This is a genomic window from Sutcliffiella halmapala (genome assembly GCF_050107295.1).
GTDB lineage: Bacteria > Bacillota > Bacilli > Bacillales > Bacillaceae_I > Sutcliffiella_A > Sutcliffiella_A halmapala_A.
Window position 1 is genome coordinate 1 of sequence record NZ_JBNIKR010000011.1, and the last position, 165,020, is coordinate 165,020.

At 41.0% G+C, this 165,020-nt stretch carries 162 protein-coding genes, 3 pseudogenes and 1 riboswitch; of the genes and pseudogenes, 131 read left to right on the forward strand and 34 right to left on the reverse strand.

The window, feature by feature from the left end:
* Positions 1 to 477: 477 nt before the first annotated feature.
* From ACQCT5_RS17105 to ACQCT5_RS17200, 20 genes are all read left to right on the forward strand, one after another.
* The gene (locus ACQCT5_RS17105; RefSeq protein ID WP_386645723.1) at positions 478 to 819 is read left to right on the forward strand and encodes a YojF family protein; all 342 of its coding nucleotides are present in this window, start codon (positions 478 to 480) and stop codon (positions 817 to 819) included.
* 37 nt (positions 820 to 856) lie between these two features.
* Positions 857 to 1,522 (forward strand): bacillithiol biosynthesis deacetylase BshB2, encoded by a 666-nt coding sequence (gene bshB2, locus ACQCT5_RS17110; RefSeq protein ID WP_499643475.1) that lies wholly within the window; start codon positions 857 to 859, stop codon positions 1,520 to 1,522.
* A 210-nt stretch (positions 1,523 to 1,732) separates the two neighbouring features.
* Positions 1,733 to 3,052, forward strand: a complete 1,320-nt coding sequence (locus ACQCT5_RS17115) for a phenylacetate--CoA ligase family protein (RefSeq protein ID WP_499643477.1) — start codon at positions 1,733 to 1,735, stop codon at positions 3,050 to 3,052.
* A gap of 87 nt (positions 3,053 to 3,139) precedes the next feature.
* Positions 3,140 to 4,108 (forward strand): 1,2-phenylacetyl-CoA epoxidase subunit PaaA, encoded by a 969-nt coding sequence (gene paaA, locus ACQCT5_RS17120; RefSeq protein ID WP_499643480.1) that lies wholly within the window; start codon positions 3,140 to 3,142, stop codon positions 4,106 to 4,108.
* Between the two features lie 12 nt (positions 4,109 to 4,120).
* Positions 4,121 to 4,471: a 1,2-phenylacetyl-CoA epoxidase subunit PaaB gene (gene paaB / locus ACQCT5_RS17125; protein WP_499643482.1), complete on the forward strand. Its 351-nt coding sequence runs from the start codon at positions 4,121 to 4,123 to the stop codon at positions 4,469 to 4,471.
* A complete protein-coding gene (gene paaC, locus ACQCT5_RS17130; RefSeq protein WP_499643484.1) occupies positions 4,468 to 5,292 on the forward strand; it encodes a 1,2-phenylacetyl-CoA epoxidase subunit PaaC in 825 nt (274 codons plus the stop codon). The genes paaB and paaC overlap by 4 nt, the downstream gene beginning before the upstream one ends.
* Positions 5,293 to 5,367: 75 nt before the next feature.
* Positions 5,368 to 5,859 carry a 1,2-phenylacetyl-CoA epoxidase subunit PaaD gene (paaD, locus tag ACQCT5_RS17135; RefSeq protein WP_499643486.1) on the forward strand — a complete coding sequence of 164 codons (492 nt, stop codon included), beginning with the start codon at positions 5,368 to 5,370 and terminating at the stop codon, positions 5,857 to 5,859.
* A gap of 71 nt (positions 5,860 to 5,930) precedes the next feature.
* The gene (locus ACQCT5_RS17140; protein WP_499643488.1) at positions 5,931 to 6,239 is read left to right on the forward strand and encodes an EthD family reductase; all 309 of its coding nucleotides are present in this window, start codon (positions 5,931 to 5,933) and stop codon (positions 6,237 to 6,239) included.
* Positions 6,232 to 7,011: an enoyl-CoA hydratase/isomerase family protein gene (locus tag ACQCT5_RS17145; RefSeq protein ID WP_499643490.1), complete on the forward strand. Its 780-nt coding sequence runs from the start codon at positions 6,232 to 6,234 to the stop codon at positions 7,009 to 7,011. The genes ACQCT5_RS17140 and ACQCT5_RS17145 overlap by 8 nt, the downstream gene beginning before the upstream one ends.
* Positions 7,012 to 7,022: 11 nt before the next feature.
* Positions 7,023 to 7,796 carry an enoyl-CoA hydratase-related protein gene (locus ACQCT5_RS17150; protein WP_499643493.1) on the forward strand — a complete coding sequence of 258 codons (774 nt, stop codon included), beginning with the start codon at positions 7,023 to 7,025 and terminating at the stop codon, positions 7,794 to 7,796.
* Between the two features lie 25 nt (positions 7,797 to 7,821).
* The gene (locus tag ACQCT5_RS17155) at positions 7,822 to 9,339 is read left to right on the forward strand and encodes an aldehyde dehydrogenase family protein (protein ID WP_499643494.1); all 1,518 of its coding nucleotides are present in this window, start codon (positions 7,822 to 7,824) and stop codon (positions 9,337 to 9,339) included.
* 77 nt (positions 9,340 to 9,416) lie between these two features.
* On the forward strand, positions 9,417 to 10,271 hold the full coding sequence (locus tag ACQCT5_RS17160) for a 3-hydroxyacyl-CoA dehydrogenase (RefSeq protein ID WP_499643496.1): 855 nt from the start codon (positions 9,417 to 9,419) through the stop codon (positions 10,269 to 10,271).
* Positions 10,272 to 10,286: 15 nt separating this feature from the next.
* A complete protein-coding gene (gene pcaF, locus ACQCT5_RS17165; protein WP_499643498.1) occupies positions 10,287 to 11,495 on the forward strand; it encodes a 3-oxoadipyl-CoA thiolase in 1,209 nt (402 codons plus the stop codon).
* 299 nt (positions 11,496 to 11,794) lie between these two features.
* Complete coding sequence (paaX, locus tag ACQCT5_RS17170) at positions 11,795 to 12,670, forward strand: phenylacetic acid degradation operon negative regulatory protein PaaX (RefSeq protein WP_499643500.1); 876 nt, start codon at positions 11,795 to 11,797, stop codon at positions 12,668 to 12,670.
* A 347-nt stretch (positions 12,671 to 13,017) separates the two neighbouring features.
* Entirely contained in the window at positions 13,018 to 13,455 is a 438-nt protein-coding gene (locus ACQCT5_RS17175; RefSeq protein WP_499643502.1) for a DUF4181 domain-containing protein, read from the forward strand.
* A 30-nt stretch (positions 13,456 to 13,485) separates the two neighbouring features.
* Entirely contained in the window at positions 13,486 to 14,052 is a 567-nt protein-coding gene (locus tag ACQCT5_RS17180; protein ID WP_499643504.1) for a GNAT family N-acetyltransferase, read from the forward strand.
* A gap of 19 nt (positions 14,053 to 14,071) precedes the next feature.
* The gene (locus tag ACQCT5_RS17185; RefSeq protein WP_499643506.1) at positions 14,072 to 14,680 is read left to right on the forward strand and encodes a YgaN family protein; all 609 of its coding nucleotides are present in this window, start codon (positions 14,072 to 14,074) and stop codon (positions 14,678 to 14,680) included.
* 219 nt (positions 14,681 to 14,899) lie between these two features.
* On the forward strand, positions 14,900 to 15,649 hold the full coding sequence (locus tag ACQCT5_RS17190) for an alpha/beta fold hydrolase (protein ID WP_499643508.1): 750 nt from the start codon (positions 14,900 to 14,902) through the stop codon (positions 15,647 to 15,649).
* Positions 15,650 to 15,793: 144 nt separating this feature from the next.
* The gene (locus tag ACQCT5_RS17195; protein ID WP_499643510.1) at positions 15,794 to 16,594 is read left to right on the forward strand and encodes a nucleotidyltransferase family protein; all 801 of its coding nucleotides are present in this window, start codon (positions 15,794 to 15,796) and stop codon (positions 16,592 to 16,594) included.
* 93 nt (positions 16,595 to 16,687) lie between these two features.
* Positions 16,688 to 17,128, forward strand: a complete 441-nt coding sequence (locus tag ACQCT5_RS17200) for a GNAT family N-acetyltransferase (RefSeq protein WP_499643781.1) — start codon at positions 16,688 to 16,690, stop codon at positions 17,126 to 17,128.
* 56 nt (positions 17,129 to 17,184) lie between these two features.
* Here the strand turns inward: ACQCT5_RS17200 and ACQCT5_RS17205 are convergent, their stop codons facing one another.
* Positions 17,185 to 18,099 (reverse strand): iron-hydroxamate ABC transporter substrate-binding protein, encoded by a 915-nt coding sequence (locus ACQCT5_RS17205; RefSeq protein WP_499643512.1) that lies wholly within the window; start codon positions 18,097 to 18,099, stop codon positions 17,185 to 17,187.
* 281 nt (positions 18,100 to 18,380) lie between these two features.
* Between ACQCT5_RS17205 and ACQCT5_RS17210 the strand changes: the two genes are divergently transcribed.
* The 21 genes from ACQCT5_RS17210 (at position 18,381) to ACQCT5_RS17310 (ending at position 36,610) form a co-directional block, all read left to right on the forward strand.
* Complete coding sequence (locus ACQCT5_RS17210) at positions 18,381 to 18,842, forward strand: DIP1984 family protein (RefSeq protein WP_499643513.1); 462 nt, start codon at positions 18,381 to 18,383, stop codon at positions 18,840 to 18,842.
* A gap of 336 nt (positions 18,843 to 19,178) precedes the next feature.
* Entirely contained in the window at positions 19,179 to 19,838 is a 660-nt protein-coding gene (locus tag ACQCT5_RS17215) for a Type 1 glutamine amidotransferase-like domain-containing protein (RefSeq protein WP_499643514.1), read from the forward strand.
* A gap of 16 nt (positions 19,839 to 19,854) precedes the next feature.
* Positions 19,855 to 20,319, forward strand: a complete 465-nt coding sequence (locus ACQCT5_RS17220) for an NUDIX hydrolase (RefSeq protein ID WP_499643516.1) — start codon at positions 19,855 to 19,857, stop codon at positions 20,317 to 20,319.
* Between the two features lie 224 nt (positions 20,320 to 20,543).
* Entirely contained in the window at positions 20,544 to 21,521 is a 978-nt protein-coding gene (locus tag ACQCT5_RS17225) for a YncE family protein (RefSeq protein WP_499643518.1), read from the forward strand.
* Positions 21,518 to 22,201 carry a response regulator transcription factor gene (locus tag ACQCT5_RS17230; RefSeq protein ID WP_499643520.1) on the forward strand — a complete coding sequence of 228 codons (684 nt, stop codon included), beginning with the start codon at positions 21,518 to 21,520 and terminating at the stop codon, positions 22,199 to 22,201. The genes ACQCT5_RS17225 and ACQCT5_RS17230 overlap by 4 nt, the downstream gene beginning before the upstream one ends.
* On the forward strand, positions 22,198 to 23,583 hold the full coding sequence (locus tag ACQCT5_RS17235) for a sensor histidine kinase (RefSeq protein ID WP_499643522.1): 1,386 nt from the start codon (positions 22,198 to 22,200) through the stop codon (positions 23,581 to 23,583). The genes ACQCT5_RS17230 and ACQCT5_RS17235 overlap by 4 nt, the downstream gene beginning before the upstream one ends.
* A 73-nt stretch (positions 23,584 to 23,656) precedes the next feature.
* Positions 23,657 to 25,036, forward strand: a complete 1,380-nt coding sequence (locus tag ACQCT5_RS17240; RefSeq protein ID WP_499643524.1) for a PepSY-associated TM helix domain-containing protein — start codon at positions 23,657 to 23,659, stop codon at positions 25,034 to 25,036.
* 16 nt (positions 25,037 to 25,052) lie between these two features.
* Positions 25,053 to 25,523, forward strand: coding sequence for a FixH family protein (locus ACQCT5_RS17245; RefSeq protein WP_499643526.1), 471 nt, complete (start codon positions 25,053 to 25,055; stop codon positions 25,521 to 25,523).
* 239 nt (positions 25,524 to 25,762) lie between these two features.
* Entirely contained in the window at positions 25,763 to 26,572 is an 810-nt protein-coding gene (locus ACQCT5_RS17250; protein ID WP_499643528.1) for a DUF817 domain-containing protein, read from the forward strand.
* Positions 26,573 to 26,814: 242 nt separating this feature from the next.
* Positions 26,815 to 27,942: a YibE/F family protein gene (locus tag ACQCT5_RS17255; RefSeq protein WP_499643530.1), complete on the forward strand. Its 1,128-nt coding sequence runs from the start codon at positions 26,815 to 26,817 to the stop codon at positions 27,940 to 27,942.
* Complete coding sequence (locus ACQCT5_RS17260) at positions 27,939 to 28,721, forward strand: YibE/F family protein (RefSeq protein ID WP_499643532.1); 783 nt, start codon at positions 27,939 to 27,941, stop codon at positions 28,719 to 28,721. Before ACQCT5_RS17255 ends, ACQCT5_RS17260 begins: the two co-directional genes overlap by 4 nt.
* Positions 28,722 to 28,904: 183 nt before the next feature.
* Positions 28,905 to 30,173, forward strand: a complete 1,269-nt coding sequence (locus tag ACQCT5_RS17265) for an ATP-binding protein (protein ID WP_499643534.1) — start codon at positions 28,905 to 28,907, stop codon at positions 30,171 to 30,173.
* A 99-nt stretch (positions 30,174 to 30,272) separates the two neighbouring features.
* Positions 30,273 to 31,424, forward strand: coding sequence for a PstS family phosphate ABC transporter substrate-binding protein (locus ACQCT5_RS17270; protein ID WP_499643536.1), 1,152 nt, complete (start codon positions 30,273 to 30,275; stop codon positions 31,422 to 31,424).
* A 56-nt stretch (positions 31,425 to 31,480) separates the two neighbouring features.
* Entirely contained in the window at positions 31,481 to 32,587 is a 1,107-nt protein-coding gene (locus ACQCT5_RS17275) for a hypothetical protein (RefSeq protein WP_499643538.1), read from the forward strand.
* Between the two features lie 73 nt (positions 32,588 to 32,660).
* Entirely contained in the window at positions 32,661 to 33,212 is a 552-nt protein-coding gene (locus tag ACQCT5_RS17280; RefSeq protein ID WP_499643540.1) for an AAA family ATPase, read from the forward strand.
* A gap of 10 nt (positions 33,213 to 33,222) precedes the next feature.
* Positions 33,223 to 33,618 (forward strand): nucleoside 2-deoxyribosyltransferase, encoded by a 396-nt coding sequence (locus ACQCT5_RS17285; RefSeq protein WP_499643542.1) that lies wholly within the window; start codon positions 33,223 to 33,225, stop codon positions 33,616 to 33,618.
* An 88-nt stretch (positions 33,619 to 33,706) separates the two neighbouring features.
* The gene (locus ACQCT5_RS17290; protein ID WP_499643544.1) at positions 33,707 to 34,414 is read left to right on the forward strand and encodes a DNA alkylation repair protein; all 708 of its coding nucleotides are present in this window, start codon (positions 33,707 to 33,709) and stop codon (positions 34,412 to 34,414) included.
* Between the two features lie 168 nt (positions 34,415 to 34,582).
* Complete coding sequence (locus ACQCT5_RS17295; RefSeq protein WP_499643546.1) at positions 34,583 to 35,047, forward strand: helix-turn-helix transcriptional regulator; 465 nt, start codon at positions 34,583 to 34,585, stop codon at positions 35,045 to 35,047.
* 132 nt (positions 35,048 to 35,179) lie between these two features.
* Complete coding sequence (locus tag ACQCT5_RS17300; protein ID WP_499643548.1) at positions 35,180 to 35,551, forward strand: DUF3139 domain-containing protein; 372 nt, start codon at positions 35,180 to 35,182, stop codon at positions 35,549 to 35,551.
* A gap of 71 nt (positions 35,552 to 35,622) precedes the next feature.
* On the forward strand, positions 35,623 to 36,186 hold the full coding sequence (locus ACQCT5_RS17305) for a GNAT family N-acetyltransferase (protein ID WP_499643550.1): 564 nt from the start codon (positions 35,623 to 35,625) through the stop codon (positions 36,184 to 36,186).
* Between the two features lies 1 nt (position 36,187).
* Positions 36,188 to 36,610 carry a GNAT family N-acetyltransferase gene (locus ACQCT5_RS17310; RefSeq protein ID WP_499643553.1) on the forward strand — a complete coding sequence of 141 codons (423 nt, stop codon included), beginning with the start codon at positions 36,188 to 36,190 and terminating at the stop codon, positions 36,608 to 36,610.
* Between the two features lie 381 nt (positions 36,611 to 36,991).
* Here ACQCT5_RS17310 and ACQCT5_RS17315 read toward each other — a convergent pair whose 3' ends face one another.
* The gene (locus tag ACQCT5_RS17315; protein WP_499643555.1) at positions 36,992 to 37,420 is read right to left on the reverse strand and encodes a VOC family protein; all 429 of its coding nucleotides are present in this window, start codon (positions 37,418 to 37,420) and stop codon (positions 36,992 to 36,994) included.
* Between the two features lie 154 nt (positions 37,421 to 37,574).
* Between ACQCT5_RS17315 and ACQCT5_RS17320 the strand changes: the two are divergent.
* Positions 37,575 to 37,817, forward strand: a pseudogene (locus ACQCT5_RS17320) (DUF3231 family protein); the annotation flags it as partial.
* An 88-nt stretch (positions 37,818 to 37,905) separates the two neighbouring features.
* Here ACQCT5_RS17320 and ACQCT5_RS17325 read toward each other — a convergent pair.
* Positions 37,906 to 38,424, reverse strand: coding sequence for a gamma carbonic anhydrase family protein (locus ACQCT5_RS17325; RefSeq protein ID WP_499643557.1), 519 nt, complete (start codon positions 38,422 to 38,424; stop codon positions 37,906 to 37,908).
* A 108-nt stretch (positions 38,425 to 38,532) separates the two neighbouring features.
* On the opposite strand from ACQCT5_RS17325, the gene ACQCT5_RS17330 reads away from it, so the two are divergent.
* The 16 genes from ACQCT5_RS17330 (at position 38,533) to ACQCT5_RS17405 (ending at position 56,010) form a co-directional block, all read left to right on the forward strand.
* On the forward strand, positions 38,533 to 39,480 hold the full coding sequence (locus ACQCT5_RS17330; protein ID WP_499643559.1) for an NAD(P)H-dependent flavin oxidoreductase: 948 nt from the start codon (positions 38,533 to 38,535) through the stop codon (positions 39,478 to 39,480).
* A 594-nt stretch (positions 39,481 to 40,074) separates the two neighbouring features.
* The gene (locus ACQCT5_RS17335) at positions 40,075 to 41,079 is read left to right on the forward strand and encodes an ABC transporter substrate-binding protein (protein WP_499643561.1); all 1,005 of its coding nucleotides are present in this window, start codon (positions 40,075 to 40,077) and stop codon (positions 41,077 to 41,079) included.
* A gap of 30 nt (positions 41,080 to 41,109) precedes the next feature.
* Positions 41,110 to 42,132 carry an ABC transporter permease gene (locus ACQCT5_RS17340; RefSeq protein ID WP_499643563.1) on the forward strand — a complete coding sequence of 341 codons (1,023 nt, stop codon included), beginning with the start codon at positions 41,110 to 41,112 and terminating at the stop codon, positions 42,130 to 42,132.
* On the forward strand, positions 42,110 to 42,904 hold the full coding sequence (locus ACQCT5_RS17345; RefSeq protein WP_499643565.1) for an ABC transporter ATP-binding protein: 795 nt from the start codon (positions 42,110 to 42,112) through the stop codon (positions 42,902 to 42,904). Before ACQCT5_RS17340 ends, ACQCT5_RS17345 begins: the two co-directional genes overlap by 23 nt.
* A 205-nt stretch (positions 42,905 to 43,109) precedes the next feature.
* Entirely contained in the window at positions 43,110 to 43,499 is a 390-nt protein-coding gene (locus tag ACQCT5_RS17350; protein ID WP_499643567.1) for a thioesterase family protein, read from the forward strand.
* Positions 43,500 to 43,569: 70 nt separating this feature from the next.
* Positions 43,570 to 44,676, forward strand: a complete 1,107-nt coding sequence (locus tag ACQCT5_RS17355) for a Leu/Phe/Val dehydrogenase (protein WP_499643783.1) — start codon at positions 43,570 to 43,572, stop codon at positions 44,674 to 44,676.
* Between the two features lie 18 nt (positions 44,677 to 44,694).
* Complete coding sequence (pdhA, locus tag ACQCT5_RS17360) at positions 44,695 to 45,765, forward strand: pyruvate dehydrogenase (acetyl-transferring) E1 component subunit alpha (RefSeq protein WP_499643569.1); 1,071 nt, start codon at positions 44,695 to 44,697, stop codon at positions 45,763 to 45,765.
* On the forward strand, positions 45,762 to 46,757 hold the full coding sequence (locus tag ACQCT5_RS17365; protein WP_499643571.1) for an alpha-ketoacid dehydrogenase subunit beta: 996 nt from the start codon (positions 45,762 to 45,764) through the stop codon (positions 46,755 to 46,757). Before pdhA ends, ACQCT5_RS17365 begins: the two co-directional genes overlap by 4 nt.
* 17 nt (positions 46,758 to 46,774) lie before the next feature.
* Positions 46,775 to 48,028 carry a dihydrolipoamide acetyltransferase family protein gene (locus tag ACQCT5_RS17370; RefSeq protein ID WP_499643573.1) on the forward strand — a complete coding sequence of 418 codons (1,254 nt, stop codon included), beginning with the start codon at positions 46,775 to 46,777 and terminating at the stop codon, positions 48,026 to 48,028.
* Between the two features lies 1 nt (position 48,029).
* Positions 48,030 to 49,463, forward strand: coding sequence for a dihydrolipoyl dehydrogenase family protein (locus ACQCT5_RS17375; RefSeq protein WP_499643575.1), 1,434 nt, complete (start codon positions 48,030 to 48,032; stop codon positions 49,461 to 49,463).
* 120 nt (positions 49,464 to 49,583) lie between these two features.
* Positions 49,584 to 50,702, forward strand: a complete 1,119-nt coding sequence (gene hppD / locus ACQCT5_RS17380; RefSeq protein ID WP_499643577.1) for a 4-hydroxyphenylpyruvate dioxygenase — start codon at positions 49,584 to 49,586, stop codon at positions 50,700 to 50,702.
* Between the two features lie 253 nt (positions 50,703 to 50,955).
* On the forward strand, positions 50,956 to 52,068 hold the full coding sequence (hisC, locus tag ACQCT5_RS17385) for a histidinol-phosphate transaminase (RefSeq protein WP_499643579.1): 1,113 nt from the start codon (positions 50,956 to 50,958) through the stop codon (positions 52,066 to 52,068).
* Entirely contained in the window at positions 52,065 to 52,682 is a 618-nt protein-coding gene (locus ACQCT5_RS17390) for a flavin reductase family protein (RefSeq protein WP_499643581.1), read from the forward strand. The genes hisC and ACQCT5_RS17390 overlap by 4 nt, the downstream gene beginning before the upstream one ends.
* Before the next feature lies 1 nt (position 52,683).
* Entirely contained in the window at positions 52,684 to 53,595 is a 912-nt protein-coding gene (locus ACQCT5_RS17395; protein ID WP_499643583.1) for a fumarylacetoacetate hydrolase family protein, read from the forward strand.
* Between the two features lie 16 nt (positions 53,596 to 53,611).
* Complete coding sequence (locus ACQCT5_RS17400; RefSeq protein ID WP_499643585.1) at positions 53,612 to 54,763, forward strand: homogentisate 1,2-dioxygenase; 1,152 nt, start codon at positions 53,612 to 53,614, stop codon at positions 54,761 to 54,763.
* 404 nt (positions 54,764 to 55,167) lie between these two features.
* On the forward strand, positions 55,168 to 56,010 hold the full coding sequence (locus ACQCT5_RS17405; protein ID WP_499643587.1) for a CAP domain-containing protein: 843 nt from the start codon (positions 55,168 to 55,170) through the stop codon (positions 56,008 to 56,010).
* A 57-nt stretch (positions 56,011 to 56,067) separates the two neighbouring features.
* Here the strand turns inward: ACQCT5_RS17405 and ACQCT5_RS17410 are convergent, their stop codons facing one another.
* Complete coding sequence (locus ACQCT5_RS17410; protein WP_499643589.1) at positions 56,068 to 56,451, reverse strand: hypothetical protein; 384 nt, start codon at positions 56,449 to 56,451, stop codon at positions 56,068 to 56,070.
* A gap of 109 nt (positions 56,452 to 56,560) precedes the next feature.
* On the reverse strand, positions 56,561 to 57,928 hold the full coding sequence (locus ACQCT5_RS17415) for an MATE family efflux transporter (RefSeq protein ID WP_499643591.1): 1,368 nt from the start codon (positions 57,926 to 57,928) through the stop codon (positions 56,561 to 56,563).
* A gap of 168 nt (positions 57,929 to 58,096) precedes the next feature.
* On the opposite strand from ACQCT5_RS17415, the gene ACQCT5_RS17420 reads away from it, so the two are divergent.
* The 6 genes from ACQCT5_RS17420 to ACQCT5_RS17445 all read left to right on the forward strand — a co-directional run bounded on the left by ACQCT5_RS17420 (position 58,097) and on the right by ACQCT5_RS17445 (position 64,307).
* Positions 58,097 to 59,035 carry a YncE family protein gene (locus ACQCT5_RS17420; RefSeq protein ID WP_499643593.1) on the forward strand — a complete coding sequence of 313 codons (939 nt, stop codon included), beginning with the start codon at positions 58,097 to 58,099 and terminating at the stop codon, positions 59,033 to 59,035.
* A gap of 270 nt (positions 59,036 to 59,305) precedes the next feature.
* Complete coding sequence (locus tag ACQCT5_RS17425; protein WP_499643595.1) at positions 59,306 to 60,082, forward strand: TerC family protein; 777 nt, start codon at positions 59,306 to 59,308, stop codon at positions 60,080 to 60,082.
* Positions 60,083 to 60,210: 128 nt separating this feature from the next.
* A complete protein-coding gene (locus ACQCT5_RS17430; RefSeq protein ID WP_499643597.1) occupies positions 60,211 to 61,086 on the forward strand; it encodes an ATP-binding protein in 876 nt (291 codons plus the stop codon).
* An 11-nt stretch (positions 61,087 to 61,097) separates the two neighbouring features.
* Entirely contained in the window at positions 61,098 to 63,017 is a 1,920-nt protein-coding gene (locus tag ACQCT5_RS17435) for a vWA domain-containing protein (protein WP_499643599.1), read from the forward strand.
* Positions 63,018 to 63,091: 74 nt separating this feature from the next.
* On the forward strand, positions 63,092 to 63,763 hold the full coding sequence (locus ACQCT5_RS17440; protein WP_499643601.1) for a phosphatase PAP2 family protein: 672 nt from the start codon (positions 63,092 to 63,094) through the stop codon (positions 63,761 to 63,763).
* 28 nt (positions 63,764 to 63,791) lie between these two features.
* Positions 63,792 to 64,307, forward strand: a complete 516-nt coding sequence (locus ACQCT5_RS17445) for a YusW family protein (RefSeq protein WP_499643603.1) — start codon at positions 63,792 to 63,794, stop codon at positions 64,305 to 64,307.
* Positions 64,308 to 64,511: 204 nt separating this feature from the next.
* Here ACQCT5_RS17445 and ACQCT5_RS17450 read toward each other — a convergent pair whose 3' ends face one another.
* Positions 64,512 to 64,751: a hypothetical protein gene (locus tag ACQCT5_RS17450; RefSeq protein ID WP_499643605.1), complete on the reverse strand. Its 240-nt coding sequence runs from the start codon at positions 64,749 to 64,751 to the stop codon at positions 64,512 to 64,514.
* A 481-nt stretch (positions 64,752 to 65,232) separates the two neighbouring features.
* On the opposite strand from ACQCT5_RS17450, the pseudogene ACQCT5_RS17455 reads away from it, so the two are divergent.
* Positions 65,233 to 65,659: pseudogene (locus ACQCT5_RS17455) on the forward strand (GyrI-like domain-containing protein); the annotation flags it as partial.
* Between the two features lie 110 nt (positions 65,660 to 65,769).
* On the opposite strand, the pseudogene ACQCT5_RS17460 reads toward ACQCT5_RS17455, so the two are convergent.
* A pseudogene (locus tag ACQCT5_RS17460) lies at positions 65,770 to 65,952 on the reverse strand (hypothetical protein); the annotation flags it as partial.
* Between the two features lie 283 nt (positions 65,953 to 66,235).
* Here ACQCT5_RS17460 and ACQCT5_RS17465 point away from each other — a divergent pair.
* The gene (locus ACQCT5_RS17465) at positions 66,236 to 66,709 is read left to right on the forward strand and encodes a hypothetical protein (protein WP_499643607.1); all 474 of its coding nucleotides are present in this window, start codon (positions 66,236 to 66,238) and stop codon (positions 66,707 to 66,709) included.
* A 779-nt stretch (positions 66,710 to 67,488) separates the two neighbouring features.
* The gene (locus tag ACQCT5_RS17470) at positions 67,489 to 67,767 is read left to right on the forward strand and encodes a hypothetical protein (RefSeq protein ID WP_499643609.1); all 279 of its coding nucleotides are present in this window, start codon (positions 67,489 to 67,491) and stop codon (positions 67,765 to 67,767) included.
* A 524-nt stretch (positions 67,768 to 68,291) separates the two neighbouring features.
* On the opposite strand, the gene ACQCT5_RS17475 is transcribed toward ACQCT5_RS17470, so the two are convergent.
* Positions 68,292 to 69,311, reverse strand: coding sequence for a DUF3231 family protein (locus ACQCT5_RS17475; RefSeq protein ID WP_499643611.1), 1,020 nt, complete (start codon positions 69,309 to 69,311; stop codon positions 68,292 to 68,294).
* A gap of 355 nt (positions 69,312 to 69,666) precedes the next feature.
* Between ACQCT5_RS17475 and ACQCT5_RS17480 the strand changes: the two genes are divergently transcribed.
* From ACQCT5_RS17480 to ACQCT5_RS17520, 9 genes are all read left to right on the forward strand, one after another.
* A complete protein-coding gene (locus ACQCT5_RS17480) occupies positions 69,667 to 70,023 on the forward strand; it encodes a Na-translocating system protein MpsC family protein (protein ID WP_499643785.1) in 357 nt (118 codons plus the stop codon).
* 150 nt (positions 70,024 to 70,173) lie between these two features.
* Positions 70,174 to 71,178 (forward strand): sodium-dependent bicarbonate transport family permease, encoded by a 1,005-nt coding sequence (locus ACQCT5_RS17485; RefSeq protein ID WP_499643613.1) that lies wholly within the window; start codon positions 70,174 to 70,176, stop codon positions 71,176 to 71,178.
* A gap of 14 nt (positions 71,179 to 71,192) precedes the next feature.
* Positions 71,193 to 71,684, forward strand: coding sequence for a carbonic anhydrase (locus ACQCT5_RS17490; RefSeq protein ID WP_499643615.1), 492 nt, complete (start codon positions 71,193 to 71,195; stop codon positions 71,682 to 71,684).
* A 47-nt stretch (positions 71,685 to 71,731) separates the two neighbouring features.
* A complete protein-coding gene (locus tag ACQCT5_RS17495; RefSeq protein WP_499643617.1) occupies positions 71,732 to 72,493 on the forward strand; it encodes a PAS domain S-box protein in 762 nt (253 codons plus the stop codon).
* Positions 72,494 to 72,822: 329 nt separating this feature from the next.
* Complete coding sequence (locus ACQCT5_RS17500) at positions 72,823 to 73,305, forward strand: SRPBCC family protein (protein WP_499643619.1); 483 nt, start codon at positions 72,823 to 72,825, stop codon at positions 73,303 to 73,305.
* Between the two features lie 627 nt (positions 73,306 to 73,932).
* Complete coding sequence (locus ACQCT5_RS17505) at positions 73,933 to 75,135, forward strand: MFS transporter (RefSeq protein WP_499643621.1); 1,203 nt, start codon at positions 73,933 to 73,935, stop codon at positions 75,133 to 75,135.
* Positions 75,136 to 75,230: 95 nt separating this feature from the next.
* Positions 75,231 to 76,646: an NAD-dependent succinate-semialdehyde dehydrogenase gene (locus tag ACQCT5_RS17510; protein WP_499643623.1), complete on the forward strand. Its 1,416-nt coding sequence runs from the start codon at positions 75,231 to 75,233 to the stop codon at positions 76,644 to 76,646.
* A gap of 161 nt (positions 76,647 to 76,807) precedes the next feature.
* Positions 76,808 to 77,431, forward strand: a complete 624-nt coding sequence (locus ACQCT5_RS17515) for a 5-bromo-4-chloroindolyl phosphate hydrolysis family protein (protein WP_499643625.1) — start codon at positions 76,808 to 76,810, stop codon at positions 77,429 to 77,431.
* Between the two features lie 14 nt (positions 77,432 to 77,445).
* Positions 77,446 to 78,639, forward strand: a complete 1,194-nt coding sequence (locus ACQCT5_RS17520) for a toxic anion resistance protein (RefSeq protein WP_499643627.1) — start codon at positions 77,446 to 77,448, stop codon at positions 78,637 to 78,639.
* 34 nt (positions 78,640 to 78,673) lie between these two features.
* On the opposite strand, the gene ACQCT5_RS17525 is transcribed toward ACQCT5_RS17520, so the two are convergent.
* Positions 78,674 to 79,210 (reverse strand): YhcN/YlaJ family sporulation lipoprotein, encoded by a 537-nt coding sequence (locus ACQCT5_RS17525; RefSeq protein ID WP_499643629.1) that lies wholly within the window; start codon positions 79,208 to 79,210, stop codon positions 78,674 to 78,676.
* Between the two features lie 113 nt (positions 79,211 to 79,323).
* Here ACQCT5_RS17525 and ACQCT5_RS17530 point away from each other — a divergent pair, with 113 nt between their 5' ends.
* Positions 79,324 to 80,190 carry an alpha/beta hydrolase gene (locus ACQCT5_RS17530; protein ID WP_499643631.1) on the forward strand — a complete coding sequence of 289 codons (867 nt, stop codon included), beginning with the start codon at positions 79,324 to 79,326 and terminating at the stop codon, positions 80,188 to 80,190.
* Between the two features lie 46 nt (positions 80,191 to 80,236).
* The gene (locus tag ACQCT5_RS17535; RefSeq protein WP_499643633.1) at positions 80,237 to 80,428 is read left to right on the forward strand and encodes a DUF2187 family protein; all 192 of its coding nucleotides are present in this window, start codon (positions 80,237 to 80,239) and stop codon (positions 80,426 to 80,428) included.
* A gap of 46 nt (positions 80,429 to 80,474) precedes the next feature.
* Here ACQCT5_RS17535 and ACQCT5_RS17540 read toward each other — a convergent pair whose 3' ends face one another.
* Entirely contained in the window at positions 80,475 to 81,062 is a 588-nt protein-coding gene (locus ACQCT5_RS17540; protein ID WP_499643635.1) for a cell wall hydrolase, read from the reverse strand.
* 234 nt (positions 81,063 to 81,296) lie between these two features.
* Positions 81,297 to 81,998, reverse strand: a complete 702-nt coding sequence (locus tag ACQCT5_RS17545) for a class I SAM-dependent methyltransferase (RefSeq protein WP_499643637.1) — start codon at positions 81,996 to 81,998, stop codon at positions 81,297 to 81,299.
* A 116-nt stretch (positions 81,999 to 82,114) separates the two neighbouring features.
* Here ACQCT5_RS17545 and ACQCT5_RS17550 point away from each other — a divergent pair, with 116 nt between their 5' ends.
* The 4 genes from ACQCT5_RS17550 to ACQCT5_RS17565 all read left to right on the forward strand — a co-directional run bounded on the left by ACQCT5_RS17550 (position 82,115) and on the right by ACQCT5_RS17565 (position 85,890).
* The gene (locus ACQCT5_RS17550) at positions 82,115 to 82,318 is read left to right on the forward strand and encodes a DUF6501 family protein (RefSeq protein ID WP_499643639.1); all 204 of its coding nucleotides are present in this window, start codon (positions 82,115 to 82,117) and stop codon (positions 82,316 to 82,318) included.
* 104 nt (positions 82,319 to 82,422) lie between these two features.
* Positions 82,423 to 83,514: a PQQ-dependent sugar dehydrogenase gene (locus tag ACQCT5_RS17555; RefSeq protein WP_499643641.1), complete on the forward strand. Its 1,092-nt coding sequence runs from the start codon at positions 82,423 to 82,425 to the stop codon at positions 83,512 to 83,514.
* Positions 83,515 to 83,555: 41 nt separating this feature from the next.
* A complete protein-coding gene (locus tag ACQCT5_RS17560) occupies positions 83,556 to 84,341 on the forward strand; it encodes an STAS domain-containing protein (protein WP_499643643.1) in 786 nt (261 codons plus the stop codon).
* A 106-nt stretch (positions 84,342 to 84,447) separates the two neighbouring features.
* Entirely contained in the window at positions 84,448 to 85,890 is a 1,443-nt protein-coding gene (locus tag ACQCT5_RS17565; RefSeq protein WP_499643645.1) for a phospholipase D family protein, read from the forward strand.
* Positions 85,891 to 85,925: 35 nt separating this feature from the next.
* Here the strand turns inward: ACQCT5_RS17565 and trhA are convergent, their stop codons facing one another.
* From trhA to ACQCT5_RS17585, 4 genes are all read right to left on the reverse strand, one after another.
* Positions 85,926 to 86,573 (reverse strand): PAQR family membrane homeostasis protein TrhA, encoded by a 648-nt coding sequence (gene trhA / locus ACQCT5_RS17570; RefSeq protein ID WP_499643647.1) that lies wholly within the window; start codon positions 86,571 to 86,573, stop codon positions 85,926 to 85,928.
* Positions 86,574 to 86,765: 192 nt separating this feature from the next.
* Entirely contained in the window at positions 86,766 to 87,869 is a 1,104-nt protein-coding gene (locus tag ACQCT5_RS17575; protein ID WP_499643649.1) for an AI-2E family transporter, read from the reverse strand.
* 171 nt (positions 87,870 to 88,040) lie between these two features.
* Entirely contained in the window at positions 88,041 to 89,660 is a 1,620-nt protein-coding gene (locus ACQCT5_RS17580; protein WP_417900253.1) for an ABC-F family ATP-binding cassette domain-containing protein, read from the reverse strand.
* Between the two features lie 115 nt (positions 89,661 to 89,775).
* Complete coding sequence (locus ACQCT5_RS17585) at positions 89,776 to 90,237, reverse strand: cupredoxin domain-containing protein (protein WP_499643652.1); 462 nt, start codon at positions 90,235 to 90,237, stop codon at positions 89,776 to 89,778.
* Positions 90,238 to 90,399: 162 nt separating this feature from the next.
* Here ACQCT5_RS17585 and ACQCT5_RS17590 point away from each other — a divergent pair, with 162 nt between their 5' ends.
* Positions 90,400 to 91,197, forward strand: a complete 798-nt coding sequence (locus ACQCT5_RS17590) for a DUF2935 domain-containing protein (RefSeq protein WP_499643654.1) — start codon at positions 90,400 to 90,402, stop codon at positions 91,195 to 91,197.
* Positions 91,198 to 91,251: 54 nt separating this feature from the next.
* Here the strand turns inward: ACQCT5_RS17590 and ACQCT5_RS17595 are convergent, their stop codons facing one another.
* On the reverse strand, positions 91,252 to 91,581 hold the full coding sequence (locus tag ACQCT5_RS17595) for a DUF779 domain-containing protein (protein WP_499643656.1): 330 nt from the start codon (positions 91,579 to 91,581) through the stop codon (positions 91,252 to 91,254).
* Position 91,582: 1 nt separating this feature from the next.
* Positions 91,583 to 93,103, reverse strand: coding sequence for an aldehyde dehydrogenase (adh, locus tag ACQCT5_RS17600; protein WP_499643658.1), 1,521 nt, complete (start codon positions 93,101 to 93,103; stop codon positions 91,583 to 91,585).
* A gap of 194 nt (positions 93,104 to 93,297) precedes the next feature.
* Between adh and ACQCT5_RS17605 the strand changes: the two genes are divergently transcribed.
* The 3 genes from ACQCT5_RS17605 to ACQCT5_RS17615 all read left to right on the forward strand — a co-directional run bounded on the left by ACQCT5_RS17605 (position 93,298) and on the right by ACQCT5_RS17615 (position 96,494).
* Positions 93,298 to 93,843 (forward strand): HD domain-containing protein, encoded by a 546-nt coding sequence (locus ACQCT5_RS17605; protein ID WP_499643660.1) that lies wholly within the window; start codon positions 93,298 to 93,300, stop codon positions 93,841 to 93,843.
* A gap of 132 nt (positions 93,844 to 93,975) precedes the next feature.
* Complete coding sequence (gene recQ, locus ACQCT5_RS17610) at positions 93,976 to 96,132, forward strand: DNA helicase RecQ (protein WP_499643662.1); 2,157 nt, start codon at positions 93,976 to 93,978, stop codon at positions 96,130 to 96,132.
* Positions 96,133 to 96,227: 95 nt separating this feature from the next.
* Positions 96,228 to 96,494 (forward strand): YbyB family protein, encoded by a 267-nt coding sequence (locus ACQCT5_RS17615; protein WP_499643664.1) that lies wholly within the window; start codon positions 96,228 to 96,230, stop codon positions 96,492 to 96,494.
* Positions 96,495 to 96,558: 64 nt separating this feature from the next.
* Here ACQCT5_RS17615 and ACQCT5_RS17620 read toward each other — a convergent pair whose 3' ends face one another.
* Positions 96,559 to 98,094, reverse strand: a complete 1,536-nt coding sequence (locus ACQCT5_RS17620) for a hypothetical protein (RefSeq protein WP_499643666.1) — start codon at positions 98,092 to 98,094, stop codon at positions 96,559 to 96,561.
* Between the two features lie 244 nt (positions 98,095 to 98,338).
* Between ACQCT5_RS17620 and msrA the strand changes: the two genes are divergently transcribed.
* Genes msrA through ACQCT5_RS17635 form a run of 3 tightly spaced genes read left to right on the forward strand, consistent with a single transcriptional unit; the run spans position 98,339 to position 100,534 of the window.
* The gene (gene msrA, locus ACQCT5_RS17625; protein WP_499643668.1) at positions 98,339 to 98,884 is read left to right on the forward strand and encodes a peptide-methionine (S)-S-oxide reductase MsrA; all 546 of its coding nucleotides are present in this window, start codon (positions 98,339 to 98,341) and stop codon (positions 98,882 to 98,884) included.
* A 51-nt stretch (positions 98,885 to 98,935) separates the two neighbouring features.
* Positions 98,936 to 100,123 carry a DHH family phosphoesterase gene (locus ACQCT5_RS17630; RefSeq protein ID WP_499643670.1) on the forward strand — a complete coding sequence of 396 codons (1,188 nt, stop codon included), beginning with the start codon at positions 98,936 to 98,938 and terminating at the stop codon, positions 100,121 to 100,123.
* Positions 100,124 to 100,144: 21 nt separating this feature from the next.
* Positions 100,145 to 100,534, forward strand: coding sequence for a VOC family protein (locus tag ACQCT5_RS17635; RefSeq protein WP_499643672.1), 390 nt, complete (start codon positions 100,145 to 100,147; stop codon positions 100,532 to 100,534).
* A 240-nt stretch (positions 100,535 to 100,774) separates the two neighbouring features.
* Here ACQCT5_RS17635 and ACQCT5_RS17640 read toward each other — a convergent pair whose 3' ends face one another.
* Together ACQCT5_RS17640 and ACQCT5_RS17645 are read right to left on the reverse strand one after the other, a co-directional pair.
* A complete protein-coding gene (locus ACQCT5_RS17640) occupies positions 100,775 to 101,836 on the reverse strand; it encodes a DUF3900 domain-containing protein (protein ID WP_499643674.1) in 1,062 nt (353 codons plus the stop codon).
* A gap of 72 nt (positions 101,837 to 101,908) precedes the next feature.
* Positions 101,909 to 103,141, reverse strand: coding sequence for an MFS transporter (locus ACQCT5_RS17645; protein WP_499643676.1), 1,233 nt, complete (start codon positions 103,139 to 103,141; stop codon positions 101,909 to 101,911).
* 123 nt (positions 103,142 to 103,264) lie between these two features.
* On the opposite strand from ACQCT5_RS17645, the gene ltaE reads away from it, so the two are divergent.
* Positions 103,265 to 104,299: a low-specificity L-threonine aldolase gene (gene ltaE, locus ACQCT5_RS17650; protein WP_499643678.1), complete on the forward strand. Its 1,035-nt coding sequence runs from the start codon at positions 103,265 to 103,267 to the stop codon at positions 104,297 to 104,299.
* A gap of 262 nt (positions 104,300 to 104,561) precedes the next feature.
* Here ltaE and ACQCT5_RS17655 read toward each other — a convergent pair whose 3' ends face one another.
* The 6 genes from ACQCT5_RS17655 to ACQCT5_RS17680 form a co-directional block, all read right to left on the reverse strand.
* Positions 104,562 to 106,199, reverse strand: coding sequence for an AMP-binding protein (locus ACQCT5_RS17655; protein ID WP_499643680.1), 1,638 nt, complete (start codon positions 106,197 to 106,199; stop codon positions 104,562 to 104,564).
* Positions 106,200 to 106,285: 86 nt separating this feature from the next.
* The gene (locus ACQCT5_RS17660; RefSeq protein ID WP_499643682.1) at positions 106,286 to 107,080 is read right to left on the reverse strand and encodes a hypothetical protein; all 795 of its coding nucleotides are present in this window, start codon (positions 107,078 to 107,080) and stop codon (positions 106,286 to 106,288) included.
* Positions 107,081 to 107,241: 161 nt separating this feature from the next.
* On the reverse strand, positions 107,242 to 109,398 hold the full coding sequence (locus tag ACQCT5_RS17665) for an MMPL family transporter (protein ID WP_499643684.1): 2,157 nt from the start codon (positions 109,396 to 109,398) through the stop codon (positions 107,242 to 107,244).
* 261 nt (positions 109,399 to 109,659) lie between these two features.
* Positions 109,660 to 110,136 (reverse strand): spore coat protein, encoded by a 477-nt coding sequence (locus ACQCT5_RS17670; RefSeq protein ID WP_499643686.1) that lies wholly within the window; start codon positions 110,134 to 110,136, stop codon positions 109,660 to 109,662.
* Between the two features lie 23 nt (positions 110,137 to 110,159).
* Complete coding sequence (locus ACQCT5_RS17675; protein WP_499643689.1) at positions 110,160 to 110,363, reverse strand: hypothetical protein; 204 nt, start codon at positions 110,361 to 110,363, stop codon at positions 110,160 to 110,162.
* A 196-nt stretch (positions 110,364 to 110,559) separates the two neighbouring features.
* Positions 110,560 to 111,537 (reverse strand): Gfo/Idh/MocA family protein, encoded by a 978-nt coding sequence (locus ACQCT5_RS17680; protein ID WP_499643691.1) that lies wholly within the window; start codon positions 111,535 to 111,537, stop codon positions 110,560 to 110,562.
* 379 nt (positions 111,538 to 111,916) lie between these two features.
* Between ACQCT5_RS17680 and ACQCT5_RS17685 the strand changes: the two genes are divergently transcribed.
* The 20 genes from ACQCT5_RS17685 (at position 111,917) to ACQCT5_RS17780 (ending at position 135,333) form a co-directional block, all read left to right on the forward strand.
* The gene (locus tag ACQCT5_RS17685; protein ID WP_499643693.1) at positions 111,917 to 113,053 is read left to right on the forward strand and encodes a M20 family metallopeptidase; all 1,137 of its coding nucleotides are present in this window, start codon (positions 111,917 to 111,919) and stop codon (positions 113,051 to 113,053) included.
* Between the two features lie 106 nt (positions 113,054 to 113,159).
* Positions 113,160 to 114,203: an N-acetyl-gamma-glutamyl-phosphate reductase gene (gene argC, locus ACQCT5_RS17690; protein ID WP_499643695.1), complete on the forward strand. Its 1,044-nt coding sequence runs from the start codon at positions 113,160 to 113,162 to the stop codon at positions 114,201 to 114,203.
* A 21-nt stretch (positions 114,204 to 114,224) separates the two neighbouring features.
* Positions 114,225 to 115,466 carry a bifunctional glutamate N-acetyltransferase/amino-acid acetyltransferase ArgJ gene (argJ, locus tag ACQCT5_RS17695; protein ID WP_499643697.1) on the forward strand — a complete coding sequence of 414 codons (1,242 nt, stop codon included), beginning with the start codon at positions 114,225 to 114,227 and terminating at the stop codon, positions 115,464 to 115,466.
* Positions 115,467 to 115,479: 13 nt separating this feature from the next.
* The gene (gene argB / locus ACQCT5_RS17700) at positions 115,480 to 116,274 is read left to right on the forward strand and encodes an acetylglutamate kinase (RefSeq protein WP_499643699.1); all 795 of its coding nucleotides are present in this window, start codon (positions 115,480 to 115,482) and stop codon (positions 116,272 to 116,274) included.
* Between the two features lie 25 nt (positions 116,275 to 116,299).
* Complete coding sequence (locus tag ACQCT5_RS17705; protein ID WP_499643787.1) at positions 116,300 to 117,451, forward strand: aspartate aminotransferase family protein; 1,152 nt, start codon at positions 116,300 to 116,302, stop codon at positions 117,449 to 117,451.
* 2 nt (positions 117,452 to 117,453) lie between these two features.
* The gene (locus ACQCT5_RS17710; RefSeq protein ID WP_499643701.1) at positions 117,454 to 118,530 is read left to right on the forward strand and encodes a carbamoyl phosphate synthase small subunit; all 1,077 of its coding nucleotides are present in this window, start codon (positions 117,454 to 117,456) and stop codon (positions 118,528 to 118,530) included.
* Positions 118,517 to 121,747 carry a carbamoyl-phosphate synthase (glutamine-hydrolyzing) large subunit gene (gene carB, locus ACQCT5_RS17715; RefSeq protein WP_499643703.1) on the forward strand — a complete coding sequence of 1,077 codons (3,231 nt, stop codon included), beginning with the start codon at positions 118,517 to 118,519 and terminating at the stop codon, positions 121,745 to 121,747. The genes ACQCT5_RS17710 and carB overlap by 14 nt, the downstream gene beginning before the upstream one ends.
* Positions 121,732 to 122,706 (forward strand): ornithine carbamoyltransferase, encoded by a 975-nt coding sequence (gene argF / locus ACQCT5_RS17720; protein WP_499643705.1) that lies wholly within the window; start codon positions 121,732 to 121,734, stop codon positions 122,704 to 122,706. The genes carB and argF overlap by 16 nt, the downstream gene beginning before the upstream one ends.
* Before the next feature lie 68 nt (positions 122,707 to 122,774).
* The gene (locus ACQCT5_RS17725; RefSeq protein ID WP_499643707.1) at positions 122,775 to 123,998 is read left to right on the forward strand and encodes an argininosuccinate synthase; all 1,224 of its coding nucleotides are present in this window, start codon (positions 122,775 to 122,777) and stop codon (positions 123,996 to 123,998) included.
* A 24-nt stretch (positions 123,999 to 124,022) separates the two neighbouring features.
* Positions 124,023 to 125,396, forward strand: coding sequence for an argininosuccinate lyase (argH, locus tag ACQCT5_RS17730; protein ID WP_499643709.1), 1,374 nt, complete (start codon positions 124,023 to 124,025; stop codon positions 125,394 to 125,396).
* Positions 125,397 to 125,800: 404 nt separating this feature from the next.
* Positions 125,801 to 125,910: riboswitch (SAM riboswitch) on the forward strand.
* 83 nt (positions 125,911 to 125,993) lie between these two features.
* Positions 125,994 to 127,082, forward strand: a complete 1,089-nt coding sequence (locus ACQCT5_RS17735) for an iron-containing alcohol dehydrogenase family protein (RefSeq protein ID WP_499643711.1) — start codon at positions 125,994 to 125,996, stop codon at positions 127,080 to 127,082.
* Between the two features lies 1 nt (position 127,083).
* Positions 127,084 to 127,899, forward strand: coding sequence for a MetQ/NlpA family ABC transporter substrate-binding protein (locus tag ACQCT5_RS17740; protein ID WP_499643714.1), 816 nt, complete (start codon positions 127,084 to 127,086; stop codon positions 127,897 to 127,899).
* Between the two features lie 72 nt (positions 127,900 to 127,971).
* The gene (locus ACQCT5_RS17745; protein WP_499643716.1) at positions 127,972 to 129,012 is read left to right on the forward strand and encodes a methionine ABC transporter ATP-binding protein; all 1,041 of its coding nucleotides are present in this window, start codon (positions 127,972 to 127,974) and stop codon (positions 129,010 to 129,012) included.
* Entirely contained in the window at positions 128,984 to 129,658 is a 675-nt protein-coding gene (locus ACQCT5_RS17750) for a methionine ABC transporter permease (protein ID WP_499643718.1), read from the forward strand. The genes ACQCT5_RS17745 and ACQCT5_RS17750 overlap by 29 nt, the downstream gene beginning before the upstream one ends.
* A 10-nt stretch (positions 129,659 to 129,668) precedes the next feature.
* Positions 129,669 to 130,790, forward strand: coding sequence for an alpha-hydroxy-acid oxidizing protein (locus ACQCT5_RS17755; RefSeq protein WP_499643720.1), 1,122 nt, complete (start codon positions 129,669 to 129,671; stop codon positions 130,788 to 130,790).
* Positions 130,791 to 130,859: 69 nt separating this feature from the next.
* Positions 130,860 to 131,378, forward strand: a complete 519-nt coding sequence (locus tag ACQCT5_RS17760; protein WP_499643789.1) for a type 1 glutamine amidotransferase domain-containing protein — start codon at positions 130,860 to 130,862, stop codon at positions 131,376 to 131,378.
* 64 nt (positions 131,379 to 131,442) lie between these two features.
* Complete coding sequence (locus ACQCT5_RS17765; protein WP_499643722.1) at positions 131,443 to 132,402, forward strand: Gfo/Idh/MocA family protein; 960 nt, start codon at positions 131,443 to 131,445, stop codon at positions 132,400 to 132,402.
* Positions 132,403 to 132,544: 142 nt separating this feature from the next.
* Complete coding sequence (locus ACQCT5_RS17770) at positions 132,545 to 133,417, forward strand: CAP domain-containing protein (protein ID WP_499643725.1); 873 nt, start codon at positions 132,545 to 132,547, stop codon at positions 133,415 to 133,417.
* A 173-nt stretch (positions 133,418 to 133,590) separates the two neighbouring features.
* Positions 133,591 to 134,448 (forward strand): dimethylarginine dimethylaminohydrolase family protein, encoded by an 858-nt coding sequence (locus ACQCT5_RS17775; protein ID WP_499643791.1) that lies wholly within the window; start codon positions 133,591 to 133,593, stop codon positions 134,446 to 134,448.
* A gap of 27 nt (positions 134,449 to 134,475) precedes the next feature.
* A complete protein-coding gene (locus tag ACQCT5_RS17780) occupies positions 134,476 to 135,333 on the forward strand; it encodes a YihY/virulence factor BrkB family protein (RefSeq protein WP_499643727.1) in 858 nt (285 codons plus the stop codon).
* Positions 135,334 to 135,383: 50 nt separating this feature from the next.
* Here the strand turns inward: ACQCT5_RS17780 and ACQCT5_RS17785 are convergent, their stop codons facing one another.
* Positions 135,384 to 135,704: a hypothetical protein gene (locus ACQCT5_RS17785; protein WP_499643729.1), complete on the reverse strand. Its 321-nt coding sequence runs from the start codon at positions 135,702 to 135,704 to the stop codon at positions 135,384 to 135,386.
* A 182-nt stretch (positions 135,705 to 135,886) separates the two neighbouring features.
* On the reverse strand, positions 135,887 to 136,057 hold the full coding sequence (locus tag ACQCT5_RS17790; protein WP_499643731.1) for a hypothetical protein: 171 nt from the start codon (positions 136,055 to 136,057) through the stop codon (positions 135,887 to 135,889).
* Positions 136,058 to 136,305: 248 nt separating this feature from the next.
* On the opposite strand from ACQCT5_RS17790, the gene ACQCT5_RS17795 reads away from it, so the two are divergent.
* From ACQCT5_RS17795 to ACQCT5_RS17810, 4 genes are all read left to right on the forward strand, one after another.
* Positions 136,306 to 136,671, forward strand: coding sequence for a hypothetical protein (locus tag ACQCT5_RS17795; RefSeq protein WP_499643733.1), 366 nt, complete (start codon positions 136,306 to 136,308; stop codon positions 136,669 to 136,671).
* A 68-nt stretch (positions 136,672 to 136,739) separates the two neighbouring features.
* Positions 136,740 to 137,042, forward strand: a complete 303-nt coding sequence (locus ACQCT5_RS17800) for a hypothetical protein (protein WP_499643735.1) — start codon at positions 136,740 to 136,742, stop codon at positions 137,040 to 137,042.
* Positions 137,043 to 137,142: 100 nt separating this feature from the next.
* Positions 137,143 to 139,404 (forward strand): AAA domain-containing protein, encoded by a 2,262-nt coding sequence (locus ACQCT5_RS17805; RefSeq protein ID WP_499643737.1) that lies wholly within the window; start codon positions 137,143 to 137,145, stop codon positions 139,402 to 139,404.
* 100 nt (positions 139,405 to 139,504) lie between these two features.
* Positions 139,505 to 140,212 carry a DsbA family oxidoreductase gene (locus ACQCT5_RS17810; RefSeq protein ID WP_499643793.1) on the forward strand — a complete coding sequence of 236 codons (708 nt, stop codon included), beginning with the start codon at positions 139,505 to 139,507 and terminating at the stop codon, positions 140,210 to 140,212.
* Between the two features lie 181 nt (positions 140,213 to 140,393).
* On the opposite strand, the gene ACQCT5_RS17815 is transcribed toward ACQCT5_RS17810, so the two are convergent.
* Entirely contained in the window at positions 140,394 to 141,473 is a 1,080-nt protein-coding gene (locus ACQCT5_RS17815; protein WP_499643739.1) for a citrate synthase/methylcitrate synthase, read from the reverse strand.
* A gap of 114 nt (positions 141,474 to 141,587) precedes the next feature.
* Between ACQCT5_RS17815 and ACQCT5_RS17820 the strand changes: the two genes are divergently transcribed.
* Positions 141,588 to 142,466 carry a LysR family transcriptional regulator gene (locus tag ACQCT5_RS17820; protein ID WP_499643741.1) on the forward strand — a complete coding sequence of 293 codons (879 nt, stop codon included), beginning with the start codon at positions 141,588 to 141,590 and terminating at the stop codon, positions 142,464 to 142,466.
* Between the two features lie 87 nt (positions 142,467 to 142,553).
* Positions 142,554 to 143,333, forward strand: coding sequence for an NUDIX domain-containing protein (locus ACQCT5_RS17825; protein ID WP_499643743.1), 780 nt, complete (start codon positions 142,554 to 142,556; stop codon positions 143,331 to 143,333).
* A 176-nt stretch (positions 143,334 to 143,509) separates the two neighbouring features.
* Here ACQCT5_RS17825 and ACQCT5_RS17830 read toward each other — a convergent pair whose 3' ends face one another.
* Both ACQCT5_RS17830 and ACQCT5_RS17835 read right to left on the reverse strand, forming a co-directional pair.
* Positions 143,510 to 144,862, reverse strand: coding sequence for a glycosyltransferase family 2 protein (locus tag ACQCT5_RS17830; RefSeq protein ID WP_499643745.1), 1,353 nt, complete (start codon positions 144,860 to 144,862; stop codon positions 143,510 to 143,512).
* A gap of 368 nt (positions 144,863 to 145,230) precedes the next feature.
* The gene (locus ACQCT5_RS17835; RefSeq protein ID WP_499643747.1) at positions 145,231 to 145,404 is read right to left on the reverse strand and encodes a hypothetical protein; all 174 of its coding nucleotides are present in this window, start codon (positions 145,402 to 145,404) and stop codon (positions 145,231 to 145,233) included.
* A 343-nt stretch (positions 145,405 to 145,747) separates the two neighbouring features.
* Here ACQCT5_RS17835 and ACQCT5_RS17840 point away from each other — a divergent pair, with 343 nt between their 5' ends.
* The 6 genes from ACQCT5_RS17840 (at position 145,748) to ACQCT5_RS17865 (ending at position 153,034) form a co-directional block, all read left to right on the forward strand.
* Positions 145,748 to 146,575, forward strand: a complete 828-nt coding sequence (locus tag ACQCT5_RS17840; RefSeq protein ID WP_499643749.1) for an electron transfer flavoprotein subunit beta/FixA family protein — start codon at positions 145,748 to 145,750, stop codon at positions 146,573 to 146,575.
* Positions 146,575 to 147,600 (forward strand): electron transfer flavoprotein subunit alpha/FixB family protein, encoded by a 1,026-nt coding sequence (locus tag ACQCT5_RS17845; protein ID WP_499643751.1) that lies wholly within the window; start codon positions 146,575 to 146,577, stop codon positions 147,598 to 147,600. The genes ACQCT5_RS17840 and ACQCT5_RS17845 overlap by 1 nt, the downstream gene beginning before the upstream one ends.
* Positions 147,593 to 148,888 carry an FAD-dependent oxidoreductase gene (locus ACQCT5_RS17850; RefSeq protein ID WP_499643753.1) on the forward strand — a complete coding sequence of 432 codons (1,296 nt, stop codon included), beginning with the start codon at positions 147,593 to 147,595 and terminating at the stop codon, positions 148,886 to 148,888. The genes ACQCT5_RS17845 and ACQCT5_RS17850 overlap by 8 nt, the downstream gene beginning before the upstream one ends.
* Positions 148,888 to 149,184: a ferredoxin family protein gene (locus tag ACQCT5_RS17855; protein ID WP_386639423.1), complete on the forward strand. Its 297-nt coding sequence runs from the start codon at positions 148,888 to 148,890 to the stop codon at positions 149,182 to 149,184. Before ACQCT5_RS17850 ends, ACQCT5_RS17855 begins: the two co-directional genes overlap by 1 nt.
* Before the next feature lie 291 nt (positions 149,185 to 149,475).
* Complete coding sequence (helD, locus tag ACQCT5_RS17860; RefSeq protein WP_499643756.1) at positions 149,476 to 151,812, forward strand: RNA polymerase recycling motor HelD; 2,337 nt, start codon at positions 149,476 to 149,478, stop codon at positions 151,810 to 151,812.
* 85 nt (positions 151,813 to 151,897) lie between these two features.
* Complete coding sequence (locus tag ACQCT5_RS17865; protein WP_499643758.1) at positions 151,898 to 153,034, forward strand: SMP-30/gluconolactonase/LRE family protein; 1,137 nt, start codon at positions 151,898 to 151,900, stop codon at positions 153,032 to 153,034.
* A gap of 101 nt (positions 153,035 to 153,135) precedes the next feature.
* Here ACQCT5_RS17865 and ACQCT5_RS17870 read toward each other — a convergent pair whose 3' ends face one another.
* Both ACQCT5_RS17870 and ACQCT5_RS17875 read right to left on the reverse strand, forming a co-directional pair.
* Positions 153,136 to 153,474, reverse strand: a complete 339-nt coding sequence (locus ACQCT5_RS17870) for a hypothetical protein (protein WP_386639426.1) — start codon at positions 153,472 to 153,474, stop codon at positions 153,136 to 153,138.
* A 292-nt stretch (positions 153,475 to 153,766) separates the two neighbouring features.
* Entirely contained in the window at positions 153,767 to 154,093 is a 327-nt protein-coding gene (locus ACQCT5_RS17875) for a hypothetical protein (protein WP_499643760.1), read from the reverse strand.
* A gap of 107 nt (positions 154,094 to 154,200) precedes the next feature.
* On the opposite strand from ACQCT5_RS17875, the gene ACQCT5_RS17880 reads away from it, so the two are divergent.
* From ACQCT5_RS17880 to dat, 3 genes are all read left to right on the forward strand, one after another.
* Entirely contained in the window at positions 154,201 to 155,106 is a 906-nt protein-coding gene (locus tag ACQCT5_RS17880; protein WP_499643762.1) for a DUF899 family protein, read from the forward strand.
* 93 nt (positions 155,107 to 155,199) lie between these two features.
* Positions 155,200 to 155,961: an exodeoxyribonuclease III gene (locus ACQCT5_RS17885; protein WP_499643764.1), complete on the forward strand. Its 762-nt coding sequence runs from the start codon at positions 155,200 to 155,202 to the stop codon at positions 155,959 to 155,961.
* A gap of 15 nt (positions 155,962 to 155,976) precedes the next feature.
* Positions 155,977 to 156,831, forward strand: a complete 855-nt coding sequence (gene dat, locus ACQCT5_RS17890) for a D-amino-acid transaminase (protein WP_499643766.1) — start codon at positions 155,977 to 155,979, stop codon at positions 156,829 to 156,831.
* A 48-nt stretch (positions 156,832 to 156,879) separates the two neighbouring features.
* Here dat and ACQCT5_RS17895 read toward each other — a convergent pair whose 3' ends face one another.
* Positions 156,880 to 157,635 (reverse strand): AraC family transcriptional regulator, encoded by a 756-nt coding sequence (locus ACQCT5_RS17895; protein ID WP_499643768.1) that lies wholly within the window; start codon positions 157,633 to 157,635, stop codon positions 156,880 to 156,882.
* Between the two features lie 209 nt (positions 157,636 to 157,844).
* On the opposite strand from ACQCT5_RS17895, the gene ACQCT5_RS17900 reads away from it, so the two are divergent.
* The 6 genes from ACQCT5_RS17900 (at position 157,845) to ACQCT5_RS17925 (ending at position 164,468) form a co-directional block, all read left to right on the forward strand.
* A complete protein-coding gene (locus ACQCT5_RS17900; protein ID WP_499643770.1) occupies positions 157,845 to 159,131 on the forward strand; it encodes a hypothetical protein in 1,287 nt (428 codons plus the stop codon).
* Positions 159,132 to 159,321: 190 nt separating this feature from the next.
* Positions 159,322 to 160,554: an aminopeptidase gene (locus ACQCT5_RS17905; RefSeq protein WP_499643772.1), complete on the forward strand. Its 1,233-nt coding sequence runs from the start codon at positions 159,322 to 159,324 to the stop codon at positions 160,552 to 160,554.
* Between the two features lie 139 nt (positions 160,555 to 160,693).
* The gene (locus tag ACQCT5_RS17910) at positions 160,694 to 160,786 is read left to right on the forward strand and encodes a YjcZ family sporulation protein (RefSeq protein ID WP_386639443.1); all 93 of its coding nucleotides are present in this window, start codon (positions 160,694 to 160,696) and stop codon (positions 160,784 to 160,786) included.
* Between the two features lie 93 nt (positions 160,787 to 160,879).
* Entirely contained in the window at positions 160,880 to 162,103 is a 1,224-nt protein-coding gene (locus tag ACQCT5_RS17915) for an NADH:flavin oxidoreductase/NADH oxidase family protein (RefSeq protein WP_499643775.1), read from the forward strand.
* Between the two features lie 160 nt (positions 162,104 to 162,263).
* Positions 162,264 to 163,433 (forward strand): M20 family metallopeptidase, encoded by a 1,170-nt coding sequence (locus tag ACQCT5_RS17920; RefSeq protein WP_499643777.1) that lies wholly within the window; start codon positions 162,264 to 162,266, stop codon positions 163,431 to 163,433.
* Between the two features lie 24 nt (positions 163,434 to 163,457).
* Positions 163,458 to 164,468 (forward strand): LLM class flavin-dependent oxidoreductase, encoded by a 1,011-nt coding sequence (locus ACQCT5_RS17925; protein ID WP_499643779.1) that lies wholly within the window; start codon positions 163,458 to 163,460, stop codon positions 164,466 to 164,468.
* Positions 164,469 to 165,020: the final 552 nt, after the last annotated feature.

Sequence of the window (165,020 nt, forward strand, 5' to 3'; positions counted from 1 at the left end):
GAAAGGTTAAAGTGATTCCCTTTAACCTTTCTTCTCGGGGCAACCAAGCGAATGCGCGGTAGAAAATGAAATAATGAGATAACCCTAGAAAGACGGAGTAAGTGTCCAAACTTAGGGGGTTGAACCGGAAAACTTCTTTATCGGGCGCAAATTCCAAAATTCGGGCGAAAAATCCGGGAAATCGAGCGTAACTGCATAATCTGTCTTAGCACTTATGAAAAGAGGGCGGAATTTTTAGAGATGACTTTTGGTATTTAAGCTATCTAGCTGTTGATTGGAGCAATAGGCGAAGACTCCAGCACCGCCCCGAGGAAAGCGCAGCCTAGTGCGGAAATCAACAGCGGTGCTATAAAGATCCGTTATCTAACCTAACAATTTTTATCTTTTAGAAGCAAACCATTTCGCAATTGACGTCGTCTTATTATACACTGTATATAGGAATAAACTTTCAGAAAGAAAAAGATGTTGGAGGATACTATGAAGCTTATAGATCAGACCCTTGTCCAAACCGAATTAGATAAGCTGGCAAATGCAGATGTGTATCTGCATCTCGAGACGACGAATGGTGCTTATGCAGGCCATCACAATACAGGGTTGCCTGTTGGTGCATTTATCAGGAATGTCCAATTGAAGTTTGAGCGGGGAAAAATAATCGGAATCAACCCATATAGAGTGGGATTGAAGTTAGAGCATGGTTGGGTGTACGCGGAAGGTGTGACCCATTATGAAATAGATGATAAAAATCGCCTACTATTAGCAGGATTGAATCCCGAAGGCAAATTGGCAGTGGCACTTCAGTTAAGTAGAGAGCCTTTCTAAAAGGAACGTACCTCTCGTGAAAAAGGAGAGATTTAATATGCAAGCAGAAAAACACGTACTTGTCGTATTTCCACACCCGGACGATGAGGCATTCAGTTCATCCGGTACAATAAAGCAATTCACTCAGAGTGGTGTTCCTGTCACCTACCTATGCGGCACACTTGGACAAATGGGGAGAAATCTAGGCAATCCGTTATTCGCGAACCGGGAAACGCTTCCGGAAGTCAGGAAAAAAGAGCTTGTGGATGCATGTAAGGTAATGGGCATCCAGGATCTCAGAATGCTTGGATTACATGATAAGACGTTGGAATTTGAAGATGAGAATTATTTGGCGGACATCATTGGGAAGGTTTTAGAGGAAGTAAAGCCGTCCTTGCTTTTAACCTTCTATCCAAAGCATGGTGTTCATCCAGATCATGATGCTATGAGCAATGCGGCTGCACTTGCCGTATCACGCATGCCGAAAGAAGAACGACCGGTAATCTATGGTAAAGCCATTCTGAAAAACAGCGTGGACCTGATCGGCCACCCTGATATCACGATTGATATCAGGGATGTTGCAGAAGACAAGCTGAAGGCCATTAAAGCACACAAGTCCCAAACAAGCGGATGGGTGGAGCTGATGGAAAAACAATTGAAGGAAAATTCACCTGAGATTGAAGATTGGCTGTACCGTGAAACTTTTTGGACGTATGAGACATAGAATATGAAATGATTAAAAGCTGCTGGGCACTAAATGAACCCAGCGGCTTTTTTTGTTTGCAAATCAAATCCATCAAATATTCTGAAAATATATTGACATTTGAAATGTTGAACGTTATTTTAATGTTGAACGTAATATATTACAGAAAGTTTTATGACGCTAATATTTCGTTATATTAATTTTCGCTAGAATAACAAGGCGGGTGATACAATGATTCTCCATGAAATAGAAACGGCTGATAGTAGAACCATGGCTGAGCTTCAGCTCGAACGATTAAAGATAACCCTGAACCACGTATACAGAAATGTCCCTTTCTATCAAAAGAAATTTGATCAACTGATGATAACACCTGACAAGATTGCTTCTCTCCAAGACATTCAACATCTTCCATTCACTACAAAGAAAGATCTTAGAGACCACTATCCATTCGGTCTTTTTGCAGTTCCCAGAAATGAAATTGTCAGGCTTCACGCCTCGTCAGGTACTAGCGGCAAGCCTACCGTAGTTGCGTACACACAAAAGGGTATCGATATGTGGAGTGACATTGTAGCCAGAAGCATAGCGATTGGAGGGGGAGAAAAAGGGGAGCTTCTCCATAACGCATATGGATATGGACTTTTTACTGGTGGACTTGGTCTTCACTATGGCAGTGAACGTCTAGGCATGATGACAGTTCCTGTATCCGGTGGAAATACCCAAAGGCAGATCCAGTTGATTGAGGATTTCAAGCCTTCCCTCATCTGCGGTACTCCGTCCTATTTACTTGCTGTTGCTGAAAAAATGGAGCAGCTCGGGAAAAATCCTGCTCAAACCTCCCTTAGATACGGTATTTTCGGCGCAGAACCCTGGTCAGAGGAAATGAGGATCACCCTAGAAAATAAATGGAACATAAAAGCATGTGACATCTATGGTCTCAGCGAAGTGATCGGCCCGGGTGTGGCGATGGAATGCCACGAGGCACAGGATGGACTTCATATAGCCGAAGACCATTTCTATACGGAAATCATTGATCCAGCGACGCTTCAGGTACTTCCGGAGGGCGAAGAGGGAGAGCTAGTTTTTACAAGTCTTACGAAAGAAGCTTTACCTATCATCCGTTATCGCACAGGGGATATTGCTTCGATTAAAAAAGAGTGGTGTGCTTGTGGAAGGACGACCATCAAGATGTCGCGAGTTAAAGGAAGGGTGGATGATATGCTGATTATCCGCGGTGTCAATGTCTTTCCTTCTGAAATCGAACATCACCTATTAAGCATTCCGGAACTGTCACCACACTATCAGCTTTTAATCTCAAAGGAAAACAATCTAGATTGTCTGGAAGTGGTGGTGGAAATCAATCAAACAGTCTTTAATTCTCAGGATGAATACGAAAATAGGGAAAATTTCAATTCTCTTTCACGGAAAATCGAGCAAGTCTTGAAAAACGGCTGCTATATTTCCGTACGTGCTGCTGTGGTGGCACCGGGCACTATCCCAAGGTCCGAGGGGAAAGCTATAAGATTAATAGATAAAAGAAAAGTAGCACAATAAAAATTCAGAACTTTCAGAGTTGATAAATGTATAACATTATATTATAATTTCGTTAAATAAACGTTATAGAAATAGGAGGCGGCGATCATGACCAATTCACTTTCGTTTGACCGCTTAACAGGAGAAGAAAAGCATCAGCACTTCATGAACCGGATCGAAGCTGGTGAAAAGATAGAGGCAGACGATTGGATGCCGGAAGAATACCGGAAAACCTTGATTAAACTAATCAGCATGCATGCAATCAGCGAAATAATGGGAGCGCTTCCAGAAAAGGAATGGGTCCCGAAAGCACCTACCCTGAAAAGGAAGCTAGGCATCATGGCGAAGGTACAGGATGAGATGGGGCATGGCCAGCTTCTGCTGAGAGTGGCGGAAGATCTCATGGAGCCTTACGGTAAAACCCGTGAAGAAATTATGCAGGATCTATTTTCGGGAGATTTGAAGTTTCATAATGTCTTCCATATGGAGGCCCCTACATGGGGAGATGCAGGACTGATTGGATGGCTGGTTGACGGAGCAGCGATCATCTCTCAGACCAATATGCTAGATGCATCCTATGGACCATATGCCCGGGCATTGAAGCGCATTTGTGCCGAGGAAGTGTTCCATGCACAGCACGGAGAAGCGATCATCATGGCTCTTGCGGAAGGAACGGATGAACAGCGGGCAATGATTCAAGACTCCATTAACCGATGGTGGGATGCGCTCCTTATGTTCTTTGGGCCAGCTGACGCATCCACAACAGGAACATCAAAACAGGATATTACAATGAAATACAAAATCCGAACTAAGAGTAATGAAGAACTGCGACAGGATTTTTTCACCAAATATATTCCCCGGGTGTTATCTTTGGGGCTGACAATTCCGGATACAACGATGCATTACAGTGAAGAAGAGCAGAAGTGGGTCTATCATCAGCCAGATTGGAGCCACTTCAAGGAAATCATCAAAAATAACGGGCCGAAATCCAAGGACCGCCTGCGGCTACGGGTCATTTCGCATGAAAACAATGCATGGGTCCGTGAAGCACTGAGCTCTGAGACCAATGCAGGCTAGAAAGGAGGAATAATGTTGAGCACTAAAGGATTTTATCAGGAATATGAAGTGTTCTCAAAAAGAACGCACACTTCCCCAATGCAGTACCAATTCAGCCTTCTTGCCCCAAACGCGGAGCTGGCACTTGTCATGGCGCAGGAAAATTTTATGCGCCGCGAACCGGTGGTGGATATCTGGGTGGTGAAAAGGTCGGCAATGAGAAAGATGACACAGGAAGAGCGTGAGACCTTACAGAGAATCGATAACAAGGATTACCGGAACACAAAAGGGTATGGCTATCTGAAAAAGAAGTGGCGTCATTATGAACAGGAAATGCTCGATGAAAAAGAGATCATGTCCTGGGGAGGGAAGCTGAAGCAATGAATATAGCAAACGTAGAGGAAGCGAAAAAGGATAAAGCGTACCATAAGGCCTTGACGCAGCTATTGTATCAGCTCGCCGATGATGATTTTATCATCGCCTACCGTGGTTCGGAATGGCTCGGCCTTGCTCCGCATATTGAAGAGGATGTCGCGTTCTCTTCCATTAATCAGGATACGATGGGGCATGCGGCTATGTTCTATCAATTACTTGAGGATCTGGGTGAAGGGGACATGGATGCCCTGGCACATGCCCGCAATGCAAAAGCCCGGGTCAATGCCGTTGTTCTGGAATTGGTGAACGGGCCTGGTAACTATTTGAAGGAACCGAAATATGACTGGGCTTTTGCCGTAGTCAGACATTTTTTCTATACTCAAGCGAAGAAGCTGAAGATGGAGTCACTTAAAAACTCCTCCTATGAGCCTTTGAAGCATGTTGCCATCAAGGTGAACATGGAGCTTTACTATCATCTCCTTCATTGGAGAACCTGGTTTACCCAGCTCTGTCAGGCAAACGGCGATGCAAAATCAAGGATGATGGCTGCGGTGGATAAAGTTCTTGCCGATTTTGACGGGGTACTGACGCTTGGACCGGATGCCGCTCAGATTTCTCACTTTGGCCTTCTGGAAGGGGAAGAGGTTCTACGCCAGCGCTTCATCCAGACCATGACAGATGTTTTTGAAAAGGTGGATCTACCTCCTCTTGAAAACAAGTTGGGCATGAAAAATGGGGATGGTCGAAAGGGAGAGCATACAAAGGATCTGGAGGAAGCCATTCTTACATTAGGTGAAGTGTATAACAGTAATCCAGCGGCAGTCTGGTAAAAGGTCATGAGAAGTGAAGATGGACATACACTATTGAGGGAGCCCTTTTACTCCAATAAAAGGAATGAGTCGCATATGAGAGACAACATAAAGCTTGAAAGAGTATGGGAACAACTCCAGTCAGTGAAAGACCCTGAGATTGATTCGGTCAGTGTGGTCGAATTGGGGATGGTAGAGGATATCATCCTGGATGAGGGAAATGTAAAGATCAACATGCTGCCCACTTTCATGGGCTGCCCCGCGTTGGATATTATCAGGAAAAACGTAGAAAAAGAGATTGGTAATCTAGCACTTTTTGAACTAGTGGAGGTAGTTTTCATCTATGAGCCGCCTTGGACTTCCGACCGTATCTCAATTGTAGGCCGGGAGAAATTAAAGGAATTCGGCATTGCTCCTCCGCCGGAATTGGATAAGAACGGAGAATGGCATGTGGATTGTCCTTACTGCGGCTCCACCTATACGACCATCGATAATATTTTCGGTCCAACTGCCTGCAGAAGCATCCTATATTGCAAGGGATGCAAAAACCCGTTCGAAGCAATGAAACCCATATCCACCATGATGTAAAAACTGGTGAAAGAAGCTTACTGGAGACAAACTCTATTAAGCTTACTACATAAAAAAAGGAGAGTTATAAAATGGTAAAACTAATCGCACTTTACAAGCACCCTGAAAACAAAGAGGCATTTGATCAGCATTATTTTGAAACACACGGTCCTGTCACACAGAAGATTCCTGGACTACGCAAGATGGAAGTGACAAAAGTGGTGGGAAGCCCAATGGGTGGCGAAGGCAAATACTACTTGATGTGTGAAATGTACTATGATAGCCATGATGCATTGAAGCAGGCAATGAGAACGGATGAGGCGAAAGCATCCGGGAAGGATTTAATGAAATTTGCTGGTGATCTGGTTACCCTGATGATCGGTGAAGAAGTGAATGAATAACAGATTCGAATTTCTTGATGTCTCGGTACAGGGTTCGATTGGAATTGTCGCGTTAAATCGTCCGAAAGTGTTGAATGCGATCAATCGCCCGATGGTATCGGAAATCGTATCCATCATCGAGGAGTTTGACCGCAATAATGAAATAAGAGTCATCGTGCTTTGCGGGCATGGCAGGGCTTTTGCTGCCGGGGCTGACATTGATGAAATGGCAGGTGCGGGTGCCATCGAACTCGAGCTGTTAAATCAGTTCACCGAGTGGGACCGGCTTGCATGGGTGAAAAAACCGATCATCGGGGCAGTGCAAGGTTTTGCCCTGGGTGGAGGGTTTGAATTGGCACTTTGCTGTGACATTCTGTTTGCCGCACATGATGCAGAATTCGGATTTCCTGAGATCAGTCTTGGTGTGATGCCTGGAGCAGGCGGTACGCAAAGACTGACTAAATTGATGGGAAAATCAAAGGCAATGGAATGGCTTTTGACTGGAGACAGAATGAGCGCGAAAGAAGCATTGCACTACGGGGTCATCAACCGGATTGTTGCAAAAGAATTGCTACAGGAGGAAACCTTGAAATTTGCCAATAAAATTGCAAAACAGGCTCCACTTTCCCTGCGCCTGATCAAGGAGTCCGTGTTAAAAGCGGTGGACTATTCCGTGTTTGAAGGAATGCAATATGAACGGAAGAACTTTTATCTGCTATTCGCATCCAAGGATCAAAAAGAAGGAATGCGTGCTTTCCAGGAAAAGAGAAGGCCAAACTTTGAGGGAGAATAAGGAGGCCAGTCATGTTTGAGACAATCACTTACACGATTGAGAACCAGGTAGCCTGGATCAGGCTGAACCGACCGGATAAATTGAATGCGTTTACAGAACAGATGAACAGGGAGATCCAGAAGGCAATCAAACAGAGCAATACAGACCCAACAGTACGTTCGATTGTAATTACAGGGGAAGGAAGAGCATTCTCCTCTGGCCAGGACCTGGCAGAAGTTGATGAAAACATGGATCATGGTGAGGTGCTTCGAACGAGGTATGGTCCGATGATGAAGGAGCTTGCACGTTGTGAAAAGCCGGTCATTGCTGCCGTTAACGGTGTGGCAGCAGGTGCTGGTTTCAGCCTGGCGCTGGCTTGTGACTTCAGGCTCATGAGCGACAAGGCAAGTTTTGTTCAAGCCTTTATTCATGTCGGCTTGATTCCTGACTCTGGAAATCTCTATTTCCTCCCTAAACTTATCGGGAATGCCAAAGCACTGGAGCTCGCCGTTTTTGGGGAGAAGATACGGGCAGAGGATGCGAAAGAGCTGGGTCTTGCAACCAGAGTCATACAGCAGGAAAACTGGGAGGGCGAAGTGAAGGCATTTGCAGAGCGTCTGGCCTGCATGCCCACTCAGGCGATCGGTTTGATTAAACGTTCCCTTCAAGCAAGCTGGGCGATGAATTTTGATGAGTACCTGGAGCATGAGGCATTTGGACAAAGAATAGCCGGTCTATCAGACGATCATAAGGAAGGCGTTACATCCTTTGTGGAAAAACGAAAACCTGTATTCAAAGGAAATTAATAAAATTATAAGGGGATGAGCAAATATGGCAACTGTAAAAGAAGCAAAGCTGGAACAACTGGATATGAAGCGTGACGCGTATCAATTGATTATCGGTGGTCAAAGAGTGGATAGCTCCACAGGAGAAACTTTTACAACCTATAATCCTGCAACAGGAGAAGCAATCGCCACAATCGCCAAAGCTTCCAAGGAGGATGCCGAAAAAGCGGTGGAAGCTGCCAGAAACGCATTCGACAAAGGGAAGTGGAAGCTGTTCCCGTTAAACAAGCGTACAAGAACGTTGAATAAAATTGCTTCCATCATGCGTTCCCGTTTTAACGAGCTGGTAGAATTGGAGATTCTGGATACAGGGAAATCCCTTTCTGCTGCACAAGGTCAAGTGATGCAGGCTATTGAGGATTTCGAATTCTACGCAGGGGCAATTGTCGGTCATAGAGGATCCGTCAACAACGTTCCAGGCCAATTCCAGAATATTACCGAAAAAGAGCCAGTGGGAGTTTGTGCGCAAATCATTCCATGGAACTATCCATTAATGATGGCTGCATGGAAGGTAGCTCCTGCTATTGCAGTTGGTTGTTCCGTTGTGGTTAAGCCAGCTACACTGACACCTCTTACTGCAATCGTTCTTGGTGAGATCTGCATCGAAGCAGGAGTACCGGAGGGTGTAGTCAACATCATCCCTGGTGCAGGATCGGAAGTAGGAAACTATCTGGTTGAGCACCCGTTGGTGGATAAAGTGGCATTCACAGGATCCACGCCAATCGGTAAGGATATTATGGAAAAGGCGTCTAAAACCCTGAAGCGCGTTACATTGGAGCTTGGCGGTAAATCTCCGAATCTCGTATTTGAAGATGCAGACATCGATGCAGCAGTGGATGGATCCCTTTTCGGTATTTTCTACAACACAGGACAATCTTGTGAAGCCCGTTCCCGCCTGTATGTACATGAGAACATCTATGATACGTTCATGGAGAAGTTCGTAGAAAAGGCTAAAAAGCTATCCCTTGGCGATCCGTTTGCCAAAGAAACACATATTGGGGCTGTCATCAACAAAGGCCAGCTTGATGTCATTGACGGGTATGTCCAGTCAGCGAAAGAAGAAGGGGCAAATATCGTGCTTGGCGGAAAAGTTGCCCAAGTGGAAGGTTTTGAAAATGGTTTCTGGTATGAACCTACCATCATTACTGGTGTCAATCATGACATGAAGGTTGTCAAAGAAGAAATCTTTGGCCCGGTCGTCGTAGTAATGCCATTCAGTGATGAAAAAGAAGCAATCAAGCTAGCGAATGACAGCGAATACGGCCTGGGATCTGCAATTTGGACAAAAGATTACGGTCGTGCAACCAGAGTTTCCAAACAGATCCAAGCTGGAATCGTTATGGTAAACTGCCCGTTCTCCGCTTTCCCTGGAACACCATTCGGCGGCTACAAGCAATCCGGCTTCGGTCGTGAGCTTTGCATTGAAACCCTGGACCTTTACACAGAAACAAAGAGTATCATCTCCTACTTCGGGAACCGTCCTCTGAATCCGTTTGGAGTGTAAGTATAAAAAATAGAAGCAAAGGGGCGGGTCCCCTTTGCTTTTTTAAAGTGACACTTTAGAAAAGGGAGGCAGCTTCTATGGAAAATATTATTGTTATCGGTTCTGGAGTGATGGGTAGAGGAATTGCGTATTCAAGCGCGCTTGGAGGATTTTCCACCACGCTGGTTGATGTAAAAGAGGAGCAATTAATGGGAGCAAAGAAAGAAATTCAGCAGATTATCGATAAGGGAGTGGAACGCGGCAAGCTGTCTGAGACGGATGCCGACGCCATTAATGAAAGACTAGCCTATTCGGTTCATCTGGAGGATGTAGTGAAGGAAGCTGATCTGATTATTGAGGCAGTTCCAGAAAATATCGATATCAAAAACTCTGTTTTTGAACGTATCGATCAGCACGCACCGTCACACTGTCTGTTTGCTTCCAATACCTCCACCATGAGTCCGACTGAGATCGGAAGCTTCACGAATCGACCGGAAAAAGTGATTGCGATGCACTTTTTTAATCCAGTACATAAAATGAAGCTCGTGGAAATTGTCCGAGGGCTGGAAACTAGCGATGAAACGGCATCCACTATCCGATCCGTTGCAGAAAAAATGGGTAAGGAAACTGTTGTTGTCAACGAATTTCCCGGTTTTGTCACAAGCAGAATCAGTGCCTTGGTGGGAAATGAGGCCTTTTATATGCTCCAGGAAGGAGTCGGAACTCCAGAAGAAATCGACAAAGCAATCAAATTGGGTTTGAATTATCCGATGGGACCTTTTGAACTTGGCGATCTTGTAGGATTGGATACCCGATTAAACAATCTGAAATACCTTCACGAAAAGCTAGGGGAAAAATACAGGCCTGCACCTCTATTGGAAAAGTACGTTAAGGCCGGCCGTCTTGGAAGAAAAAGCGGAAAAGGCGTCTATGACTATCAGAAAAAAGACTAGTAGGAAGGTGACATAATGAAAGAAGTGGTTATTGTAGATGCATGCAGGACCCCGATTGGCAGATATAAAGGAGCGTTAAAATCTGTTCGCCCGGATGACCTAGGTGCGATTGTCATCAAAGCACTGATGGACAGAAATCCTAATGTTCCTGCCGGGCAGATTGAAGAGGTCGTATTCGGAAATGCCAATCAGGCAGGAGAGGACAACCGAAATGTAGCAAGAATGTCCGCTTTATTGGCAGGACTGCCGGTTGAGGTGGCAGGAACCACCATAAACCGACTTTGCGGGTCAGGCCTTGACGCTGTCAATTATGCTGCACGAGCGATTATGGCTGGCGAAGGGGATATCTACATCGCAGGTGGTACTGAAAGCATGACAAGAGCTCCATTTGTCATGAAAAAACCGGATACTGATTTTCCTCGTGGAAATATGGAACTGCTTGATACCACAATCGGCTGGCGCTTTATCAACAAAAGATTGGAGAAGATGTACGGAGTGGATTCCATGCCACAGACAGCTGAGAATGTTGCGGTGGAATTCGGCATCTCCCGAGAGGATCAGGACAGGTTTGCCTATGAAAGCCAGCAAAAAGCCGATAAGGCCACAAGATCCAGCCGTTTTGCTGAAGAGTTGGTACCGGTATCGATTATAGACAGAAAAGGTAATGAAACAATCGTTGATAGAGATGAACATCCACGTCCGGAAACCAGTTTGGAGAAGCTTGGGAAACTTCGTCCTCTTTTTGATAATGGTACTGTTACAGCCGGAAATGCTTCCGGTGTAAACGATGGTGCCTCCGCTCTATTATTAATGAGTGCTGAGAAGGCTGCGGAATTAAAGCTAACCCCACTTGCCAGATATGTAACATCAGCAGTCGCAGGACTTTCCCCTTCCATTATGGGAATCGGTCCGATCTATGCGACAAGAAAAGCATTGCAGCGTGCCGGACTCACAATAGAGGATCTGGATCTGGTTGAATTGAACGAAGCATTCGCGTCCCAATCCCTGGAATGCATCCGTCAACTCGAGTTGGAGGAGCAAAAGGTGAACGTGAACGGTGGTGCGATAGCATTCGGTCACCCTCTCGGCGCAAGCGGCGCAAGAATCCTGACCACCCTTGTCCATGAAATGAATAAAAGGGAAGTCAAGTTTGGTCTCGCCACCATGTGTGTCGGTGTCGGTCAGGGAATTGCAACAATAGTAGAACGTATTGAAAAATCATAGAGCATGCCTCTCTATGATTTTTCGTATTTCCTATGACGCGTTACTTTGATAAAATGAAACTAATGTAATACGATTACTAGATTTTTTTCAAAAGAAGACTTGTTTCGAATAGATTGTTGTTTGTCGTACCAGGTTCCCCTCGATAGACAAGTATCATCGTGCTCTTTTCCTAAGAGATGATACGAAGGAGGTTAGCAATCTTTATGATATAGTAGGTAAAAAATCCAAAAGCCGATTTTTTACTGGAGGCAAATAGCAATAATATATACGAAAAGAGCTTAAAAGAAAGAGGATGCAGGATGAACACAAGATCGATGATTTTCACGTTATACGGAGACTATATCAGGCATTATGGAAATAAAATCTGGATCGGGAGCCTGATCCGGCTACTAAAGGAATTTGGCCATAACGATCAGGCCGTTCGTGCAGCCATTTCAAGAATGAATAAACAGGGATGGGTCCAGGCAGAGAAAAAAGGAAACAAAAGCTATTACTACTTAACGGAGCGTGGCGTCAAACGGATTGAAGAGGCCGCTAAGCGTATCTTTAAACTGAAGTCTGAAACCTGGGACGGGAAATGGCGTATTCTCATGTACACCATCCCCGAAGAAATCCGCAGTGTAAGGGATGAACTTCGCAAAGAACTGGTTTGGAGCGGCTTTGGCACCCTTTCCAACAGCTGCTGGATTTCACCGAATGCCTTGGAAAAGTCGGTTCAGGATCTTATACATAAATACGAAATAGCAGAGTATGTCGACTTCTTCGTATCCGAATATAAAGGCCCGCATGAAGATAGCCGATTGGTCACTAAAAGCTGGGATCTTCATGAGATCAACGGTAAATACCAGGAATTCATCCAGGAATACAGCCAAAAGTACATTATCGATAAAAACAAGATTTTAAAAGGCCAGATGTCCGATGCAGAATGCTTTGTGGAACGTACCAAGCTAGTGCATGAATATCGAAAATTCCTATTCGTAGACCCAGGTCTGCCCGAGGAACTGCTTCCTGATATGTGGCTCGGAAGCCATGCAGCTGCACTCTTCAGTGAATACTATAAGGAGCTTGCAGAACCGGCTTCGCGTTTCTTTGAAGGGGTATTTGAAGACGGCAATGAATTGAGCTTTAAAGATAAAAAATATGATGTACTAGATCATCCTTATATCATAGAATGATTTGGATTTCATGTGAGAGGGAGCAGGCTGGATGCGCGCTCCTTTTTTTGTTTATTCTGACAATCAGTATGTGGTAAAATAAGGATATTGAATAAGGCTATATGATTAAGTAAATTGAAACAAATTTATTAATGGGTAAGCTCTATATGACCCGAAATAAGAAGAAGTCTTGAGTGATGCTGATTTATTACTCGATGAAAAAATAGAAGTGTATGAGAAGTGATTAGTTAAATAAAAACTATAGGAAGAATTACCATTAATTATTTGAATTTTTAGTATAATCTGAAACCCATAAGGATCCTCGTTCGTACATATATTGGATGAAGTTGGAAAGTGAGGGGATGTTTATGTACTACGGAATGGAACCTATATTATGGCTGAAACTGCTACTGGTGTTATGTGTATTTGGAGTGGTCTTATATTTCTTTAATTCTATGATGAGAAAGTTACTGAAAGTGGAGAAGAAAAAATTCTTTTCATACAACCATATCAATGAAAATCATAAAAAAATTGATTGGACTATCAGAATAATCTTTGTCGGAAGTATACTTGTTGGATATTTCTTAAATGTACAAAATGACCTCTCCCAGGGCTATTGGTTTTTGGAACCATATTTTTTACTGTTTCTTTTTATCATCCTGTCTGAAATAGCTACAGCCATTATGGAGTGGAAATATGCCAAAAATAAAAATGCATATCTATACACTATTTTTCAATTACTGTTTATTGTTACTTTCATATTAATAATGTTCTCTACTGATTTCTTCGGAATAATAAAAGGTTAAGACAGGTAAGAATGGAAAAGGAGCGACGGAATGATTAACTTTACGGGGACGCCAGTTTTAGAAACTCATCGATTGATTCTTAGAAAGATGGAACTTAACGATACGCAAAGTGTTTTCGAAAATTGGATTTCGGACGAACGGGTGAGTGACAATCGAGTCAATGCAGCACATAGAACCGTCTCTGAGACATCAGAGAGGGTGGAGAAAATTGTTAATGGTTATGACAATAAAGATTTTTGTTACTGGGCGGTTGAATTGAAATCCAGTGGTGAGCTGATCGGTGAAATGGATCTGTATAACTTTGACGATGCTACGGGAAACTGTGAGGTCAGTTATTCGCTTGGCTACAATTGGTGGAATCAGGGATATGCGACAGAAGCTTTGGGAGCTGTTGTGGAATTTGGCTTCAGGCATATGAACATTCATAAGATTTCTGCTGCACATAATACAGATAATCCAGCTTTTGGGAGGGTAATGGAAAAGGTTGGGATGGGACAGGAGGGAGTAATCCGCCACATGATCCGCAATTCCAAGAATCAATACAAAGATTGTGCGGTTTATGGGATACTGCAAGAAGATTATTTCAAAAATACATAGAAGCTGATGAGGAGAAAATATGAAAAACCTATGCAAAATAATAACAACATCAATGCTGGTATTTACTCTGGGTGCTTGTAGCAGTAACGAAACTGTCTCAAAATCCAATACCGTTTCTGTGCATGAATTATCAGAGAAAGAGAACGCAATACTTTCGACTACTTCAGATAAATCCTTTATATTCAATTTCAAAGTTGATGATGAATATAAAGAAGTAAGGGTATGGATTGAAAAATATGAATCTGGTGTATTGGTTGATGATAGATTAAACCTTATAACAACAGAGGGAGAAGAAAATGGTTCCATTATCTTCGCTACCTCCAAAAAAGACAATTCCCAAAAGCCACTCATCTTTAATATCGGTATCAGCAGCGACGGCAGTACAAGTTCGATTAGTAGCTTTGATACAGATTCAGTTGAATTGGATAATATGGCAAGCACTTGGAGCCACATTCCAGAGAAAATCACTCAGATTGAAGGAGAATTGGTATTGGCTAGTATTTGTTATTCAAGTAATGGTGAAATGACTTCACTTACCCAAGATTTCTACAAAGATGTCGATGCTCATATGAACGAGCTAGAAAAATATGACGTTGTATATTTATTAAAAACTGAATTTATCAATTGAGAGTATATTTTATATCATAAAATGGGGGCGATTACTGCAAAATAATCAATATATTAAGAGGAGGGCAATATGGGAGAACTAATTAATATTAGAGGGAAAGAAATTAATTTGGAAAAAACATGGGGATCCATCATCACCTCCATTATTATATTTACATGGGGGACCAGGCGCTAGCTGCTATGACTTTATGCATTTTAGGCAGAAAGGTTGAGCAAATCATTGTTGTTAGTTGGTATAGACCAACGAGGTGTTCTGCGATCAGAAGCTCTTAATAAAGACGAAAAGTTAAGCCCAAACGATATAGTAGAAGATTTAGAAGAGCTCCGAAAGAAACTATCAATCTCCTCATGGTCTGTTTTAAGCCATTCTTTTGGAGGTTATTTAGCCGTTTTATATGCTTCAAAGTATCCTATGTCTATAGATAGGTTGATTTTTGAAAGTCCAGGTTTTGATTTTCATTTAGTATTGCATTCATTATTAACACAGGCTTCGGTTGTCTTTGAAAAAAATAATAAATATGATGAGGCTGAAACAACAAGGAAATATGTTAATTCGAAACTGGATACTCCTAGATTAATGGAGGTTTGGCTTGAAACAGGAGGTGAATTAGGAGCAAATAGAAATGATTTATATTTTTATGGTTCTGAAAAAAATGTTTTTGAAACATTATTTAGTAATGCATCAATGGAAATACAGAATCGTTTGCCACAAATTCAGTCACATTTTACTAAGCTACATGAAGACCAAACCATGTATAAATCAGTTTTAAATGAATTATCCAGGTTGCCACATCAATCACTGATCATTACCAGCACACATGATTTCGTCTTTTGTGAACAACAACTTAAATTTGTTATAGATTATGTAGATAATGCCACTATAAAAACTTTTAACAGAAGTGGTCATTTCCCTAGGATAGAAGAGTCAGAGAAGTTTACACATGTCGTAAAGGAATTTTTATTAAAATAAATCTAGTAAATGCCAATAAGGGAGCATAATCAAACGTATTTGTTTTTATTTTAGGAACATAGTTATCTGTCCCTTTAATTATTACGTACTGTACTTAATAACGGTGAGCAAAGACTAACAACTTTTGGGGAGAGGGGGATTGGAATGAAAAATCTACGAGGGGGTTCTGGTCTTGACCGTAACGGTTTTATTGTAAGTGACGTTAGTTTAGAAAAAATCAAATATGATTATATACAGTGCATAAAAGACTCTGTCGAGAGACTTCAAAAGTTGTTTCCACGCAAATTGCATAGCGTTTATGTATACGGTAGTGTAGCGAGAGGTGATGCGTTGCCATGCAAATCAGATTTGGACCTACTCGCACTTTTTGATGGCAATCTGAGTCAAGAGGAATTTACTGAATTAAAGACACTTTCTAGTGATCTTTCTCATACATATCGCTTTTTGGTTCGTGAGGTTGGGATAGCTGTGGCATATTATGACTATGCACTCGATCCGGTGAATTACTACGAACAAGCATTTCTTAAGGAGCTCTGTGTATGTGTGCACGGCGAAGATCTGCGCGGTCGATTTGGTCCATACAAACTTACACCGGAAATAGCAATAAGTTTCAATGGAGATATTTGTGAAGTTCTTAATCGGACAATAAGTCGGTTGGAAACTGTTTCTACGGTTGAGTTTAAATCAATTTCACAAGGCTTCGCTCGAAAATTGATTCGTACATACTATTCAATGGTAATGGCGCGTTCTCAGATTTGGTCGACACTGTTTCACGAGCAATCAGAAATATTCATCCACCATTTTCCTGATAAAAAACCTATAATTTGTACATTGCAGGATTGGATAGAGCAACCGCCGACAGACAGAAGAAAAGTAATAGAAACCTTTAAGAGGGAAGGTAATTGGGCTTGTGTGAATTTTGTACGTGAAGCACATAATTTTTAGTAAACAAATGGGAGTGGGTGTGTCCAAAAGATTACATATTATATTTTAAGACTAAGGAAGACGAAAGGTGGTAGTCAGTTGAACCAAGATAAAATGTCTATCATATCTTTTGCCCCTAAATATGCAGAAGAAACAGTAAATATGTGGCGAGATAGTAAGTACGAGGCCATTGGTTTGGAAGAGTCTCATAGCTTTGAAAGTCATGTTTACTTTTTAAATCATATCTTATCTAAAGAATTTCAAATTGATATAGCGTTAGTAGACGAAAAAGTGGCTGGGATAATTGCCTATAATGACTTTCATATAAGCCAATTATATATTCATATCGCTTATCAAGGATTAGGCATAGGGAAGAGATTACTTGAAAAAGCAAAAGAACAATCTGCGGGAAAATTAACATTATACACATTTGAGGTAAATAAGAAAGCACAACAATTCTACGAGAGGAATGGATTTGAAATTGTTGGCAGAGGGCATGAAAATGAAGAAAATTTGCCGGATATTCTATATGCTTGGACCGCTGAAAAACTATGAATCAATTTGAATTTAGAAAGGGACCTTCTGAAAATCAAGAGATCCCATTTTTTTATCTAATTCTTAAGAAACGACTCTTCAAATATTTCTAAGAGATACTCCAGAGTGATAGGATCACTGTACGTGGATGCTTTGCTATTGATTTCGATTACCTGGCCATTTTTTACTGCAGGTATATTCTTCCATGTGTCGGTATCCAGGAAGGAGCTGTCGCTATCCGGGTTTTTACTTAAGACAATATAGTCACCGGCAAATTCGGGAAGGACTTCAGCAGAGAAAGTGTAGATCCCGGTTTCAAGTGCCATTTCCTCTACTTTCTCTGGCATTTTCAGTTCCATTGCCTGATAGATTATTTCTGACCCGCGTGCATAATTGTTTCCAAATACATAAAACTCCTTATTGCCATTTTCAATCACAGAAACGGTTGCATCTGCCCCGATTTTTTCACGAATTTCATCTCCTGAGGCTTTTGCCCGTGCAGTGAAATCATCTACCCAGTCTTTTGCTTCTTTTTCCTTGTTCAATAGTTTTCCAATCTCCACCTGCTGGGTCAAGTAATCCAATTTGCCCCATGTATAAACAACAGTTGGTGCGATATCGCCTAACTTATCAATATTTTTCATCCAGGATCCTACAATGATCAGATCCGGTTCGAGCTCGATAATCTTTTCCAGATTTTCATCAGAAACGATTTCTACGCCCTCCAGTTTCTCTTCAAATAGAGGGTTCATATTCGTCCACTCATCAATTCCCACCACATTGCCGCCTAATGCAAGGACATTGGGGCCGTTGGAAAGGGCAATGATTCTTTTCGGATCTTTCGGAACCTCCACAGGACCAGTTTCAGATTGGTATGTAATAGTTTCTTTTTCTGATTCAGAAGCTTGTTTGGTGTCGGCTGACTCGTTTTTCCCGCAAGCACTAAGAGTAAGTACGATTATTAGCAGGAACGGTATGTATAGCTTTTTCAAAGTAATTCTCCCCTTTTTTAAGTAGTAATGATTATCATTTTCAATTAACTCTATAAGAATATTAATCTTAATGAAAATCGTTGTCAATGGGATCTTTTCATTATTATCATTCGAGAAATTTGAATAAACAACAATTTTTGACAAATCTGGTGATATCCAAGAAGGAATAACAGTCCATTTTGTGGAAGTAATATAAGAGATTTGTGAATATGAAATACGGCAAAAGAATTTTGGAATGGCTGATGCAAAATAGATCAGGAGAGGTTCAAAGGAGTGGTTTCATGAAATTAGCAGAGGCATTAATATTGCGTTCAGATTACCAAAAAAGAGTGGAACAGTTGAAGAATCGATTGTTTCAAAATATAAGGGTCCAAGAAGGCGATCAGCCTAATGAGGAGCCAAAGGTGTTAGTGGAGGAATTGACGGAACTCTTGGTGAAGCTCAAGAAACTGATTCAAGATATTAATAGAACCAATTTACATACCAAGTTTGATCAGACACAGTCTCTTGCTGATGCGTTGACCACCAGGGACTTAATTGGTCAGGAAAGAAAGATATATAGTGAGCTGATAGAGCAGGCGACCGAGCGGCATGACCGCTATTCAAGGTCTGAGATTAAGTATGTGACAATCATAAATGTAAAAGAAACACAGAAGCATGTTGATGAATTATCACAAAAGTACAGACTGCTTGATGTCAAAATACAGGAGCTAAATTGGAAAACTGATTTAGTAGAAAAGTAAATTGTTTAACATAGCAAGCTGGTAGCGAAACACGAAAAGGCGAATACCAAACCTAGCAGCAGGTAAAAGTTGCATCAATGGTAGGGGTTACGGGGTGACCCTTGAGGTTCGAGGCCTTATTTTACAACTTAAACCCCAGTAATGTTACAGCATTACAATGTATTCAAACAACTTACTTCCAGGTATTGATTTTCGTTTCGTGAGGGTGGATAGGGGAAATAGAGTTCTATCTTTTTAACTGAGGCGTTGATCCAGAAGGATTGATGCCATTTGTTATTTATTTCTAGATGTATTAAATCGGATTTTAATAATATGGATTTGCAAAGAGGTGATCACATGGGGAAGCTGTTCTTTTATAGTGACCAAGTAAAGGAGTCTCCAGGGAATGTAAGAATGGATGAGTTACTTTTTGCTGGAATTGAGCCAAAAAATATAAAGATAGGTTACATACCATCTACGGAAGACAAGGAAAAAAAGTATTTCCATACAAAGGTACAATATTATCTTGAGTACGGAATCCAGTACTTTATGTTTTTTGACCTTTACAGTGAATTCGATCCATTGAAGATTAAAGAATTGCTCAGTTGTGACATCCTTTATCTTTCGGCAGGAAACCCAATTGAATTTAGAGAGGCAATTAAAAAACGCAAGATGGATAAGGTTTTACGAAATTACTTTGAGAAAGGTGGAATCATTGTAGGTGTGAGCGGAGGAGCTGTTCAACTTGGAAAGTCTGCGAATTTATTTCAACTTTTTATAGGTGATTCAAATGAAGATGAATTGGATACATTGAACTTTGTGGATTTTGAGTTTTTACCTCACTACAATCGCTGGAATGACGAATTTAAGCGAGAAGTTCTTTCATACTCTAAAACTGCTGGAACAACTGTTTATGCTGGAAATGACGGAGATGGGCTTATTGTCCATGAGGATGGCACTGTCCAAATGATAGGAGACATTGTTGTGATTAATGACCGCGGAAAAATTTCAAAATAATACGGAGGAATAGGAAATGAGTTACGTGATGGATTTAAGAGAATTGGTGGGGCAAAGGCCGTTACTACTACCTGGTTCAGTCGTCTTAATTGTAAATGAAAAAAATCAATTGTTATTGCAGCAAAGGAGAGACGGAAGCTGGGCATTGCCCGGCGGTCTAATGGAGGTAGGTGAAAGCCTGGAAGATACAGCAAGGAGAGAAGTGGAAGAAGAAACAGGGCTCATAGTTGGAGAATTGGAGCTGCTGACTGTATGCTCTGGACCTGAGTATTATTTAAAGTTATCAAACGGAGATGAGTTGTATTCCATAACGGCCGTCTATTTAACGTTTGGCGCAAAAGGTAGTCTTCAAATCGATTATACGGAGTCTAAGAATATGCAGTATTTTAATATTAATGATTTGCCTGAGGGGTTAAATAGGGCAAACCGCAATTATATCGAACCGTATCTGAAAAAAATGACAACTAAAGGAGCTACATAATCAAATAATGTTTTCTTATAAAGAGTATATATTTATGAATTGATAAATTTATCACATCCTCTTAACTTTCTTTATCCTCCAAATTAGAGATATAAAATATGAATACTAATAATTTCCCAAAAAGGTGATTCTACTCAAAGGAATCACCTTTTCTGTTCCCTCACACATTTTTCACAATTTTAGAGTAAAATAATGGGTAGTATGCTGGTTGGGAGTGTTACAGTATGAAAAATGTTTTTTTACTACTAGGAATTATGCTGGTTGCGTTAGTGGCAGGATGCTCCAGGTTTGATATCGAATTGCCTGAAATAGATAGCCCAGAATCAACTATTTATGTGACTCACTTAAAAGAGAATGCAATTACCGCCTTGGACATTACGAATGGAAGTCAGAAGAAAACAAATTTGCCTTTCAGGTTTTCTTCGATTGTGGAAATAGAACCTGGATATTTATTGGCGTCTGTTAAAGAAGAGGAACAACTGTTTGAAATAAATATAAAAGATGGTAAAATTACGCCGTTTGTGGACGTTGAAAAAGGGGTCATCGAGTTGGTGTATGATCTGGAAAACAGACTAGTTTATGCTGCCAATGGAAAGTCGAACAGGATCAGTGTGATAGATTTGGAAGGGAAAAAGGCAGTAAAGGAAATAGAAGTCGGAGAATATCCTTCTAAAATGTTCCTTGATAGTGAGAGGCTATATGTGCTAACTGCCGGGAGTGGGGAAGTGTATGTTTTGGATTCTACCACACACGAGGTAACGGGTTCATTTACAGTGAACGCAAGACCTGAAGGCTTACACTTTGATGGCACCTACATTTGGACAGGCGGCCATGGTGCCACAGGAGAAATGAATGAAAAGGTATTTGCCTATGACCCGGAAACAGGAAAGGAAATGATTTCTGTGAATACGGGACTAATGCCTATTCATATCTTACAAAACTCTCAGGATTCTCCAATATTTGTTCTTAGTCACGGGGATCACAGCTTGACAAAAATAAATACGGAGAACTATAAAGTGGAAGAGAAAATCGACGTTTGTGACAATCCAAGCTATATGATTGCGGATAAACAAAACATATATGTATCGTGCCTGGATGGGGACGAACTACTAATGGTTAATCAGGATACTGTAAATATTATGAACAGGTATAAAATTTCTAATGGTCCCTTTTTACTTTTCAAGGGAGGCGATGAGGAATGAACAACGCCTTACGGGTATTGGTCGTTGATGATGAAATGGATATGAGGGAACTACTTGGGATGTACCTGAGTAAAGAAAATTATCACGTTTTCTATGCAGAGAATGGAGAAGAAGCACTCGATACACTTTATATGAATGAAGTGGATTTGATTATTCTTGATGTCATGATGCCCGAAATGGATGGGTTTACAGCTTGTAAGAAAATCCGTGAGAAATATATGATTCCGATCCTGATGCTGACCGCCAAAAGCGATGAATGGGACAAGGTCAGAGGGCTGAAGCTTGGAGCGGATGATTATGTCATGAAGCCATTCAGTCCTAAGGAACTGCTTGCTAGGGTCGAAGCATTGCTGCGTCGTTCCAAGCAAGCATTCTTTGATGTGCTTTCCCATTCAGGCATCACTATCCAAAAAAGTGCAAGGCAAGTGGAGGTAAGCGGGGAAAGAGTAAACCTCGCGAGAAGGGAATATGATTTATTACTATTTTTAATGGAGCATGAGGGACAGGTGTTTTCCAGAGAGCAGCTTCATGATGTGATATGGGGATTGGATACGGAAAAGGGCTCATATCGAACCGTGGATACACATGTGAAAACCTTGAGATTCAAATTGAAGGAGGCAGGGGACCATATTAAAACAGTATGGGGCATCGGCTATAAATTTGAGAGGAATGAAGCATGAATCCACTTTCCATCCGCAATAGGATCTGGTTGACCATCATTTCTGTATCCGTCTTGACCATTCTGCTCGTAGTGGTGGTATCCTATTATCTCTATCAGACCTTATATATCGAAAAACAAACCGATACACTTATAAATCAAGGCCGTCTTCTGGAAGAGGTCTATTATGAAAGCCCGCAGGATGTTTTTTCGGAGCGATTGGAATGGATTGAACAAAGCTCGGAAACATCAATTATCTTTTCGAATGATCCGATGCAGCTTGCCAGTGGAGCGCCATTTGATTCCTTTGCAGAAGAGAACCTTATTTCCTTTTCGGAAAGGCAGGAATTATTAAAAGGGGAGACACTGATTTTTACAAAATATCATACAGGATTGGATCAAGAGATACGGGCAGTCGTCATTCCGTTGAACATTTCTGAAGGATTGGACGCCGTCATTTTTCTTTACATGCCATTAACAGCAATCACGGATGCCTTTCATCCAATTAGGAACTTTCTTCTTGTCGGCATGGTACTGATCATTGTGCTCTTAATACTAATAGGAAGAAAAATAACGAATAGAATTGTAAAGCCAATCAAGCAGATGGAGAAAATAGCAAAAGAAATTGCCCAAGGGGATTTTTCTAAAAGGTTAGCCGTCAATGGGTCGGATGAAATAGCCAGCCTAGGCAATTCGATTAATGTCATGTCAGCCAATCTGGAAGAGGAGGATAGAAAAAGGCGTGAATTCTTGGGAAATGTATCGCATGAATTGAGAACCCCGATCAGCTATCTGAAAGGCTACAGTGAGGCTCTGGGAGAAGGCATCATTACACCGGAAAAATACGTGCTGACTATCCAAAAGGAAACTGATAGAATGAATCTGCTCGTACATGACCTATTGGACCTTGCCCAATTGGAGGGAGAATCATATCCAATTACCGAGGAGCCGATCATATTTTCCGAACTTGTGAAAGAGGTCGTGAGCCGCTTTCAGTTAGAGCTGGACGAAAAAAATCTCACAACAGAAATCAATCTGGATGAAGAGGTAGTAGTAAACGGAGATCATGGTAGGTTGGACCAGGTAGTAGATAACCTCTTGAGTAATGCCATAAAGTATACCCCTGAAAAAGGAAAAATAAAAATTTCTGTCCTCTTGGAAAATACATTTGGGGTTTTGAATATAGAGGATGAAGGAATCGGCATCCCAAAAGAGGACTTGCCTTTTATCTTCGAAAGGTTTTACAGGGTAGAAAAAGCCCGGACTAGAAAAAGTGGCGGTACAGGCCTTGGGCTTTCTATCGTCAAAAAGATTGTACACAAGCATAATGGGGAAATTATCGTGGATTCACAGCTCGGAAAAGGGACAGTGTTCAAGGTGAAAATCCCTTTGTTCATGTTTTAAATCCTTCATTCTTTCTTCACAATTATCAATCAAACTATAAGCATACAGAAAAAAGCGTTGGAGGAGTATGCTTATGGAAGACAAAACGAATCAACAAAAGGGCAAAAATCAGACCAGAACAGGCATCTACCAAACCATGTGGAGATGGCATTTCTATGCTGGCATCATTTTTGCTCCTTTTTTAATTATCTTGGCATTCAGCGGCGGGGTCTATCTATTCAAGCCGCAAATAGAATCCTATCTTTATAAAGATCTTTATTTTGTGGAAGAGACAAGGGAAACAAGCCTTTCTGCCAATGGACAGTTGGAAAAGGTAAGAGAGGAATTTCCTGATGCAGTGGTCACAAGAATGTCCACTTTCGAGGAGGATGAGAGAAGTACAAAGTTTTCTACCATGCAAGATGGAGAGGCCATTAGTATCTTTGTAGACCCATATACAGGAAAGATCCTTGGGGAACTGCCGGTTGAGAAAGAGCTCATGACCATTTTTGTGAAATTGCATAGTGAGCTGCTGGTAGGAGGAACGATTGCCAATCGGTTGGTGGAGCTGGCTGCATGCTGGGCCATCATCCTGCTGCTCACAGGTTTATATGTATGGTGGCCGAGAAACCGTGCCTCCATCTGGGGAACGGTTCTCCCGAGATTAAGAAGCAAGGGAAGAGTTTTCTGGCGGGACATGCATGCAGTCCCGGCATTCTGGTTATCTCTTGGACTCATGGTTTTGATTCTGACAGGTCTCCCATGGTCTGGCGTAATGGGAGAACAGATCAACAGAGTGGCAACGGCTACCAATACAGGATATCCTGCATTTTCATTCAGTTTTGGTGAAAAGCCTGAATCGGTGACAGTAACGAAGGACGTAGCTGAGGAAGTGCCGTGGGCTGCGGAAAATATTCCCGTGCCAGCTTCCACCAGTAATCAGTATGTTCCCTTGACTTTAAATGAAGTTTGGTCAATTGCAGTAGACAGGGAAGTCCAAAAGCCGTATAACATTTCCATGCCTCAAGGAGAAAAAGGCGTATTCACCATTTCCACCTCCCACACCAAGCCATTTGATAATGCGACCCTGCATGTTGATCAATATAGTGGAGCGGTATTGACGGATGTACGATATGAGGACTATGGACTGATGGGAAAAGCGATCACGCTTGGTATTGCACTTCATGAAGGGAAATTATTCGGGTTGGCAAATCAACTGCTTGGTTTGATTCTTTGTATCGGCTTAATCGGAATGATGATCAGCTCCCTTATCATGTGGAGAAAAAGGAAGCCAGTAAATGGAAGTGGTGCACCAGGCAAACATGTGGACATTAAAATAAAAAGAGCGGTTACCATTATCATGCTGCTACTGGGACTTGTCATGCCGCTTGTTGGGATATCCATTATTGTGGTTCTCCTCTTGGATAAATTGGTGTTTACTAGAATAATAAGATTGAAAGAATGGTTAGGATAAGGAAGGCGTGAAAAAGATGAAAAAAATAGGAGCGGTATTGATTCCGATTCTTTTATTGATCGGTTGTACCAGTGCACCTGAAGAGAAAACAACCCTTGAAGTGGTAAAGGTGGAAACGGAACTTCCTGCTGACGTACAAATAGAGGAGGAAGTCGACATTCGAACCCATGTGACCCAGGGGGACAAAAATGTGGAGGATGCCAAGGAAGTGCAGATCGAGATCTGGAATGTGGAGCAAGGAAAAGAAAACAGTGAGCTTATCGATGCAGAACATAATGGTGATGGGATATACGTAGTGAAGCATTCTTTTGAAAAGAAGGGAATCTATCGGATTCAATCCCATGTAACAGCACGTGAAATGCATGTGATGCCCACCAAGCAATTGGTTGTAGGTGATTTAACCCAGGAGCAAATAGACGAGATTCTTGGAAGTGTAGAGAGCGCCGAGCAAGAAAGTGATCACGAAGGCAGTGGACATCATCATTAATTGTTTCTTGATTGTGGAAAAAAATAATCTGTTCAGTTACTTACAAATAAACAATTACTTATATGATAAAGCATTCCTATTTTATGAGGAATGCTTTTTTGTTGAATAGTAACAAGTTATTTATAAAAGTCAATATTTATTTATTGATAATCGATAAATAATGTATTATTATGTAATTGACCATAAGTAAAGACTAATAGAAGAACCATATAGGATTTTTAGAGAGGGTGGGATAAACAATGGATCATCAGATTGTTTTGAAAAAAGAAAAACCATGGTTCATAAGAGGGGTAACAAAGCTTGTTCACTTCGGTTGGCAGCAGGCACTATCCTGTTTGTTTCCTGTTGTTATTTTTGCCTCTTTGGCTATTACACAAGTCATTCCCCTACCCCTGCTGCCACGATATGACTGGCTGCTTATCATCTGCCTACTGATGCAGTGGTGGATGGTTCGTTCCGGACTTGAAACACGGGATGAACTAAAGGTTATCACCTTGTTTCATCTTATCGGTCTGGCGCTAGAACTATTCAAGGTACATATGGGTTCTTGGTCCTATCCGGATGAAGGATATTCGATAATATTTGGTGTGCCTTTGTATAGTGGGTTCATGTATGCAAGTGTTGCGAGTTATCTTTGTCAGGCGTGGAGAAGGCTCAATGTTGAGCTGGTGAAGTGGCCACCGTTTTTGGCTGTTGTACCGCTGGCTGCTGCGATTTATTTGAATTTTTTCACCCATCATTTTTGGCTGGATATTCGTTGGTGGCTTTCAGCACTTGTCATCATCGTCTTTTGGAAATCATGGGTCATTTACGAAATTAATGGAACTCCCTATCGTATGCCAATCGCATTTTCATTTGTTCTAATCGGATTTTTCATCTGGATCGCGGAAAATATTGCAACGTTCTTCGGGGCATGGGAATATCCAAACCAAACCGATGGATGGAGTCTCGTTCATTTAGGGAAGGTAAGTTCATGGCTCCTATTAGTGATTGTTAGTTTTCTGATTGTTGCATCGTTAAAGCAGGTTAAGAGAAAACTTCCGCAATAATAGATATTAATCATTGTTTCAAATTGTTGCATGTAAAAAGCAGTGCGATTTCAATCGTGAAATCCACGCTTTTTTTATTATTGTAATACTTTAAGTAAGATTGAGTTATCCTTTATATATCAAAAGGGAGGAAATGTTGATATATTAATAGGAGTATTCAACATGTAAAATATGTGGATAGTAATTAGTAATAAAAGCAACACGACTGTTGATAACTAAAGAGTGGAAGGAACTATATTAAAGTGAATAAATTAATAAAAGTGGTGAGCAATCATATTTTTTTGTATGCCTTATTAGGGCTTTGTTTTATTTCATCGGTTATATTTGTTAACCACAATCATTCATTTTATGACGAACCAATAGTAGAAGTAATTGAAACAGATTTAAAAGATAAAGAAGAAGTGGTTGATTCATTTAATAATAAGGATCTTCTAACTACACAGGGGATCATTGCTAAAGTGAAAAACGGGAATCATAAAGGGGAAATTATCCACTTAACAAATAAGTATTCTTTATCGGGGGCATATGACCAGGAACACCATGTCGGAAATGAACTGTTTGTTTCCATTGATGCAAACAAAGGAAAAAGTTCACAATTAATTGGAACAATCACAGGAGTCAAAAGAGATACCTACGTTTTGATTGTGGCATGGATTTTTGTCTTTGTTTTACTTATCGTTGGAAAGAGGCAAGGTTTTTTTTCCATCGTCAGTTTAGCGGTGAATGCAATTTTGATATCAGTTGTATTGGACATTTTTATGCATTCCTCAAATGTAAGTTTGTTATTTATATGTGGGATAAGTGTCATATTGTTTACGATAATATCCTTATTACTGGTGAACGGTTTTAATGAAAAAACATTTGCGGCGATTGTCTCGACGTTACTTGGAACCTTTTTTTCGCTAATGATCACCTTTTTTGTATTGTGGATGACGAATGAAAAAGGTCTCCGTTATGAAGAAATGCAATTTCTGACCAGCCCTCCTCAGATGGTATTTATGGCGGGATTATTGATAGGATCATTGGGGGCTGTTATGGATGTAGCCATTACCATGTCCTCTTCCATCTTTGGATTGTATGAAGAAAAGCGCGACATTTCAGTACAAGCACTCCAAGCTTCAGGCATGGAAATTGGGAAAGATATTATGGGTACGATGACAAATATTTTGTTTTTTGCCTATATAAGTGGTTCCATTCCAATGCTTATTTTGTATCTTATGAATGATTTTCCCTTTGGAATAACACTTTCTATCAACCTTTCATTGGAATTAGCCCGGGCCTTGGCCGGCGGAATCGGCATCGTTCTAACGATACCGATAGGACTATGCATATCTATTTTTTTTGTTAATCGAAAGAGGGCACGATTATGAATGTACTACTCATACTGGCAGCTATTTTATTCCTATTAATGGTACTCATCGGTGGAAGAAAAGGAGTACGGTCTTTTATAGCGTTAATACTAAATTTTGGTGTTCTCTTTTTTACTATACTTTTTATGACAGATCCCAATGCAGATCCGATTATATTAACATTGATTGCTTCGGCTGTGATTAGTTGTATTACGCTGTTTTTCATTAATGAAGTGAACCTTAAAACGAAAGCGGCTTTCCTGTCGACGATTATCACGATTGTCATTTTGCTATTATTTATCGTCATTGTGGCAGATAAGTCAATGATCCAGGGATTTGGAAAAGAAGAAATTGAAGAAATCAGCATGTTCTCCATGTATCTTGGAGTGGATTTTGTGAAAATCGGAGCATCCATGATTATTATGAGTACGATAGGTGCGATTACGGATGTAGCCATTTCCGTTGCATCGCCCATGCGTGAAATATTTTTTCATAATCCATCCATCAGTCGGAAAGCCTTATTCAGATCTGGGTTAAGTATAGGGAAGGACATCCTGGGAACCAATACGAATACGCTATTCTTTGCCTTCTTTGGAGGCTATATCGGTTTGTTTTTATGGTTAAAGGAATTATCATATTCAATTGGTGAAATCGTAAATTCCAAAGTGTTCAGTGTGGAGATAATCACAATACTCTGTGCCGGTATCGGTATTGCACTGATTATACCGATTACTTCCTGGATCACAGCGTACTTTTTAGTGAGAAGAAGAGAGCATAACGGGTCCTTAAATAGTCAATAGAATAATTATACAATTTGAAAAGAAGTGAGTTTATCTTTAAGAAGGTAAGCTCTTTTTTATGATTTGAAGAAAAAAGTCACAAACTATGATGCCTATAAAGTATAATTGTGGAAGAATTACAAATTTTCATTCTGTTCTATCTTAACAGTTATGAAATGGAATAATAATGAGAAAGGTACGAAGATGAGTATAATAAAAGATTTCTTGCTGCAACTGACGCTGATGGTAATACCTATATTTGTTTACTTTACATTTATTACGGAGAAGGTAAAGAGCGATAGAAATAAAACCGCTCTAATGACCGTTTTATGGGGGGTATCCATCATATTATGTATGTCCTTTCCATTGAGTTTTGGTCAGGATGCCCGTTTGGATTTAAGATTTATTCCATTATTATTTGCAACTTTATATCTCGGAGTTCGACCAGGAATCTTTCTTTCAATACTGGTTATCCTTTATCGCCTTTACTCAGGTATCAGCATCGGAGTTTATACTACTGTTCTTGTACTATTATTATCACTGCCAGTCATATTGTTCTTCCAAAAATCATTTGCAAGTTCCAATAAATATAAGAGGATTAAAATTGCGGTTGGCCTAGCATTTTACTATTGTCTGGTAGGTCTTACTTCCTTTGGTATTCTAAATGGCTTTTCAATAGATGTTGTGAAGGTGCAGTTTATTCACCTTATCTTTGTAGTGGCAGTAACATGTTTCTTCACGATGTTAATGGAAACTATCAGGGAGATCCACCAGCTGCGTTCAGAACTGCTAAATTCGGAAAAGTTGCGGGTGGTCAGTGAGTTGTCAAGCGTCTTCGCCCATGAAATCAGAAACCCAATGCAGGTAACCAGGGGATTTCTACAGCTTCTGAACGATCCAGAATTACCTAAAAGCAAGAAGGATTATATTAAAATTTCCATTGAAGAGCTAGATCGTGCCAATGAGATAATTGATGATTTTCTTATGTTCGGAAAACCAACTGTAATAAATAACATTAAAGTTAACGTTGGATACCAGCTGGAGCGAGTCATTAATATCATTAAAGGGTATAGCCTGAGTCATCAAGTTGAGATTAAAACGGAAATCCATGAGAATTGCTGGATAGATGCAAATCCTCAAAAACTCAATCAATCCTTGATCAATATCATGAAAAATGCGGTAGAGTCTATGCCCGAAGGTGGAACAGTCTGGGCTACATGTACTTCAACGGCTGATGGGAATATAAGGATTATTATCAAGGACCAAGGAATCGGTATGACCAAAAAGCAATTGGATAGACTTGGATCTCCATTTTATTCACTAAAGGAAAATGGAACCGGTTTAGGAATGATGGTTAGTTTTCAGATAATACGTTCATTTAAAGGCAGTATTAATGTGAAAAGTGAAAAAGGTATAGGTACAGAATTTATAATCCTGTTACCGCAAATTTCCCAAACAAAAGGGCTGTCCTGAAGACTCCAAGAAGTCTTTAGGGTGGCCTTTTTTGAAAAAATATTGTATTCAGAATAATCCTTTGAAATAATTGGTAAAGAGAGACAAAGGGGAAAGTTGATGAAGGTCATTGGGTCATTTATAGTATCAGTTGTTATTTTATTTGTTGGTTTTTATGCATCAGTCATGACACTGTTGTCCACAGGGAAGGAGCAGTATGGTTTAGTAGTAGCTGCTTTTGTACTTATGCTATTGGTATTTGCCAATCTGCTTGTCTGGGACCTGTTTTCAAAAAAAGCAATAAGGTATAGCTTTATAGGTTTATTAAGCTGTTTTATTTTGTTTGTCGTCTTCGTAAATGTGAAGGCTTGGCACCTAAAATCCTTGCAGGTTATGAGTACACAGGATGTAGACCTCTCTGTTTATGAGCCTTTTGCAAAGAATTCTTTGGTTGCCACATTGGATAAAACTGCTACGTTGAAGTTAGAGGAACCGCTATTAAAACTTGACGGGTCGACTGCATTGTATCCGGTATTTTCAGCCTTCGCTCAAGCAGTATATCCGGAAGGATCTTATGATTCCGCTAGGAGTGAGGTGCAATCAACGCAAACGTCAGGGGCTTGGGCGAACCTACTGAAGGAAGAAAGTGACATTATCTTTGCACCAGAGCCACCGATTACTATTCAAGATCTTGCAAAATCCAAAGAAATTGAGTTGAAATTAACACCAATAGGAAAAGAAGCATTCGTCTTTTTTGTACATAAGGATAATCCAGTAAGCGATTTAACTTTAGAGCAAGTTCAAAATATATATGCTGGGGAAATTAAAAATTGGAAAGAACTTGGCGGGAAAGATGAGCCCATATTGGCTTTTCAGCGACCCGAAGACAGCGGAAGTCAACAAATGCTTATGAAAGTGATGGGAACAAAGAGATTGATGGAAGCACCCAAAGATCAAAAGGTAACGGGAATGGGAGGCATCATCGAAGAAACCTTGGACTATGAAAATAGGAAAAACGCAATCGGTTTCTCGTTTCGCTTCTTCTCGGAAACGATGGTGCAACATAACAAGATCAAACATCTAGCGATTAATGGAGTGTCTCCATCAATCAAATCCATTCAACAAGATACCTATCCTTTTGTGAGTCCATTTTATGCTGTACACCTTTCGACAGCAACCAATCCAAACCTCGTTCCATTTTTAGAATGGATGAAGTCTGAAGAGGGACAGACCTTGGTGGAGAAGTCAGGGTATGTGCCGTATTACAAGTAGATTTGAGACAGATCTTCTGGAGTAATGAGTATATTATTTAAAAGGAGAACCAATTTATGAAAGCGATTAATTGCTTGGAAGAATATAAGAAAAATAACCTGGAAATTCCCTCTAAAAATAATGAAGACATGTTGATTGAGGCCTTTGAGATAGTTCAACTGGAATTAGTCTATTCAAATTATTCCATTGAAAGCGTTCGTTTGGCACATGAGATCTTTGGATATTTAGGTGATAGAGGGTTACAGTTGAGAGTGGATATGATGAGAAAGTATTTGGAAAAGAGTGATCCGGAATTGTTAACTGATTGCTTCTGGGCTAATTGGGAGTTGGTTGACAACTTGGCTCTTCTAAAGAATTATGAAGAAATGATAGATGAGCAGCGTGCATTTTTAGAATGGGCAAAAGAAAATCTCGGACCTGACTATTGGATTAAAGTGATGTATGACAGTACACAGGCCATAGGATGGTTTCACGAGAACAAAACAGATGAATGGTTTAAGATTTATCAAGGATTATTGACCCAAATTTCCCCTTCAGAAACTAATCGTCATTCTAGGATTCTCCTTGTTGAAACTGCTGCGGGGCTACGTGCATACCAACTCAAAGATTATGATCATGCACTTAAGGAAATTCAGAAGTATCACGATATCCTAACTGAGGATGAAATGTGGTCGGACTATGCCAAGTTCTATTTCCGTTATGTTACATACTTGTTGGAAACATATGTAGGTAAAAAGGAAATGGATAAATACGATAAATTAATCAGTGAAGTAGTCTTGATGATAGAAAATCAATTCGACCAAAATGAAAAGGGGTTGAGTGATAATATCGATGAGGTCTGTGATATGGCACATGATATTGGTACATGTTTAATGTGGGAAAAGAGATACAAAAAAGCAATAAAGCTATTCGAAAAAGCCATTGAATATCAAGGAACCGGTGTCACTCATTTCTTTTATGCCATTTGTATATGGACCCTGGATAAAGACAGAGAACGAACATTACACCACATTAGTATGGCAGAAAACCAAATAAATGGAAATGGTGGTTTGCGCTCAAGGTACATATATATGTTCTTGGAGCAGCCAGAGTTTTTGGATGTCCGGGAAGATGAAGAGTTTTTATCGGTTTTCAAGCCTATACCGATTGGATTAGATTACTGAAATAAAGGGGAGGCAAGATGGTCGGAACAGAGAACTACTTAGTTACAATTTAAACAACAAAGGAGATAGCTTAATGAAACGGCTAATGATTCTTACTGTAGGAAAAACACATAGTGGGAAAACCACGTTTGCCAGTTTGCTAGAAAAAGAGCTGAACAACTCAATCGTAGTGGATCAGGATAATCACGCAGCTTTTATCAACACATATTACAGGTACCTGCAGCCTAAACAAGGACCGAATACCCTGAAACACGCTATTTCACGGCTTATTGTCGATTATGCTAAAGAGCATACAGATTCCCACTTGATCATTTGCAATTCCAACCGGTATAAAAAAGGTAGAGAATATCTTCTGAATGAGCTATTCCCACCGGATGAGTTCGTGCGCATCCTCGTTCATTTTGATATTCCTGATCATGTATTACAGGCGCGAGTTTCGCAAACTGTGCGGAATACGAATATTTTCAGAAGTGCATCCACCTTTGAAGAAGTTCTAAAACGTCAGCAGAATGAAGTGGTGACAGACCCTATTGAACGAGAGTCAGATCATTTATTCGTGATCAGGGACATTGAAGAAATTACGAGTGTTATTCAAAAGATTGTAGAAATTTCGCACAAAAAATAGGGAGGTTATCATGAAATTTTATGTTGCATCAAGCTTTAATAATATCGATCAAGTACGTTACGTTTGCAGAAAATTAAAAAGCTTGGGCCATATCCATACATACGATTGGACACAAAACGAAAGAGCGTCAACACTGGATGATTTGAAAAGGATCGGGCAGCTGGAAAAGGATGCAGTTGCAGAAGCGGATCTTGTATTGGTAATACTGCCAGGGGGAAAAGGGAGCCACATTGAACTGGGGATTGCTCTTGGTCTCAATAAGAAAATCATCCTCTATTCTCCTGATCAGACCATCTACAACTTTGCCACTACGAGTACCTTCTACCATCTGCCAGAGGTTGAAAAGTTTATTGGAACATTGGATGAGTTGGTGGATATCTTTCATCCATATGTGCGGAAATCTTAAAATGTATTAGTTCGAAAGGGAATCATAAGAACGGCGATATGTTAGTTTGTTATAATGAAATGAGAATGAAAGAAAGGAAGTGCAAGCTATGGATTTAGAATCAGTCATGCAGGAGCTTGAAGCCCTCGGCAAGGAACGTTCTAAAAAAATGTACATATCTAATGGCGCAAAAGAACCGCTTTTTGGAGTGGCTACAGGAGCTATGAAACCAATTGCAAAGAAAATCAAAATCAATCAGGGTCTTGCTGAAGAACTTTATGCCACAGGTAATTATGATGCCATGTATTTTGCAGGCATTATTGCGGATCCCAAGGGAATGTCTGAGTCGGATTATAATCGTTGGATGGATGGAGCATATTTCTATATGCTGTCCGATTATGTTGTGGCGGTTACTCTGGCAGAATCCGATATTGCACAGGACGTTGCTGATAAATGGATTGCAAGCGGTGAAGAGCTGAGAATGTCAGCGGGCTGGAGCTGCTATTGCTGGCTTTTAGGGAATCGGAAAGACAAAGAATTTTCCGAAAAGAAGATTTCTGAAATGCTTGATTTGGTGAAAAATACGATACATGATTCACCGGAACGAACGAAATCCGCCATGAATAATTTTCTATATACAGTTGGGATTTCTTTTAAGCCCCTCAATGAAAAGGCAATTGAGACTGCGGAGGCAGTTGGTATAGTAGAAGTGAAACGGGACATGAAGAAAAGCAGTTTCCTTAATGCATATGAGAGTATCCAAAAGGAAATGGATAGAGGGAAACTTGGTTTCAAACGGAAATATGTAAGGTGTTAGAGATGGCGATTGGGGTGTTAATCCATAAAGGATTAGTGCTCCTTTTTTGTTGGTGAATTCATAATAAAAAAGGTTCTATTCTGTTTTATTTTCTGAATATTATTGTAATTAATATATAAAAAGTGTAAAATTACACATATATGATAAAAAGGAGCTATAGAATAAATAATGAACCAGACAGATGTCATTAACTTAATTTCTAATAAACTAAAACTTATTCGTATTGAATATGACTACACCCAAGATAAAATGGCAGAAATTCTGGGTGTTTCCAAGAAAACGTTGGTGCAGATCGAAAAAGGCAGAAATTCCGCAAGCTGGACGGTGACGGTAGCAGCCAGCGCGCTGTTTAGAGAAAGTGAGATTCTCACATCTATTCTTGGAGCTGATCCGTTGGAAGTCATTGAAACCCTTGCGCATGAAAAGATAGATAGTCCAAAAGATAAAACAATGGGAGGTAAGGTATGGTGGAAAGAAGTCAGAGTAATGGGGAAATTCCGCCTTCAGCAAAATGTCATAAGTCAACACTACCGAATTCTGGATGATCTTGATTTTCGATGGTACAGCTCATTTAATGTGGAAGATGCCATACAGAAAATAAACGAATTATCCAAAGACAAGAAAGGAGATTAGACTGATGGAAATAAATATTGTCCTCCTGATAGTCGTTCTATGCCCTGTTTTTTTGTTAGCCTGCTACTTATCTGAAAGGCTTGATCTTCAATAGAATTGACTTCAAATAACTCTAACTAATAGGAGTGTAGCATGAATAGAAAAGTATTAGCTGTCTGTATCACACTTTCCATGGTAATTGTACCTATAGGATCCTTTTACTTGTATGTACTTTCTGGTGAGAAGACAAGATATGAAGCAACACTTTCTTACTTGAAGGAAGATAGGGGGTATAAACAAAACGAGATAAAAAGTGTTGAAGTGGAGTATAGCATAATGAGCGTACTCTTTTTCTATCATCCATGGGCCATTAACGTTGTATATGAGGACGAACCGTCCGCTATCTATTCCTATCATTATGAGGACGGGATAATGTCACAAAGCGGTCTTTCAGGAAGTACTCCAGATGAATTGTACCAACATCTTGAAGACGCGCCTCCGGATATTAAGAAAAATAAAAACTGAAAGTTCGGATAGAATTGGGTGTAGTGCTGCGGGAGTTAATAAAGACTGGTAATTTAACGGGAGTGAAATAGATGATAGATTTGAGTAGCAAACCACATATCGAGGGAGAGAAAGTTATCCTGCGACCTTTTCTGGATGAGGATCTTCCTTTTATAGAGGAGTGTCTGAAGGATCCGGAGGTTATCAAACTGACAGGAAGCACCGATGATTACGATGAGGATGCGGTTGTTAAATGGTACAAGACAAGGAATGAGCAGAAGGACCGCCTGGATCTTGCGATTGTGGATCAGGGTTTGAATGTTGTGGTTGGAGAGGTTGTGGCCAATCTTTATCAGGAAGAAAAGCAAAGTATGAACTTTCGGATACTGATTGGACCAAGGGGAAGAGACCGTGGCTTAGGAACGGAAGCAACTATACTATTCATAGATCATCTTTTCCAAAATACGAAATTGAATCATCTGACTCTCAGCGTATATGATTTCAATCCGAGAGCAAAAAAGGTATATGAAAAGGTTGGCTTTACCGTTGAAAGCATCGACAAGCACGAATTGGAATATGAGGGTGGACGGATCGACTCCATCAATATGATAATGAAAAGAGATAACTGGCTGAAAAGTAGAAAAGAGGATTTATAAGATGAATTTGCACATTACGAAGGAAACAGACGACAAGAAGAAACGCCATGTAAATAAGATGCTGTATGAATATAACCTAAAGCATTTTCCGGAGGATTTGAGAGGAAGATACCAGGAAATCAACCTATACCTCATGGACGAAGAAGATAACGTCAGAGGCGGGCTATTGGGAGAGATCTGCTGGAATTGGCTCGAAATTCATATTCTGATGGTAGATGAAGACTTGCGCAAGGATGGCTACGGATCGAAACTAATGCAGGAAGCAGAGGAGATTGCTGTTGAAAACAAATGCGACTTCATTAAAGTGGATACACTTAGCTTCCAAGCTTTGGACTTCTACAAGAAGCACGGCTATGAAGTTTATGGGGTACTCGACCAGGTTGGCAGGGACCATGAGCATTATTTTTTGAGGAAGGTACTATAATTAACCGCCAAGGTTGCTATATCTTAGACGGTCTTTTTCTTGAATTTGTAGTGCTAGAAAATAAATTCGGTCAAAATGTGGTATAAGGAATATTTTTTACCCAAAAAAGTGCAAGCAGAGGGGGAAAGCCCGGTAATCTGCTTGCTTTTTTAGATAGTGCTACTTCTAAAAGAGGAAACTTGATGATTTCGGCCTTTCAATTAAAACCGGAAAAAGAGATATGCTCAAAAAATAAGATTTGTGATGAAAAATCCCCGTCTTTTGCGGAAAAATCTTCATGATTTGCACAAAAATACATGTTTGCGGTGAAAAAATCCAGTAATATGCACAAACCGCATAAAATGACAGGTTCCGACATAACAAAGAAGACTGGATTGTGTGCTACATAGCCATCTCGCCATTGTCGTAGTTGATCTGCCAATGAATTCCGAATTTATCAGTCACTTGCCCATAAAGCTTGCTCCAGAAGGTTTCCTGCAGTTCCATTTCGACAGTACCGCCATCTTTTAATTGTTCATACCAGGATTTTAAATCTTCCATATTTTTACTGATTAAAGCAAGGGTTACGTTGTTGCCCGCCACAAAATGCTGCCCAGGGAACGTATCGGAGAACATGACATTGCTTCCGTCGATGTTTAGACGAGTATGCATTACCAATTCTTTTGCTTCCTCTGGAAGTGGGTACTCCGGATTTTGTGGTGAATCACCAAAAGTCATGATTCTAGGATTTTCTGTTTGAAAAACCTTTGCGTAAAATTCAACCGCTTCCCGGCAATTGCCATTGAAAACTAGATATACATCTACAGACATTCTTTCACTCCTCTTCATAGATTAAGTACAAATCTATTTTATCCGAAAATTCACATGAAAGACAATTTAATATGGGAGGAGAAAGTTGTATGGTGAAATAGCTGTTCTTCGGGCAATGATTCCGGTCCTTTCATAGGAATATCGGAGATTCTTATTTTCGGATAAATTGATCATTTTTCATCAATGATATCTAACCGCAGCTGGTACTGGGAATTATGCTACGGCTGCCGCTGCCAGTCAAAGAAGTGATTTAATATTGAACTATGAGCGTTATCGCTTGAAATTGCACAGTATGCGAAGGACACTGTCTATTTAAAGATTGAAAATGAATGGTTTGAGCAGCCCCCCTGGTACCATGGATAAAGAGAAATTGGCACAGCAAAAAAAGCAAAATTAATACAAGAAAAGGTAAGCGATATGCTTACCTAAAAAAATTTAAGACCCGTCCAAATGACGAGTCTTTGGTTTTTATAGTATGCAAAAAGTTATTTCTCCTTCAGCTCCAACCCATACTCTTTTCCTTTTTGTACATATGTATCAATCGATAGCTGAATCAGCTCCACATCCTTGTCGGTGATTTCACGAATGACTTTGCCTGGAGAACCGACAACCAGTGAACGGGGAGGGATCTTTTTTCCTGATGGGATCAGAGTGTTCGCACCTATAATGCTCTCTTCCCCAATTTCTGCTCCATCCAAGATGGTAGCCCCCATCCCGACAATACATCTTTTCTGCACGGTACATCCATGCAGGATGGCATTATGCCCCACTGTCACCTCGTCCTCAATCACAAGAGGAAATCCTTCATAAAGATGAGCTGTCACGTTATCCTGGATGCTGCATTTCTTTCCGATGGTGATTGGTCCTTCATCCCCACGCAGTACCGCATTAAACCATACGGTCGACTCCTCGCCAATGGTAACATCCCCTATAATATGTGCCCCCGGTGCCACAAACACAGATGAATCCACATTTGGCTCCTTCCCACCATATCGATATAGCATAAACATCTTACCCCTTTCAATTCGAAAATAGCTTTGTTCCTGAACAAGCTGTATTGTCTAAATATTAAAATTAGTATAACATTATTTTTACGAGGGGTGAAAGAATAGATGAATAAATTAATATACATATTGAATATACAACTACCAATCATTCAAGGGGGGATGGGGAATATCAGCAATGCCCCGCTTGCTGCCGCTGTGTCGAATGCGGGAGGACTGGGAACAATCGGTGCCGGAACGATGCCGCCTGATGAAGTGGAAAAGATAATACTCGAAACAAAGCAGCTTACCAACAAGCCTTTTGCTATCAATGTTGCACTTTCTGTGTCCCCCTATACAAAAGAAATACTGGGGTTGATCATCAAGCATGGCGTCCAGGCGGTCTCGCTTTCTGCCGGTAATCCTGCTCCTTTTATTCCAAAATTGAAGGAGCATGGTGTAAAGGTCATTTGTGTAGTGGCTTCCTCTAAGCAGGCAGTGAAAGCTGAAAATGCAGGAGCGGATGTTATAGTAGCAGAGGGTTATGAAGCGGCAGGCATCAATTCGAATCTGGAAACGACCACGTTCACCCTGATTCCGCAAATCGCTTCAAAGGTCACCGTCCCGATTGCAGCTGCTGGTGGGATTGGTGACGGAAAAGGTCTTGCGGCCGCACTTGCACTCGGAGCATCTGGCGTCCAAATGGGAACGAGACTGATTGCTACAAAGGAAGCTCCTTTTCACGAAGAATATAAGAATGCACTCCTTGCTGCGGATGATGGGGGAACAGTCATTGTAGGCCGTTCTGTGGAGAGGGTAAGAAGGGTATTGAAAACTCCCTATTCGGACTACTTGTTAGAAAAAGAGGCAATCGGGATAACACTAGAGGACTTCAACGGCTTGACCACAGAGGAGCATCACAAGCTTGGGGCTATTCTAGGAAAACTAGACAAAGGGTTTATCAATGGCGGCCAGATTTCAAGCATCATTTCAGATATTCCAAGTGTTGAAGATCTTTTTACTAGTATGATGAAGGGCGCGAAGAAAGAATTAAAACGAGCGAGTAACCTATTATAATGCACCCCATCTTCGGCCCACGAAAATTTGAAAGACGTTGTAGATTGAAGTGGAAGGCACGAAGAATCCGGTTGGAGGAGAGGGATATTGAAGACCTCATAGGCGCTTGCGCCGAGAAGGCTTCTGGCTGCATATGAAGGACCTTTTACCTCGCTTGCATGGCGAAAAGGTCCTTCATTCCGCATATGATAACCTTTTACCTCGCTCAAGCGGCGAAAAGGTTTTTCACCCCGCTTAGGGGGCATTCTAAAACCTATAACTAAAGAACCTCTTCATTAGAAGAAGGTTCATTTAACTTTAATTATATTCAATCTGAATTGAGTTAATCTTAGACTTCCCCTAATTTGGAAGTCTATTTTAATAGGTTAAAAAAAGGTTTTTTTGACATAAAGGGCGTATTTATCTTAAAATAATAAAATATATAAAATTTTTAGAATATATTGACATCGAGAAAAATGGAGTGTTAATATAACGTTGAAAAAACGAATCTCTGTTTTTGCATGATAGAAATACATAATCTGTCAGTGCTTCGTTTTTCAGGGTTTACAGCTTGTTACTTTTTGCAAGCTTTAAAATATTATTAGGGGGATATCTATGAAAAAGTTTCGTTTTAAATCAGCATTGGCATTAACTGCAAGCTTCATGTTATTGGCTGGGTGCGGGTCAAATTCCACAAGCACAGGCGATAAGGAAAAGAAACAGGTAGTCATCGGTGTAACTCAGATTGTGGAACATCCTTCCTTGGATGCTGCTTTTGCTGGGTTTAAGAGAGCACTTGAAGAAAACGGATACAAAGAAGGCGAGAATGTAAAGTATGATGTTCAAATTGCACAAGGGGAAATGAGCAACAGCCAAACGATTGCAGGTAATTTCGTTGCAGATGAAGTGGATCTGATTTTTGCAAACTCCACTCCTAGTGCGCAAAGTGCGCTTCAGGCAACAAAAGACATTCCAATCGTCTTCACATCTGTAACTGATCCTGTTGGCGCTGAATTGGTAGAATCCTTTGACAAGCCAGGCGACAACATTACGGGAACTTCCGATACTCATCCGGATGCGCTTTCCAGTACAGTTGATTTTATGACTGGTGAAATCGGAGCGAAATCCATTGGGGTACTTTACAATGCCGGAGAACAAAACTCTGTTGTACAAGTAGAAGCTTTGAAAGAACTAGTGGAAGCAAAGGGTGCGAAATTGGTGGAAGCATCCGTTTCCAACTCTGCTGAGGTTAAGCAGGCCACTGAATCCTTCATCGGACGTGTAGATGCCATCTATATCCCAACTGATAATACAGTTGTAACTGCATTCCAGACTGTAGTTGGTGTGGCAAATGACGAGCAGATTCCATTGTTTGCAGGTGAGCTTGATTCCATGAAGCTTGGAGCTGTTGCTGCTAGTGGATTCAGCTATGAGGATCTTGGCTATGAAACAGGCCTGATGGCTGTGAAGATTCTGAAAGGCGAGAAGAAAGCGTCTGAAATCCCTGTATCCTACCCGCAAAACCTGAAGCTTGTCATCAATACACAAGCTGCAGAAGCACAAGGTGTGGAAGTGAAGGATGCTTGGACGGAAATCGCCGAATTCTTTGACGGCAAGTAATCTTTAAGACAACAAGGAGATGATTCTAACATGATTACAGCACTTTTTGGTTCAGTCGAATTAGGAATCATCTACGCAATCATGGCCCTAGGGGTATATTTATCCTTTAGGGTCCTTGATTTTCCGGACCTTACCGTAGATGGTAGCTTTGTAACAGGGGCAGCGGTTGCTGCAACCATGATTGTAAACGGGTCTAACCCGATATTGGCTACGGTCGTAGCGATGGCTGCCGGTTTTGTGGCAGGTTGTATCACCGGGGCCTTACATACTTTTGGAAGAATTAATGCTTTGTTGTCAGGAATTCTGATGATGATTGCCTTGTATTCCATCAATCTAAGAATCATGGGCAGGTCGAACGTTCCCATGCTGAATACGGAGACTTTTTTTACGAAGCTTCGTACATGGTGGGAGGGAACAGGCATTGACCCACTCATCAATAATGCTTTTGCCTCCGTCGGGTTAGGGGAGTTTGTTCCAAGAACCTGGGGTGTCATCTTTGTCATGATCATCGTAACGCTCGCAATCAAATTCATTACGGATTGGTTCCTGAAGACGGAAATTGGACTTGCCATTAGAGCAACCGGTGACAATAAGAGGATGATTCGCAGCTTTTCAGCAAATACAAATGGCCTTGTGATCCTGGGCCTTGGGGTGTCGAACGCAATGGTCGCATTCTCTGGCGCGCTGATTGCCCAGCATGGCGGATTTGCAGATGTGGGAATGGGCATCGGGATGATCATTATCGGTCTTGCCTCCGTCATCATTGGAGAAGCCCTTTTCGGAACAAAAACAATTGCAAGAACTACTCTTGCTGTAATCGGTGGAGCAATCATCTATCGGATCGTGGTAACACTTGCTCTACGTGTAGATTTTCTTGAAACGGGAGATATGAAAATTATCACAGCCACTATTGTTATCATAGCGCTTGTTGCACCTAAAATAATGGATGCCTATAAGGAAAGAAAGCGGAAGCGGCAAAAAATGCTAAAGCTGCAAACTTTGAATGCTACCAGAGGAAAGGGTGATGAGCGTGCTTCACTTAACTCAGATTAACAAAGTGTTCAATGAGGGTACTTTGGATGAGAAAAATGCTTTGGATCATGTGAATCTTTCCTTGAATAAAGGCGATTTTGTCACCATCATCGGAAGTAACGGTGCTGGAAAGTCAACCCTGATGAACATGATTTCAGGAGTGTTGACGCCTGACACAGGAACAGTCGAGATTAATGGAAAAAATGTCACCTTCATGTCTGAGCATAAACGCGCAAGATATATCGGCAGAGTGTTTCAGGATCCGATGGCAGGAACTGCACCATCGATGACAATCGAGGAAAATCTGGCAATGGCCTATTCGCGAAATAGAACACGCACCTTTAGGCGTGGAGTTTCCGGGCAAAGAAGAACGTACTTTAAAGAAGTACTTGAAACGCTCCATCTAGGATTGGAAAACCGTTTAACAGCTAAGGTCGGTCTGTTATCAGGAGGAGAAAGACAAGCGCTCTCCCTGCTGATGGCGACTTTCACTGAGCCTTCGATCCTCCTGCTTGATGAGCATACTGCTGCGCTCGATCCGTCCCGTGCAGAGCTTATCACGAACATCACAAAGGAGATTGTCGCTGAAAAAGGGCTGACGACACTTATGGTGACGCATAATATGCAGCAGGCACTAGATCTTGGAAACCGCCTGATCATGATGGATAAGGGACAGATCATCCTTGAAGTCGGAGAGGAAGAAAAGAAAACATTGACCATCGAACGACTGCTTCAGGAGTTCCAAAGAATACGCGGCGAGCAGATGGCTAATGACCGTGCTCTGTTGAGTTGAGGCTAGACAAAAATTAAGAATCCGCCGGGGCACATTATGTGTTCCGGTTTTTTCGTCTGGTAAGGATAAGGAGGAGCAGGCATTCTAATGCTCAATTATCAAAATGAAGTGATTATTTACAAAATTTCTACAATTCATTGACGGTTTATTTAACGAAATGTTATTATAGCGTTGAATAAACGTTATACGTTTTGGGGTGAAGAAGTTGAAGCCTGGTTTAAAGGAAGGCACTCAAAAGAGTCTGACAGTAAAAGTTACACCCTCCATGTTTGCGCAATTCGAAGGGAAAGTGGTTCACCCCGTCTATTCCACGGCTACCATGGTCTATCATATGGAATGGGTATCGCGTCAAATCATTCTACCCTTTTTGGAAGACGGGGAAGAGGGGATGGGAGCTGAGGTTTCCGTAAAGCACCTCTCACCTGCAATCGAAGGGACAGAATTGGTTTTGGAGGCAAAAGTGATCAGCGTGAACCGGAATAGTATTCTGACAGAAGTCACCGTTAAAGCGGAGGAAAGACTTGTTGGATCAGGTGAAGTTAGGCAGGCTGTACTGTCAAAAAGTAAGATAAATAGAATAATAGGGCAAGACTAAGCAAGAATATTAGATAAAAAGGGTGATCGTGTTGACAAATTTGAAAACGCTTACTTCTGAAGTGGGGGGAATGGATATGTTCGACAAAATCCAGAATCATCAGCAGGTGGTCTTCTGTAATGATCCTGATACAGGTTTAAAAGCAATTATCGCCATACATAACACAACACTGGGACCAGCTCTCGGAGGATGTCGCATGCAGCCTTATCAATCTGTTGACGCGGCACTTTTTGATGTATTACGCCTTTCTAAAGGGATGACATATAAATGTGCAGCTGCTGATGTGGATTTTGGCGGAGGGAAGGCGGTCATCATCGGGGATCCCAATAAGGATAAATCCCCTGAGCTATTCCGTGCATTCGGACAGTTTGTCGAGTCGCTAAATGGCCGCTTCTATACTGGGACCGATATGGGAACGTCCCCTGAGGATTTTGTTCATTCTTTAAAAGAAACAAACTGCATTGTCGGGGTGGATGAAGTATACGGTGGTAGCGGCGATTCATCGGTACCGACAGCTCAAGGCGTCATTTATGGAATTGAAGCAACCAACCTGACAGTATGGGGCTCCAAAAATCTATACGGCAAAAGCTATGCAATCCAGGGGCTTGGGAAAGTCGGCGCAAAAGTGGCGGAACAGCTTCTACATGCAGGTGCTGACCTTTATGTTTCGGATATCAATGAGTATGCCATCAATCAATTGGTAACTAAAGCAAAAGAGATTGGAGCAGGAATCAAAGTGGTAGGCGGAGATGAAATATATTCAGTGGAAGCGGATGTCTTCGTTCCGTGTGCGCTTGGCGGCATCATCAATGATCATACAGTGGAACAATTGAAAGTGAAGGCGGTAGTCGGTTCTGCGAACAATCAGCTGATTGAGAACCATCATGGTGCGATGCTACAGGAAAAAGGGATTCTCTATGCGCCTGATTATATTGTAAACGCCGGTGGACTCATCCAAGTGGCTGATGAGCTATATGAGCCTAATAAAGAAAGAGTTCTGAGAAAAACGAAAGCCATCTATAATTCATTGATGGATGTATATAAAGAGGCAGAAAAAATGAATATCACGACAGTGGAAGCTGCCAATAATTTCTGTGAACAGCGCCTGGCGGACCGTACCCGTCGAAACAGCTTTTTCACCCATTCAAAACGTCCTAAATGGTCTGTGCGAGTTTAATAGATGGAGGGAAATGGAATGGAGAATCAGTTTCCGATAAAAGTATTGATGGATGAAAACGGAAATCTTACAGACGAGAAATACTCATCAAAAATAACTAAAGAATTGACAGAAACCTTTTATAAAAATATGCTGCGGATCCGAACATTTGATAAAAAGGCGATCAGCCTTCAGCGACAGGGAAGAATTGGAACATATGCCCCATTTGAGGGGCAGGAAGCCTCCCAGGTTGGAAGTGCTCTTGCTTTAAAAGAGGACGATTGGCTGTTTCCATCTTACCGTGACCATGGAGCAACAATGACATTCGGGCATTCGTTGCGAAATATCCTGCTCTTTTGGAATGGCAGAAATGAAGGATGTGTTCCTGCAGAAGGCAAAAAGGTATTTCCGCCGGGAATCCCTATTGCCACTCAGCTCCCACATGCAGTTGGAGCGGCATACGCAGAAAAAAGAAAAGGAACAAAGAATGCAAGTATCGTATATTTTGGTGACGGCGCGACATCGGAGGGTGACTTTCACGAAGGCTTGAATTTTGCAAGCATTCTCCAGGCTCCGGTTGTCTTTTTTAACCAGAACAATGGATACGCCATTTCTGTTCCCATGTCCAAACAGATGAAAACCGCAACTATTGCCCAGAAAGCCTTGGCTTATGACATGCCTGGCTATCGGATCGACGGCAATGATATTTTTGCGGTATATTTCCATACACTGGAAGCATTGGAGCGGGCACGAAACGGAGAAGGACCTACTCTGATTGAGGCGGTTACCTGGAGGTACGGTGCCCACACCACTGCTGATGATCCTACCAAATATAGAAACCAGGAGGAAAGTGAAGAAAGAAGAGGGAAGAAAGATCCCATACTTCGTTTGGAACGATACATGAAAAATAACGGCTGGTTCAATGAGGAAGAGAAATCCGTATGGCTTGACGAAATTTCAGAGGAAATAGATAGCGCAATAGCAGAAATGGAACGCTTCCCTAAAGCGGATCCTGCTGACATGTTCAATCATGTCTTTGAAAAGCCAACCTGGGGAATACAGCAGCAAAAACAAGACCTTCTTCAAGTGTTAAGGGGTGAATCCAGATGAAAACGGCAATTAAAACGAATACCTTGACAATGGTCCAGGCAATTACAGACGGATTGGATACCATGTTGGGAACGGATGAGAACGTTGTGCTGATGGGTGAGGATATCGGCGTCAACGGAGGGGTGTTCCGGGCAACAGAAGGACTGCAGGCAAAATATGGGGACGACCGCGTGATTGATACCCCATTGAGTGAAGCGGGATTTGTTGGTGCTGCGATTGGTATGGCTATCAATGGTTTCAGGCCAGTTGTGGAAATACAGTTTCTTGGGTTCATCTATCCTGCCTATGAACAGATTATGACCCATGCCTCGAGACTCCGCGCTAGAACCATGGGGCATTATACTGTACCGATGGTAATACGGGCCCCCTATGGTGCAGGAGTAAGAGCTCCCGAAATACATTCTGACTCAACGGAAGCACTTTTTACACACATGCCCGGAATCAAAGTGGTTTGCCCATCCAATCCATATGATGCAAAAGGTCTTTTGATCTCTGCAATTGAAGACCCTGACCCGGTCCTTTTTTTGGAGCCTATGCGCTGCTATCGTTCGCAAAGAGAGGAAATCCCGGAAGGAAAGTATACAGTGGAGATTGGAAAAGGCAAGGTCTGCAAGGAAGGCGACGATGTTACTGTCATTGCCTGGGGTGCCATGATCCCTGTTGCCATGCAGGCAGCTAAAGAAATGGAACAAAAGGGAGTCGGTTGTGAGGTAATTGATCTTCGAAGCCTATACCCGATTGATAAGGATATCATTTCCGAGTCCGTCCAGAAAACGGGGAGGACTGTCATCATTCATGAAGCACATGCTGCTACAAGTGTCAGCGGGGACGTGATGGCCATCATCAACGAAACATCCTTCCTGTATCAAAAGGCTCCAGTTGAGCGGGTAACAGGGTTTGATGTACCGGTACCTTATTTCGGTTTTGAGGATTATTATTTGCCTACAAGCAAACGGGTTGTGGCAGCCATAGAAAAAGTGATGAAGTTTTAGGCCTTGGAGGTGCAGTGATGATAGAAGTGAAGCTACATGATATAGGCGAGGGTATGACCCAGGCAGATGTGTTGGCACTCTTCGTCCAACCGGGAGACCGGGTGAACCCTGATGAGCCATTGGTTGAGGTTCAGACTGATAAGATGACAGCGGAAATTCCTGCTCCCTATGCCGGGGTGATCAAAGAAGTGAAGGTGGAGGTCGGCCAGACGATTTCAGTGGGAACGACGATTTTTCTTCTTGAAAGAGTGGCTCATGAAAGTGAAGCGGAGGTTGCATCTGCAGTGGAGGCCCCATCGGTGACAGAAACCAAATACCATGCAAAAGAATCAACGGTACTTGCAGTCCCAACAGAAAAGGAAAAGTCCAAGGGCAGACGTACGATGGCATCCCCTTATACTAGAAAGCTTGCCAGGGAACATGGGGTAGACATTGAAATGGTCACAGGTTCTGGGCCTGCGGGGAGAATAACGGATGAAGATGTACTAAACTTCGGATCAGAGAATAAATTCCAACAAGAATTGCCTCTGAAGTCAATGAAGCAGAAAACGGAGGAAAAAAATCTACCAGAAGCCAAATCTACGGCCATTCCTTTTAAAGGAAGAAGAAAACAGATTGCGGCAAAAATGTCACAATCCCTTTTAACCATCCCTCATTGCACCCACTTTGAAGAGGTGGATGTAACGAACATATTGGAAATGCGTGAGTTTTGGAAAAAACGCACTGTTAGTGTTTCTGCGACGGCACTATTTGTGAAGGGCATCAGCATTTCCTTAAAGGACTACCCTATTTTCAACGCACGTCTGAATGAGGAAAAAGCCCTTATTGAACTGCACGAGGAGCATCATATTGGAGTGGCCATCGATACTGAAGAAGGCTTGATTGTACCTGTTGTGCGAAATGTGGAAAAGAAGTCGTTGCTAGCCATTCATAATGAGCTGAAGGAGCTTACTGTAAAAGCACAGGAAAACAGGCTTACCATTGGCGAAATGACAGGGAGCACATTCACGATAAGCAATGTCGGTCCTTTAGGGGGAAGCATCGGGGCAACACCGATCATCAATCAACCTGAGGTGGGCTTGATTTCCTTCCATAAAACGAAAAAGAGGCCAGTAGTAAATGACCAGGATGAGATCGTCATCAGATCGATGATGAACATTTCCATGAGCTTTGACCATCGTGTGGCAGATGGTGCTACCGCAGTAGCTTTCACAAACAGACTGACAGAATTGCTGGAAGAGCCAAAACTATTATTGCTGGAGTTGGTCTAATATGGTAGTAGGAGAACTGACACAGGAACGCGACCTTGTCATCATTGGTGCCGGGCCAGGGGGATATCATGCCGCCATTCGTGCAGCACAGTTAGGCTTGCAGGTTACCCTGATCGAAAAAGGTGAATTGGGTGGCTTGTGCCTGAATGAAGGATGTATCCCGTCCAAGGTACATACAGCAGCGGCACAAAACCTGCATCGCTTGACTGGCATGAAAAGCATGGGTATCCAAGCCAATAATGCTACTTTCGATATGGCTACCTTGCAGGAGTATAAGAATGTCACGATCAAGCAGTTGAAGCAGGGAATTGAAGCGCTCTGTAAAGCAAATAAAATTGAAGTTTTAAAAGGCGAAGCGATGTTTCTTTCTCCTGACAAAATAGGAGTGGAAAACGGACATCAGTATGATACCTACTCTTTTAAGCATGCAATTATAGCTACCGGAAGAGAAAAAAAACCGCTTTTAAACGTGGAAGGAAACTACTTAACTATAACAACGTTATGGAAACTAGATGAAGTTCCTCCTTCATTACTTATTTATGGGAATGATGATTTTACGTTGGAAGCTGCGATGTGCTTCAGCAAACTGGGGTCGGAAGTGATCATGATCTTTTCTGAAAATGAAACGGAATTCACATTTGATGAATCGATCAATAAAGAGCTCATGCGGCAATGCAAAAAACATAAAATCAAACTGATAAAAGATGTCAAAGTTAAGAGCATCAATCATTTCGATCAAAGCTGGGAAATGGAAATACAAGATGCGGAAGGAAAATCGCAGACCCTGAAGAGTACACATTTATATGTTGCATCTCAGCCGGGAGGAACATTGGATGGATTGGGTGTAACTAGAGCAGGTATCCTATTGCATGATAGCGGGGCTGTAAAAGTGAACCAAACCTGCCAGACATCGGTTGACCACATTTATGCAATCGGAGATATCACAGAAGGACCTGCGCTTGCTGTGAAAGCGATCAAACAAGCAAAAGTTGCAGCAGAAAGCATCGCTGGCTTCCAATCAGAGGTAGACTTAACATTCATTCCCAGAGTTCTTCATACGATTCCTCCCATCGCATCGGTCGGTTATACCGAAAAACAGGCAAAAGACGCAGGCTATGAAATTTCAACCGGGGAATCATCCTTTAGGACCAACGGGTATGCATCCATCCTGGGACAGAAGGATGGCCTGATCAAAACAATCAGTGAAGCGGGGACTGAGCTTATTCTTGGCGTCCATATGATGGGAGAGGGCGCAATCGAACTCATTTCTTCAGGGATTGTGGCACTCGAAATGATAGGAAGGGAAGAAGATATGCTTTTCCCATTGTTTCCACATCCGAGTCTTAATGAAAATTTCCTCGAGTCACTTGAGGATCTATCTAACAAAGCAATACACAAAGCGCCGTCAGTCAAGAATAGCAAGGTCACGGTGTAAATCACTTTTGCACGTCAAAGCATTCTAGCTTTAAATGGGACTCTTGCGAGAGTACTGAATTATCCATTATATTAAATTCAGAATAAAAATATTTTTCAATATATTTTTGGAGGGGTCAAAATGAACGTAGAAAAAGCGATGCAAAACCAACCACAAACAGAAGATTTCTTTCCTGTAAGAGATGTTGATTACTTGGAAATATATACAGGTAATGCAAAACAGGCTGCCCACTTTTTTACCACTGCATTCGGTTTTCAACCAATTGCCTATTCCGGTCTTGAAACAGGGAACAGGGAGAATGTCTCCTACGTTTTGAAACAGCGTAATGTGCGTCTTGTTATTTCCGGTTCTCTCAAGCAGGATACAAGAATATCCGAGTTTGTAAAAAAGCATGGAGATGGCGTGAAAGATATCGCCCTTTTGGTGGATGATGTTGAGAAGGCTTACAATACTGCCGTTGAAAGAGGCGCTATCGCATTGCAACCTCCACAGGAACTGACAGATGAGCATGGAAGCATCAAAAAAGCTGTCATCGGTACATATGGCGATACAATCCATTCTCTGGTGGAGAGAAAGAATTATTCCGGTGTATTCATGCCAGGTTTCAGAGCGTATAAGAACTCCACTCCAGTTAAGGATGCAGGAATCATCGGCATCGACCATGTAGTTGGGAATGTTGAAAGTATGGAGGAATGGGTTGCATACTACGAAAAAGTGATGGGCTTCAAGGAAATGACTCATTTTACAGATAAAGATATCAATACGGAGTATTCTGCATTGATGTCAAAAGTGATGCACAATGGCGGTCGTATCAAGTTCCCGATCAATGAGCCTGCGGAAGGAAAAAGAAAATCTCAGATTGAGGAGTATCTTGAATTCTATAATGGCGCAGGGGTTCAGCATATTGCCATACTAACGGAAGACATCGTACAAACGGTCAGCAAGCTGAAAGAGAACGGCGTGGAATTCTTGAACACACCTGATACGTATTATGAAATGCTTTCAGAACGGGTCGGAGAAATCGATGAAGAGATTGCCAAGCTTCGTGAATTGAGTATCCTGGTTGACCGGGACGACGAAGGCTACCTGCTTCAGATCTTCACCAAACCGATAGTGGATAGACCGACTCTATTCATAGAAGTGATTCAGCGCAAAGGTGCCAAAGGGTTTGGAGAAGGAAACTTCAAGGCATTGTTTGAATCCATCGAAAGAGAACAAGAACTAAGAGGGAATCTTTAAAGTTTAGTTTTGTTATAGAAAAGGTTGTTTTTTGAATATTAGCTGTTGATTGGAGCAATAGGGGAAGACTCCTGCGGGAGGTAGCGATTAGTGGAGACCCCACAGGCGAAGCCGAGGAGGCTCTCGCAAGCTCCGCGGAAAGCGCAGCCTAGTGCGGAAATCAACAGCGGTGTTTAACCGAGCCAATTTTATATAAGCTTCACAGAAAAAAGGAGGTATCTTAGCCCTCCTTTTTTTAAAAGGGGGATAAATAATGGCAGTAAAAGTAAAGAGCAGGGAAATTCTACAGATGGTGACTGCCTATCCATTGGGAAAAAGTGTCTTGGATCTGCAAAATGAAATGGGTTTGCAAAGCATCATCAATTTATCCGAAATTGAAAATGTCTTTGGATGTTCCGCAAAAGTGAAAAACCATCTGACACATCAACTTGATCATTTATTTACATACCCGGACGGATCTGCGAGATTGCTTACGACCAAGCTGGCGGAATTTCTAAAAGTAAAAAATGATCAGCTTTTTATCGGAAATGGTTCCGATGAAATCATCCGTCTTTTATTAAGGGCCTTCCTGAATGCGGGAGATGAAGCTATTATGGCGGAAATCACCTTTCCAAGGTATAAAACCAATGTAACCATCGAAGGTGGCCGACCTATTTTGGTCCCGCTGATTGATGGAACACATGACCTGGATAGGATGCTCGCAAGCATTTCGGAGAACACAAAGCTTATTTTCGTTTGCAATCCCAACAATCCCACTGGCACGATTGTGGAAAAAAATAAATTAGAGGACTTTATTGCAAAGGTCCCTGAACATATATTGATTGTACTTGATGAAGCGTACTACGAGTATGCAACAAGTGAGAAGTATCTTCAGTCTGTTCCATACTTAAAGAAATACAGTAATCTGGTGATTCTTCGGACGTTTTCAAAAGTCTATGGACTTGCTGGTCTAAGAATCGGTTATGGATTGATGAATTCCTATATCGCAGCGGAACTTAACAAGGTCAAAGAGGTATTCAATGTGAACCAGCTTGCCCAGGCTGCAGCTATTGTGGCGCTCGAGGATCAGGAGTTCCGTTTGGAATGTGTGGAAAGAAATGAAGAGGGGAAGCACTTATTAGAAACGGAGCTTACCAAGATGGGATACTCTTTCTTCCCTACTCAGGCGAATTTCATGATGGTCCACACCGGACTGCCTGGTGACATTGTTTGCAGAGAGTTGTTGAAGCATGGTCTCCTTGTTAAATCCGGCGCTGCACTAGGATATCCAGATGCAATTAGGGTTACCATCAGTTCCATGCAGGACAATCACTATTTTATCAAGTGCCTCAAAAATATCGAGAATAGGAATGGTGGGGTTTCATGAATGTTCAGCCAAGCAGTCTTGAATGGAAAGATGCCTATAAATTATTAGTCGGGTCCATCTTACCAAGACCCATAGCCCTTGTTTCCTCTATTAATAAAGAAGGAATAGCAAACATTGCGCCTTTCAGTTTCTTTACTGCCATATGTGCAGATCCGATGCTTGTCTGTTTTTCACCGATGAGAAGAGGTCGTGACGGTGCAAAAAAAGACACGCTGGAAAACATTGAGGAAACAAGGGAATTTGTCATCAATATCGTAAGTGAAGAAATGGTGGAAAAGATGAATATCACAGCTACTGAATTTCCAAGTAAAGTGGATGAATTTCATGAGTCGGGCTTTACCAAGGTCGATAGTCATATGATTTCATCACCAAGAGTGAAGGAAAGCGGTGTTCAGCTTGAGTGTACCTTACATGAAGTGTTGCATTTCGGTGATGAACCTGGTGCAGGTAGTTTGGTGATTGGGAAAGTCGAAATGGTACATATCGCGGATGATCTATATTATGAAGGCAAGATAGATACGAAAAAATTGAATCCTGTTGGAAGAATGGCAGGTAATATGTACTCCAGGGCAACTAGTGATATGTTCGAGCTAGTCCGCAAAAGAGGAGAATAACATGAAATATATAAGCTTTATCAAAGACAACGGGGAGCAGTGTGCAGGATGGCTTGATGGTGACCATGCTGTCGGTATGCATGAGGCTTCGGGAGGAAAACTTCCAAAAAACATGCTGACTTTTATTGAGCAACACGAAAGCATGGCTGACATCGTCCATGAGACAGTTCAGGCTCAGAGTATACATGGCCGTTATTCGCTCAATGAAGTTCAGCTTCTCTCGCCATTACCAAGGCCTGTAAGTGTAAGGGATTTCTATGCGTTTGAGGAGCATGTGAAAACTGCCAGGGCAAAAAGGGGGTTAGAGGTCATCCCCGAGTGGTATGAAATTCCCGTTTTCTATTTCACCAACCATTTGGCGATAAAGGCACCAGCTGAGGCAATCGAAAAGCCCGATCAATGTGACTGGCTTGATTACGAATTGGAAATAGCCTGCATTATTGGGAAACAGGGGAAAAACATAAAAGCTGAAGAGGCAGAGGCTCATATTTTCGGATATTGTATCATGAACGATTGGAGCGCAAGGGACCTTCAAGCGAAAGAGATGAAAGTGGGGCTCGGACCTGCCAAGGGGAAGGACTTCGCCACGACACTCGGTCCGTGGATCGTGACCAAGGATGAATTGGAGAGATACAAGAAGAATGACAGATATGATTTAACCATGACGGCCAGTGTCAATGGAAGACAGCTGTCGCACGGGAACTTCCAACAGATTCATTACACATTTGCCGAGATGATAGAACGGGCTTCCGCAGATGTGACGTTGTATCCCGGTGAAGTGATCGGTTCAGGAACAGTCGGCACCGGCTGTATATTGGAGCTTGGAACGGATGTTCATCGCTGGTTAAAAGCTGGGGACACAGTGGAATTATCCATTACCGGGCTTGGAAAACTGGTCAATACTATCAAATAGGTAGGAGGGGTGTAAAATGTATTATCGGAAAATGGGAGAGATTCCACATAAGCGCCATACGATGTTCAAAAAAGAAGATGGTTCTCTTTTTCGGGAACAGGTGATGGGTACGAAGGGATTTTCAGGGTCACAGTCCATCCTTTATCATCATTTTTTGCCGACGGAAGTGGTGAAATCTGAGGTCCTGTATAGCTATCTTCCTGAATATGAAGAGCATACTGCATTGAATCACCGTCATCTAAAGACAACTTCCATAGAAAAAAAGGGAAATGCATTGGATGCCAGGGAGTATCTGCTTGGAAACAATGATCTCCTGATTGGTACAGCACTAGTTACAGAGGACATGAAAAGCTATTACCGTAATGGTGACGGAGATGAGATGTTATACATTCATTACGGCTCCGGGAAGGTGGAGACGATGTTTGGTACCTTGACGTATCGACCGGGGGATTATGTAACCATTCCAATCGGGACCATCTATCGTGTGCTGCCTGCTGAGGAAACAAAGATTTTGTTTATCGAGTCCTTCAGCCAGCTGACGACACCAAGGAGATATCGTAATGAATATGGTCAGTTATTGGAGCATAGTCCATTTTGCGAAAGGGATTTCCGTGGTCCAGACGTATTGGAAACCTATAGTGAAAAAGGGGAATTTGAGGTACTTACCAAATCACGGGGCTTTATGCACTCCCACATTCTCGGGCACCATCCATTGGATGTCGTCGGCTGGGACGGGTATCTGTATCCTTGGATATTTAATATAGAAGATTTTGAACCAATCACTGGCCGGGTTCATCAGCCGCCTCCTGTTCATCAAACCTTTGAAGGGCATAATTTTGTCGTCTGCTCCTTTGTGCCAAGGCTGTATGACTATCATCCGGAGGCAATTCCTGCCCCTTACTACCATAGTAATGTGAACAGTGATGAACTTCTTTACTATGTTGAAGGGAATTTTATGAGCCGTAAAGGAATCGAAATAGGTTCCATTACCTTGCATCCTTCAGGGATCCCGCATGGTCCGCATCCAGGGACAACAGAAGCAAGCATCGGCAAAAAAGAAACATTGGAGCTTGCAGTCATGATTGATACGTTCAAACCTTTGAAGATTGTGAAAAAAGCGCAAGAGATTGAAGATAAGAATTACATGTTTACCTGGATAGAAAAATAAGCGATACAAGTTAACGAAGCTTCTTACACATGTCATGGAAACATGCATTTGGTAAGAAGCTTGTTTTCTTTCTTTGAATGTTACAGAAAGCTGACTTTGTGTAATATATGTAATCCTCAAGGCTGATTTGTAATATTTGAAGCTAAAAAAAATACATGTCAATACTATTTTACTAGAATAATATATAAATGCTGGTTGATTGTGGGAAAAACTTTTCTGATTGATGTAGGCTCAGTCATCTGACCAAGTCTTGTCTATATTGGCGTGAATCACCTTTTGGAATTATTATGTAAAATGGCTTCATTCATTTTCTAAAATTGCCCAGTATTATTACATAAAACCCATGGTATGATTTTCGTGTAGCAAAAAACACTACAAAAATTTTTCAAGGGGGAATTTCACCTATGAAACTTAACAAAAAATCATTATTAACAGCTGTCACTACAGCAGCGGTATTAACAGCAGCACCATTCGGCATGAATGCAAAGGCTGAAGGAAATGCACCTTCAAAACCTACTTGCGATTTAGGTTCAAAAGTTCAAACTTTTAATAATCAAGACGATGTGAAAGCATTTTTAGATAACTATATAAATGATCTCGAAAGCAAATTTGGTGTAAAAGTACAGTTTGGTCAAGGACAAGCGCCAGCTCAAGCAGAAGCACCACAAAAACAACAAGAACAAAAGCCAGCTGAAGCAGTAGAAGCTCCTAAAGCAGAGGAAAAACCTGCACCAGAAGCTCCTAAAGCAGAAGAAAAGCCTGCAGCAGAAGCAACTCCTGCACCACAGCAACCGGCACCACAACAATCGGCACCACAACAGCAAGCTGAAGCGCCAGCAGAGAATAAAACAGAACAAACAGCAAGTGCTGTTAGTGAATTCGAAAAGAAAGTAGTAGAACTTACTAATGCTGAACGTGCAAAGCAAGGTTTGGCACCACTTGAGCTTGATGAAGAATTAAGCAAAGTAGCAAAAGAAAAGTCCAATGATATGAAGAAGAACAACTACTTCGCTCATAACAGCCCAACTTACGGATCTCCGTTTGATATGATGAAGCAATTCGGAGTGGAGTACCGTACTGCAGGTGAGAACATTGCGATGGGTCAGCAATCTCCAGAAGAAGTGGTGAATGCGTGGATGAATTCCGAAGGACACCGTGCGAACATCATGAATGGTGAGTTTACTCATATTGGTGTAGGTCATGTTGAAGATGGTAACTACTGGACTCAAATGTTCATCGGTAAATAATAGGTGATGAAAAAAAAGGCAGCCAACTGGCTGCCTTTTTACTATGCGATTTAAGGTTTATCCTAATTGATCATTTGCAAGCTGAGAATGATACTTATGGATAAATCCGTTAGCTTTCAGTGCAAGCTGCCTTACCTTGTGAATGCTGTTTGGATTGATCCTATTGATGCCGATATCCTGGAAATGTGTAGAGGCCACACATAAGGGAGGAAGAAGATACTCGACAACCAAGGCATTTGCATCAAATTCGATGAGCACTTTTATCTGCTTTTTCAACTCATCTTTTACATATTTGAATTGTTGCTTGATTTCAGCTTGCAATAGGGATTTTTCACCATATTGTGTTTCTTCATATTTTGTCAGTAGACTGATGAGCACATTTAATTCCTGTTGAAAGAAATCAAGAACAGAAACCGCTTTATTGAAATCATAGCTATTCATATAAGATCTCCTCATAAATTGTAGTTAATATCGTTTTATCTACTTTATTCGACAAGAAACTACAAATCCCTGCTATTATTCCTATAAGAATAGTGTGATTCCCAACATATCAGCTTGCTTTCTGAGATTTGAAATTCAGATGATTTTTCTGGACAATGGACAGTCGCCATGCAAGTCCGATTGCTCCGGCTGCCAACCCGCTGATAAGTCCCAGCCAATACCCGAATGCACCAAAGTCCGTGTAGTTGGCTAACAGATATCCAACTGGCAGACCGATGACCCAATAAGAGATAAGGGCTATGATAAAGGTAACATTTACGTCTTTAAATCCTCGCAACGCACCTTGTATCGGAGCAGCAATGGCATCAGAAAGCTGAAAGAAAATTGCATACAGTAAAAAGGACGTTGTCAAGGCAATGACTTCTGCATCCTTCGTATAAAGCCCCGCCACTTCAGCCTTGAAGAAAAACAGGAAAATGGCGCACAGGGATGATAAGGCCACAGCAGAAACTACCCCGATAATGGTGTATTGCTTTGCATCCTTGATTCTATTGGCACCAACTTCGAAACCAACCAGAATCGTTAAAGCCATCGATATGCTTAATGGGATCATATAAAGCAGGGAAGCAAAATTCAAGGCAACCTGATGAGATGCGATTGTCACCGTATCGAACGAGCTCATCAGGAGTGTAACTGCAGAGAATATACTCGTTTCAAAGAAAATCGATAATCCTATCGGTACGCCTATTAATAAAATTTCCTTCCATTTTGTAAAAGAAACGGGATATAACACTTTGAATAGAGTGAATTGAGTGAACGGCTTCTTTTTCAGCACAATATAAAGTGAAATGATCAAAATCACCCAATACGTAATTGCAGATGCAATACCAGCTCCAACGCCACCCAATTGTGGCAGGCCGAATTTACCGAAAATCAGCAAATAGTTGAGCACTACGTTAGTTGGAAGAGATAGCAAGGTAATGATCATTGAAATTCGTGTATGTCCGAGTGCATCGATAAAACAGCGAATGACAGTATAGCAGAATAAAGGGATAACCCCAAAACCCAATGCGATCAAATAGTGTTTTGCAACATATCGCACTTCGGCTTCAAGGTTCATATTTTGAAGTATGGGATCCATGAATATTGCACCGACGGAAAGTACCAACAGACTCATGGCAATTGCGACATACATACCTTGTGTAAGGGAAAAAGGGACACTCTCGGTTCTTGTCGCTCCAACCAGCTGAGCGACTATAGGAGTCATGGAAAGGAGAATTCCACTTAATCCTGTAAATACAGGCACCCAAAGACCAGCACCTATGGCAACACCTGCGAGATCTTGGGCCCCGACATTTCCAGTCATCATAATATCGAATAGGTTCATGGAAAATAGGCCGATTTGAGTGACCAGGATGGGAAAGACAATTTTTATGAACAGTTTTATGCGTTCTTTGTAGGAGAATACTTGTCTCATTCGATTCACTATCCTTCTCATTCATTGTAATTAGGTGATTATACCATAACCGAATTATTTAGAGGACAGAAATAAATCGAAAGGAAGATAGTCTGAATAATGCTACTTTTTTGAAAGATATGATATAGTAATATCGTTAAGCATGACGAAAAGGAGTGAGAGATAGATATGACAAAAGGATATCTATTGGTACTAAACAAAGATGAGGATACTGTATCCATTGTATGTACAGAAACTAAAACAACGATTAAGACTGTGGAAACAGATTTTAATCCACATGAAATAATTGTTTCGCATGATGGTAAAAAGACGTACATCACCTGTTCCCAAGGTAATAAAATGAACATCATGAACAATGAAACATTTGAAATAGAAAAGCGGTTAGAGCATCCCGATTTCCAATTTCCACATGGACTTGGATTATCCAATGATGGTAAGAAGCTTTATATGGCAAGTACCTTCAGTGAAAAAGTATTCATTTTTGACACGGAGACAGACCAAATTACGAAAATCCTATCTACAGATCAGAAGCACTCGCATATGGTAGCTGTTTCCCCTGATGGAAAGAAACTTTACATACCGAATATCGGCAGCCATACCATAACAGTGATTGATGCGGAAACGGAAGAGATTTCAAGCCATTTTCCTGTTGGTAAGGGACCGGAAGGGGTAGCGGTTCATCCAAATGGTAAAGAGATCTATGTGGCTAATCAAGAGGATGACACCTTATATGTATTGGATACTGTAAATTATGAACTGAAATACAAACGTAGAATAGGACATGTACCAATTAGGATTGTCTTTTCCCCGGATGGAAAATTTGCATTGATACCGAATCGCGAATCTGGAGACTTGTCCATCATCGAAACGGCACATGAATTGAAGGGTAACGTCCGGCCTTGGGAAGTGAAGCGGATCCGGGTGGGGGTCTGGCCAGGCGGTACAGTCTTCAATGAGGAGGGTACGTTTGCTTATGTTGCAAACAATAAGACCAACGATATTTCCATAATTGATATGAACCTTCTAGAAGAGGTTGAAAAAATTAATGTTGGAATACACCCTGATGGTATTGCATATTTAAAAGTAGATCAAGTAATAGACATTTAACTATATCTTGACATGACGAAGAGTTGCTACTAGAATAGTAATATATTAAAATTATATACTTACAAGCCCATCAAAGGGGAGTAGCTATGAAAACAATATCGCCGTCATTACGTGACTGCCTGGCAGCCACCGGCTTTATTGGCAACGATTCCGTTGTTAGCAAGACCTTTGCCTAAACTTAACACAGGTCTAGGTGAAGGTCTTTTTATGTTGTATAAAAAGCCTTTGCCTACGATCAGGTAGAGGCTTTTGTAATTAGGAGGAGAAAAAATGGAACTTCAGTTATTATTGGAGTATGGTTGGGTACTTCTTGTCCTGATCGGTCTTGAAGGTATACTGGCAGCAGACAATGCACTCGTACTTGCCATCATGGTAAAGCATTTACCGGAAGAACAAAGAAAAAAGGCATTATTTTACGGCTTGGCCGGGGCATTAGTTTTTAGATTAGGGTCCTTATTCATCATTTCATTCCTTGTTAACATATGGCAGGTCCAAGCAATCGGTGCAGCATACCTGTTATTTATCGCAATTAATCATTTATGGCGCCGATTTGTCGTGTACAGAGCCGAAACTGCAGTAGCGGTTGATAAGCCTGAAAAGAAATCCGGTTTCTGGATGACGGTCTTTAAAGTTGAACTTGCAGATATCGCATTTGCGGTTGACTCCATATTGGCGGCATTCGCCCTGGCATTAACACTACCAAAGACAAACCTTCCACAAATCGGCGGTATTGACGGTGGACAATTTATCATCATCTTCCTTGGTGGATTCGTAGGGGTAGTCATCATGCGATTTGCCGCAACTATGTTCGTGAAGCTTTTAAAAGAGCGTCCGAGCTTAGAAACAGCGGCATTTGTCATCGTAGGTTGGGTAGGGTTCAAGTTATTGGTGTTCACACTTGCTCATCTCGGCATCTTGCCACATGAATTCCCGCACTCCCCGCTATTCAAGACGGTGTTCTGGGTTGTCCTGATCGGTATTGCGGTTGGAGCATGGATCATTTCCGGAAAGAAGAAAAATGTTCAGGAAGTAGACAGCATCAAGTAAATTACTTTAAGTAGATCACATATACTGCTATAATAAAACTAAGCTGTTGACAATACTTTGTCAGCAGCTTTTTTCTAGTTTGTGTAACAATAGTAATACCATATCCTCTACATAGAAAAGGAGCTAATATGTTGTTTAATATAAATAGCCTTCCAAGTGATATCCAAGAAAAAATTAACCGCCCAATAGCAGGTATCAGTAAATCAAATCTCATAGGTAAAGGAGGATACACTGCCTCTGATGAGAGCATCATCTTTGATGCAATCATTGCCCTGTCACTTGGTAAAAATGTACTGTTGAAGGGCCCTACAGGTTCAGGAAAAACGAAGCTTGCAGAGACCTTATCCTCCATCTTCCAAAAGCCAATGCATAGCATCAACTGTTCCGTCGACCTTGATGCAGAAGCACTACTAGGATTTAAAACGATTCAAAATATAGAAGGGCATGCATCCATTGAGTTTGTTCCAGGGCCGGTGATTGAGTCCATGAAAGAAGGTCATTTGTTATATATCGATGAAATCAATATGGCAAAGCCGGAAACTTTGCCAATCCTGAATGGCGTGCTCGACTACCGCAAAACCATTACCAATCCATTTACGGGTGAAGTGGTGATGGCGCAATCCGACTTCGGAGTAATTGCGGCGATCAATGAAGGATATGTGGGAACGGTACCACTTAATGAAGCTCTTAAGAATCGTTTTGTCGTCATCGATGTCCCATATATCCAAGGGGAGGTCCTGTTGCATGTTCTCCGTGAACAATCCCAGTTGAAGGATGAAAGGTTGCTGAAAAAATTCGTAACGCTCTCATCTGACCTAATCGCTTTGGTAAGGAATGGTCAACTGTCAGAAGAAGCAGCATCAGTTCGTGCATTATTGGACACATGCGATTTGACCGTCTATATCCCACCACTTCGCGCCATAAAAAGAGGAATCATGGAAAAGCTGGAAGATGAACGTGAGAAGGCAGCTGTACTCAATGTTGCCCAGACTCTGTTTGATTGAGGGATGGCCAATTGAGACCTATAGTTTTCAACGATAAGAAAATTGATTCCTTCCTGTTTATGGAGCTTGCCGATCTTGCGGTGTCACTGGCAAAAAAAGAAAGCCTGGAAGTTGCATATGCTTTCAAATCCTATTATGACCCATTTGAGAATACAATGTTTATCAGCCTTTTTTGGGATAACCACCCTCATACCGAAAAAATGCATGGGTTGAAAAGCGATGTTTATCTCAGGAGCGTCGGAACCATCCCATATACGGACTTTTCCAGCGTTTCCCGTTTCATGGCTAAATGCAGGACTTCTCATTTATTCAGTTTCAGCAGGCAGCTTTTTATGCTACTGGAGGATTTGCGCCTTGAGGAAATATGTAAAAGGGAAAGACCTGGCACCACCCGATCCTTTCTCGTAAGGAGGGAGGAATATCGTAAGTATTTCCGAAGTCAGTTAAAGGTAAATCTCGATAGGACCGTTACCACAGATGCTTTATATAATCTGCTGTATCTCTTATTAACGACTGATAACCCGTTGGAGGAGGTTCCTTTTATCAGTAGTGAGATAGATCCTGCCCTACCATATTTAAGTGCAGAGGCGTCAAAATGTTATGAGGCAAATTCAACTGCAGAAATAGAGAGAATCTGTCTGAATATCGTGGATGTTATGGATGACCTTTTGGACAGAGATATGCTCAATATGTATTTTCTTTTGCCGGATTTTATGGAAAAAGAGGAAATGAAGGATAATCAGACATTCGATGAACTAAAGCGGAAAAGCGAATTGAAGAATGACGATAAAAAAGAGAAAGAAACAGAAGAAGAAATTCATGAGGACAAGCTTCCAACCTGGCATAGGGAATCCGAGTCCAATTCCCAGAGTTTTTTGCAGTTTGATCTGGAACAGGGTACGAAAATGGACCTGTTGGGAGAGGGTGGCCGTGAAGGGGAAGACGGAGACCAGGCGATGGGTTATGTCCAGGGGTCTAGTAAACAAACCAATAAAAATGACTTCTCCTCGATTGAAGCCATGGATGTCCGGCAAAATGAGGAGAAGAAGGAAGGGGGATCGAATTTGGAATTCGGGAAGGAGAATAAATATGCCTACCCTGTATTCTTAAGCCCTTCGCCTGTTACGATAGAACATAAGAACGATTATGAAGAATATAAACTGTTCATCTCCGCCTATCAAAAGAAACTGAAGCAGCTAATCCAGAAGACGCTGGAGCATAAGAAAATCCTGCCCAGGAGTGAACTGGCTTTCGGCAGGCTAAGCAAGAAGCTACTTCCGTGGTTTATAGACGATAATCCGAAAATGTTCTATAAGAGGGATAACCCTTCCATTGAGATTGATGCTGTTTTCACATTGCTTGTAGACTGTTCCGCATCCATGTTCGATAAAATGGAGCAGACAAAATTTGGTATAACGTTGTTCCACGAAGCGCTTAAATCGGTGTTCGTACCCCATGAAGTGGTTGGATTTTGGGAAGACACAAATGATGCCACTTCAACAAGCCAACCTAATTTTTTCAAGACAGTGATTGATTTTACATCAAGCATGAAGAATAAATCGGGGCCGGAGATCCTGCAATTGGAACCAGAAGAGGACAATCGCGATGGATATGCTATTCGTCATATGACAAAACGATTATTAAGCAGAAGTGAAAAGCAGAAATTCCTGCTGGTTTTTTCTGACGGTGAGCCTGCAGCGATGCAATATGAACAGAATGGAATTGTGGATACACATCAAGCAGTAATGGATGCACGCAAAAATGGCATTGAGGTCATCAACGTTTTCCTCAGCAATGGCGAAATTGAGGAAAGCCAGGTAAAAACAATCCAAAACATGTACGGAAAATACAGTATCCTGGTTCCCAATATTGAGGAACTTCCTGATGTGCTATTCCCGTTATTGAAAAAATTGCTTCTTAAAAGTTTATAAAGAAAGACATTGGCTAACTATACCTATTAGGGTAAGTTAGCTTTTTTTATGAAGTTGCGGATGGGGTGGAGGATATGATCATTCAAGCAAAGTATCTATTTCGATGCAGTTTCCTTTTAAGCATGCTGTTTTTGCTGTTGGCATTTTTATTGGAGTTTCAATTTGTGGAAAGTTTTGATAAGCAGTGGGGGAGAATGGGGTATCAGTTTTGGGAAATAGATTCGTTTTTTATTTTCATGTCATTTTTAGGCTCAAGGAACTTTCTATATCCCGCGATGATTATGGTTTCCATCTATTTAATCGTGAAAAGATATTTTTTTGCTGTCATGGTGATCTGGGTGAATATATTTGGGGTCCGCCTTCTCAATACTTTTCTCAAACGTGTCTTCCAGAGAGAGCGACCCAGCCTGGAACATATTGTTGACGTTCACTTTTACAGCTTCCCCAGTGGCCATGCGATGAATTCCATGGCTGTCTATGGGATGCTTGCATTTCTATGTCTCGTGATGGTCCATAAAAAAGTGATTAAAAACATAACAGTATTCTTTGCCTCAATCATCATTTTATTGATTGGGATAAGCCGAATCTACTTGGGTGTACACTTTCCAATGGATGTGTTGGCAGGTTACTTTGCTGGGGCAGCATGGCTGACATTGTTAATCGGCGTATGGGCTAAATTAAGGAGCAAAAATCATGAGAGGGATTTTTTGCGAATGGGTATTTTCACTGTAAAATGGCTAAAATAACCGGTAAACTAACGAAGGAGGAAACTTGATGAAAAAATTTCTTTCAATAAAAGCAATACTATCTGTCCTGTTCATTCTATTGTCTGCTGTTGTTATTTCAGGGTGTGGCACAGACAACGATAATATGTCTGCACCGCCTGAAAATGCCCCTGCACAGGATGAAACCCAGGCACCAGGAGATGAAAGCACAACTGAAGAAGGGCTAAATGGAGATTTGGAATCACAGACAGGTCATACATTTACCAAATTTGATTTGGATGTCGAGTATAAGGACAATAAAAAGTATGAAGCGGACTTTGAAGCTGAAGGTAACGGCGAAGCGGAAATTGAGGATACAGTAAATGACCAAGCCATAAATGGTGATGAGGCATACAATGAATTATCACCAATGCTTGAGCAACTTAAGATTGACGCAAACTCAGATGAGCAAGAAGTGGTAACGCAGGTCCTTGAAGAGTTCAGTCTGGGTAAAGACTATACAGAATTTGAGTTGGAAGTAACATTTGCTGATGGCACATCAAAAGAATATAAAGTGAAAAAATAAAAAACGGGAGCATATCCTAACGGGTTCCTAATCTTTCACAAAATCCTAAATTGTATGGAAAAATGTATAGAAATAGGTACAACAAAAAGGACTGCGTTTTGCAGTGCTTTCAGACTGTTTCAGCAGTCCATTTCTCTTTTTCTTATATAGTTAATAGGAAGCTTAGATAGTTATTATGTCTTAGAATCGTCCCCAGCAACACTATTATGAGTAAATTACTCCCATTGTAGAGAAAAATGCAATAGCTAATCCTAAAATGAATAGTAGTATTCTTTTTACTAAAGTTGGTGAAAACTCAATAAGTAGATTAAATACTAGTTCAAATAAGCTAAAAGAACCGCCCATAATCATATTATCAATAGCCTTTTTCTTACCAAACACAGAAAACCACATAAGCAAAATGCCTAAAATTGCAATAATTCCTAAAAGTATCTTTAACCACATATTGTAACTCCTAAGATGTTTTATCTTGATTTTAAATTATATAGTATTTTTTTACTAGAACCATTATTTAACAGGTAAAAGTTTACTCAATTCATTATCTAGCGCTTTTCTGTAGAAGGTAAGTGTCTTTTTAATTATGGAAAAATGATTGTGTTTATTAATCTGCTTTGAAATAATTGGTATTGAGAAATAGGGCAGGTGAGTCAAACAACTTTTAAAGGGGAAATCATGAGAGTTATTGCATCGCTTGTCATATAAGTTTCTTTTTTTTTATTGGATTTTATGGAACAATCGTTTTAATAATTACCACCGGTAGGGATTTATATAAACTTGTACATTGAAACTATTCAAAAGGATACCTATCCGTTTGTGAGTCCTTTTTACGCCGTGCATTTCTCGAGTGCAACGAATCCTAATCTTGAATCATTTTTAGAATGGGTCAAATCGGAAGAAGGGCAATTGCTTGTGGAAAAGTCGGGGTATTTTCGAAGGAGAAAATAGGGAAATAGCAGCGATGTGGAAATCCTTGGATGCGGAAAAAATATCCCAATTACTAAAAACTTTCCAATGTTGAACCCAGCGGAATGATTCAGGCATCAACTAACTTTTCTGAAGGACGTATGGAAGAGAAAGGGGAGTTGGATCAGTATATTGGAGTGGCAACAACCCAAGAGAATCCTGGAAGGTTTTCAAAACTTGAAGTTCCTGCCTTAATATGGGCGATATTTGAATCTACTGGACCATTTCCTCACACGCTTCAGGAAACTTGGAGAAGAATTTATTCTGAGTGGTTCCCATCTTCGAACTATCAAGTAACAGAAGGGCCTGAAATCTTATCGATTAAAAGTAAAGATTTATCTTCACCATCTGTAAAATGTGAAATATGGATTCCAGTTTTGAAAAAGTAAAATAATCGTTGAAATGTATTTCTGAGCTTTTGTTGACCATTACAAAGATACCATGCAATAGAAAATTAATATTCAACAAAGGGGAACTTATCCAGAACATGGTAAGCTTCTTCCCAAACAAATAGTGTAAATCCTCTGAGATATTTTGATAAAATCATATGACCAAATCCAGGAAATGCTGCAGACCACTATGCGATAATATAAGGATTCCTTAAATGAATTTGAGTTGTACCTAAAATACTTACATGTGCACTATACCGTTTAGCGGTATTTTTGTTGGTATAATTATCCATTTATATTTCACCATTTTCCCAATATTTAGGTAAGTCTTTTCCAGAAAAACAATCAAATATATATTCTATTGTGTGCATTAAGGCAATCTTTATCCCTTACAGAAGGTCAATTTTCTACTTAGAATTTATGCGGCGCTAATGCACCGTAAAATGATCTTAGAAAAGGGTATAGGACCCATTTTTATTTTGTCCAGAATGTAAATTAACTTATTGTGGGACAGAAAAATGTATGTTAATACATTGGGGAGTGAAACTAACAAAAAGGGATAAGGAGGAAATGTTTTTGGTAGCCCTAATAAAATGCATCGTATTTTTGTTCATAATTATGGTAAGCAAAAGCTACATAAGAGCTAATTCAATTCGGATTGATAGAACATCATATCTGTTTTTTAGTATTTGCTTTACTTTACTTTTATATAAATTTGTTTCATTAAACACCCAATGGTATAAAGTTAAAGATACCTTTTTGCTTGTAATTACTTCTGATATTGACCGTATTTTATTACTACCTTTCTTAACTTTAATCATGTTTGTTGCCATAAAAAAAATTAATTTGATTAATAAGGTGGTTGTTTGTGGAGCTTGGTTATTAATATTACCCGCCTTAGAACACATTAATAAATGGACAGGTGTAGTTGAATTTGAAAAATGGGGACTTGCCTATTCTTTTATTGAGTCAATCATACTACTTATTGGTAACTTAATTTTCTTTTTTGGATACCACTCTTTTATCGAGGTGAAGCATAATGTTAAATGAGTTCATTGAACCTTTATTACCTAAGGCTTTTGATAAGAATGAATGGTATATCCTAATTATTGGTATTATCATGTTATTAATATTTTTTTTCATTCCTAAAAGATTCCCTTCTAACATAACATTGAATATTTTTTTATTTAACCTGTTCTTAAGCTTTGTAGTAGATCATCTTTTAGCCATGCCTCCTCATGATTTCTATGACATATTAGATAAGCCAAGTTTTGAATTATTTGACTTAATCAATTATATTTTTCTATATTCTTTATTCGGGTACTTCTTATTGTATCTTTATGATTTATTAAAACTAAATTACAAACAGACAATTTTATACATTCTAACATTTTCAATTATTGCTACAGGTTTAGAAGCTATATCAACTTATATGTTTGATGTGTTTAAATATTATGATTGGAAGTTAATTTACTCATTTCCAAGTTATATAATTCTGTTTTTACTTAATGTTTTATACTTTCGGTGGATTATTTGATACCTATCTTGAACTGGTGCTTTAGTTAAACAAGGACTTTCATTTATATCTCATACGTTTGCTGCACAGTACAAATTTTAATCAATAGATAAGGGATATCAACAATCAGGCGCGATCCTTGAACAGGGGGTAAGCGCTTATTTTTCATTTTAGGTCAGATTTTGGATTATCTTATTGAGGGAATTTTTTGATTATGAAATAATTGGTATTAAGCTAATGTGCAGGATAGGCGAATAAGAACATTAATATACACATATCCATTTTAATCTAGGAAAGAAAAGGGGCAAAAAAGATGCCAAGAACAGTTTTTATGTTATTCCTACTTTTAATATTAGCTGCTTGTGGTATTTCTGAATCTAAAATTACTCAAGTGGAAGCAGAGTCATTAGTTCTGCAACATATAACTGAAGACCTCAACAAAGAAAAAAGTGAAATTAATATAAAATCAGTGAGCAAAGGTTGGGGAAAGTACATCATTGAATGGGAAGTCGACGAGCATTGTGAGTTTGGTACTGTTCAAGTAGATAACCAAAGCGGTGATTTGCTTAAAGCCGAGGAATCAAATTGTTAGGCTGATGAAAATAATAAAAGGGGGCTGGAGCGGTAGGCAGTATAGCTGGTTCGCTCTCTACATAATAGAGAAATAGGCAAATTAATGGTATAGATTAGAACTAAAATATAAGGAGTAGAGTGTCTATGGTTTGATATACTGTAGTCTTAAAATTTGTTATTGGTATCACATATTACTTGGCAACTATGGCTCAGATAGTGGATGAATGATAAAAGCAAGCGTGCGCGATTCCTGGTATAAGGTTCAGCCTCATTTCTTAGAGCTAATTTATGGCGTAACTCTTTTACTACGTAGTAAACCTATTTTTCGACACGATAAATACTGATAATACACTAAACGGTCTTTTTATTTTAGGTGACGTTTCGATAGAATGTACTTAAGTTAATACAGAAAAATTTAGAAGACGAAAGACTAAAAAAAAACACTGCTTAATCTTTGTCTTCCGGGACAGGATTCATGTTTGGTTAAACCGCACACATGCTAAAGATAAAGGAGAAAAATAAGTCGGGAGAGAGCTACCCTTGTTATTTTTCTTGAAAAAGTTTTTTACGATCAGAGGATTGAGGTGGCTCTTCAAGCCAGCCATTTTTAATCATTATATCAGCTCCACTTTTCCCTAACCTTGCAACCTCTAATGCAAGTCTAAAATAGTCGGTTCCTAAATCCATCCTCATACTTGCTGAAGCAGCCAATCCGTAATTCCCCATCCCAGCATTACTTATTAAAGTTGTAATAAACATCATAAGTTTATCGGAAAATGCTGGTGTTGTGGAATTCTTAACATTCGTATCCCACGACATAGGTGCCTGCATATCACTATCTAACAATGTTTTTCCGAACAACTTTATATGCTTTTGTGCAACTTGTTGTGCTCGTGTCATAAACTCTCTTACCTCTTTTGACTGTGCCATCTGTGCAAAGCTTGTACTTAACATACTACCAAGTAAATTAGTTTCAGTATTCAAAAATAAATGTGATATTTCGATTGCATTTAAAGGTCTTTTACTTGTAAAAGGGTTTAAACTGGCACTTAAATAATCCTTCCCCTCCACAAATCCAACTTTTTCAGGGTATGATATATATGGTGGTCTTACTAAAACTCCTTTTTGTACGGAAACCTCAGTTGTGCTCTTGTATAAATTACTTGTAGACACTAGACAATCTTGGAAGAACTTAACTAAGTCATCGCGTACTGCCAATGATAATGCCCCACTATAAGTTATCATTCCTACTTTAGCCATTTGTCTTAAAAACAATAAAAAGAATGTATCTTCATATATTCGCGGAACATTTGGAAACACATCTTTCTCTTTAGAAAAACCTACTGGTATAGGGAAATTCTCAGTATTAAATACTTGAGTAATAAACCCAATATGTTGTTCGGACATAGTCCTCGCCATTTGTATTATTGGTTCTATATCAGGATCCTCGTTTTTTGCCAAAAAATATTCAGTTATACATACTGATAAAGTATCATTTTGATAAGTAGTCCAAAGAGTTGCAATCTCTGCTGATGTCAACTTTAGATTAGAATGAGATACCATATTTGTCCTCCTACATAAAATACAGATACATTTATTTTGCCTATAATAATTTATTTTTATTAAGTAAAAGAAGAAAGGGTTTTAAATTCTCAATTGAAGGCATATAGGATTTTTAAGGATTGACATTCATTGTATTTAAAGGTAAAGTGTACTTAAATTAATAACCGACAGATCATGATTCTTTCTGATGATTTAGAATGCTTTAGCGCACTGTTAATAAATTGATTGATTGTGTGAAAAAGACTTTTCTGGCTCAAGTTTAGGAAGAAATTAAGATAAATCGGTATATTTCTTAACGAGGGTATAATGTTAAGAAGTATACCGATTTTTTTATTGGTTAGGTATGGGAGGGACAATTATGAAAACAAAAGGGTCGATTGAATCAGAAATTAGTAAAGCATTGACACAATGGGAAAAGGACTATTTAGGACGTGGTTCTGTGTCTGTTAAAACAGATATATTGCGTGATATGATCATTGTGAATTTAAAGGGAGTTCTAACACCCGCTGAGCTAACCATTTGTGGAACCAAGGAAGGAATGATTTCAATAAAAAGAACCCGTTCTGATTTGGTAGAGTCTGGGGTTGAAGAACTAAAAGATATTATTAGAAACATTACTGGAGAAGAAACGAAAAGCTTTTATACAGATATTAGTACTGTTACAGGAGAACGCGTCATGGTATTTAAGCTATGTAATAACTTTGAGAAATAGTTGGGAAAAATATAAAAAAGCTGGGAGACTTTCCAAGGGTTTTAAACAATTGGAGGTAAACCGACAAGTTGATGGAAAATTGGCTGTAAAAGGCGATTTTTTCTGAATTTGTCGGTTTTTTTTGATTCAAATTCAGGAGGGGAGACGTCCATGTCAGAAATTATTATGCAAAATTTATTATCACCTGTAGTCCTGTTCTTTGTATTGGGACTTTTGGCAGCAATTTTCAAATCAGATTTAAAGTTTCCGAATGGGCTAAGTGAAGGGTTGAGCATTTATCTTCTAATTGCCATAGGGCTTAAGGGCGGGATTGAACTATCCCAATACTCCCTTCAATCTGTAATCTGGCCCATCATGGCAACACTGCTAATAGGGGGGATGATCCCATTTATCATACTCTTTATTATGCGTTTGATGAAAATGGATTTTAAAAACTCTATCGGTCTTGCAGCTACTTATGGGTCTATAAGTATTGTTACGTATGGTGCTGCCATTTCTTTTCTTGATAGCCGTGGTACTGACTATGAAGGTTTTATGAATGCTATGGTTGTGTTGATGGAAAGTCCTGCAATCTTGGTTTCTATCCTTTTAATGAAAATAATGGAGAAAAACAAAACATCGCTAAGTATTCCGTCTCATAGCGTTGGGTTTGTACCATCATCCATTAAATTATTTGATATGGAAGTAATTAGAGAAAGCCTCTTTGGAAAAAGTATCTTGCTTTTACTGGGGAGCTTGTTTATCGGGTTGGCTCTTGGAGAAGAGATGGTCCCAATGGTTAAACCGCTGTTTTTAGATTTATATAATAGTGTTCTCATTCTCTTCTTATTAAATATGGGACTCATAGCGGGACAACGATTACCAGAAGTAAGGCAGCACGGAGTAAAGCTGTTGATTTTTGGTATAAGTACCCCGTTGGTTTTGGGTTCATTAGGAGTTTTAATTGGGAGCAGTATAGGTTTATCACTGGGAGGGGCTACATTGATGGGAGTCTTAGCAGGCAGTGCTTCGTATATTGCTGCACCAGCTGCATTAAAAACATCTGTTCCAGAAGCGAATCCGTCTATTTATTTGGGATTATCGCTGGGTGTAACGTTCCCATTAAATCTAATCATAGGAATACCATTATATTATGAAATAGCAAAATTGTTATAATTGGGGGTATTGGAATGGGGAATTTCAAGAAAGCACTAGTATTAACAGGTTTTAATAAGGAATTAGAACAATTTTTCCCAGGCATTACAAACAGGAAACTAGAAGACTTACTAATAATCAATAGTTATGGAGCAGAAATCTCACAAGGCTATAGTTGTATTATGAGAAATATTATATTGGCTGTTTACCTTGAAAAAATAGAAGAAATTTATATTATTGTGGATAGGGAAGACAAAGCCTTCTCCATTAGTGAAGAAAGGCTTATTACTCTACTTGAAAAAGAGGGAGTAAATTTAGAAGTTATTCAAACTCTCAATTATATTAAAGCTGCTGGAAATGATGTGATAAAATGGCTAACAGGGTCAAAGAATATTGAGGGTATAATCCAAAACAATATAGATTTTATTAATAAACACCCAATGATACCCGGGTCGGTGAGCGTTCATGGATATATTGTTAATACGAAGACCTTCGACTATCAAACTTGTTTCAATGGGGGAAATTGACCGTACACTACAATAAATGAATTTCTATTTATATAAGGAGTGATGTTATGAGTGATAATATAGAAAGTATCAATTACAAAGAAGTAATGGAATATTCATTGGATCCACTAATTGTCCATTCGCAGTTGAAGATAATATATATAAATAGAGCAGCAGAAAAATTTTTTCAAAGTTCAAGGGACGAGGTAATTGGGGCCAGTCCTTTAGATATCTTTAAAGAAACCTCTAAACCTTCGATTACAAAAAGAATATCGGGGGCTTATAGTAAACCAGCGGAGGTTATTGAGGAAACTATCTATAGAATGGATGGAACTCCAGTTGATGTTGAGTTATATTGCCATCCTATTAAAATAGGGGAAACAAAAGCAATCCAAACTTATGTAAAAGATATCACGGAGAGAAAACAGCAAGAAAAAATAAAACATGAAATGTATATACAAATAAATGAGCTAGCATCAAAAATCGTATCTTTTTCAGATGGAATTGCTATACTTCCTTTGTTAGGAGCAATCAATCAGGATAGGGCAGTACAACTATTAGAATTAGTACCAGTTAATGTTCAAGAGCAAGGGGTTAGCCATTTAATTATAGATTGTTCAGGGATTTATGAAATTGATGAGTTAGTTGTTGACTCCCTCTTTAGGATTAACAATGTACTAAATTTACTAGGGGTAAAGTGCATTTTAACAGGGGTAAGGCCCCAATTAGCTGTAGAAGCAGTTAAACATGGCATCAACTTAAAAAACATCATTACTTTTTCTACTGTTAAGGATGCCTTATACTTTTTAGGGGTAAATAATACGAAGTAAAACCAGATATTTCTTATCAAAATTGAGGGCATGGTAATCTGGGAAGGATTAGCGTCCTTTTATATTTAATTTCTTATTGAGCTCTACCGGGGCAAGTTAGTTTAGATAAGGGGGATTTTATGAATTACTCTGAACAACTTCAATTCAAGGTTATTTTTACTTAAACTCAATATATAGCGAGTGATTTCTTTTTTTTGCCGAAAAAATTTATGAATGTTTGGTACAATAAAAGCATGAAAACGGATATGAGATTGTTGATGCTTTTTTGATCCTATTCCTAGAATTAGTGGTAATTGCAAAACTTCAACGATGAAAAGATGGAGGATGAAATGATGAATGGATATGGTACCCTACATGAGTCAAACAGTCGTTACGCTATAAGATTTGAACGATTTTTTCCTCATAATTCAGAAGAGGTTTTCCTTGTCATTAAGAATCCTAGTTGCTTCTCCCAATGGTACCCTTTCGCAACCGGGGGGATGGATCTCAGAGTTGGTGGCCAGATCGCCTTCGATGACGGTGAAGGAACGACATATAATGGTACTATTACAGAGTTAGAAGAACCATATTTATTTGGTTTCCGTGAAGTTGATGATATGATAAACATTTCATTGGTGGAAGAGGATGAAGGTTGTCGAATGATCTTTACCCATACTTTTAACGATGATTCATGGGCAGTTAATACTGCGGCAGGATGGCATAGGTGTCTGGATGTATTAGCCCAAATCGTCAATGGTAAACCAATTAAGTGGCACGATAACTCAACTAAGCTGCGTAAAATCTATAGTGAAGCATTTAATATGGAACGTTAAAGAATATAAAAAGTTTTTCCATAATAGGGCGCGATCATGGAACAAGGATCAGCATTCATTTTTTTAATTTTGAGTAAGATTGTGAAGCAACACAGTCAACCACCATGAAAATTAATATCTGTAACTCTGGGAGAAGGCAACTAAAGTAGACGCAGCTCATTCATATTTTGAAAAGGGGAGAGCGCCTAATTCATCGGTATATGGTTGAGATGTCGACTGGATTAAGGTGCTTCAGGTTAACCCTTAAAGTGTAGTCTTACTACCGTGCTCATTTGAGTTATGGGGAAGTACAAGAGGCGAACTCATTAGTTATGAGCACCTAAAAACATTTCCTTAAACCTTCAACTAAACATCTAATAACACTTTCAGTTATTTTTTATTAATTCAGTACTTAAAATGTAATTATGAACCAAATTAATGGCGGTGATTCTTTAAGGTACGTTCCAAAATTTTTCAGCGATACATAATATTTTTGTTTTCTATCATTTACTAAAAAGATCGGGCACAATTCTAAAGTATTCAACCGCAGTGTTTAACAGAGCGTATTCTTTTAAAAACTTCGTGTGGCGAAAAGAATTTAACCATGTTATGATTTTACTATTACAATAGGAAATAGGGGAACACAACATGTGGAAAAATAGAAATGTATGGATTATTCTAATGGGAGAATTTATCGCAGGTATCGGACTTTGGACAGGAATCATTGGTAATCTGGAGTTTATGCAGGCTCATGTACCATCTGACTTTGCAAAATCTCTAATTCTATTTATTGGTCTTCTCGCAGGTGTTCTGGTCGGACCATTGGCAGGGAAAATAATTGATTCCTACAGCAAGAAAAAAGTGATGATCTATTCAGGCTTCGGACGAATGCTTAGTGTGTGCTTCATGTTTTTGGCGATTGAATATCAATCCATCTTTTTTATGATATTATTTATGATTGCAATACAGCTTTCTGCGGCATTCTATTTTCCGGCACTGCAGTCGTCCATTCCGCTTATCGTTCCGGAAAAGGAACTACTGCAAATGAATGGGGTCCATATGAATGTTTCCACCGTATCAAGAATTGCAGGAACCGCTTTGGCTGGGGCGATGCTCGTCATCATGAGTCTATCCTCTTTGTATCTGGCTTCGATGGTGGCCTACGGAATCCTTTTTATGTCAACATTTCTTCTCAATTTTGAGGATAAGTCAGCAGAAGAGAGGAAAAAGGATGGAAAGGGATCTGGCAGTTTCAAGGAAATTATGCCGGTGCTCAGGGAAACTCCAATTGCCCTTACTGTCTTGATTTTGACCATTGTTCCATTTCTGTTTATCGGCGGATTTAATCTGGTAGTTATCAATATAAGTGAATTACAGGATGATCAGACCATCAAGAGTCTTATTTACACCATTGAAGGCATCTGTTTTATGGTCGGGGCATTTGCCGTAAAAAAACTGTCGAATGACAATAACATGGTGCAACTGATGTTTATTTTCGTAACACTGATTGCTCTAGCACATCTATCCTTGTTCTTTGCGGATATCAAATTTATGACACTTATCTCATTCGGGATATTCGGTTTGGCTGTCGGATGCTTTTTCCCGATCGCGGCTACTATCTTTCAAACAAAAATACCAAAAGAGTATCACGGCCGCTTCTTTTCCTTCCGAAATATGCTCGATCGGGTCATGTTCCAGGTAGTGCTTCTCGGTACAGGATTATTCCTTGATACAATCGGATTGCAGATGATGGCTCTTGTATTTGGATTCCTATCGTTGACGCTTATTACTATGTATGGCTTAAAGCTATTCAGGCAGCCGATGAAAATTGCACACCAGAAAACACCTTAATGTCATTAGGGTGTTTTTTTCTTGTTTCTAGAGGGAATGAGAGAAAGATAGTGAATATATTAGATATGATTACAGTATTTGAAGGAGGTATCAGGATGGAGAAGTATTCTATGTACATAAATGGTGAGTGGGTCCAGTCGGATAAAGAGATAGAGGTAACCAATCCAGCAACTGATGAAGTGATTGGCACGGTTCCCAGTATAAGTGAAGAGCAGCTGGAGCAAGCAATAGACAACGCGTCCGATGCTTTCCAATCCTGGAGAAAAAAAAGCGCATATGAACGTGCAGAGCTCTTAGGGAAGTGGTATCAATTATTGGATGAAAACAAAAAGAGTATTGCTGAAACACTAACGAAGGAACAGGGCAAACCATTTAAGGAAGCTCTTGGAGAAGTCATGTATGCGAATAACTTTGTAGATTGGTATAAAGAAGAATCAAAAAGAATCTACGGAGAAACCATCCCTGCTACACAGGAAAATAAAAGGATACTGATTCAAAAGCAGCCGGTTGGCGTGGTTGCGGCCATCACTCCATGGAATTTTCCTGCAGCCATGATTACACGCAAAGTCGCACCAGCTCTTGCAGCAGGGTGTACTGTAATTGTCAAACCGGCCAGCCAGACACCTTTAACCGCACTGCTTCTTGCCAAGTATGCACATGAAGCAGGAATTCCTAAGGGTGTGATACAGGTGGTCACGGGTAGATCCAGTCTCATTGGAGAAACGTTGATGAAAAGCAATAAAGTCAAAAAGCTTACGTTTACCGGATCGACGGAAGTTGGGAAAACGCTGATGACAATGGCATCCGATACGGTAAAGAAGCTTTCTCTGGAGCTAGGGGGACATGCACCGTTTATCGTATTCGAAGACGCAGATCTTGAAAAGGCGGCAAAGGGGCTTATCCAATCAAAATACCGCAATGCAGGTCAGACTTGCATTTGTGCGAACAGAATATATGTTCATGAAAAAGTGGCGGAATCATTCACCTCCCTGTTTATTGAGGATGTCTCCAAGTTGAAGGTAGGAAATGGCCTGGAAAGAGGAATCGATATCGGACCTTTGATTGATCGGGGTGCCTTGGAAAAGGTTCAGGAGCATATCGAGGACGCCAAAAGAAAAGGTGCGAAAGTGTCCTTTGGTGGGGATGTTTTAGAGAAAACATTTATGGAGCCGACTGTATTGTCCAATGTGAAGGATGATATGATCTGTATGCAGGAGGAAACGTTTGGTCCGTTGGCGCCAATCAGTACTTTTAAAGAAGAAGCGGAAGTGCTTGAAAGAGCAAATAATTCCCCTTATGGTCTGGCAGCTTATGTCTATACCGAGAATCTAGGCAGAATGTATCGGGTTACTGAAGCATTGGAATATGGCATCATCGGTGTTAATGATGGGGCTCCATCAACAGCGCAAGCACCATTCGGGGGGCTGAAGGAAAGCGGAATCGGTCGGGAAGGCGGACACCATGGATTAGAAGAGTATCTGGAAGTAAAATATATATCTATCGGAATCTGAAAGACATTTTTCAGCCTAACTCAACATGAAGAGGGTTAGGCTTTTTTTTATATGCAAAAATCATATATAATGAAGGTAAGTTAAATGAAACTTTTTCTCTAGCTATTCGTATATGAAGTATATGAATGATATGCCTAAAGGAAAGGGCGAGGAGTGAGAGGATGAAACGATTTTTAAAGCAAGCATTTATTTTTGTTGCTTCTTCCAATATAGCGATCGTGTCTTTTGTGATCGTATTTTTCTCAACTGGAAATCAAGTCCAATTGGGAGTGCTCGGCGCTTTTGCCGGGTTTCTGCTTAGCTACTGGCTTCTGAAGCGCAAATTGTTGCCTCAGGACGAATTGGATAAAGTGGAAAGGAAAGAGAAGAAATATGTTCTTACGCAGATCAAGGATGCAAAAACGAAGCTGCAAAAATTGAATAGTAACAGATTTAAAGTGAGAAGCATCTTTGTCTACCAAAATATTACGAAGCTCTATAAAATATCCCATAAAATCATTAAAATGGTCGAAAAAGAACCAATCCGTTATCGAAGTGCCCAGACCTTTTTTCATCAGCATTTGGACTCATCCGCGATCATTGCTGAAAAGTATGTACAATTACTGTCTCAACCTGTAAGAACACATGAGGTATCTGCAGCATTAAGAGAAACGGAGAATGCACTTAAACAGATGGAGCGTAACATGGAAAAGGAATTGATGGTGGTTCTAGCTGGTGATATGAACAACCTGAACACGGAAATTAAACTGATGAATCAGCAATCTCTTACAATCGACAAGAAGTAATATGAGGTGAAAAGATGAATAATAAAGAGAAATTGGATGAAAAAATCAAAAACGATACATTAAATGACCTGCTTAGCAACCCTTTTTCTAATCCTGCGATGGAAAATGAAGTGGCCACTCAGACCGAGCAGCAAACAGAACCAAAAAGGGAAAAAGTGATGGATAGCCTTTCGGAAGACCTGAAGCTTAGAGCGATGGAAATTGCCAAACAAATAGATCCGAATGATCAGCAGGCCATTTCTTCTTATGGTATTACAGCCCAGAACGAGCTATCGACCTTTTCGAATTCAATCCTATCACATGTACAAGCGAAGGATGCAGGACCTGTCGGGGAAGTGGTTTCAGATTTGATGCGAAAAATCAAAGAAGTGAAACCTGGGGAACTAGAACCGCAGAAGAAAGGTTTTTTTGGCAGGATTTTCGGTAGTGTCAATAATTCTGTGAATCAGCTTTTTGCTAAATACCGAAAAATCGGGTTTGAAATCGACAAAATTGCCGATCAGCTGGAAAGCTTTAAAAAAGTGTTGCAGCGCGATAATATTATGCTCGAGTCTTTATATGATAAAAACAAAGATTACTTTCAGGCATTGAATGTATATATTGCAGCAGCAGAGCACAAACTCGAGGATATTCAGGCGAATCTTATACCTGAGATGGAAAGAAAAGCACGTTCCACCAATGATCAGATGGATGTGCAAGCAGTAAGTGATATGATGCAATTTGCGGACCGCCTTCAAAAACGTACCCATGATTTGAAAATCAGCAGACAGATCACGTTGCAAATGGCTCCACAAATAAGGATGATCCAACATACGAATCAGACATTGGTGGAGAGGATCCAATCATCGATCCTGACAGCTATTCCGCTATGGAAGAACCAGCTGGTAATTGCCGTATCCCTCTATAACCAGCAAAAAGCCGTGGATACGCAGAAAAATGTTTCTGAAACAACCAATGAATTGCTGCTCAGAAATTCCGAAATGTTGAAGCAGAATACCATTTCAGCTGCAAAAGAAAACGAACGAGGACTTGTTGATATTGAAACGCTGAAGAAAACACAGGAAAACCTGATTGAAACATTGGAAGAAACCCTCCAGATTCAGCAGGAGGGTCGTCAAAAACGTCAACAGGTGGAGCTGGAGCTTGTTCAAATGGAAAACGAATTAAAAGACAAACTGTTAAATATACGTTCAAAAGCGCAAAAATAGAGAGAGGACCTTCCCTCTCTCTTATTTTGTGGAATTATCTGTTTGTTGGGAAAATACGTTGAACTGTTTCCGTAAATTCATCAAGCATTCCTCTTACTGGTCTTCCTGAACGTAAGTCGTTTGCATAACCATCCATACGATCTATAAAATCAGGATTAACAGAGACGAATACATCGTCTATATCCGGGTCTGCCTTACGAACTTGATCAGCGATTTTTCGTTCTACATCTTGCGAGAGCTCATCTTTTCCATTGTCAAGTACAGCTGCTACATATGCATTATCATCTGTCACAATGACATTGCAGGTTTCCACTTCTTTCAAGTCTGTTACGTTATCTGCAGCACGGTCTGCAATTGCCATTCTTGGTTCGTTTTCATCATTAACTCTTCTTGGATTAATGTTATTACGTACATTATCAGGCCTATTATAACGGCCCATTTGTTCATAATTTACATTCAGTGAATCGTTCGGTGCGTTTCTATTTGCAGCACCATAATCATCTACATTTCCACAACCGGTAGCTAGTAAAGTAAATGCAAGTCCAGTGACAAAAAAACCTTTAATGTTCACCTTTTTCACCTCTTTCCTTATCAATTACAGTTAGAATTCTTCAAATGGAGGAACTTTATACAATCTTTAGGTTAAACTAGTGATGAACATAAAAGATGATAAGGAATGACAGTATGTCTGTATTCGAAAAAGAAACATATCTAAAACAATATGCACTTTCAGATTTATCTTCATTACACCATACAGAATTCATTTCTACAGATTATGGAGATATATTTAAGCAATCTTTTATGCCAAGCAAGTCAAAAGGGACCATTTTGTTAGTTCATGGTTATTTGGATCATGCGGGTTCACTTTCGCATCTCATTCGCTTTCTCGTCTCAAACTCCTTTTCTGTCATAACCTTCGATTTGCCAGGACATGGGAATTCTTATGGACCGAGAGGCGATATCAGCGGTTTTGATGAATATGTACATGCATTTAAATGTGTGATATCTGCATCAATCCAACCTATGGATAACAGGAAATATTTTATTATTGGGCATAGTACAGGCTGCTCGATCATTACGGAATATATCATTCATCATCCGCCTCTTTTTGAAAAGGTTATCCTGGTGGCACCTCTAATCAAGCCTTATTTATGGTCATTTTCAAAGATAGGGGTTAAACTGTTAGGGAATAGGATAAAATCCATCAAAAGAAAATACAGAAAAAATGCTTCAAATAAAAATTATCTGGATTTTGTAAAGAATGACCCACTACAATTTGACACATTACCGACTAATTGGATTGTTTCCCTATCAAAATGGCACGAGGCAGTCTTTCAATATCCGATTCAGAATCAGAGATTGCACCTGATACAGGGTAATAAGGATACTACGGTTGATTGGCGGTTTAATATCTCATTTTTACTCGATCTTTTTCCTGATAGTAAAGCGACATTGATTGATGGAGGGAATCATCAGCTATTCAATGAAACGGAGGAAATTCGCTCCATTTGTTATAACTGTATAAAAAGTATTTTGCTTTCCAAGATTTAAGGGTAATAATAGGAAAGTACATAAAATTTAAAAGGTGGAATGAAAAATGGAAGAAACAAAATCTAATGGGATCCAAATTGGGGATACCATCCTGATAAAAAATGGCACAAATAAAGGAAGCAAAGGAAAGGTCATTGTTATACGAGACAGTTCCGTTATTGTGGAGCTTGGGAAGAATCCAAACACAGGCGAACCGATACGTACCGTCATTAACCATAAAAATTACAAAACAGTATAAAAAAAAGAAGGTGCGAAAATCCGCACCTTCTTTTTTGAATTCTATATTATTGTGCAAAAACGTGGTTTCCGATTGTTTTTGTTACAGTTCTTGTGCGGATCCATTCGTCACTTGTTTTATCAGGATTGAAAAAGTACAATGAATTGTTACCATCACCACGGAAAGCAATCGCTTCTTCCACAGCCTTGATCGCTTCTTCATCAGCTTTTTTGTTGATTTCCCCGTTTTTCACAGGAGAGAACTGATACACGCCACCAGGTGATGTTTCAGTTACGACTTCTTTGATCGTATCCGGAAAAACATCACTATCTACACGGTTAAGAACCACTGTCGCTACAGCTACTTTCCCTTCGTATGGTTCACCTTTTGATTCAGCATGAACAAGACGTGCCAATAGATCTTTTTCTTCTTCAGATACTGCAGTTGGCAATTTTAACGCTTCACCAGGGAAGATTAAATGGTTGCCTTTATTATTGATTTCTTGTACCTCTTTTACGGATACACCATAAGTTTTACCAATATTCCAAAGGCTGTCCCCAGATTGAACTTTATATGTTTCTTCAGCTTGTGCACTGAATCCTGTACCAGAAATAAGTGCAACTGCTAAAGTTGAAATCGCAATAAGTTTCTTCATAAAATGATTCCTCCTTGTGTTGTTATAAGCAACTCTCGGACACTCTAATGTAAATGGTAACAAGTCCAAGGAATCATTTCACTGTATAAATGTTGCCAACTGAACATAATTATTGTAGATATTGGCTTTATATCACAAAAATATAGAAAAATATAGGAGGAATGCACGAAAAAATATCTATAAATACATAAATATAGAAAATCAGCTAATGCCACCTATGACATTAGCCCATGTTTATTTTTGGCAGCTGATCATACAAAGTTCTATATGAGGACGGGATATTGATGTGATCTCCTCATGTTCCTGTATAACATGAAAGTATGCTGTATCAATATCATGAGAAGGGTTGATATCGGGTTCGCTTGCTTCTAAATCATCTAAAGAAATCGAAATTAGGGAGTTGATTTGAAAATCACTCTCTTTTAGAACAGTTTTCCATCCCTCTAATGAATAAATACTCGATAAACCATAGAATGCTTTCATTCTTTCTTCGATGGCTTTCGGGAGAGAGTTTTTTTTCACCATTTCAAGGCCAAAAAAGGAACCTCCGGAATTTAAAATACGATGTATTTCTTTTAAAGAAGAAAGAGTTTCCGTGAAAGACAGTACAGATTCTGCAAGTATATAATCGAAAGTGTTTGAAGCGAAATCCGTTTTTTCTATACTCCCCTGGATTGCCTGACATGTCAGGCCCATCTCTATAAACCTTCTATTTGCCTTATCCACCATCAATGGGTGAGCATCCATCGTGGTAAGTAAAGCTCCTCTTTCAAACAGATAGGCACTTGTTTGCCCAGTACCACAGCCGACTTCCAAGAATTTTTTATCATTGATGTCTATATTGGTCATGAGCTCCTTAGTAACCTCAAGCCCTCCAGGATGGGCACCACCGATTCCGAATAATGCGAGCATGTCTGTATAGCAGCATTTCTTCATATTAATCACCTCCATTATTCATATGAGTAGAGGAGATGGAACGTTCAAAAAGGAACTGGCATTTATGTATAAGTTAAGATATGATTATGGGGATATAGAAGCAGGAGGTGCATAGAATGATACATGCAACATGGAAAGATCGTGCCACCGTAAAAATGGTCAAGTGCGTACATACGAATGCAGAAAAATATGTAGTGAACAATATGCTGACGGCTGGGAAGACATATGAAGTAAAAAATGAAACAGATGAATTCTACTTTGTTGTGGATAACAGCGGCCATATCGGAGGCTATTTCAAGGATTATTTCGAAACAATCTAAAAGGAAATTCAAGAAGCATGACGATCAACTGTCGTGCTTTTTTATTTTTTAAAAAAAGGGTTAGAATATAGTAAAAAGGGTATAAAAAATGGAGGAGTGAGCTCATGAGGAAAAGGATGATATTTTGCTTTGCTCTAATTCTTATCTTTGCCAGTGGATGTATGGCTAAACAGGAACGAGATACCAATACAAACACACCACCAGCTAAGGAAGTTAATAATTCCATGGAGTCATCCGTTGAAACGGTTGCTGAAAAACTGGATGTGCCCTGGGCAATTACCAAGCACAATGATACTTTTTATATAACAGAAAGAAAGGGAACTATCGCCAGAATCTCAGATGGAAACTTTTCAAGAGAGACAGTTCAACTAAATAAAGCGGTTCTCCAGTACGGAGAAGGAGGATTACTTGGGTTGGCGCTGCATCCCGATTTCGAGGAAAACAAGCTGGCATATGCTTATCATACATACGGTACGACAGAGGATGTCAAAAATCGCTTAGTGCTGTTAAAATATGCAAATGGCTCCTGGAAGGAAGAACGTGCAATATTGGAAGACATTCCTGGGGCAATCTACCATAATGGCGGAAGAATTGCCATTGGACCTGATAACATGCTTTACGTTACAGTTGGGGATGCTACAATACCTGAGGAAGCACAGAATCCTTCAAGTTTGTCAGGAAGCATATTAAGAATGGAATTGGACGGATCGATTCCAGAGGATAACCCAATTCCAGATTCCTACATCTATTCATACGGGCATCGCAACCCTCAAGGACTTGCTTGGGATAAAACGCAGAGCACATTATACGAATCTGAGCATGGGCCTTCTGCCAGAGATGAAATCAATATCATCGAAGCAGGAAAAAACTATGGCTGGCCAGTCATTTCCGGCACGGAAGAAAAGGGCGGAATGGAATCACCAATATTTCAGTCAGGGACCAATACATGGGCCCCTTCCGGCATGGTCTATTACGATGGGTCTTTATTCGTTGCAAGCCTAAGGGGCGAAATGATCCGCCAATTTGAACTGGAGAGTAAAAAGGAATTTCCACTTGTTGAGAATTTCGGTAGAATCAGAGATGTTCTATTGGATGGAGAAACTTTATATGCAGTAACTAACAATACTGATGGTAGAGGAAATCCGATACCAACCGATGACAGACTTATAAAAATACCGCTAAAAACAGAAAACTGATCCCACATAGAGTTTTTAATAAGAAAGTGGAGAGGGAAATTATGATGCCAAATAATATAGAAATGTTTAAAGACTTGAATGTATTAAGACTATTGGACAGTATTGGGGAAAGTCTTATTTTTGCAGATGAAAACCAATATATACGATGGATGAATGGTTCTGCAAAAGAGCTTTTGGCCAAGATTGGGCCATATATAAAGATACATGACCCAGAAGAATTTATTGGAGTAAATCTCTCCATGTTTCACGGTCCGAGGCAGGATGGGATATTGTCAGGTGAAACGTTCCCCCATAAAGCACAAATAAAACTGTTCAACCGCTTTTCTGCAAAAATTGTAGTGGATCGAATATTTAGCGAGACGGGAGAGTTCTCCGGGTATATATTAACATGGAAGGACGTTTCGGATTTTCAAAATGAACTCGAAGTCCAGCAGAATATGTTGAAGAGCCTCTATACGCCTATTATTGGCACTGCCATTGATTCGGTGTTACTAGTTGCGTTGACTGGTTTATTGACCGAAGAAAGAATGCAATACACGAAGGATGCCATCCTGATTGCATGTGCGGAAAAAAAAGCGGAATACGTCATCTTCGATTTTACAGGGATTGTTGATGATATTGACGAAGTGGTAGTATATCACCTGGATCAAATAGCTGAAGCGTTAAGAATAATGGGCTCTGAGGCAATATTTGTCGGATTGAATGCACAATTTGTCCAGCAGATGATCAGGAAAGGGTTGAAGGTCCGGGTAAAAACTTGTCAGTCCTTCAAGCAGGGTATCCAATACGTATGGTCAAAAATGGGATACAAACTTGTAAAAATATAAACAAAGCTTATAGAAATAGGCTTGAATAATAACAAGCCTATTTTTTATGTTTTAATAAGGAAAATAGAGGAAATATAGTTTATACATGAATGTAGGGGGAAGCTTTGTGATTAGGTTTATAAAAATATATAAAATTTCGATTATCATTGGAATTATTGTTCTTACAGTAATTGGTACCAGTATCTATCATAGCTTCAAGCCACTGCCGGAAAACGTTTCTTTTGAAGGGGAAGAGCATCTGGTATCTGACGTGGACTTTCTCTACGATTTGACCTATAAAAAAAATGATAAGTTAGCAACGGAACATGCGATATTCGATCGGATATTCGAGGTAATCGAAGAAGCGGAGGAATTTGTGGTTATCGATATGTTTTTATTTAATGGTTACAATGATGGAGAGAGAGACTTTCCGCCATTAAGTGATAACTTATTGAAAACGCTACTTGACAAGAAGAAGACAAACCCTGATATGGAAATGGTTTTTATAACGGACGAAATCAATACCACATATGGCTCCCATGAAGCGGAAGAGTTGAAGATGCTCGAGGATAATGGAATAAAAGTAGTTGAAACACATTTGGATGTGCTTCGCGATTCAAATCCGCTTTATTCAGGTGTATGGAGAGTGTTTTTTCAATGGTTCGGACAAGGCGGGTCTGGCTGGATCAAAAACCCGATGTCTAAAAATGCACCAGAAACAACGGTTCGCTCCTATCTGAAGCTGCTTAATGTAAAAGCAAATCACCGGAAAGTCGTCATTACGGATAAGACTGCCATCATTTCATCTGCGAATCCTCATGATGCAAGTGGCTACCATTCCAATACGGCATTCGAAGTCTCAGGTTCTATCATAGGAGATCTTCTCAAAACTGAGCAGGCTATCCTGGATTTTTCCGAGGGGGGAGAGTTGCCAACCTATCATAATAAAGCGGACCACCAAAGTGATGAAAATAAAAATATAACTGTGCAGTTGCTGACAGAAGGGAAAATCCTGAAACATATCATAGAAGAAATTAAACAGACAGAAAAAGGGGAAGAAATTTGGGTGGGGATGTTCTATCTCGCCGAAAGAAAAGTAGTGGATGAGCTTATTGAGGTTTCTCAAAGAGGGGTTTCGATCAAGATGGTCCTCGATCCAAATGAACATGCTTTTGGTCAACAAAAAATCGGAATGCCAAATAGACCGGTAGCTGCTGAGATGGTAGAGGAAGGGAAAGGGAATATTGAAATAAAATGGTTTAATACCGACGGGGAACAGTATCACCCGAAAATGATTTATTTCAAACGGCCAGAAGAGTCGACCATCATTGGAGGTTCTGCAAACTTTACAAGAAGGAATCTGTTTGATCTTAATCTGGAAACGGATATTAAAATTGTGGCACCGAATAACGAGGATATTATGACGGAAATGGATAGCTATTTCCAAAGATTGTGGAATAACGAAGATGCAGAGTTCACTCTTCCTTTGGATAAATATCAGGATGAAACAACTTTTATTAAAAAAGTATTATATCGCTTACAAAAGCTTTTCAGGTTTACGACCTATTAAATAGCAAAATAAAACAAGCAGGGCTCCTGCTTGTTTTATTTTATAGGCAGCACATATAGCAGAACAAAAAAGAAGTGAAGCACAGTCCCTGCTAGCACAAAAATATGCCAAACCGCATGGTGATATGGGAATGCCCGCCACATATAGAAAATGGCTCCGACACTATATACGATTCCGCCAGTCACCAAGAAGGCGATTCCAGTAGTGCCGACCTTAGCCGTAATCTCACTCCATCCAAAGATAGCCAGCCAACCCATCAAAACATACAGAATTGTGGACGCAAAAATAAATCTGCGGACAAAAAAAACTTTGAAAACGGTGCCTGCCAATGCAAGGGACCAAACGATTCCGAACAAGGTCCATCCTAATACGCCATCCATGATAATCAACGTTATAGGAGTATAACTACCTGCAATAAAGAAATAGATGGAAGAGTGATCCAGAATTTCAAAGACATTTTTCGCTCTCCCTTGAGGTAATGCATGCAGTAATGTAGAAGCGGTATATAGCAACAGCATGGTCACACCATATACTATAAAGGTAAGAACATGAAGATGTGTTCCATTAATTGCCGAAAATACGATGAGAAGAACCAATGCAGCTGCGCTAACTAGTATTCCGATACCATGCGTAATGGAATTGGCAATTTCCTCTCCCTTCGAAAACGTATGTGTTTGTGCCATATTTATCCCCGCGCTTTCCTAGTTTAATGAACTAAAATCTATATCCATCATATCAAGAATTATATGAAATATCCATTTAAAAGAACCAGGTAATCGGATACGGGCATTTTGCTAAATTGGAAGCTGGCACTTTATCATTCTTTCGAACAAAAAAGTATGAGAGGGGTAAGCCCAATCCTACTTTTTTGTACGTCACCTTATGATTGTATCTTCTGTCACTTTTACTTTTCGTAAATTGATAAAACGGATGGTATGCAGAACCACCACTTTGGAGATGGCGTAGGTCGGCACGGCAAGCAAGAGGCCCAACAGACCCGCAAACTTACTCGCCACAAGCAGTAAAAGAATAATGGTCAAAGGATGTACATCAAGTTTTTTCCCCATTACTTGAGGTGATACAAGATTACTCTCAAGTTGCTGTACGATAATTACGACAATCAACACCCATAATGCCATAATCGGTTCATCAAAAAATGCCACTACAATACTAGGAATAGTACCTATAAAAGGACCTATAAATGGAATGACATTGGTAAACATAGCGATCAGAGCCAAAACAAGAGAATATTCGAGGCCGATGATCAAAAATCCAATATAGATCAGCACCCCTACGAATATACTTACAATGATCTGACCTTGAATATAGGAACTGATTGCAATATCCATATCCTTTAGAACATCCCGGCCTTCCCGTTCATGCTGTCTAGGGATGAATTTAATGATCTGATTCGGAAGACTGTTTCCATCCTTCAACATGTAAAAGAGGACAAACGGAATGATGACAAGTAGTACGATAAAGCCAGTTATTGCGCTTATGACATTAATCACATTTGATCCAAAAGCAGTCAAATAAGCGTTCAGGTTATCTGCAATTTTGCTGGAGATTTCCTCAAGTGAGAAACGCTCGTCCTGTTGGAATCTTGCGATATATTCATTTTCCTGGAGCTCAGCAGTAAAGTCACGGATGTCATCTACAATGTCAGGTGTATTCTTCACTAAGCTGTTAACCTGCTGCTGTAGTGTTGGACCGATGAGGAATAGTAAAAGCGTGATCAATCCGATAAACATTAAGTAAATGCTTATGATAGCCAAACCTCTGGGAATGTATCGAGCTACCAGATTCACCAGAGGTCGAAGTAGATAATACATCACTCCTGCCAAAATGATCGGTGCAAACAACGTTTTGATCATGATTGTAATAGGGGTGAAAATGAAATTGACAAGGGAAAGCAAGTAAATAATCAATAAAATGACAATCAGCCCATAGCCGATTCGAAACCACTTGGATTGTGGCACTGTCTACACCTCTTTTTCGAAAAAATTAATGAGCCTAAGTAAGCCGCTGTTGATCTCCGCACTAGACAAAGGAATCAATAAAAAACATTCATTCATTTTCTACGATTTGGTATTTGAAAAGGTTTCACTTATTTAGAAAAAAGCCTTCCGGAAAGAAGACTTTTTCTATGATTATGCGTATAAATCTGCTAATTGCTTTTGGACAGTTGGATCTTCCAGGTACTCATCGTAAGTCATTTGCTTATCGACGATTCCGTTTGGTGTAATCTCAATGATACGGTTTGCAATCGTTTCGATAAACTGATGGTCATGGGAAGTAAAGATCATGGACCCTTTGAAACTGATCAGACCGTTATTCAATGCAGTGATGGATTCCAAGTCCAGATGGTTTGTAGGATCATCCAATAACAGGACATTCGATCCGCTCAGCATCATTTTGGAAAGCATGCAACGTACCTTTTCTCCTCCGGAAAGGACACTTGCTTTCTTTAACACTTCTTCACCAGAAAATAGCATTCTTCCTAAGAAGCCTCGCAAGAAACTTTCCGTCTGGTCGTTAGGGGAGTATTCACGCAACCAGTCAACAAGATTTGCGTCCACACCTTCAAAGTATTCGGAGTTGTCTCTTGGGAAGTATGCTTGGGAAGTGGTGATACCCCATTTATACGTTCCGCTGTCAGGCTCCATTTCACCAGTCAAAATTTTCATTAAGGTTGTATTGGCGATTTCATTTCCGCCAACCAGGGCGATTTTATCATCTTTATTCATTATGAAACTGACGTTGTTTAACACCGTAACCCCATCAATTGTTTTCGTTAATCCTTCGACGCGAAGCAGATCGTTACCGATTTCTCGCTCGGGAGTAAAGTTAACGTATGGGTATTTTCTGGATGATGGTTTGATATCATCGATCGAAATTTTATCTAGTAATTTTTTACGGGAAGTCGCTTGCTTCGATTTGGAAGCATTTGCGCTGAATCGGGCAATAAATGCCTGGAGTTCCTTGATTTTTTCTTCTTTTTTGCGGTTGGCATCAGAAGAAAGTCTGGATGCAAGCTGGCTTGATTCGTACCAGAAATCATAGTTTCCAACATAGATCTGAATTTTGCTGTAGTCAAGATCCGCAATGTGTGTACACACTTTATTCAAGAAGTGACGGTCATGGGAAACCACAATAACTGTGTTCTCAAAGTTGATCAGGAATTCTTCCAGCCATTGGATCGCTTTCAAGTCCAAGTGGTTGGTAGGCTCATCGAGCAATAGTACATCCGGTTTACCGAATAGGGCTTGAGCAAGTAGTACTTTCACTTTCTCTCCACCTGTCAGTTCAGACATCTTCTTATCATGAAGGTCCACAGAGATTCCTAGGCCTTTTAATAGGATAGCAGCTTCAGACTCTGCTTCCCAACCATTAAGTTCAGCAAATTCACCTTCAAGTTCGGCTGCACGCATACCATCTTCATCAGAGAAATCCTCTTTCATGTAGATTGCATCTTTTTCCTGCATTACTTGATACAAACGGGAATGTCCCATAATAACCACTTTCATTACTTCGTGTTCTTCATACTCAAAGTGGTTCTGTTTAAGGATGGCCATACGTTCGCCTGGATTCATATGAACATCACCAGTTTGTGCTTCTATTTCGCCAGATAGAATTTTCAAGAACGTGGATTTCCCTGCTCCATTTGCTCCAATCAAACCGTAGCAGTTGCCAGGGGTGAATTTTATATTAACATCTTCAAATAATTTTCGATCACCAAAACGTAGACTTATATTTGTAACTGTAAGCATGTATACTTTTCCTCCAAAATTAATGTCGTTGAAATTATACCATTAAATAGAGAGGTTGCAAAAGAATCATTTCATCTTTATGCAAAATAAAAAAGCTGGGAGGGACCCAGCTTTCTTAATATACATAGATGTAGGCAATCATAGGAGGGACTTTTTGATTGGCATGATGAGCGTGATTGGTATGTGTGGTACAAACCAACTGATACATCCCCGGCTTATCAAATGTGGTGGTGATTAATGTTTCTTCGCCTTTTTTTACGACGCCGGATATGTCGGTTCCTTCAATAGAAAAAGGATGCTCCGACCCGTTCACCCCGAAAATGCTGATGGTAACTTCCTTTCCTTTAGGAACAGTTATGGTGCCAGGATCAAAACGGTATGCTTCCATTTCGGACCCATCTGCCAGTGTGGTTTTAAATTCAGAGGTAATCATATGATAAATATACTGATCATCCTGTGCTGGTTTTCCAGTTGTCGGAATGATACCTACATTAACGATGTACCAGCCTCCTAATGCGATAATGAAGCATAATAATACCGAAATAAGCCAACTTTTCTTTACAATAAAAAATCTCACATATTCCACCCCTTCTAATAGCATGACTATTATTAATTTGTATGCAACAAAAGCGAAAGGGTTGTCTAATATATTTAAAAAACGAGAGATATTTTCATAGCCACAAAAGAAATAATTCTATATTAATACGAATATATTATTTAAATCGGGGGTGGTAGGAAGTTGGGGTATTTGGAAGATGTGAAGTTTGAACAATTATTTTGGATGCAGGTTTTTGGAGATCATGCGCGTTTTTTCCTTGATAGTTTGGCTCCTAAGGAAACAGAGGATGTAAAAAAAGCGACTTTCTTCAAGGACGAATATGACAAATGGTATGTAGAGAGCAGGACATTAAATGAAGTAAACGTAAAGAATCAACTAATGCAGACGAAAAGACTTACAAATCAATTCAGAGAATATAAGCTTTCCATTATTTGGCGTCAGCTGACAGGGGAGATCACGATAAATCTTCCACCTACATTCATCAACCATATGGTGAATGAGTTGGAAGAATATATGAATATTCTTCAGTACTTGGAAAAGGGGGAAAGTCCTCCGATTTTTCATGAACTGCATCATCACCTTATTTGGTTATTGGATGCAGCGGGGCACGCACAAGGGATTAATGACAGTCTGGATATGGTAGAGCATAAAATCAGATTAAAATCCTTCGACTTTGTCAATGATTTCAAAGAATTTTATGTTAAAGCAGTGGAGCTGGCAGGGTATCTAAGGGCGAATGTTGACTCATTTCCTGCATTGGATCGAATGAATGATGAAGTAAAACTGGAAATAGAGTTATTTATGGTCTTCCTGGATGAAATTAAGGAGTTGCAGCTGGAAGACAAGTTGATTGGGACATTTTCCGTTATCATGGCAGACCATATGGCAAGGGAAGAGTGCTATTACCTTATGAAACTCGCCCAATCGTCGAGTACCGCTCCACCTAAATGCGATCCTACTAAACCAAGAATAGAATGAAAAAGTAGAAAAGACCTCAGACTAATTTCCGATTAGTCTGAGGTCTTCTTTTGATTATTTTGGAAATACCTTTGAACGGGTAAGAAATCTTACTCCTTCAGGACCTTCCAATGAAAACATGCCACCTCTGCCTGGTACGACATCAATGATCAGCTGTGTATGCTTCCAATATTCATATTGCTTTTTATTCATATAGAAAGGGGTACTGCCGATTTCCCCAAGACAAACATCAGAATCACCAATTATAAAGTCATCCTTAGGATAGCACATCGGCGAACTGCCATCACAACAGCCACCAGACTGATGAAATAGGACTGGACCGTGTTTGGCTTTCAGCTTTTCTATTAGCTCAATAGCGACAACTGTTGCCTTGACTTTTTCCATTTTAGAAGAAACCTAGTTTCTGCGGGCTGTAGCTCACTAGCAAATTTTTTGTCTGTTGGTAGTGAGAGAGCATCATCTTATGATTCTCACGTCCAATACCACTCATTTTGTACCCACCAAAAGCGGCGTTTGCAGGGTAGGCATGGTAGCAGTTTGTCCATACACGTCCAGCTTCAATCTGTCTTCCGAAGCGGTAGGCAGTGTTAACATCACGAGTCCATACCCCTGCTCCGAGGCCATACAGGGAGTTGTTTGCAATTTCCAATGCTTCTTCTGCAGTTTTGAAGGTAGTAACAGAAACAACCGGACCAAAGATCTCTTCCTGGAAAATCCGCATTTTATTATTGCCTTTAAAGACAGTAGGTTTAACGTAATAGCCTCCAGCAAGATCTCCTTCAAGCATATTGCGTTCACCACCAGCTAGCAAATCTGCTCCTTCTTCTTTTCCAATCTCCAAATAGGATAGAATCTTTTCCAATTGCTCGGACGATGCCTGCGCTCCGATCATGGTTTCGGTATCAAGAGGATTTCCTTGTTTAATTTGGGCAACTCGTTCCAATGCCCTTTCCATAAATTTATCGTAAATGGATTCGTGGATCAGTGCTCGGGAAGGGCATGTACACACCTCGCCTTGATTAAGAGCGAACATCACGAAGCCTTCTACAGCCTTATCAAAGAAATCGTCATCCGCTGCAAGAACGTCTTCAAAGAAGATGTTTGGTGATTTCCCACCAAGCTCGAGTGTAACTGGAATGATGTTCTGGGAAGCGTATTGCATGATAAGTCTCCCAGTGGTGGTTTCACCGGTAAATGCTATTTTTGCAATTCGGTCACTGGATGCAAGTGGCTTTCCTGCTTCCACACCAAAACCGTTCACGACATTCAATACCCCAGGTGGGAGAAGGTCAGCTATTAGTTCAGTAAGTACCATTATCGATGCAGGAGTCTGCTCGGCAGGCTTAAGGACCACACAATTTCCTGCAGCAAGGGCGGGGGCAAGCTTCCATGTAGCCATCAGGAGCGGGAAATTCCATGGGATGATCTGCCCAACAACACCTAGCGGCTCTTGGAAATGATAGGCGATGGTATCATTGTCGATTTCACCAAGTGATCCCTCCTGGGCACGTATGCAACCTGCAAAATATCGGAAATGGTCGATGGCAAGCGGAAGGTCGGCAGCCAATGTTTCCCTGACAGGTTTCCCATTTTCCCATGTTTCAGCAACTGCTAGCATTTCAAGGTTTTCTTCCATTCTATCTGCTATTCTATTCAGGATATTTGCTCTTTCTGCGACAGAGGTTTGACCCCATGCTTTTTTAGCCTTGTGAGCGGCATCCAGTGCCAATTCAATATCTTCGGAAGTGGACCTGGCCACTTCGCAAAAGACCTGTCCGGTAATCGGAGTAGTATTTTCAAAATATTCACCCTTAACTGGAGCAACCCACTCTCCACCAATGAAATTGTCATAACGGTTCTTGTAGGATACCTTTGAATCTTTTTCACCAGGATTTGCGTAAATCATTGAAAATTCCCCCTAAATAAATACTAATAGGCATCCAACTATGTAAGCGGATTCAAAAACAGTCAACATGAGTTGTTAGACAACCTATTGTAAGGTAAATTTTAAACATTCTGAACTTATAAATCAAGCAATACGGTGTTTTATCATGATAGAATAAGAGAATACTTAGGATTAAGATTAATAGGGGGATACAAATGAGCCAAATTGATAAGGCTTTATCCATTGCAGCCATTGCACATCGAAATCAGGTTAGAAAAGGAACAGATATACCATATTTCGTGCACCCGGTCAGAGTAGGAATGATCCTGCAGGAGTACGGGTGTTCAGAGGATGTCATTTGTGCTGGAATACTTCATGATACTCTAGAGGACACAGACATGACTCTTTCCATTCTTTCGTTGGAATTCAACTATAACGTAGCCAGGATAGTGGAGGGCTGTACGGAACCGGACAAGGGGGCACCGTGGGAAGAGCGGAAACAGCATACCATTGCCGAAATCATGAAGGTGGATATGGAAATCGGTCATGTAATCTGTGCGGATAAATTACATAATCTGAAATCTATCATTGAAGACAAAAAGATGATCGGTGACTCAATATGGTCCCGGTTCAATAGAGGGGCAGAAAAACAGGAGTGGTACTACAAAGGGATCGTTGAAAGCTTCAAAATGAATGAAACGATGAAGAATAGCAGAATTTTGTCTGATTTATCAAAGACGGTCAACGAACTATTCGCTTAACCTGAAAGTTGAACACTTCATTTATTTTAGCTAGTATAGTGGTAGATCCTCTTCCACTCATTCTTCCTTTTCCTCGAAAAAAAATCCAAACCAATGTAATTTTCCAATTAATATTAACAAATGAGGTGCATTATGTACGAACAAGCTGTAGAACTGCTTCAACATTATTACGGTTATCAGGATTTCAGGCCTGGACAAAAGAAAATCATCCAAAACATATTAGATAGGAACAATACGCTAGGTGTTATGCCAACCGGGGGAGGGAAATCTATTTGTTATCAGATTCCAGCTTTGCTTATGGATGGATTGACCATTGTCGTTTCCCCACTGATATCCCTTATGAAAGATCAGGTGGATACATTAAATAGCATAGGAGTGAAGGCTACATACATCAACAGTTCGCTTTCCTCTGGGGAGGTTCAGCATCGTTTAGGGCTTATTGAACAAGGGGAAGTAAAGTTGGTCTATTTGGCACCGGAACGGCTTGATTCCTATGATTTTGTGCGCGTTCTTCAACATACCCCCATTTCACTTGTAGCGGTGGATGAAGCCCATTGTATGTCACAGTGGGGACATGATTTCAGACCGAGCTATAGGGAAGTAGGAACGTTCATACAACGCCTCCAAGGGAACCCGATTATTGCAGCATTCACTGCAACTGCGACGAAAGAAGTTATCCGTGATATCAGTGCCATTTTGAACATAGATTTTGAAAATACCTTCGTGACGGGATTTTCAAGGGAGAACCTGACATTTTCCGTTTTAAGGGGCACAAATAAAGAATCGTTCCTGAAACAGTTTTTAAAAGCAAATAAGGAAGAATCTGGAATCGTGTATGCTTCCACAAGAAAAGAAGTGGATCAACTATTCAGCCTTTTAAGTGAAAAAGGCTATGCGGTCGGGAAGTATCATGCAGGCCTGACAGAAGAGGAAAGAAGACAGTTCCAGGAGGATTTCCTTTATGACCAGTTGAAAATAATGGTTGCCACCAATGCATTTGGTATGGGCATCGATAAATCGAATGTCCGTTTTGTCATTCACTACAATATGCCGAAAACGGTGGAATCCTATTATCAGGAGGCGGGAAGGGCAGGACGTGATGGAGAACCGAGTGAATGTGTGCTCCTCTTCAACGCAAGAGACGTTCAGTTGCAAAAATTTCTGATAGAAGAAAGTATCAAATCTCCCGAAAGAAAGCAGCAGGAATACCAAAAGCTCCAATCCATGATGGATTACTGTTATACACAGCAGTGTCTGCAAAGCTATATTGTTCGATATTTTGGTGAGGACACGCAAGAAAACTGTGGGAAATGCAGCAACTGTTCAGATGAATATGTCGAGCAGGATATTTCGCTTGAGGCACAGAAGATATTTTCCTGTATCCACCGGATGAATGAAAGGTTCGGTGCGGCTCTTGTTGCAAAAGTGCTGAAGGGCTCAAAGGATAAACGGATTCAGCAATTCCGCTTCGATCAGTTGCCTACCTATGGCTTGATGAGCAATTACACGGAGAAGGAACTTGTGGACTTGATAAATATCTTGATTGCAGAAGGATATTTAATTCTGACAGAAGGCCAATACCCTATAGTAAAACTTGGTTCAAGAGCTGTACCGGTTTTAAGGAATCAAGAGAAGGTTCTATTGAAATTGAAGGAAACCGTGGAGAGGATTTCTGAGAATAGTGATTTATTTGAAGCCCTAAGAGCGCTAAGAAAGAAGGTTGCACAAGAGGCAGAGATACCACCTTATGTTGTTTTTGCTGATAGTACCTTGAGAGAAATGAGTAAATTCTACCCTCAGGATAAAGATGCGATGCTTGAAATTAAAGGGGTAGGAGAACAGAAATATGAGAAGTTTGGCAGGCTATTTGAAGAAGAGATAACCAGGTTTGTGACAGAGAATGGAATCGAAATAGATAAATCGTCGAACCTGATGGAGTCTTCGCAACGGAAGCTATCATCAGTCGGCACCCGTAATAAAGCACCGGCAGGAGAGCCCAGTCATCTTTTCACCTATAAGCTTTTCATGGAAGGCCAATCCATAAAAGAAATAGCAAAAGAAAGAAAGATGAGTGCCATCACCATTCAAAATCATCTTTTCAAATGTGCAGAGGAGGAAGATGTAGAAATAGATTGGGATGCTTTCATTCCACGTGAATTTGAAGATACCATTATTCAAGCAGTGGAAGAGGTTGGTTCCGAGAAACTGAAACCGATAAAAGACGCTCTTCCGGAAGAAGTGGATTATATGGCAATTAAGGCCGTCATGTTCAAGCACGGAATAAATTGAATGAGCTTCATGGCCTCCTAAATGTTTTATCCCTCCCTGATGGGGTATAAACATAGAATAATCATAAAACATTTTTTAGAGGAGGTTTATGTAAAATGAATAATCGTCCACTCAAGTCGTATCTATTAGTAGGAGCAGGGCTAACAAGTGTGGGAGTGATTGCATTTAACCCAAGCAGGCATAAACTAGTATCCATGACCAAAAAACTTAAAAGCAGAATCGTCTCTTTTAACCATAAAAAATCAAATCTGCCAATTGAAAAGGCTGGAAACCCAGATCCAGAGGATATCGAGGACAACAAAATGGTAAGTGAAGGTGCGATGTACTCTGTGGATTACTATAATAAAAATGTTCAGGAATAAACAAAAACGCCTGGAAATCAAAACTGATTTCCAGGCGTTTTAAGTGTCATATAGATTAGCTCTTTTAAACACCAAATATGGCAAAAGCAACTCCGGCAACACCAATTAATGCAAGAATGTATACTGGTTTGATCGGCATTTCACCATTGTTTTCCATGGATTTACCAAACATATAAAATACCAATGGGTGAACAAGGAATGGCATGGAGAAGATGAAAGGAATCAGGGCAGAAGCCTCCGTACCAAACATTCCCCCTTGAATAGCCGCAAACAAGCCAAAGTGGGAAATGGCAGAAGATTGAGCCATTGCTGCATAATCGAGACTCATCGTGCTAAGGCTTAAAAGAGCAAGTCCGCCAAACACGGCACACATCTGCCAGCCAAATGAAAATTGCATCAGGGCTTTTACTTCCTTCTTATCTTCCCCGGCTGATTTTCTTAGATTGATTAAGGAAAGGACAGTAAGCCCGATACCTACCGCTACAATCAATAGAGATGGCCAAATCCAGAGACTACCATGCTCTGCGCTGATCGCCAATACGGAAAACACGAAAATATGCCCGAAAAATGGGATGTTGATCATGATCGGCGCCCTTTTTGCAGCAGTGGAACCGAAGTCACCTGCAGTGCAGGCTCCAGTCAAACCTGAATGAGACAAAGAACCAGCCATACCAGGTGCTAAGTTGCGTGCATTTGCTGTTTTGGCAAAAAACATAACAAGTGCTATTCCGCCAAACATCCAGAACAACTGGCCGAAAAAGCCGTATGCCAATACCGCGTTCATTCCGGTGATTGAAAAAGCATCACCGATTCTAGATCCACCAACCATGAAGTTTGCAGCTAGTACTACTGGAATACCGGCATAAAGCAAAGCCCGCACAGTAGGGCCAAATGTCCAATTATAAAGTATTGCCCCTAAAGCGGCAGAAATCATCATGGCAAAGAATATCTGCGGAAGAGCAATGATGGGTTTTACCAGAGTAGCAATATGAAAAGAAAGGACCAATACGAGCACAATGGTCCCCATTTCAAGAAGTCCTTTACGAATATACTGATGTTTGTTATTTATCTTTGCACGGTTATCTACAAAGAGAACTGCTCCAATGATACCTATATAGGCAATCAAAGGATACGTGCTGCTGAAAATACTTTTATCATCATTCAACAATAGACGGGTCAATCCTTCGAGACCGAATAAAAGGAAAAATGCTCGTATGATAAAAATGAATTGACTGCGATTTGTCCCAAGAATTGTTTCCTCATCAGACGGTGTGATGATATCCTCGGACTCCAGATCTTTGTTTCCAAGAATTTTCCGAAGCTCCTGTCCGCCAACAAAAAACGAGACAATCAATGCTATGATGGTCGTCCTTGCCATAAAGTCAACCAATGGGAATTCCACAAGACCAGGTGTAGCAACTCCAGTGGAAACCAATAAGTAACCCATGGATAATCCTAAAATTACAATGATTAAGATCGGGGAAAAACGTGTGCCTGCCACTGCCATTCTTGAAATCAAAACCATGGGAATCAAAAAGAGTAGAAGAAACCAAAACTGGTTCATTAATTGCAGATGTGTAACTTGTTCTAGTATTTGCATGATATACTCCAATCGTTCTATATTAGATATGTTTTTTGACACAAAGGAATATCGTACAATACAACGAATGGATAGTAAATGTATGTAAACGCAACCAAGAAAAAGTTTAAAGATTAAGTTTTTATTGATTTAACGTAATTTTGTTATGTAAACCTGAAATAGAACAAATTCATTGTCTCGGCTATATAATTAGTGTAAAATTCCATCAAATACATAATTGCTTGATAGAGAGGATGTTTGTCTTATGACAACTGTAAAAACAGAGGTAGCAACCTTTGCAGGAGGTTGCTTCTGGTGCATGGTTAAGCCTTTTGACGAAATGCCGGGGATTGTCAGCGTAATTTCTGGATATACGGGAGGAAATACCATCAATCCCGTCTATGAGGATATTAAAAAAGGGGATTCGGGTCACTACGAGGCTGTTCAAATCGAGTTTGATCCTGATTTGTTTCCATATACAAGACTGCTCGAGCTTTATTGGCCTCAAATTGACCCTACTGATGACGGCGGCCAATTTTTTGATAGAGGGAGCCAATATAGAACAGCAATCTTCTACCATAATGATGAACAAAGAAAGCTTGCAGAAAAATCCAGAAAAGAGCTTGCAGAAAGTGGTCGATTCAAAAAGCCTATTGTTACCGAAATCATTCCAGCAAAGATTTTTTATCCTGCCGAGGAATATCATCAGGCATTCTACAAAAAAAATCCAGAAAAATATAAGCAGGAACGTGTGGAATCCGGAAGAGAAGCTCATATAAGTGAGCACTGGGGAGCAGAATATACTAAATAAGGAGTTCGAGTTTTTTCGGCCTCTCTTACGTTCAGAAAAGGAGTGAATGCAATGATCCATTTGTTTACACATAACGACTTGGACGGGGTTGGCTGTGGTATACTCGCTAAAATAGCGTTTAAGGAAAAAGTAGAGGTTCACTACAACTCGGTAGGAAGCTTGAATTATCAGGTTGCCAATTACCTTGACCACGCCATTCCCAATGACACTATATACATAACGGACTTATCGGTCCATGAAGAAAATGCCAAAAAGCTGGATTCCCTTAACAAAGCAGGGGGTAAGGTTCAGTTTATTGATCATCACAAAACAGCGCTCGCCCTAAATGAGTATGATTGGGCTTTTGTGCAAGTTGAATACGAAGATGGACGTTTAACGAGTGCAACATCTCTATTTTACGAGTATCTTCAGAACCATAATCTATTAGAAAGAACCGAAGCAATCCATGAGTTTGTGGAGCTCGTACGCCAATATGATACATGGGAATGGGATAGAAACCAAAACAACAAGGCTAAAAGGCTAAATGATCTCCTATATATGATGTCGATTGAAGAATTTGAAGCAAGAATGCTTGCAAAGGTAGCGGATTCAACGAATTTCCGATTTGATGACCTCGAAGACCAGTTATTGAATATGGAAGAAAAAAAGATGGAAAAGTATTTGCGCCGCAAAAAGAGGGAGCTTGTTCAAAAACAGGTTGGAAGCCTATGGGCTGGTATCGTGTATGCAGAATCCTTTTTATCGGAGCTGGGCAATGCACTAGGAAAAGAAAATCCCCACCTTGATTATATTGCAATGATCAATATGGGAAGTAAAAGAATAAGCCTTCGAACGATTCATGATGATGTGGATGTGTCGGATGTAGCTGGACAATTTGAAGGAGGCGGTCATGCGAAAGCTTCAGGATGCAATTTAAATGAAGCGGCATATAAGCTATATGTTGCAGAATCATTCCAATTGGATCCTTTGAAATCAGATGCAGACAAGAATGTGTTCAATATTAAGGAATCTCCGAACGGGGTTCTCTATGAATCCAAGTCAAAGGGTATTCTTTTTCTGATGCCAAGAGAAGATGGTTCGTGGGTGATTGAAAATAATGAACAGCAGTTGGAGGAAAGTTTTCAGTCATTCCAGGATGCGGAAAAATATATAAAGAGAAACTTCGCTGCATGGCTTGTGAAGGATGAGGAATATGTGACATTCCTTGTGGAAAATATCCGTCGCCTACGCAGCAATTAACATGGAAGGGAGAGAGTAACGATGGCAATGAAGCGTCTTGAGCATGTCGGAATAATGGTGAGGGATATCCAAAAATCAATCTCATTCTATATAGAAACCCTAGGGCTGAAGTTGAAAGGGGAGCTTGATCATCCGAACGGAAAAATAAAACTGGCTTTCTTAGGGTTTGAGGTGGACGACGAAACGGAAATTGAATTGATTGAGGGGTATAATGATGCATTGCCTGCAGAAGGCAAGGTTCACCACATAGCTTTGACGGTGGATGATGTCGATGAAGAGTATCAGCGTCTGCAGAATCTGAATGTCAGTTTTGTGGAAAATGAAATCACCACACTTCCCAATGGAGCGAGATATATTTTCTTTGAAGGACCGGATGGGGAACGGATCGAGCTTTTTGAGAAGAAGAACTGATTGAGGCGAAAAAGCAGGTGTCATTGGACGCCTGCTTTTTTTCTGTTATTCAACTTTTTCTGCTTTCTTTTTTGAAGTCTTGATCATATATGCATAGGTAAAACCAAGGCACACCATACCAGAAATAGAGCATGCATAGCGTACGAATGTCCACCAATCCATTTGCTCACCCCATATAATTGATAGTTTATGTTGCCACAAATATCAATTTATATGCTCTTGTTCCGGATTAGAGAGATTCTAATGTTTCCGTTCCAGTTTTTCAACGATCTGCTTTAGATCGCCCGGTTTCAGCATTTCGACAGGGGAAACGTTTTTTTCGAATTGCAGATAATCTCCCTCCAAAAGAACGACTACCCGATTGTTGATCCTTGCAATATGGATATTTTCCCCATAGTCGGCGAGAAGGCCTTTAACGGATAGGTGATCGAGCTTGAATTTAAGTTCAATATCAGGTGTCTGCTCAATAATATTCGAGGATGCCTCGATTACCTGCTCATCAGACCAGCGCTCCTGCAGTTCCCGTTTCGGGCTAGTTGCCCATGCCTCCATTGCCGATTCCGCTTTTTCTTTTTCTTCACTTTCATCCTGATAGGTTTCTGCAAGTTCCTGATGCACCATTCCCATTACTTGCGTCTTGATGATCTCTGGCATCGATTCTCCATACTCGACATATTTGAGGAAATCCTCGAAATATCGGGAATGGGAGGATTGATGAATCTTCAATTCACCTTCCTCCACCATCCCTTCCTCTGGCATGAAAGGGTACTGAATGGACTTCATGTTTTTCGTTGTAATAGCCATTTGCACATTATGTATCAATGTTTTCTCGTCTGTGATGGATGCGACCTTCTGCTCAAAGTCACATTTTAGGACAAAGACGAAGGGTTCATCAAAATACTTATTCAACTTGGCACGTGCAATGATCAGCACCCCGCCTCTGACAGCAGTAGTGTCTGTATAGGTGCTTGCTACTTCTTCACTTGCCTTAGCGAACTGTTCCTTTGTTTCTGCAAATTTAATGCGATGGAATAGATTATAGTTTGGATTGGATCCAAGATCATACCCGGGTTCTACGGTGAAACGTCCAATTTTTGTTGGTACCTGATCACTTTTTGGGTGGCGGTCCACCTTGCGTTTGGAGATTTTCATTAATTCTCCTTCCAGAAATGATTTTAAAGGACTCTCTTGATAGTCCGCCTCGTCAAGAGTAGCCATTTGTTTATAATATTTTTTTGCATTATCTCCGCTTCCTTCAATTTCAATCACATAAAAGGCTAAAGAATGAATATCAAAATCCAAGATTAATCACCTAATTCAATTTATTATCTTTTGGAAATCACTTTACTAGTATAGGGAAGTGCCCTCATTGGGTCAATCTCCATTCATTTCCCGCAACTTTTGATCTGTTGGAAGCAGGAAGGTGAGTAATCCAATCAATGGAAGGCAAGCTGCAAACATGATTGTATTGTTTAAACCTATCCAGTCAGCGAGGATACCAAGAACTACTGAACCGACTGCTCCCATTCCAAAAGCGAGGCCGACAATTAGGCCGGATACGAGTCCAATTCTACCAGGGACAAGCTCCTGTGCGTATACAACGGTTACAGAGAAGCTGGAAAGGATGATGAACCCGATGATACCCAATAGTACATAGGAGAGCATCGGCCCGGCATAAGGAAGTAGGAAAGCCAACGGTGCAGAACCCAGCATACTGAGGAGGATCATGTTTCTCTTCCCGAAACGATCAGCAAGCGGTCCTCCAAAGAAAGTCCCGACGGCTCCCGTTCCAAGAAAAATAAAAATATAAATCTGGGATTCGGCAATGGACAGCCCATAATTTTTAATTAGATAGAAGGGGTAGAAATTTGTTATTCCTGCATGGAACCAGGACCGGGCAAATACTAGAAAAATTAATAGAGTAATAGAGAACAGTACAAGCTTTTTTTGTTCCAACTGTTTGTTGCCGGAAACCGGTTTTCTCTTAATCACAGCTTTTGCAGCTGATTCTGAAACCTTCATCTTATACCATTTGGCAATATAGAATAATAAAAACACTCCAAGACCGGCGACCAGGGTGAACCATATTGCACCGAATTGTCCGAATGGAACCAATAGAAATGCAGCGATAAGTGGGGCAAGCGCCTGACCGGAATTGCCCCCGACCTGATAGATCGATTGTGCCAATCCCCTCCGATTCCCTGCAGCCATGTAAGCTACCCTTGAACCTTCCGGATGGAACGTGGCAGATCCGATTCCGATAAACATGACAGAAATAATGATGAGCCAGAATGTAGGCGCAATTGCCAATCCTACAATCCCAACAAAAGAGAAGATCAGACCTATTGGTAGTGCGTATGGCGAAGGTCGTTTATCTGTATATAATCCGACTACTGGCTGAATCAGGGATGAGGTTGCATTTAACGCGAATCCGATGAGGCCGATTTGCGTAAATGTCAGTCCCATCGAACTTTCCAGAACCGGAAACAAAGCAGGGACAACCGATTGGATGGCATCATTCAACAGATGCACCAGGCCGATGATGAATAGGATGGAATAGACTGTTTTGTTTTCTTCTTTTGGGACAGAAATTTTTTGAGCTAACATATTGAATACTCCCTTTGAGGTGAACTATGATTATCATAGCATGACTTTTTGTGCAAAAGGTATCGTTTTTTACGGAAAGCGAAATAAAATGGGACGCAGGACCTGTCCCCGTGGAGGTTCAATATGATAGATCTAAGAAGTGATACAATTACAAGTCCGACGGAAGAAATGCGGAAGGCAGCTTATGAAGCTGAAGTGGGGGATGATGTGTATGGTGAAGACCCCACTGTTCGCAGATTGGAAGAGAAAGCTGCTGAAATGCTGGGGAAGGAAGCGGCGCTCTTTGTTACAAGCGGGACGCAGGGGAACCAGATTGCCGTTCTTACCCATTGCAGACCTGGAAATGAAATTGTGCTGGAGGCGGATTCACATATCTTCTATTATGAATCGGGCGCTGTGGCAGCACTTGCTGGGGTTCAAACTAGAACAATCAAAGGCACAAACGGGGCAATGAACCCCGATGATGTGCTCGCAGCCATCAGGGGAGAGGACCAGCACTTTCCTGAAACCGGCTTGATCTGCATCGAAAATACCCATAATCGTGCTGGTGGAGCTATTGTTCCTGCTTCCAATATGAGGGATATCTATAAGCATGCTCAGGCTCATCATATCCCTGTCCATGTTGATGGGGCTAGGCTGTTTAATGCAGCAGCCGGTGCAAATTGTTCGATTCAGGAATTTACCCAGTATAGTGATACAGTGCAGATTTGTCTTTCAAAGGGGCTTGGCGCACCAGTCGGTTCCATACTTGCAGGCTCAGAGGAATTTATAAAAAGAGCCAGAAAGTGGAGAAAACGATTGGGCGGAGGTTTGAGACAGGTCGGGATTATTGCTGCGCCTGGACTGGTCGCGTTGACTAAAATGACAGACAGACTTTCTGAGGATCATGAAAATGCCAGATTTTTGGCTGAGGCAATAGGTAAGGTTGATGGCTTGATCGTTACCAACTCAGTGGACACCAATATTGTTGTCTTGGAAGTTGGCGGTCTTGGATGTTCAGCTGACAAGTTTGTAGCTACATTGAAAGATAAAGGAGTCCTGGCCGTAACGTTCGGACCTACACAGGTGAGATTGACAACACATTATGATGTAAGCCGGAAAGATTTGGAGAAAGCTATTGAGGCGATAAGAGAAGTACCAGCAGAGCTTATGCTATAGGGAGAGCGGGGAGGACCTGATGGTAGGGTTCTCACTTTTTTATCCTTTTCTGACGTTTTGCAAATTCTTAGTGGACTTCTCATGGGGAAACATGCTCAAAAAGGCCAATAGAACGCAGCTAATGGACTTCTCACAGGGAAACATGCTCAAAAAGGCCAATAACCAACTAGCGTAATTCTAAAAAGGTTTAAATGCAAAAGAGGCTGTTCAAAAAGCCATGAATTAATGACTTTTTAGACAGCCTCCAACATTTATTAAAAGTTTATTTTACAAGCTCCCGCACGGCATATTCCTTCAGTTTGAACTTCTGTATTTTCCCGGACGCTGTCATCGGGTACTCTTCTACTATTTCTACATAGTACGGTATCTTAAAGCGTGATATTTTCCCATTACAATAGTTTTTTACTTCCTCAGCGGAGAGCTGCTCTCCTTCTTTCACCTTGATGAAAGCTGCAACCTGCTCACCGAACTTTTCGTCAGGTACACCTACAATCTGGACATCAAAGATTTTGGGATGTGTGTAGAGGAATTCTTCAATTTCACGAGGATAGATGTTTTCGCCACCACGGATGATCATGTCCTTCAACCGGCCGGTGATTTGGATATACCCATCGTCATCCATCGTGGCAAGGTCACCAGTGTGAAGCCAGGAATCGCTGTCAATGGCTGAAACGGTCTGGTCCTCCATTTTATAATAACCCTTCATAACGAGGTAGCCTCTTGTACAAAGCTCCCCTTGGACACCGTTAGGAACGGATTCTCCCGTTGTAGGATCGATGATCTTCACCTCAACATTTTCCAGGGCTCTACCCACAGTGGAAACTCTTCGTTCAATACTATCATCCGGTCTGGTCTGGGTGATAACCGGAGATGCTTCAGTCTGTCCGTAGGCTATCGTGATTTCACGAGCCCCCATTTCATGAACCACTTTTTTCATTACCTCTGTCGGGCAGGTGGAGCCGGCCATGATGCCGGTTCTTATGCTCGATAGGTCATAGTCGTGGAACTGCGGATGGTTCAGCTCGGCAATGAACATGGTCGGAACGCCGTAAAGGGCTGTACATTTTTCTTGTTCCACCGCCTTTAGTACAAGCAATGGGTCAAAAGTGACGAGCGGAACCATTGTTGCACCTGTAGCTACTGCTGCAAGGGTACCCATCACACAACCGAAGCAATGAAAGAAAGGGACAGGGATACAGATCTTATCCGCATCTGTCAGACGCTGGCATTCTGCGACATTGATGGCATTATTGATAATATTAGAGTGGGTGAGCATGACTCCTTTTGGAAATCCTGTTGTGCCGGATGTGTATTGCATGTTGATCACTTCATCTGGAACCAGGCTATGCTGTATTTCATGTAAAGCTTCATCCGAAATTTCAGCCCCTGCTCGCAATAAGTGATTCCAACTATACATTCCAGCCTGCGGTTCGTCTCCAAGGAAGACGATATTCTTCAGCTTCGGAAACCGGGAAGAGGATAATTCGCCGGGGAGCTGTTCCGTAACCTCAGGACAGATGTCTTTGAAAATATCAAGATAGCTGACCCCCTTGAAATCTTCCATGAGTATGAGGGTAGTAGAATCGGATTGTTTCAGGAGGTATTCGAGTTCCTGGGATTGGTAGCTTGTATTAACAGTCACAAGTACTGCTCCGATCTTCGCACTGGCATATTGGGTAATGACCCATTCCGGTTTATTGGATGCCCAGATGGCTATATGATCACCTTTTTTAACTCCCATGCTCATAAGACCTTTTGCTACGATATTGCATACATCCTGGAACTCCCGATATGTATAGCGAAGGTTCTGATCTACATAGACGACAGCTTCCTTTGCCGGATATTTCTCTACAGTTTCATCCAATAGCTCTCCAATAGTTTTATGTACGATTTCTGCCATTTGAGATACCTCCATTTCATGTGATACTTAAATATTAGTACGAATGTTCTGAAAAATCAATTTAAAAAATCAGCCGCATATAGCAGCTAATCTATTTTGACTTTTTCTTTTTCGGTTATTTCCAAGGATTCTTCCTTTTGTAAGGGGAGCCTTTGAATAAGTCGTTTTTCTTTTGGATTAAACAGATTACCCAAGTAATAGAGCGTTTGTTTGTATTTGGTTTCGAAATAATTGATAGCAGCATCCATTTTTTCCATTATCGTTTCTCGTAGGCTATCCATTTTATTCTCAATCTGCTTTGTATTGGCATCCTGCTGGTCCATCCGCTGTATGACTGTCTGATGAAACATATCCTGTATTTCAAGCTGTCTGTTGATTTGCTCGTATATGGATTCCTGATCCTTCATTTTTTGCTGAATATCTTTATACATCACTTCATATTCCTTCAGCTGATCGTGTATTTTTCTCGTCAGATCCTCTTGATAAGATAGCTGGTCAATGGTAGCCTGGCTCATCAACTTTTCTTCTTCTAGTGTTCTGCTCACTTCTCCACTCATTGCTTCAAGTGCCTTCAGCCGATCCATGACTTCTTTATTGTTTCTATCATTTAAATGGATCTCATTTTTCAGATGCTCGCTGACTTCCTGCTGCGTCACCATTTTCGAGAGGATATTCTCAAATTGATGAAGTTGATTGGAATTTGTCTCTTCCAATTTTTCCTGTACAAAAGAAACGGAATGGGAGAGTGTGTCATTGGTTTGGGATTGCAAGCTTAATAGCTCCATCAGATAGTTTTTTCTTAGAACATTTTGATTGCTCTCAATCATTATATAGTCTACATATAATTTTGGATTGGGGTGTAACTGTTCTTCCTCGGTCATCTTAACACTCCTTGGTCATGTGATTAAAAGGGAAGGGGGGTGCTATATCATATGGAATATCGGGAAGGATGCTGATTGTCTACTAAAAACTAGGCATTTGACTAGTACAAAATAAAAAAAGAGCAAGAATCCATTCCAAGATTCTTACTCTTTTAAGGATGCTATTTAGCGGGCTCTTTTTTGGTTTTCCTAAAGTTGAAGAACCACCAATTCCAATCACCGAGCAGTTTCATGAAGGCCGGTACAAGAATCATACGGACGATGGTTGCATCAATGAAGATGGCCAGAGCTATTCCGACACCGAGCTGCTTGACAGGCATGACACCCGTAAAGGCAAATGCTCCTGTTACAACAATCATGATTGCAGCGGCAGAGGTGATGATTTTGCTTGTTGCGGTCAATCCCTCCAAAGTGGCGGTATCGTTATCACCGCTTTCGAGGTAGTTTTCATGAATTCTCGAAATAAGAAACACTTCGTAATCCATACTCAAGGAAAAGACTATGGAGAAGACGAATATGGGCAGGATCAGTGCCAAGGAAACTGGCTCCATTCCGAAATGACCACCTTGGAAGATCCAGACAACAATTCCAAATGTGGCAGCAAGACTAAGGATGTTCATCAGAATCGCTTTAAGCGGGATAAGCAGCGAACGGAAAGCGGCAAGCAAAATAAAGAAAGTTGTGATGACAATAAAGGCAAATCCGTAGGGAGCCTTTTTAATTATCTCGTCGAAAATCTCTTGCTCGAATTTCGGTACGCCTCCTAAATGAAGGTTCATTTCACTGTCTTTCTTATCCCATTCCTTTACCCACTGCTGTGCGGATTCTTCATCCTTAAAATAAACATAAGAGAGCATCATCTTTGATGTTGTAAAATTATCAACAATTGGAGCCAATGAGGATTTACCTTCCGGCTGCTGCAAAGTCTGGTAAAATGCTTCCGCACTGTCTATACCTGACATAGAAAAAGGTGTCTCCACTGATACTACGTTACCTGATGCTGTGAAAGAGGAGAATAGGTCTTCTGCTTTAGCCAGATTAGCTTCATCCATTATCTCTCCTTCAGCTTCCAGAATCACGACAGCTTTGACGTCATCGCTCTTATTCTTTTCGACAAAATACTCCTCATACTTATCATAGGCAACCCTTGAGTCATAAGAGGTTGGGAGGGCATCAGCCCCAGGAACAACCAAGTTCATTTCCTTCACAGGAATCAGTGCAGATATTAGGAGTACCAGCGTTACTATTGCCATGATCACAGGACGTTTCATGACAAATGTTGCGAACCTTCTCCATAAAGGGGAGCGAACACTTGAAACATTGAGAATGGAATACTTGTTAATATTTTTGCCTATAAGAGAAAGAAGTGCGGGTAGGAAAGTGATTGCGGATAAAACCGATACAAATACCACTGTCATGCCACCCAATGCGACATTTCGGAAAATGTCAATTTCGATGAACATCAACCCGAGAAGTCCGATGAAAACGCATAATCCGGAAAAAACAATGGAACGTCCTGCTGTCGCCAGGGTAGTTTCAATTGCCTCTTTTATGGAACCTTTCTGGACTTCTTCCCTGAATCTATCAATAAACAGCAAGGCAAAGTCAATACTTAATGCCAATCCGATCATCGGAACAATGTTAAGGATGAAAATGGTCAGATTCATTTGATAGCTGAAGAAATACATGATGCCCATAGTGGAAACAATCGAAACAATACCAATTAATAATGGGATACCGGCAGCAATCAGGCTTCCAAAAGCGAGAAGAAGGATTATGAGCGCGATTGGGAGGGCAATCATTTCCGCTTTTGCCAGATCCTTTTGACTTGCAATATTCAGATCTTCTTCTATTACAGGACCACCTGTCATTTCAACGGATAATCCTGCCTCATCCTTTAAACTTGACGAGAGAGTACGAATTTCTTCCCCGATATTTTCAAGCTTTTTGTCATAGGACAGTACGGCGTAAGCTATATTATCTTTCATCATGTCCTTTTGATCTATTGGGCTTACTATTATGTTCGCACTGCCGTCTACTTCCAAACGGTCCAAAGTATCTGTTATGTAGACTTCAAACGCCGTCTGGCTGGCAAAGTTTTCTTTTTCAAACAGTAAGAGGATGGAGGATTGAGACTGGTTGAATTCCTCTTCTAAAATAGTCTGTGTGTTCATATAGCTGCCATCATACTCAAACCCGTTGCCGCTTAAAACAGTAGGCAATTTGGAGGCAAAATATCCGAAAAATAATATAAATATACACCAGGATATTATCATCCATTTTCTTTGAGTATAGATAAACCTCCCTAATCCTTTCACTTACATCTCCTCCGACATATGTATTAATCTAACCCGTTATTCATTATCTTATTTGAAAAGAGGATTGTATACAAATTTGTTCTCCGATAATGAAAACAAAGAAGGCCCCCACTACGGGCCTTCTCTACAGCTATTTAAGTGTGATTAATTAATTCGAAATTTCTATATAGGAGACTGTAGGCGGCAGTCTCCATGTAAATGAAGGATGGTGAAGATAGGCGGGCCTTGCAGGTGGCGTTTTAACTTTGGCTGAATCCGGAGTTACAGAATATCAATGCGTACTACTAGAGCTAGTAGGATTTGAAGCAACAATTGAATGTTGATGACAATGTCTGTATCAGTAGTTGTTACTCTTACTCCACGAGAGTTTTGGATATACGTTTGTTGGTGGTTGACTTGGACAGACTTGGATTTTTGAAGTAATTCTTGCGTGATTGCATCCGCTTTTGTGCTATCTGCAATGGAGACACTGATGACAAGTACAATGGCAGCTTGAATTGCAGCTTGCAAGGAAAGTGCTACTTGCGTATCAGTAGTTGTCACCTCGACATCCGCAGAATCTTTGATAATAATTTGCTCATAGGATTTTTGAATCATTTTGTTCACTTGATCAGCTTCCTGATTCACAGTGCTATCATCCAAAGGATGTACCCCTCTAGGATCAAGAGCACTCCAGTTGCTATCTCTGTCACAATAGGAATCTCTAGTTCCAAACAACCATTTATTCATTTCACTCATTTATATAATCCCCCATTATCCCTTTATTTTTTTTCTTGCTTTTGAAGCTTTTGAAAAGAACTCTGTAAATCTTGAACCAGTTTCTTAAGCTGAGATTTTTGCTCGCTCGTCAGATTACCTTTTTCCAGTTTGACGTTATGTTTTTTAAGAATATTATCGAGAAGAAGATTTGTGCCGCTTTGAGAGAGTTTGGAAATCTCATTTTGAATGTCTTCACGATTTGCCATAAATCCACCTCCTTTTTACTGCCTCACCACATATTATGTAAGAGATAAGAAAGAGACTGGACAAACATCTTCTATCAAATGACCATTTTTTCAATTTTTAATAGAAAGGGCGATAGTTTAATAGGGAAAGTAGGGGACAAAGCTTGAGAAATAAAAAACGGCTCCCAAAATGGAGAGCCGTCAACTTAACGAATTATTAATCAGCAGGATATATCAATCCTATCTGATTTCTTACTTCTTCTAGAATTCTATGTGTGGTTAATGAGTTGGCAAAGTTGTTGATGGTTGGTTCCAATTCGCCATTCTGCACGAGATTCATGAATTCTGTCGCCTCGTAATACATGGAATTTGTTTTTTGAGAGACAGTGATATCTTCAGACGTACCATCTTTATAAATAATCTGGACTTTTTCAGGTGTATGGATTTTATCTATCACCATGGTTCCTTCTTCTCCTTGAATTTCAGCCGGCATGTACGAATTGACAATCTTGGAGTGGGTGATGACAGCTTCCATTCCCGGATATTCGAACAGGACGGTTCCTTGTCCATCAATACCTGATTCCAGCATCACAGCCTGTGCCTTAATCTCAGATGGCGCTCCGAAAAGAACGACCATTGGATAAATGGTATAAATGCCAATATCCATTAATGATCCATTGGAGAACTCAGGCTTGAAAGCATTTAGAATGACGCCTTCTTTGTACTTATCATATCTGGAAGAATATTGGCAGTAGCTTGCTGTATACCTCCTGATATTACCGATCTTATGGAGGTTTTCCCTAATTGCTAAGAAGTTTGGCAAGTAGGTTGTCTTTAAAGCTTCCATAAGCAGGACATTTCGTTTTTTCGCCACATGAACCATTTCTTGAATCTCTCTTGTATTAGAGGCCATTGGCTTTTCGCAGAGTACATGCTTCTTGTTTTCCATGCAGAGAATTGCCTGCTCTTTATGAAGGGAGTTTGGACTGGCAATGTAAACAGCGTCAAATTTGTCGCTTGAGGCAAATTCATTTAAGTCTGTATATATGTGGTCAACACCGTATTTTGATGCAAACTCCTCGGCACGGTCATGAGTGCGCGAATATACGGCAGTCAAAGTAAAACCCTCCACTTCACTTGCTGCGGCGATAAAGCTCTCTGTAATCCAGTTGGTTCCAATTATTCCAAATCTCATATGTAACGGCTCCTTTATTTATGGATGATGGTACAATCTTATACTAAAAACAGATAATAGACAAAAAAATAAGACACCATTGAAGGTGTCTTATTTGCGTATTGAGGCGATAATCTGCATGACCACATTCATGCATTGCTACTAGTAACGTGAATATCGACTTACACAATTCAGCTCATCGCCAAATTAATATAACACATCAGTGAGAGGAATTCAAGATATAAGTTGTTTGCTTCCTAAATTTTACTACGTTTAATCTTTTGAAAATAATAGAATAAATGAAATATAGGATATTATGCTCATATTAGAGCTATAATGGTAATAGAGAAGAGATGAAAATCTATTAATTTGTGTATATCAAGTCAGGAGCGATTGGAAAATGCGTCAGTTTTTAATGGAGAAACAAAATGAAATGCTAGAACTGCTAGAAAGAATGGTAAATATCGATAGTGGTTCCTATCTCAAGGAAGGAGTGGATGAAATCGGGGCAATTCTCATGAAGGAATATCGGGACATGGGTTTTGCGGTACAGGAAGTCAAGCAAGAGGAATATGGTAACCACTTAATCATTCAACACCCACTAGCCCAAAACCCCAAAACCATCATCATAGCCCACATGGATACTGTATTTCCGGAAGGTACTGCAGAGAACCGGCCTTTTCAAATTAGAGATAACCGTGCATATGGACCTGGTGTGATCGATATGAAAGCCAGTCAAGTGGCGGTTATATATGCTATGAAAGCCCTGATAAAGTTTCATTCCAAAGCCTATCAGGATGTCATGATAGTACTGAACAGCGATGAGGAAATCGGCTCGCCATCCTCCAAAAAACTGATAGAGAATAAAGCGGCTGGAAAAAAATACGCTTTAGTGATGGAGCCGGCCAGAAAAGACGGATCTGTTGTTACATCCAGGAGGGGAAAAGGACACTATACCATCAGTGTTAAGGGGAGAGCGGCACATTCGGGGATCGAACCGGAAAAAGGAAGAAGCGCAATTGAAGAACTGGCATACAAAATTATTCGTTTGCACGATTTGACGGATCATGCGAAAGGAATCAGTGTTAATGTGGGATTGATTGAAGGGGGATCTTCGGTTAATACCGTTTCAGATACTGCAATGGCAGAAGTGGACATTCGGATTTCGGAAAAAGAACAAGCAAAACCAATGGAAGAAAGAATCGAATCCATTTGTGCTTCAACCGATGTACAAGGTACGGAAATCCAGTTGGAAGGAAAGATGAACCGACTGCCAATGGAGAAAAATGCCCAAACCACCTCCTTGCTCCATTTGATAGAAGATGTTGGAGAGGAAATGGGTATAAAAGTAAAGGATACAGCAACAGGAGGTGGCTCTGATGCCTCCTTTACTGCAGCAATGGGAGTGGCAACAATTGATGGCATGGGCCCGGTTGGTGGAAATGCGCACAGTGATGCGGAATACCTGGAGATTCCTTCTCTCATAGAACGGATAGAACTCCTTGCAAAAACGATTAATAAGCTTTCAGAAGGATAAGGAAAGGCGTCTCTTTTAAAAAGAGGCGTCTTTTTTAAAAAACAGGATTGTATTTTTATGCATACGAAGTTATAATGATTCATATTATTAGCGAGAGGTAACGGTGATGAAAATGAACGTTGGAATAATCGGAGCGAATGGTTACAGCGGTGTGGAGCTGATTCGACTGCTGAAGCAACACCCGTTTGCTCAACTGAATTATCTTGCTTCCCATTCTTCGAGCGGCAAGCTGATAAGTGAGCAATATCCTCATCTACATGGGATTATTGAAGATAGAATTGAAGAACTGGATATAAATGAAGCAGCCTCAAAAATAGATTTGATGTTTTTTGCAACTCCATCCGGGATATCCAAAGATTTGATTCCAGCATTCCTTGAAAAGGGGATCACTTGTATCGATCTGTCGGGAGATTTTCGGTTAAAGGATGGCGTATTATACGAAGAGTGGTATAAATATACGCAAGCATCCAATGAAATTCTTCAAAAGGCTACATATGGATTACCGGAAATTTTCCGTGAAGAAATAGTTGGTTCAAAGTTGATTGCAAATCCTGGATGCTACCCTACCGCAACACTCTTAGGTCTTGCACCTGCATTGGAAAATGGATGGATATCTCCGGCAAACATTGTGGTCGACGGAAAATCAGGTGTATCAGGAGCTGGAAGAAAAGCTTCCTTGGGAACACATTATGGAGAAATCAATGAAAACATGAAGGCATATAAGCTGGGTTCTCATCAGCATATACCTGAAATAGAGCAGATGATCTCCATCCTTTCAGGCATACAACATCCCATCACTTTCTCTACACATCTGGTTCCGATGACAAGAGGAATAATGTGTACGATGTATGCGGATCTGAAAGTAGACAACACGACTGATGAACTGTTAGCACAATATGAAGCATATTATCAAAACAATTTCTTCGTTCGAATTCGACCGCTAGATACATGGCCGGCAACTAAGGAAGTACTAGGTTCCAATTATTGCGATATCGGGATCAAGGTGGAGGAAAGAACGAAGAAGCTTATCATAGTTTCTGTGATTGATAATGTCGTAAAAGGAGCCGCGGGTCAGGCTGTCCAAAATATGAACGTACTAAATGGTTGGCCGGATGAGACCGGTTTAACGTTTACCCCTGTATATCCATAGATAAGCGAGAGGAAGGATAAGATGAACGCAAACTTTATGCTAAAAGAAATGAAAACATGGGTCAAAGTGGAGGGAGGAGGCATTTGTTCTCCTAAAGGGTTTACTGCAGGAGGCATGCATTGCGGCATCAAGCGCAAAAGAAGGGATCTGGGGTGGATCTATTGCTCTGTACCGGCCAATGCCACTGCGGTATACACGACAAATCTCTTTCAGGCGGCTCCTCTTAAGGTGACCCAGGAAAGTATAGGTTCTAACGGGAAGTTGCAAGGTATCATCGTCAATTCAGGAAATGCCAACTCATGTACTGGTGATGAAGGGCTGAAAAATGCGTATATGATGAGAAAAAGCTTTGCCAACCAATCCGGATTAGAGGAAGAGGATGTGGCAGTCGTATCCACAGGGGTAATTGGTGAACAACTGCCAATAAAGAAACTGCTAGATGGCATTGAACAGGTAAGCTGCATAGAAGATAACAACAATGCTGCTGAATTTGAAGAGGCGATCCTCACTACCGATACTTTTACAAAAAACGAGTGTCTGCAAATGAAGATAAAAGATAAAGTAATCACCATCGGCGGGGCTGCAAAAGGTTCTGGAATGATTCATCCAAATATGGCAACCATGCTTGGGTTTATCACAACAGATATCAATATCGAGCAGGCAGCTTTGGATAAGGCACTAAATAGTGTAACGAATCAAACGTTCAATATGATCACAGTTGATGGAGATACGAGCACAAATGACATGGTCATCGTTATGGCAAGTGGTTTGGCGCATAACGAACTTCTGCATGAGGATGATCCGGACTACCATCTCTTTGTGGAAGGGCTTCAAGAGGTATCCTTATCATTGGCCAAACAGATTGCAAGGGATGGCGAAGGTGCGACCAAATTGATTGAAGTGACTGTAGAGGGAACTCATACAGAACAGGATGCTCAAAGAATATCCAAAACTGTTGTTGGTTCAAGTCTTGTGAAGACAGCAATTTTTGGGGAAGATGCCAACTGGGGAAGAATCGTGTCTGCCATTGGGTACAGCGGCATTCCACTCGATCCAAATTTGATCAGTGTTAGCATCGGACCAATCAAAGTAGTGGAAAACGGTTTGCCATACGGATTTTCAGAAGATGAAGCAAAAAACTATCTTTCAAATGATGAAATAAAAATATTTGTTTATATCGGAGCAGGCAATGAAAAAGCTACTGCATGGGGATGTGACCTTTCATATGACTATGTCCGAATCAATGCTTCATATAGAACATAAAGGGAGTGTGAGAATGGAATATCTGGTAATCAAAATCGGCGGAAGTGTCGTGGAAAAGGTTCCATCTTCTTTTTATAAGGATCTTGTAAAGATGAAAGTGCAACATGGGGTACAGCCTGTACTTGTCCATGGAGGAGGACCGAATATCTCATCCCATTTAGAGTTGATGAAGATTCAAAGTCCATTTATCAATGGCATCCGGAAAACAACCGAGCCTGTTCTACAAGTGGTAGAAATGATTCTGTCAGGGAGCATGAACAAAGAGATCGTGCGAAACATCATAAAAGCTGGAGGGAATGCTTTTGGGCTTAGCGGTGTCGACGGAATGCTTCTTGAGGCAAAGCTATTAGAAAGTGAAGTGGACCTTGGACTTGTTGGTGAAATTCTCTCGGTTAATCAAGGTATATTGCAACAGTTTGCAGCCAGTGATTTGATCCCGGTCGTTTCACCCGTCGCAGTCGACAAGCTGGGTAAAAGCTATAACATCAATGCAGACTCGGCAGCTGCTGCGATTGCAAAAGCACTTCAGGCATCCCTCTGTATCGTAACGGATGTAGATGGTGTTTTTGTCAATGACAAGGTCATTCCCGCTATTTCAGATTTGGAAGCAGGTCGGCTCATAGAAAATCAGACCATCACAGGTGGAATGATCCCAAAAGTCCAAGCAGCTTTTCAAACATTGAAAGAAGGTGTCAAAGAGGTTGTCATTCTTAATGGAGCTAGCGAGCAAATTCTTTTGGACTTTATACAGGGCAATGCCGTAGGCACCACTTTTTACCTAAAGGAGGCAATGAAGAACATTGGCTGATTCTATTAAAGCTCTTTCTCCAGTCATGGATACATATAAACGTTTTCCAATTAACTTCGTTGAGGGAAAAGGCTGTTATTTATGGGATGAAAATGGTACAGAATTTCTTGACTTTACATCCGGGATAGCAACATGCAATCTTGGTCATGTTCCTGAAAATGTCAAGAACGCCATTCAATTGCAGCTTACTAAACTCTGGCATACTTCCAATCTATTTCATATAGAGAATCAGGAAGAGCTCGCCAAAAAACTAATTTCATATAGCTGTCTTGATCAGGCATTCTTTTGCAACAGCGGTGCAGAGGCGAATGAAGCTGCCATAAAATTGGTGCGCGCCTATTCAACAAAAAAAGGTAAGCGTCCACTGATAGCTGCATTTACACAGTCTTTCCATGGCAGAACGATGGCAACTGTATCTGCAACAGGACAGGAGAAGATCCGTGCAGGCTTTGAACCCTTGCTCGATGGATTTATCCATTTTCCTTACAATGATTCTGACTCCTTAGAATTGATGAAAGATGCCGCACCAAGCGCTGTGATACTTGAACTGATACAGGGTGAGGGAGGCGTGATACCGGCAAAACAGGATTGGATAGATGAACTCGTTAAAGTATGTAAAAAAGAAGACATACTCCTGGTAGTAGACGAAGTACAGACAGGTATGGGGAGAACTGGTACATTATTCGCCTATCAGCAATACGGCTTTGAACCTGACATTCTCACCCTTGCCAAAGGATTGGGATCTGGTTTTCCTATTGGAGCCATGCTGGCAAAACGGAAAATAGCTACAGCTTTTCAGCCGGGGAGTCATGGCAGCACTTTTGGAGGCAATCCACTGGCAGCTGCTGCAGGGTTAGCAACCATAACCGAACTAACCAATTCATCTGTACTTGAAAATGCCAGTACAGCTGGTGAAAAAATAGTTGCTCTATTGGGAAATTTACAAGATAGATTCTCCTTCATCAGAAGCATAAGAGGAAAAGGGCTTCTGATTGGGATCGAGATAGATGGGGAGGCAGGCAGTGTCATTAACTATATACTCCAAGAAAAGCTTCTGGTTGTATCTGCAGGAGCACATGTAATCAGACTATTGCCTCCACTCAATATTTCTAAAGAAGAGATTGATATTTTTGAAGCGAAATTCACCCGTGCATTAGTACGTTATATGGAGGCGTGAAAATGAAAAAGGGATACTTACTTCTAGAAACAGGCGAGATTTTTCCGGGAATCCTGATAGGCAGCCAGGAGGAGTCTATCGGAGAAGTCGTCTTTAACACAAGCATGACAGGGTATCAGGAAATCATGTCCGATCCCTCCTATGCAGGTCAGATAATAGTATTTTGTTATCCTATAATCGGCAACTATGGTGTGAATGCCCATGACTTTGAAGCGGAAACACTTTATGCAAAAGGGATCATTACAGGAGAGCTTTGTAATGCGCCAAATCATTATTCATCTCAAGGGTCTGCCGATATCCTCCTGAGGGGAAGTGAAATTAGCGGTCTTACAGGGGTGGATACACGCGAGCTCGTGAAAACCATTCGGAAGCGCGGTACTGTAAAGGGTTTGATAACGAGTGATATCAAGCAATTTCCGACAATAGCACATTCCGAATTTTTAGTAAAAGAAGTATCCACTTCACAACCAAAGACTTATGAAAACCCAGGAGCACATATCGCCTTGATCGATTATGGTCATAAAAAATCCATACTACACGCATTACTCGAAGAAGGCTGCAAGGTAACACTGCTTCCTTACGATACTACCTTCAATCAGGTAAAGGCTCTCTCGCCGGATGGAGTCGTATTCAGCAACGGGCCTGGGAATCCGGAAGAACTAAAGGATCATTTAGCTGATATCAAAATGATAAGCACGCATTATCCATCTCTTGGGATATGCCTTGGACACCAACTGATAGCCCTGGCTCACGGAGCAAGAACGCAAAAATTGCGATTCGGGCATCGGGGAGGAAATCATCCTGTTAAAGAAAGCTCTACGGGAAAGGTTTTTATCACATCACAGAACCACAGCTATGTGGTGAAAGAAGAGAGCCTGGACTTGTCAAAATTTGAAGTACTATTCAAAAACATCAATGATGGGACAGTGGAAGGAATCCGACATAGAAACCTCCCATTATTGGCCGTGCAGTTCCACCCGGAAGCGAACCCGGGACCACATGACACCACATATCTGTTTTCAGAGTTTCTAAAAAGCATCAATGAAAGAACTGAGGTAATAACTTATGCCATTTATTAAAGAAGTTAAAAAAGTGTTAGTGATCGGATCAGGTCCGATTGTCATCGGCCAGGCTGCAGAATTTGACTATGCCGGGACCCAGGCCTGCCTTGCCTTGAAGGAAGAAGGCATTGAAGTCATCCTCCATAATAATAATCCTGCCACCATCATGACCGATTCGCATATTGCGGATAAGGTTTACATGGAGCCGCTTACTACTGAAACAGTCGAAGAAATAATCAAAAAAGAGAAACCCGATGGAGTGATCGGAACACTTGGCGGTCAGACTGCACTTAACCTTGTTGTCCAGCTTCATGATGAGGGCGTTTTTGAAAAATATGGAGTGAAGATCCTCGGAACCTCTGTTCATTCGATCAAACAAGGAGAAGATCGAGAGAAGTTTCGCCAGTTGATGCTGGACCTTAATGAACCTATACCGGAATCAAGTATTGTTCATTCCTACGAAGAAGGGCTGGATTTTGTTGAGTCTGCAGGCTTCCCGATCATTGTACGTCCAGCCTATACACTTGGTGGAGAAGGGGGCGGATTTGCCAATAATCTCGAAGAATTACAGACAATCCTTATAAATGCATTGAAACTGAGCCCGATTCATCAGGTACTGATTGAAAAGAGCATTAAGGGATGGAAAGAAGTGGAGTACGAAGTAATGCGAGATGCGAACGACACCTGCATCATTGTCTGCAATATGGAAAATTTTGATCCGGTCGGAGTTCATACCGGGGATTCCATTGTAGTAGCTCCATCCCAGACCTTGACGGATACACAGTATCAGATCCTCAGAAAAGCTTCTCTCAAAATCATACGGGAGCTGGAGATAGTGGGTGGGTGCAATATCCAGTTTGCGATGGATCCGCATTCAGATGACTATTACATTATTGAAGTCAACCCTCGTGTCAGCCGTTCTTCAGCCTTAGCATCAAAAGCAACCGGCTATCCAATTGCAAGAATTGCAGCAAAATGTGCAGTAGGATACCACTTGGATGAAATCGTCAACCCGATTACAAATAACACATTCGCATCCTTTGAACCAGCACTTGATTATATTGTGGTAAAACTTCCAAGGTTCCCATTTGATAAATTTACAGAAGCGGATCATACACTTAGTACACAAATGAAAGCAACTGGCGAGGTATTAGCGATAGATCGGACGTTTGAAGGGGCTTTAAATAAAGGGATTCGTTCTCTGGAGATGAAAGTCAAGGGCATTTCGCACCCCAGTCTTTCTGGAAGCAGGATAGATGAACTGATAGATCTGCTCACAGTTCCCACCCATATGCGTTTATTTGCCATTGTGGAGGCGCTTCAAAAGGGGTTAAGTATAGAGGAAATACATCAACTGACCTCCATTGATAAATGGTTCCTCACCAAGCTTGCTGCTATGGCTGAATTGGAAAGCCAATTGGCCTTGCATACTTTAGATTCACTACCCTATGAAACTTTGATGTTAGCTAAATATCAGAATATCAGTAATGCCACTATATGCTCGCTACTAGGCTGCAAGGATGATGAGTGGAAAAAGTATTGCGAAAATAAGGGCCTTTTCCCATCTTATAAATTGGTGGACACATGTGCAGGGGAGTTTGAAGCCGTAACCCCTTATTACTATTCCACGTATTGCGGCAGAGATGAAGTGGAGGTCAGCCAAAAAAAGAAGGCACTTGTAATTGGTTCCGGACCCATCAGGATAGGGCAGGGAATCGAGTTTGATTACGCATCTGTCCATGCTGTCATGGCACTTAAGAAACATGGATATGAGACGATTGTTGTTAATAACAATCCTGAAACAGTGAGCACAGATTTTTCCATTGCAGATAAGTTGTATTTTGAACCAATCACTGCAGAGGACATTCTTCCCATCATAAAAAAAGAACAGATAGATATTGCATTCATTCAATTCGGTGGCCAGACCGCCATCAATATTGCAGAGGAACTTGAAAAAGAAGGTGTAAACGTTGGAGGAAGCTCCATCCGTACCATAGATCAATTGGAGGACCGTAACCTCTTTTATCAGTTATTGGAACAATCGGATATCCCTCATTTAAAAGGTATGATTGTTCATAATACGAAAGAATTGAAGGAGGCGGCTGCTTCATTAGGATACCCTGTTCTTGTACGACCGTCCTATGTGATAGGTGGACAATCGATGTTTACCCTATACAATGAAGAAGAAATGCATGAATATCTACAGCTGGACATTATGGGTGAAGGCAGAAGCTGGCCATTGCTTGTGGATGAATTTGTACCAGGGTTGGAATGTGAGCTTGATGTGGTGTCGGATGGAAGGGATATATACGTTCCTGCAATATTTGAGCATATCGAAAAAGCCGGCGTACATTCCGGGGACAGTGTAGCGATATTTCCTCCCATTACACTTTTGGATACTGTAAAAGAAACATTGCTGAAATACACAGAAAAGATCTGTAGAAATGCCAAGGTTATAGGAATAGCCAATATCCAATTTGTTATACATGAAAACAATGTCTACGTTTTAGAAGTAAATCCCCGCGCTTCCCGTACTGTACCGATCGTGAGTAAAGTGACAGGGGTGCCGATGATTGAGCTCGCGGTAAACGTTATGCTTGGACAGAAGCTTATAGATAAAGGGTTCAAAAGTGAACCGGATTTCTTCACGGTCAAGGCACCTGTTTTTTCCGTAACAAAATTAAAGGGCGTAGATCATGTACTGGGACCCGAAATGAAATCGACAGGAGAGGTAATAGGCCTGGGAATAACTGTAGAAGAAGCACTTTCCAAGGCGTTCTTCCAAGGAAAGAACAATCCATTCGTACCGAACCAGAAGGCAAACAAAATCTTCTGCTCCTTTTCAGATAGAGAAAAACAGGCTTCCCTTCCACTTATCAGTAAATTAGTAGAAACGAAATTTAAAATAGCCGCGACCAAAGGAACCTATCAATATCTGAAATCAGAAGGAATAGTCGAAGTAGAGGAGATCACAACGGATGGCATGGGAGAATTCATCCAATCAGGAACATGTGCTGCAGGAATTATCATTCCTACAAAGGGAAGGGACAAAAACAGAAACGGGTTGCATAATCGGGCCTTATTCACAAGATATGGTATCCCTATTTACACAAGTCTGGATACAGCAAATATGGCTGCAGCGTTAAGTGGAACAGTTCAGCCCAATTATGGACACATGGAAAATTATTTAAGTAAAAATAAAAAGGTGGTTGAATATTTATGCAAAGTGTACTAAAATGGGATTCGAAACAAGAAACCAGAAAAATATCAAAAAAAGATTTTCTAACACTGGGATCATTATCATCCGATGAAATAATGATCATGTTGGAAGAAGCAATCGAAATTAAAAGTTTGCAAAAATCGGGTAAGGCTCACCCTTACTTGCAAGGCAAGGTATTAGGGATGATTTTTGATAAATCCTCCACAAGAACCCGCGTATCTTTTGAGGTCGGAATGCTTCAGCTTGGAGGCAACGCCATATTCCTAAGCTCCAAAGATATCCAAATAGGCCGAGGGGAAACCATCCACGATACAGCCAAAGTCCTTTCCCGCTATGTTGACGGACTTATGATTCGAACCTTTGAGCATGACTCGATTGAAGAATTTGCAGAACATTCTACTGTTCCAGTCATCAATGGTTTGACAGATACCCATCATCCGGCACAAGTAATGGCAGATCTATTGACCATACTTGAGCATAAAGGCAGATTAAAAGGTCTGAAGATGTGTTATTTGGGTGATGGTAACAACAATATGTGCCATTCTCTATTGGAAGGCGCAGTTAAAGTGGGAATGGATATTTCCATTGCGTGTCCAAGCGGTTACGAACCGAATAATGCCATCTTGGAAGTTGTGAAGGAAGAGGCAATACTGACCGGTTCGAAATTAGAATGCTGTACAGATCCAAAAGCCATGATAAAAGGTGCGGATGTGGTGGTAACTGATGTCTGGACCAGCATGGGGCAGGAAAATGAAACAGCGGATCGCTTGGAAGCATTCGCTCCCTATCAAGTAAATGAAGCTCTTTGCAAATTTGCGGACAAAGATTATATTTTCCTTCATTGCTTGCCTGCACATCGAGGAGAAGAAGTGACAGCTGCCATTATTGATGGCCCGCATTCTGTTGTGTTTGATGAAGCGGAAAACCGCCTGCATGCCCAAAAGGCGATTTTGAAATTATTACTGGAAAGATGATTTTTTTTACTATATAATGTATAAAAATACACCAAGATAGATTTTTATTCTTAGGGAGGACGAATGATTTGGCTAAAGAAAAAGTGGTATTAGCATATTCCGGGGGTCTTGATACCTCCGTTTCAGTTAAATGGCTGCAAGAAAAATATGGATACGATGTTATCGCACTCGGACTAGATGTAGGAGAAGGGAAAGATCTCGCTTCCATTCAACAAAAGGCACTGGATGTAGGAGCCATCAAAGCAATCATGGTAAATGCAAAAGAACTGCTTGCGAAGGATTATATCGTTCCAGCACTAAAAGCGAATGCCATGTATGAAGGGAAATACCCCCTATCCTCCGCACTTTCACGCCCCTTGATCTCAAAGCTGTTGGTGGAAGTGGCTGAACAGGAGGGAGCGGTAGCCGTTGCACATGGTTGTACCGGGAAAGGGAATGATCAGGTCCGCTTCGAGGTCAGCATCCAGGCGCTTAACCCTAACTTGAAAGTAATTGCACCGGTACGTGAATGGGGCATGACACGTGATGAAGAAATCGAATATGCGATGAAGCATGATATCCCGATTCCCGTGGATTTGGATAATCCATTTTCCATTGATGCGAACATCTGGGGCAGAGCATGTGAGGCTGGTGTGTTGGAAAATCCATGGAATGAAGCACCTGAAGCGGCATTTGCATGGACCAATCCGATCGAATTGACTCCAGATCAGCCGGAATACCTTGAGATAACATTTGAAAATGGTGTTCCTGTTGCACTTAATGATAAGAGTATGGAACTTGTACCCTTGATTGAAGAATTGAATGAAAAAGGTGGAAAGCATGGCGTTGGCCGTATCGACCACATTGAAAATCGTCTTGTGGGAATCAAATCCCGTGAGGTCTACGAGAATCCCGCTGCGCTTATCCTTATTCAAGCACATAAGGAATTGGAATTTTTGACATTGCCTAGAGAAGTGACTCAATTCAAAACCTCCATCGATCAGCAAATGGCAAAAGTAATTTATGAGGGATTATGGTATTCCCCATTAGTGGGGGCGCTGCTAGCTTTCGTTGAAGAAACCCAGAAGCATGTAAGCGGAAAAATCCGTGTAAAGCTCCAAAAAGGAAACCATACAGTAGTAGGCCGCCAATCCGAAAACAGCTTATACAATGAGGAGCTGGCAACCTATTCAAAAGGGGATATGTTTGACCATAACGCTGCTGTCGGCTTTATCAAGCTTTGGGGCCTGCCGACAAAGGTGTATGCGGAAATTCAGAAAAAGGAAAAAGTAGGAAAGCTATTAAACCGATAATATAGAATTGGAGGCTATCATCCTATGTCAAAACTATGGGGCGGAAGATTCACCAAGGAAACCGACAAGCTGGTTGAAGAGTTCACTGCCTCGATTACTTTCGACAAAGAGTTGGCTAGTGAAGACATCGAAGGCAGTATCGCACATGTGCAGATGCTCGGGGACTGCGGAATCATCGCCATTGAGGATGCAAATACAATCAAAGAGGGTCTATTGAAAATACAGCAAAAAATTAATAATGGAGATGTTGAATTTCTTGTGGAGCATGAAGATATTCACATGAATATCGAAAAGCTGCTGATAGATGAAATAGGAACTGTTGGAGGAAAGCTTCATACAGGAAGAAGCCGTAATGATCAGGTCGCGACAGATATGCATCTGTATCTTCGCAAGCAGACGAAATCGATCATCGGTCTTTTAAACGACGTGCAAAAAGCGATCATGGAACAGGCTAAGGCTAATATTGACACCATTTTGCCTGGCTATACCCACCTTCAGCGAGCACAGCCAGTTTCCTTTGCACATCATCTACTCGCTTATTTTTGGATGCTCGAGCGCGACAAGGAACGATTGCAAGACAGCTTGAAACGCATAAACTGGTCTCCGCTTGGTGCCGGCGCACTTGCTGGAACAACCTTTCCGATTGACAGACAGCAGACGGCAGAATTATTAGGGTTTGAAATGGTTTACCCGAACAGTATGGATGCAGTCAGCGACAGGGATTTTATCGTCGAGTTCCTTTCACACGCTTCTCTGATCATGACACATATCTCACGTCTATCAGAGGAACTTGTCATCTGGTCGAGCCAGGAATTTCAATTCATAGAACTAGACGATGCCTTTTGCACAGGATCTAGTATTATGCCTCAAAAGAAAAATCCTGATGTCCCGGAGCTTCTCCGTGCCAAAACCGGCAGAGTGTATGGAAATCTTGTCGGTCTGTTGACTGTGTTGAAGGGGCTGCCCCTTGCCTACAACAAAGACATGCAGGAAGACAAGGAAGGCATGTTTGATACCGTAGCAACTCTCGACGGCTCATTGCGCCTTCTCTCTCCGATGATCCGTACCATGACTGTCAACAAAGATAAGATGCACCAAGCTGTATCACAGGATTTCTCCAATGCAACAGATATTGCAGATTACCTTGTAACAAAAGGGCTACCATTTAGACAGGCACATGAAATAATCGGGAAAATTGTCCTGTATGCCATAAACAACCAAAAGTTCCTCTTAGGCTTGACCATCGAGGAATACAAACAATTTTCCCCGTTATTCAAAGAAGACATCTATGAAATCCTACAGCCCAAAAATGTAGTAGGCGCCAGAAACAGCCAAGGAGGCACAGGATTCCAACAAGTAAAAAACCAGCTAACCTTCGCAGAACAGTTTGTTGAATAATTGTTAGATTCATAGCTCATAGAATATCTTAAACTATATTTATTAAACTTTTTACTTTTAATAAGAAGGCTCTATTAATGTCTAGTGAAAATTTTTAAGAATCTAGCTGTTGATTGGAGCAATAGGCGAAGACTCCTGCGGGAGGAAGCGTTTAGTGGAGACCCCACAGGCGAAGCCGAGGAGGCTCCACAAACGCCCCGCGGAAAGCGCAGCCTAGTGCGGAAATCAACAGCGGTGTTTAACGGTGCCAACTTAATATTAGGAGATTTCTTTTATAAATAAGTAATCATTTCCACAGTAAAACGCTTACATTTTATTATTTCAAAAAACCTATTGACAGAAGCTTTTCAGCAACATATACTTGCTTTAATCTTTTAATAATTCAATAGTTTCAAAAATTACAACTCTTATCAAGAGTGGCAGAGGGACTGGCCCTATGACGCCCGGCAACCTTTCTAGAACGCTAGAAAAGGTGCTAATTCCAACAGAACTACGATGTTCTGGAAGATAAGAGAGGACGTTTTTTTGTATTCTCATCCTCTCTTGTTTTCAAGGGAGGATTTTTTGTTGCATTGGAACTTTGGAGGGAGGAATGAAATGATCAAAGTACAGGGTGCACCAGCCATCTATCAATCCGAGGTGGGAGTGCTTAGAAAACTTCCTGAATTTCTAGAGTTAAATGGGTTTCAAAGGGTCTTCATCGTACATGGCACAAAATCACTCCATGCCGTAAAATCGCATATTCCTGATTTCGGATGCCTACAAGTGCACTTTGAACATTACAGTGGTGAATGCTCTGATGAGGAAGTAAAACGGATTAGACAAATCGCAGAATCATGGGACGCGGACTTAATCATCGGGATTGGTGGAGGAAAAGTGTTAGATCTTTCTAAAGCGTTGGGCTACGAAATGCGAGTGGAAGTCGTCCTGGTTCCTACAGTCGCATCCACGTGTGCCGCTTGGACCCCACTTAGTGTTTTCTATTCGGAGAGTGGCCAGTTTGAACGGTACACCATTTTTCCTAAAAGCACGCTTATGGTCTTGGTGGAGCCTGAAATTTTGCTTAAAGCACCAATCCAGTTTTTCAAGGCTGGCATCGGCGATACACTTGCCAAATGGTATGAGGCGGATAGCCTAATTTACGATCTCGAAACCGTTCCGGTACCTGTACAAATAGGGCTGCAATCAGCCGGTCTTTGTAAAAACATTATATTGGAAGAGGGAATTCAAGCCCTCGCTGATATAGAAGGGGGAACGCTCACATCCAGTTTCCGAGCTGTCACCGACGCCATCCTTATGCTAGGTGGAATGGTGGGTGGCTATGCAGATCACTTTGGAAGGATAGCAGCCGCACATTCTGTACATAATGCATTGACGAAAATTCCCGCCACCCATCATCTTCTTCATGGAGAGAAAGTAGCATATGGAATACTCGTCCAATTGGCATTGGAAGGAAAAATAGAGGAAATCAACAGCCTGGCTTTATTTTATAAAAAAACAGGTCTTCCGATGAACCTCAATGATCTTGGCATTTCCATCAATGATAGACAGACTCTAGAAAAAATCGCCGATAATACCCTGCTTCCTTCAGAGTCGATCCACTTTATGAAAAGGAAATTTGAAGCATCAGATATTTTGGAAGCATTAGAAATAATCGAAAAAATAAATGGAAAAGGGAGAGAGTAGGATGAAGAAAACATTAGGATTTTTGGTGACAGCACTATTATTATTCGTTATTACTGCATGTGGGAGCAGTGAATCAGGGGGTAGTGAGGCACTGAGTGAAGATAAGCTGGTTGTCGGGGTTACAGCGGGACCTCACGAGCAGATATTGGAAAAAGTGAAGGAAGTCGCGGCAAAGGATGGATTGGAAATAGAAATCGAGGTTTTCACTGAATATGTAATGCCGAATGTCGCGTTGGACGAGGGTGACCTGGATGTAAACAGCTTCCAGCATAAGCCATATCTGGAGCAGTTCAAAAAGGACCGCGGATTGGATTTAACAGATGTAGCGACAACAGTTAACTTCCCGATGGGCATATATTCTACAAGCATCAAAGATATCAAAGATCTGAAAGATGGCGATAAGGTCGGTTTGCCAAATGACCCAACTAATGGGGCTCGTTCCTTGCAGTTGTTTGAATTGGCAGGTCTGATCAAACTAAAAGAAGGCGCTGGAGCAAATGCAACCTTGAAGGATATTGAGGAAAATGAAAAAAACCTGGAGTTCATTGAATTGGAGGCGTCACAGATTCCACGTCAACTCGAGGAACTGGCAGCTGCTGCAATCAACACAAACTTTGCGGTGGAGTTTGGATTTGTTCCAACTAAAGATTCAATTTTCATTGAACCGGGAGACTCTCCTTGGGTTAATACATTGGTCGTCCGCACGGAGAACAAGGATGATCCAGTATTGAAAAAGCTGATTAAAGCTTATCAATCAGATGAAGTGAAACAGTTTATCGATGAAACGTTTGAAGGATCTGTTGTTCCATCATGGTAAAAGCAAGACTTAGGAAAGCCGCCAATGGTGCGGCTTTCTACAATATTTATTCAGAAAATGGAGGGATACATAATGATTAGACTCGATAACATCTCCAAAAGCTTTGTCTCCAAGAAATCCAGCATCGAGGCATTGAAAAATGTTTCGTTGGAGGTGCAGCAAGGCGAGATTTTTGGTGTGATCGGCTACAGTGGAGCGGGAAAAAGCACCCTGATCCGTTGTGTCAATCTTCTGGAAAAACCTTCAAAAGGCAAGGTGTTTGTTGATGGGCTGGAATTAACTTCTCTTTCCTCGAAGAAGCTCTTAGCATCACGCCGCAAAATAGGAATGATCTTTCAGGGGTTCAATCTGCTAAAAACCGCTACAGTATATGAAAATATCGCCATACCTTTGCGGTTGACCGGTGTATCCAAAAAGGAGATAGCGAATAGAGTAGACAAATATCTGGGAATTGTCGGTCTATTGGACAAAAAAGACGCGTATCCAAGTCAGCTTTCAGGTGGGCAAAAGCAACGGGTAGCCATCGCAAGGGCACTTTCCAATGAACCGAGGGTTCTACTAAGCGATGAGGCAACAAGCGCATTGGACCCTGATACAACAGAGGCGATTCTGGATCTATTATTGAAGATAAATAAAGAACTAGGCATAACCATTCTCCTGATCACCCATGAAATGCATGTCATTCAAAAGGTCTGTGATCGTGTGGCGGTGATGGAAAATGGCGAAGTGGTCGAGCAGGGCCTTACCAAAGATGTATTTACATCGCCTGGACATCCTACAACGAAAAAGTTTGTTAATAGCATTTTCAATCACCAACTCACGCCTGAACTATTAGAGACTTTAGGGGATAATGGGGAAATCGTTTCTTTGAAATTTCTGGGGCATTCCTCCAAAGATCCTGCTTTAGCTGTGGTGAGCAAAAAATTCGATGTGTTTCCTAATATTTTGTCTGGAAACATTACACAGTTAAAGGAACATCCTTTTGGAAGTCTTCTCGTTCATATCAAAGGGGAAGAGTCAGAGGTTCAAAGGGCGATACAATACTTAAAAGATCAAAATATACAAGTGGAGGGAGCGGGCTATCATGTTAAACACAATAAGCGAATTTCATAGTGAGTGGGGAGATGCTGTCTGGCAAGCCGTTCTGGAAACTCTGCAGATGGTTGGAATCGCACTTTTCATTTCCGTACTGATCGGCCTTCCGCTTGGGATTCTACTTGTCTTGACAAGACCAGGAAAGAATTTGGATAACAAGTATGTCTACGGTCTTTTAAATATATTGATAAACGTAGTACGGTCCATCCCGTTCATCATCCTATTATTTTTTATTCTGCCTTTTACGAAACTTGTGGTAGGAACAACGATGGGTGTAGCAGGTGTGATGGTACCCCTCGTCGTATATACCGCTCCATACATTGCACGACTGATGGAGAACTCCCTGCTAGAAGTGGATAGAGGGGTTTTGGAAGCATATGAAGCAATGGGAATTAAAAGTAAAGATATCATCTGGAATGTCATGATACGAGAAGCAAGTCCTTCCATTGTACTCGGTTTAACGATTGCAACAATCGGGTTGATTGGAGCTACAGCGATGGCAGGTCTTGTTGGGGCTGGAGGACTTGGTGATCTCGGTTATCGATATGGTCATCTTCGCTATGTAGAAGAAGTGATGTATGTAACAGTCTTTCTTTTAATCATTTTGGTGCAAGGCATTCAGACTCTTGGAAATGTTGTTGCAAGAACGCTAAAAAAGGATTAGGGGTGAGGAAATGGCAGTGGACCTTTTGAAAAATCGGATAATTAAGTATGCAGAATGGGAACAGGAAGCTAAAAGACGAATGGAGCCTCACGCTTTTACTTATATCCAAAGTGGTGCAGGGCATGAGGAAACATTGAGTGCAAATGAAGAGGCTTTTCACAGGTGGAAAATAAGGCCAAGGTTTTTGAATGATGTCTCAGTAAGAGACCTGTCCATAACCCTTTTCGGAAAGAAACACCCCACTCCCTTCTATTTGGCTCCAATCGGGATGCAGGGGATCGCACATCCGGAAGGAGAAAAAGCAACTGCGAGAGCAGCCAAACAGTTGAACATTCCGTATATTGCAAGTTCCGTATCCACCTACTCCCTTGAGGAAATCGCACATGAATCAGGGGATAATACAAGGTGGTTTCAATTATATTGGAGCAGGGATTGGGAAATCACTGCAAGCTTCGTGAAACGGGCTGAACAGGCAGGATACGAGGCAATTGTCGTAACCTTGGACACGGCACTACTGGGATTCAGAAAAAGTGACTTGACTCATGGCTACTCACCATTGAAACTAGGGAAAGGGGCAGCTAACTATTTTTCCGATCCGGTTTTTCTATCACGATTACATGAAAGCCCTGAAGACAATTTGGAGGCGGCGTTAAAGGAACTTGTAAATGTCGTTTACGAACCAACTCTCTCCTGGGAGGACTTGAGTTTCCTGAGAAAACAAACGAATCTACCCATTATTTTAAAGGGTATCCTACATCCTGAAGATGCCAGACTTGCCCTTGAATATGGGATGGACGGTGTTATCGTTTCCAATCATGGGGGGCGACAATTGGATGGATGCATTGCGGCCTTGGATGTTTTGGAGGGAGTAGCAAATGCAATAAGGGGTAAAATCCCAGTCCTTTTCGACAGTGGAATCCGCAGAGGTCCTGATGTGATAAAGGCAATTGCACTTGGAGCAGACGCAGTCCTGGTAGGACGTCCATATATTTATGGGTTGGCAGCTGACGGGCAAAATGGTGTGGAACAGGTGCTTCAGAACCTACAGACAGATGCGGATGCAACCCTGGCCCTCAGTGGCTTGTCCTCCATTAATGACATAAAGCATGATATTTTAGTGAAAAATGGCTGAGTAATATTTGCAAAACTCAATTTACTCCTTCACAATAACAGTAGACCAATTTAGAAGGAGGCGTTTCCCATCAAACTACATAACAAAAAAATCATTCAACTCGTCAGTGACGATTTTGAAGATCTTGAACTTTGGTATCCGGTTCTGCGTCTGAGAGAGGAAGGAGCAACCGTAGTCATTGCTGGAGAAAAATCCAATGTAACATATATCGGGAAATATGGCGTCCCGATTGAATCGGATGTGTCATTCCATGACCTGGACCCAAATGAATACGACGCAATCTTGGTACCAGGAGGATGGTCGCCGGATAAAATAAGAAGGTATGATGATATTCTGTCGCTTATAAAAGTGATGAACGACCAGCAAAAACCGATCGGTCAAATTTGTCATGCAGGTTGGGTCCTGATCTCAGCGAAGATTCTCCAAGGTAAAAAAGTGACAAGTACACCCGGAATAAAAGATGACATGATCAATGCAGGGGCAACCTGGGTGAATGAACCGGTTGTAGTGGATGGCAACCTTATTTCCAGCCGCCGTCCGCCAGATCTACCTGATTATATGCGCGAGTTCATCAAGGTGTTAACCTAGGTAGTTTCCCGTTATGACGGGAGACTATCTTTTCTTCGTTTTTTCAAGTTAAGGGGGAAGTAGCATGAGTAATGTAAAAAGAGTAGGAATTGTAGGGCTTGGGGTAATCGGACAACGCTTAATTTCAGAATTTAAAAAGTCATCCTCCATTGAGATTGCGGGGATTTGTGATAGACATAAGGTATTGGCTGAACAAACATCCACTGAACTGGGTGGTGTTCCCTTTTATACTGATTTTAATGAACTTATAAAACAAGAGAATGTTGATTTTATTTATGTGGCAGTGCCACCTGCAATCCACTATAACGTAGTGATGGCAGCTTTCGGATATAATAAGCACGTTCTCTGTGAAAAGCCATTGGCAAATTCAGAGCAGGAAGGATTACAGATGCTAAAAGAGGCAGAGAAATCCGGGCTTATCCATGCGATGCATTTTCCTTTAGCATACCAAAAAGCCTTCTTTTTTATGAGAGAGCTTGTGGAGCAAGATTCTCTAGGGGATATCAGGCGCATTCACCTTAAGATGCATTTTCCAGAATGGCCAAGACCTTGGCAGCAAACTCCTTGGATCGGCAAAAGGGAACAGGGCGGATTTATCAGGGAGATTACGCCGCACTATCTGCAAATGATATTGTCCTTATTTGGACCGGTAAAAGAAGTGCAAAGTTCCGTTGAATTCCCTGCAGATGAAACAGCAAGTGAACTTGGCGTCATTGCGACAATCGAATTGGAAAGTGGAATAAAAGTATTGGTAGATGGCCTCGTAGGACAAGCTGAAAAGGAACATCTCTCCTTTTCCATACATGGCACAAAGCAATCCGTAGCGCTCGATGATTGGAGAATCGTAAAATCAGCTAAGATGGGAGAGGATTGGCAACCTGTTGATTTGAACGAAAAAAATCTCCCCCAATATACGCTGATAGAAGAACTGGCCAAAAAGCTTGATGGAGATGACGCCTATCTGGTTGGATTTGATGAAGGCTACGCTGTGCAACGAGTATTGGAAAAGATAATAGAGGGTTAAAGATAAGGGGCCAGACCCCCACTTCAACTTTAAGAGGGGGCCTGGCCCCTGTTTTCTCCTTTTTTCACGTTTATTACCAATAATACTTTTCCCATTAAAAGAAAAGCTATTATCGTAATAACTTTGGAAAAGGAGATGTCACATGAAAAAATTTGTTTATTTGGGTTCCGTACTCGCATTAACACTTTCCATGCTTGTTGCATGTGGAAACAACAATAATATGGGAAACAACGCAGCACCGGAAAACACTTCTTATAACAATGCATTGGACGATACAGTAAGAAATATAGGCAACAACGATAGACAAAGAGAGGGCATAAGCGGAGAGGTTCAAAAAATCAACCATGGATTTTTAACAATTGATCCAAACTCTTTCAGCACCAGCACTCCAAGCAACAAGTATCCGCACTCCCAAAAAGTGGAGCAGTATGGACAATTTGGAGTATATAAGTTCCAGCAAGAAGTACCTAAAGGTGAACAACCTAGAACACAACAAGAGCAGCCTGCACCAAGACAAGAGCAGCCTGCACCAAGACAAGGGCAACCCGCACCAAAACAGGGGCAGCCTGAGAACCAGCCTGCAGAACAGCCAGAGGGTGGACAAGATCAGGCTCCAGCAGCTGAATCCACTGAGGGCATTACAGAAACAGAGCAAAAAGTAATTGAATTGACAAATGCAGAGAGACGCAAAAACGGACTATCCGATCTTAAAGCTGATTCTGCCCTAAGTAATGTTGCAAGAGAGAAGTCCAAGGATATGAAAGCAAAGAATTACTTTTCACACACAAGCCCTACTTACGGTTCTCCCTTTGATATGATGAGGGATTTTGGAATTACTTATAATACAGCTGGTGAAAACATTGCAATGGGGCAACGAAGTCCTGAGGAAGTAGTACAGGCATGGATGAACTCCGAAGGTCATCGTAAAAACATTTTAAATGGAAATTTCACACACATCGGCGTAGGATATGTTGAAGATGGAAATTACTGGACACAAATGTTTATTGGAAAATAATATGTGATGGATAAAAAAGCAAATTTAATGCATGTTAAATTTGCTTTTTTTTATATAATAATCATTTATTAAAATAATATTTCAAATAAAGGTTTAACGCTTTTCCACTTTCGGGAATGTATCTTATAAAAACAATGGATATTGAACGGGGGATTTTTAAAGTGACAATCGAAATGGAAGCTACGCGCAAAAATTTAGACTTAAAATGTAACAGTGAATATGAAAGATTGGAAAAGGTTTTGGTATGTCCACCTACATTCATGAGCATCAGCGAGATTATCAATGAAACACAAAAACATTATGCCGAAGACAATATCGATGAAAGTCTCGCCTCCAAACAGCATCGGAATTTTGTTGCAAAAATGAAAGAAGCAGGAATTGAAGTAATTAGTCTGGAAGCGTTGGAACAATTTCCTGAACAGGTGTTTACACGTGATATTGGATTTACACTTGGAGATAAGATCTTTGTTTCCAATATGGGCAGTGAAGTCAGACATGGCGAAGAACAGCTTTTCAAGAATTGGCTTGATGAGCAAGGCGCTTCCTATCTATCAATAACAGACAACAGTATTGAAGGAGGAGATGTGATTGTAGACCGTGATGTCATTTTTCTGGGAATAAGCGGTCGGACTTCAAGCGAGGGCATACATAAGCTTGCTGAGGCGATGCCGGGGTTGACTGTACAAGAAATCCCGATAGATAAATCTTATCTGCATTTGGACTGTGTATTTAACGTCCTTTCTCCGACAGAGGCACTTGTTTTTTCTCCTGCTCTGAGAAAAGAGGAACTGGATTTTCTGGCTACGCGTTATGATCTGATCGAGGTTACGAAAGAGGAGCAGTTCACCATGGGAACCAACGTTCTTTCCATTGGGAATAAAAAGGTGATCAGTCTTCCTTGCAATAAAAAAGTGAACAAAGATATGCGGGACAGAGGATATGATGTGATAGAGGTGGATATATCAGAAATCATCAAATCCGGTGGTTCATTCCGCTGTTGTACATTACCTGTAAAGCGTTCCGATAGATAACAAATACAAAGAAGGAAGTGGGAGAGCATGGGAAGGGCTATCAGATTCGGTAAAAGACTAGGGAAGGAAATGAAGGATGATCGGGCAACAGGACTTGCAGCAGAACAAGCGTACTATTATATGCTTGCTATTTTCCCGTTGTTGATATTAACACTTTCCATCCTTCCTTATCTGTCCATCGATCCCGTAAAAGCAATCGAATTTCTAAATACAATCATGCCACAGCAGACAGTGGAGCTGATTGAGGACAGCATATACGAATTTATCAGTAAGCCTAATGGGGGACTGCTCACTTTCGGTATCCTAGGAACGATTTGGTCCGCCTCCAATGGCATGAACGCATTTATTAAGGCAATGAATGAAGCATTCAATGCACAGGAAACCAGATCATTTATTATAGTCAGACTGTTATCCATCGGTCTTACAATTGGATTGATTTTTGCTTTTTTGATTGCATTTTTTCTGCCGATATTTGGTGGTGTGATTATCAGTAACCTGGAGAAATTCATTTACATACCAGGTGGAACTTCTGTGCTTCTGAATGTCCTGCGTTTCATCATTGCATTTGTTGTCATTTTTGCCATTATTACCATACTTTATCGAGTTGCACCGAATGTGGATAAAACCTTCAAGGAAGTCATCCCAGGTTCTCTTGTAGCAACCATCATATGGCAGCTTATCTCCCTGGGATTCTCTTTCTATGTTAGCAACTTCGGAAATTATTCCTCCACTTACGGAAGCTTGGGCGGAGTGATTGTGCTTATGCTATGGCTGTTCCTGACTGGCCTTGCATTGGTCATCGGAGGAGAAATCAACGCCATCTATCATAAAGATAATATAAGAACGAATAAAATATATCATGATGAAGAATTTACAGCATTATAAAAAACCGCGGAAGCTTCAATGAGCTTCCGCGTTTTTTTATGATTCACGGTCTACATCTCTCTGGGATAATTAGCCGTTTTTTGATTTGCACTTGTTTTCAACAATGTATCAGGAATTCGTTTGAACTCATTGATTGTAAAGGTGAAAACAGATTTTTTCCAATCGAGATCATTTTTTATTTCACCTTTTTTATTTTTCATTTTTTCGTTTTGGGCATTTATAGCTTCCTTTTCCTCTTGGAGTCTCATCTGAATTCTTTCAATGGAGTCGAATGTCGGCTTTGTCTCTCTGCGAAATGAAATTACCGAGACGACGAATACAATTATTGAGATAAGGAAGATACCACCACTAATGTACAGAAAAATAAACATACTATCCCTCCAAATTTTTCTCTTTCTTATCTATCTACCCAAATAAAAAAACCAGCTAACCTTAGCCGGTTCTCATGGTGTGCTTAAGATAAATGGAGGTTACAAACTGTTTTTATTGAGGGCTGCAATCGGAAGGGGACCGCTATGATTTTAGTCATCTGTTTACACCTGAAAAGGATAGATTAGAGTTGTTTTATTTCTTCCTCAAAGTAGAAAGTTTTAGGATACTCTTTTAATGTGTAGGAATATCTCTTTAGATTCGGAACGTAGTTGAACTTGCTGATGGTTACTTCCTCGCCTGTGCTTTTTAAAACAACCTTTTCGTTGTCTTGAAATTTATTTTTTAGTTTCAATATTTGTTCCTTCTTCCATTGTGAAGTTTTAATCATTCATTCATTATCTCATATATTCTTCATTATGCCCATGAAAAGCGTAAATATATTTTCGACAGACCTTATTCTTCCCACATAAAAAATATAATTGTGGTAGTAATTGGCATTTAGGGGTATACTAGAGGAAGAAGGTAACTTCCTTTGGTATCCTGGTGTACAGACTCACCGTCTAAAGGTGTGAAACCGACATACAGAAAGGATGACCAAATATGTCAGTAACACTTTATCAAGCAAGAGCTGGAGACGGCATAAAAAAGCGTGGGCTGAAAAGAGCGGATACATTTTTCCGAACGCCTGCTGAAGCAGTATCAGAAGCATTAGCATTAAAGGAAAGAATGGATAGTACCTATAAAAATGAAATTGATTGGGATTACAAGGCGATGCTGAAAGGATCCACAAGCAAGTTGAAAATCCTCAAAGGCTACCTTGGGGGCGATAAAGCTTCAAACCCGTTTTATCTGGAAATCAGTGCAACAGAAAATGTGAAAGCTGAACCAGTTTCACCAATTAAGCCGAAAAACGTATCAAAAGAGGACAAAAAAGTCGAGAAAACAGTAGTGAGGTTTTATAAATAGAAGGAAGAGTGTCCGATTTCTTATTAATAAGAGATCTGGCACTTTTTTGTATCGAGAAGGAGAACAGAATGAGAGATAAAGTGTTGGAGAGCTTGAAGCAGGCACTCGAAGATTGGAAAATGATGCAACAGACAGAGGGGGAGGAAGGCGCAGATTGGGCGGATAAATTCGAACGTGATTTCTATCTGTTCATTGATAAGTTTGAAGAATGGTATACTACACTTCCGAAAAGGCCAATATTGCAGGAAGAGGCGGAATCCTTGGATCTAGTGATCACCATTCAAGATCTGCTTCCTGGACCGCTAGTGTTGAACTTTCTGAACGAGCTGGAGCGGATTGTGGACGGGGAAACCACCAAATGGTTTGATTAGGTGTTAGAATCAGCATCTGGTTTATGCTATAGTATAGCAACAATAGAAAGAAACCCTGTCAAGCTGGACGGGGTTTCTTCAGGTATGAAGGAAGATTGGAATGAAGAAAAACCTACTTGGTAACATAAAGGAATGGCAAAAAGCCATTCAAATAGAAATCATGCATCTTAAAAAATATGGCAGTTCAAAGTATCTAGTTCGCAATGGACATCTATTTTCACGGGAAAAAGGCTTTACATATTTCTTTGAGGCACCTCAATCAATCCGAATTCCCTCTGGAAGCAAGATCAAGCTGGAGTGGGGGACGCTGACGAAAGAGGGGAAAGTCCTTACCTCGGAAGGAAAGAGTGTCATCCTCACTTTTGTGGAAACATTGGGCGCCAACCTTTCAGAGGCATACATCCAACATGATCCCTGGGAACTATTGGATAACCTTTTTGAAAGAATGGAAGATCTGAAGGAAAACAGGAAGAAGCGGACGAGGGTAAAAAAGCTGCTAAATCCCAGCCAGGAAATAAAGCACCCCAAGGAGATAATAAAAAGCAATGTGCATGAGCTTATCCTCCGGTCCAAGTATAACCCTGTCACATTTGTATGGGGGCCGCCTGGTACCGGAAAAACGTATACCCTTGCCCGTGTTGCAGCCAATAAATATTTCAAAAAGAAAAAAGTGCTGATCCTTTCACACAGTAACCAGGCGGTGGATGTGCTGATCAAAGAGATTGCTTCCTTCATTTCAAAGAAGGACCGTTTTGTGGAAGGAGATGTACTACGGTATGGAACACAAAGCCTTGCCATTCTTTCACAGCCATTTGCTCTTTCCACAAGCCAACTTATAGAAACGGGCCACCCAGAGCTTGCAAAGGAAAAAAATGCGCTGATGGAGGAAAGAGGTCTTCTGAACCGGGACTTGTATAGGTCTTTCAGTAAGAGGGATTCCGCACAACTGTTGGAAATTGAAAGCAAGCTCGGAAGAATTCTGGAGAAAATCCGCCAGAAAGAAGTAGATTTTCTGGAGGATGCCTATATTATAGGGACCACTTTAGCCAAGGCTGCAAGTGACAAAACCATCTATGAAAATGAATATGATGTGGTGATAGTCGACGAAGCAAGCATGGCCTATGTGCCCCAAGCCGCTTTTGCAGCTTCATTAGGTAGGCATGTCATCATTTGTGGTGATTTCAAGCAGCTCCCACCAATTGCTTCCGCTAGGCATGAATTGGTAGACAAATGGCTCAGGGAAGACATATTTCATCTTGCAGGTGTGGCAGATACTGTGGAAAACGGGCTGCTTCATCCACAATTGCTTCTTTTGAAAGAGCAGAGAAGAATGCATCCGGACATATCCTCTTTCACGAATATTCATATCTATCACTCCCTCGTTGGAGATCATCCTGATATCAAGAAAAAACGGGAGGCTTTGGCCAAAAGCTTGCCATTTGCCGGGGAGGCTTCCGTCCTGCTGCATACAAGCTTTTCAGGAGAATACGGGATGGTAGATAGAGTGTCAAGGTCAAGAGTGAACCTATGGCATCTGCTTCTCTCTTTTCAAAATATTCATGAAGCAAATCTTTCGGGTATTACTTCCATAGGATACATCTCTCCTTACCGGGCACAGACGAACCTTATGGAAGCTTTTCTGGAAGAGGTGTATCTGGAAGAAATGGAAAAGGCAGAGATACTTTCTGCAACTGTTCATAGATTTCAGGGAAGTGAAAAGGATTTGGTGATTTTCGATTCAGTTGATAGCTATCCTCTAAAGCGGCCAGGTATGCTCTTGATCGGAAAAGAGAGCGAACGTTTACTGAACGTGGCTATTACAAGGACAAGAGGGAAATTTATTCATATCTGTGATAGCCATTTTATGAAAAGCAAAATCACATCACAAAAAACGATCGGAAAACTGATACTTCATCAGCAGTCCCAACAATGTCAGGCTTTTCCGAAAGATATCGGAAGATGGGTAAAAAATCAGTATCCGAAAGTCCAATGGATGCATGCGTTAAAGCTGGAAAAGGTATTCTACGATATGGACCAATCCAAAAAGACCGTCATTATCGGAATCCCCAGCTTTTCCAACCTTTCCTCCCAATGGCTGCAAGTACTAAAGAAATTTAAAGCTCGCTCCACTTTAGTGATTGTCACAAGTCAAGATTTTGTGGAGCCCCATTTTACGGTATCGAGAGTGGTGGAAGAGCTTACTTTTCCATTTGTGATGATCGATGAAGAGATTCTTTGGCTTGGCACCCCTTATGAAACTGGAAGGAATACAAGGCCTCCTTATGTTTCGGTTAGAGCGGAGTCCGCTGTGCTTTGCAGGTATTTAATAAACCAATGGAACCTTACTGATGTAGGAATTTGATGTTCCGATTGCATTGCCTCTCTAAGCAAAATAGGAGAGGATTATGGAACATTATGATAAGATGTACCAAACAACAATTAGAAAGAGGTGCGATAAAACAATGAAGATAGAAGTTTGGTCCGACTTTGTTTGTCCATTTTGCTATATAGGAAAAAGAAGACTTGAAGAAGCGTTGGAGATGTTTCCACAACGTGATCAAGTAGAAGTACAATACAAAAGCTTTGAATTGGATCCCAACGCCAAGCGTGACACGGATCTCTCCATTCATGAAATACTTGCCAAAAAGTATGGCATGCCGGTTTCCGAAGCAAAGAAGATGAGCGAGGGAGTTGCAGCTCAAGCTGCAACAGTCGGTCTTCAATTTAATTTTGATACCAACATCCCAACCAATACATTTGATGCTCACCGATTGGCCAAGCTCGCAGAAAAAAACGGGAAAGATCATGAATTAACAGAAAGCCTATTAAAAGCACATTTCACAGATTCCAAACACATTGGCAGTCTGGATTACCTAAAGGACCTGTCTGCTGAAATCGGGCTCGACGTCGCGGAAGTGGAAGAAGTGTTGAGCGGGAACCAGTATGAGCAGGACGTCCGTGCAGATGAAGCGGAAGCCCGCGAAATAGGGGTTCAAGGTGTACCTTTCTTTGTAATAAACCGTAAATATGCCATTTCCGGTGCTCAGTCGGTAGAGACATTTGTTCAGGCTCTTGAAAAGGTCTGGGAAGAGGAAAACGAGAAACCTGTATTAAAGACGTTTGAATCGAAGGATAAGACATCTTACTGTTCAGATGAGGGCTGTGAATGAATTAACGTCTAGTGAAATTTAACCCCAGGAGATGATTCTTCTGGGGTTAAATTGTGTCTGATAAACAGTAGAATGCAAATAAAAAGGACATATTAAGTAATTAATAATATTGTTATGTCAACTCAAAGTAAAAAAACAGCCGCATTTCAAAAATCAAACGCAACTGCATGCAAAAATCCACTCATTTGCCCACATACTTCGATAAAGGCCGGAAAATGGTGTTGTTTTCTGCCTGTTCCAGTACATGAGCAGTCCAACCGACCATCCGGCTTGCGGTGAATGTCGGGGTGAAGAGGGAGGAATCGAGCTGAAGTGATTTCATGATCGCTGCGGCATAAAACTCTACATTTGTGTAAAGTGATCTGCCTGGCTTCAGTTCATGCAAGGTTTCAATTGCTGCGGCCTCCACTGAAAGCGCGAGGTCTAGCCATTCATCTTTTCCTACCTGCTCCATAAGATTCTCTTTTAATGCAAGTGCCCGGGGATCATGCGTTTTATATACTCTATGACCAAATCCCATCAACTTTTCTCCTGCAAGTACTTTCCCGCGAAGGTATCGCTTCAGATCTTCTTGGTTTGCCACCTCATCCAACAGACGAATGACTTCAGATGGTGCTCCGCCATGGAGAGGTCCCTTCATTGTGCCGATGGCCGAGCATACGGCTGAAACCAGATCCGATTCCGTTGATGCTGTCACCCTTGCAGAGAAAGTGGAGGCATTCATTCCGTGCTCCATCGTAAGGATCATATAGGTCTCCAACGCCCATACATGTTCGGGTCTTGGAAGAGAATCATCCAACATATACAAATAATTCTCTACATGGCTGAGACTGAAATCAGGTATAACATATGAACGACCTTCTAGCTTGTTTTTTCGATTGGCGATAATGGTAGGCACTTTTGCTGTTATCCCAACAGCCTGTTCCAGTGTTGGTTTCCAACCATAAGAGGTATCGCCGGATGCGGAGAGTACGGTGCGAATGACACTCATCATATCCATATCTGAAGGAAGAACGTCTAGTACCCCTTTCATCACAGGTGTTAAAGCTCTGTTATGATAAAAGAACTCCTTAAACTCTAACAACTCATCGGAATCAGGAATCTCACCATACCATAGCAGATAGGCTGCCTCCTCAAAAGAGAGTTTTTTTGTTAAATCCCTTATCTCATATCCTCGATAAATCAACTTCCCATTCAAGCCATCCACTTCACCAATTTTCGTTTCTGCTGCAATAACACCTTTCAAACCTGGCTGGATCATTTAAATCTCTCCTTTCCTTTCTTACATATATTTTATAAAATAAAGCTAATTATGAATATTAAATATTATTAATCAAATCAATTAAATTTTTTAATCAATAGGAGGAAAGTTTCTATGGATTTCAACTGGCTGCGAACATTTGTAACCGCTGCTGATACAGCAAACTTCCGCAGGGCTGCCGAACTTTTATTTCTATCACAGCCGACTGTCACCGTACATATCAAGATGTTGGAAAAGGAAATAGGTGCCGTGTTGTTTGTTCGTGAGGGAAGAAGTATTGTACTGACTGAAGAAGGTAGACGCTACTTGGTTCATGCCAGAAGGATTTTGGATGCGTTTAACGATGGGGTGGCAGACCTCCAATCCTACCAACAGGGTTTCACATCAACTTTAACTATTGCAATTTCCCCTTTGATTGCGGACACTATTCTTCCTTATGTACTTAAAAGCTTTATTACCAAACATCCTCATGTAGAGATTTCCATCAAGATCATTGAGTCGATTGATATAGAAGATGCCGTTTTAGATGAAGAAGTGGACATAGGATTATCGTGTTTGCCTGCAAGTAACCATAAAGTGAGGTGCCATTCCCTTTATCAGGATACATTGGTACTAGTAGCTCCCCATGATGGCTTTGATTCCGAACGGGCCCATCCTTTGGAGGTTGAGGAAGTGCTTCAGTCAAGCACGTTGCTGACCCATAACCATCCAGGTTACTGGGAAGAGTTGTGCCAGATCATGAAAGCCAGGTTCCCACGGATTAAAATGATGAAGGTCTCTCAGGTCCATATAACGAAGCGGTTTATCGTGGAAGGTCTCGGTGTATCTTTTCTACCCATTTCCACTGTAAGAAGAGAGCTTTTGGAGGGAAGGCTCATGGAGATTGACTGCCCCGACATCCCTTTACCGGAAGCGCGGACTTACGCTCTCATGAAGTACGAGCATTCAACTCAAAAGGAGTTTCTTCAGTTTCTGGCGAACTATAGAATCTAGGAATCAACGAATTCATTAAAGAAAGTAAGGAGATTATGGACCTAGTGTGAAAGGGAAATGCTAATAGACTGACGGAGGTGTCTAGGAATGTTCTATAGAAGAAAAACGTACAAAATAATACCGGAAAAGCTGGACGTATTCACAGCATTCTTCCATGAATATCTCTACCCCAATCAAATCACCCATGGAGCCAATCTTATTGGACGCTGGGTTACCGAGGATAAAAGGGAAGTTGTTGCCATCTGGGAATATCTGAATCAGGAACACTATGAAAGTATCGAAAAAGCGATTCGAAGCAGTGAACTCCATACCAGAGCGCAAACTAGACGAAAAGAGCTTGGGGAATTGTTTGTGGAAAGCAGCGTGGATTTCATGCATGCAACCGGTAGATATCACCCACCAAAGCAAATCGTTGCAGTAAGTGCATTAATTACAAACGAAAATGGGGAAATCCTGCTTGTAAAGAACCATCACCGCGCAGACACGTATGAAATTCCTGGAGGTCAGCTGGAAAATGGAGAAACTTTAACCGAAGGGGCGCTGAGGGAAATAATGGAGGAAACAGGTGTTACGGTATCTTTGACCGGAATAACGGGAATCTATCAGAACATGACAAGCGGAATTGTATGCGTAGTATTTAGAGGGCGGTACATTTCCGGTGAACCTCGTCATGATGGGGTGGAAACGAAGGAAGTGCTGTTCCAGGAGCTTAATTTTGAAAACATTGACACTTGGATCACACGACCACATTTCAAAAAGCGGGTATTGGATGCGATGAATCCGAATTATATACCCTATGAAGCCTATTTGAAGCCCTATGAGTTGATTGAACGGTTTGAAGTGGTAAAAGAGAACGAAGAGGTATAAATAAACGCCAATCAAAAAATATTTCGAGTACCCATAAGAGCCAGGTATCCCATAACGGGTTCAGATACCTGGCATTAGACTCGAGCAGTAAAACACTGAACAATGAATCTTTAATAAACAAAAAACACAAGCATATGAAATGCATTGTGCAAACACCAAATGGGTCTAAACCTATGTTACTTCCAGTTTCTTTTAAATTTAAAAACCTCTTGTATATAACCATAAACAGATACAGGAGACATAACCATTTGATAACCAAGAATAAATAGAATAAAGCCTGAAATGTTTTTGCGAATTCTAATCTGTAAAAGTTTAAATACAAAATTTCTTTGATAGAAATAAAGAAAACTATAACTGATAAATGTTAACGGTAAAACTAGTAATGTCATTGGACCTACAATCCAGTAGTGACCAAAAGATGCCAATATTAGACCTGGAATCCAACATAGTGTGTACGTTAAATCTAAATAAGGCATGATTAAATTGATACCAGTTAAATATTTCACATAAATTAGAGGCTGTTTCCAAGGTTTTATTTCTCTTAGTCCTTCGATCATGCCTCTTGACCATCTAGCTCGTTGTCGCACTAAATGCTTAAATGTATTGGGAACTTCAGTAAAAGAAACAGCTAATGGTTCAAAGTAAACTTTCCATTTATTCTGGAGTAACCGCCAAGTTAATACAATATCTTCACCAATAGCATCAGGCCAACCGCCAACTTCTCTAATACATTCTGTCTTGTACAAACTATATGCACCTTGCGCTACTAAGGTTCCTTGATACAAACCTTGAAGTCTTTTAATAGAAGCGATACCTAAGAAGTAATCCCATTCCTGAATTTTAGTCCACATATTCTCTCTACTGTTTTTCGTTAAGACACAACCAGCGACTGCACACACTTCGTCAGGACTAGATTTCATTCTAGCTACAAGATAGCGGATAGAAGAAGGATGAAGCAACGTATCTGCATCTATGGTGATGATGTAAGGAGTTGACACAACTTCTAATCCATGATTTAAAGCATGAAATTTACCTGGTTTAGATTCATGAAGCAGATCAATTTCAATAGTTAAATGTTTTTTTGCCTTTAATGTTTCACTAACAGTTTGGTCTGTTGAACAATTATTTATCACAAATACCTTAATCTTACCTGAATAGTCCTGCCTACCGATATACTGTAGTGTCTGAAAGATTTTGCCTTCTTCATTATGTGCAGCGATTAGAATTGTGATCTCTTCATTTGGGAATTCCGTTTTAAAGGGAGGCTGCCGATCTAAAAGTAGGCTGCTAACTAAAAAAGCATTTAAATATCCTGGGATATATGAAATACCTCCAATTATAAGTAATGCCAGTGGAAATGATACGATATGGGCTAAATCTTTTAACCAGGGGAGTGCTATATAAAAAGAAAAACACATCCATAAAAAAGCGAAACAGTGGCTTATCCAAAATTTCCTTTTAATTGGAATATACTGTTTATTACTCGAGTTCATTAATTCTGAATTAATGGGATATAATATTGGTTTCATATATGTTCACCTTTAATAGTTGAATTTTATAAGCGAAACAACTATTAAAATACCAGATTTTTCGACAATATACTACAAATATTTTGCGAGCTTTAATGAAACAAAAATATCTTAAGAATGTGGGTTAATTAAAATGGATTAATTATTTGATAAAAGTATTGTTTCCAGTTTAAAAAAATCGCTACACAATGCGATAACAGGATGAAATTGATGTCTTACTTAAAAAGACCAAACACTAAACAAAAAGTACAAACGAAAATAATACTGGAATAAATTACAATTTGGAGTATTATCAATCAAGATCGTTAATCGAATATAATACAAAAATGGCTGAGGTCCATATTCTCAGGCCATTTTTTTTGAATAATCTATTCATTGATTTGTTGTTGAACCTGTTGGATTTTCTGTTGTGCTTTTTCAAGTTCGTTTATAGCAAAATAACATGCTTCTGATTCTATATTGTTTGAACTTACTTGTTTTAAATGATGATGTGCTTTATGAATAAAATCTTGCGCTTTTTGTAATTCGCTTTTAAAGTTCATAACAGTTCATCCTTTCATATGAGTGGTCTCATTTATCATGCTCAAGTCTTCAGTGAATTACGCACCTCTCTTCATTTGAAAGACGATTATTCTATAGAAGGAACAAGTTAGTCAAATTAAAAATAATGGAAATTGTTTATAGGGTAAAAAAGGGGGGATTAACAGATCCCGATAAGTATTCCTGCTCTTTTTTTACTCCCGCATAATCAAATTCTTCCTCCAAACCTTTAAAAACCGGAATGATATCCACCCCTTGTCCATATATATGAATAATAATGGGAAAGTTATCTTCTTGTACATCATGAAAAATAGTGAAATAGATGAAGTCTGGGAGGGGAAGGGATTGCTTCATATTGTCGCATGTATCAAGCAGGTGCCGGATACGAAGGTTATCAAGATGAATCCAAAAACAAATACGATGGACCGCGCCAGTGCACCGGCCATTTTAAATCCATATGATGCTCATGCCGTGGAGGAGGCTGTACGCCTCAAAAATAAATATGGAGGAACGGTTTCAGTTGTAACGATGGGCCCGCCGCCAGCAGTGAAAGCGATCAGAAAATGCATCGAAATCGGTGCAGATGAGGGGTATATGATCTCCGACAGGGCATTTGCTGGTGCCGATACATTGGCAACAAGCTATGCTTTGACAAAGGCGATCGAAAAAATAAGTGAAATTAAACCGATTGACCTAATTATTTGCGGAAAAATGACCATCGATGGGGATACCGGGCAGGTCGGGCCTGGGATTGCAAGACGATTGGATATCCCCCCATTGACATCTGTTAAAAAGATAGTGGAAATCAACAAGGAAGAAGGATTCATGGTGGTTCATAGGAAGCTTGAGGATGGGTATGAGGTGGTGCAAACAACTTTGCCGTGCCTGTTATCGGTTGAAAAAGAGATTAACGAAGTCCCATACTCCTCATTTCCCAATATGCTGAAGGCCGCTAGATACAATCCGCAAATCTGGTCTGTCAATGATCTGGCTGACATCGACAGGACTCAGCTTGGACTTAAAGGGTCGCCAACCATTGTAGCAAAGGTATGGGCCCCGCCTAAACCTGAGGGGGGCAAGCTGATTGAAGGGGAAGCAATTGATCAGGTAAAGCAAATTCTTTCTATTGTTTTGGAAAAGAAAGAGCTGTTTGCAGAAAAGAGGGGATCCTAGTGAGTTTTGAAGATTACCGGGGCGTATGGGTTTTTATTGAAGAGAAGGAAGGGAAAATAGCTCCAGTTTCCCTTGAATTGCTTGGGGCAGGAAAGAAGCTTGCAGAAAAGAGGGGCGTAGAACTTGCAGGTGTAATGATTGGGGATAAAGTGAAGTACTTGGCTTCAACGGTTTTTGAATATGGTGCTGATACCGTCTATGTGTACGATCAGCCGATTTTCAACCTATATCGCACCGAATCGTTTATGAAAGCGCTCCTTCACTGCAGTGAAAAATATAAGCCTGAGATCATTCTTTATGGAGCCACCTCCACAGGAAAGGATTTGGCGAGTGCAGTAGCGACAGACCTCCCTACTGGGTTGACTGCTGACACTACAGAGCTCGATGTAGAAGAGGATACAGGCCTTCTTTTGGCCAGTAGACCAGCTTTTGGCGGAAATATCATGGCAACCATTCTCTGCAAAAAGTACAGGCCGCAGATGGCGACAGTACGTCCGAAGGTCATGAAGGCACACTCCCCGGAAGCAGGAAGAACAGGAACGCTGATAGAGGAGCAAATCGAACTGAAAGAAGAGGATATGAGAACGAAAGTGTTGGAGATTGTCAGAGCAGCCAACAAAAAAGTTAGGATTGATGAAGCAGATATCGTCGTTGCGGGTGGAAAGGGACTCGGAAGTGCAGCCGGCTTCAAGCTGATCCACGAACTGGCGGACACACTCGGTGGAGTCGTCGGCGCAAGTCGTGATGTCGTTGAGGCTGGCTGGGTCGAACATCACCATCAGGTTGGGCAGACAGGGGTAACCGTCACACCGAAAATCTATTTTGCCATTGGTATTTCAGGTGCCATCCAACATATCGTGGGGATGAAAAATGCAGGACTCATTATCGCAATCAACAAAGATCCTGATGCTGCCATTTTCCAATCGTGCCACTACGGAATTGTAGGGGATGCATTTGAAATCATTCCATTGCTGGTTCAAGAATTCAAAAAAGTGCTGACCGGGGAGGAGGTAAATCATGTCTGAGAAGTTTGATTGTATCGTTGTTGGTGCAGGGCCAGCGGGAATATCCTGTGCCTTTGAATTGGCGAAGGGCGGGGCAAAGGTGCTGCTCTTGGAGCGAGGAGAATATCCAGGTTCGAAAAATGTAATGGGTGGTGTCCTTTACAGAAAGATGATGGAAGATATCATCCCCGAATTCCATAAGGAGGCCCCGTTGGAGCGGCCGATCGTAGAACAGCGATTTATGATGATGGATAAAGAGTCTGCTGTGACATTCGGTTACAAGGGTCTTGAGTGGGCACAGGAGCCTTATAACAACTTTACGGTTCTCCGGGCCAAGTTCGACCAATGGTTCGCGGGTAAGGCAGTCGAGCAGGGGGCCCTGCTTGTCAATGAAACGGTAGTTCTGGAATGCATTGTCGAGGATGGCAAGGTAATTGGTGTCAGGACCGATCGTCCAGACGGGGAGGTCTATGCCGATGTCGTGGTACTCGCGGATGGCGTCAACTCCCTTTTGGGTAAATCCCTAGGCTTCCATAAAGAGTACCGGCCGGATGAAGTGGCACTCGCTACCATGGAAATCATCAAGCTTGACAGCAAAACCATTGAAGAACGTTTTAACCTGGAAAAAAATCAAGGCTGTACCATTGAACTATTCGGCGATGCAACGAAAGGCATCCTTGGTACCGGTTTCCTTTACACAAACAAAGATACTTTAAGTATTGGTGTTGGGACACTTCTTTCCGGGCTGATCGAGCATAAAATAAGACCATATGAGCTTTTGGAATATGTCAAAGACCATCCGATGGTGAGACCATACCTCGCTGGTGGGGAGCCTGTCGAATATCTGGCACATCTTATTCCAGAGGGCGGCCTCAAATCGATGGGCAGGATCGTGGGGAATGGAGTGATCGTGGTGGGAGACGCGGCACAGCTCGTCAATGCCATTCATCGTGAAGGCTCCAATCTTGCGATGACTTCCGGAAGGCTTGCTGCTGAAACGATCCTTTCAGCAAAAGAACAAGGAGACTTCTCTGAAAACACCCTGGACCAGTACCGGGTCAACCTGATGAAGAGTTTCGTTGGGCAGGATATGAAGAAATACAAGGATTCAACACATCACTTTAATAAATTCCCTCAGTATTTTGACCAGTATATTCCGATGGTCAACCGTGCAGCAAGCCAGATGTTTACGGTCGATGGAAAATCCAAGTGGGAAAAACAAAAGAAAATCTGGAGGGACCTGGGCTCACCGAAAGAAAAACTCAAACTGGCTCGAGACGCCTATCGAGCGTGGAAGGTGATGAAGTAATGACGGAACAGAAGAAATGTCAGACTATCGAAGAGAAGCAGTATCTTGTTCGTTTCAATGCAGACACCAAATCACATCTCCATGTTTTGGATGAGGACATTTGCCTGACCAAATGTCCGGACAAATTATGTACCATCTTTTGCCCTGCAGAAATATATAAATGGGAGCAGATCAGAATGCATGTCGGGTACGAAGGATGCCATGAGTGCGGAAGCTGCCGTATCGGCTGTCCGCACCAGAATATCAAGTGGGAGTACCCGAAGGGCGGTCATGGCATTGTTTTCCGACTTGCATAGAAAAAATGGGAGTCTATCAAATTGATAGGCTTCTTTTTATTGGAGAATTTTCGTGATCGTTTACATAAAAATAGCCAAATACCTTTTCGTTAAGGTATTTGGCTATTTTTATTAATACTAATAAATTTTATTAAAGGTTCATAAAACATTGAAAAACATGAGAACTTGTGGTAAATTAATATAGATATATGTTGTTTAATTAAATTTTAATATATTATCCCTATTTTAATTATACAATGTAATCAATACGTATGTCAACTCTTTTATAAATTTTTTTAAGGAGTGTTTGCTATGAATTCAGAACATCTACAAGAGCAAAAACGAGTAGACAGTGTAATGGAGACAATTACGGAGGAAATCAACAGATTAGAAGACGAAACTGAGAAGCGTCGGAACGAAGTGGTTCATATCCGCAAACACTTTTGGGATGAAGTCAAAGTAAATACGGACACCTTTGATGATTTTCTGGAGACTATTATCGGCTTGCGCCAAGAGGCTCAAGCTCTGTCGGTAAGCCAAAGCACCCATAAACATGCATCCAAGCGATTATCCACGCTTCGCCGAATGCAGGCATCTCCCTATTTTGGTCGGATCGATTTTGTCGAAGAAGGGCATTCAACTCAGGAACAAATCTATATTGGTATCTCCTCGCTTATTGATAATAGTGGAGAGAATTTCTTGATCTATGACTGGAGGGCACCTGTTTCGAGTGTCTACTACGATTACCAGCCAGGTCCTGCTAAGTACTTAACCCCGGGAGGCGAAATCCACGGAATATTTGAAAAAAAGTGGCAATATCTTATCCGCGGCGGTGTCCTAGAGTCCATGTTCGATACGAGTCTCACCATTGGAGACGAGATTTTACAGCAGGTTCTAGGCAAAGGTACCGACAAAAAGATGCACAATATAGTAGCCACTATTCAACAGGAGCAGAACCGGATCATCCGTCATGACCACGGGAGGCTGCTCATTGTTCACGGTGCTGCAGGCAGTGGTAAGACATCGGCCGCCCTTCAACGTATTGCGTATTTGCTCTATAAATATCGAGATAGTCTGAATGCTGATCAAATCATTCTTTTTTCGCCAAATTCCATGTTCAGCAGTTATGTATCCAATGTGCTTCCAGAGCTTGGTGAAGAGAATATGCAGCAGGTCACCTTCCAGGAATACTTGGATTATCGTCTGAGTAATGAATTCCAAGCCGAAAATCCCTACGAACAGTTGGAATATATTTTAACTGCGGCGCATACCCCTTCCTATAGGTCAAGACTTGCGGGTATCCGCTTTAAAGCATCTACCCGTTTCTTTGATGCAATCCAATCTTATAGACAGTCCCTGGAATTAAGAGGAATGCTGTTTAAGGACATTACCTTCAGAGGTCAATCAATTATTACAGGCCAACAAATAGCAGAAAGGTTCTATAGCCATGACACTTCACTCCGTTTCTATAATAGATTGGAAAAATTGAAAGATTGGTTAATCAAGAAAATAAGGGAGGTGCAAAAGGTCGAACGGACAAAGGCTTGGGTACAGGAGGAAATCGAGCTGCTCAGCAATGATGATTACCATAAAGCACATAAGTTTTTAGCGGAAAAGCGGGGTTATGAAAGAGAATCTATTGGCGATTATGAAATGGAGCCAGAAGCACTTGCCTGGTTGATTGTTCAACAAAAATTGAAGCCGTTACGAAAACGAGTCCGAGCTTTTCGATTTATCGACTTTAGAGGGTTATATAAGCAACTTTTTGCAGATCAACTGGAAATTGAGCATTGGATGGAAGGGGAGACACCAGCAGAATGGGCTGCTATTTGTGAAGAGACCTTGGAAACACTGAGTGGAGATAAACTTTTTTATGAGGATGCTACTCCGTTTCTATTTTTGAAAGAGCTGATTCAAGGGTTTCAGACAAACAGCTCGGTCAAACATATAGTTGTTGATGAGGCTCAAGATTATTCCCCATTTCAATTTGAATTTTTGAAGCGTTTATTTCCTGCGGCAAGAATGACCGTGCTCGGCGACTTTAACCAGGCGATATTTGCCCATGCCAGTGAAGAGGTTAATTTCAATACACTTACCAGCCTTTATGGACCAGATAAAACGGAGATAATCAATATCGCTCGTAGTTACCGTTCCACCAAACCGATCATTGAGTTCACCCGAAGACTTGTTCCAAATGGAGATGGGATCATTCCTTTTGAACGTGACGGTGAGAGACCTGCCCTGAAGCAATTAGTCGATCACGAAGAACTGCACAGTTGCATCGCCTCCAAAGTCGCAGATTTGAGAAGTCTGGGGCTTGATAGCATTGCGATCATATGCAAATCCGCTGAGGAAAGTCTACGTGCATATCAATCTCTTTCCAGCATCGATGAAATTAAACTCTTAAAGAGCAATTCAATTGAATATGAACAAGGTGTAGTTGTCGTACCGTCGTATTTATCAAAGGGTATTGAATTCGATGCCGTCATTATTTATGATGCATCGGAACATGTGTATGATGATGAGAGCCTGCGCAGAATTTTCTACACTGCCAGCACCCGAGCGATGCATCAATTGCAACTTTTCAGCGTAGGGGAACCGAGCCCATTTTTAAGAAACGTATTACAGGAAGGTTTCATTCAATCTTGAACTTTTAAGATAACGTGGTAAATGCCTAATGGACCACTATATAAGTAGTAATACAATCTAATTACCCCCAAAAAAGAGGTGGCAAATGAATAAAAGAAGAAAGAGAATTGGAATTGCAATTGGAACAGCTATAGTTTCGCTGTTACTTTACCTCGCATTTTGGCCAATACCCTTTGAACCGACCGATTGGGAAGCACCAAAAAGTCAGGGCTACAAAGGTTTTCATCGTCCAAATGATAAACTGTCCAACATGAAGTTTTTTCGTTTAGACAATTATAGTCAGCCGGAGCATATCGTTTTCAAGGATGGATGGCTCTTTGCCTCAGTGAAGGGAGGCGCAATCATTCGATTGCGGCCGGATGGTTCCAAAATCGAAGAGGTTGTAAATACAAATGGAAGGCCGCTTGGCTTTGATTTTGACTCGGAAAACGCGCTGATCATCGCGGACCCGATGTATGGATCACATGGTGGACTCCTAAGGGTTGTGAACTGGCAAACGGAGGCGGAAATTGAACTCCTTACCGACTCCGTGGACGGAAAAGCGATTTATTTTGCCGATGCAGTAGTGGTTTCACAAAATGGAAAGATATATTTTACGGATGCTTCGTCCGAAGCGGTACCAGAGAAAATTGGGGATGTTCTTGCAGCAGGGGAAATGGATATACTTGCACAAACCGGAACAGGCAGTTTGCTGGAGTATGATCCTGCTTCAAAGGAAACTCGGACATTAATGAAAGGTTTGAGCTTTGCCAATGGCATTGCTTTGGACGAAAAACAGGAGAATATTCTACTAAATGAAACAGGGAAGTATCGGGTATGGAAAATAAGTATAACAGCCGAAAATATCAGTACACTAGGTTCTGAGGAAAAGGCTGAAATAATAGTTGATAATCTTCCGGGTTTGCCTGATAACCTCATGCAGGGGAAAGAAGGTAGGTATTGGATCGGCTTGGTCAGTCCAAGAAACTCGTTTTTGGATTATAGCGCTGATAAAGCCTGGCTCCGTTCGGTCGTGATGCGGATTCCCCACAGCTTATGGCCCAGAGGTGATGGATATGCACATGTCATAAGCATGAATGATGAAGGGGAAATTATAAATGACTTTCAATCGCCTGGATTGTCCTACAATCAGATCACTGGAGTGACGGAAACGGATAATAGGCTATATTTTCACCATATTGGAGAACCGGATAAAATAGGGTGGATGGATAATCTGGATTAGAAATGACTTACGAACGAGGGGTGTATGTATACCTTTTTCTTTGTACACTGTTTCACATATACTTTCAAAAAGAAAAACAGAGATGTTTTTCTTTTTTTATGTCACCCTGCGATGGTAAACAACTGCCCATCTTTAGCAATTTTTTCGACTTCCGTAATGTAGTCCAGCGCTTCATCGATGGAGAGGAAAAATGAGGAGACATATAATGGATATTTGTAATCAAATCCGCCATTCAGTTCTGCCGGAAAGACTACAATTTGCCAATGGTAGAAATCTTCACCGAGATTCATCTCTTTTCCTTCCAACGCAATCAACCAATGACTGAAATGATCACATGACTCGATATCCGTCACTTTCTCTAAAAAAATAAGCAGGTCGTCATTCTTGATCGGTACAAGAGATTTTGGATAAAATTCACCGAAATTCGGCATATCTCTCATGAACATCGCTCCTTCCTTGTAGATAAAAGATAAGTATTAGTTGTATTAATATATGTAAGTGCTAACAAAATATTTTGTATTTTCGGAAAATAATTATAGTTTTACAAAAGAAAAAGCCGCACCCGTGGATGCGACTTTCTCCATCTATCCTTATTTTGAATGAAAATAATCTGTAAAAGCCTTAACAACCTCGATACCCTGAAATGCAAATAGGCTGAGGGAAGTAAGGGAGAAAAAACAAATTGCAATAATGCGAACCCACATCATGATAACTCCTCCTTTTATCTGTCGTTTAAAAAGTGAGATCTTTCATGAATTGGTCCATATAGTTCCCCTGATGAAATACTGTTACAAGATGCTGGAGAAAGGAAGGAAGTTTCTCTTTTGCACCTATAATATTTGTTGCAATCGTCTGATATCGAGAAAGAGGAAATGGATGGTCATTCATCCTTGTATAATTTTTATCCGAACCTTCATCAGCATTAATATTGTCCTGGTCCAAAAAGAAGGAATCCTTCACCAAAGAGAGAATTGTATTGGGGGAAGGATGAATGGATAGATGAAACGTGGTGGAAACTATGAAAATAGCAATGATAATAATATATTTTGTCAGTTTCATTCTCCCACCCCTTCGTAAAAAATTTATTATTCCTATCATAGAGCAAGAGCGACACAGTTGAAAGAACTATTTTTATCCATACACATAATTTAAAGGAGGGGCAAGCAATGAGTCAAACACAAGTAGTGAGCGAAATACAGAAGCTAGAATTGGAGATTATCGAAAAGAAAAAGCAGCTGGCAGAGCTGAGAAAAGGCATCAAAGGGGAACAGGTCGAAAATTATATCTTTGTCACTTCCCATAATAAACAAGCCACTCTACTGGAACTGTTTGGGAACAAGAATGAGCTGCTGGTCGTACATAATATGGGGAAAAGCTGCTCCTATTGCACAATGTGGGCCGATGGGTTTAATAGTATATATCATCACATTATCAAAAAGGCTTCCTTTGTTGTCTCGAGCCCGGACAGTCCTTCAGATCAGGAGAATTTCGCAGCCGAAAGAAAATGGATTTTCCCAATGGCTTCTACAAAAGAAAACTCTTTTAAAGAGGATATGGGATTCGTACTTGAAGGAATGAACTACCCCGGGGTATCGGTATTTACAAGAGACGAAGAAGGGAAAATCTTTCATCATGCGAAGACCTTTTTCGGACCTGGTGATGATTTCTGTTCTGTTTGGTCTTTCTTTGATCTTCTTCCATCCGGCTATGAAGAATACCGTCCGGGTAAAAAGATAAACGAGCACACCCCTTTTCAGTTGACAAACAATATCGCCATACAAGTACAGGATTATGAAGATGCTTTACAATTTTATGAGCAAACCCTTGGAATGGAACTGATAGAGACGAATGAAATCGAAACTCAATTCACCTTGAATGGTATCAATTTCTATATGGAGAAAAGTGAAGCTGCAAAACAGAAAGTCTTTTTTGAGTTCGCTGTAGAGGATGTAGATTCCATCAAAGATTCGCTTCTACATCAAGGCTGTAGCATAACAAAAAAGTATAACGAAAAGAGCCTCATGATCGAGGATCCTTATGGGATGAACTTTCACCTCTTTGAAAGTAAATAGACTGCTTGGGCCTTTTCATGGGAAAGGTCCATTCTTTTTGCTATACTTTAGAGAATATATGTTTAACAGTTTATAAAGGAGTACACCTACAACATGAAATTGATATCTTGGAACGTCAACGGAATAAGAGCATGCGTAAAGAAAGGATTTTTGGAATACTTCCATGAGATGGATGCAGACATCTTCTGTATCCAGGAAACAAAGCTGCAGGAGGGGCAGATTGAGCTAGACCTGCCGGGGTACCATCAATTTTGGAATTATGCTTTAAAAAAGGGGTATTCAGGTACTGCAGTATTTTCAAAAGTAAAGCCCCTTCACGTTACATATGGCCTGGATATGGAAAATAGCGAAGAACGAGAACCGGAAGGAAGGATTATCACCCTCGAATATGATGAGTTCTACCTCGTGAATGTCTACACCCCCAATTCACAGCGGGATCTTGCTCGCCTTAATTTTCGTTTGGACTGGGAGGACAGGTTCCATGATTATATTCAAACGTTGGATAAGTTGAAACCTGTCATTGTATGTGGCGACATGAATGTTGCACATACGGAGATAGATTTAAAAAATCCAAAGTCAAACCAGAACAATTCAGGTTTCACTTTGGAAGAACGGGGAAAGATGACCAGAATGCTTGGTACCGGCTTCATCGACACCTTCCGCCATTTTTACCCCGACCAAAAAGACCGCTACACATGGTGGTCCTACATGAACAAGGTCAGAGAGCGTAATATCGGCTGGCGCATTGACTATTTCCTTGCATCAGAACAGCTTCAAACGAGACTAAAAGATGCAGAGATTCATTGTCAGATTCATGGAAGCGATCATTGTCCTGTCGCTTTACACTTAATATAAATCGGAGGGGTTCGCATGAAGGTTCTTGTGGATGGAGTAATGGTTGCAAAATCGGATGTAAAAGTGGATATGGAAGACAGAGGCTATCAATTCGGGGACGGTGTTTATGAGGTCATCAATGTCTATGATGGGGTTCCCTTCACGTTAGATGAACATATCGAAAGGCTTTACCGGAGTGCACAGGAAATAGGAATTTCCATCAATTTCGAATCTGATCATCTAAAAAATGATATCCGTAAGCTTATCAAGGAAAATGATATGAAAAAGGGCGGACTATATCTTCAAGTGACGAGAGGGGTGGCACCAAGGACGCATCAATATCAAAAGGATATATTATCGAAATTGGTAGCATACCCTTTACCTTACAAGGAAATGGAAGAAACAAGATCATCTGGGGTTACAGCCATAACTGAACAGGATCTGCGCTGGCTCCGTTGTGATATAAAAAGCCTGAATCTGCTCTACAACATCATGATCAAGCAAAAAGCCTATGAGCAAGGTTGTTTTGAAGCGATACTAATTAGGGATGGGGTGGTGACGGAAGGAACTTCTTCCAATGTATTTATCATCAAGGATGGCATCATCTACACTCATCCTGCAACCAATCTCATTTTGAATGGTATTACAAGGCAGAAGCTTCTGGAAGTCTATCAGGAAAACGGATGGACCTTCAAAGAACAGTCATTCTCAAGTCTTGAACTGATGGAGGCGGATGAAGTTTTTGTCACCTCCACGACCAGTGAAGTGGTACCGGTCGTTTCCATCGATGGGAAAGCCATTAACAATGGCAGCCCGGGAAGTTTGACTAGAAAAATTCAGCAAGCTTTCTCCATGACAGTGAAGAATGAAACATCTTCAGTTGTCGGGTGAAAACATAGATAAAGGGAGTGTTCATCCAGATTAATGAACACTCTCTTTTTATACTCTTATATGCGTTGGAGCCATTCCCATCCATTTCTTGAACATCCTGTTAAAATAGGATTGATCACAATAACCTAGATATTCGGACACTTCACGCACAGACATACCTGTATTATGCAACAGATTCCATGCCGTATTGATTCTTGTCTGATGTAGATACTGAATGGGAGTGACCCCAAGCACCTCTTTGAATAAAACCGTCACATAGTTGCTCGTCACACCAGCAAGCTCTGCAAGTTCCTCGATTGTAATATTCCTGCGATAATTATATAGGATATATTCCTGTATTTTCCTCACCGCTTTTTCCTTAATTGGAGAGGTATGCCATTCTTCCTTTTCCTGAGCTATCAGAATAAGAATCTCCGACAGGATACTTTGTGACATTTCCTTATAAAAGCTTCTTTGGCTTAGCCATTGTATATAGAGGAATGTAAGTCGCTGTTCGTAGTACGCTGCTTTTCTTGGCCTGAAACGAATAAGTTCTTCATGATTGTCGGAAAATAATGGTGGATGAATATCATTTAAAAAGACTACCGTATATTTCTTATGCGTAGTGTCTGCCGCATTGCACCAGGAACGTTCAAGATCTGCGGGTATATATAAAAGTTCACCCTTTTGCAATGGTATTTTTTTGCCATCAACAAAGTAGTTCACAATACCATCTGTCACAAAAACCAGGGTGGAGCACCCGCTGTCACTATTTACGCTCCAACTTGGTTCTACGTCATGAAATACTCCACTAATATCGATCATACTGCCAATCCCCTCAAAAAAATTGATGAATCGTCCAAAAAAAATCGTTTTGTCCATTTCGATTTAATCCGCTTTCATATATGATAACTATAACATCATCCTAGTCCATGGACTAGATGGTGATTTACTAATACTTTACATAAAATTCCTACACACAATGAAATATTCAAAATTGTGGAATTACTGTTACCAGGAAAGGGGTACACAAAATGACTACGACAACAGACATGTATAAAAATCTGCCGGCAAAAGTGAAGGCATTCTTTGACCGACAATATAAGGATTCCTATCTGCTTTTTGAAGCATCCCGCAATCAGCGAACAGGTCTTTACGCAGATGCTTATTTCTCATTTGATGAAAATCCTGATTTCCGCTGTTCCATTGCGGCAACTGGTGTAGGGCTGATCAGTTTATGTGTGGCAGATAAGGAAGGCTGGGACGAAAAGGCTGCAGAAAAAGCGATCGTTACGCTTCGTGGTGTTTCGGGTGAAATTGAAGGATGCCAGGTTGCAAGAGATGAAAAGACTGGCTTCTATGCGCATTTTGTAGACATGGAAACAGGGGAGAATCTGAATTCAGAGTACTCGACAATTGATTCGACCCTTCTTATTACTGGTGCATTATTCGCAGGACATCACTTCCATGATCGACATCCGGAAATCTTGGAGATGGCCAATAAGCTCCTAAAGTCCATCGACTGGAGCATCGTCGTTGCGGACAAGGAAACTGGTGTCATCAACATGATCTCGAAAGACGGGGAAGGTATCGCACCACTCCCAGCCTATAACGAATATGTGATGGTTTCGTACCTGGCGATGCTTGGACAACCTGAAAACGAAGACATTCAAGCTCTTTGGAACAATAATTTTGCTGAAAACAGGATCTCTCAGCTTCCACAGGAGGATTTCCGTGGACTTTCCGTATTAAATGACCGTCCTGGAACATTCTTGTCTTCCTTTGTGCAGCAATTTCCATTCTTCCTTGTACCAGAGTACGCAGAAAGCCCAACCTATCTGGAATATTATAAAAATGCATGTCTAGCTGACAGATTCAAATGGAAAGAGCTGGAGGATGTACCTTCCTATATCTGGGGCTATGGCGCCGGTCCGAATGATGGCCTATTTGGCGGTTATCACGCTGATAAAATCAACAATGCGCCGCATGACATTGCATCATCCTATATCATAGGGGGATATCTGCCTGTGTATCCTGCGGGGATCTATGACCTGTATGCACAATATTCCTTGCATATTCCATACGATGTCTATACAAATGACGAGGATAAGGAAGATGAAGCCAAATTACGTGCAGCCTATAAATATGGATTACACCGAATTTCCTGGTGGCATCTTGAGCAGCCGAATCGCTGGTACCCCACTAAGGTAACTTTGATTGACTGGAGCTCGATGCTGTACGGTTTTGCAGGTTTCAAGAATGGGATGACGTTCTTTAGCGACCGATTGCCTAAAGTGAGCAGTGTGGCAAAAGTTAAATAATTACAAGAAACCGATGAGTGGATCATCGGTTTTTTTTATGAATTTTTATCCAATATATTGGACAAACACCTTCTAAAATGATACTTTTTGGACAGGGCAACTAATTAATTCATATACCCAAGCAGGATTTTTGAGTATCTGTTTTGAAATATTACCATCAGTAGATAGAGAAATGAAGGAGGAATACATAATGAGCAATTTAGAACAGACAATGGAAAAATATGCAGAATTGGCCGTAAAGGTAGGAGTAAATGTACAGCCGGGCCAGACCTTGATTGTAAACGCTGACATCGCTGCAGCACCATATGTGAGATTGGTGGCAAAGAAAGCGTACGAAGCCGGAGCAAAGCTTGTTCAGGTGGAGTGGAGCGACGAAGCAGTGACTAGAATCCGTTATGACGTTGCACCGGATGAATCTTTTGAATATTTCCCTACCTGGAGAGCGGAGATGATGGAAAAGGCCTATGAAGAAGGGGCTGCGCTGTTGGCAATCACGTCTCTTAATCCAGATCTTTTGAAAGGTGTCGATTCCCAGAAAATCGCCAACCTTCAAAAGGCAGCCGGAGAAGCAACAAAAAAGTCCCGTAAATACACGATGTCCGATAAAGTAAGCTGGTCCATCGTAGCCGTGCCGTCCAAGGGCTGGGCTGCTAAGGTATTTCCTGAGCTTGAGGAAAAAGAACAAGTGGAGAAGTTATGGGAAGCGATTTTCCATGCGACCAGAGCCAACCTGGAGGACCCTGTAAAAGCATGGAATGACCATAAAACCAAGCTGAGTCAAAAAGTGGATTTCCTTAATGGACATAAATTCAAGGCATTGCATTATCAGGCAGAGGGAACAGATCTTACAATTGAACTGCCTGAAAAACATGAATGGATCGGTCCTGAAAGCATTAATGAAAAAGGACACACATTCATTGCGAACATGCCAACCGAAGAAGTATTTACTACCCCCCTCAAAACAGGGGTGAATGGAACAGTAAGGAGCTCCAAACCTTTAAACTATGGCGGAAATCTTATTGAAAACTTTACACTTAAATTCGAAAATGGCCGTATTGTGGGAATTGAGGCCGAAGAAGGGTTTGAAACACTTCAGAAGCTGGTGGATACGGATGAAGGCTCTCACTATCTAGGTGAGGTTGCGCTTGTTCCACATGATTCACCTATCTCAAATACAAATCTGATATTCTACAATACCCTATTCGATGAAAATGCCTCCCACCACTTGGCTATCGGAAATGCCTACGCATTCGCTCTTGAAGGCGGAAAAGAAATGACAGAGGAAGAACTTGAGGCTGCTGGGGCAAATTCAAGTATTACACATGTTGACTTCATGATCGGTACAAAGGAAATGGATATTGACGGGATTACAAAAGATGGCGAACGTATTCCTCTTTTCAGAAACGGAAACTGGGCGGAATAGTAACACCACTTTATCCTAGGATTATAGGTACTACTCATATGTAGTGCCTTTTTTCTTTTGTTCGTTTATCTGCCTGCCCATACTACGTACAAGGCATATGCATATTCTGTATAGTAGTTTACGTGAAGGAGGGAATTTCATGTCAGGTGGAGGCGGATACGGCGGCGGATTTGCATTGATCGTTGTTCTTTTTATCATCCTTATTATCGCAGGAGCTGGAGCTTTAAGATAATAGGTGGGTGAGCTGAAATGGTTGGTCAATCGTCCAGCCATTTTTTCAAGTATCCGGTTGGACATGCTATAAAACAAGTAAAGGGGAATAATTATGACCTATTTCGAAGATGAGATAAAATTGCCGAATAACACAATTATCAAAAATAGATTTTTCAAAGCTGCCATGAGCGAAGGGTTGGCGGATCAGCGGAACAGGCCAACCGAAAAATTGGTGCGGCTTTATGATGCTTGGGCCAAAGGCGGAGCGGGTATTGTTGTTACGGGGAATGTCATGGTTGACCGCCGGGCACTGGGTGAGCCGAGAAACGTTGTTATTGAAGATGAAAAGGACCTGGAACTTCTAAAAAAATGGGCATCATCAGGTACACAAAACAACACACAACTTTGGATGCAAATCAACCATCCCGGAAAGCAAGTATTCAAAGGAATTGTAAAAGAGGCGGTTGCTCCCTCAAAAGTGGAATTCGAACCACCACTTCAAAGGTATTTTCCAATAGCAAGAGAACTGACAGAAAGAGAGATACACGATATAATCCTACGCTTTGGTACTACTGCAGGTGTAGCGAAAACAGCAGGCTTCACCGGTGTACAGATCCACGCTGCACACGGATATCTGATCAGTCAGTTCCTATCAAACCGTCATAATAGGAGAAAGGACCAATGGGGCGGATCCATTCAAAACCGCATGAGATTTCTTGAAGAAATATACAGGAGCATCAGACGGGAAGTGGGGGACGAGTTCCCAATCTCTGTAAAGTTGAACTCAGCTGATTTCATGAAAGCAGGTTTCACGGAAGAAGAATCAAAGATGGTCATCGAACGATTGAATAACCTTGGAATAGACTTGATCGAAGTGTCTGGAGGTTCCTATGAGAATCCGAGAATGACTGGTAGTAATATGAAGCAAAGCACCTTAAAACGTGAAGCTTATTTTTTGGATTTTGCGGCGGAGGCCATAAAAATTTCCAAAGCACCAATCGTGGTAACAGGTGGATTCAGAACAAGAGGGGGGATGTTGGATGCTCTACAATCCGGAGATGCGGATATGATAGGCCTTGCACGTCCGATGGCTGTCTATCCAAGCCTTCCCGATGAATTAATTGCAGGGTCGAGAGAGCAAATTCAATTGGCACCAAGAAAAACAGGAATCAAATGGATAGACAAAACCGCCATGCTGGAATTGACATGGTATAGTATGCAGCTCGAAAGAATTGCCGCTGGTAAAACACCAAATGAAAAACTTTCTCCAAAACTGGCGCTGATCCGGTCCCTCTTTAAAAATGGGATGGCCGTCTTCCAAATGAGGAGAGTTTAAGGTGGTCCGATTCATATATGTTACAAAATAAACAAACGGTACTTCAAACATTGAAGTGTCGTTATTTTTTTGCAAGCAGATTATTATCCGAAAAAATAAGTTCATGATAAGATGTTTTCTAAATCATTCTCTTACATATAAACGGCAAAGGGGACCACATATGAAACAGATTCTAATAGATACTTTAGATGCTTTACGGGAACAATTTTATGATATAAGCACCAGGATTGGAGAGAACCCGGAGCTTGGGCATGAAGAATTAAAATCTTCCAAGATGCTTGCAGATAAACTCTTGGAGCATGGATTTTCGGTGAAAATGGGAATATGTGAGCTGCCTACAGCATTTGAGGCAGTATTTGATTGCGGAGCACCAGGGCCGGCAATCGGAATTATGAGTGAGTATGACGCCCTGCCAGAAATAGGTCATGCATGTGGGCATAATCTGATTGGAACGATGGGCATTGCTGCTGGCATTGCGATCAGCAAGATATTAGCGGAAACCGGGGGGAAAGTTGTGGTGTACGGCACACCTGCCGAGGAAACAAAAGGCGGAAAAGTCACAATGGCGGAACAGGGGGTATTTGATCACCTTGACGTAGCGATGATGGTCCACCCTTTGCATTCCTATGTGAAAAGCGGCTCTTCATTGGCAATGGATGCCATACAGTTTGAATACTTCGGTAAGCCTGCCCATGCAGCTGCAAATCCTGAAAAAGGGATAAATGCCTTGGATGCCGTCATCCAAACCTTCAATGGTATCAATGCCTTAAGACAGCATGTCACTTCTGATACGAGAATTCACGGTATCATTCCAGAGGGCGGAAAAGCGGCAAATGTAGTTCCCGATTATGCGGTCGCCCAGTTCTATGTCCGTGCCCAAACCAGGAGCTATGTCAATGAATTGGTGGAAAAGGTGAAAGCTATAGCTGAAGGTGCCTCGCTTATGACTGGGGCCACGATGAAAATGTCAAACTATGAACTGTCGTACGACAATATGGTGACAAATGAACCCCTCTCAGATGCTTTTACCTCCTCACTTATTGATTTGGGAGTATCAGCTAACGACATTACCGAATCAAGAGATGGGTCAGGTTCATTGGATATGGGAAATGTCAGCCTTGTTGTCCCTTCCATCCATCCATATATTAAAATCTGTAATGAGCTTTACAGCTGCCACACCGTGGAATTTCGGGATGCGGCGTTAAGCGTGCAAGGTAAAGAGGCGATGATGCTCGGGGCAAAAGCGATGGCACTTACAGCTTTGCAAATCCTTACAGAGCCGGAACTATTAAATAGTATTAAAGTGGAGTTTTCTAAGATAAAAAAGTGAAGTAGGAAAGGAGTTTATTCTACTATGAATGACAATCTAAAACCATCCAATCCAATTCCGCTATCCGTATTGGATTTAGCTCCAATAGTGGAAGGAAGCGACGCCGGACAATCCTTCCAGAATAGCGTGGAGCTTGCACGACATGCAGAAAAGCTGGGATATAAAAGATTTTGGCTGGCCGAGCACCATAATATGACTGGAATTGCCAGCTCAGCTACATCCGTTGTCATTGGCCATATTGCTGGTGCAACAACGACGATACGAGTAGGTTCTGGAGGGATCATGCTGCCGAACCACGCACCTCTTATTATCGCAGAGCAATTCGGAACTTTGGAAACCCTCTATCCAGGCCGTATTGATTTAGGCTTAGGAAGAGCACCCGGTAGCGACCAGCTTACGGCGGCTGCCCTGCGAAGAGACAGAAACAGTGGTGGAGAGCATTTCCCTCAGCAGCTCGCGGAACTGCGTTCTTATTTCCATCCTGACGGTACAACCAAAGTTAGGGCAGTGCCTGGTGAAGGGTTGAGTATTCCTATATGGCTGTTAGGCTCCAGTGGATTTAGTGCGAAACTGTCGGCTGAACTTGGTTTGCCATTTGCATTTGCCAGTCATTTTTCACCTGATTATACATTACCGGCTTTAGAGCTGTATCGCAGCCGTTTCAAGCCATCCGATGCGCTTAACCAGCCATACGCCATGATTGGTGTTAACGTAATAGCGGCGGAAAGCGATGAGGAAGCCGAATTTCTTGCAACCTCACTCCAACAGCAATTTTTGAATCTGATCCGTGGAAATCCTGGTAAAATGAAAGCTCCGGTAGAAGATATCAACACTTTATGGAGTCCGTACGAACAGCAGATTGTCCAGCAGCAGCTGCGATATACTGTTACAGGCAGCGGTGAGACGGTAAGGAATAAATTACAGAAAATCCTGGAGGAAACAAAAGCGGACGAAATCATTGTCAACACAAGTGTATACGATCACCAGGCCCGGTTAAGATCTTTTGAAATTCTTGCCGAGGTTTGGAATGGGTAAAGAGTGATGAGAAGAGTGGCGGTTTAGAGAGCCACTCTTTTTTGTTAAGTTTGATGATTATCGGCCTTATTTTGGTAAAACTTCGCTTTGAGACCGCGATATGGTGTTATAGGAGGAATGGGGGTCTCAAAACTCCACTTTGAGACCGCGATTGAGTGGATTTGCGGGAATGGTGGTCTCAAAACTCCACTTTGAGACCGCGATTGAGTGGATTTGCGGGAATGGTGGTCTCAAAACTCCACTTTGAGACCGCGATTGAGTGGATTTGCGGGAATGGGGGTCTCAAAACTCCACTTTGAGACCGCGATTGGGAGGAATTGCAGGAATGGCGGTCTCAAAACTCCACTTTGAGACCGCCATTGGGAGGAATTGCAGGAATGGGGGTCTCAAAACTCCACTTTGAGACCGCGATTGAGTGGATTTGCAGTCAAGTCCTGGTTATTGTGTAAAATTGTAGGCAATGGTTTCAACCCTACTATTATTATTTTTTTGCGAAACTTCCATGGACTTTTTTCTTCATATCTGGGAAGGGATGTCAAAGGCTTTTCACTT

Excerpts from the sequence above, each read along its gene's own strand:
- ACQCT5_RS17105 (WP_386645723.1), top strand. The coding sequence starts at position 478 with ATGAAGCTTATAGATCAGACCCTTGTCCAAACCGAATTAGATAAGCTG.
- bshB2 (WP_499643475.1), top strand. The coding sequence starts at position 857 with ATGCAAGCAGAAAAACACGTACTTGTCGTATTTCCACACCCGGACGAT.
- ACQCT5_RS17115 (WP_499643477.1), top strand. The coding sequence starts at position 1,733 with ATGATTCTCCATGAAATAGAAACGGCTGATAGTAGAACCATGGCTGAG.
- paaA (WP_499643480.1), top strand. The coding sequence starts at position 3,140 with ATGACCAATTCACTTTCGTTTGACCGCTTAACAGGAGAAGAAAAGCAT.
- paaB (WP_499643482.1), top strand. The coding sequence starts at position 4,121 with ATGTTGAGCACTAAAGGATTTTATCAGGAATATGAAGTGTTCTCAAAA.
- paaC (WP_499643484.1), top strand. The coding sequence starts at position 4,468 with ATGAATATAGCAAACGTAGAGGAAGCGAAAAAGGATAAAGCGTACCAT.
- paaD (WP_499643486.1), top strand. The coding sequence starts at position 5,368 with ATGAGAGACAACATAAAGCTTGAAAGAGTATGGGAACAACTCCAGTCA.
- ACQCT5_RS17140 (WP_499643488.1), top strand. The coding sequence starts at position 5,931 with ATGGTAAAACTAATCGCACTTTACAAGCACCCTGAAAACAAAGAGGCA.
- ACQCT5_RS17145 (WP_499643490.1), top strand. The coding sequence starts at position 6,232 with ATGAATAACAGATTCGAATTTCTTGATGTCTCGGTACAGGGTTCGATT.
- ACQCT5_RS17150 (WP_499643493.1), top strand. The coding sequence starts at position 7,023 with ATGTTTGAGACAATCACTTACACGATTGAGAACCAGGTAGCCTGGATC.
- ACQCT5_RS17155 (WP_499643494.1), top strand. The coding sequence starts at position 7,822 with ATGGCAACTGTAAAAGAAGCAAAGCTGGAACAACTGGATATGAAGCGT.
- ACQCT5_RS17160 (WP_499643496.1), top strand. The coding sequence starts at position 9,417 with ATGGAAAATATTATTGTTATCGGTTCTGGAGTGATGGGTAGAGGAATT.
- pcaF (WP_499643498.1), top strand. The coding sequence starts at position 10,287 with ATGAAAGAAGTGGTTATTGTAGATGCATGCAGGACCCCGATTGGCAGA.
- paaX (WP_499643500.1), top strand. The coding sequence starts at position 11,795 with ATGAACACAAGATCGATGATTTTCACGTTATACGGAGACTATATCAGG.
- ACQCT5_RS17175 (WP_499643502.1), top strand. The coding sequence starts at position 13,018 with ATGTACTACGGAATGGAACCTATATTATGGCTGAAACTGCTACTGGTG.
- ACQCT5_RS17180 (WP_499643504.1), top strand. The coding sequence starts at position 13,486 with ATGATTAACTTTACGGGGACGCCAGTTTTAGAAACTCATCGATTGATT.
- ACQCT5_RS17185 (WP_499643506.1), top strand. The coding sequence starts at position 14,072 with ATGAAAAACCTATGCAAAATAATAACAACATCAATGCTGGTATTTACT.
- ACQCT5_RS17195 (WP_499643510.1), top strand. The coding sequence starts at position 15,794 with ATGAAAAATCTACGAGGGGGTTCTGGTCTTGACCGTAACGGTTTTATT.
- ACQCT5_RS17200 (WP_499643781.1), top strand. The coding sequence starts at position 16,688 with ATGTCTATCATATCTTTTGCCCCTAAATATGCAGAAGAAACAGTAAAT.
- ACQCT5_RS17210 (WP_499643513.1), top strand. The coding sequence starts at position 18,381 with ATGAAATTAGCAGAGGCATTAATATTGCGTTCAGATTACCAAAAAAGA.
- ACQCT5_RS17215 (WP_499643514.1), top strand. The coding sequence starts at position 19,179 with ATGGGGAAGCTGTTCTTTTATAGTGACCAAGTAAAGGAGTCTCCAGGG.
- ACQCT5_RS17220 (WP_499643516.1), top strand. The coding sequence starts at position 19,855 with ATGAGTTACGTGATGGATTTAAGAGAATTGGTGGGGCAAAGGCCGTTA.
- ACQCT5_RS17225 (WP_499643518.1), top strand. The coding sequence starts at position 20,544 with ATGAAAAATGTTTTTTTACTACTAGGAATTATGCTGGTTGCGTTAGTG.
- ACQCT5_RS17230 (WP_499643520.1), top strand. The coding sequence starts at position 21,518 with ATGAACAACGCCTTACGGGTATTGGTCGTTGATGATGAAATGGATATG.
- ACQCT5_RS17235 (WP_499643522.1), top strand. The coding sequence starts at position 22,198 with ATGAATCCACTTTCCATCCGCAATAGGATCTGGTTGACCATCATTTCT.
- ACQCT5_RS17240 (WP_499643524.1), top strand. The coding sequence starts at position 23,657 with ATGGAAGACAAAACGAATCAACAAAAGGGCAAAAATCAGACCAGAACA.
- ACQCT5_RS17245 (WP_499643526.1), top strand. The coding sequence starts at position 25,053 with ATGAAAAAAATAGGAGCGGTATTGATTCCGATTCTTTTATTGATCGGT.
- ACQCT5_RS17250 (WP_499643528.1), top strand. The coding sequence starts at position 25,763 with ATGGATCATCAGATTGTTTTGAAAAAAGAAAAACCATGGTTCATAAGA.
- ACQCT5_RS17260 (WP_499643532.1), top strand. The coding sequence starts at position 27,939 with ATGAATGTACTACTCATACTGGCAGCTATTTTATTCCTATTAATGGTA.
- ACQCT5_RS17265 (WP_499643534.1), top strand. The coding sequence starts at position 28,905 with ATGAGTATAATAAAAGATTTCTTGCTGCAACTGACGCTGATGGTAATA.
- ACQCT5_RS17270 (WP_499643536.1), top strand. The coding sequence starts at position 30,273 with ATGAAGGTCATTGGGTCATTTATAGTATCAGTTGTTATTTTATTTGTT.
- ACQCT5_RS17275 (WP_499643538.1), top strand. The coding sequence starts at position 31,481 with ATGAAAGCGATTAATTGCTTGGAAGAATATAAGAAAAATAACCTGGAA.
- ACQCT5_RS17280 (WP_499643540.1), top strand. The coding sequence starts at position 32,661 with ATGAAACGGCTAATGATTCTTACTGTAGGAAAAACACATAGTGGGAAA.
- ACQCT5_RS17285 (WP_499643542.1), top strand. The coding sequence starts at position 33,223 with ATGAAATTTTATGTTGCATCAAGCTTTAATAATATCGATCAAGTACGT.
- ACQCT5_RS17290 (WP_499643544.1), top strand. The coding sequence starts at position 33,707 with ATGGATTTAGAATCAGTCATGCAGGAGCTTGAAGCCCTCGGCAAGGAA.
- ACQCT5_RS17295 (WP_499643546.1), top strand. The coding sequence starts at position 34,583 with ATGAACCAGACAGATGTCATTAACTTAATTTCTAATAAACTAAAACTT.
- ACQCT5_RS17300 (WP_499643548.1), top strand. The coding sequence starts at position 35,180 with ATGAATAGAAAAGTATTAGCTGTCTGTATCACACTTTCCATGGTAATT.
- ACQCT5_RS17305 (WP_499643550.1), top strand. The coding sequence starts at position 35,623 with ATGATAGATTTGAGTAGCAAACCACATATCGAGGGAGAGAAAGTTATC.
- ACQCT5_RS17310 (WP_499643553.1), top strand. The coding sequence starts at position 36,188 with ATGAATTTGCACATTACGAAGGAAACAGACGACAAGAAGAAACGCCAT.
- ACQCT5_RS17315 (WP_499643555.1), bottom strand. The coding sequence starts at position 37,420 with ATGTCTGTAGATGTATATCTAGTTTTCAATGGCAATTGCCGGGAAGCG.
- ACQCT5_RS17325 (WP_499643557.1), bottom strand. The coding sequence starts at position 38,424 with ATGCTATATCGATATGGTGGGAAGGAGCCAAATGTGGATTCATCTGTG.
- ACQCT5_RS17330 (WP_499643559.1), top strand. The coding sequence starts at position 38,533 with ATGAATAAATTAATATACATATTGAATATACAACTACCAATCATTCAA.
- ACQCT5_RS17335 (WP_499643561.1), top strand. The coding sequence starts at position 40,075 with ATGAAAAAGTTTCGTTTTAAATCAGCATTGGCATTAACTGCAAGCTTC.
- ACQCT5_RS17340 (WP_499643563.1), top strand. The coding sequence starts at position 41,110 with ATGATTACAGCACTTTTTGGTTCAGTCGAATTAGGAATCATCTACGCA.
- ACQCT5_RS17355 (WP_499643783.1), top strand. The coding sequence starts at position 43,570 with ATGGATATGTTCGACAAAATCCAGAATCATCAGCAGGTGGTCTTCTGT.
- pdhA (WP_499643569.1), top strand. The coding sequence starts at position 44,695 with ATGGAGAATCAGTTTCCGATAAAAGTATTGATGGATGAAAACGGAAAT.
- ACQCT5_RS17365 (WP_499643571.1), top strand. The coding sequence starts at position 45,762 with ATGAAAACGGCAATTAAAACGAATACCTTGACAATGGTCCAGGCAATT.
- ACQCT5_RS17370 (WP_499643573.1), top strand. The coding sequence starts at position 46,775 with ATGATAGAAGTGAAGCTACATGATATAGGCGAGGGTATGACCCAGGCA.
- ACQCT5_RS17375 (WP_499643575.1), top strand. The coding sequence starts at position 48,030 with ATGGTAGTAGGAGAACTGACACAGGAACGCGACCTTGTCATCATTGGT.
- hppD (WP_499643577.1), top strand. The coding sequence starts at position 49,584 with ATGAACGTAGAAAAAGCGATGCAAAACCAACCACAAACAGAAGATTTC.
- hisC (WP_499643579.1), top strand. The coding sequence starts at position 50,956 with ATGGCAGTAAAAGTAAAGAGCAGGGAAATTCTACAGATGGTGACTGCC.
- ACQCT5_RS17390 (WP_499643581.1), top strand. The coding sequence starts at position 52,065 with ATGAATGTTCAGCCAAGCAGTCTTGAATGGAAAGATGCCTATAAATTA.
- ACQCT5_RS17395 (WP_499643583.1), top strand. The coding sequence starts at position 52,684 with ATGAAATATATAAGCTTTATCAAAGACAACGGGGAGCAGTGTGCAGGA.
- ACQCT5_RS17400 (WP_499643585.1), top strand. The coding sequence starts at position 53,612 with ATGTATTATCGGAAAATGGGAGAGATTCCACATAAGCGCCATACGATG.
- ACQCT5_RS17405 (WP_499643587.1), top strand. The coding sequence starts at position 55,168 with ATGAAACTTAACAAAAAATCATTATTAACAGCTGTCACTACAGCAGCG.
- ACQCT5_RS17410 (WP_499643589.1), bottom strand. The coding sequence starts at position 56,451 with ATGAATAGCTATGATTTCAATAAAGCGGTTTCTGTTCTTGATTTCTTT.
- ACQCT5_RS17415 (WP_499643591.1), bottom strand. The coding sequence starts at position 57,928 with ATGAGACAAGTATTCTCCTACAAAGAACGCATAAAACTGTTCATAAAA.
- ACQCT5_RS17420 (WP_499643593.1), top strand. The coding sequence starts at position 58,097 with ATGACAAAAGGATATCTATTGGTACTAAACAAAGATGAGGATACTGTA.
- ACQCT5_RS17425 (WP_499643595.1), top strand. The coding sequence starts at position 59,306 with ATGGAACTTCAGTTATTATTGGAGTATGGTTGGGTACTTCTTGTCCTG.
- ACQCT5_RS17430 (WP_499643597.1), top strand. The coding sequence starts at position 60,211 with ATGTTGTTTAATATAAATAGCCTTCCAAGTGATATCCAAGAAAAAATT.
- ACQCT5_RS17440 (WP_499643601.1), top strand. The coding sequence starts at position 63,092 with ATGATCATTCAAGCAAAGTATCTATTTCGATGCAGTTTCCTTTTAAGC.
- ACQCT5_RS17445 (WP_499643603.1), top strand. The coding sequence starts at position 63,792 with ATGAAAAAATTTCTTTCAATAAAAGCAATACTATCTGTCCTGTTCATT.
- ACQCT5_RS17450 (WP_499643605.1), bottom strand. The coding sequence starts at position 64,751 with ATGTGGTTAAAGATACTTTTAGGAATTATTGCAATTTTAGGCATTTTG.
- ACQCT5_RS17470 (WP_499643609.1), top strand. The coding sequence starts at position 67,489 with ATGCCAAGAACAGTTTTTATGTTATTCCTACTTTTAATATTAGCTGCT.
- ACQCT5_RS17475 (WP_499643611.1), bottom strand. The coding sequence starts at position 69,311 with ATGGTATCTCATTCTAATCTAAAGTTGACATCAGCAGAGATTGCAACT.
- ACQCT5_RS17485 (WP_499643613.1), top strand. The coding sequence starts at position 70,174 with ATGTCAGAAATTATTATGCAAAATTTATTATCACCTGTAGTCCTGTTC.
- ACQCT5_RS17490 (WP_499643615.1), top strand. The coding sequence starts at position 71,193 with ATGGGGAATTTCAAGAAAGCACTAGTATTAACAGGTTTTAATAAGGAA.
- ACQCT5_RS17495 (WP_499643617.1), top strand. The coding sequence starts at position 71,732 with ATGAGTGATAATATAGAAAGTATCAATTACAAAGAAGTAATGGAATAT.
- ACQCT5_RS17500 (WP_499643619.1), top strand. The coding sequence starts at position 72,823 with ATGATGAATGGATATGGTACCCTACATGAGTCAAACAGTCGTTACGCT.
- ACQCT5_RS17505 (WP_499643621.1), top strand. The coding sequence starts at position 73,933 with ATGTGGAAAAATAGAAATGTATGGATTATTCTAATGGGAGAATTTATC.
- ACQCT5_RS17510 (WP_499643623.1), top strand. The coding sequence starts at position 75,231 with ATGGAGAAGTATTCTATGTACATAAATGGTGAGTGGGTCCAGTCGGAT.
- ACQCT5_RS17515 (WP_499643625.1), top strand. The coding sequence starts at position 76,808 with ATGAAACGATTTTTAAAGCAAGCATTTATTTTTGTTGCTTCTTCCAAT.
- ACQCT5_RS17520 (WP_499643627.1), top strand. The coding sequence starts at position 77,446 with ATGAATAATAAAGAGAAATTGGATGAAAAAATCAAAAACGATACATTA.
- ACQCT5_RS17530 (WP_499643631.1), top strand. The coding sequence starts at position 79,324 with ATGTCTGTATTCGAAAAAGAAACATATCTAAAACAATATGCACTTTCA.
- ACQCT5_RS17535 (WP_499643633.1), top strand. The coding sequence starts at position 80,237 with ATGGAAGAAACAAAATCTAATGGGATCCAAATTGGGGATACCATCCTG.
- ACQCT5_RS17540 (WP_499643635.1), bottom strand. The coding sequence starts at position 81,062 with ATGAAGAAACTTATTGCGATTTCAACTTTAGCAGTTGCACTTATTTCT.
- ACQCT5_RS17545 (WP_499643637.1), bottom strand. The coding sequence starts at position 81,998 with ATGAAGAAATGCTGCTATACAGACATGCTCGCATTATTCGGAATCGGT.
- ACQCT5_RS17550 (WP_499643639.1), top strand. The coding sequence starts at position 82,115 with ATGATACATGCAACATGGAAAGATCGTGCCACCGTAAAAATGGTCAAG.
- ACQCT5_RS17555 (WP_499643641.1), top strand. The coding sequence starts at position 82,423 with ATGAGGAAAAGGATGATATTTTGCTTTGCTCTAATTCTTATCTTTGCC.
- ACQCT5_RS17560 (WP_499643643.1), top strand. The coding sequence starts at position 83,556 with ATGATGCCAAATAATATAGAAATGTTTAAAGACTTGAATGTATTAAGA.
- trhA (WP_499643647.1), bottom strand. The coding sequence starts at position 86,573 with ATGGCACAAACACATACGTTTTCGAAGGGAGAGGAAATTGCCAATTCC.
- ACQCT5_RS17580 (WP_417900253.1), bottom strand. The coding sequence starts at position 89,660 with ATGCTTACAGTTACAAATATAAGTCTACGTTTTGGTGATCGAAAATTA.
- ACQCT5_RS17595 (WP_499643656.1), bottom strand. The coding sequence starts at position 91,581 with ATGGAAAAAGTCAAGGCAACAGTTGTCGCTATTGAGCTAATAGAAAAG.
- adh (WP_499643658.1), bottom strand. The coding sequence starts at position 93,103 with ATGATTTACGCAAATCCTGGTGAAAAAGATTCAAAGGTATCCTACAAG.
- ACQCT5_RS17605 (WP_499643660.1), top strand. The coding sequence starts at position 93,298 with ATGAGCCAAATTGATAAGGCTTTATCCATTGCAGCCATTGCACATCGA.
- recQ (WP_499643662.1), top strand. The coding sequence starts at position 93,976 with ATGTACGAACAAGCTGTAGAACTGCTTCAACATTATTACGGTTATCAG.
- ACQCT5_RS17615 (WP_499643664.1), top strand. The coding sequence starts at position 96,228 with ATGAATAATCGTCCACTCAAGTCGTATCTATTAGTAGGAGCAGGGCTA.
- ACQCT5_RS17620 (WP_499643666.1), bottom strand. The coding sequence starts at position 98,094 with ATGCAAATACTAGAACAAGTTACACATCTGCAATTAATGAACCAGTTT.
- msrA (WP_499643668.1), top strand. The coding sequence starts at position 98,339 with ATGACAACTGTAAAAACAGAGGTAGCAACCTTTGCAGGAGGTTGCTTC.
- ACQCT5_RS17630 (WP_499643670.1), top strand. The coding sequence starts at position 98,936 with ATGATCCATTTGTTTACACATAACGACTTGGACGGGGTTGGCTGTGGT.
- ACQCT5_RS17635 (WP_499643672.1), top strand. The coding sequence starts at position 100,145 with ATGGCAATGAAGCGTCTTGAGCATGTCGGAATAATGGTGAGGGATATC.
- ACQCT5_RS17645 (WP_499643676.1), bottom strand. The coding sequence starts at position 103,141 with ATGTTAGCTCAAAAAATTTCTGTCCCAAAAGAAGAAAACAAAACAGTC.
- ltaE (WP_499643678.1), top strand. The coding sequence starts at position 103,265 with ATGATAGATCTAAGAAGTGATACAATTACAAGTCCGACGGAAGAAATG.
- ACQCT5_RS17655 (WP_499643680.1), bottom strand. The coding sequence starts at position 106,199 with ATGGCAGAAATCGTACATAAAACTATTGGAGAGCTATTGGATGAAACT.
- ACQCT5_RS17660 (WP_499643682.1), bottom strand. The coding sequence starts at position 107,080 with ATGACCGAGGAAGAACAGTTACACCCCAATCCAAAATTATATGTAGAC.
- ACQCT5_RS17670 (WP_499643686.1), bottom strand. The coding sequence starts at position 110,136 with ATGAGTGAAATGAATAAATGGTTGTTTGGAACTAGAGATTCCTATTGT.
- ACQCT5_RS17675 (WP_499643689.1), bottom strand. The coding sequence starts at position 110,363 with ATGGCAAATCGTGAAGACATTCAAAATGAGATTTCCAAACTCTCTCAA.
- ACQCT5_RS17680 (WP_499643691.1), bottom strand. The coding sequence starts at position 111,537 with ATGAGATTTGGAATAATTGGAACCAACTGGATTACAGAGAGCTTTATC.
- ACQCT5_RS17685 (WP_499643693.1), top strand. The coding sequence starts at position 111,917 with ATGCGTCAGTTTTTAATGGAGAAACAAAATGAAATGCTAGAACTGCTA.
- argC (WP_499643695.1), top strand. The coding sequence starts at position 113,160 with ATGAAAATGAACGTTGGAATAATCGGAGCGAATGGTTACAGCGGTGTG.
- argJ (WP_499643697.1), top strand. The coding sequence starts at position 114,225 with ATGAACGCAAACTTTATGCTAAAAGAAATGAAAACATGGGTCAAAGTG.
- argB (WP_499643699.1), top strand. The coding sequence starts at position 115,480 with ATGGAATATCTGGTAATCAAAATCGGCGGAAGTGTCGTGGAAAAGGTT.
- ACQCT5_RS17705 (WP_499643787.1), top strand. The coding sequence starts at position 116,300 with ATGGATACATATAAACGTTTTCCAATTAACTTCGTTGAGGGAAAAGGC.
- ACQCT5_RS17710 (WP_499643701.1), top strand. The coding sequence starts at position 117,454 with ATGAAAAAGGGATACTTACTTCTAGAAACAGGCGAGATTTTTCCGGGA.
- carB (WP_499643703.1), top strand. The coding sequence starts at position 118,517 with ATGCCATTTATTAAAGAAGTTAAAAAAGTGTTAGTGATCGGATCAGGT.
- argF (WP_499643705.1), top strand. The coding sequence starts at position 121,732 with ATGCAAAGTGTACTAAAATGGGATTCGAAACAAGAAACCAGAAAAATA.
- argH (WP_499643709.1), top strand. The coding sequence starts at position 124,023 with ATGTCAAAACTATGGGGCGGAAGATTCACCAAGGAAACCGACAAGCTG.
- ACQCT5_RS17735 (WP_499643711.1), top strand. The coding sequence starts at position 125,994 with ATGATCAAAGTACAGGGTGCACCAGCCATCTATCAATCCGAGGTGGGA.
- ACQCT5_RS17740 (WP_499643714.1), top strand. The coding sequence starts at position 127,084 with ATGAAGAAAACATTAGGATTTTTGGTGACAGCACTATTATTATTCGTT.
- ACQCT5_RS17745 (WP_499643716.1), top strand. The coding sequence starts at position 127,972 with ATGATTAGACTCGATAACATCTCCAAAAGCTTTGTCTCCAAGAAATCC.
- ACQCT5_RS17750 (WP_499643718.1), top strand. The coding sequence starts at position 128,984 with ATGTTAAACACAATAAGCGAATTTCATAGTGAGTGGGGAGATGCTGTC.
- ACQCT5_RS17755 (WP_499643720.1), top strand. The coding sequence starts at position 129,669 with ATGGCAGTGGACCTTTTGAAAAATCGGATAATTAAGTATGCAGAATGG.
- ACQCT5_RS17765 (WP_499643722.1), top strand. The coding sequence starts at position 131,443 with ATGAGTAATGTAAAAAGAGTAGGAATTGTAGGGCTTGGGGTAATCGGA.
- ACQCT5_RS17770 (WP_499643725.1), top strand. The coding sequence starts at position 132,545 with ATGAAAAAATTTGTTTATTTGGGTTCCGTACTCGCATTAACACTTTCC.
- ACQCT5_RS17775 (WP_499643791.1), top strand. The coding sequence starts at position 133,591 with ATGGAAGCTACGCGCAAAAATTTAGACTTAAAATGTAACAGTGAATAT.
- ACQCT5_RS17780 (WP_499643727.1), top strand. The coding sequence starts at position 134,476 with ATGGGAAGGGCTATCAGATTCGGTAAAAGACTAGGGAAGGAAATGAAG.
- ACQCT5_RS17785 (WP_499643729.1), bottom strand. The coding sequence starts at position 135,704 with ATGTTTATTTTTCTGTACATTAGTGGTGGTATCTTCCTTATCTCAATA.
- ACQCT5_RS17795 (WP_499643733.1), top strand. The coding sequence starts at position 136,306 with ATGTCAGTAACACTTTATCAAGCAAGAGCTGGAGACGGCATAAAAAAG.
- ACQCT5_RS17800 (WP_499643735.1), top strand. The coding sequence starts at position 136,740 with ATGAGAGATAAAGTGTTGGAGAGCTTGAAGCAGGCACTCGAAGATTGG.
- ACQCT5_RS17805 (WP_499643737.1), top strand. The coding sequence starts at position 137,143 with ATGAAGAAAAACCTACTTGGTAACATAAAGGAATGGCAAAAAGCCATT.
- ACQCT5_RS17810 (WP_499643793.1), top strand. The coding sequence starts at position 139,505 with ATGAAGATAGAAGTTTGGTCCGACTTTGTTTGTCCATTTTGCTATATA.
- ACQCT5_RS17815 (WP_499643739.1), bottom strand. The coding sequence starts at position 141,473 with ATGATCCAGCCAGGTTTGAAAGGTGTTATTGCAGCAGAAACGAAAATT.
- ACQCT5_RS17820 (WP_499643741.1), top strand. The coding sequence starts at position 141,588 with ATGGATTTCAACTGGCTGCGAACATTTGTAACCGCTGCTGATACAGCA.
- ACQCT5_RS17825 (WP_499643743.1), top strand. The coding sequence starts at position 142,554 with ATGTTCTATAGAAGAAAAACGTACAAAATAATACCGGAAAAGCTGGAC.
- ACQCT5_RS17830 (WP_499643745.1), bottom strand. The coding sequence starts at position 144,862 with ATGAAACCAATATTATATCCCATTAATTCAGAATTAATGAACTCGAGT.
- ACQCT5_RS17835 (WP_499643747.1), bottom strand. The coding sequence starts at position 145,404 with ATGAACTTTAAAAGCGAATTACAAAAAGCGCAAGATTTTATTCATAAA.
- ACQCT5_RS17850 (WP_499643753.1), top strand. The coding sequence starts at position 147,593 with ATGTCTGAGAAGTTTGATTGTATCGTTGTTGGTGCAGGGCCAGCGGGA.
- ACQCT5_RS17855 (WP_386639423.1), top strand. The coding sequence starts at position 148,888 with ATGACGGAACAGAAGAAATGTCAGACTATCGAAGAGAAGCAGTATCTT.
- helD (WP_499643756.1), top strand. The coding sequence starts at position 149,476 with ATGAATTCAGAACATCTACAAGAGCAAAAACGAGTAGACAGTGTAATG.
- ACQCT5_RS17865 (WP_499643758.1), top strand. The coding sequence starts at position 151,898 with ATGAATAAAAGAAGAAAGAGAATTGGAATTGCAATTGGAACAGCTATA.
- ACQCT5_RS17870 (WP_386639426.1), bottom strand. The coding sequence starts at position 153,474 with ATGAGAGATATGCCGAATTTCGGTGAATTTTATCCAAAATCTCTTGTA.
- ACQCT5_RS17875 (WP_499643760.1), bottom strand. The coding sequence starts at position 154,093 with ATGAAACTGACAAAATATATTATTATCATTGCTATTTTCATAGTTTCC.
- ACQCT5_RS17880 (WP_499643762.1), top strand. The coding sequence starts at position 154,201 with ATGAGTCAAACACAAGTAGTGAGCGAAATACAGAAGCTAGAATTGGAG.
- ACQCT5_RS17885 (WP_499643764.1), top strand. The coding sequence starts at position 155,200 with ATGAAATTGATATCTTGGAACGTCAACGGAATAAGAGCATGCGTAAAG.
- dat (WP_499643766.1), top strand. The coding sequence starts at position 155,977 with ATGAAGGTTCTTGTGGATGGAGTAATGGTTGCAAAATCGGATGTAAAA.
- ACQCT5_RS17895 (WP_499643768.1), bottom strand. The coding sequence starts at position 157,635 with ATGATCGATATTAGTGGAGTATTTCATGACGTAGAACCAAGTTGGAGC.
- ACQCT5_RS17900 (WP_499643770.1), top strand. The coding sequence starts at position 157,845 with ATGACTACGACAACAGACATGTATAAAAATCTGCCGGCAAAAGTGAAG.
- ACQCT5_RS17905 (WP_499643772.1), top strand. The coding sequence starts at position 159,322 with ATGAGCAATTTAGAACAGACAATGGAAAAATATGCAGAATTGGCCGTA.
- ACQCT5_RS17910 (WP_386639443.1), top strand. The coding sequence starts at position 160,694 with ATGTCAGGTGGAGGCGGATACGGCGGCGGATTTGCATTGATCGTTGTT.
- ACQCT5_RS17915 (WP_499643775.1), top strand. The coding sequence starts at position 160,880 with ATGACCTATTTCGAAGATGAGATAAAATTGCCGAATAACACAATTATC.
- ACQCT5_RS17920 (WP_499643777.1), top strand. The coding sequence starts at position 162,264 with ATGAAACAGATTCTAATAGATACTTTAGATGCTTTACGGGAACAATTT.
- ACQCT5_RS17925 (WP_499643779.1), top strand. The coding sequence starts at position 163,458 with ATGAATGACAATCTAAAACCATCCAATCCAATTCCGCTATCCGTATTG.